The following is a 229,230-nucleotide window of genomic DNA, read 5'->3' on the forward strand; positions in this document are numbered from 1 at the left end:
TCCCGGACGCCGGATCGTGCTGGAGCACGCGCGCGTGCTGCTCGGCCAGCCGGCCAGCGGCGGCAGCCGGGGCATGATCTCCGACCTCGCGCTCCAGGCCAAGGAGATGATCCGGATTCGCGCCCAGGTGGAGGAGGTGCTCGCCCGGCACACCCACCACGACATCGCGACCCTGCGCGCCGACATGGACCGCGACAAGTTCTTCACCGCGCAGGAGGCCGTCGCGTACGGCCTGGCCGACGAGGTGTTGAGCCGGCGCCTCGTGACGGTGTAGGGCCTGTCCGGCGGATCAGGTCGCAGGAAAGCCGCAGCACTTCATATGGCGCCGGTGAGCCCGCGTCTGCGACAGGATCCGGCGGACAGGCCCTCAGGCGCCGGGTGCGACTCAGGCGGCCAGGCAGAGTCCGTCGTACGAGGAGGTCGTCGCCCGGCGACTGCCCGCGGAGGTCCGGCTGGTGATCCGGAGCAGCTCGCCCTGGGCGCGGCCCAGCAGGTCGCCGAGGCCGAGGCCGAGGGCCTGGGCGGCGGCCGCGAGGACCTCCGACGAGGCTTCCTTGCGGCCCCGCTCCACCTCGGAGAGGTAGGGCATGGAGATCCGGGCCGCGTCGGCGACGTCCTTCAACGTCCGCTCCTGGGCGAGCCGTTCACGCCGCAGCACGTCGCCGACCAGGTCCCGCCACAGGGGTTCCTTGGGCGGCGGCGCGGCGGCCGGGCGGGCGGCGGCCGGGCGCAGAGGGATGACGCGGGCTCGGTTCGGCGCTGGTTCGGTCACCTTCTCAGCCTAAAAGCGTTGGACGCCATGGGAAGGGATCAGCATTCTGCCCTGGGTGAATTCCGGCTGTGGAGGGCAGGGGCATGGAGCTGCGGGAGACGTTCAACGAGGCGGCGGAGCTGTACGACCGGGTGCGTCCGCACTATCCCCCTGATCTGATCGCCGAGTTGACAGTACTGGCCGACCTCGGTCCCGGTCGCCGGGTCCTGGAGGTGGGGCCGGGGACGGGCCGGCTCACCCGTCCCCTCGCGGAGTCGGGCTGCCGGCTCACGGGTGTGGAACTGGGGCCCGACCTGGCCGCCGTGGCCCGGCGCGGGTTGCGAGGGTTCCCGCACGTCGACGTGCAGGTCGCGGACTTCGAGAGCTGGCCGCTGCCCGAGGAGCCCTTCGACCTCGTGGTCAGCGCGACCGCCTGGCACTGGATCGACCCGGCGGTGCGAGTGGCCAAGGCGGCCCGGGCGCTGCGCGCCGGAGGCCGGGTGGCGGTCTTCGGGTCGGAGCATGTCGCGGGCGGCACGGTCGACTTCTTCGCCGAGGCGCAGCGCTGCTACGAACGCTGGGACCCGGCCACCCCGCCGGGCCTGCGGCTCCTGCCGGAGGAGGAGATCCCCTCCGAGACCCGCGAATGGGAGGACTCCCCGGACTTCGAGGACGTCACCGTGACCCGCTTCCGGCAGGACATCACGTACACCGCCGACGAGTACATCGACGTCCTGCTCACCTACTCGGGCCACCGCGCGCTGCGCGAGGACCTCCGGAGGGGGCTGCTGGACTGCATCCGCGGGCTGATCGAGATCCGGTACGAGGGCCGTGTCACCAAGCGCTATCTCCACGACCTGATCACGGCAACGCGCACCGGGACATGACCGGTCGATATGTGACCTGCATCACAGGCTCTGGCCCGCTTCGCACGCCACACGCCCTCTCCTCTCCACTTTTCTGAGTCCCGGCGCCCCTCACATGCATGCGTTCTCCCACCAGGGGTACGCGCAGAACGAGAACCGGCGGGTCGCCCGCCGGTCACATCATGACGTGGGAGAGGACATGGACACCGCCGTGACCGGGTCGCAGGCACAGCTCATCGAGGGGACCGCTGGGACCAGCACGGGTGACGGACCGCTGCCGGGGGTCGTGGACCCGCGGAGCGTCGCTCCGCGCGACGCGCGGGAGCTGTCCCGCCAGTTCTTCCAGCGCCTGACGGAGGTCGAGGAAGGCACACACGAATACCAGTACGCGCGCAACACTCTGATCGAGATGAACATGTCCCTGGTGCGGTTCGCCGCCGGGCGTTTCCGCGGTCGCGGGGACGACATGGAGGACATCGTCCAGACCGGCATGATCGGCCTGATCAAGGCCATCGACCGGTTCGAGCTCGCGCGGGAGGTCGAGTTCACGTCCTTCGCGCTGCCGTACATCGTGGGTGAGATCAAGCGCTTCTTCCGGGACACCACCTGGGCGGTGCACGTGCCGCGGCGGCTGCAGGAGCTGCGGGTGGAGCTGGCCAAGGCGCGCGAGGAGCTGGCGAGCAGGCTGGACCGGGAGCCGACGGTGGCCGAACTCGCCACCTTGATGAACATCTCCGAGAGCGAGGTCGTCGAGGGCCAGATCGCCTCCAACGGCTACAACTCCTCCTCGCTGGACGCCGCCCTGACCGGCGACGGCCCCGAGCACGGCGAGTCGGTGCTGGCCGACTTCATCGGTGTCGAGGAGTACGGGCTGCGGCTGGTCGAGGACTTCCAGTCGCTCGCGCCGCTGATGGCGGAGCTCAGCGACCGGGACCGGCAGATCATCCATCTGCGGTTCGTGGAGGAGGCCACACAGGCCGAGATCGGCGAACAGCTGGGCTGCTCCCAGATGCATGTGTCCCGGCTGATCAAGCGGATCATCGGGCGACTGCGCGAGGGCATGCTGGGCGAGCTGGGCTGCGCCTGAGGAACGTGCGGCGGAGGTGAGGGGTGATCGCCGGGACGACCGTTCCGGCGATCACCCCTCACCGGGCCCGTCGCCGAGTCGCAGCACCGCGCTGACCCGCTTGCCGACCGGCACGCGCTCCGCGGTGACCTCCGTCGCCAGCGCGTGCACGATCTCCAGACCGTGCCGGCCGACCCTTTCCGGGTCCTTCGGGAAGCGCAGCGGCAGCGCGGCACTGCTGTCGTAGACGGAGACGGTCACGACGTCGTCCGTGCCCTCCAGGTCCAGGATGTACGGGCCGTTGCTGTGCCGGTCCGCGTTGGTGACCAGCTCGCTCACCACCAGGAGCACCTCGTCGTCGACCCGGGCACCGATCTCGGCGCACCACTCGGTCCTGAGCTGGTCGAGGAAGTGGGCGGCGAAATGGCGGGCCTCGGCGATGCACCCCGGTTCGCCGGTGTAGTGGGCCGCCCGGCGCAAGGGGTCCACGGGCACGTCGAAACCAGTCGATATCACTGCCCCGTCCAGGTGTTCGATCATGCGTTTCTCTCTCGAAAGCCGGCCTCGCCGGACGCTGCTGCACCAGTGCTCGTACCCCGAGCCGCGCGCCGCAGTCCCCATAACGGGTCGTGTCGGTCACACCGGCGGCGACGTCACGTCCGCGGCATTCGGTGCGGAGGTGTCGGAGGAGGACTCGTCCTGCGGCGTGTCCTCCTGGGTCGTCCCCGGTTCCGTCTGCGGTTCGGGGACCAGCGGCTCGATGTTCGGCGGGGGCGAGGACGGGCTCGCGGACGTCGGGGGACACGGCGTCGCCGAGTCGGTGGGCGTGCCGGTCGGGGTGTCGGTGGGTGTCGCGGTGTCCGTGGAGACACACGGCTCCGGGGAGGACGGCGTGGTCGGTGGCGACGTCGGAGGACTCGGCGTCGTCATGGTCACGGACGGCGAGGGGTGCGCCGGCGGATCGGCGTGCTGGTCCTTGTGGCCCGTGTCGCCACGGCGGCGGGCGATCCACTGGTCGTCGTCGGGGTCGTAGATCACGAAGACGTTGATGACCGTGACCGACGGAGTGACCACGACGACGTTCGAGGGGCGGTACGCCGGCCAGGAGTCGCCCGTCGGCTCGGGGGTGCTGCGCTGGGCGACCGGCGGGGCGAGCGGGTTGCCGCAGGCGCAGCGGACGCGGGGCACGCCATGGCCGTCGACGAGGACGGCGGTGCCGGTCTGGAGGACGGCCTGATAGCTGGTGGCGGCGCCGTCGCGGTAGCCGTGGTTGGTGACGCGGGTGTCCATGCGCAGTTGCACGGGGGTGAGCGCCCGCAGATAGGCGGGCACGCCGGACGGCTGGACCCCGACCACGGAGGCGAAGGCCCTGTTCTTCGCGGGGGCCGCCTGGAGGGCCTTGATCTGGGCCTCCACATCGCAGCTGGAGACGTTGCGGGTGCCGCCGTAGAGGCCGGGCGCTCCGCCGTCGACGCCCCGTACCGCGTTGGCCGCGGTGGACTCGCCGGCCGGGGAGGCGGAGACGGGCGGGGCGGAGCTGTCGGTCGCCGTCGACTCGGTGAAGGGGTCGGGGCCGGTCTTGGACGCGGCCTGGAGGAAGACCTCGCCGTCCTTGCCGGAGCCGCCGCCGTCGGAGCGGGTCAGGACGAGCGCCACCACCACGGCCGCCACGACCGCGGTCGCGAGCACGGCCACCCGCGACACGGACCGCCACCAGGGGCGGTGGGGCTCCGGCGGGGGCGCTCCCCCGGTGCTGCCCGGTGGCTGCGACGGCGGCCCCGAGGGCGGCTGGGAGGGACCCGACAGCGGACCCGAGGGCGGTCCGGTGGGCCGGCCGGAGGACGGAGGTTCGGAGCTCACGAGCCCTTCTTCCCGACGTGGCACTTCAGCGGCTTCCTGCGTTCACGCCGCTTTTGTCCAGGATGGTTTCCATTGTGTGCTCCGGTCCGGTGCGGCTCGCAAGCCGACGCGGACGGCTCTCCCGGCGGGCAGGGTCCCCGGGCGCTGCTTAGCGTGGGCAGGGTGAGCCCGAGAACCCGCTCCGACCAGGCCGTTGCCCCGCACGGCTGGGTCCAGGCAGCCGTGACCGTGCTGTCCGGACTGCTCGCGATGGGCGTGACCGCCGCGCTGGGGCTGTGGGCGGCCGGGGCGACGGACCTGCCCGACGGAGCGTTCCCGCGGGTCGTGGCGGCGACGGTCGTCACGGCGGTGGGCGGCACGATCGAGCTCTCCGGGAACGCCGGGGGCCTGGCCGACACCCAGGCCGGGCTCACCGTGATCCCGCTGTCGGTCACCCTGGCCGGCGCCCTCGTCATCGCCGCTCTCTTCCTACGGCCTCTGCGGCACCGGGCGGTCGCGAGCGCCGCGGAGCTGACGGGCTGGGCGGCGCGGGTCGCCGTGCTGTGGCTGGCCGCCCTGGTAGCTCTCGCCCTAGGAGCCCGCCAGACCTTCACGCTCTCCCTCGGCGAGAGCGCGCTGTCGGACCTCGGCAACCTGTTCGGCGTCACACCGAAGGTCGGCTTCACGACGGACATGCCGCTCACGCTGGTCTTCGGTCTGCTCTGGCTGGCCGGTGTGCTGGTGCTGGCGCTGCTGTTCTCGCGCGGGGCTCCGCTGCCGGGCCGGCTGCTGCGCTTCCAGGCGTCGGTACGGCCGGCGGCGTACGCGATGGTCGTGCTGCTGCTCGCCTTCGTAGTCCTGGGCACCGTCATCGGGCTGGTCGTGGCGGTGACGGGCGACTACCCGGTGGAGACGCTGGCGGTGATCCTGCTCGGCCTGCCGAACCTGGTCTGGCTGACGTTCACGCTCGGCCTCGGCGCCACCTGGGACGGCCGCGTGGAGGGCCCCTTCGGGCTGCCGATGCCCCACGTCCTCGACGAGGTGCTGCGCTCCAAGGACACCGCCACGCTGAACCTCTCCACCCTCGCCGAGTACGACGGCAGGGTGTGGTGGCTGGTGGCCGTCGACGCGGTACTGGTGCTCGCCGCCGGGTTCGTGATGGCGGCGCGTTCCCCGGCGCGGACGCGTGCCTGGCAGCACGCCCTGCACATGGCGGTGGCCCTCGCCCTGACGGTCCTGATGATCTGTCTCGTCGGCCGCATCTCCGCCCACTACGGCCTCTCGGTCCTCGGCATCGGCGACCTCGGCGGCGATCTGAACGGCGAACTCCTGCTGAAGGCGCACCTGTGGACCGCCGTCGGCCTCGCCGCACTGTGGGGTCTGGCCGCGGGCTTCCTGGGCGCCCTGCTGGCGCGCCCGGTGCGACGGCAGGACCAGGCGGAGTCGCGCTGATCCGAACGAGGCGGGCTAGCCGCCCCGGAACACCGGCTGGGCCCACGGCGGTGGCTGCTTCGGCGCCTTCTGGCGGGGCTCCGCGGTCTTCATCGCGACCTCCGTCGGTGCGTGGCCGGCGCTCGCGCCGGTCGCGGCCAGACGCAGGGCGGCGACGAAGGCGAGGCAGGTGGCGTGCCGGTCGTCGGGGCTCTTGGCGAGGGACTTGGCGAAGACGGTGTCGAGGTCGGGCGGCAGGCCAGGCCGGGACTCGGTCAGCGGGGGCGGCTCGTCGTACTGGTGGGCCCAGAGCAGGGCCATGTCGTCGTCGCGGCGGAACGGGGGACGGCCCGCGAGGGTCTCGTAGACGACGCAGGCGAAGCCGTAGACGTCGCAGCGGCCGTCGACGGGCTTGCCGGAGATCTGCTCGGGGGCCACGTAGTCGAGGGTGCCGACGAACTGGCCGACCGTCGTGAAGCCGGTCAGGGACAGGGACTTCTTCGTCAGGCCGAAGTCGGTGAGATAGGCGTGCTCGGGGTGGTCGCTGTCGGTGCCCCGGGCGATCAGGATGTTGCCGGGTTTCACGTCCCGGTGGACCAGCCCGTGGTCGTGGGCCTTGTCCAGCGCGGAGGCGATCTGGGCGGCGATCCGCAGGGCCACCGCGGGCGCCAAGGGGCCCCGCCGGTCGAGGAGGTGTCGCAGGTCGCTGCCCTCGACGTACCGCATGGCGATGTACAGGACGCCGTCCGTCTCGCCCGCCTCGAAGACCGGGACGATGTGCGGGTGGTCGATCGCGGCGGCGGCCCGCGACTCATGGGTGAAGCGGCGGCGGAAGGTGTCGTTGCGGGCGAGTTCGGGGGCGAGGAGCTTGAGCGCGACCGTGCGGTCCAGCCGCAGGTCGCGGGCGCGGTAGACGACGGCCATGCCGCCGCGGCCGATCTCCCGTTCGATGCGGTAGCCGGCGATCTGCCGCCCGATCAGCTCGGAGGGCCGTCCGGAGAAGAGGCTGGTGTCACGGGCCATCGGGCGTCACGACCTGGGTGGGGGCGTGTCCGGGGTCTCCGGCCGTGGCGCGCGGCGCGGTCGGTCCGGGGTTCCCGGCGGCGGCGCTCGGCGCGTCCTCGGCGGCGTAGGTGCTCAGCCGGGTGCCGTCGGCGTAGACCCAGCGGCCGTGCTGGGCGTCGTACAGCCAGACCGACTCCCCGTCGACGACGACCCCGATCCGCAGGCCCCGGGTGCGGCTCTGGAAGGCCTCGCCGTCCAGGCCGCCGCCCGCCAGTTCCTCGACCGCGGCGCGGTAGCGGGCGAGCGTCTCGTCGGCGCGGGCGAGCAGCGGACGGGGGTCGGCGGTGTGGGCGAGGGGCGCGTCCGCGAGGGGCGGGTCCTTGGGCACGGCGACCAGGAAGCGGCCGTCGACCCAGGCCGACCAGCCGTTGGCGCACAGGACATGCCCCCAGTCGCCGCGCCGCTCCACGAGCTGGACCGGCAGCAGCGGGTCGAGGGGCACGGTGGGCCGGGCGGGGTCGGGGGCCTCCCAGGCGGGCATGCCGTGCTGGGGGACGACGTGGGTGGGCCGGAAGCCGGGGGTGGTCATCATGACTTCCGCAGGACGGCCGGTTCATGGCGGCGCAGCAGCCGGGAGACCGCGTATCCGAAGACGGCCGACAGCACGACGAGCATCGCCACGTTGAGCAGCCAGATCTTCGCCGAGTGCCGGAACAGCGGATCGGCGGTCAGTTCGCCGGGCACGATCCGGGCGAGCCCCACCGTGCCGGCCATCGCCCCGAGCGCCCACCGCGAGGGCACCAGCCAGGACAGCTGCTCAAGGCCCGGCACTCCGTCCAGCTTCAACAGGGCGCCGCAGAACACGACCTGGACGATGGCGAGCAGCACCAGGAGCGGCATCGTCACCTCCTCCTTGCGGACCAGCGCGGAGATCAGCAGGCCGAGCATCATCGCGGTGAACGCCAGGAGGGCGACGGCCACGGTGATCTCGACAAGGGGCGGCATCAACACGCCTTCGCCGCCGGGTGCGTTGAGGTCCACGCCGAGAAGGGCGACCAGGGTCAGGACCACCGCCTGGAGGACGGTGACCGTGCCCAGGACGACGATCTTCGACATCAGGTACGCCGATCTGGACAGGCCCACGGCCCGCTCGCGCTGGTAGATGGTCCGTTCCTTGACCAGTTCGCGCACCGCGTTGGCGGCCCCCGTGAGCACGCCGCCGACGCACAGGATCAGCAGCGCGTTCATCGCCGTCTCCTGGGTCAGCTTGCTGCCGGCCAGGGCGCGGGCCATGGCGCCCATCACGAAGGGCAGCGCGATCATGATGGCGAGGAAGGTGCGGTCGGCGCCGAGGGCGGTGGCGTAGCGGCGGATCAGGGTGCCGAGCTGGGCGCCGCGGCTGCGGGGGCGCGGGGGCGGGGCGATCACGACGGGTCCGGATCGCGGCACCCGGGGCTGTCCGGTGGCGTCGGCGACGTACTGCCGGTGGAAGGACGAGGCGCGGAACTGTCCGGCCCAGTCCCGGTCCTGGTCCCGCTCGAAGGCCTCGAACGCCTCGGGCCACTGGGTGTAACCGAAGTAGGCGAGGGTGTCCTCGGGCGGGCCGTAGTAGGCGATCCTGCCGCCGGGGGCGAGGACGAGGAGGCGGTCGCAGACGTCGAGGCTGAGGACGCTGTGGGTGACGACGATGACGGTCCGTCCGTCGTCGGCGAGTCCGCGGAGCATGTGCATCACCGAGCGGTCCATGCCGGGGTCCAGGCCCGAGGTCGGCTCGTCGAGGAAGAGCAGCGAGGGCTTGGTGAGCAGTTCCAGGGCGACGCTGACGCGCTTGCGCTGGCCGCCGGAGAGGCTGTGCACGGGCTGGTCGGCGCGCTGTTCCAGGCCCAGCTCGCCGATGACCTCCTCGACCCGCGCCTGCCGCTCGGCCTTGGCGGTGTCCTGGGGGAAGCGCAGTTCGGCGGCGTAGGTGAGGGCGGCGCGGACGGTGAGCTGGGCGTGCAGGATGTCGTCCTGCGGGACCAGGCCGATGCGCTGGCGCAGCTCGGCGTAGTCGCGGTAGAGATCGCGGCCGTCGTACAGGACCGTGCCGTGGTCGGCGGGGCGCTGGCCGGTGAGGGCGCCGAGGAGGGTGGACTTTCCGGCGCCGCTCGGGCCGACGACCGCGAGCAGGCACTTCTCCCCGACCGGGAACGACACCTGGTCGAGGAGCGTCTTGCGGCCGTGGTCGACGGCGACGCTCAGATCCTGGACGTCGAGGGAGACCTCGCCGGTGTCGACGTACTCCTGCAACTCGTCCCCGACCAGGCAGAACGCCGAGTGGCCGATGCCGACGACGTCACCCGGGCCGAGCGGGGCGCGGGTGATGGGGGCGCCGTTCATATACGTGCCGTTGTGGCTGCCGAGGTCGACGATCTCGTAGCCGCCGTCGGGGTGGGCGCGCAGCTCGGCGTGCCGACGGGAGACGACCAGGTCGTCGATGACCAGGTCGTTGTCGTCGGCGCGGCCGATGCGGACGGTGCGGGTCGGCAGCGGGCGGACGGTGGTGGGCTGCCGGAAGGTGCCGGTGAGGGCGGGCATCGACACGGCGGCCACGGCCGAGGGGCGATCCGGGGCGACCAGGACCACGCGCGGCCCGTCGGAGGGGCTGCCGAAGCGGATCACACAGCCGGGGCCGACGTCGCGTTCGTCGATCCGGAAGCCGTCGGCGTAGGTGCCGTTGGTGCTGTGTTCGTCGGCCAGCGTCCAGTGATCGGCCTCGGGCCGCAGCACGGCGTGGTGCCAGGAGACCCGGGCGTCGTCGATCACGATGTCGCTCAGGGGGTCGCGTCCGACGTGGTAGTCGTGGCCCGGACTCATCACGGTGGAGCCGGTCTCGGTCTCCAGGACGAGTTCGGGCGCAGCCGGGGCGCTCGACCGCTCTGCCATGCCGAGATTCTATCGATTCGTCCAGATGTGCGCCTATTGGGCGAGGTGGCCCGGTGGACGCGCGGGGCACCTCAGCCGACGGAGACGACCAGGGCCGGGATCGTGCGCTGCATCCGCAGGGCGTCCACCGACTCGGCGAGCAGTTCGTACTCGGTGGTGTCGTCGCTGGTGGCGATCCGGATCAGCCGTCCGGCGGCCAACTCCTCGGCGACGAGCTCCTGTTGGGCGGCGTCCCCGCACCAGGCGCGGAGCACGGCCGGGACGTCGGGGGCGGAGGGGGCGACGGGGACGAGCGCGCTCTGCGGAATGCGGCTGATCTCGGGCTGCGGGTCGAGGCGCTCGGCGATCCAGGACGCCCGGTCCCGTAACCACCACAGGGCGAGGGCGAGGGTGGGGGCCCGGTAGCTGCCGAGCGGTACGCCGATGCGCTGCCCTCCGCAGGTTCCGTACGCGGTGACATGGCACAGGAATTCGTCGTGCACGTTCACTCCCCCGGTGCGTAGTGTGCCTCTCGGCTGGCCTCGCTTTCGGTGCGGCTCTCGTGCGGCGGGTACCGCGATGCATGTGCGGTGTGTGATGGCATCCTCGCTGGATGTGAATGCCCTGTCAGTTGAGTATGTTCACTACTGAAACACTGTCACCACGACTTTTTGGCCACTCTCCTGGCATATTCACAGCGGTAGTTGGCCGAAATGCGGCCCCCGTCGATTACCCGAGGGGTAATCGACGGTCCGAGGCGGCGCGGGCATGGTTGCGGTACCGGGTCGGCGCGACCGAGACCCGGGACCTGACCAGCAGATTCGACCTCGACGGAGGCTGATGCCCCATGTCCGCGACCACCGACCGCCACGAGAGCGCCGTAGCCCGCTACTTCGAGGCGTGGAACGCCGACGACCAGGAGACGCTGACCAAAGCGGTGGCGGCGGCCTGGGCCGCGGACGGCGGCTACACCGACCCGATGGCCGACGTCAGCGGCCATGAGGGGATCGCCGGGCTCATCGCGGCGGTGCACGAGCAGTTCCCGGGGTTCGTCTTCCGCCCCACCGGGGCCGTGGACGGCCATCACGACACCGCGCGCTTCTCCTGGGAGCTGGTGAACGAGTCCGACGGCAGCGCGCCCGTCGCCGGCTCCGACGTGCTCACCCTCGGCGGCGAGGGCCGCATCCGGCAGGTGTACGGCTTCCTGGACCGGGTGCCCGACGGGATGTGAGGCGGCGGCCCGCGATGAGTTCTCCCGCTCGTGGCGGTCTCCTGAAGGAGAGGTCACCACGAGCGAGAGGCGGACGTCATGACCGTGAGGATCGACCGGCAGTTCATCGCAGAGCTGGTCAGGAGCCCGAGCGACGGCGGCTGGACGTATCTGGTCTGGCCGGAGTCCGCCGCGTTCTTCGGGACCCGCGGGCTGGTCAAGGTCAGCGGGACCATCGACGGACATCCGTTCCGCAGTTCCTTCATGGCCCTGGGCGACGGCCGGCACAAGCTGCCGGTGAAGGCGGAGGTGCGCAGGGCCATCGGCAAGGAGGCGGGCGACACCGTGACCGTCCGCCTCCAGGAACGCCTCTGAGCGTCGGGCTCGCCGCCGCGCGCGCTACTTCTTGAACACCGCGTCTACTTCTTGATCACCGCGTCGATGCGGGCCAGTTCCTCGGCGTCGAAGTCGAGGTTGCGGATCGTGCCGACGCTGTCCTCGATCTGCTGCGGGCTGCTCGCGCCGACGAGGGCGGAGGTGACCCGGCCGCCGCGCAGGACCCAGGCCAGCGCCAGCTGGGCCAGGGTCTGGCCGCGGGACTTGGCGATGTCGTTCAGCTCGCGCAGCTGGGCGACCAGGTCCTCGGTGAGGGCGTCGGAGTTCAGGAACGGGCTGTCGCTCGCGGCCCGCGAGTCCTCCGGGATGCCGTCGAGGTAACGGCCGGTGAGCACGCCCTGCTCCAGCGGGGAGAAGACGATGGAGCCGACCTGGAGCTCGTCCAGGGCGTCCAGCAGGCCCTCGTCCTCGGGGCGCCGGTCGAGCATCGAGTAGCGCGGCTGGTGGATGAGGAGCGGGGTGCCCAGCTCGCCCAGGATGCGGGCGGCCTCGCGGGTCTGCTCGGCGGAGTAGTTGGAGATGCCGACGTAGAGCGCCTTGCCCTGCTGCACGGCGGAGTGCAGGGCGCCCATCGTCTCCTCCAGCGGAGTCTCCGGGTCGGGGCGGTGCGAGTAGAAGACGTCGACGTAGTCCAGGCCCATCCGCGTCAGGCTCTGGTCCAGCGACGACAGCAGGTACTTGCGGGAGCCCCACTCGCCGTACGGGCCGGGCCACATCAGATAACCGGCCTTGGTGGAGATGATCAGCTCGTCGCGGTACGCGGCGAGGTCGGACTTCAGGGCCTCGCCGAACGCGGACTCGGCGGCGCCGGGCGGCGGGCCGTAGTTGTTGGCGAGGTCGAAGTGGGTGACACCGAGGTCGAAGGCGCGGCGCAGGATCGCGCGCTGGGTCTCGACGGTGCGGTCCGCGGGGCCGAAGTTGTGCCACAGGCCGAGCGAGATCGCGGGAAGCTTCAGACCGCTGCGTCCGGTACGCCGATAGGGCATGTCCGAGTAGCGGTCGGGGTGTGCGGTGTACAACGCGACTCCAGAAGGGTTGGCACGGTTTCCCGAGGGGCTCTGAGCAGATGACCGAGAGCCGGTATCCACTCTTTCGTGACCTGGGCGCATTGGTCCAACAGAAGAATCCGATGGAATTCAGCGGACGCGTTTCTGAGTAGGCTTCCACGTCATGGAACTCCGCCATCTCCAGCACTTCGTCGCGGTCGCCGAGGATCAGCACTTCACCCGGGCCGCCGAACGGCTGCTGGTCTCCCAGTCGGGGCTGTCCGCCTCGATCCGGGCACTGGAGCGGGAGCTGCAGACCCCGCTGTTCGTGCGCACGACCCGGCGGGTGACACTCACCCCCGCCGGGCGGGCCCTGCTGGGCGAGGCGGAGCGGATCCTGGCGCAGGTGCGGGCGGCCCACGAGGCGGTCGCCGCGGTCCAGGGCGTCCTGCGCGGGATGCTCGCGCTCGGGTCCGAGCAGTGCATCGCCGGGGTGCATGTGGCGGGGCTGCTCGCCGCGTTCCGCCGACAGCACCCCGACGTGGAGATCTGTCTGCGGCAGGCCGGCTCGGGCGCGCTCGCCGAGGAGGTCGCCGCCGGACGCCTCGACCTGGCCTTCGCGGTGCGGACGGCCCAGGAGGACACCGACCAGCTGCGGGTCGTACCGCTGGCCGGCGAGCCGATGACCGTCCTGTGCCATCCGGACCACCGGCTGGCCCGTGCCGGTGCCGCCGTGACCCCGGAGGGTCTCGGGGGTGAGGTCTTCGTCGACTTCCACCCGGACTGGGGCCCGCGCCGCACCACCGACGCGGCGTTCGCCACGGCGGGTGTACGGCGGGCGGTGGCGCTGGAGGTGAACGACGTGCACAGCCTCCTCGACCTGGTGGACGAGAACCTCGGCGTGGCCGTCGTACCGCGCCACTTCCGGCACAAGCGCCCGTCCCTCACCGCGCTGCCGGTGAAGGGCACCGGGGAGATCGTGTACGAGACGGTCGCGTTGCTGCCGCCGGAGCAGGCCACCAGCCCGGCGGCGCGGGCCCTGATGGCGCTGCTGGAAACAGGGGGCGTAGGTACACCCCAGGACGGGGCTCACCCCTCCTGACCGGGCCCGTCTCCCACCGCAGACTCATGAGCGTCCCCCTCACGACAACTGCGGTCAGGAGTACGGAGATGACGGACCTCACACGACGGAACGTGCTGCGCGGCGCGGCGGCGCTCGCGGCGGCGGGCGGACTGGCCGGCACGGGAACGGGGGCGGCGGTCGCCGCTCCCCAGGCGCCCACGGCACGCCACTTCCCTTTCCTGGAGGGCGCGTTCGAGCCCGTCACGGAGGAACTGACGGCCTTCGACCTGCCGGTGACCGGGCGGATCCCGCGCGAGCTCAACGGTCGCTATCTGCGCAACGGCCCCAACGTCCTGGGCCTGGAGGACCCTCGCGCCCACCACTGGATGCTCGGCGACGGCATGGTCCACGGTGTCCGGCTGCGCGACGGCCGGGCCGAGTGGTACCGCAACCGCTGGGTGCGCTCCTCCCAGGTGGCGAAGAAGCTCGGCGAGCCCTACCCCGGTCCGGTGCCGCCGGACGACTTCCCCTGCAACACCCATGTGATCCCGTACCGGGGGCGGATCCTCACGCTCCAGGAGAGCGGCCCGCTGCCGTACGAACTCGACGACGAGCTCAACACCGTCGGGACGTACGACTTCCGGGGCACCCTGAAGGGTCCGCTCACCGCGCACACCAAGTTCGACGTCCACGCCGGTGAACTGCACGCCATCGCCTACTACCCGACCTGGGACCACGTACGGCACCTGGTCGTGGACCCGACGGGCCGGGTGTCACGCACCACCAGGATCCCGGTGGCGGACGCGCCGATGATCCACGACTTCGCCCTCACCGAGCACCATGTGGTCATCCTCGACATGCCGGTCACCTTCGACCCGGCGGGCGCCGAGCGCGGCGACATCGTCCCGTACGTCTGGAACGACCGGCACCCGGCGCGGGTCGGTGTGCTGCCCCGCAAGGGCGGTGCCGTCCGCTGGTTCGAGGTCGACCCGGTCTACTACTCGCACACCCTCAACGCCTACGAGGAGGGCGGGAACATCGTCGTCGACATGACGAACTTCGACGCGCCCTTCTTCGTCGCGGGCAAGGGCTCGGGCGGCCCCTACGGGGCGAGCACGCCCCGGCTCGACCGCTGGACGATCGACCTGCGCCACGGGCAGGTCAGGACCCGGACCCTCGACGACCGCCCGCAGGAGTTCCCGCGCGTGAACGAGGCCCTCGTCTCCCGCCGGCACCGCTACGGCTACACGGCCGCGTCCGCCGAGATGGCGCGGGCGTATCTGACGCTCGACGGCAACCCGCCCGACGAGGCGTTCGGCAACGCGCTCATCAAGCAGGACCTGCTGCGCGGCACGACCGAGGTCCACCGGCTGCCGCGCGGGGCGGCGGCGAGCGAGGCCGTGTTCGTGCCGCGCGAGCACGCCAGGGCCGAGGACGACGGCTACGCGATCGCGTACGTCCACGATCCCGACCGCGGGGCGTCGGACCTGGTGATCCTCTCGGCGCAGGACTTCACCGGCGAGCCGGTGGCCCGGATCCAGCTGCCGGGACGGGTGCCGCTCGGCTTCCACGGCAGCTGGATCCCGGACGCGTGAGCCCTTCGGATGCGATGGTGGAGGGCATGCATGCAAAGGACATCCTCATCGACGGTTTCAGCCGCATCCAGGAAGAGGTCCATGCCGCCGTCGAGGGCCTGACCCCCGACGAGCTCAACCACCGCCCCGACCCCGACGCCAACTCCGTCACCTGGCTGGTCTGGCATCTCACCCGCGTCCAGGACGACCACCTGGCCGACGCCTTCGGGCTCGACCAGGTGTGGCTGACCCAGGACTGGGAGAAGCGCTTCGGCCTCGACCTGCCGCCCCGCGACCACGGATACGGGCACACCTCCGCGCAGGTCGCGAAGGTGCGGGTCGACTCCGCCGAGCTGCTGACCGGCTATTACGACGCGGTCCACGCGCAGAGCCTTCAGGCGCTGCGCGGGGTGAGCGCGGCGGACCTGGAACGGGTCGTGGACGACCACTGGGATCCGCCGGTCACCCTCGGCGTACGGCTGGTCAGCGTCCTGTCCGACGATCTCCAGCACGTCGGACAGGCCGCCTACCTCCGCGGACTGCTTCAGACCGCGTAGCCCGGCAGGACGACGTCCTCGATGAGGGCCTTGCGCTCGTCGAACGGGATGAACGCGCTCTTGACGGCGTTCACCGTGACCGTGCGCAGGTCCTCGACGGTCCAGCCCGCCTCCTCGACCAGCAGCGACATCTCACGGGTCATGGTCGTGCCCGACACCAGACGGTTGTCGGTGTTGAGCGTGACACGGAAGCCCAGGTCCTTCAGGGCCGTGATCGGGTGCTCGGCGATCGAGGAGGCGGCGCCGGTCTGGAGGTTGGAGGTGGGGCACATCTCCAGGGCGATCCGGCGGTCGCGCACCCAGCCCGCGAGCCGGCCGAGCTTGCCGTCCACGATGTCCTCGGTGAGGCGGACGCCGTGGCCGATGCGCTGGGCGCCGCAGACCTGGAGGGCCTGGTGGATGCTGGGCAGGCCGTGGGCCTCGCCGGCGTGGATGGTGAACGGCACGCTCTCGCGGCGCAGGTGCTCGAAGGCGGCGAGGTGGTCGGCGGGCGGGAAGCCGTCCTCGGCGCCGGCGATGTCGAAGCCGACGACGCCCGCGTCGCGGAAGGCGACGGCGAGGTCGGCCGCCTCGGCGACCCGGTCGAACATCCGCATGCCGCACAGCAGCGTGCCCACGCGGACGGGCGTGCCGGCCGCGGCCGCCTTGGCCATACCGGCGGCGAGACCCTCCTGGACGGTCTCGACGACCTCGCTCATCGCGAGCCCGCCCCGCGTGTTCAGCTCGGGGGCGTAGCGCACCTCGCCGTAGACCACGCCGTCGGCGGCGAGGTCGAGCACGTACTCCTCGGCGGTGCGCAGCAGGCCCTCGCGGGTCTGCATCACGGCGAGGGTGTGCTCGAAGGTGGCGATGTAGCGGACCAGGTCACCGGAGTTCGCGGCGTCGTAGTACCAGGCGGCGAGCTCGTCCGGGTCGGTGGTGGGCAGGGTGTGTCCGACCTCGGCGGCCAGCTCCACCACGGTGGCGGGGCGCAGGCCGCCGTCGAGGTGGTCGTGCAGGACGGCCTTGGGGAGGCGGCGGATCACATCAAGGTCTACGCGCGTAGCAGTCATGGCGAGGTCTTTCTGAGGAGCTGGGGTGGAACGGCGGGGCGAAGGGGGTCAGTCGGAGGGCTGGAGCAGGTCCCAGCGGTTGCCGTACAGGTCCTGGAAGACGGCCACGGAGCCGTACGCCTCGTGGCGCGGCTCCTCCAGGAAGGTCACGCCGGCGGCCACCATCCGGGCGTGGTCGCGGGCGAAGTCGTCGGTGTGCAGGAAGAACCCGACGCGCCCGCCGGTCTGGTCGCCGACCCGGCCGCGCTGGGCGTCGTCCTTGGCGCGGGCGAGCAGCAGGCCGGTGCCGCTTCCCTCCGTGCCGGGCTCCACGACGACCCAGCGGGCCCCGCCGGGACGCGCCTCGTCCTCGACGAGCCGGAAGCCGAGGGCCTCGGTGTAGAAGCGGATCGCCTCGTCGTAGTCGTCGACGACGAGGGTGACCAGGGCGATGCGTCTCATCGGGGCCTTTCGGGGCATGGGATTAGCCGGAGAGGTTATACGTAAAACTCGCCGGACGCCAGTCGCCTTCCGCAGCGGGGTCCACGACCGGGGCCACAGCCCTAGGACCGCGGTCCGATGCGGTGGGGGGCGGGGACGGTTAGCGTCCCGGTGATGGAGATCAATAAGCAGCCCCGCGCACCCGAGCAGCGCAAGCGCGAGCTTCTCGACCGGCTTGATCAGGAGATGGATGTCTGGGTGGCCACGGCGGACGCCGACAGGCTTCCTTGCCTGGTCCCCCTCTGGTTCCTGTGGGACGGCGAGGCCGTCTGGCTGGCGACGCGCCCGACGACGCCGACCGGCCGCAATCTGTCGGATGCCGGACAGGCCCGGCTGGCGCTCGGGGACACGCAGGACGTCGTGCTGCTCGACGGCGACGCGGAGAGGTACACGGCGGACACGGTGCCGTCGGCCGCGGCGGAGGCGTTCCGCGCTAAGACCGGCTGGGATCCGCGGGCTGACAGCCTGCCGTACGTCTGGTTCCGGGTACGTCCGCGCACGGTGCAGGCGCGCAACGGTGAGCACGAGATGCGGGGCCGGTATCTGATGCGGGACGGGGTGTGGGTCGTGTGAGGCGTCGACTGCGGGGCTGATCAACCTGCCTGTGTGTGCAAGGAGTTGAGGCGGGCCAGCTCGTCGCCGGTCAGCCGGATCGCGCCCGCCGCCACGTTCTCGGCCAGATGGTCGGGGTTGCCGGTGCCGGGAATGGCGAGCAGGTGCGGGCCCTGGTGCAGGGTCCAGGCGATACGGATCTGCGCGGGGCTCGCACCGTGCGCCTGGGCGACGGCCAGGACTTCGGTGTCGTGGTTCGCTGTGGCGCCGTGTGCGCCCGCGTCACCGGCCACCGCGTAGAACGGGACGTACGCGATGCCCTGTTCACCGCAGATGCGCAGCAGTTCGTCGGGGCGGTCCAGGGCATAGCGGTTCTGCACGCTGACCACGGGGGCGATGGCCTGCGCCTCGGCGAGGTGGCGGGGTTCTACGCCGGAGATGCCCAGATGGCGGATCAGGCCCGCCTCGCGCAGTTCGGCGAGGGCGCCGAAGTGGTCGGCGATGGAGTCCTGGCGCATGCGGCGCAGGTAGACGACGTCGAGGTGGTCGCGGCCCAACTGGCGCAGGTTCTCCTCGACATGGCCGCGCAGGACCTCGGGGCGGGCGGAGGTGCCCCACTCCCCCGTCCAGTCGCGGAAGGGGCCGACCTTGGTGGCGATGACGAGATCGTCGGCGTACGGCGCCAGCGCGGTGTTGATCAGTTCGTTGGCGGAGCGCAGGGCGGAGAAGTAGAAGGCCGCGGTGTCGATGTGGTTGACGCCGAGCTCGATCGCCCGGTGCAGCACGGCGATCGCCTGTCGTCTGTCGCTCGGCGTCCCGAGGTGGAAGGCGGCGCTGCCCGTCAGCCGCATCGCGCCGAGGCCGAGGCGGTTGACGGACAGGTCGCCGAGTTTCCAGGTGCCCGCGGCGTCCGCGGTGATCGTTTCGGAGGTCATCGGTGGAGTGTCACACAGGGGTTCGCGGCGGACGACCCCTTTACTGGCTCATGGGTCAGCCGTCCCAGGTCCAGTCCGCCACCTCCGGCAGGTCGGTGCCGTGCTCGCGGATCCACTCGTGGTGGCGCAGCCGGGTGTCCGCCATCTCCTGGCGTACGGCGGTGGCGCGGACGGCGAGGCCAGGGACGCGGTCGATGACGTCCATGACGAGGCGGTAGCGGTCGAGGTCGTTGCGGACGACCATGTCGAAGGGGGTGGTCGTGGTGCCGATCTCCTTGTAGCCGCGGACGTGCAGATGGGGATGGCCGGTGCGCCGGTAGGCGAGGCGGTGGATCAGCCAGGGGTAGCCGTGGTAGGCGAAGATCACCGGTTTGCCGGGGGCGAAGAGCCCGTCGTACTCGAAGTCGCCCATCCCGTGCGGGTGTTCGTCGCTCGGCATCAGTCGGGCGATGTCGACCACGTTCACCACGCGGACGGCGAGGTCGGGCAGGTGGCGGCGGAGCAACTGGGCCGCGGCCAGCGTCTCCTGGGTGGGGACGTCGCCCGCGCAGGCCAGCACCACGTCGGGTTCGCGGCTGCCGTCCTCGGTGCCCGCCCAGTCCCAGACGCCGAGGCCGCGGGCGCAGTGGATGCGGGCCTCGTCCATGGAGAGCCAGTCGTAGCAGGGCTGCTTGCCGGCGACGACGACGTTGACGTAGTCGCGGCTGCGCAGCACGTGGTCGGCGACGGAGAGCAGGGTGTTGGCGTCCGGCGGGAGGTAGACCCGTACCGCTTCCGGGCTCTTGTTGAGGATGTGGTCGACGAAGCCGGGGTCCTGGTGGGAGAAGCCGTTGTGGTCCTGGCGCCAGACATGGGAGGTGAGCAGGTAGTTGAGGGAGGCGATGGGGGCTCGCCAGGGCAGCCGGCGGGTGACCCGCAGCCATTTGATGTGCTGGTTGACCATCGAGTCGACGATGTGGACGAAGGCCTCGTAGCAGGAGAAGAGTCCGTGGCGGCCGGTGAGGAGGTAGCCCTCCAGCCAGCCCTGGCAGGTGTGTTCGGAGAGGATCTCCATCACCCGGCCGTGCCGGTCGAGGTGTTCGTCGACCTCGTAGGTGTCGGCCTGCCATGCCTTGCCGCTGGCCGAGTAGACGGCCTGGAGGCGGTTGGAGGCGGTCTCGTCGGGGCCGACGAGGCGGAAGTCGCGGCGGTCGGCGGTGGCTTGCATGAGGTGTTCGAGCAACTCGCCCAGGACACGGGTGGGTTCGTGGAGGGTGGCGCCGGGTTTGTCGACGGGGACGGCGAACCGTTCCAGGGGCGGCAGGGGCAACGACCGCAGGAGGAGACCTCCGTTGGCGTTCGGGGTGGCGCCGAGGCGGTGCGGTCCCTGCGGGACGTGGGTCAGGAGGTGGGGGTGCGGGCGGCCCTGTTCGTCGAAGAGTTCCTCGGGGCGGTAGGAGCGCAGCCATGTCTCCAACTGCCGCAGGTGGTCCGGGTTGTCGCGTACGGCGGACAGGGGGACCTGATGGGAGCGCCAGGTGTCGGCCACGGGGAGGCCGTCGACCTCGGCGGGACCGGTCCAGCCCTTCGGTGTGCGCAGCACGATCATCGGCCAGCGAGGGCGTTCGACGGCGCCCTGCTCACGGGCGGCGTGCTGGAGCGCGGCGATGCGGTCGAGCGCGGTGTCCAGGGCCTCGGCCATGGCGCGGTGGACGGTGGCCGGGTCGTCGCCGGTGACGTGGAGCGGTTCGTGGCCGTATCCCCTGAGCAGGGCGTCGAGTTCGGCCTCGGGGATGCGGGCGAGGACGGTCGGGTTGGCGATCTTGTAGCCGTTGAGGTGGAGGATGGGCAGGACGGCACCGTCGTGGACGGGGTCGAGGAACTTGTTCGAGTGCCAGGACGCGGCCAGCGGGCCCGTCTCGGCCTCACCGTCGCCGATGACACAGGCGACCAGCAGGCCGGGGTTGTCGAGGGCGGCGCCGTAGGCGTGCGCGAGGGAGTAGCCGAGTTCGCCGCCCTCGTGGATGGAACCGGGGGTCTCGGGGGCGACGTGGCTGGGGACGCCGCCGGGGAAGGAGAACTGCTTGAACAGCCGGGCCATGCCGGGCCCGTCCCGGGTGATGTCCGGGTAGGTCTCGCTGTACGAGCCCTCCAGCCACGAGTTGGCGAGCACCGCGGGGCCGCCGTGGCCGGGTCCCCACACGCACAGGGCGTCCAGGTCGCGGGCCTTGATCACCCGGTTGAGGTGGGTGTGGACGAGGTTCAGACCGGGCGAGGTGCCCCAGTGGCCGAGCAGCCGCGGCTTGACGTGCTCGGGGCGCAGGGGCTCGGTCAGCAGGGGGTTGGCCATGAGGTAGATCTGGCCGACGGCGAGGTAGTTCGCGGCGCGCCAGTGGGCGTCCAGGGAGGTCAGCTCGTCGTCCGTGAGTACGCCGGGCGAGTGCCGGGTGGCGGCGGACATCGGGGGTCCCCTTCCGGGTCGGGGCAACTGGATCTCGGGCGAGTACGGATGGGCGGCGTCTGCCGTCCAGCTTCGTCGCCACGCCGGGTACCCGACAGGGCCGACCGGGCCACATGCGGGGAGACCTGTGGGTCCGGTACGGGAAAGACGTTCGCGTTCGGAGCGGCCGGTGACGGTGGCAGCCTGGCCGGTGACGACGAGGCTCCAGCCGCTGTCTGCGCGTGGTTCCGGGCCACCGGGCCGCATGTCCGGATGCTGAGGACCTCATGAGTAACATCCGCCCGCCGAAGCCCTGAGGAAGGATGAGACCGTCGGCTGGGTAGGGGGCGGAGGTATCGGCTGGCATACACCTTGCAGGCGGCGCTCGGCGATCGCGGGAGACGAGTTGCTGCGTGCGGCATCGCGTGGCGTCCCCGGCACGCACGTGGTGCCGCTGCTTCAGGGGCTGTCGCTGCTGCCGATGACCGATCAGGCCTTCGACGCCGTCACGACGGCGGAGCCACGGGCGTCCTCGGGTTCTGGAAGCTGCCCGGCGGCTTCGAGGGGCTGCTCGCCCGGTGGCCCGATGGCGGACCCGTCGCCTATGTCGAGGCGGAGTATTTCGGAGGCGTCGGCGAGCAGCGCGCAGCGGTGTGGCGCGGCGGGTCCCCGGCACTGGGGCCCCTGGAGACACCCGCGCGGCGCGGACTGCGCACCGTCAGCCCTGTTTCGCAGGCCCTTCGGCGGCTCGGTGCGCGCGGGAGCCTCAGGGGGACGTGTTCTCGGCCGTCGGGCTGGACCGGCACCGTCACACGGACGACTGGATCTCGTCCGGACGGGGTGAGGCCGGTCCGGCCCGTCGGCTCGCGCCGGCGTCTCAGCGCAGCGGCTTGCTCAGGATCGCCTTGCGGTGGCTGAACGTCTCGATCGAGTAGCGGCCGTGGTAGTTGCCCATGCCGCTCTCGCCGACGCCGCCGAAGGGCAGGTCGGAGACGGTGAGGTGGGCGAGCGGGAGGCCGTAGCCGAGGCCGCCGGAGGAGGTCTCGGCGGCGAGGCGGGCGCGCGTGGCCTCGGACTCGGCGAAGACGTACAGCGCGAGGGGCTTGTCGCGGTCGTTGATGAAGTCGATCGCCTGGTCGAGGCCCGGCACGGTGACGATCGGCAGGATCGGACCGAAGATCTCCTCCCGCATGACGGGCGACGCCGGGTCGACGTCGGCCAGGACGGTCGGGGCGATGTACTTCTGCGAGCGGTCGGTGTCGCCGCCCACGACCACGCGGCCCGAGTCGAGCAGGCCGGTCAGCCGGTCGAAGTGGCGTTCGTTGACGATCCTGCCGTACTCGCCGGAGGCGGACGCGTCGGTGCCGTACACCGCCTGGACCGCCTTGGTGAGCAGGGGTTCCAGCGCCGCCGCGGTCTCGGGGTCGGTCAGGACGTAGTCGGGGGCCACGCAGGTCTGACCGGCGTTGAGGAACTTGCCGCGGGCGAGCCGGTCGGCGACGACGGCCAGGTCCGCGTCGGGGTCGACGAACGCCGGGGACTTGCCGCCGAGTTCGAGGGTGACCGGCGTGAGGTGCTCGGCGGCGGCCCGCATGACGATCCGGCCGACGACGCCGTTGCCGGTGTAGAAGATGTGGTCGAAGCGCTCGGCCAGCAGGGCCGTGGTCTCCGGGATGCCGCCCTCGACGACCGCGAAGGCCTCGGTGTCGAGGAACTCCGGCAGCAGGCGGGCCAGCGCGGCCGAGGTCGCGGGGGCCAGCTCGCTCGGCTTGACGACCACGGCGTTGCCCGCGGCCAGGGCGCCCACGACCGGGGCGAGCAGCAGCTGGGCCGGGTAGTTCCAGGGGGCGATGACGAGGACGACGCCGAGCGGGTCGACTTGCGTCCAGGCGCTCGCGTCGGCGCCGAGGTGCGCCGGGACCGGGGCGGACTCGGGGCGCAGCCACTCCTCCAGGTGGTCGAGGGTGTGGTCGATCTCGCGGACCGTGAAGTCGATCTCGGTGCGGTAGGCCTCGGTGGAGCTCTTGCCCAGGTCGGCGTGGAGGGCGGCGGCCAGTTCGGCGCCGCGTTCCGTGAGCAGCTCGCGCAGCCGACGCAGCTGGCCGGTGCGCCAGGCGAGGGGCTTGGTGCGGCCGGTACGGAACGTGGCGCGCAGACGGGCCACGACGTCGGCGGGCTGCTCGGAGGTGGGCTGCTGGTTCACGGTGCCTCGCTGGTGCTGCGCGGGCCGCTGGGCGCGGCCTCGACGGGTGGATGCGTTCGACGGTTGGATGTAAATGCCAACCATTTTTACACCGGAATACATTCCCCTACCACGTAGGTAACTTTCCGCTATCGGGCGTTCACACTCGGCTGGACGGGTCCAGCGTCCCCGTCAGCCGCTCCAGCAGTCCCCGCAGCAGCTCCTCGTCCCCCTCGCTCAGCGCGGGCCAGTCGGCGCGGACCGCGCGGTCGATCCGGCGCCAGTACTCCTGGCCGCGCGGGGTGAGGTGGGCGAGGATGCGCCGCCGGTCCAGCGGGTCCACCCGGCGGTGGACGAGGTTCTGGTCGACCAGGTGGTCCACGAGCTTGGTCAGCGTCGGCGGCGGCAGGAACGCGGCCTCGGCTATCGCCGTCATGTGGTGCCCCTGCCCGTCGGAGAGCAGCCCCAGCACCCGCCAGGCGTCGAGCGAGCAGCCCTCCTCGTCGAGGGCCGCCTGGAGACGGCGGGCCACCAGCCGCTCGGCCCGGGTCAGGAGCCGCACCAGGTCGCGGGGCTGACGCGGGGATGAGGTGGGCATCGCGCTCCTAGGTCACGGGGTGCGTACATCGTATGAGACAGGCTGGAGTTCACCGGGCGGACCGGAAATCATGACGCCATGTTCCGGCACGATCCCCCCGCGCCCGAGTGGTTCACGGCCGACGACTCCGTCCTCGGTGTGGCCCTCGTGTTCCCGATGCAGGGGCCGGCCGGGATCTTCGGGCCCACCTGCGAGTTGTGCGCGCAGCTGGCGGCCGAGGAGGTCAACCGGGCGGGCGGGGTCCTCGGGCGGGAGCTGAGGCTGCTGCCCGTCGACGGGGGCGGGTCGCCGCGTGAGATCGCCGACCATGTCGAGGCGCTGGTGGACCTCGGGGCGGTGCAGGGCGTCACGGGCTGGCACATCTCCTCGGTGCGGCAGGCACTGGCGCCGAGGATCGCCCATCGGGTGCCGTACGTCTACACCGCCCTGTACGAGGGCGGCGAGCACACGGCCGGGGTGTTCCTGACGAGCGAGACGCCGCGTGACCAACTGCGCCCCGCGATGGGCCTGTTGGCGCACGAGCGCGGGGTGCGCCGCTGGTTCGTCGTCGGCAACGACTACGTGTGGCCGCGCCGTACGGCACGGGCGGCCCACGGATACGCCCATGAGTCCGGCGGCGTCGTGCGCGGTGAGGTCTATCTCCCGCTCGGCACCCACGACTTCGAGCCCGTCCTGCGCCGCATCGAACGCTCCGACGCCGACGGCGTGCTGATGCTGCTGGTCGGCAGTGACGCGGTGCGCTTCAACCGGGCGTTCGCGGCCTACGGTCTGCACGACCGCTGCCTCAGGCTGAGCACGCTCATGGACGAGAACATGCTGATGGCGAGCGGCCCTTCGGCCACCGAGGACCTGTACAGCACCGCCGGCTTCTTCGCCTCGCTCGCCAACCAGGACACCCTCGATCTCCACGGACAGTACGCCGGCCGCTACGGCATCGAGGCGCCCGCACTCGGCAGTCTCGGCGAATCCTGTTACGAGGGTGTCCTGTTGCTCGCCGCGCTGCTGAGGCAGGCCGGGACCCTGGACGTGACCGCGATCGGGGCGGCGGCCGGAGGGGTGTCGTACGAGGGACCGCGCGGACTGCTCCATCTGCGGGGCCGGCATGTGCGCCAGCGGATCTACCTGGCGCGCGCCGACGGGCTGGACTTCGACGTCCTCACCGAGCTCGATCTCCACGGTTCCCGCTCTTGACATGCTCCCGGCGCACCAAGATACTTCCCACAGAAAGTAATTAGAATGCCTCGGGCGAATTGTGAATTCAGTTTCTGAATGCATCTCACATGCCGTGCGGGGCGTTTTTTGTTGCCTCCGGGAAAGTCCCGCGAAACACCGTGGAAACAGCGGGACTTGAGTCTGTGGACCGCACTTCAGCAGGCCGTTCACCCTAGGGGGTTGGTTTGTCCAGCGGTTCCCGCAGTTCCCGTGTTCCTCGCCGTGGCTTCCTCGCCGCAGGCGCCGCCCTCACCGCGGTCGTGACGCTCTCCGCGTGCGGCGCGAAGACCGACGCGGCCGGCTCGTCGTCCGACAAGGCGGCGAAGATCGACGTCAGCGGCGACACGGTCAAGGTCGGCCTGCTCAACTCGCTCTCCGGCACGATGGCGATCAGCGAGGTGACCGTCCGCGACTCGCTGAAGCTCGCGATCGACGAGATCAACGCCTCCGGTGGCGTCCTCGGCAAGAAGATCAAGCCGATCAGCGAGGACGGCGCCTCCGACTGGCCGACGTTCGCCGAGAAGGCGCAGAAGCTCATCAAGGAGGACGGGGTCGCGGCCACCTTCGGCTGCTGGACCTCGGCCAGCCGCAAGGCCGTCAAGCCGGTCTTCGAGAAGAACAAGTCGCTGCTGTTCTACCCGGTGCAGTACGAGGGCCTGGAGGAGTCCCCGTACATCTTCTACACCGGCGCGACCACCAACCAGCAGATCGTCCCGGGCCTCGACTACCTCAAGTCCAAGGGCCTGAAGAAGATCTACCTGGTCGGCAGCGACTACGTCTTCCCGCGTACCGCCAACAAGGAGATCAAGGCGTACGCCAAGGCCAACGGCATGACGATCCTCGGTGAGGACTACGCGCCGCTGGGCTCCACGGAGTTCTCCACGATCGCCAACAAGGTGAAGGCGTCGAAGGCGGACGCCGTCTTCAACACCCTCAACGGCGACTCCAACGTGGCCTTCTTCAAGGAGTACAAGTCGGCCGGCCTGACCGCCAAGACCATGCCGGTCGTCTCGGTGTCGATCGCCGAGGAGGAGGTCAAGTCGATCGGCACGCAGTATCTGGCGGGCCAGTTGACGGCCTGGAACTACTACCAGACCACCGCGGGCGCGGCGAACGCCAAGTTCGTGAAGGCGTACAAGGCCAAGTACGGCCAGGACAAGCCGACCAGTGACCCGATGGAGGCCGCGTACACGTCGGTCTATCTCTGGAAGGCCATGGTCGAGAAGGCGAAGTCCTTCGACCCGGAGAAGGTGAAGGCCGCCTCCGACGGCATCACCTTCGACGCCCCCGAGGGCAAGGTCACCGTCGACGGCGCCTCGCAGCACGTCTACAAGACCGCCCGCATCGGCGAGATCGGCACCGACGGCCAGATCAAGGAGGTCTGGAACTCCGGCAAGCCGATCAAGCCGGACCCCTTCCTCAAGGGCTACTCCTGGGCCTCCGGCCTCTCCTGACCGACCGTCACCCCCCGCGGGGTCCCCAAGGGCCCCGCGGCGGCCGTCCATCGGAGCCGCCTCGTGACCGTGATCCTCGGTCAGACCTTCACCGGCATCAGCATCGGTGCCGTCCTGCTGCTCATCGCGCTCGGCCTCTCACTCACCTTCGGCCAGATGAACGTCATCAACATGGCCCACGGCGAGTTCATCATGGCGGGCGCCTACACGACGTACGTCCTTCAGAAGTCCATTTCGAGCGCGGGAATCTCACTTCTCGTCGCGCTTCCCGTCGCTTTTCTCGTCTCGGGCGCGCTGGGCGCACTGTTGGAATGGCTCTTGATACGCCGCCTGTATCTACGGCCACTTGACACGCTCCTCGTCACCTGGGGCGTCTCGCTGATGCTCCAGCAGCTCGCCCGGGACATTTTCGGCGCGCCCAATGTCCAGACCCGGGCGCCGGACTGGCTGACCGGGAACATCACGGTCCTCGGCGGGGACGACCCGCTCACCTTCGCCAACAGCCGTCTGTTCATCCTCGGGTTGGCGATCGCCGCGGTCGTCGCGCTGTCGCTGACGCTGCGGCTGACGCCGCTGGGCCGGCGCATCCGGGCCGTGGTGCAGAACCGGGATCTCGCCGAGGTGTCCGGCATCTCGACCTCGACCGTGGACCGTACGGCGTTCTTCATCGGGTCCGGGCTCGCGGGCGTCGCCGGGGTCGCGCTGACGCTGGTCGGGCCGATCGGTCCGACGATGGGCACCAACGTGATCATCGACGCCTTCCTGGTGATCGTGGTCGGCGGCATCGGACAGCTCAAGGGCACGGTCATCGTGGCCTTCGTGCTGGGCGTGCTCCAGTCGGTCCTGGAGTACTCCACGACCGTCAGCGTCGCCAAGGTGCTCGTGCTCGTCGCGATCGTCGCGTTCCTCCAGTGGCGGCCCCAGGGGCTGTACACGCTGCGCACGAGGAGTCTCGTATGAGTCTGCTGAAAGGCCGTTCGGCGCGCGCGTGGGCGGGGTTCGCCGGGGCCGCCGTCGTACTGTTCGCCGTCGCCCCGCTCGCGCTGTCCGACTTCCGGCTCGGGCTGCTCGCCAAGTACCTGTGCACCGCGATGGTCGCCGTCGGTATCTGTCTGGCCTGGGGCCGGGGCGGGCTGCTGACGCTCGGGCAGGGCGTGTTCTTCGGGCTCGGCGGCTATGCCATGGCGATGCATCTGAAGATCGCCGACGCCGGTCCCGGCAACCTGCCCGACTTCATGCAGCTGTACGGCACCGCCACCGAACTCCCCTGGTGGTGGAAACCGTTCGAGAACCCGCTGTTCGCGCTGGCGGCGACCGTGCTGCTGCCGATGGCCGTCGCCGCGCTGCTCGGCCTGTTCATCTTCCGCCGCCGGGTCAAGGGCGCCTACTTCGCGATCCTCAGCCAGGCGCTCGCCGCCGCGCTGGCCATCTGGCTGATCGGGCAGCAGGCCACCACCGGCGGCACCAACGGGCTCACCGACATCCAGGGGTTCTTCGGCTACGACCTCGACGACCCGGTCAACCAGCGGATGGTGTACTTCGTCATCGCCGCCGCGCTGCTGCTGCTCATCGCGATCGCCCGGCAGCTGATCAACAGCCGGTACGGCGAACTCCTCGTCGCGGTACGGGACTCGGAGGAGCGGGTGCGCTTCCTCGGCTACGACCCGGCCAACGTCAAGCTCGTCGCCTATGTCGTCGCCGCCGGCATGGCGGGTCTCGCGGGTGCGCTGTTCGTGCCGGCGGTCGGGATCATCTCGCCCGCGCTGATCGGCATCGTCCCGTCCATCGAGTTCGTGATCGGCGCGGCGGTGGGCGGCCGGGCCAGCCTGGCCGGCGCGGTGCTGGGTGCCGTCGCGGTCGCCTGGGCCAAGACCGCGCTGTCCGAGGAGTTCCCGGCCGCCTGGACCTACTTCCAGGGGCTGTTGTTCATCGTGGCGCTGGCCTTCCTGCCGGGCGGGCTGGCCTCGCTCGCGGTGTTCGTACGGAGGCGCAGGGCGGCCCCCGAGAAGAAGTCGGCCGTCATCCCGGTGGGAGAAGCAGCATGAGCGAGCTGGCGATACGCGGACTGCGGGTGACCTTCGACGGGTTCACCGCCGTCGACGGGGTCGACCTGGACGTCGCCCCGGGCGATCTGAGGTTCCTGATCGGGCCCAACGGCGCGGGCAAGACGACCTTGGTCGACGCGGTCACCGGGCTGGTGAAGGCGGAGGGCTCGGCGAAGTTCGGCGGCGAGGAACTGCTCGGGCGGGCCGTGCACCGGATCGCACGGTCCGGGATCGGGCGGACCTTCCAGACCGCCACCGTCTTCGAGGAGTTGACGGTGCTTCAGAACCTGGACATCGCGGCCGGCGCGGGCCGGGGCATGTGGACCATGCTGCGGCGCCGCAAGGACGTACCGGAGTCCGTCGCGCGGGCCATGGAGACGGTCGGCCTCACCGATCTCGCCGACTCCCCCGCCGGCACCCTCGCGCACGGCCAGAAGCAGTGGCTGGAGATCGGGATGCTGCTCGTGCAGGACGTGAGGCTGCTGCTGCTCGACGAGCCGGTGGCCGGCATGAGCCATGACGAACGGCAGGCGACCGGCGAGCTGTTGCGGCGGATCAGCGAGGAGCGCACCGTCGTCGTCATCGAGCACGACATGGATTTCATGCGCTCCTTCGCGCGCAGCGTCAGCGTGCTGCACGCCGGCAAAGTGCTCAGCGAGGGCACGGTGGCGCAGGTGCAGGCGGACCCCGAGGTGCAGAAGGTGTACCTCGGGCACGTCGAGGACGACACCCTGGAGGTGCAGGAAGCATGATGCTCCAGATCGACGACGTCCGCGTCGGCTACCACCGCAGCACGGTCCTGCACGGGGTGTCGGTGGACCTCCCCGAGGACGGTGTCGTCGCCGTGCTCGGGCACAACGGCGCGGGCAAGAGCACGCTGCTGCGCGCCGCCGTGGGTCTGCTCACCCCGACCGCCGGCACGATCCGCCTGGACGGCGAGGACATCACGCGCCGCAGGCCGCACGAGCGGGTCGCCCGCGGGATGGCGTACGTCCCCCAGGGCCAGCAGTCCTTCCCGCACCTCACCACCGCCGAGAACCTCCAACTCGTCGCCGACGGCCGCAGACGCGGCAAGGAGGCGGTGGCGGCGGCGCTGGATCTCTTCCCCGCGCTCAGGGCGCTGTCGAACCGTCGCGCCGGGCTGCTCTCCGGTGGTCAGCGCCAGCAACTCGCCCTGGCTCGCGCTCTGGTGACGGAGCCTCGGATCCTGCTGCTCGACGAGCCGACCGAGGGCATCCAGCCGTCGGTGGTCGCCGAGATCGAGGAGACGATCCTCGCCCTCGCGGCCCGTGGCGGGCTGTCGGTGCTGCTGGTCGAACAGCACGTCGGCTTCGCGATGCGGGCCGCGCAGAAGTACTACGTCCTGGAGGCGGGCCGGGTGACCTCGTCCGGCGAGGGCGGCAAGGAGTCCGAGCTCGCTGTGCGGGAGGCGCTCAGCGTGTAGGCGGCTCGGGCAGCGCTCAGCGCGTGAGGCGCCGTTCGAGCCAGGCCCGCTCCGCGGGGTTCTCGGCCAGCGACAGCGCGGCCGTGTACTCCTGCCGGGCCTCCGCGTCCCTGCCCAGCCGGCGCAGCAGGTCGGCGCGGACCGCGTGGAGGACGTGGTAGCCGTCGAGGGCGAGGCCGTCCACGAGGTCGAGGGCCGGCTGGGGGCCCTCGACCTCGGCCACGGCGACCGCCCGGTTCAACGCCACGACCGGGCCGGGGGCCAGCACCGTCAGCTGGTCGTACAGCCGGAGGATCTGCCCCCAGTCGGTCGGCGGTGCGTCGCTGTGCACGGCCTGGATGGCCGCCTGGATCTGGTACGGCCCCGTCTGGTTGCGGCGCAGACACCGTCGTACGAGAGCGTGCCCCTCGGCCACGAGCGCGCGGTCCCAGCGGTCCCGGTCCTGCTCGGGCAGCGGCACGAGGACACCGTCGGTGTCCTCCCGCGCCTCCCTGCGGGACTCGACGAGCAGCATCAGGGCGAGCAGGCCCGTGGCCTCGGGCTCGTCCGGCATCAGCTCGGTCAGCAGCCGGCCGAGGCGGATCGCCTCCGCGCACAGGTCGGCCGGGCCCTCGTTGAAGATCAGGTAGATGACGGCGAGCACGCCCTTGAGCCGGTCCGGGAGGTCGGCGTCGCGCGGCACACGGTACGGGATGCGGGCGTCACGGATCTTCGCCTTGGCGCGGACCAGACGCTGGGCCATGGTCGGCTCGGGCACCAGGAAGGCACGGGCGATCCGGGATGTGGTGAGTCCGCCGAGGAGGCGCAGGGTCAGGGCGACCTGCGCCTGGCGTGCCAGGGCCGGGTGGCAGCAGGTGAAGATCAGTCGGAGCCGGTCGTCGCGCACGGGGCCCTCCTCGGGCGGTGCGTCGGGAGTGTGCAGCAGGGCGGCCTCGGCGTGTCTGTGGTCCCGGGTGGCCTCACGGCGCAGCCGGTCGATCGCCCGGTTGCGGGCGGTCGTGATGATCCAGCCCGCCGGACTCGGTGGCACACCGGTCTCGGGCCAGCGCTGGACGGCCGTGGTGAAGGCGTCCTGGACGGCCTCCTCGGCGAGGTCGATGTCACCGAGGACGCGGACCAGGACGGCGACTGCGCGGCCGTACTCCGCGCGGAAGACGGCCTCGACGTCGACGGTTTCCGGTGTCACTCCTCCGCCTGGTGCAGGAAGGGGCGCACCTCGATGGGCAGGGTGGTGGCCCAGGTGGCCTTCCTGCCCCACTCCAGGGCGGCGTCCAGGTCGGGGGCCTTGATCAGACAGATGCCGCCCAGGTACTCCTTGCCCTCGGCGTACGGCCCGTCGGTGATCAGGACGTCGCCGTCGTTCGGGCGCAGCACGGTGGCCGTCTCGGGGCCGTGCAGCCCGCCGGCGAAGACCCAGGCGCCCGCCTCGCGCAGTTCGTCGTGGAAGGTGTCGAGGTTGCGGACGATCTCCGCCATGGCCTCGGGTCCGGGCGGCGTGCCGTCGGCCGGTGTGATCACGCTGAGCAGGTAGTACTGCATGACGTCCTCCTTGGCTCGTGGGGTGCTCTCACCTCCTACACGAACGGCACACCCCAGGATCGACACCGCGCACGACCGGATCGGGAGAATCTTTTCCATGACCACCTCGCCTGACGCTCTGCTCGCCCGCACCCAGGAGCTCGCCGACACCCTCCTCGCGCCGGACGCGGCGCGGGTCGACCAGGCAGAGGTGCCCGCGCGTCACCTCGACGCGATCCGGCGGGCGGGCGTGCTCGGGGTGAGCGCGCCCGAGGCGTACGGCGGGGCGGACGCCTCGGACGCGGTCGCGCGGGAGATCCAGGAGATCCTCGCCGGGGCATGCGGCTCCACCTGGTTCGTGCAGACCCAGCACCACACGCCGGTGCGTATGCTGGCGAAGTCCCGACTCCCGGTGCGGGAAAGGCTGTTGCGCCCCTTGGCGTCGGGCGAGTTGCTCGCCGGGATCGCGTACGCCCATGTCCGCGCCTTCCCCCGGGTCCCCGTGCGGGCGACCGCGGATGGCGACGGCTGGCGGTTCGACGGAACCGTGCCCTGGTACACGGGCTGGGGTCTCAACGACGTGATGCTGCTCGCGGGCGTGACGGACTCCGCGGAGATCGTGTTCGCGTTCGCCGACGCGCGCGAGCAGCACGGCGTGCGCGCGTCGGAGCCGATGCGGCTCGCCGCGTTCACGGCCGCCCGTACGGTCTCCCTGGAGCTGGACGGCCTGTGGCTGCCCGAGACGTCGGTGGTGCTGCGCACCCCGCAGGAGAAGTTCGCCCTCCTCGACATCCCCCGCAGCACCAACACCTCCCCGGCCGTCTTCGGGGTGACGTACGCCGCGCTGCGCGTGCTGGAGACCAGCGGCGAGGCGGAGACGGCCGGTGCGCTGCGCGCCCGGGTCGAGGAGGTGCGCCGGGCGGCGTACGGGCTGGCCGACCACCCCGTCGCGCACGAGCACGTCGAGGAGCGGCTCGCCCTCAGGACACGCGCGTACGACCTGATGCGGGCGGCCACGACGGCGGCGGTCGTGGCCGGCGGCGGCCGCACCATGGACCTGCGCAACCCGGCCCAACGCCTGGCCCGCGAGGGGATGTTCCTGCTCATCCAGGGGCAGACGTCGGTCGTGCGGAAGGCACATCTCGACGCTCTGGCGCAGGGCTAGTCCAGGAAGTCCAGCAGAGCGGCCGTCAGTTCCGCCGGCGTGTCCTCCTGTACGAGGTGACCGGCGCCCGGGATCAGTTCGAGCCGCGCGTGCGGGATGCGGGCGGCGAGTTCGTGGCCCTTGGCGACGGGGATCCAGGTGTCGTCCTCGCCCCAGCAGATGAGGGTCGGTACGGCGATCTCGCCGTACCGGTCCTCGACTTCGTCGGTGTGACGCTGGTCGGCCTGGGCGATCTGCCGGTAGAAGGCGGCCTGTCCGGGGTCGCCGAGCCAGGGCTGGACGAGCCGGTCGAGGACGGCGGGGTGCAGCCCAGGGTTGCTGGCGGAGGTCACGTACTCGCGCACGAGGGCCCGGTGCAGCGCGGGCGGGAGTTGCTCGAAGACGTCCGAGGACTTGCCGACGAGCCGGAAGAACGGCGAACCCCAGGGGGCGAGGGCGACCGGGTCGATCAGCGTGAGCGAGCGGTAGCGGGCGCCGTGCAGCAGATGTGCGCGCAGGGACACCGCACCGCCGAAGTCATGAGCCACGACCCGGGGTTCGGCCAGGCCCCAGTGCTCCAGAAGCTCGGTGAAGACCTTCCCCTGGGCCGCCAGGGAGACATCCTGCCCGGCGGACATCCGAGAGGTCCCGTACCCGGGCATGTCCCACACGAACACCTCGTACCGGCGGGCGAGCGAACGGGCCACGGCACGCCACACGTAGGAGGAGAAGGGCGTGCCGTGGTTGAGGACGACGGCTGCGCGACCGGGCTCCCCGAGGCTGTCCCAGCGGACCTCCCCGGACGCGCTGCGGTAGGTCCTGGTCAGCTGCCACTCAGCCACGGATTCGCTCCTCTCGACGCGCGCGCCCGGCAGACCGTCGGCCTCAGCTCGCGAACGGCACCTGTGCCGAAGGTGTGGCCTCCTTCCCGGCCGGGTGGCGCCACAAACCCTGCGCGGCCAGGCGCGGGAGAACTCCCTCACCGAACCAGTACGCCTCCTCCAGGTGCGGGTAGCCGGAGAGGACGAACTCGTCGATGCCGAGGGCGTGGTACTCCTTGATCCGCTCGGCGACCTCGTCGTGGCTGCCGACCAGGGCGGTGCCCGCGCCGCCGCGGACCAGGCCGATGCCGGCCCAGAGGTTGGGGTGGATCTCCAGGCCGTCGCGGTTGCCGCCGCCGTGCAGGGCGAGCATCCGCTGCTGGCCCTCGGACTCGCTGCGGGCGAGCCCGGCCTGAACGGACTTCACCGTCTCGGGGTCGAAGCCGTCGAGGAGCCGGTTCGCCTCGGCCCACGCCTCCTCGGCGGTGTCGCGGGTGATGACGTGCAGCCGGATGCCGAAGCGGAGAGTGCGGCCGTGCCGCGCCGCCAGGCCTCGGACCCACGCGATCTTCTCCGCCACCTGCGCGGGCGGCTCGCCCCAGGTGAGGTAGACGTCCACGTGCTTGGCCGCGACCTCCCCGGCGATGGGCGAGGAGCCCCCGAAGTAGACCTCGGGCACCGGGTCGGGCACCCGGGCCAGCCGCGCGTCCTCGACCCGGAGGTGCTCCCCCTTCAGGTCGACGGTCTCGCCGTCCCACAACGCCCGTACGACCTCCAGGAACTCGTCGGTACGGCGGTAGCGGCCGTCCTTGTCGAGGAAGTCGCCGTAGGCCCGCTGCTCGTGGCTCTCACCACCGGTGACGACGTTCAGCAGGAGCCGTCCGCCGGACTGCCGCTGGAAGGTGGACGCCATCTGCGCGGCGAGCGTGGGCGAGACGAAGCCGGGGCGGAAGGCGACCAGGAACTTCAGGCGCTCGGTGTGCTGGCTGACCATCGCGGTCGTCAGCCACGCGTCCTCGCACCAGGCTCCGGTCGGCGTGAGCGCGCCGACGAAGCCGAGGTCCTCGGCGGCGCGGGCGATCTGGCTCAGATAGGCCACCGTCGGCGGCCGGTCCCGTCCGGAGACGGTGGCCGGGGTGCCGTGGCCGCCGCCGACGACGTGCCGGCTGTCGCCGTTGGTGGGCAGGAACCAGTGGAAGGTGAGGGACACGTGGGGGTCTCCGATCGATGGGCTACAGCAGACCGTGCCGGGGTGGCCGGGTGCCGTTGAGCACGTACCGGCCGATGTGCTGGATCTTCCAGCGGGTCGGGTCGTGCAGGGTGTGGGTGCGGGCGTCGCGCCAATACCGGTGCAGGTTGAGGGAGTTGAGAGCGGAGCGGGTGCCCGACACCTCGAAGAGCGCGCTCGCCACCTCCACGGCGGCGTTCGCGGCCTGCACCTTGGCGGCGGCCACCGCGATGGACGCCTCGGCGGCGGAGTCGTCGGTGAGTTCGGCCCGGGCGGCCTCCACCGTGCGGGCCGCCTCGCGCAACAACGCTTCCGCCGCACGCACTTGCACGGCCAGCTCGCCGAACCGCTGGATCAGCAGCGGATCCTCGGCCGCCGTCTCCAGGCCGCTCTCGAACCACGGCCGGCTCTTGGTCCGCACGAACTCCGCCGCTTCCGCCAGCGCTCCTCCGGCGATCCCCGCGTCGATGGCTGCGTGCAGCAACTGGGCCACCGCGCCGTGCAGTTGCGGGCCCTCGAAGGTGAGGTGATGAGGAAGGACCCGGTCGGCCGGGACCTCCACACCGTCGAGCCGGACGGTACCGCTGGCGGTCGTGCGCTGGCCGAGACCGTCCCAGTCGTCGACCACCGTCACGCCCGCGGCGTCCCGCGGCACGTACGCGACGTGGAGTGCGTCGCCCTCGGCGCGGGCGAGCACGGGGATCCAGTCCGCGAACAGGGCGCCCGTGGAGTAGTGCTTGACGCCGTCGAGGACGTACGAGCCGTCCGCCCGCGGTGTCAGGCGGGTGCGGATGTCCTGGACGTGCCGGGTGCCCGCCTCGGACTGGGCGTTGCCGAAGCGACGGCCCGCGAGCAGCTCGGCGAAGAAGAACTTCCGCTGCTCCTCGGTTCCCTGACGGCGGATCACGTTGACGTAGGCGAAGTGGCTCTGCGGGATCTGGGCGAGGCTGCCGTCGGCGGTGCCGAGCAGCCGGAAGATCTCGGCGAGCGTGGTCGCGCCGACGTCCGCCCCGCCGTGGTCGGCGGGGACGGTGACGGCGAGCAGGCCGGACGCGGAGAGCCGGTCCAACTCGGCGCGCGGCAGCCTGCGTTCGACGTCGCGTGCTGAGGCTCCCGCGCGGAACTCGTCGGCCAGGGCAGCCGCGACGGCGAGCGCCTCCGCGTCGTCGGCGATCACATGGGCGGTCATCGGGGCTCAGCTCGCCGCGGCCAGGACCGGGGTGCGGCCGAGGGCGGTCGAGAACTGGTCGACGACCTGGGCGAGGGCGTCGCGGGTGGTCGTGGCGACGCTGACGGTCCCGTCCTCGTGCACGGTGATGTCCTTGTCGAGGGTGAACCAGCCCTGGACGATGTGGGCGGCGCCCATGGAGTTGAGGACCGGCCGCAGGGCGTAGTCGATGGCCAGGACATGGGCGGTGCTGCCGCCGGTGGCGAGCGGGAGCACGGTCTTTCCGGTGAGGGCGTACTGCGGCAGCAGGTCGAGGAGGGCCTTCAGGACGCCCGAGTACGACGCCTTGTAGACCGGGGTGCCGACGACGACGCCGTCGGCGCGGGCGAACAGCTCGGTGGCCTCGACGATCGCCGGGTGCGCGAAGTCGGCGCCGAGGAGGGCCTCGGCCGGGATGGTGCGGACGTCGAGGGGGATCACCTGGTGGCCCTGGGCGGCGAGCCGCTGGTCGAGGTGGCGCAGCAGGCGGTTGGTGCGGGAGGAGGCGGAGGGGCTGCCGGAGACGGACAGGACGGTGGCCATGGGTCCTCTTTCGGGGAGACGTCCTTTGTCGGGACTGTCGAGGAGGCGGGGCGCCCCCGGTTCAGGCGGGGACGCCCCTGGGGAAGCGGTCAGGAGTACCAGGTGGGTTCGGGCAGTTCGCCTTCGAGGACCCAGCGGCCGACCTCGCGGCGCTTGTAGGCGACGGGGTCGTGGAGGGTGTGGGTGCGGACGTTGCGCCAGAACCGGTCCAGGCCCTCGGCGGTGGCCGTGGAACGGGCGCCCGTCACCTCGAAGATCCTGTGGGAGATCTCCAGGGCGACGTCGGTGGCGCGGGCCTTCACGGCCGCCACCCGTACCTCGAAGTCGCCGCGCGTCTGCTCGGTGACCGCGTCGGGGTCGTCGTGCAGCTTCTGCCCCTCGGCGGCGACGGCGTCGGCGAGCGCTTCCACGGCCCAGAGCTTGGCGGTGAGGTCGCCGTAGATGTCGATGACGTACGGCTCGTCGACCGCGCGCTCGTGTCCGCCGTGCAGCCAGGAGCGGGACTTGGTGCGGGTGTAGGCCGCGGCCGTCTCCAGGGCGCCGCCCGCGATCCCCAGGTAGAAGTTGACGAAGACCAGTTGGATGGTGGGGACGTTGAGGGTGTTGTAGGTGCGCGGCTGGAACTGCTTGTCGACGTAACCGGCCGCCGACGACCACGGCGTACGGACCCCGTCGAGGGTGACGCCGCCGCTCTCGGTGAGCCGCTGGCCGATGTTGTCCCAGTCGTCGTGGAAGGTGAGGCCCTCGCTGTCTGAGGGCACGATCGCGAAGACGTGGTCGTCGGTGCCTTCGAGGACGCCTTCCAGGACGGTGACGTCGGAGACCTTGCTGCCGGTGGAGAAGGTCTTGCGGCCGGTGAAGACGAGGTCGTCGCCGTCCTCGGTGACGGTCACGTCCTTGTCGCGCGGGTTGACGGCCCCGCCGAAGAACCAGCGGCCCCGCGCGGCCTCGGCCTCCACGTGCTCCCACTGTTCGCGGGTGCCGACCAGTCGGGCGGCCCAGTTCCACAGGTAGTGGTAGCCGAGGAGCTGGCCGATGGACCCGTCGGCCTTGGCGACCTCGCGGACGACCCGGTAGGCGGTGGGCCAGTCCTGGCCCGCGCCGCCGTGCTCCGTGGGGCCGAGCAGGGTGACGAGGCCGGCATCCTTGAGCAGCTGGACCTCGGCGTACGGGGTGGCGCCGGCCCGGTCACGGGCGGCGGCGTCGGTGGCGAGGACGGCGGCGACCTCGGCGGCGCGGGCGATCCAGTCCTGGGCGGTCTCGGGGGCGGGGCGGTGCTGCCAGTCGGTGTTCGTGACGGTGCTCATGTCGGGTGCCTCCTCAGACCTGGGCGGGGACGGACTCGGGGAGCTGGGCCTCCAGCTCGCGGACCAGCGGCAGCACGCGCTTGCCGAAGTACTCGACCTCCTCGTGGTAGTGCAGGAAGCCGAGGAGGAAGAGGTCGACGCCGAGCTTCTTGTAGGCGACGATCCGCTCGGCGATCTGCTCCGGGGTGCCGATGAGACCGGTGCGGAAGCCGTCGTTGTACTGCACGAGGTCCTCGAACGACGAGTCCTGCCACATGCCCTTCTTGTCGGCGGTGGACTGGCCCGCCTGCTTCACGGCGGCGCCGAAGCCCTCGACGGCCTCGGTGTCGGCCTTGGCGACGATCTCGCGCAGGGTGTCTCGGGCCTCGGCCTCGGTGTCGCGGGCGATGAGAAAGCCGTTGAGGCCGAACTTCGGTGCGGTGCGGCCGACTTCGGCGGCGGACTTGCGGACGTCGTCGATCTGCTCGACGACCCCGTCGAAGTCCTTGCCGTTGGAGAAGTACCAGTCGGAGACCCGGCCGGCCATGGCGCGGGCGGCGGTGGAGTTGCCGCCCTGGAAGATCTCCGGGTGCGGGCGTTCGGGGGTGTTGAGGGGCTTGGGCTTGAGGGAGAAGTCACGCAACCGGTAGAAGTCTCCGGCGAGTTCGGTGTGGTCCTCGGTCCAGATCTGGCGCAGGGCGCGGATGAACTCCTCGGAGCGGCGGTAGCGCTCGTCGTGCTCCAGCCAGGGTTCGCCGAGGGCGGTGAACTCGCCCTTGAACCATCCCGATACGACGTTGACGGCGAACCGGCCCTTGGACAGGTGGTCGGCGGTGGCGCCGAGTTTGGCGAGGACACCGGGGTGCCACAGGCCGGGGTGGACGGCGGCGATGACCTTCAGGCGCTCGGTGGCGAGGAGCAGGGCGAGGCTGAAGCTGGTCGACTCGTGCTGGAACTCGGCGCCGTAGCTGGCCATGTAGCGGACCTGACTGAGCGCGTAGTCGAAGCCGTTGTTCTCGGCGAGGACGGCGAGTTCGCGGTTGTAGTCGTAGCCCCAGTCGGTGCGCTGCTCGATCCTGCTGGTGACGAGTCCACCGCTGACGTTGGGGACCCAGTAGGCGAATTTGACGGGCTCTGCGGGCATGCGGAACTCCTGTTGCGGAATGTTTTCGGGCACGCCGAATTCAGGAAATGCGCGGGCGCGGTGAATTCAGGCGGGAAAACGGAGGGAACGCGGCGAATCTGTGGAGTGATCAGGCCGCGGGGCAACAGGAGGCGCTGGAAACCCGGGCGAGGTCGACATGGCGTCGCCGCGTGAGGTCCAGTCGCATCTTCATGCCGTCGATCGTCGCAGTCCTCGGCGAGAAGCGTCAAGGAGAACCCGACCGGTCTCGTATCCCGGACCATTGAATTTCACGAACGTGTGACAGGGAAACCCTTGAACGCGCCGGGAAACCACCCGCATTCTGCAAGGCGTGCGTACCGAACAGCTGGAATACATCGCGGCCGTGACACGGCTCGGTTCGCTGCGCCGGGCGGCCGAGGAACTGCGCCTTTCGCAGCCCGCGTTGAGCGAGACCGTGCGCAATCTGGAACGCGAGCTGGGTGTGGACCTCCTGGAGCGCAAACGCTCGGGCGCGACGATGAGCTCGGAGGGCCGGGAACTGCTGCCGCACATCATCAATGTGCTGGACGCGGTGGACCGGCTCAGGGCGGCGGCGGGCGAACAGCACCGCATCAGCCGGATGGTGCGGGTCGGCACGGTGAACGCGGCGACCGTGCCGCTGCTCATTCCGGCGGTGCGGGAGTTCCGCGCCACGCATCCGGTCACCCAGGTCGAGGTGGTCGGCGCCCAGCAGACCGACATCCAGCGGGCGCTGGACGAGGGCGGGTTCGATCTCGGGCTCGTCAACCATCTGGAGGGCGACGACGTCCCGGCCGGTCTGGAGGGCACGGAGTTGCTGCGGGGCCGCCCGGTGGTGTGCCTGCGTCCGGACAGTCCCCTCGCGGCACACGACGCGCTGTCGGTGGCCGATCTGCTGGAGGTGCCGCTCATCGCGATGCGCTCCGGCTATGTGATGCACCGCTATGTGCACCGGCTGCTGGAGGGGCGGGCGCCGTCGTTCTCGTACTCCACCGACGGCGCCGAGATGGGCAAGCTGATGGTCGCGGAAGGGCTGGGGGTGACGGTCCTGCCTGACTTCAGCGTGATCGACGATCCCCTCGTCCGCGGTGGTGTCCTCACCCACCGCCCGATCGCCGGGGACGCGACGCGGGTGCTGCTGATGCTGCAACGGCGCCGGGCGGACCCGGTGCCGCGTGCGGTGCTGGATCTGCACGAGGTGTTCGTGGCGCGGGCCCGGGCGCTGGGCGGCACCCTGTCGGCCCGCGCCTGAGCCCGGTCAGCTCCCCGCCCGCTCGTCCTCCCGGCCCGGCACCACCACGAGGAACGCGTCCGACTTCAGGTCCATCACGACCGTCGCCGGCTCGCCCTCCGCGCGCCGCCGTGCCGCGTACTCCTCCGCCGGCCACGATCCGCGCGGAGCGCCTGCCGGGAATCGCTCCAACACCTTCGCGCCCATAGCGGCGATCACCTCCGGCATCGATCTTCGGTTCGTCTTTTGGTTCGTCTTCGGTTCGGTACGACGGCGGTCCGCACCGCCGTCGTACTCTCCGGTTGCCCGGGAACCGCGCGGACACTCCGCCCGATGTCAGCCGGCCTCAACTCCCTCTCGCGGCTCGTCCGTCGGGAACGCCTTCGCCCCGGGCCACCAGGCAACGGGCCCGAGGTCGCGGGCCAGGGCGGGCACCAGCAGCGAGCGGACCACCAGCGTGTCGAGGAGTACGCCGAAGGCGACGATGAAGGCGATCTGCACCAGGAAGGCCAGCGGGATCACCCCGAGGGCGGCGAACGTCGCGGCGAGCACCACACCCGCCGAGGTGATGACACCGCCGGTGCCGACCAGTCCGCGCAGCACACCCTGGCGCGTCCCGTGCCGCAGGGCCTCCTCCCGTACCCGTGACATGAGGAAGATGTTGTAGTCCACGCCGAGGGCCACGAGGAACACGAAGCCGTACAGCGGTACGGAGGGGTCCGTGCCGCCGAAGCCGAGGACGTGTTCGAAGACCAGGGCCGAAACACCCAGCGTGGCCAGGAAGTTGAGCGCGACGGTCGCCACCAGCAGGACCGGCAGCAGCAGGGAGCGCAGCAGCACGGTGAGGATGACGAGGATGATCGCGAGGACCACGGGGACGATCAGGGTGCGGTCGTGTTCGGCGGTGCGCAGGGTGTCGTACTGCTGGGCCGTGTAGCCGCCGACCAGGGCGTCGGCGCCGGGCACGGCGTGCAGGGCGGTGCGCAGCCGGGCCACGGTGTCCTTGGCGGCGTCGCTGTCGGCGGCGGAGGCCAGGGTGACGTCGACGCGGACCCGTCCGTCGACGACCAGCGGGGTGCCGCCCGGCTGCCCGCTCTCGGTGACGCCGGCCGCGGCGGCGACGCCCTTCGTGGCGAGGGCGGTGTCGATGACGCGGTCCAGACGGTCGGCGTCGGCGATGACGACGGTGGGGTTGCCGGAGCCGCCCGGGAAGTGGCGTACGAGGGTCTGCTGGGCGGTCACCGAGGGGGCGTCGTCGACGAAGGTCTCGTCGAGGGGGACGCCCCGGGAGGCGAGGGTGGGTGCGAACGCGGCGCAGACCAGCAGCGCGACGAGGGAGCCCGCCCAGACCTTGCGGGGTGCCCGGTCCACCAGGGCGGCGACGCGCCGCCAGACGCCGTGGCCGGCGTCGGGGCGGGGGGCGGCGGGCCAGTAGGCGGCGCGGCCCAGCAGGACGAGCACGGCGGGCAGGAAGGTGAGCGTGCTGAGCACGGCGCAGCCGACGCCGATCGCACCGACCGGTCCGAGGGCCCGGTTGTTGGTCAGGTCGCTGATCAGCAGCGCGAGCAGCCCCAGGGCGACCGTCGCGCCGCTGGCCACGATCGCGCCCCACGACTGCCGCAGCGCGGCCCGTACGGCCGTGAACCGGTCCGGGTGGACGGCGAGTTCCTCCCGGAAGCGGGCGGTCAGCAGCAGGGCGTAGTCGGTGGCGGCGCCGATGACCAGGATCGACAGGATGCCCTGGACCTGTCCGTCGACGCGGACCACTCCGTGGTCGGCGAGCGCGTAGACGATCGCGCAGGCCAGGCCGAGGGCGAGGACGGCGCCGACGATGATGACGAACGGCAGGAGCAGGCTGCGGTAGACGAGCAGCAGGATCACCAGGACGGTGACCAGCGCCACGGCGAGGAGCAGTCCGTCGATGCCGGCGAAGGCGTCGGACAGGTCGGCCTGGGTGGCGGCGGGGCCGGCCAGCCGGACCGTGCTGCCGGGTACCCGCTCGGCGGCCGCGCGGATCCGGTCGAGGGTCTCGGGCAGCCGCTCCCCGAGGTCGGGGCGGAGCTGGACGACGCCTTCGAGGGCCTGGCCGTCCTTCGAGAGCAGCGCGGGCGACACGTCCCCGACCACACCCGCGGTGCCGGTGAGGGAGGCGAGCGCGCGTCCGGCCGTGGACCGCCGGTCGGCGACCTGACCTTCGTCCTCGTCGGTCCAGAGGACGATCACGGGCAGGGTCTCGTCCTGGCGGAAGGCGCGCTGGGCGGCGACGACCTCGGTGGACTCGGCGCTGCGGGGCAGGAAGGCCGCCTGGTCGTTGGTCGCGACCTCGCCGAGCCGGCCGGCGAAGGGGCCGAGGATCCCGCCGATGCCGAGCCAGACGGCGAGCAGCAGGAGCGGCACGAGGAAGCGGCCTCGGCGCGGGGTGAGGGACATGGTTCTCCAAGCGGTGAGCAGATGTCTCAGGTATCTCAATGACGGGTATCTCAATGGCAAAGAATCTCAATCATTGAACCTTCTGCTCACACCGGGTCCCCGGATGCGGCGGATCCCCCTGTTTTCCGCGGCGGCGAACCCGTGTTTTCCGCGGCGGCGGAACCCGCTCTAGCTGCCGTGCGGCGGCCGGAGCAGGGACAGCTCCTCGTTCATGGCCATGAGGAAGCGGGTGACGACCGTCAGCTCGTCCTCGGTGAAACGCTCCCGAGCCCCCTCGGCGGCCCGGGCCAGCGGCCGGAAATAGGTGCGGGCCGCCACCCTGGCGTCGGCGGCGTAGTACAGATGCACCACCCGCCGGTCGCTGCTCTCCCGGACCCGCCGGATGTGGCCCGCCCGCTCCAGCCGGTCGACACACGCCGTGACGGCCCCCGAGGTCAGCCCGAGGTGCTCCCGCAGCCGCCCAGGGGTCATCGGCTCGTCGGCGTCCAGGATCGCCGCCAGCGCCTGGACGTCGGTCGCGTGCAGCCCCTGATCGCCCGCGAACCCGTGGACCAGGCGGTTGATCTCACCGTTCATCCGGCGCAGCTGGACCGCCAGCGACTGGAGATCCGTCCCCGCGGGAGGACGGGGCCGTCCCGGTGCTGTCGCCTGCGGATTCGGTTCGTCTGCGGTGCCCACGCGAGAAGCCTATAGAAGCGGGCGCACCAGGAGACGACTGCATCCGGCACCGCCCCGCCCGTGGAAGTGATCACAGGGGACACGACATGAAAGGTCTGCAGCGGATGAACGACATGGACACCGGGCCGGCGCCGCGCTGTCTGGTGACCGGTGCGACGGGTTACCTCGGCGGCCGGCTCGTGCCCGAGCTGCTGGCCGCCGGGTACCGGGTGCGCTGTCTGGCGCGGTCCCCCGGCAAACTCCGCGACCAGCCGTGGTCGGCGGAGGTGGAGGTCGTACGAGGTGACGTCCTGGACGCCGGCGCGGTCGCCGAGGCCCTGCGCGGCACCGAGGTCGCCTACTACCTGGTGCACGCGCTGGGCACCGGCGACGCCTTCGAGGAGACGGACCGGCGGGCCGCCCGGATCTTCGGCGAGGGGGCCCGTGCCGCGGGCGTGCGCCGCATCGTCTATCTGGGCGGGCTCACCCCCGCGGACGTGCCCGAACGGGAGCTGTCACCGCATCTGCGGTCCCGCGCCGAGGTGGGCCGCATCCTGCTGGACTCCGGCGTCCCCACCACCGTCCTGCGGGCGGCGGTCGTCATCGGCTCGGGCTCGGCCTCCTTCGAGATGCTGCGCTACCTCACCGAACGCCTCCCGGTGATGGTGACCCCGAGCTGGGTGCGCACCCGCATCCAGCCGGTGGCGGTACGCGACGTGCTGCGCGCCCTGGTGGGCAGCGCCCGGATGCCGGCCGAGGTCAGCCGCGCCTTCGACATCGGCGGGCCGGACGTGCTGACGTACCGGGAGATGATGCTCAGGTACGCGGCCGTCGCCGAACTGCCGCACCGGCTCATCCTGACCGTGCCCATGCTCAGCCCCGGTCTGTCCAGCCACTGGGTCGGACTGGTGACGCCCGTACCGGCGTCCCTCGCCCGTCCGCTGACCGAGTCCCTGCGGCACGAGGTCGTCTGCCACGAGCACGACATCGCACGGTACGTGCCCGATCCGCCCGGCCACCCGATCGGCTTCGACGAAGCCGTCCGCCTGGCGCTGCGCCGGGTCCGCGACGCGCAGGTGGCGACCCGCTGGTCCTCGGCGTCCGTCCCGGGCGCCCCCAGCGATCCGCTGCCCACCGACCCGGACTGGGCCGGCGGCAGCCTCTACACCGATGCCCGGGAGATCGACGTCGACGCCCCGCGCGCCGCGCTGTGGCGCGTCATCGAGGGGATCGGCGGCGAGAACGGCTGGTACTCCTTCCCGTTGGCCTGGGCGCTGCGCGGTTGGCTGGACCGGCTGGTCGGCGGGGTCGGCCTGCGCCGCGGGCGCCGGGACGCGGCCCGGCTGCGGGTCGGGGACTCGCTGGACTTCTGGCGGGTGGAGGAGATCGAGCCGGGACGGCTGCTGCGGCTGCGCGCCGAGATGCGGCTGCCGGGGCTGGCCTGGCTGGAGATGAGCGTGCGGACCGACGCCGCCGGCCGCACCCGGTACCACCAGCGCGCCCTGTTCCACCCCCGCGGCCTGCTCGGGCACGTGTACTGGTGGAGCGTCTCCCCCTTCCACGCCCTCGTGTTCGGCGGCATGGCCCGCAACATCGCACGGGCGGCGGCCCGGGCACCGGCCGAGCCGCCGAACCGGCCCGTGCCTGTCCGCTGACCGCGATGTCCCGCCCGCACGGGTCGGCTTCGGCGTCTCCGCCCGCACGGGTCGACTTCGGCGCTCCGTCCTCACCCACGGACCTCGGCGCCTGCGTCCTCACCCGCTGATCGCGACGCCCCCTCCCTCATCCACTCCCCTCGACGCCCCCCGCCCTCCCTCACCCACTCCCCTCGACGCCCCCCGCCCTCCCTCACCCACTCCCCTCGACGCCCACCCCGACCCGACCGGCCCGCCCTCGCCCCTCCCGGAGCTCACGTCATGCCCGACGTCTCGATCGTCCTGTTCACCTCCGACCTCCGCCTGCACGACCACCCGCCGCTGCGGGCCGCGAACGAGGCCCGTCAGGTGGTGCCCCTGTTCGTGCACGACCGCGGTGTGACGGACGCCGGGTTCGCCGCCCCGAACCGGCTGGCGTTCCTCGCCGACTGTCTGCGGGACCTCGACGCGGGCCTGCGCGAACGGGGCGGCCGCCTGGTCGTCCGCGGCGGCGACGTCGTCGAGGAGGTCTGCAAGGTCGCCACCGAGACGGACGCCGACGAGGTGCACATGGCGGCCGACTTCAGCGCCTACGCCCACCGGCGCGAGCAGCGGCTCCGGCGCGCCCTGGAGGCGGAGGGCCGGCGCCTGCACGTCCACGACACCGTGACCTCGGCCGTCGCACCCGGCGCGGTGACGCCGGGCTCCTCCGACCACTTCGCCGTCTTCACCCCGTACTTCCGGCACTGGAGCGGCGTACGGCTGCGGGAGCCGATGGCCGCGCCGCGCGCGATCCTGGTCCCGGACGGGGTCGGCTCGGAGCAACTGCCCGCGCGCGACGGGCTGTCGGGGGTTTCGCTGGGGCTGGCCGCCGGTGGGGAGGCCGCGGGCCGGAGCCGGATGACGTCCTGGCTGCGAGGTGTCGGCGCGTACGAGGTCCGCCACGACGATCTGGCCGGCGACGCCACCTCCCGCCTCTCTCCGCATCTGCACTTCGGAACCCTCTCCCCGGTCGAACTGGTCCACCGGGCGCGCAGGACCGGCGGGCCGGGCGCCGCGGCCTTCGTACGACAGCTCGCCTGGCGGGACTTCCACCGTCAGGTCCTCGCCGCGCGCCCGGCCGCCGCGAGCACCGACTACCGCACGAAACACGACCGTTGGCGGTCCGGGCGGGCCGCCCGCGAGGACGTCGAGGCCTGGAAGGAGGGCCGCACCGGCTACCCGGTGGTCGACGCGGCGATGCGTCAACTGCGCCACGAGGGCTGGATGCACAACCGCGGCCGCCTCCTGACCGCGAGTTTCCTCACCAAGACGCTGTACGTCGACTGGCGTGAGGGCGCCCGGCACTTCCTGGAGCTGCTGGTCGACGGCGACATCGCCAACAACCAGCTCAACTGGCAGTGGATGGCGGGCACCGGCACGGACTCCCGCCCCAACCGGGTGCTCAACCCGGTCACCCAGGCCAAGCGGTACGACCCGGACGGCGCCTATGTACGGCGCTGGGTGCCTGAACTGGCGGACCTGGACGCCCCGTCGGTCCACGAGCCGTGGAAGCTGCGCGGCCTGGACCGGGCGGCGATCGACGCCTACCCGGACCCGGTCGTCGACCTCTCCGACGGCCTCGCCCGCTTCAAGCGGGCACGCGGACTCGACTGACGGGCGAGGCTCCGCAGGACACGCCCCTCAAGATCCGCTTCCGGCGGCGGCCAGCAGCTCGACCGCGTCCTTCAGGGCCGTCGGCCGCGGCATCTCGCGGGCCGCCGAGCCCGACCAGCCGGGGCCGCCGAGCATCACCACGGGCTGCCGACGGGCACCCTTCACACCCCAGCGGGTGGCGGCGACATGGCGGGCGAGCGGCAGGTTCGCGGTGGAGCGCGCCTGCGCCCACAGGAACACGGCCGTGGGCCCGAGACGCTGCACCGCGGCGGTAAGCGCCTCCCCCGGCACCGCCGCGCCGAACATCCGCGTGGGCAGGCCCAGTTCACCCAGCGCGGCGTTGAGGGCTTCGAGCGGCAGGGTGTGCTGTTCCCCGGGAACGCAGGCCAGGACGACGGGTCCGGCCACGGGCGCCTCCGCCCGCTGCGCGGCCGCGGGGGTGCTACGGCGCAGCGCGGTGGAGACATGCCAGGACAGCAGGTGCTCGACCTCGACGTAACGGTCGCCGGAGGACGCCCACTTGCGCCCCACCGCGTGCAGGGTGGGCATCATCACCTCGTGCCAGGCGGCGACGACGCCGTACTGTTCCACGGCGGCGCCGAGCAGACGGTCGACCGCGGGGGCGTCGAGCCGGACGGCGGCGCGGGCCAGCCCCCGGCACTCCTGGCGCACGTCCCCGAGCGGCAGCGTGCCGGCCGCCCGCGAGCGCGGCGACTCGGGGGCGGGGACCTGCGACGCCGGCCGCGGTGTGCCCGTATCGGAACGGGCGGCGCGGGCGGCTTCGGCGGGCGGTACCCCGGACGAGGTCAGCCGGCACATCGTCTCCAGGAGCCGGATGTCCTGAGCGCTCCAGCGCCGATGCCGTCCCTCGCCCCGCACGGCGGGCCCGATGCCGTAGCGGCGGTCCCACGAACGCAGCGTGGTGGGCGACACGCCGAGCCGCCGAGCGACCGCGCCGGTGGTGAGCGGCGCGTCGACGGTCCGGGAGGTCTGCTCGGACTGTTCCGCGGGGGCTCGGCGCGCGGACGACTCACTCATGACGCGACTATACGACGCAGAATCGACGCAAGTTGATGACCTTGGTCGCCGGCTTCCACGATGGATCCACCGCGGCCCTCGGGGAGAGTCGGTGCTTCCCGGGGGCCGTCACCTCCTGGCACACCTCTACACATAAAGGAAAAATAAGAGCAGAATGTACGCAGGCGGCGCTCACCGCACACCGCACCAGACGCGGTCAGCCTGCGAGTCAGAAGGAGACGAGTCATGGCCAACGTCTCGCCCACCAGAGGTGACATGACCAGCCACCCTGATGTTCCGGAAATGCGGGCGCGGTACGCCCGTATGCTCGGCGGTCGCGATGTGGCGCTCGTGGACGGACCGGTGTTCCTGCTCGGTCTGTACTGCGCCGTGTCCCCCTGGATCCTCCACTACACGACGAGCCAGCCCGCCCTCGTGACGCACAACCTCATCGTCGGCATCGCGATCGGTCTGCTCGCCCTGGGCTTCACCCAGACCCCCGAGCGCATGTACGGCCTGAGCTGGGCGTTCTGCGCGGTCGGCGTCTGGATGATCATCGCCCCGTGGGTGGTCGGCGACAGCCCGGACACCGGCGTCGCACTCAACAACATCATCATCGGCGGCCTCGCCGTGATCCTGGGGCTGTTGTGCACCAGCGCGGCGGCGAAGAGCACCCCGAGGACGTGACAGAACGGACGCAAGGACGAAAGGCCGGAGGGACGACATGACGGCCGGCCCGCGTCGAGCGGGCCGACCGCTTCCTGCGCCGCTCGGTCACCTTCGTGCGCCGCTCAGTCGCCCGGCACCAGCCACGGCTCCTGGGGCAGCGGACTGCCGGTCTCCAGCAGCGACTTGAGGTTGGACAGCACCGCCGGCCAGCCCTGGGACACATCGCTGAGCGCGCCCTCGTCGGGCAGGTCCTCGTGGGTCACGGTGAGGCGGACGATGTCGCCGTGCGGCTGGATGTCGAAGGTGACCCGGGAGTACTGGTCGTCCCGTCCCTCGTCCTCGGGTGCGGCCCAGCTGGTGACGAGGCGGTGGGGGCGGTCGCTCTCCACGACGGTGCCGATGACGTCGGCGACGCCTGAACCGTCCGCGCGGACGTGCTCCCAGCGCGAGCCCCGCTTCCAGTCGGAGACGTTGCGGTGGCCCCAGTAGGCCGCGGTGAGGTCCGCGTCGGTGAGCGCGTCCCAGACCTTCTCCGGGGTGCTCTGGATGTAGGTGACGTACACGAACGTGGGCTTGTCGGTCATGGCTTCCTCGGCTCGTCGTTTCACGGCGCCGAGCGCGCTCAGACGCGGGCGCTCGAACTTGTCGATCCACCGCTCCTGGAGCTCGTGGAGCGGCACCGGGTTGAGGTAGTGCAGCTTCTCCCGACCCCGCCGCACCGTGCTGACCAGGTTGGCGGCCTCCAGGACGGACAGGTGCTGGGTCACCGACTGGCGTGTCATGGCGATGCGCTCGCACAGCTCGCCGAGCGTCTGGCCGTTCTGCTCGTGCAGCCGGTCGAGAAGCCGCCTGCGCGTGTCGTCGGCCAGCGCCTTGAAGACCTGGTCCATCCCGGGATCGCTCTCTGACCGCACACCCAAAGTTAGGCAGGCAATTGCCTGCATGTCAATGTGGACCGATGTGAACGAGACCCCGGCCCCGGACCCGACCCACCCACGCCGAGCGCGTCACCAGGTCCCCCGAGCAGCTCCGCAGCGCGCCGCCCTCAGCGCACCAGTGCGTCCAGTTCCCGCCGGTGCAGGGTGCCCCACTCGTGCGCGGCCCGTACCTCCTCCACCGCCCCGCCCTCCCGCAGGGCGACCATGGCCGGCTCCCCGCGTTCCGCTGCGGCCTCGATGCCCTTCCAGCAGCGGTCCTGCCACCACAGGACCGCGTCCAGAAGCCCGGCCCTGTCGGTCAGGCCGTAGGCGTCGTGGACGAGTCGTATCCGGCGGGCGGTCTCGGCCAGGTCCGTCACGTTCGGTCCGAGGTCCAGGTACTGCCAGCAGACGTGTGCCACGTCGTGCACGCGTTCGCCGGGCGCCGCGAGGTCCCAGTCGACGAAGGCGAGCGGTCGCCATCGGGTGCCCTCGACGGCGTAGACGGTGTTCTTGGGCGCGAGGTCGTTGTGGCAGACGACGTCCCGGTCGCCGGCCAACGGCGTGCCGTGGGTGAGGTCGTGGAACTCCCGGACCAGCCGGGCGACCCGGACGAGAGCCTCGTCGTCACGAGCGGCGATCCGCTGCTCCGGGGTCACGGCCGCCCGCCCTGCCACATAACCGAGCGTCTCCCGGCCCTGCTCGTCCAGGCCGAGGAACCGCGGCGCACCCCGCCAGCCCCGCTTCTCGAAGAGTGTCAGCAGCTCGCGCGCGTACGCCGAGCGGGCCGACGGGGTGCGGCGCACGGTCGACCCGATCCGCACCGCCCCGCTGACGGCTCCGCCTTCCAGGTACGTCTCCTCCACGAAAAGAAGTATCGGGCCCTCGGCGCCGCCTGGCACGCTCCCCTCATGGATCACTCCGAGGTGCTGCTCATCGGCGGACGGGCCGGGGTCGGGAAGACCACGGTGGGCTGGGAGGTGTCGGCGCGGTTGCGGGGCGCGGAGGTCGCGCACGCCGTGATCGACGGGGACTTCATGGGGGCGGTGCACCCCGCGCCCGCCGGTGATCCGCACCGGAGCCTCGTCGCCGAGCGCAACCTCGCCGCGGTATGGGCGAATTACGCCGGGCTCGGGTATCGGCGGCTCGTCTACACCAACACCGTGTCCGTCCTCGACGAGGCCACCGGCATGTGGCGGCGGGTCATGGGGGACGACGTACGGATCGTACGGGTGCTGCTCACCGCCACCGACGAGACCGCCGGACAGCGCCTGGCCAGGCGGGAGTTGGGGTCCGAGTTGGAGCAAGAGCTGCTCGGCAGCGCGCGCAAGGCACGGCTGCTGGACGCGCGTGCGCCCGCCGACACCCTGCGGGTGGTGACCGACGGGCGCACGGTGATCGACATCGCGGCCGAGGTGGTGGCCTCGACCGGATGGGCCGCGGCGAGGATCAGCTGACGTTGAGCGCGGTGTCGTCGATGACGAACGACGTCTGGAGCGTGGAGCCCTCCGCGCCGGTGAACTTGAGGGTCACGGTCTGCCCCGCGTAGCTCGCCAGGCTGAAGCTGCGCTGGGTGTAGCCGCTGGCGGCATTGAGGTTGGAGTAGGTGGCCAGGGTGCCGAGGACCGTGCCCGAGCTGTTGAGCACCTGCACCTTGAGGGTGTCGTAGGCGGTGCTGGTGGTGGTCTCGGCGGTGTCGACGTGCAGATAGAAGCTGAGCGTTGCGGTGGTGCAGGCCGACGGGATGGTCACCGACTGCGCGAGGGTGTCGGTGTGGGCGGAGCCGTAGCCGTCCAGCCAGGCGTAGTACGAGCCCGAACGGGCGGACTGACTGCTGGAGTTGGTGATCACACCACTGCTGGCGCTCCAGGTGGTGCTGCCCGACTCGAAGCCGTTGTTGCCCAGGAGCTGGGCCGCGGTGCAGGTGGAACCGCCGCCACCACCGCCACCGCTGCTGCTGCCGCCGGCGAGCCATTCGGTGGCGTTGAGGGCGAGGGCGGCGTTGGTGGCGCCGGAGTCGTTCCAGCCGTCGTAGAGCGTGTTGCCCGACTGGCCCGTGTCGTCGTCGATGGGTGAGCTGTCGCCCCAGAAGGCGACCTTGCCGCTGCCGAAGGTGCTGGTGGCGAAGAACGCGCCGGTGTTGCCGGAGTAACCGGTGCGGTAGAGCAGGCCCTTGACCGAGGAGTTGTCGGCGGGCTTGAGCGTGGCCGTCGTACCGCTCGCGATCAGGCTCTTGGTGACCGTGCCGAAGGAGCCGTGCAGGACCGCGTTGCTGCTGTCGCTGATCGCGCTCGGGTAGTCGGAGCTGATGCTGAGGGAGTCGATGGAGAAGCCGAACGGGTCGGTGGAGTCGACGCTGTTGTTGGTCATCAGGTCGTTGAGGATCTCGACCGCGTCCTCGCCGTCGTTGTTGCGGTCGGCACCGGTGTGGTCGGAGATCATGAACAGACCGCCGCCGTTCTTCACGAAGTTCATGATCGCCGTCTTCTCGGCGGTCGTGAACAGCGTGTTGGGCTCCGGGAGGACGAGCGTGTCGAAGTTGGCCAGGTCCTGGGCGCCGGAGCCGCCGTAGGTGAGGCTGGAGCCGGACGGCAGTGTCTTCAGGCTGTAGTCGCCGGTCTTCTGCAGCGCGACGCCCCAGGAGGAGATCGCGCCGGTCCAGTCGGTCTCGGCGGACGGTGAGGCGTCCTGGCCCAGCGGGTCGGGCTGGCTGGTGGAGATGATCCAGTCGGCGTTGCCGGCCGTCTCGGCGTGGGCGTTGTCGAACAGGACGCGGTGGGGGGTGGCCGCGGCAGCCGGGGTCACCGTGACCGCCTGGACGGCGGCGCCGGTGGCCAGCAGGCCGAACACGGTGACGGCGGTGGTGAGTCTGTGGCGGGATCCGGGCAGCTGGGGCATCCGGCTTACCTCCGTGTGGGGTTGGGGCAGAAGCGGGTGCGGGGCCGGGCTACACGCGTAGACACAGGGCAGTTCTGCGCGCGTAGAACAGCGGTCGCACGACTGCCTGCGACCGTTGATTTGAAAGGTACATGGCACCCGTGGCACCGAACAGACGTCACTTCGAACACTGGGCCAACGCTTGACTCTGCGTTGGCCGTTGGTTGAAACGGCACGGACTGTCCTCGGCTCCCGGGGGCATTCGAACGAGTGCGGGGGCCTTGAGAGGAGGGGCTGAGATGGAGATCTCAGGAGTCATCAGCGCCATAGTGATCGGCATCGTCATCGGCATACTGGGCCGGCTCGTGATCCCGGGCCGGCAGCGCATCGGCATCCTGCTGACCATCCTCGTCGGCATCGTGGCCGCACTGCTCGGCTCGGCGATCGCGGCGGGGCTGGACGTGGCGGACACCAACGGCGTGGACTGGATCGAGTGGCTCATCCAGATCGGCCTCGCCGCGGTCGGCGTCGCCGCCCTGGACCGGACGAGGGCCCGCCACTGACCGGAGGCGAACGGTCGATAACTCGTTGCGGACACGGTCGGGCGGCAGCTAGCTTCGGCTGGCTCGCCGCCCGAACCGGACGGGGACGGACGTCCGTCCTCCCGCGTAGGGCTCAGGCCGGCTCGCCGCCCGAACCCGACCGTGACGGAGCTCCGTTGACTCTGCGTATCGTCCCACTGGCCGACCCCGCGCCCGGTCCGTCGAGCCGCCGTCTGGCCTGGCTCGCCTCCGCCGCCGACGGGGCACCGGTCGGATCCGCCTTCCTGCGGCTGTTCACCAAGGAGGGCCAGGAGCACCTCGCGGAGCTGGAGATCGCCGTGCACGCCACCGAGCGACGGCAGGGTGTCGGCACCCGGCTGCTGGACGCAGCGGTCGCCGTGGCCCGCGACGAGGGCCGACGGTCAGTGATCGCCCAGGCCGAACAGGGCTCGGCCGCCGACGAGTTCCTCACCGCGCGGGGCTTTCGCCGGGTGCTGGCTCTCACGTACGCCAGACTCACGCTCAAGGACGTCGACCTCGCCGCCATCACCGAACCGCCGCGTCCGGGTTATGAGTTGATCGAGTGGGACGGCACCGTCCCCGCCGAACTGGCCCAGTCCTACGCCGACTCGCGCCGGGCCATGGACGACATGCCCATGGAGGGCACCGACTACGGCACGGTCGTCTGGGACGTGGAGCGCGTGGTCGCCGCCGCCGAGGCCGTCGCCCGGCGTGGGGATCTGCTGCACACGGTCGCCGCGGTGGACGTCACGGACGGAACGATCGTCGGCTTCTCCGAGCTGGTCGTGCCGGGCGACGGGCTCGGGGACGGCCAGCACTACGGAACGGCCGTCCTGCCGGAGCACCGGGGCCGCGGACTGGCCCGCTGGATGAAGGCGGCGTCCGTCCGCCGGGCCCGGGAGCGGCACCCGGATCTCGCCGGGCTGCTCACCGACACCGCGGACAGCAACGCACCCATGCTCGCCGTCAACGCGTCCCTCGGATACGTGCCCACGCACCAGGCGGTGGAGTACCAGCTGGACCTCTGAGTCAGCGTCGGCCCGCCCGCATCGCGGCGAGGCCCTCGCGGGCCGACGGGTACACCGGCGTCCAGCCCAGCTCCCGTTCCGCCTTTGCGATGGACACCCGCAGCGTCGACGCCATGATGGCGTGCGCGTACGACATCGGCCGCATCATCCACAGCGGCGCCGCCATCGGCTTCGGCACCCCGAACTCCTCGGCCACGGCGAGGAGATGGGCCCGGAACCCGAGGGGCGTGCGGTCGGCGACGTTGTAGGCCTGACCGGGGCGGCCGTGCTCGACGGCGGCGACCATCGCCCGGCCCGCGTCGCCCAGCTCGATCCAGGGCACGACATGGCCGTGGTCCGCGGGGGCGGGCAGTTGCCGCTTGCGCAGCATGGGCAGCAGGTTCTCGGTGCCGCCGGGGCCGTAGAAGGCGCCGTAGCGCAGGGCCACGCCGTCGAGGCCGGGGGCGTCGAAGGTCAGCTGCTCCTTGGTGCGCATGCCGGCGAGGTGCCGTTCGAACTCCGGGTTCGTGCCGCGCGGGCCGAAGGTGTCGTCCTCGGTGAGTTCGCGGTCGCCGTGGTCGCCGTAGCCGTAACCGAAGACCATCGACTCCGCGACGAAGCGGCGGGCGCCGGTGGCCCGCGCGGCCTCGATCAGATGGGCGGTGCCCTCGATGCGCAGGGCGTTGGTGGCGTACATGTCGCGGTGGCGCAGGGGCGCCTTGCTCAGGGCCGTCACCGCGTGGATGACCGTGTCGAAGTGGTGGCCGTCGACGGCGCGGAGCACGGCGTCGCGGTCCATGAGGTCGGCCCGCACCCCGTTGTCCCGGCCTCGGCCGAGCCCGGTGACCTTGTGGCCCGCCTCGGTGAGCGCGTGGGTGATGTGCCGGCCGAGGACACCGCTGGCGCCCGCGAGGAGGATGCTCTGGCTCCGGCCGCTGTGGTCGCTCTGGTTCGTCGTCATGTCTCTGCGACGGATCGGGGCGGCGCGGATGTGACATCCCCGCTCATGTGTGCTGGGTCACGGCGTGTAGAGGTAGGGCGTGGTGGTCGTCAGGGGCTCGAAGCCGAGGCGCTCCAGGATGGGGCGGCTGGTGCTCATGGCGTCGACCTGGAGGTAGCGGTAGCCGCGCTCCACGGCCTCGCGGGCCCGTACGGCGACCAGGGCGCGGTAGATGCCGCGCCCGCGCCAGGCCTCGACGGTGCCGCCGCCCCACAGACCGGCGAACCGGGTGCCGGGCACCAGCTCCATCCGGGCGGCGCTGACGGGCGTGTCCCCGGCCAGGGCGACGACGGCGACCACGGTGTCCGGGTCGGCGGTGAGCTGGGCGAGCAGCTGGTGGCGCAGCCGGGTGCTGTCGGTGCCGAAGGCGGCCTCGTGCACGTCGGCCACGAGGTCGACGCCCGCCTGGTCGGTGACCGGCAGGATCCGGATGCCCTCGGGCGGCTCGGCGTCCAGGGTGAGGTCGTTGACCTCGCCGATCATCAGGGTCTCCTCGGGCTGCGGGGTGAACCCGGCTGTGCGGAGCCGCTGTCCGAGGTCCACGGGCAGATCGTGCCCGTAGAGCTTCCATTCGAACTCGTGGCCGAGCCCGGTGAAGTAGGCGATCTGTTCGGCGATGGCCGCGTCGGCGCCGCCGTCGTCGAGATCGGACCAGACCACGCCGTTCCAGCCCTGCGCGGTGGAGACCTGACGGACCACCTTCCCCGTCCGCTCGATCCGGGACTCCGGGCTGTCCGGCTGTGCGCCCTCGCGCATGTCCCGGTCGTACAGGGCGAGCACCGCGGCATGATCCATGGGTTCACTCCAGCACCAGGAGGCACCCGGGGCAACACCTTTACGGGCCATGATGGTGCGGGTGCGTCACCGGGACGCCCGGTCGAGGAGGGCCGTACGCCATGGTCGTGAAGGACGGGGAGCTGGCGTTTCTGCGCCGCTGTGTGGAGCTGGCCGCCGAGGCGCTGGAGGCCGGCGACGAGCCGTTCGGGTCGGTGCTGGTGGGCGGGGACGGGACGGTGCTCGCGGAGGATCACAACCGGGTGGCCTCCGGGGACCGCACCCGGCATCCCGAGTTCGAACTGGCGCGCTGGTCCACGGCCCATATGACGCCCGAGGAGCGGGCGGCGGCCACCGTGTACACCTCCGGCGAGCACTGCCCGATGTGCGCGGCCGCGCATGCCTGGGTGGGCCTCGGCCGCATCGTGTACGTGGTCTCCACCGAGCAACTGGTCGGCTGGCTGACGGAGTTGGGCGTGCCCTCGGCACCGGTGCGGCCCCTGCCGGTGCGGGAGGTGGCGCCGGACGTGGTGGTGGACGGGCCGGTGCCCGAGCTCGCGGAGGAGGTGCACGCGCTGCACCGCCGCTTCCACGGGCGGTGACGCCCCGGGCCTCGGGATGCAGCCGTACGGGTGAGCTGCCTACGATCGGTAAGGACCCCGGACCAGGTAGGACGGCCCGGTCTCCTCCAGAGGGGGAGGCGCTTGCCTTTGCTGCCGGCACACCGGCTGATGACGGCCTACATCCTCGCGGTCGCCGTCGCCACCACCGTCTATCTGACGGTTCCCAGCGCGCGCACGCCGCTGTGGGCCGTCATCGGGCTCGGCGGTGTCGCGGCCGTACTCACCGGTAGCCGATTGCACCGTCCCGAGCACCGCTGGCCCTGGTGGGTCCTCGCCGCCGGCCTGCTGACCTTCATCGCGGGCGACACGTACTACAACGTGCTGGAGGACTACTTCGACGCCTCCAACCCGTTCCCCTCCCCCGCGGACGCCTGTTATCTCGCCACCTATCCGCTCTTCGCGATCGGCCTGTCCGGGCTGGTCCGCTACCGGTGGGCGGGGCACGACCTGCCGAGTCTGCTGGACGCCCTGATCCTGACCAGCGGTCTCGCGCTGCCGGTGTGGGTGTACCTGGTGCAGCCGCTCACCGAGGTGGACGGGCTGACCTGGCAGCAACGGGCGATCAGCGTCGCCTACCCCCTCGGTGACGTCCTCGTCCTCGCCCTGCTGGCCCGGCTGCTGACACCGAGCCCGGTCCACGGCCCCAACCGGTCGGTCCAGCTGCTGGTCGTCGGCACCGCCACGCTGCTCGGCTTCGACATCGCGTACGGCTTCCTCCAGCTCAACGCGATGTGGGAGACCGGCACCCTGCTGGACACCGGGTGGATCGTCTTCTACACGGCATGGGGCCTGGCCGCGCTGCATCCCTCGATGGTGGATCTGACCTCGGCGGTCCCGCAGAAGCAGTCGCTGCTGCCACCGCCGCGCCGTCTGGTCCTGCTGGCCGTGGTCACGCTCATCGCGCCGGGCATCCTCCTCTACGAGGGGCTGAGCGGCTCGCCCCACCACGCCTCCGTCATCGCCGCCTTCTCCAGCGTGCTGTTCCTGCTGGTCATCCTGCGTCTCGCGGGCATCGTCGTGGTCCACCGCAAGGCTGTGGCGCGGGAACTGGCGCTGCGCGGGGCGGGGGCCTCGCTGGTCTCGGCGGTCCGGCAGGAGGAGGTCGCCCGGTCCTGCGAGACGGCGGTCGACACCCTGCTCGGTCCCGCGGTCCGGCACCGCACCGTGCTGCTGCCGGCCGAGCGGGCCGCGGAGTTCGTCCCCGGCGGCAGCCGCATGGTGTCCCGCGGCGAGCTCGCCCCCGACGTCGCCGTCGGCTTCGCGGGCCTGCCCGCCGTCCTGGCCTGCCCGATGACGCCGCCCGACCGTCCGGCCGCACAGATCCCGGGGGTCCTGCTGGTCGCGGGGCCGCCCCAGCCACTGCACGAGACCCGCGCCTCGCTGGAGATCCTCGCCTCGCACGCGGGCCTGGCCGTCGAGCGGGTCGCGCTGCGCCAGGAGATCATCCGCCGGGAGAGCGAGGCCTACTTCCGCACCCTCGTGCGCAACACCTCCGACGTCATCCTGATCGTCGAGGACGACAACACCATCCGCTACGCCAGCCCGTCCGCCGCCTCCGTCTTCGGCGGCACGGAACTCGTCGGGGCCTCCCTGCCCGACCTGGTCGATCCCCGCGACCGCAACCGCGCGGCCCGCGAGCTCCAGGGCGTGCGTGAGAACGGCCCGCGGGCCGCCCATGACCACTGGTGGGTGCGGCACCGGGAGGGCCGGGTCGAGGTGGAGGTGCGGTGCAGCGACTTCCGGGACGAGCGCACCGTCGCCGGCCTTGTGGTCACCCTGCGGGACGTCACCGAGCAGCGGCGTCTGGAGCACGAACTGACCCAGCGGGCCTTCCACGACTCCCTCACCGGCCTGCCCAACCGGACCCTGCTCCTGGAGCGCATCGAGCGGGCGCTGCTGCGCGGCCGCCGCGAGTCCTCCCTGACCTGTCTGCTCTTCATCGACCTGGACGACTTCAAGCAGGTCAACGACACCCTCGGGCACTCCGCGGGCGACCATCTGCTGATGGCCGTCGGCAGCCGGCTGGCCAAGGCGCTGCGGCGCACCGACACGGCGGCCCGGCTCGGCGGCGACGAGTTCGCGGTGCTGATGGAGGACGCCCGCGAGCCGCTGGACGCGGAGCTGCTCGCCGCACAGGTGATCCAGACCCTGACCCGGCCGTTCGTGCTGGGCGAGGAGTCGGTGACGGTGTCCGCGAGCGTCGGGGTGGCCACGGCCCGGGACAGCACCGACGCGGAGGAGCTGCTGGGCCACGCGGACCTCGCGCTGTACGCGGCGAAGGCGGCGGGCAAGCGGCAGTGGCGGCGGTTCCAGCCGCTGCTGCACACACGCATGGTCGAGCGGCACGATCTGCAGAGCCGGCTCGCGCAGGCGGTCGAGGGCAAGGAGTTCGCGCTGCGCTACCAGCCCGTCGTGGACATCACCGCGGGCGAGGTGGTCGGCTTCGAGGCGCTGGTGCGCTGGCCCTCCCCGCGCCGCCGTCCGGTGTCGCCGGAGCAGTTCATCTCGCTGGCCGAGGAGACCGGGCACATCGCGGTGCTGGGCTCCTGGGTGCTGGAGAACGCGGTCCAGGACATCGCGGGGCTGCAGAAACTGCCGGCGCCCGGCGAGCCGCCGTACGTCAGCGTCAACGTCTCCGCCCGGCAGTTCCGCGACGCCGGCTTCGTCGACCAGGTCGGCGAGGCGCTCAGGACGCCGGGACTGGCGCCGGGATCACTGCAACTGGAGCTCACCGAGACGCTGTTGCTGCGCCACGACATCCAGATCCAGGGCGTGCTGCAGGCGCTCAAGGAGCTGGGCGTGCACATCGCCGTGGACGACTTCGGCACCGGTTTCTCCTCGCTGCGCTATCTGCGGGACTTCCCGATCGACGTACTGAAGATCGACAAGACGTTCATCGACGACATCACGCACGACCCCCAGCAGGTCGCCCTGGTCGAGGGCATCGTGCGCATCGCCGACACCCTCGGGATGCAGGTGATCGCGGAGGGGATCGAGGAGCCCGGGCAGCGGGACCTGCTGCTGGGCATGGGGTGCCGGTTCGGGCAGGGCTATCTGTTCGCCCGGCCGATGACGGTGCGGCAGAGCGAGCGGGTACTGCGGGAGCGGGACGGGGTGCGGCGCGCGACGGTCACCGACGGCGCGCCCGCCCCCCGCAGGGCGCCGGTGCGCGGCGAGCGGGCGGTGCGCTGGGCCGACCTGGAGCATCTGCGGCGCACCAGCCTCATGACCGACGCCGTCCTCGACGAGGTACGGGGCCGGCACATCCGCAGCCGCGGCCACTGGCTGATCGACTTCGCCTCCTGCAACTACCTGGGCTTCGACTGGGACCCGGAGATCTCGGCGCGGATCGAGCCCATGGTGCGCCGCTGGGGCACCCACCCGAGCTGGTCGCGGCTCATCGGCAGCCCGCGGCCGTATCCGGAGATCGAGGAGCGGCTGGCCGAACTCCTGGGCGCGCCCGACACGTTGCTGCTGCCGACGCTGACGATCATCCACTCCTCGGTGATCCCGGTCCTCGCCGAGGGCGGTCATGTCTTCGTCGAGGCGACCGCGCACCGGACCGTCTACGACGGGTGTGTCGTCGCCCGCGGTCAGGGCGCCACCCTGCGCCGCTTCCACGCCGAACGCCCCGAGGAACTGGACGGGTTGCTGGCCGCGGTGCCCGGCAGCGGGCCCCGCCTGGTGTGCCTGGACGGCGTCAACAGCATGAGCGGCAACGTGCCCGACCTGCCCGCGCTGGCGGCGGTGTGCCGGGCCCGGGGCGCGACGCTCTACCTCGACGACGCGCACGGGTTCGGGGTCATCGGGGAGCGCGCGCCCGACGAGTCCTGCCCGTACGGTGCGCGCGGCAACGGCGTGGTGCGGCACACCGGGGAGTCGTACGACGGGATCGTGCTCGCCGCCGGTTTCTCCAAGGCGTACTCGTCGCTGCTGGCGTTCCTCGCCCTGCCGACGGAGCTGAAGAGCCGGCTGAAGACGGCCGCCGCCCCCTACCTCTACTCGGGCCCGTCACCGACCGCGTCCCTCGCGACCGTCCTCGCCGGTCTGGACGTCAACGAGCGCCGCGGTGACGGCATCCGGGCCGAGTTGTACCGCAAGACGGTCCGGGTCCTCGACCATCTCGACGACCTGGAGGTGCGCACCCTCAACACGGACCGGCTGCCGATCCTGGAGATTCCGCTGGCGGACCCGTCCGACCTCGACGCGGTCGCCGCGTTCCTGTGGGAGGAGGGCATCTATGTCACGCTCGCGGCGTATCCCCTCGTACCGCGTGACCGGGTGGGCTTCCGAGTCCAGATCACGGCTCTCAACTCCGACGAGGACATCGAGCGGCTCACCGCGACCCTGTCGCGGCTGGCCGCGCGGTTCCGGCTGCGGTCCAAGGAGTGAGGAGTGAGGAGTTGATGGCGACGCACAACGACGACGTGGACTGGGACCGGTGGCCGGTCGCCGACTACCTCGCGGAGAACTACCGGGAGCTGCATCCCTCGGACGCGGCGGTCATCGCGCACCACTCGGCGTTCTACCGCCGGTTCGCACCGGGTGAGATCGCACGGTCGGTGGAGTTCGGGGCGGGCCCCAACCTCTACCCGCTGATCCTCGCGTCGGCGGCGAGCCGGCGGATCGAGGCCGTGGAGGCGGGGGCCGGCAACATCGCCTATCTGGAGCGGCAGATCCTGTGCGGGCCCGAGGCGAGCTGGCTGCCCTTCCACGCCCTGTGCCGGCGGCTGAACCCCGAACTGCCCTCGAGGCTGGCCAGGTCACTGGCGCGGGTGCACGTCGTCCATCAGGACGTCCGCGACCTCGAACGGGGCGGGTACGGGCTCGCGTCCATGCATTTCGTCGCGGAGGGCGCCACCGAGGACCGCGCGGAGTTCACGGAGTTCTGCCGGGCGTTCGTACGGTGTGTGGCGCCGGGCGGACATCTGGTGGCGGCGTTCATGGAGAACATGCCGACGTACCGGATCGGGCCGGCGTCGAGGTGGCCGGGGTGTCCCGTGGAGCCCGAGACGGTGCGGTCCGTGTTCGCCCCGCTCACCAGTGAGTTGACGGTCCATCACATCGACTCCGATCCGACGCTGCCGGACTACGGGGACTCGGGGATGGTCCTGCTGACAGCCACCGTGGCGCCGTCGTGAACACGGCGGAGGCCCCGCCGGTCGCCATCCGGCAGGGTCTTCCGTCGTCCTGGAAACCGGTGCGTTCAGCGCTGCGCCCCGGGGCGGAAGCGCCGGTACAGCGCCGCTCCGCCGAGCAGCAGCGCGGCGCTGCCCGCCGCGGCCGGGACGGTGAGGTCACTGCCGGTGTGGGCGAGGGAGGCCACGGGCTGCCGGGGTCCGGGCTGGGGGGCCTTCGGGCCCGGGGGCGCCTCGGGCGCGGCGGGCGGCTTCGGGGCCGGGTGCGCCGGGGTCTTCGGGGGCCGGCCGCCTGAGGTGTTGCCGGAGGTGTTGCCGGTGGCCGGGTTGCCGACGCCGACCACGTTCACGCTGTTGCCGGTGACGTTCACGGGGAGGTGGACGGGGAGCTGGACCCCGTTGCCGGAGATCACCCCGGGCGAGTCGTTCTCGTCGCCCCGGGCCGCGGCGCCCCCCGGTGCGGAGGAGCCTGCCCCGCCCTCGTTGACGCAGCTGTTGCCCGCGGCCGGGTTGAGGAGTCCGACCACGTTCACGGTGTTGCCGCACACATTGACCGGCACGTGCACCGGCAGCTGGATCGTGTTGCCGGAGATCACGCCGGGCGAGTCGGCCGCGGCACCGTCCGCCGACGCGTCGGCGAACGCCGGCATCGACACGGCCATGGCGCCGGACAGCGCGGCGACGGCGATCACACCGTTTCGGGTAACCCGTTTCATAGGGTCCCTGCCTTCCAGACATGGATCGCGGGCGGTCACCCGCACCGGATAAAACGCAGACGAACCATCCGAGTTATGGCTTATCGGCCTTTCACCCCATCGAGCGTCACGGTTGTCGAACTAGCCGTAAAGCAGTCGAATACGCATGGAGGGGCGCAGGATAAGGCACTTCATATGATCCCGCCCGCCGGGAGGCGACCCTCCAGGGGGCCGCTTATCGTGATCGTGGGTGCCGTTCCCCGGTCCGCTGTGGGCGCCCTGGAGGCATTGATGCTGGCCAAGCTGTGTACGCGGCCCCGGGTCAGGCGCTGCGCCCTCACCTCTGCGGTCGGACTGGCACTGCTGGGTGCGGCGCTGCCGACGGCCGCCCACCGCGACGAGGACAAGCCGGATCTGTCGCGGTTCTACGACCAGAAGGTCACGTGGTCCAAGTGCGAGGGGCTGGAGGCGCCCAAGGATCTCCGCTGCGGCAAGGTCACCGTGCCCCTCGACTACTCCCGGCCCACGTCCGGCACGCTGGAGCTGGCCCTGGCCCGCTATCGGGCGACCGGGAAGTCACGGGGGTCGGTGCTGCTCAACTTCGGCGGCCCCGGTGGTGCGGGGGTCAGTGAACTCGCCGCCGGGGGCGATGAGTTCATGGGCCTGGCCAAGGGCTACGACGTGGTGTCCTTCGATCCGCGCGGCGTCGGCCGGTCCTCACCGGTCAGTTGCGGGGACGGCACCGAGGACGCGCTGCTGGCGTTGGACGACGGCTCCGAGGTGAGCGACGATCCACGGGCCGTGCTGGGCCGGTTGAGGAAGGCCGCCACCGCGTGTGCCGAGCACTCCGGCCCGGTCCTCCCCCACATCGGCACCGTGAACGCGGCCCGCGACCTCGACGTGATGCGCGAGGCGCTCGGCGACAAGAAGCTCAACTACCTGGGTTTCTCCTACGGAACGCGCCTCGGCGCCGTGTACGCGGCTCAATTCCCGAAGAACGTGGGCCGGTTGGTGCTCGACGGCGTGGACACGCTCACCGAGCCCATGACCGAGCAGGCGCTCGTGGGCGCCGAGGGCCAGCAGAAGGCGCTGGACGACTTCATCGACTGGTGTGCCGACGACGTCGCCTGTCCCTTCGGCCAGGACACCCGCTCCGCCCGGGAGCAGGTCGTCCGGCTGGTCGACTCGCTGGACGAGGACCCGGTGCCGACCGACTGGGGCGAGGCCTTCTCCGGTCAGGACCTCGTGGGCGCCCTCTCGCAGGCCCTCTACAGCAGGGAGCTGTGGCCGTCCCTGGAGCGGGCCGTCGCCCAGCTCGTGGAGGACGGTGACACGCGGGGTGTGCTGGGCTTCTCGGGCGGCGGCTACGCGCTGCCGGGCCGGTCGGACGGCGACGGGGAGAACGACGGCGAGCTCGCCGACGAGGAGGACGTCCCGCTGGACAACCTGCCGGCGGCGCTGATGGCGATCAACTGCGCGGACGACCCGGACCGCCCCACCGCCGACGAGATCACCCGCAATCTCGGCCGGCTGCGCGCCGAGTACGAGGAGGCCTCCCCCGTCTTCGGCCGCTACCGCCTCACCGAGGTGCTGATGTGCTACGGCCGCCCCAAGGGCACCGACTACATCCGCGAGGACGTTCGGGACGTCGACGGCCCGAAGATGCTCCTCGTCGGCACCCGCGGCGACCCGGCGACGCCGTACCGCTGGACCGTGGAGACCGCGAAGCGGCTGGGCGACGCGGCCGTGGTGCTCGACAACAAGGGCGACGGCCACACCGGGTACGGCTCCTCGAAGTGCGTCCAGCGCAAGGTCGACACCTTCCTGCTCTACGGCACCCTGCCCCCCAGCGGCAGCTCCTGCGGCTCGGAGGAGGACGACCGTTGATCCCTCTCGCCGCCCTCACCCTGACCGCCGCCCTGTTCACGGCCGCTCCGGCGAGCGCCGACGCCTCCCCCGTCTGCCCGGACCGCATGCTCACCCTGCGGGCTGAGGCGTCGGCGGCCGACCCCGGCGTGGTGCGCGTCAGCGTGACCTACCACGGCACACGCGCCTGCACGGTGGCCCGCATCCCCACCGTGACCTTCCAGGACCTCGACGGCTCGGCCCAGCCGGTGCCCGCGGGCCCCACCGGGCGCTATCGGCTCGCGCCGGGCGACACGGCGTACGCGACCGTCCGTACGGTCGCCGACCCGGCCGACGCCCAGGCCCGCCGGGTGGACGCGCTGGCCGTCTCCGCGGACCCCTCCCACTGGGGCCGTGCCTTCACGGCGGCCGGGCTCGGGGCCGGGGACACGATCCAGGTGTGGGAGCCCGTGACGAGCTGGTGGCAGCCATCGGCGACCGCCGCCGACAGGGCCCTCGGCGTCCGGTGAACCCGTCCGCCCCTCAGCTTTCGCCGTCTGCCCCGACCTGCGTTTGACTCGTGGTGTGCGTCGCTTCCTGTTGCTGGTGACCGTCATCCTCGGTGCGGCCGGGGCCCTGGCCCTGTCCCTCGCCGTGTCTTTCTGGTGGTGGTGCGCGGCGGGGCCGCTGCTCGCCCTGGCCGCGGTCGGTGCCTGGGATCTCGTGCAGGCCCGCCACTCGGTGCTGCGGAACTACCCTCTGCTCGGGCATCTGCGCTTCCTGCTGGAGAAGCTGCGGCCGGAGATGCAGCAGTACTTCGTCGAGCGGAACTTCGACGGCCGGCCCTTCGACCGCGATGTGCGCAGCATCGTGTACGAGCGCGCCAAGGGCGTCGACGCCGAGGAGCCGTTCGGTACCGAGCGGGACGTGTACGCGGACGGCTACGAGTTCCTGGTGCCGTCGATGCGGCCGGTCCGGGTGCCGCAGGAGGTGCCGACGGTACGGGTCGGCGGGCCGGACTGCCGGGTGCCGTACGACATGGCGCTGCTGAACGTCTCCGCCATGAGCTTCGGCTCGCTCTCCTCGCACGCGATCCTCGCCCTCAACCGGGGTGCCGCGCTCGGGGGTTTCGCGCACGACACCGGCGAGGGCGGCCTGTCCGAGTACCACCTGCGGGGCGGCGGCGATCTCATCTGGGAGATCGGGACCGGCTACTTCGGCTGCCGTACCCCCGAAGGGCGGTTCGACGGGCGGGAGTTCGCGGACAAGGCGGCGCTGCCCGAGGTGAAGTGCGTGTCGCTGAAGCTCTCCCAGGGCGCCAAGCCGGGGATCGGCGGGGTGCTGCCGGGCGCCAAGGTGAATGCCGAGATCGCGCGGGCCAGGGATGTGCCGGAGGGCGAGACGGTGGTGTCGCCGCCGTACCACCAGGTGTTCGGCACGCCGCGCGAGCTGGTCAGGTTCATCGCTCTGATGCGGGAGTTGGCGGGTGGCAAGCCGACCGGGTTCAAGCTGTGCGTGGGCTCGCGGCGGCAGTTCCTGGCCGTGTGCAAGGCGATGCTCGCGGAGGGGGTGACGCCCGACTTCATCGTGGTGGACGGCGCCGAGGGCGGCACGGGCGCGGCACCGCTGGAGTTCGCCGACCATCTCGGGATGCCGCTCACCGAGGGGCTGGTCACCGTGCGCAACGCTCTGGTCGGCACCGGCCTGAAGGACCGGGTGCGGATCGGCGCGAGCGGCAAGGTGGCCACCGGCACGGACATCGTCAAGCGGCTGATCCAGGGCGCCGACTACACGAACGCGGCCCGGGCCATGATGTTCGCGGTCGGCTGCATCCAGGCCCAGCGCTGTCACACCAACACCTGTCCCGTCGGCGTGACGACCCAGGACCCTCGCCGGGTCCGCGCGCTGGACGTGGCCGACAAGTCGGCGCGCGTGCACCGGTTCCAGCGGGCGACGGTCAAGAGCGCGGTGCAGATCATGGCCGCGATGGGGGTGAGCGATCCTCGCGAGCTGACCACCGGGATGCTGGTGCGGCGCCTCGATCCGACGACGATCGCCCCGTACGCCGACCTCTACGAGTGGCTCGCCCCGGGCGAGCTGCTGCGGGAGCCGCCCGCCTCCTGGGACGCGGACTGGCGGGCGGCGGACCCGGACTCGTTCGTCTGAACCGTCGGCCTGGATCGTTGCCCCGAGCCGTCAGCCTTCCCAGTGCGCGAGACGCTCCAGGGCGCCGGCCGCCGCCACGAAGCCGTCGTCGCCGAGCAGGCCGCGCAGTTCGGCGTTGAAGCGGTCGATCGCGGGCTGGGCGGCGATCAGCGCCGCGGCTCCGGACTCGGTCAGTTCCAGGACCACGGCCCGGTGCTCGCGCGGGTGCGCCGACTTGTCGAGGAGCCCCGCGGCGGTGAGCCGGGCGACGAGCGCGGTGACGGCCGACTCGCGCAGTCCGAGTGTGCGGGCGAGCTGCTGCTGGCTCAGGCCCGGCTCGTCGCGCACCGCGAACAGCGCGCCGATCTGGGCCGTGGTGACCCCGGCGGCGGCCAGGCAGCGCCGGTCCGCGGAGGTGCGCAGCCGGTGCGCGGACCGCTGGAGCAGAAAGTAGAAGCGCTGATCGGGGTCGGCGGGCATGGGGCGATGTTGACAGAGGACACCGGTTCGCGCCACTCTCACTTCACTGATGAAGTGAGAGTGGCGGGGTGAGCGGCACGATGGATCTGGAACTGGCCGGGAAGGTCCTCGCGGAACAGCCCTTCAGCAGGCTGCTGGGCGCGCGGGTGACGGCCTTCGGAAACGGCGAGGCAACCCTGGAGCTGGACATCCGCGAGGAACTGCTCCAGCAGTACGGCTTCGTCCACGGCGGCGTGCTCTCCTACGCGGCCGACAACACGCTCACGCTCGCCGCGGCGACCGTCGTGGGTCCGGGTCTGATCACGTCCGGGTTCACCATCGACTATCTGCGTCCGGCGACGGGCACGGTCCTGCGCGCGCACGCCCGGGTGGTGCGGGCCGGCCGCACCCGGGTCGTGACCCGCTGCGATGTCCTCACGGTCGACGACGCCGGTGCGCAGACCCTGTGCGCGGTGGCGCAGGGGAACATCGCCGTGCTCGAAGGACCGGGCGAGAAGCGGTAGTTCAGAAGTCCACCGGGTCCCGCACGATCGGGCAGGTCATGCAGTGCCCGCCGCCCCGGCCACGGCCGAGTTCCGCGCCGACGATGGTGACGACCTCGATGCCGGCCTTGCGCAGCAGCGTGTTGGTCTGGGTGTTGCGGTCGTAGGTGAAGACCACGCCGGGCTCCAGGGCGACCGCGTTGTTGCCGCTGTCCCACTGCTGGCGCTCGGAGGCGTAGACGTCCCCGCCGGTCTCCACGACCCGCAGCCCCGGCAGGCCGAGCGCCTTGGCGACGACGTCGACGAACGGCGTCGAGCCCTCGTCGATCAGCTCGATACCGGGCGCCTTGTCGCTGGGCCGCAGGGAGAAGGTGTGGACGCCGTCCATGATGGTCGGATAGAGGGTGACCAGGTCGCGGTCGGCGAAGGTGAAGACGGTGTCGAGGTGCATCGCGGAGCGCAGCTTCGGCATGCCCGCGACGATCACATGCTCGGCGGCACCGTTCTTGAACAGGGCCGCGGCCACCTGCGTGATGGCCTGGCGCGAGGTGCGCTCGCTCATGCCCATCAGGACGACTCCGTTGCCGACCGGCATGATGTCGCCGCCCTCGAACGTGGCCTGCCCCCAGTCGAGTTCGGGGTCGCCCCACCAGACGGTGGAGCCCACGTAGTCGGGGTGGAAGCTGTAGACCGCCTTCATCAGCAGCGTCTCGTCGTGCCGGGCGGGCCAGTAGAGCGGGTTGAGCGTGAGGCCGCCGTAGAGCCAGCACGTGGTGTCGCGGGTGTAGAGGGTGTTGGGCAGCGGCGGCATCAGGTACTCGCGTACGCCGGTGGATTCACGGGCGAGTTCGAGATAGCCGGAGCGGAAGTCGTCGGGCAGGTCGGTGGTGGCGAGGCCGCCGATCAGGTACTTGGCGAGGCGTTCGGGTTCGAGGGACTCCAGGTACGCGCGCGTCTGGTCGACAAGGCCGAGGCCGACCTCGTTGGCGACGATCTTCCGGTCGAGGAGCCAGTCCCGGGCGCCCGGCACCGCCAGCGTCTGGGCCAGCAGGTCGTGCAACTCGACGACGTCGACGTCCCGTTCGCGCAGCTTGTTGACGAAGTCGGCGTGGTCGCGCTGGGCGTTCTCCACCCACATGACGTCGTCGAAGAGCAGGTCGTCGGAGTTGGTGGGGGTGAGTCTGCGATGGGCGAGCCCGGGGGCGCAGACCAGCACCTTGCGGAGTCTGCCGACCTCGGAGTGGACGCCGTACGCGGGACGGGTGTCTTGACTACTGGTCACGGTGCACCTTCCGGGGCTTCACAGGCTGATCCAGCCCACTGCCAGGGCCACGACGCCGAGGACCGCGCCGGCCACCGACGCGGCGAGGATGACCAGCTCGCGCGGTGAGAACAGGCGTCGGCCCTGCTCCTTGCGGGCCATCACGAACAGCACGGTGGCGGGGGCGTAGATGATGAAGGAGACAAGGACGAACTTGAGGCCCGCCGCGTAGATGAGGAACGCGGTGTAGACGGTGGCGAGCGCGGCGATCGCCAACTGACCCCGCGGTCCGCCCCAGCCGATCTTCACCGCGAAGCCCGCGGCCAGCAGGAACGGGATCAGCGTCAGGGCGCTGGTCAGGTCGAGGGCGAAGTTGAAGGCGTCGTCGGAGAACAGGGTGACGACGAGGACGATCTGGCTGAGCACCGTGGACATCACGAGGGCCGGCACCGGCACGTCGGCGGCCGTGGCGCGCTTGAGGAAGCGCGGCATGTCGTCGTCCTTGGCGGCCACGTAGAGCACCTCGGCCGCCATCAACGTCCAGGCCAGATAGGCGCCGAGGACGGAGACGATCAGGCCGACGCTGACGAAGACCTTGCCCCAGGTGCCGACCGCGTGTTCCAGCACCTCGGCCATGGAGGGCTGGCGCAGTTCGGCGATCTCGGCCATCGGCATGATGCCGTACGACACGATCGTGACCGACGCGAAGATCGCGAAGACGCTGACGAAACCGAGGATCGTGGCCCGGCCGACGTCCTCGCGGCGCCGCGCGTGCCGGGAGTAGACGCTCGCGCCCTCCACCCCGAGGAACACGAACACCGTGGCCAGCATGGTGCCCTTGACCTGGTTGAAGAGGGAGCCCGCGTAGTCCGCGCCGGCGAAGTTGTCGGCGAAGACGCTCGGCTTGAGATAGAAGAGCGCGAGGATGACGAAGACGATGATCGGTACGACCTTGGCGACCGTGACGATCCGGTTGATCGCCGCCGCCTCCTTCACCCCGCGGCTGATCAGCGCGAAGAACAGCCACAGCCCCACGGAGGAGAGCACCACTGCGAGCACGGTGTCGCCGTCGCCGAGCGCGGGCGCGATCGCGCCGATCGTCGACATGATCAGCACCCAGTACGTGACGTTGCCGACGCAGGCGCTCGCCCAGTAGCCGAACGCCGAGAAGAAACCCAGGTATTCACCGAAACCGGCCTTGGCGTACGCGTACACACCCGCGTCGAGATCGGGCCGGCGCACCGCGAGCGTCTGGAAGACGAAGGCGAGCATCAGCATGCCGGTGCCGGCCACCGCCCAGGCGATGAGGGCACCGGCCACACCGGTCTCCTGCGCGAACCTGCGCGGCAGGGAGAACACACCGGCGCCGACCATCGAGCCGACCACCATGGTGGTGAGCGTCGGCAGGGACAGCTTCGCGGCGGGCGGCGACTGGGTCTTGGTGTCGGCCTGGGTCATGGGCGTCCTCGGTTCCGGCGACTCAAGCGACGCTAGCAGCGAAATGTTCCGTTTGCCCGTCTTGCTGGTCCGGGCCGACGAGGCCCTCCCGCCCCTGATGCCCCGTCCGCAAATCAGTCCTATCGTGCTCATATGGAGCACGCACTCAGTCCCACGACCCTCACCGAGCTCCGGCGCCCGCGCCCCTATCCAGCGGTGTCCGTGCTGACTCCGACACATCGCCGCGAGCCCGACAACGCCCAGGACCCGGTCCGGCTGCGCAATGTCGTGGCCGAGGCCAAGAAGCAGTTGGAAGCCGATCCCGCGGTCCCCCGGGAGCGGCGTCTCGACGTCGCCCGCCAGCTCGACCAGGCGCTCGCCGAGGTCGACCTGGCCCACGCCGAGGACGGCCTGGTGATCTTCGCCGCGCCGGGTGAGCACCAGGTGTGGTCGCTCGCCCGCAGCGTGCCCGAACGCGTCGTGCTGTCGGACACCTTCCTCACCCGCAACCTCGTCTCCGCGCAGGCCTCCGAACGCCCCTTCTGGGTCCTGTCGGTCGCCCCCGACCGCGCCACCCTCTGGAACGGCGGCACCGACCGCGTCGTCGAGGACCGGCTGGCCGGCTTCCCCCTCACCAGGGACCACCGCGAGAACTTCGACGCCGAGCGCCAGGAGCGGATCGGCGACATGCCGAGCACCTTCCGGGACGAGAGCACGCGTCACTTCCTGCGCGACGCCGACACCGCGATGGCCAAGCTCCTCAGGGATCAGCCGCGCCCGCTCTACGTCACTGGCGAGCAGGCCGCACTCTCCGTCCTGGACGAGGTCGGCAGCGTCACCAAGGACGCGGTGCACGTCCCGCACGGCGGCCTCGCGCACGGCACGCCGGACGCGGTGTGGCACGCGGTACGGCCACTGCACGAGGCCGAGACCCGCAAGAACACCGCAGCGGTGGCCCGTGAACTCGAGACGGCACGCGGTCGCCGCGCCTTCGCGGCCGGTGTCGACGAGGTCTGGCAGAACGCCCGGGAGGGCCGGGTCCGGCTGCTCGCCGTCGAGGAGAACTACCGGATCACCGTGCGTGACACCGACGGCGACCACCTGGCCCCCGCGGCGAGCGGCGACCTCGACGCCCGCGAGGACATCGTGGACGAGATCGTCGAGCAGTGCCTGGAGACGGGCGCCGACGTGCGCTTCGTCCCTGACGGCACCCTGGGCGACGCCCACGGGATCGCGGGGGTGCTGAGGTACTGACGCCGAGCTCGGGGATTACCGGTATGGAAAGGTCCTGACATGGCGCAGACATCCGGCGGGGTCCGACGCCCCGACATGAGCGCACGACCCCTGGGCGGAGGCCTCACCCTCTTCGCCGGCTGGGCACTGGAGCTGAGCGGGACGCTCAGCATCCTCCTCGGTGTCGTCGGCGTCACGAGCGACACCCTTTTCAGCTCGCCCGACTACACCTACGAGTTCAGCCTGACGGCCTGGGGCTGGATCCATGTCGTCGTGGGCATCGGGCTCGTCGCCGCAGGCCTCGGCGTCCTGCTCGGCAAGAGCTGGGGCACGGGGGCCGGCGCGGCCCTGGGCGCGATCAGCCTGATCACACAGTTCATGTTCATCCCCTTTTACCCCCTGTGGTCGATCAGCGTGATGACCCTCGACATCGTCGCCGTCTGGACCCTGGCCAGAGCCGCCGCGGTGGACGAACGGCAACCCTGAGGGCGCGGAACATTCCCTCACGCCCTCACACGGTCCCGAACAGCGCGGTCAGCCCGCGCTCGACCTCCGCGCCGACGTCCTCCTGGCCGGCCGCCACGACCGCGTACGTGTGCAGCAGGAAGCGGCGCAGCGCGGAGGTGTCGAACTGAAGCAGGGCCAGCCCGTACGGCGAGTGCAGCTCCAGGACCGTACGGGCCCGGCCGCACGGCCACAGGTGCACGTCCCCGCCGCCCGCCGGACCGCGCAGGCCCGCCTCCAGCAGGGCGCGCGCGAAGGTCCAGGTGACCAGGTCGCCGTCGAGCGCGATCTCGGGCGGGAAGTCGATGTGCACCGCGAGCGGGTCCGCGGACGTGTAGCGGAAGGTCGCCGCGGCGGGCAGCTCCTGCTCGTCGGCCGTGATCAGACGGCCCTGGGCGGGCTGCTCGATGGTGATGTCCATGGTCGGTCCCCCTGCGCGTCGGAGGTCGGCCGTATCGCCGACGTGTCTTTACGACCTCGCAGACGCGGTTTGCATTACGCGGAAGCCCCTATCAATTACTGTGACCTGCGTCACCCACAAGACACCCCCGCACCGCCTCGGATCCGCGTGCGGCACAGCCCTGTACAGATCTGCCAGACCCGTTAGAACACCCGACCGTCGAACACGCAGATGAATGCGCGTCCGGAGCCCCCGACAGTCCGTCAACTCACGTACGCTGACTACGACTTACCCCACCGGGCGGCGTACAGCATTCACACGGGAGAACCTCTCCGTGGAGACTGTGGCATATGTCAGAAGCACCACCGTATCGTGTGTTGCCAAATCCCTTACAGGGCGTCGCGGGCTGTGCCACAGTCGTAACGGTCCCTCCACCCGCCTTGGTCGTACCGTCCCGCATCGGAGTGCGTCATGCCGTCCCATCTCTCTGCGGACCGCCCAGCCGCCCAGCCGCCCGGTCGCGGCTCGGTCGATGCGCTGATATCGCAGGCGCGACGGCTCAAGGGCGACGTGGACGCCGTACGACGGGACGCGCAGGACGACGGATCGGACCCGCAGGGACGCTGGCAGCGCGCGCTCTACGACCTGGCGCTGCACCAACTCAGTGACCTGGACGAGCACTTGGCCCAGTTGCGGGACGGCCCCGCCGATCTCGCGCCCGCAGCGCCCGCACCCGCCGAGCGGTCCGTGCCGACCGCTCCCCGGCGCGGCTCCCTCCTCAGCCGGGTGGGCAGCGCGGAGTGGAACCTCCTGACGGACGAGGCGAGTTGGTCCGGCGAGCTGTACCAGATCCTGGGCCGCGACCCGGCCGCTCCCCCGCTCACCCTCGACGAACTGCCCGCCGTGGTCCTCGACGAGGACCGGCCGAAGCTCACATCGATGGTCACGGACTGTCTCGTCGACGCCAAGCCCATCGACGGCGAGTTCCGGGTGCTGCGCCCGGACGGCGCCGTCCGCACGGTGCACATGATGGGCGAGCCCGTGCTGGACACCGACGGCAGCACCGCCTCGATGTGGGCCGTACTGCGGGACGTCAGCGAACTGCGCCGCAGCCAGAGCGCCGTGAGCGAGACCCGTGACTCTCTGCAACGCCACCGGCATCACGCGCAGACGGAGCACCGGCTCGCGGTCGAGCTCCAGGAGGCCGTGCTGCCGCCGTGGCGCGGCTCCCTGCGGCTGCCGCACCAGGGTGCGGAGGGGGGCTCGGAGCGGGGTTCGGAATCCGTCGATCTGGCCGCCGGCCGGCTGCCCTCCTCGGCCGGCGCGCTGATCGGCGGCAACTGGTACGACGCCCTTCAACTCGCCGACGGCGACATGCTGCTCAGCGTCGGCGATCTCACCGGGCACGGCGTCGCCGTGACGTCCGGCATGGCGACGCTGCTCGGTGCCGTCCGCGGCATGGCGATGGCGGGCACCGCACCGGGGCAACTCCTGTCCTGGCTCAACCAGTTACTCCACGCCACGGCCCAACCGGCCCTCGGCGGCACGGTCTGCTGCCGCTACCGGCCCGGGACCCGGACCCTCACCTGGGCGCAGGCCGGACACCCCGCCCCGCTGCTGTTCCGCGACGGGACGGGGCGCAGGCTGAGCGCACCGGACGGCGTCCTGCTCGGTGCGACCTCCGGTGCCGTCTACGAACAGGCCGAAGAGACCCTCGAAGTCGGCGACCTGCTGCTGCTGCACACCGACGGACTGGTGCCGGGGCACGACAGCACAGCGACCGAGAACCGTCTCCTCGACCTGGCTCCGCGCTTCGCCGGGGCGCGCACCGCACAGGACTGCGTACGGATGGTCGTGGAGGAGTTCGGCGAGACCGAGCGCGAGGACGACGCCTGCGTGCTCATCGCCAGGGTGACCAGCTGAGAGTGACGACTGCCGCGCACAAACCCCCTATGCCCGTGCGCTGTTGCCGCCCTTGACCTGCTTCGGCAGGGCCAGCTTGATCTCCTCCCTCAGTTCGTGGATCTTCGGGTAGCTGGAGTACTCGGCGGTGAGCCGGTACATCTGGCGCAGCCGGTCCCAGGTGCGGTGCGAGGAGTTGGAGCCCATCGACACCAGGGCCAGCCGGGCGTACGTACCGCCCTGCTCCGGGTCGTCCGCGATGAAGCAGGCGGAGGCCATCGACAGGAAGTCGAAGATCTTCGACCGCTGCCGTCCGTCGACCCGCAGGGCCAGGGCCTTCTCCGCGTAGTGCTGGGCATGCGCGGCCGCGCCCGGCTCGTGCTCCGCCAGCGTGCGGTAGGCCAGGGCCTGCATGCCGTACAGGTCCTCCTCCTTGAACATCTGCATCCAGCTCGGCGGCGGCACGTCGCCGCGGTCGGAGACGAAGAGGTCCTCCGCCCGGCCGAGGGTGCGGCGCATCGCCTGTCCCTTGCCCATGGACGCCTGCGCCCAGGCCTCCACGGTGTAGAGCATCGCCATGGTGCGCGGCAGCACCTCGTCGCCCGAACCGGACTGGGCGAGCTTCATCAGGTCGAGTGCGTCGTCGGGCCGGCCGAGGTGCACCATCTGGCGAGCCGCTCGGGAGAGCGCCTCCCCGGCGCGCGGCCGGTCACCACCCTCACGGGCCGCGTGGGCGGCGATGACGAAGTACTTCTGGGCCGTGGGTTCCAGGCCGACGTCGTGCGACATCCAGCCCGCGAGGACGGCGAGGTTGGCGGCGACGCCCCACAGGCGCCGCTGGAGGTGTTCGGGGTGGCGGTAGGCGAGCATGCCGCCCACCTCGTTGAGTTGGCCTACGACCGCCTTGCGTTGCAGCCCGCCACCGCGGGCCGCGTCCCAGGCCCGGAACACCTCGACCGAGCGCTCCAGTTCCTCGATCTCCTGCGACCCGATGGGGGCGGCCTCGTAACGGTCGAACCCAGCGGGGTCGGCGTGCAGGGGGTCGTCGAACTGGGGGGCATCGGCGGTGAGGGCCGGGTCGGTGTGCAGCCAGTCGTGCATGGCACTGCTGAGTACGGATCCCGCGGTGAGCGCGGCACCCGCACCCACCAAGCCGCGTCGGTTGAGCATGAGGTCCATTCCCGTGAATTCGGTGAGGACCGCAGCGGTTCGGTCGGGCGCCCACGGCATGCCGTCGGGATGTTCAGCGCTCCCGTCGCCCTGCCGTTTCCCCGTACGCCCGTGCCGGACCAGACCGAGGTCCTCGATGGTCACGACACGGCCGAGACGCTCGGTGAACAGGGCAGCCAGCACCCGGGGCACCGGATCGCGCGGGATCTCTCCCATGTCGATCCAACGCCGCACCCGCGAGGTGTCGGTCGAGAGCTGGGGGTGGCCCATGGCCGCCGCCTGCCGGTTGACCAGCCGCGCGAGTTCGCCCTTGGACCAGCCGGCCAGGCCGAACAGATCCGAAAGACGGGTGTTGGGTTGTCCGCTCACGTCAAGCCCCCAGGTTCTCGGCTGAGTTGACAGTAGCCCGGTGGGAGGTGCCGGGCGACTATTCGCCAGGGTTCGCCAGGGTTCGCCAGATGGTGTGCCACTGGGCATCGGGTGTCAGGTAGGAACGCGCCACCCCGACCCGGTCTCCTACATATGACGGGTGCATTCCCCAGGATGTACCTGGGAGGCCGGGCCGGGCAGCGCGATTGCGCAGACGTAAGCCATTTGCGCAGACATACCTGCACTGCTGGCACACGAAGGGATCTGTCTCGCCCATGTACGCAGCATCGTCCTCCGTGTCCGCCCCGCCCCGGTCGCTTCACCCCCGCCCGGCGGGCAGCGGCCCCTACCTCGACCCCGCCCGCCCGGCGGCTCCCGTGCTCGGTGCCGGCCGGACGCGGCGCGTACCGGGGATCGGTACCCAACCGCTCAGCGGGAGACTCGACTTGTCCGGCCCTCAGGGCGCACAGTTGCGTACGGCGATCGCGTCGGTGCACCGGATCTGCCCGGAGTTCGCTCCGGTACAGGTGCTGCGCCGCAGCGGACGCTCCGTCCTCCTGGTGGGGACGACCGGACGCAGCACGGCCGTCGCGAAGTGTTTACTGGACCACTCCCCCGTGTGGGCCGAGCGGATCCGCCACGAAATAGCGGCATACCGCTCGTTCGTCCGGCACCGCCCGCCCGTACGGGTGCCCCGGCTGATCGCGGCGGACCCGGACAACTGCACCCTGGTGATCGAGCGGATGCCCGGCCGGGTGGCGGCCCTGCACCGGCATCCGGCGGAGGCGCCGCCGCGGGCGGACATCAGGGCGGCGCTCGGCGCGATCTGCCGGCTCAACGCCTGGCGGCCGCCGGCGGGCACCTTCGACGCCCCGCTGGACTACGCGGCACGGATCAACCGCTACCACGAGCTGGGGCTGCTCACCGACCGGGACATGGGCGACCTGCAGAAGCTGCTGCACGGCATCGCGCTCTCGGCGGGCCGACAGGGCATGGGCCAGTTCTGCCACGGCGACGCACTGCTCTCGAACATCCTGCTCTCACCGGCCGGTCCAGTGCTGGTGGACTGGGAGCACGCGGGCTGGTACCTGCCGGGCTACGACCTGGCGACGCTGTGGGCGGTGCTCGGCGACGCCCCGGTGGCGCGCCGTCAGATCAGCCAGATCGCGCAGTCGGCGGGCCCTGCCTCCCGTGACGCGTTCCTGGTGAACCTGATGCTCGTCCTGACCCGTGAGATCCGTACCTACGAGACGGCCGTGCAGCGGTCGATGCACGACACGACCCCGGCGGCACCGGGAGCGGCCCACCCGGGTGCTGCGCCGTCCGGCGAGGAACAGCGGCTGCTGCTCAGGCGGCTGCACGACGACTGCCAGCTGGCCCGACGGGCCGTACGCGCGGCGGTCGGCACTCGCTGACGGGGACGAAGGTCCGCGGTGCGCCAGGGACAGCGGCGCACCGCGGACCTTCGTATGTCCGTCCACGGACCCGCAGCCGCACGTCCATTGGTGTAAGCCACTGACGCCCCGCAGGCACGGAAGCCGCCGCCACGAAACTCCCGCGACCCCCGGTTGACAAGGGAATTCGCCCTTGCCTGGGCATGATTGACGGATCGTCGGCAAGCCGGTACCACTGACGCACGCCCGGCCCCGCACGGCTCATCGCGCCCGACCGTCCCAGGAGGCTGCTTTGCGAGTCCCAGCCCACAGTGCCTCCGGGCACAGACGCACGCGCACCGCCGTCGCGACGGCGGCCCTGCTGCTCCCCCTGCTCGGCGCGGCCCCCTCGGCCGATGCGCAGTCGTCGGCGAACAGCCTCCAGCTGGCGTTCGCCTCGGCGGCCGCCGAGTACCAGGTGCCGCAGAGCGTCCTGCTCGGCGTCTCCTATCTCCAGTCCCGCTGGGACGCGCACGCCGGTGCGCCCAGCGTGACCGGCGGCTACGGCCCGATGCATCTCACCGACGCCCGCACGGCGCTCGCCGGGGCCACCCATCACAGCGAGGGCACGGAGGACGCGCGCGGCGACAGCGCCCGCGCCGCCCTGCTCCCCTCGGCGCAGGCACCGGCGCCGACCGAGCTCCCGGCCCGGCTGACGACGCTGCCGAAGGCTGCGGAGCTGACGGGCCTGAGCGCGGCGGAGCTGCGCACCGACCCCGCGGCGAACGTCTCCGGTGGCGCCGCGCTGCTCGCCGACGCCCAGAAGAAGCTGGGCGAGCCGCTCAGCGACGACCCGGCGGACTGGTACGGGGCGGTGGCGCGCTTCTCCGGCGCGGACGACACCGCGACGGCGGCGGCGTACGCGAACGACGTGTACGACGTGATCCGCACCGGCGAGGAACGCACCACCGACGCGGGCCAGCAGGTCGCCCTGGCCGCCCGGCCCGGTCTCTCCCCCGCCACGGCGCAGCTGGCGGAGACGGGTCTGCGCACGCTCGGCACGGGTGACACCGAGTGCCCGAGGTCGGTGTCCTGCGAGTGGATCCCGGCGCCGTACGAGGAGTTCGGCGACAACGACTACGGCAACCACGACCTGGGCGACCGCCCGGCCTCGCAGAGCATCAAGTACCTCGTCATCCATGACACGGAGGGTGCCTGGGACGGCGTCCTCAACCTGGTCCAGGACCCCACCTATGTGTCGTGGAACTACACCCTGCGCTCCACCGACGGCCACATCGCCCAGCATGTGAAGGCCAAGGACGTGGCCTGGCACGCGGGCAACTGGTACGTCAACGCCAAGTCGATCGGCCTGGAGCACGAGGGCTTCCTGGCGAACCCGGACGCCTGGTACACGGAGGCGATGTACCGGTCGTCGGCCCGGCTGGTGAAGTACCTCTCGAAGAAGTTCGGCATCCCGCTGGACCGGCAGCACGTCCTGGGCCACGACAACGTGCCGGGCCCGACGACGGGCACCGTCCCCGGGATGCACACCGACCCCGGTCCGTACTGGGACTGGCGGCACTACTTCGAGCTGCTCGGCCGCCCCTTCGAGGCCGCGAAGCGAGGCCACGGCGTGGTGACGATCCTGCCGGACTACGCGACGAACCAGCCGGAGTACACGGGCTGCGTCACCAAGGGCGAGCCCTGCGCGGCGCACGGATCGAGCGAGGTACGCCTGTACTCCGGGCCCGGCGAGGACTACCCCCTGATCAAGGACATCGGCCTCGGTACGACGCCCGGAACCGGGGTCAACGACATCTCCTCACGGGTCTCCACCGGTCAGCAGTACGCGGTCGCCGACCGCGAGGGCAGCTGGACGGCGATCTGGTACCTGGGCCAGAAGGCCTGGTTCGAGAACCCCGCCAAGGACCCGACCGCCGTCCCCACCAGCGGCCTGGTGGTGACACCCAAGGCGGGCCGCACCTCCGTGCCGGTGTACGGCCGCGCCTACCCCGAGGCCTCCGCGTACCCCGCGGGAGTGCCCGCACAGGCGGTGTCGCCGCTGCCGTACACCCTGCTGGAGAAGCAGAAGTACGTGGTCGGTGACAAGGTGCCCGGCGAGTACTACTACGCGGTCACCTTCACCACGGACTCGCACAAGGTCGTCGTAGGCAAGGATCTGTACTACGAGATCCAGTACGGCCACCGGGTCGCGTTCGTACGGGCGGCCGACGTGGACGTGCGGCCGTCCCGGTAGGGACGCCGTGTTCAGCCCTGCTGGAACAGCTCCGCCGGGAGCGGTTTCAGCAGGGCGTACAGGTCGTCCGTGATGGGGCGGTCCCAGGCGGCGATGGTCACCAGGACGTTGTCGCTGCGGTCGAACTGGACGCAGGAGATCCGGCTCTCGGAGAGCTTGAGGCGCCGCACGATCATGAGGTTGTCGCCCTGCATCACGGGCATGTCCTCGGTCTCGGTGACGGTCACCTCCTCGTCGTTCTCCAGCGCGATCAGCAGCTGGGCCACCTCGAAGGGGACCTCGCCCTCGGCCAGGTCCCGGGCCGGGGAGCCCTCCGGGAGGTTGCCGATGATCATCGCGGGGCCGCGGCCGCCGAAGAGGTCGTAGCGCAGGAAGACGCCCTGGCAGGTGCCGTCGGGGGCGGGGAGCAGGCCGGCGCCGAGGTTGCCGGGCCAGTCGCCCGGGTCCATGGCCAGTACGTCGAAGTCTGGGCCGGCGGGAGTCGCGCTGCGGCGGCGGAGGAACGACATGTGCCCAATGGTAAGGGGCGGGGCCGGGTTGGTGCGGGGTGGGCCGGGGCAGTTGCGGGGTGCGGGTTCGTGGGGGCTGGTCGCGCAGTTCCCCGCGCCCCTTTTGCGGCGTTGTCCTCAGGTCCCTTTCAGCGCCTCCCGCAGCCCTGTCGTGTCCGTTCCCATCTTTCGGTACACCGCTGACAGCAGGCGTACGACGGTCTGCTCGTCAATGTGCAATTCCCTCGCGATCTCCGACCTGCCGAGGCCTTCCACCGTCAGGTTGGCCGCTGTGCGCTCACGGGACGTGAGTGTGTCCGTCTCCGTGCTGTGCAGCCGGCGCGGGCGCAGGCCCGCCGCGGCGAGTTCGTCACGAGCCTCCTCCACCAGCCCATCGGCGCCGCACTGCACTGCCGCGTCCAACCCCCGGTACAGGTACTCGGCAGCTTCCGCCGCCCGCCCCGTACGCCGCAGCTCGGTGCCCAGGGCCACCAGTGCGCACGCCAGCTCGTACCCGGCCGGGGAGCATTCCAGGTGGGCGACGGCCTCCTCCAAGTACTTCACACGCGCCGAACCCGACGAGACCTCCGCCGCCGTCCGCAGCGCCTGGCCGATGGCGGACGGGGTGCCGAACTGGCGGGCTCGGGCGAGGGCATCGAGGGCGGTGGTGACCGCGCGTTCGGGGGTGTCGTGGCTCTCGGCGCGGGCGAGGTGGAGCTGCCAGGGGCACCAGGCGGGGTTGCGGATGCCGCGCGGGTCGAGTCGGCGGCCCGCGGAGGCCAGCTGGCCCGCGGCGTCCTTGGTGAGGCCGCGGGCGAGGAGCAGTTCGCCGTAGACGGTCTGGGCGTCGGGGAAGACGACGGCGGCCGGGAAGGGCTCGCTGAAGGCGTGGTCCTCGGCGGTCTGCGCGGCCTCCGTGATCCGGCCGCGGGCGAGGAGGACCTCGATGAGGATGCCGACGGCGTACCAGTGGGCGGGGGTGCCGGGGCCGACGCGTTCGGCCAGCCGCAGTCCCGCGCGGACGAAGTCCTCGGCCTCGGCGAGCCGCCCGCGGCGGTAGCGGACGTAGGCGAGGAGGGTGTAGCCGAAGGAGAGGTGGGCGCCGCGCCAGCCCTGGCGTTCGAAGTCGGCGATCCCGGCGGCGAAGAGTTCCTCGGTACGGCCGGGGCGGTCGGCGTACATGAAGGCCAGCGCGACCAGGACCGGTACCTCGAAGCCGCGGTCGGGTTCGGCCCAGCCGAGGCCGCCGACGAGGGCGCGTTCGGCGTGCTGGAGGGCGATGTGGGCGGGTTCGCCGCGCAGGACGGCGTCCCAGGTGCGCAGGCCGATGATGTACCGCTCGGTGAGGTCGCGGCCCTTGAGGCGGTCGGCGAGTTTGGCGAGGCGGCGGGAGCGGGAGGGGTGGTCGGGTTCGTCGGCGCGGAAGGCGTCCCACATGAACTGTTCGGAGAGCATGCGCAGCTTGACGCGGGCGTCCTCGGTGACGCGGATCTCGCGGGCGAGGGTGTCGGATGCCTCCGCGAGGCGGTCGCTGTGGGCGAGGACCTGGGAGAGCCGGTAGACGATGTGGTGGCGCAGGCCGGGCTCGGCGATCGGTTCGTCGAGGGCGGCGCGCAGGTGGTTGACGGTGGTGGCCGGTTCGGTGAGCAGGGAGGCGCTGCCGAGTTCGTAGAGGACGGTGGCCCGGTCCCCGGAGGGCGGCGGTTCACGCAGGGCGCGGGCGAGGTAGCTGCGGGCGGCGTCGGGGGCGCCGGAGCGGAGGGTCTCGCCGGCGGCGGCGCGGAGCTGCTGGACGACCCAGGCGTCGCCGTCGGGGTGGGTCTCCAGGAGGTGGCGGGCGGCGGCGGAGGGGCCCTGCCCGTCGTTGACGAGACACCAGGCGGCCTGGCCGTGCAGGGCGACGCGAACGCCGGAGGGGATGGCGCGGTAGACGGCGGTGGCGATGAGGGGGTGCACGAACTCCAGGGTCTCGGCGCCGGTGAGGACGCGGGCGCCGCGCAGGGCGTCGGCGGCGTCGGCGGCCTCCTCATGGCCGAGGCCCGCGACGGCGGCGGCGAGCATGGGGTGGATCTCGGTGCCGAGGACGGCACAGGCCCAGGCGAAGCGGACGCTGGAGGTGCCGAGGCGTTCGAGGCGGGCGATCAGCCCGCTGCCCTTGACGGCGGCGGCGAGGTCGCGCAGCAGATGGGCGCCGGCCTCGGTCGGGTTGAGGCCGCGGTCGTGGACCTTGGCGGTGAGCTCGACGGTCTCGAAGGGATTGCCGGCGGTGACGGCCCAGCACTCGCGGCAGAACGCGTCGTCGGCGTGGGTGCCGAGAGCCTCGCGGACGAGACCGGCGACCGCGCCGGCGCTGAGCGGTTCGAGGTCGATGGGCCGGCCGCCCGCGCGCCCCGGCAGCCCCCTGAACGACTCGGCGTGATCGGGGAGTTCGTCGGGCCGGTAGGCGACGACGACGAGCAGCGGCAGTTCCTCGGCGCGCGGCGCGAACGCGGCGAGCCAGCGCAGGGATTCGGGGTCCGCCCAGTGCGCGTCGTCGAGGGCGAGGACCATCGGGGCGCGCTGCACGGCGAGATGGGTGAGCACCCAGTCGAGGCCGTCGCGCAGGCCCTGCGGGTCGGGTGGGGCGCCGTCGGTCGGGGCGCACAGGCCGAGGGCGGGGCCGACGATGTCGTACCAACTGCCCAGCTGGGCACGGAGGTCTGCCTCGGCAGCGCCGGCGAACCGGGGTTGCAGCAGTTGGCGGGCGACATGGAAGGCGACGCGCTGTTCCTGGTCGCCGCCACGGGCGGACAGGACGGTGCAGCCACGGGCGGCGGCACGGCGGCGGACCTCGGCCATCAGGGTCGTCTTGCCGAGTCCGGCGGGTCCGGCGAAGGCGAGGAGCGCGCCGCGGGGCTGCCCGACCGGTTCCGCGCCGTCCAGGCGTAACCCGGTCAGCTCTCCCAACGCCTCGTCGACAGCGGCGAGTTCACTCTCACGCTCGAAGAGCGTGCGATCACTGCGCATGCTGCGCCACCCCATGGCACACCCCCTGCCGCGGCGGTGCGTCCGCGCGGGGAGCGAGCGCACACCGTGACCTACAGGCACCTCAGCGTACGCCTGCCGGGGGCCGCGCGACCCGGGTTCGGCCGTTACTCGCCAAGGCTGTCGGCGGGCTTCCGATGCCGCTCATGATGCCGGGCCACCCGTGCCCGGTTGCCGCACGCCGGCTTGCACCATTCCTGTCGTGGATGTTCCTTGATGAAGTACCGCACGCAGCGCGGCGCATGGCAGGCGCGCAGCCGCTCCCGGTCCGGGCCGGCGAGGAAAGCGATCGCGGCCCGGGCGAGCACTGCCGTGAGGTCGTCCGCACCGTCCGCCGCCCGGTGTTCCACGACGGGTTGGGCGTCCTCGGCCCAGTGCAGCAGGGGGATCGTGGGCGTACGTGCGGCCACCGTGTTCAGCAGGTTCACCGCGTCCGGTACCGGCATCAGCCGGGCCGCGTCGGCGGGGCTCGGGGCTGCGGGGCGTACCGCGCGGGCGAACAGGGCGCGGATCGCCGCGCGCAGTTCGCGTACGGCGGCCAGTTCCGCGTCCCCGGCCACGAAGCCCGGTGCCACGTGGGCCTGGGCCCAGGTGGTGAGTCCGGCGGGGTCGGTCAGGTCGTCGGCGACGCCGCCGTGGCCGTCGTGGCGGATGGTGAGGGCGAGGTCGAGGGCGAGGCGGGCGTCGTCGTTCGTCGGGTCCTGCATAGAGCTAATGATAGAGGGCACCCTCACCCATTAGCCGCCGTCGGCGGCACCACCGCCACCGGGCTCGCCGCGTGCAGCAGCACCGCCTGTGTCACCGACCCGATCATGCGGATCGGCGTCAGCAGTCTGCGCCGGTGGCGGCCGACCACCACCAGCTCGGCGTCCTTCGACGCGGCGACGAGATGGCCGGCCGCGTCGCCCGGGGCCGCGTGGAGGTCGACCTGCACGTCCGGGTGGCGTCTGTGGTGCGGGGCGAGGAAGCCCTCGGCGAGGGTGCGGGTCTCGCCTTCGACGGCGTCCTGGTCGATGACCGGCGGGACCATCTCGCCGGGGACTGCCCAGGCCTGGAGCGGCCACTGGTAGGCGGCGACGACCTGGAGGCGGGCGCCGCGCAGGGCGGCCTCGGTGTGGGCGAAGGCCAGCGTCGCCTCGTCGGGGGCGTCGACCTTGAGGCCGACGACCACGCGGGGTCCCGGCGCCACCGCCACGTCCTCGTGGACCTCGCGGCCGGGGCGGGGCACCACGACCACCGGGCACTCCGCGTCCCGGGCGGCGGCCATGCCGTTGGACCCGAGCAGCAGACTGGCGAAACCGCCGCGCCCTCGGGAACCGAGCACCAACAGCTCGGCGGTGGCGCCCAGTTCGGGCAGCACCGCACTCGGCGCACCCTCCAGGGCGAGGTACTCCACGACCGGCCGCTCGGCGATGTCCGCGAGGCGCTCGCGCACCTCGTCGAGCACCGGATCGTCGTCCGGCGCGGGCGGCCCTGCGACCAGGACGTCGGGCTGGGCCCAGGCGGCGTACTGCCGTACATGGACCACCCGCAGCGGGGCCCGCCGCCTGCGGGCGGCGTCCAGCGCCCAGTCGAGGGCGCGCAGGCTGTCGTCGGAGCCGTCGACCGCCGCGATGACCGGCAGGGTGCTCATGGGTTCCTCACCTCCGGGATACGACCGTCCCCCGGGGGCCAGCCTCGCTCAGGCTGTCGACCCGGGGGTGTGCTCACGGTCGCGTGTCCGGAAAAACGGGTGGAACACCCCCGGTTCAGCGGCTCGCGTCGAGCCGCGTGTCACCTCACGTGAGGTCGAACTCCCCTTCCCGCGCGCCCGACACGAACGCACCCCACTCGGCGGGTGTGAAGATCAGGGAAGGGCTCTCCGGGCGGCCACTGTTGCGCATCGCGATGAATCCCTCGACAAAGGCGATCTGGACATCCCCCCGGCCACGGCTGCTGGACTGCCATTCGGCGGTGGTGAGGTCCAGCTCGGGCTTGTCCCAGCCCATGAGCGGCTGCTGCTGGATGGTGGTCTCGGCCACGTCCGTGCTCCTCCCGATTGCGTCGTCCGCGGGCCAGCCTAGCGATCGTCCCCGACCGCCGACAGGCCACGTGAGGGGGACCTTTCAGCGACCTGTCGGGGGGCATTTCACGCATCAGGGGGTTCGGACCCCACGAGCCACATCGAGAAGAACTGCGATCCGCCGCCGTAGGCGTGCCCGAGCACCCTGCGGGCGCCGTCCACCTGGTGTTCCCCGGCCTGTCCGCGCACCTGGAGCGCCGCCTCCGCGAAGCGGATCATGCCGGAGGCGCCGATGGGGTTGGTGGACAGGACACCGCCGGACATGTTGACGGGCAGGTCGCCGTCGAGTTCGGTCACGCCGGACTCGGTGAGCTTCCAGCCCTCGCCCTCGTCGGCGAAGCCCAGGTTCTCCAGCCACATGGGCTCGTACCAGGAGAACGGCACGTACATCTCCACGGCGTCGATGTCCCGGCGCGGGTCGACGATGCCGGCCTGCCGGTACACATCCGCCGCGCAGTCCTTGCCGGCCTGCGGGGACACCGCGTCCTTGCCCGCGAAGAGGGTGGGTTCGCTGCGCATCGCGCCGCCGAGCATCCAGGCCGCCGGGCGGGGTGCGCGGGCGGCTCCGGCCCGGTCGGTGAGCACCATCGCGCAGGCGCCGTCGGACGAGGGGCAGGTCTCGGAGTAGCGGATGGGGTCCCAGAGCATGGGCGAGGCCTGGACCTTCTCCAGGGTGATGTCGTGCTCGTGGAGGTGGGCGTACGGGTTCTTCAGCGCGTTGCGCCGGTCCTTGTAGGCGACCAGGGAGCCGACCGTGTCGGGCGCGCCGGTGCGCCGCATGTACGCGCGCACATGCGGGGCGAAGAAGCCGCCCGCCCCGGCCAGCAGCGGCTGCTGGAAGGGGATCGGCAGGGACAGCCCCCACATGGCGTTGGACTCGGACTGCTTCTCGAAGGCGAGGGTGAGCACGGTCCCGTGGACGCGGGCCGCCACCAGGTTGGCCGCGACCAGCGCGGTCGAACCGCCCACCGAGCCGGCCGTGTGCACCCGCAGCATCGGCTTGCCCACCGCGCCCAGCGCGTCGGCGAGGTACAGCTCGGGCATCATGACGCCCTCGAAGAAGTCGGGCGCCTTGCCGATGACGACGGCGTCGATGTCGGCCCATGTCAACTCGGCGTCGTCGAGGGCACGTCGGGCCGCTTCCCGGACGAGCCCGGCGATCGACACGTCCCGGCGCGCGGCGACATGCTTGGTCTGGCCGATGCCTACGACGGCCACGGGCTCCTTGCTCATCGCGGATCCCCTTCGAGTACGGCGACCAGGTTCTGTTGCAGACAGGGACCGGAGGTGGCGTGGGCGAGGGCCCGGTCGGCCTCACCGCGGTGGATGCGCGAGGCGGCCTCTCCGAGGCGGATCAGCCCTGCGGCCATCATGGGGTTGGCGGCGAGGGCGCCTCCGGACGGATTGACCCGCACCTTCTCGTCCAGCCCGAGCGCCTTGCGCAGTACGACCTCCTGGGAGCTGAACGGCGCGTGCAACTCGGCGGTGTCGACCGGTCGTTCGAAGGCGCCCGCCTTCTCGGCGGCCAGCCGGGTGGAGGGTGAGTCGGTGAGGTCGCGGACACCGAGGCCGTGCGCCTCGATGCGGTGGTCGATGCCGCGGATCCAGGCGGGGCGTGGGCACAGTTCGCGGGCTCGCTCCCCCGCCGCGAGGATCACGGCGGCGGCGCCGTCGCCGACGGGCGGGCAGTCGCCGGTGCGCAGGGGTCGTACGACGTAGTCCCCTTGTGGCACGGGCCCCTTGAGTTGAGCGCGCGGGTTGTCCACCGAGCGGCTGCGGGCGCTGATCCCCGCCAACGCGGGCTCGTCGGTGTCGCCGGCGTCGATGAGCGCCTGCGCCTGGAGGGCGGCGAGGGCGACGGAGTCGGGCCACAGGGGGGCCACGTAGTACGGGTCGAGCTGCCGGGTCAGTACGTCACGGACGGAGCCGGGCGAGGACTTGCCGTACGAGTACACCAGCGCGGTGTCGGCATCTCCGGAGAGGAGTTTGGTCCACGCCTCGTACAGCGCCCACGCGCCGTCCGTCTCCACGTGCGACTCGGAGATCGGGGGCCAGGCGCCCACGCCGTCGAGGGCGAGGGTGAAGGAGAAGGCGCGTCCGGCGAGGTAGTCGCAGGAGCCGGAGCAGGTGAAGCCGATGTCGGCGGTCTTCAGGCCGGTCTGGTCGAGGACGTCGTGCAGGACCGGCATGAGCATCTCCACCTCGGACTGTTCCGCGGTGGAGCGCAGGATGTCGGACTGGGCGAAGGCGACGACGGCGATGTCCCTGGTCACGGCTGTCACAACAGCTCCTTGTAGGTCTCGTAGTCCGCGTCGGGTTCGCCGGTGGGCCGGTAGTGGTCGGGGTAGCGGCCCCCTTCCGTCCACACCGGTTCGACCCGGAGCCCCATCCGCACCTGGTCGTAGGGGATGCCGCCGATGCGTCCGTGCAGGGCGAGGTCGGCGCCGTCGAGGGCGATGTGGGCGTAGACGTAGGGGACTTCGATGTCGAGGTTCTTCGCCTTGATGTTGACGATGCAGAAGGTGGTGACCGTGCCGCCGGGCCCCACCTCGACCTGCTCCGAGGTGGCGACGCCGCAGGTGGGGCAGGCGCCCCTGGGAGGCACGTAGACCTTGCGGCAGGACGGGCAGCGTTCGCCCACGGCCCGGTGGTCGGCGAGGGCGTTGATGTAGGCGGTCTGGGCGCGGCCGGGTGAGTAGGTGTAGTCGAGGCGGGCGGCGGCGACGATGCCGGTGACCGGGTCCTCGAACTCGCCGCTGTGGCCGGTCGGTTGGGCCGCCTCTCCGTCGTACGGTTCGAAGCAGGCGATGTCGGTGATCGCACCGACGCGGTCCTCGGCCCAGCGGACGCGGACGCGCATGCCGGTGTGCACGGCGTCGGGACCCGGGGCGTCGAGGGCGTGGAGGAGGGCGGTGTCGGCGCCGTCGAGGCGGACGAGGACCCAGGCGAACGGGGTGTCCAACGGCTGGCCGCGGCGCGGCTCGTGGTTCCAGGCCCAGGTGGTGACCGTGCCGGTGGGGGCCACCTCGACCAGGTCGCGGATCTCCTCCGCGGTCACGGGGTCGTACTCCACGGGCGGGACGAGGGTACGGTCGTCGCCGGTGCGTACGCCGAGGACGACGCGGTCGCGCAGGCCGGTCAGGAAGGCGCTCTGGACGGGGCCGAGGGAACGGGTGAAGGGGAACTCGACGACCAGCGGGGCTTTCAGGACTTCCGGCATCGCCGGCCTCCTTCAGTGGCGCTTGTAGACGGGCGGGCGCTTCTCCGCGAAGGCGCGGGCGCCTTCCTTGGCGTCGGCGGTGTCGAACACCGGCCAGCCGCGCTTGAGTTCGGCGGCGAGGCCGTCGGTCTCGGTGAGTTCGGCGGTCTCGTAGACGGACGCCTTGACGGCCTCGACGGCCAGCGGGGCGCAGGAGTTGATCTGTTCGGCGATCTCCAGGGCCTTCGTCAGGGCCGTGCCGTCCGGGACGACATGGCCGATCAGCCCGATGCCGGCGGCCTCGCGGGCGGTGTAGGGGCGGCCGGTGAGGAGCATCTCCAGGGCGTGGGTGCGCGGGATCTGGCGCTGGAGGCGGACCGTGGAGCCGCCGATCGGGAACAGTCCGCGTCTGACCTCGAACAGGCCGAAGGTCGCCGATTCACCGGCGACGCGGATGTCGGTGCCCTGGAGCATCTCGGTGCCGCCGGCGACGCAGTGGCCCTCGACCGCGGCGATCACCGGCTTGCGGGGGCGGTGGTGGCGGAGCATCGCCTTCCAGTGCAGGTCGGGGTCGGCCTTGAGCCGGTCCCGGTACTGCTCGCCCTCCATCCCCTTCCCGGCCAGGGCCTTGAGGTCCATGCCGGCGCAGAACGAGCCGCCCGCGCCGGTGAACACGATCGAGCGGACCGTGTCGTCCGCGTCGGCTTCCAGCCAGCCGTCGTACAGGCCGACGAGCATCGCCAGCGAGAGCGCGTTCTTGGCCTCCGGCCGGTTGAGCGTGAGCACCAGTGTGGCGCCCTCGCGCCGCACGGTGAGGTGTTCCGTGCCACCCATGAACCGTCTCCCCTCTGAAAGAACGAGAACAGGTTGCAGTAGCCGCCCGGGCTCTTCAAGAGTTTTCTGACAGACAGTCAGATTTATTCGCGCGGAGCCTTCACAGTTGGGTCGCCCTTTGCTCTGATGACCGGCAACCGGTGCGGAGCTAGGTCAGGAGGAGCGGTGGAGTACAACCTTGCCGACCTGTTCGAGTCGGTCGTCGACGTGGTCCCGGACCGCGAGGCGCTGGTGTACATCGACATCCCCGGAACGGGTGCGGAGCGCCGGCTGACGTACGCGGAGCTGGACGCGGCGGCCAACCGCATCGGGCACCATCTGATCGACAGCGGGATACGGCCCGGCGAGCACGTCGGCCTGCACATGTACAACGGCATCGAGTACCTCCAGGCCGCGCTCGGCTGTCTCAAGGCCCGGGCCGTGCCGGTGAACGTCAACTACCGCTACGTCGAGGACGAGTTGGTCTATCTGTACCGGGACGCCGATCTGGTGGCCCTGGTGTTCGACGCGGAACTCACCGACCGGGTGGCCGCGGCGCTGCCGCTGACGGAGAAGCTGCGGCACCTGGTCCGCGTGGGGGACGCCACGCCCGGCGTGGACGCTGTGGCGTTCACGGACGCCGAGGCCGCCGGATCGCCCGAGCGCGGGTTCCCGGGGCGCTCGCCCGACGACCAGTTCATCATCTACACCGGCGGCACCACGGGGATGCCGAAGGGTGTGATGTGGCGTCAGGAGGACCTGTTCTTCTCGGGGATGGGCGGCGGCGCGCCGACCGGTGAGCCGGTCAGGAAGCCCGAGGAACTCGCCGAGCGGGTCGCCGCGGGCGGCTCGGGGATCACCTTCTTCCCCACTCCCCCGCTGATGCACGGCACCTCCACCCTCACCGCCTTCATCGGCTTCAACTTCGGCCAACGGATCGTGATCCACCGCAAGTTCGTGCCCAAGGAGGTGCTGCGGACCGTCGAGAAGGAGCGCGTCACCAGCATGTCCCTGGTCGGCGACGCGATGCTGCGCCCGTTGATCGACGCCCTCGAAGGGCCCATGAAGGGCACGGACATGTCGTCGATGTTCAGCGTGTCGTCGTCGGGGGCGATCATGTCGGACACCGTCCGCCGGCAGTTCCAGGCCCTCGTCCCGAACGTGATGCTGCTCAACAACTTCGGTTCCTCGGAGTCCGGCTTCAACGGCACGGCCACGGACGACTCCGGCCCGGAGCGGGGCTTCCGCGTCCGGGTCAACTCCCGTACTCAGGTGGTCGATCCCGCCACCCACGAGCCGATCGCGCCGGGCGAGGTGGGCCGCGTCGCCCAGTGCGGCCACGTACCGCTGGGCTATTACAACGACCCGCGGAAAACGGCCGAGACCTTCTTCGAGAAGGACGGCGAGCGCTGGGTGCTGCTCGGCGACATGGCCACCGTCGACGAGGACGGTGTCGTCGTCGTCCTCGGGCGGGGTTCCCAGTGCATCAACACCGGCGGCGAGAAGGTGTACCCCGAGGAGGTCGAGCAGGCGCTCAAGTCCCATCCCGACGTGTACGACGCGTTGGTCGCGGGGGTGCCGGACGCGCAGTGGGGCCACCATGTGGCGGCGGTCGTACAACTGCGGGACGGCGCGTCCCAGCCGTCGCTCAACGACATCCAGACCCACTGCCGGACCCAGCTCGCCGGATACAAGATCCCCCGGCAACTGGTGATCGCGGAGGCCATCCGGCGCTCCCCGAGCGGCAAGGCGGACTACCGGTGGGCGCGGGAGGTCGCGGCGCGGGCGGAAGGGTGAATTCCGCTCGCCTCGGTTGAACCGTTGGTGACGCACGGACGTACTGGTGATGGCAGGCTCGCTCATAGGGCCCTGTTCGTGATGCCATCGCAAGACCGTACGGAAGGACCGCCGGGTGTCGCTCTTCACACCTCGCTCTCGTCAGTCGTCGGACAGCACCACATCGTCGGACGTCACCGAGGGCGAGGAGCCGGCTGAGACGGAAGCGACACAGGAGCCGCAGGAGCCGACGCGGCCGGGGAAACCCGGCTGGTTCGGCTGGCGCCGCCGCTACCCCCGTACCGCACGCGGGGTGACCATCGGTACGACCGTGCTGGCGGCCCTGCTGGTACTCGGGGCGCTGCTCGTGCCCAACCGCCTCGACTGGATCAGGTTCGAGTCCTTCCTGCGGCTCCCCGTCGAGGCGATCCTCCTCGCGGGGCTGCTCCTCGCGTTGCCCGGGCGGGCGCGCCGGATCACGGCCGTCGTCTCGGGTGTGGTCGTGGGGCTGTTCACGGTCGTCAAGTTCCTCGACATGGGCTTCCGGCAGACCCTGGCCCGCCCCTTCGACCTGGTCTTCGACTGGATCCTGCTGGACGACGCGGCGGATTTCGTCCGGGAGTCGTACGGCCGTTCGGGAGAGCTGCTCGCGATCACCGCGGTGATCGTGCTGTTCGTGTCCGTACTCGCCCTGTGCACGCTCTCCGTGGTGCGGCTGTCGAACCTCATGGCCCGGCACCGCGCGGTGGCCGCCCGGACGACGCTCGTCCTCGGCACCGTCTGGATCCTGTGCTTCACCATGGGCGTGCAGTTCAGCGGGCTCACCTTCGCCACCAAGGGCAACATCACGTTCGTCGCCAACCGGGTCCAGCAGGTGCACGACGGGCTCGTCGACGCCAAGGTCTTCGAGAAGCAGGCCAAGGTCGACGCCTTCGCGAACACGCCGCCCGACCAGTTGCTCACCGGGCTGCGCGGCAAGGACGTCCTGTTCACCTTCATCGAGAGCTACGGCCGGATCGCGATCGACGACCCGGCGATGGCCCCGCAGATCGACGCGGCGCTCCAGGACGGCGACAACCGCCTCAAGGCGGCCGGTTTCCAGTCCCGCAGCGGCTGGCTCCGCTCGCCCGTCACCGGCGCGGGCAGCTGGCTCGCGCACTCCACGTTCCTGTCCGGTCTGTGGGTGAAGAACCAGCAGCGGTACCGCAGTCTGACCACCGGCGACCGCGCGACGCTCACCAGCTACTTCCAGAAGACCGGTGCCTGGCGGACGGTCGGGATCGTGCCGGGGGTGCGCAAGGCGTGGCCCGAGGGCAAGTACTTCGGCCTCGACCACATCTACGACTCCACCCACCTCGGCTACAACGGCCCCTACTTCAGCTGGACCCCAGTGCCCGACCAGTTCAGCCTGGAGTCCTTCGAGCGCCTTGAGCACGGCAAGGAGAACCGCGACCCGATCATGGCGGAGATCATCCTGGCCTCCAGCCACAACCCCTGGTCGCCCATCGCCCACATGATCGACTGGGATCAGCTCGGCGACGGCTCGGTCTTCGAGCAGATCAAGAAGGAGGGGACGGACCCCAAGGAGGTCTGGAAGAGCGCGAAGCGGGTGCGCACCGAGTACCGCAAGGCCATCGAGTACTCGCTGCAGAGCCTCACCGAGTGGGTCGAGCGCTACGGCGACGACAACACGGTCCTCGTCTTCCTCGGCGACCACCAGCCCGTCCCGACCGTCACCGGCGGCGACACCAACAAGGACGTGCCGATCACGATCGTGGCCCGCGACCCGAAGGTGCTGGACCGGATCTCCGACTGGGGCTGGAACGAGGGCCTCAAGCCGGCCGGGAACGCGCCGGTGTGGGGGATGGACACGTTCCGGGACCGCTTCATGACGGCGTACGCGAAGTAGCGCGTCAGCCGGTGAGGAAGGGTTCCACCGCGGCGAGGTACTCCTCGGGGTGGGCCTCGTGCACCAGATGTCCGGCCCCGTAGACGGTGACGAGCCGCGCGTCGGGAATCGCGGCGGCGACGGCCGCCACCTGATCCTGCGGGATCAGGCTGCTCGGCCCGCCCCCGATCACCAACGTGGGCGTGGTGATCCGCCCCATGTGGTCCCACCACACCGGATCGGGGGCGTTCCGCTGCCGGTCGGTGTCCCGCACCATGTCCCAGTCGAACGCCAGGTCACCGTCGGGCCGTTCGGCGGGCGGCCGGGGCGGGTCGAGAGGGAAAGGCGCCGGTACGTCCTCCAGGACGAGGCGTCGTACGAGGCCGGGGACGTGCTGGGCGAGGAGGTAGGCGACGGTGCCGCCGAGGGAGTGCCCGACGAGGTCGGTCCGCCGGATGCCGAGCGCGCCGAGGAAGCCGTGGACGTCGTCGCGCATCGCCTCGCACGCGTAACTGGCCGGCCACTCGCTGCGCCCGTGACCGCGCAGGTCGGGGGCGTACACCCGGCGCGGCCGGGCGGCGAGGCGTTCGGCGATCGGGGTCCAGTCCGCGCCGTCGGCGCCACGGCAGTGCAGCAGGACGACGGGCGGCGCGTCCTCGGGGCCCCAGGTGCGGTACGCGAGGGTGATGCCGTTGGCCTTGACAGTGTCCATGCCGGGGACGGTATCCGGGGCCGCGGTGGGCCACGCCCTACTCTGCCGAGGGCAGAGGTTGCCCGAGGAACGCGGCGACCCGTCGTACGAACCACTCCGGACCGTCGAGCCACGGGTAGTGCGCGGCGCCGGGCTGGACGGCGAACTCCGCGTGCGGGAACAGCTCGGCGGTGCGGCGGGCCAGCTCGGGCCTGGGAGCTCCGTCGAGTTCACCGGCGAGGACGAGAACGGGGGCGGGCAGCCGGGTGAGCGCGGCGCGGGTGGCGGGCGGGTCGTAGGCCCCCGCGGAGCCGTACACCTCACCGGCCGCGTCGTTGAACTCCTCGTCGCCGCGGGCGTGATGTTCCTCGGCGACCTTGTCCCAGCGGCCGTAGAAGAAGGGCGCGAAGGCGGCGTCGTAGTCGCCCGTCCCACTCAGCCACGCCTCGTACGCCGCGAACGCCTCCGCGAACCACGGTTCGTCCTGCCGCAGCCGCGCCGCGGCCAGCCGGTCCTCGACCGTGCCCGTCGTCCCAAGGGCCCATGGGTTGGCGGTGACCAGCACCAGCCGCCGCACCCACTGCGGATACCGGGCCGCGTACAGCATGGCGAGACTGCCACCGGCCGAGTGCGCGAGCACATCCATGCGCTCCAGCCCCAGCTCGACCCGCAGTGCCTCCACGTCGTCCACGAGCCGGTCGCACCGATACGTCGCCGGGTCCGTCGGCACGGCCGACTCACCGGTCCCCCGCAGATCCAGCAACACCAGCCGCCGGCGCGCGGCGAGACCACCCAGCTCACCGAGGTAGCGCGAGGCCTGCATCGGCCCTCCGGGGAGGACGACGAGCGGGGCGCCGTCGCCCTTCAGGTGGTAGGCGAGAGGGGTTCCGTCGGGCGCGGTGAAGGTGGGCATGCCGGTGATCCTCATGAGCGACCGGCGTCGACGCAACGGATTTCGTCGAAAAGTCTCAGCCCCTCTTGCTTGATCTCCCCCGGACTGGATTACTGATCCCGGAGAGATCGACCGAATGATCGGTCGCCCGGATTGGTGTGGTTGGTGAGGGAGGCGTCCCGATGGTGGATGCGGTGGAGCTGCTGGACTCGGGGGAACGGCTGGACGGGGCGGCGTTGCGGGCGCTGCAGTTGGAGCGGTTGCGGGCGTCGCTGCGGCTGGCGTACGAGCATGTGCCGTTCTACCGGGAGTCCTTCGACAAGGCGGGCGTCCATCCGGACGACTGCCGGTCGCTCGCCGACCTCGCCCGGTTTCCGTTCACCACGAAGGGCGACCTGCGCGAGAACTACCCGTACGGGATGTTCGCCGTGCCCCGGGATCGCATTCGGCGCATTCACGCCTCCAGCGGGACGACCGGCCGTCCGACCGTCGTCGGCTACACCGACGGCGACCTCTCCCTGTGGTCGGACATGGTGGCCCGCTCCCTCCGGGCCGCGGGCGCGCGGCCCGGCGACACGGTCCATGTGGCGTACGGATACGGGTTGTTCACCGGCGGACTCGGCGCGCACTACGGTGCCGAACGGCTCGGCTGTACGGTCGTCCCCGCCTCCGGCGGCATGACCGCTCGCCAGGTCCAGCTGATCCAGGACCTCCGACCCCGCGTGATCATGGTGACGCCGTCGTACATGCTGACGATCCTCGACGAGTTCGAGCGGCAGGGCGTGGACCCGCGCGGCACCTCCCTGGAGGTCGGTGTCTTCGGTGCCGAGCCGTGGACCGAGCAGATGCGCCGGGAGATCGAGGAGCGGTTCGCGATCGACGCGGTCGACATCTACGGGCTGTCGGAGGTGATCGGCCCGGGCGTGGCGCAGGAGTGCGTGGAGACCAAGGACGGACTGCACGTGTGGGAGGACCACTTCTATCCGGAGATCGTCGACCCGGTCACCGGCGAGGTGCTGCCGGAGGGTGAGAAGGGGGAGCTGGTGTTCACCTCGCTCACCAAAGAGGCCATGCCCGTCATCCGTTATCGCACCCGGGACCTCACCCGCCTGCTGCCGGGGACCGCTCGTGTCTTCCGCCGCATGGAGAGGGTCACCGGGCGCAGTGACGACATGGTGATCCTGCGGGGCGTCAATCTCTTCCCCACGCAGATCGAGGAGATCGTGCTGCGCACGCCGGGTGTCGCGCCCCACTTCCAGCTGCGGCTGACCCGGGAGGGGCGGCTCGACGCCCTCACTGTGCGCGCGGAGGCCCGGCCCGACGCCACTCCGGAGGAGCGGGAGACCGCGGTACGGTCCATCGCCGCCGCCGTGAAGGACGGCATCGGCGTATCGGTCACCGTCGAGGTCGTCGAACCCGAGTCGCTGGAACGGTCGGTGGGCAAGATCCGGCGGATCGTCGATCTCCGGAACGCTCGTTAGGCGAGCCTGTCGCGCAGCTCCCGCTTCAGGATCTTCCCGCTCGCGTTGCGCGGCAGCTCGTCCACGAACACCACCCGCTTCGGCGCCTTGAAGTGGGCGAGCTTCTCCCGGGCGTGGGCGATCAGCGCCTCCTCCGTGACCTCGCCGCGCGGTACGACCACCGCCGTCACCGCCTCGATCCAGCGCTCGTCGGGCAGCCCGATGACGGCGACCTCGGCGACGCCCTCGTGGGTGTAGAGCGCGTCCTCGACCTGGCGTGAGGCGACCAGTACGCCACCGGAGTTGATGACGTCCTTCACCCGGTCGACGATGGTGAAGTAGCCGTGCGCGTCGCGGACCGCGAGGTCGCCGGAGTGGAACCAGCCGTCGCGGAAGGCGTCGGCCGTCTCCTCGGGCTTGTCCCAGTAGCCCTCGCACAACTGCGGGGACTTGTAGACGATTTCACCTGGGGTGCCGTCGGGGACGTCCTTGCCGTCCTCGTCCACGACCCGCGCGTCCACGAAGAGGACCGGACGGCCGCAGGAGTCCATCCGGCCCTTGTGTTCGTCGGGGGCGAGGACGGTCGCCAGCGGGCCGATCTCGCTCTGGCCGAAGCAGTTGTAGAAGGCGAGCTTCGGGAGGCGTTCGCGCAGGCGCTCCAGGACCGGCACCGGCATGATCGAGGCGCCGTAGTAGGCCTTGCGCAGGCCGCCGAGGTCGCGGGTGGTGAAGTCGGGGCGGTTGGACAGGGCGATCCACACGGTGGGCGGCGCGAAGAGACTGTCCGCCCGGTCCGCCTCGATCAGGTCGAAGAGACGGTCGCCGTCGGGGGCGTCGAGGATGATGTTCGTCGCGCCGACCGCGAGGTAGGGCAGCAGGAACACGTGCATCTGCGCCGAGTGGTAGAGCGGGAGCGAGTGCACGGGGCGGTCGCCGGCGCTCAGGTCGAGGGCGGTGATCGCGCTCAGGTACTCGTGCACCAGGGCGCGGTGGGTCATCATCGCGCCCTTGGGCAGGGCGGTCGTACCCGAGGTGTAGAGCAGTTGGACGAGGTCCTCGCTGCGCGGCTCCGGGCCGTCGTACGCGGCGGCCTCGGGCAGCCGGGCGAGCAGGGAGCCGTCGGCGTCCCGCAGGGCCAACGACCGTACGCCGTCGGGGAGTCGGGCGGCGAGGCCGGGGTCCGTGAGGACCAGCGTGCTGCCCGACTGGCCGACGATGTACGCGAGGTCGTCGCCGGTCAGGTTCTGGTTCACCGGCACATGCACGAGGCCGGCGCGGGCGCAGGCGAGGAAGGCGATGAGGTAGGCGTCGGAGTTGTGGCCGTAGGCGCCGACCCGGTCACCGCGCGAGAGACCCTCGCCCAGCAGCAGGCTCGCCGCCCGCGAGACGGCGTCGTCGAGTTCCTCGTACGTCCAGGAGCGGTCGCCGTACTCCACCGCGACCCGCGCCGGGGTGCGCCGGGCGGTGCGTCGCAGCACCCCGTCAACCGTGCTGCCGTGTCCAGACGTCATACAGGACAACCTACCCGTTGGTACGCTCAACCGCTCCTTCCCTCAATGACGTTGGGAGGCACCATGCGCACCCGCCTCAGACGCGCCGTCGTCGCGGCCGTCGCCCTGCTCACCGCCACCACCGCCCTGCCGGCCGCCGCCGCTCAGGGCCGGGACCGCCAGCAGCAGCACCCCTCGCACGGCGGTCTGTCCGCCACCATCCGCTATACCGAGTACGGCATTCCGCACATCGTCGCGAAGGACTACGCGGACCTCGGCTTCGGCACCGGCTGGGCGCAGGCCGCCGACCAGGTGTGCACGCTCGCCGACGGTTTCGTGACCGTACGGGGTGAGCGGTCCCGTTACTTCGGGCCGGATGCCGCTCCGGACGGCTCGCTCTCGTCGGCCGCCAAGAACCTCTCCAGCGACCTCTATTTCAGGGGCGTCAGGGAGTCCGGCACGGTGGAGAAGCTGCTCGCGACACCGGCGCCGGCCGGGCCGAGCCGGCAGGCCAGGGACCTGATGCGGGGCTTCGCGGCCGGGTACAACACCTGGCTGCGGCAGAACCGAATCACCGACCCGTCCTGCAAGGGTGCCGCCTGGGTCCGGCCGGTGACCGAACTCGACGTGGCGGCCCGTGGTTTCGCGCTCGCCGTGCTCGGCGGCCAGGGGCGGGGCGTGGACGGCATCACGGCCGCCCAGCCGCCTACGACGACGGCCACGACCGGAACTCGGGACGCCCGGCCAACGACAACGGCCGCCACCGAAACTCCCTCCGCCGAGGACACCGCCCGCGCGGCCCGCGAGCTCCTCGCCGCCGACTCCGCCGACATGGGCTCCAACGCCGTCGCCTTCAGCGGCGCCACGACCGCGAACGGCCGTGGTCTGCTGCTGGGCAACCCGCACTACCCCTGGCAGGGCGGTCGCCGCTTCTGGCAGTCGCAGCAGACGATCCCGGGTGAACTGAACGTCTCCGGCGGCTCGTTGCTCGGTTCGGCGACGGTCTCCATCGGCCACAACGCCCGGGTGGCGTGGAGCCACACCGTCGCCACCGGCGTTCCCCTCAACCTCCATCAGCTGACCCTCGATCCGGCCGATCCGACGGCGTACCTCGTGGACGGCGAGTCGGAGCGGATGACCAGGCGCACGGTCACGGTCGAGGTGCAGGACGGCGTCCCGGTGACCCGCACCCAGTGGTGGACCCGGTACGGCCCGGTCGTCACCTCGTTCGGCGCGTCGGTCCCGCTGCCCTGGACGACCACGACGGCGTACGCCCTGGGCGACCCGAACGCGGCCAACCTGCGCGCCTCCGACACCGCGCTCGGCTTCAGCAAGGCGCGCGGCACGGCGGACGTGCTGAAGTCCCTCCAGCGGACGCAGGGGCTGCCGTGGGTGAACACGATCGCCGCCGACGCGGCCGGTCACTCACTGTTCACCCAGTCCCAGGTGCTGCCCCGCATCACCGACGAGCTGGCCCAGCGCTGCTCCACCCCGCTCGGCAGGGTCACCTACCCGTCGGCCGGTCTCGCGGTCCTCGACGGCTCGCGCGGCGACTGCGCGCCCGGCAGCGACGCCGACGCCGTACAGCCCGGGATCTTCGGCCCGGCGAAGATGCCGACCCTCGCGGACGCGCCGTACGCGGAGAACTCCAACGACAGCGCGTGGCTGGCCAACGCCGAGCGGCCGCTGACCGGGTACGAGCGGATCTTCGGCACGACCGGCACACAGCGGTCGATGCGGACGCGCGGGGCGATCGAGGACGTGGCGGCGCTGGCGCAACGCGGCGATCTGACCGTGCGGGACCTTCAGCGGCAGCAGTTCGCCAACCGGGTGCCGGCCGGTGACCTGATCGCGGCCGACGCGGCGAAGGCCTGTGCCGCGTTGCCGGGCGGCACGGCAACGGGCAGCGGCGGCAAGGCCGTTGACGTGTCCGAGGCCTGCGGCGTACTGGCGGAGTGGGACCGTACGGCCAACACGGACAGCCGGGGCGCGCTGCTCTTCGACCGCTTGTGGCGCCGCCTCCCCGCGGCACAGCTGTGGAAGGTCCCGTTCTCCGCGTCCGATCCGGTCGGCACCCCGAACACCCTCAACACCGACACCGCGGCCTTCACCGCCGCGCTCGCGGACACGGTCGCCGAGCTGCGCGCGGCGGGCATCGCGCTCGACTCTCCTCTGGGTGAGCACCAGTTCGTGGTCCGCAACGGCAAGCGCATCCCCGTCCCGGGCGGCACGGAGTCCCTCGGTGTCTGGAACAAGGTCGAGCCGGTGTGGGACGCCGCGAACGGCGGCTACACCGAGGTCTCGACCGGCTCCAGCTACATCCAGGCCGTCGGCTGGGACGGCAGCCGCTGCCCGGTGGCCCGCACCCTGCTGACGTACTCCCAGTCGTCGAACCCCGGCTCGCCGCACTACAGCGACCAGACCGGCCTCTTCTCGCAGGAACGCTGGGTGACGTCCCGGTTCTGCGAGAAGGACATCCTGTCGTCGCCCTCGCTGCGGGTGGTGCGGGTGCGCTCGTGACTCAGACCGGCCGGGTACGTCCCTCCCAGTACGGGTCCCGCAGACGGCGCTTGTACAGCTTGCCGTTGGGGTCGCGGGGCATCTCGGTGATGAAGTCGACGGTCTTCGGGCACTTGTAGCCGGCGAGGTGCTCGGCGCAGTGGGCGAGGAGGGCGGCGGCCAGCTCCGGTCCGGGTTCCTGACCCGGTGCCGGTTCGACGACGGCCTTGACCTCCTCGCCCCAGTCGTCGTGCGGGATGCCGAAGGCGGCGGCGTCGGCGACGGCGGGGTGGGCGAGGAGGGCGGACTCTATCTCCGCGGGGTAGATGTTGACGCCGCCGGAGATGATCATGTCGATCTTGCGGTCGCGGAGGAAGAGATAGCCGTCCTCGTCGAGATAGCCGAGGTCGCCGACGGTGAAGAAGTCGCCGATGCGGTTCTTCCTCGTCTTGGTCTCGTCCTTGTGGTACGCGAAGCCGCCGGTGTTCATCTTCAGGTAGACGGTGCCGAGTTCACCCGCCGGCAGCCGGTTGCCGTCGTCGTCGAAGATCGCCAACTCGCTGATGGGCCAGGCTTTTCCGACCGTGCCGGGTTTCTTCAGCCAGTCCTCCGCGGTGGCGAAGGCGCCGCCGCCCTCGCTGGCCGCGTAGTACTCCTCCACGCACGGCCCCCACCAGTCGAGCATCGCCCGTTTGACGTGGTCGGGGCAGGGGGCGGCGCCATGGATGGCGTGCCGCATCGAGGAGACGTCGTACCGTGCGCGGACGTCCTCGGGCAGGGCCAGCAGACGGTGGAACTGGGTCGGAACCATGTGGGTGTGCGTGCAGCGGTGGGCGTCGATCAGGCGCAGCATCTCCTCCGGTGTCCACTTGTCCATCAGGACCAGACGGTGGCCGATGTGCAGGGACGCGCTCGCGAACTGGAGCACGGCCGTGTGGTAGAGCGGCGAGCAGACGAGATGGACGTTGTCGTCGTACGGCTTGATGCCGAAGATGCCGAGGAAGCCGCCGAGGTAGGCCTCTTCGGGAAGCTTGCCGGGCAGGGGGCGGCGGATGCCGCGGGGGCGGCCCGTGGTGCCCGAGGTGTAGTTCATGACCCAGCCGAGCTCACGGTCGACGGGCGCCGACTCCGGTTGCCCGTCGAGGAGTTCGGCGTACGGCCGGAAGCCCTCGACCTCGCCGACGGAGTACCGGTGGGTGGCCGGGAGCCCGGCCTCGTCGACGGCCTGGCGGGCGGGGGCGGCGAAGCGCTCGTGGGCGAGGAAGACCTTGGCGCCGGAGTCGGCGACGATCCAGGCGATCTCGGGGCCCACGAAGTGGTGGTTGATCGGGACGAGGTAGAACCCGGCCTGGGTGGCGGCCAGATGGGCGGTGAAGAACTCGACGCCGTTGGGCAGGACGACCGCGAAGGCGTCTCCGCGGCGCAGTCCGGCCGCGCGCAGCCCGTGCACGAGACGGTTGGCGGCGGCGTGCAGCCGGCCCGCGGTCCACTCCTCGCCGTCGGGAGCGACGAGGACGGTCCGGTCGGGGTCGACGCCGGCCTGGGCCCAGAATCCGGCGGGGGGTGTGCTCGTGGTGCTGGTCACTGGCCGCTCCTTCCGACGGGGGGTTGGCTCGTTGCGCTCGTCACTGGCCGCTGCCTCCGGTCCTTCCGGCGATGCGGTTGATGCGGTCGACGGCTCGCTCGAAGCCGCGGGTGAGGTCGTCGAAGACGTCCTGGACGCTGCGTTCGCGGTTCATCCGGCCGACGATCTGTCCCACGGGGGTGCCGAGCAGGGGCTCGACCTCGTACTTCTGGATCCGGGTCAGGGCGTCGGCGACGAGGAGTCCCTGGAGCGGCATGGGGAGCGTGCCGGGGCCGTTCGGGTCGTCCCAGGCGTCGGTCCACTCGGTGCGCAGCTGGCGGGCGGGCTTGCCGGTCAGGGCGCGGGAGCGGACGGTGTCGGAGGAGCCCGCGGCGAGGAGTTTGCGGGTCACCGCCGGTGAGGACATGTCGGCCTCGGTGCAGGTGAGCCAGAGCGAGCCCAGCCACACTCCCTGGGCGCCCAGGGCCAGCGCGGCCGCCACCTGCTGTCCGCTGCCGATGCCGCCCGCGGCCAGCACCGGCAGCGGGTCCACGGCGTCCACGACCTCCGGGGTCAGCACCATGGACGCGATCTCGCCGGTGTGTCCGCCGGCCTCGTAGCCCTGGGCGACGACGATGTCGATGCCGCCCTCCTGGTGCTTGAGCGCGTGCCGGGCGCTGCCCGCGAGCGCGGCGACGAGCACGTCCTTCTCGTGGGCGCGTGCCACGACATCCGCGGGCGGCGAGCCGAGGGCGTTGGCGAGCAGCTTGATCGGGTAGTCGAAGGCGACGTCGAGCTGGGTGCGGGCGACCTGCTCCATCCACCCGGTGATGCGCCACCCCGACGCCTCGCCCTCGGCCAGCTCGGGTACGCCGTACTTGGCGAGGGTGTCCCGGACGTACTGCCGGTGTCCCTCGGGGATCATGGCCTCGACGTCGGCCTCGGTGACGCCTTCGACCTTCTTGGCGGGCATGACGACGTCCAGGCCGTACGGCTTGCCGTCCACGTTCCCCTCGATCCAGTCGAGGTCGCGCTTGAGGTCGTCGGGGGCGGTGTAGCGGACCGCGCCGAGCACCCCGAACCCCCCGGCCCGGCTGATGGCCGCAGCGACGGCGGGGAACGGCGTGAAGCCGAAGATGGCGTGCTCGACTCCCAGTCTCTTGCTCAGCTCCGTCTGCATGGGCGCAGGATGCCGCAGTCCTCCGGAGGACGGAAGGGGTTTTCTGATGCTCCGTCAGATTCCGGGGCGGGTCCGGAGTTTCAGCGCGCGGTTAGAGTTTCCCGATGACTGATGAGGCGCACACCGGACTGTCCCGCCGTCAGCTCACCCGAAGAGCCCTCGCGCTCGGGGGCGCTCTCGCCATCGCCCCGTTCCCGGCCGGTCCCGCCGCGGCGACCGAGGCCGGCGGGAGCCGTACGCTCCGCCACGACTCCCCGGAACACGCCGGCCTCCTCCCCGGCCACCTCGCTCAACTCGTCACCGATGCCCGGACGTTCCTCGACCCCTCCCCCAAGCACCCCTGGTACGCGGGCGCCGTCCTCCTCGCCGGACGGGGCGGCACGGTCGCCCTGCACCAGCCGATCGGGACGGCGGTGCGCTACTCGGCGTACGACGAGAGGACCGACACGGGCGTCGAGTTCCCGCCCGCCGAGCAGATCCCGATGACCGAGGACACCGTCTTCGATCTGGCGTCGGTCTCCAAGCTGTTCACCTCGATCCTCGCCGTGCAGCAGATCGAGCGGGGCGGCCTTGAGCTGGAGGCGACCGTCGCCTCCTACCTCCCGGAGTTCGGCGCCGCGGGCAAGCAGGACGTGACGATCCGCCAACTCCTCACCCACACCTCGGGCTTCCGGTCCTGGATCCCGCTGTACAACGCGCCGACGTACGAGGACAAGCTCCGGCTCATCTGGAACGAGGCGCCGCTCAGTCCGCCCGGCACCAAGTACCTCTACTCCGACCTCAATCTGATCTCGCTCCAGCTCGTCCTGGAGAAGCTGACCGGTCGCACCCTGGACGCCCTGCTCCACGACGAGATCACCGGCCCGCTCGGCCTGCACCGCACCCGCTACAACCCGCCCCCCGCCTGGAAGCCGAGGATCGCGGCGACGGAGGACGCCCGTAAGCCCTGGTCGGGTCTTGACCGGGGTCTGGTGTGGGGCGAGGTGCACGACGAGAACGCGTTCAGCCTGGGCGGAGTCGCGGGCCATGCGGGGGTCTTCTCCTGCGCGTGGGACCTGGCGGTGCTCGGCAGGACCCTGCTGAACGGCGGCGCGTACCGGCGGAGTCGGATCCTGCGGCCCGACTCCGTGGAGCTGATGTTCACCGACTTCAACTCCGCCTTCCCCGGTGACGAGCACGGTCTCGGTTTCGAGCTGTACCAGCACTGGTACATGGGCGCGATGGCGACCCCGCGCACCGCGGGCCACACCGGCTTCACCGGCACCTCACTGGTCCTCGACCCGACGACCGACTCCTTCCTCGTCGTCCTGGGCAACTCGGTCCACCCGGTGCGCGGTTGGCGATCGGGCTCCGCCCCCAGGGTCGCCGCCGCCAACAACCTGGCGCGTGCCGTTCCGGTCCGCCCCCGTCACGGCCGTACCGCCTGGTTCTCCGGCATGGCGAGCGCCACGACGGCCACCCTCACGCTCCCCGCCCTCGACACCTCCACGGGCGACGCCCGGCTGCGCTGCGCCCTGTGGTGGGACACCGAACCACAGGCGGACGTCCTGGTCCTGGAGGCCACGACGGACGGCGGTACGACGTGGCAGCCGGTGCCGTTCACCACCGACGACGAGGAGCACCCCGCGGGTACGGTCACCGGCTGGTCGGGCCGGACATGGCACCGCCTGACGGCCGCGCTCCCCGCCCACCGGCAGCTGACTCTGCGCTGGCGCTACACCACGGACCGGTTGTACGTGGGGCGCGGGGCGTACGTCGACGGTCTGCGCGTCGGGACCGCCGACGTCGTTCTCTTCGACGAGTCACGACCGGCCGACTCCGCTCGGATCGCGGCCGCCGGCTGGGCTCCGACCGCCGACTGAAGGCGGCGGCCCGTCACGACCAGCCGCCGGGTAACATGTGACGGCATTACATGAGCCTTGGGAATCAACGCTGTTCGCGGGATCTCATCGCACGCGACCGTCGACCTGGGATGGCAATGGCGAACGTCTTCATCAGTCATCGCAAGGTCGACGTGTCCGACGCCGAGCGGCTCGCCGAGGGCGTCTCCGCCGCCGGGCACCAGGTGTGGTTCGACGAGTGGGAGATCGGAATCGGGGATTCCATCGTGGACCGCATCACCACCGGGCTCGAAGGAACGTCCTATCTGGTGCTCTGCTATTCGGCGGCCGGCGTCACGAGCCCGTGGATCTCCCGGGAATGGATGTCGGCCCTCCACCGTCAGTTGGACGGCTGCGGGGTCCGCATCCTGCCGGTGAGGTTCGGTGGCTCCGCCCCGGCGATTCTGGCCGATCTCCGCTACGCGGATCTCTCCCAGGACTGGGAGACGGGATTCGCGCAGCTCTTGAAGGCCATTCGCTGAACGCCTCGGGGGGCTCGATGGTCCAGATCCTGCTCGCGCATGCCGACGGCGACGAGGCGGTGGCCGCCGAGGTCGCGAAGCCGCTGGAGGACGCCGGGTACGAAGTCGTGCATCACGGCAGTCTGTTCGTCGGCGACTCCCTCGTGCAGAAGGCGTCACAGGCGATCGCGCAGGGCAGCCCGGTGGTGCTGTGCGGGACCGTCAGGGCGATCGGAACCGGCTGGGCCAACTTCCTCGTCAACGCGGCGAGACGACATCAAGAGGCGCGCATCCTCGCGCTCCAGATGGAAGAGAACGCCTATCTCGACTTCCTGACACTCGACGGCCGGATCGCCCGGTACTGGCAGGACCCCGCCAGAGCTGTCACCGAACTCCTCGCGGCGCTGTCGGAGTACTACCCGACCCGGAAACCGGCCGGCGCCGAACAGCGGCTGGACCAGCTCGAACAGCGTTATCGAGAACTCGCCCTGGAAACCTGCGACATCGTCGATCTCGCCAACTTCCCCATCGGGGACCGCGAACTCATCACCAGGGATCTGCTGCTGCGCAGTCTGTACGTGTCCCTGCGCGTCACGGTCGACATTCCGCCGGGCACGGACACGCACGACCTCGACCGGAAGCTCCAGGATCTCGAAGCGCGGCGCAAGGAGCAGGGCGAGGCACAGGACGAGGACCTCGACGAGGAGGAACAGGAAACCGGATCGCGCTTCTCGGTCGGGGAACGGCTCGACCAGTCCAAGCACCTGGTGGTCCTGGGCGACCCGGGCGCCGGGAAGAGCACCATGCTGCGGTGGATCGCGACGGCGTATCTGCTGCGTATGAAGGCCGATCCCGACTGGAGCCAGCTCCCGGACGTCGACACCCTGCCCGACGCCGACTGGCTCCCCCTTCTCATCCGCTGCCGTGATCTCGACACGAGGAGGATCACGGGGTCGCTGGAGGAAATGATCCGGCATCACCTGTGCGACACGGAGTTCTCCAGTGAAGAGGCCGCCGAACTGACCCCGCTGCTGCTGCGCCGCATGCGGGAGGGCCGGGTGCTGCTGCTCATCGACGGCCTGGACGAGATCTCGGAACCCGGTCTGCGGGCCCGGTTCTGCCGCAAGGTCGAGAAAATACATCTCGCCTTTCCCGAAGCCCCCGTCATCGTCACGTCCAGGATCGTCGGCTACCGGGAGATGAAGCTGCGGATCACCCGGGGCTTCGAACACGTCACGGTCCAGGAGCTGACGCCCCAGGACAAGGACGACTTCGCCCGCCGTTGGTGTGTGGTGACAGAGCCGCCGGCGCGGCGTGAGTCCGCGGCCCGGGAACTCATCAGCGACATCCACAGCACGGACCGTATCGAGCGCCTGACCGGCAGCCCCATGCTGCTCACCACCATGGCGCTGGTGAAGAAGAAGGTCGGGAAGCTGCCGAGCCGACGGGCGGACCTCTACCGGGAGGCCGTCGACGTGCTGCTGCACTGGCGCAGTGACGTGGACGAGCGCATGGATCCCCATGAGGCACTCCCGCAGTTGCAGTACCTCGCGTATTCCATGTGCGCGTCCGGAAGCCAGCAGATCCGACAGGACAAGGTCATCGAGATCCTGGAGCGGATGCGCAGGGAGTTCCCCGCCGTTCGCGCGGTCCGGCGGCGTTCCGCGGTCGAATTCCTGCGCCGGCTGGAACGGCAGACCGGAATCCTCGTCGAATCCGGGCACGTCGGCCATGACGGCGATCTGATCCCTGTCTACGAGTTCCGGCATCTGACCTTTCAGGAGTACCTGGCGGGCCTGGCCCTTGTCGCGCGGAGATATCCGGGACGCGATCGGCAGGTGTCCCTCGCGGAGCAGATCGGCGCGCTCACCGCGGAGACCTCCCCCGTCGAGACGTCGATGGATCACATGGAAGCCGCGATCGCGGAGAACTGGCGGGAGGCCATCCGGCTGACCGTGATGATCTGCAACGACGACGACGTGGACGGCGTTCTGCGGGCCATCGCCACGCCGCTGCCCGGGGAGGACGCGGCCACGACGGCACGAGCGCGGGCCGCGCTCGCGTGCGCCTGCCTCGCCGATGAGCCCAATGTCAGCGAGGAGGTCGCGGCCGACATCTTCACCCGGTTCGTCGCCGAACTCACCGAGCATGACGGAACCGGCCCCGCGGACACCGTTGCCGACCGCACTCTCGAAGAGGTGGGAGGCTCCAGTTGGGCCGCCGTTCTCATCCGGAGGATCGTGGCCGAATGGTTGCGTGATCCCTCCCAGCACCACCGCCTCGCCGGTCCCGCCGCGACGGTCCTGGGCCAGTCGACACCGATCGACGAAGAGGCTCTGCACGGCTGGGTCCGGAACCAGGTCGCACTCCTCGATGAGCCCGAGCCCGAGGTGGTCGTCGAAGCCTCGCTGGCCCTCATGGAGATCGCCTACACCCGGAGACTCGACCTGGTCCCCGATCTGACCTCGAAACTCACGTCCACCCTGTCCCGGGGCCCGTGCGAGGCCATTGCGGCAGCCTGGGCTCTTGGGTGGGTCAAGAAGTCCTCGACCTGGGACCCGACGACCGGCGAACTCGCGGATCTGGCCGATGCCGTGGCCTCGAGACGGCTTCCGCCCCAGGCCCTCGTGTTTCTGTTGTGGTGCTTCGACCACACCCAGGTGCCACGGAACGACGAGATGGCCCCGGCCATGATGGACGCCTACACCTCGGCCGACCGGGATGCCCGGCTGGCGATCGGCGCGAAGTACTTTGCTTTGTTTCCCCAAACGGTGGGGCCCGTCGTCCAAGCGAGCCGACACCAGCGCGCAGACGTCCGACGCGAAGCGTCCCTGCTGCTGGCACGGCTGGACGGCTCGCTGGCCATGGACTCCTTGTTGGGGGTACTGACCAACGAAGACGGGGCTGCGCACGGCGACGTCATCCAGGCGCTCGGCACGCTCGGGGACCCCCGGGCGGTGGAACCCCTGCTCGCCATCCTCACGACCCCCGACGCCACCACGAACCACGCCGTCGCCACGGCCCTCGGGGAGCTGGGCGACCCACGAGCGGTCCAGCCCCTGCTCGACGCCCTCCCCCACACCAGCGGAGAGGTGCACACCGCTGTCGTCGATGCGCTGGCGAGCCTCGGGGACCCCCGGGCGGTGGAACCCCTGCTCGCCATCCTCACGACCCCCGACGCCACCACGAACCACGCCGTCGCCACGGCCCTCGGGGAGCTGGGCGACCCACGAGCGGTCGAGCCCCTGCTCGACGCCCTCCCCCACAGCGGCAGAGCAGCGCGCAGCGCAGTGGTGACGGCACTCGGGAACCTCCGCGATCCCAGAGCCCTGGAGCCCCTGCTCGGCATACTGACCCCGGCCCGGGGCGGCGTGGATCCCGTCGTCGCGCAAGCACTCGGGCTTCTCGGTGACTCCCGGGCGGTGCAGCCCCTGCTCGACGCTCTGCCCCACGCCAGTGGCGCACCGGCCAAGGCGGTCGTGGAAGCGCTGGGCCGTCTGGGCAACCGCAGGGCCGTGGAACCCCTGCTGAGCGCGCTCAGGGTTGCTGCCGCCGCATCACCTCGGGACGACGACCTGCTGGTGCACCTGGTCGAGGCACTCGCCGGCATCGGCGATCCACGGGCGCTCCAGCCGCTGTCGGAACTGGAGGCGGACCCATATTCCCGACTCCGTTTCCGAGTGTTCACGGCACGGATGGAGCTGGGTGACACAAGGGCCCGCGCGGCGCTGGAAGAGGCCATGACCCACAGCAGTGAGATGACACGGTGTGACGCACTCTGGACCCTTGCGTCCCTGGAGAGCGACCAAGTCGACCAGGTGCTGCTCTCCAGGGACCGTGACGGCGCCGCCCCCGGAATCGACCCTCAGCAGAAGATCACGGAGTCGGCCCTCCCGGCGTACGCCCATGCCGTCCGGCTTCCGCTCCGACAAGTCCGTTCCCGATACGAGGAGTTGGCGAAGCGTTACCCACTCACGCTCGCCTGGCTCCCGCCATCGACCTGACGGCCCGGCCGTCACAGGGCGCTCTCAAACCCCCACGGCCTCCAGCACCGCCATCGCCGCATTGTGCCCCGGCACCCCGCTCACCCCGCCCCCGCGCACCGCGCCCGCCCCGCACAACAGCACGTTGGCGTGCGCGGTCTCCACGCCCCAGCGGCCGGTGTTGTCCTGGGTGTAGGGCCAGGACAGTTCGCGGTGGAAGATGTTGCCGCCGGGGAGGCGCAGGTCGCGTTCCAGGTCGAGGGGGGTCTTGGCCTCGATGCAGGGGCGGCCCTCGGCGTCCACGGCCAGGCAGTCGGTGATCGGTTCCTCCAGGTGGGCGTCGAGTTGGGCGACGGTCGCCTTCAACAGCTCCTCGCGCACACCGGAGTTGTCGGCGTCGAAGAGCCGCGCGGGCGTGTGCAGTCCGAAGAGCGTCAGGGTCTGGTAGCCCTGCTCCACCAGCTCGGGGCCCAGGATCGACGGGTCCGTCAGCGAGTGGCAGTAGATCTCCGAGGGCGGCGCGGAGGGCAGGCGGCCCGCCGAGGCCTCCGCGTGGGCGGTGGCCAGCTGCTCGTACCCCTCGGCGATGTGGAAGGTGCCCGCGAACGCCTCGCGCGGATCGACGGTGCTGTCGCGCAGCCTGGGCAGCCGCTTGAGCAGCATGTTCACCTTGAGCTGGGCGCCCTCGGCGGGGGCCGGGGGCGCGTCGCCGGTCAGTTCGGCCAGGGCCTGCGGGGAGGCGTTCACCAGGACGTGCCGGGCCGCGACGACGCTCTCGCCGTCGGCCGTACGGTACGTCACCTCCGCCGTACGCCCGTCCGTGGCGATCCGCACCGCCTCGTGCCCGGTGGCGAGGACCGCGCCGGCGTTCCGTGCCGCCGCGGCCAGGGCGTCCGTCAGGGCACCCATGCCGCCGACCGGCACGTCCCAGGCGCCGGTGCCGCCGCCGATCACGTGGTAGAGGAAGCAGCGGTTCTGCGCGAGGGAGGGGTCGTGGGCGTCGGCGAAGGTGCCGATCAGGGCGTCGGTGAGGACGACCCCCCGGACCAGGTCGTCCGCGAAGCGGTCCTCCACGGCGACGCCGATCGGTTCCTCGAACAGGGCCCGCCAGGCCTCCTCGTCGTCCACCCGGCGGCGCAGTTCCTCGCGGGTGGGCAGCGGTTCGGTGAGGGTGGGGAAGATCCGTTCGGCGACGCGGCCGGTCATGCCGTAGAACCGCTGCCAGGCCTGGTACTCGTGCTCGCCGCCGGTGAGCCGCGCGAAGGCCTCGCGGGTGCGCCGCTCGCCGCCGCCCACGAGGAGGCCGGTCGGCTGTCCGTCCCGCTCCGCGGGGGTGTACGAGGAGATCGTGCGCGTACGGACGCGGAAGTCCAGGCCCAGATCCCGCACGATCTTCTTGGGGAGCAGGCTGACCAGGTAGGAGTAGCGCGACAGCCGGGCGTCGACGCCGTCGAACGGCCGGGTGGAGATCGCGGCGCCGCCGGTGTGGTCCAGCCGCTCCAGGACCAGGACGGACCGTCCGGCCCGCGCGAGGTAGGCGGCGGCGACGAGGCCGTTGTGTCCGCCGCCGACGATCACGACGTCGTACGTGTGTCCAGGGAGTGCAGGCATGCCCCTTCGTAACACGTGGTGATCTAGGTCGGCCAGAGGGACGACGCACCTTGCGGCGGGGTACAGACTCGTCGCGTGGAGCACACGCGGCAGCACATGCACGACCTGATCGACCATCTGGTGCGGGCCGGGAACGCGGTCCGGTACCACCCGTCGTCCGCCGTCGACCCGTTCTGGCATCACCAGGGCGGGCCAGAGTGTTCCTCGAACGCCCGATCGACTTCGCGGTGGCCCGGGCGGCCCCGGGTCAGCCGGAGGAGCTCGGGTTCGCCGAGGACGAGGACCGGATCTCCTGTCTGCGGTGCTGGAGCGTGATCACCGGCTCGGATCATCCGTTTCCGGAGTTCCCGGGCCGCCCGCGCTGAGGCGGCGTCCTCCCGTTCAGCCGCCGCCCGCCGCGTGCTGCTGCCGCAGCACCGCCACCCTGCGGTACAGCTCGACCGCCTCCGCGCCGCGGCCGAGCTGCTCCAGGCAGTGCGCCTCGTCGTTGCGGCTGGCGAGGGTGTCGGGGTGGCCGGCGCCGAGGACGCGTTCGCGGGCGGTGGCGACCCTGCGGTACTCGGTCAGGGCGTCGGCCCAGCGGCCCAGCCAGCCGAGGCCGACGGCGACCTCACGGCGGCTGACCAGGGTGTCGGGGTGCTCGGGGCCGAGGACGCGCTCACGGATGGCGCAGACGTCGCGGGACTCGGCGAGCGCCTCCTCCCAGCGGCCGAGGCGGCCCAGGTTGACGCCGAGGCCGTGGCGGGCGCGCAGGGTCTCGGGGTGGGCGGGGCCGTTCACCCGGGTGCGGTCCTCGATGAGGTCGCGGTAGAGCTGGAGAGCCTCGGCGCTGCGGCCCAGGCGGCCGAGGCTGATGCCGACCTCGTAGCGGGCGGCGAGGGTGTCGGGATGGTCGGGGCCAAGGGCCTGGGCGCGGGCCTCGGCGACCTCGTGGTAGGTCTGGAGGGCCTCCGGCCAGCGCCCCAACTGTCCGAGCGCGTAAGCGACTTCGTAGCGGGTGACGAGGGTGTCGGGATGCCCGGCGCCCAGGACGCGGGCGCGGGCGACGGCCACGTCCTCGGCCATGCGGTAGGAATCCTCCAGGCGGCCGAGGCGGCTGAGGTTGAAGGCCAGGTTGTGGCGGCAGCGCAGGGTGTCGGGATGGTCGGCGCCCATCGTCCGCTCGCGGGCGGCGAGGACGGACGTGTAAACCTGGTGGGCGTCGAAGTGGCGGCCCAACTGGCCCAGTACGTACGCCATTTCCTGGCGGGCGGCGAGGGTGTCGGCATGGTCGGGGCCGAGGGCGAGGCTGCGGGCGCGGGCGACGTGTTTGTACTCGCGCAGGGCATCGGCGGCGCGGCCGGTGCGGGAGAGGGTGAAGGCGACCTCGTAGCGGCTGGCGAGGGTGTCGGGGTGCTCGGGGCCGAGGAGTTGCTCGCGTTCGGCGGCGACCGCGCGGTGCACCTCGCCCGCCTCCGCCCAGCGGCCGAGGCGGCCCAGGGTGAGCCCGGCGTTGTGGCGGCCGGTCAGGGCGGTGACCGTTTCCCGGGGCGGTTCGTCCGGAGCGGGGTCGAGGGGCCGAGGGAGGATGGGTGCGCCGGTGCCCCGGGAGGACGCCGGCCTCGGGATCCACTCGCCGGTCAGGGCGGCACCGTCCACGGGCCGCGGGGTGGCGGCGCCGGGACCGACGGCCTTGTGGCCGGTGGTCATGCCGCGGGTCCAGGACGGCAGGCGGGTGCGGCGGTCCGGTGGTTCGAGGGCCGGGCGGAGCGTCGGCTGAGGGGTCACCAGAGTGGGCACGTACGTCTGCCCGAGCCGAGGATGCTTGGCTGACGCGTGGTCCACCTCGCCCGTACGGCCCACGCTGATCCGGCGCGCCACCTCACGGGCGTCGTAGGGGCGTTGGTCGGGCAGCTTGGCCAGCAGGTCCAGGATGATCTTCTCGAAGTACGGCGGCACCTCGGCGCGGTGGCTGCGCGGTGGACGGGGTGGCGTGTCGCGGTGGCCGACGAGGATCGCCCAGGCGTCGTCGAGGTCGAACGGCGGTGCCCCGGTGGTGATCTCGTACAGCACGCACCCCAGCGAGTACAGGTCGCTGCGCTGGTCGACCTCGGAGCCGCCGATCTGCTCCGGCGACATGTAGTGCGGAGTGCCCATCGCGATGCCGGTGCCGGTGAGCCGGGAGGTGAAGCCGATGTCGTGGCCGAGCCGGGCGATGCCGAAGTCGCAGATCTTCACGGTGCCGTCGGCCAGCCGCATGATGTTGGCGGGCTTCAGATCGCGGTGCACGATGCCCTGCTCGTGGGTGTAGGCGAGCGCGGCGGCGACCTGGTCGGCGATGTCGACGACGTCCGGGACGGGCAGTGGATGATGTCGGTTGTCCTCCAGGAGCTGGCTGAGGTTGCGGCCCTCCAGCAGCTCCATGACGAGGAAGAGGATGCCGTCGGACTCGCCGAAGTCATGGACGACGGTGACCCCCCGATGCTGGAGGGCGGCGGCGACGCGGGCCTCCCGCCGGAACCGCTCGCGCAGGACGCGGGTGAAGGACTGGTCGTGGGAGGGGCCGAGCGGTTTGAGGCACTTCACGGCGACCTGGCGGCCCAGCGACTCGTCGCGGGCCCGCCACACCTCGCCCATGCCGCCGCGGCCAATCAGGTCGAGCAATCGGTAGCGGCCCTGGATCAGCTTGCTGTCCCCCATCTGCTGCGATCGCCCCCGTCGAAGTCGCCCGCCCCTGGCCCGTCCAGTATGGCGAGCTATCTCCCGACTTTGTACGGTGCCGGGCGGGAGCCGGGGCCGAGCCGTGACATGGCCCGCAGGATGTGTTTGGGCGGCAGTTGCCAGCGCAGACGTGCGGGAACAGCGCGCAACAGGGTGCCCGTGCGACGCAACTGGCGGGTGACGGTGGCGGGTTCCGGGGCGGGTCTGCCGTACAGATCGTGGGCGTACGGCGGCAGAGCGGCGTACGCCAGATGTGCCACGCGCCGCCACAGCACCTCGCGCGCCGGGACGAGCAGGGGGTGCGTCGGTGGGCGGAGCAGGAAGTCGTCGACCGCGCGTGCCTCGGGCCCGGCGGTGAGTTCGGGTCCGACCTTCTCGAAGTAGGCGGCCATCTCGGCCTGGTTCGCGGGTACGGCGTCGGGGTCGAGGCCCACCAGCCGGGCGCTGACGCGGTGTTCGGCGATGTAGCGGTCGGCCTGTTCGTCGGTGAGGTGGAAGCCGGAGCGGCGGCCGACCTGGAGATAGGAGTCGATCTCGGCGCAGTGCACCCACAGCAGCAGCTCGGGTTCGCCGACCCCGTAGGTCTCCCCGGTGTCGGGATCGGTGGCGGACAGCATGCTGTGGATCTTCCGGACGCGGGCGCCCGCCCGTTCGGCCGCCGCCGTGGTGCCGTACGTCGTGGTGCCGACGAAGTTCGCGGTGCGCAGCAGCCGGCCCCAGGCGTCCTGCCGGAAGTCGGAGTTCTGCATGACTCCGCGCACGGCACGGGGATGCAGGGCCTGGAGGTAGAGCGCGCGGACGCCCGCGACCCACATCATCGGGTCGCCGTGCAACTGCCAGGTCACCGAGTTCGGGGTGAACAGCCCGGGATCTCCCATACCCGCAGGCTAACGCCGAACCCTCGGCATCCCCAGACCGATCCACGAGATGATCTCCCGCTGGATCTCGTTGTTGCCGCCGCCGAAGGTGAAGATGACCGCGGAACGGTAGCCGCGCTCCAGCTCGCCGTGGAGCACGGAGCCCGCGGAGCCCTCCTTCAGGGCGCCGGCGGCCGCGACCACCTCCATGAGCCAGGCGTAGGCGTCCCGGCGGGCCTCGGAGCCGTAGACCTTGACCGCGGAGGCGTCCTGGGGGGTGAGTGTGCCGTTCTGCACGGCGTGGACCATCTGCCAGTTGAGCAGCTTCATCGCGTCGAGCTTCACATGGGTCTGGGCGAGTCGGCGGCGCACCCAGGGCAGGTCGACGACGCGGCGGCCGTCGGCGAGCTTGGTCTCCATGGCCCAGCGCTGGACGTCGTGCAGGGCGCGGATGGCCATGGTGCCGTGTGCGGCGAGGGTGACGCGCTCGTGATTGAGCTGGTTGGTGATCAGCCGCCAGCCCTGGTTCTCGGCGCCGACCCGGCGGGCGACGGGGACACGGATGTCCTCGTAGTAGCTGGCGGTGGTGTCGTGGCCGGCGAGGGTGTTGATGACGGTGCAGGAGTAGCCGGGGTCGGTGGTCGGCACGAGGAGCATGGTGATGCCCTTGTGCGGCGGGGCGTCGGGGTCGGTGCGGGTGGCGAGCCAGACCCAGTCGGCGGTGTCGCCGTTGGTGGTCCAGATCTTCTGCCCGTTGACGACGTACTCGTCCCCTTCGCGCACCGCGCGCGTCTTCAGGGAGGCGAGGTCGGTGCCGGCGTCGGGCTCGCTGTAGCCGATCGCGAAGTCGAGCTCGCCGGAGAGGATCCCGGGGAGGAAGTACGCCTTCTGCTCGTCGGTGCCGTACTGCATGATCGTCGGCCCTACGGTGTTCAGCGCCATCAGCGGCAGCGGTACGCCGGCCTGGGCGGCCTCGTCGAAGAAGATGAACTGCTCCATCGCGGTCAGGCCACGGCCGCCGTACTCCTTCGGCCAGCCCACGCCCAGCCAGCGGTCGGCGCCCAGGCGGCGGACGGTCTCACGGTAGAAGCGCTTCTGCTCCCGCCGGTCGCCGTGCCGGGCGTTGGCGTCGGTCGGCACCAACTCGGCGAAGTACGCGCGCAGTTCGGTGCGCAGCCGCTGCTGCTCGGGTGTGTATGCGAGATGCACGGCGCCTCCAGGCTCCCCGGAACCGGTCCTGTCGGCGCACACGGTAGAACGTGTTCCAGAAATAGGGAATGGCGAGGCGGTACCGAGGCATATGAAACGGGCCCCCGCGTGGCGGGGGCCCGTTTCGGTGCTGAACTGCTCAGTGAATGACGGGAGTCGGCTGACTCCCGGCACCCGCCGACCGCTCGGCCGGCTTCGGCGCCAGCTGCCGCTCCGCCAGCAGCCCGAAGACCAGCCCGAAGGAGGTCCACAGGGTCACCTGCACGGCGAGCGCCGCGAGCCGGTACTGCCACAACAGGGCGGCCGGGAAGTGCTCCGGCACCTCGTTGAACGACGGCAGGAACGCGTACGCCAGACCGACGACGAGGACGAAGAACGCGCCCGCGGCGAGGGTGGCGTTCCAGTTGCCGAGGCGGGGTGCGAGCCGCTTGCCCAGGATGACCGTGCCCACCGTCAGCAGCACGCTGAGGACGATCATCAGGAAGAACAGCGCGGTCCGCTGGTTGAGCGTGTCGGGGTCGCCGACGGCCGGCGGGTTGGCCGGGTACTTGAGGAACGGCACGACGTACACCGCGACCAGGCCGGCGACCGCCAGGAGCAGCGCGCTCGCGCGCGGCCCGAAGCGGCCGATCCGGCCGAGCGCGAAGCAGTACGCGAGCGCCGCGATGCCGCCGAAGGCGACCCCGTAGACGAGGACACCGGTGGACAGGCCCGCGGTGGACTGGAGCGTACGGCTGAAGAGTTCCTCGCCGCCGTGCTCGTGGGCGTGGCTCTCCTCGAAGGCGATGGCCTGATCGACGCGTGGCTCCCCGAGGAAGTACGCGACGACGAGCGCGGCCAGGCCCGCGACGAGGCCCGCGAGCATGCCGCGGACCAGGAGGTTTCTGACAGTTGCGGAGTTCATGCGCGGATACGCTTCCTCGCCACCGTCAGTGGCACGGGAAGCCGAGCAGATGGCGGGCGTCGTGCACCCACTCGTGGACTCCCTCGCCGGACAGCAGGGAGGTGGCGCCCTGTTCGGCGCCGACGAAGTAGAGCAGGACCAGCATCAGGACGCCGAAGAAGACCGCCCAGGGGACGATGGCGCCGATCGGCAGCTTTGCGGGTATGGCGGTGGAGCTGGTTGTCGGCTGAGCGACGGTCTGCGCCATGGCAGGACCTCCTGGGGGAACTCGCGTCCCGTCTCGGTGGTGCACAGGACGACGGGGCGGGTCTGACTCCCCCGGCCCACCCCTGGGGGTGTGCCCGGCATACAGTGGCGCGACCGTGCCGGAATCCCACCGGCTTCCACCGAACCGTCGTCGATATCGTCGAGAAGGTACCGCGTGCGAGAGGTGCGGCCAAGAGCGCACGGGTCGGCCACGAGCGCCCCTGAGGCGCTGTGGGCATGTCAATTGCGTGGTACGGAAGGGATGTTGGGCGGGGGAATGGACCGATGACCAGCCGAGTGATGTTGATCTCACCCGCGATCAGCGCGGCTCTGCGCGAGGCCCGCTTCGACGACGGCAGCCCGCCGGACGACTCAGGACTGCGGCTCGCGAAGGCCGCCGCAGGCACGCTGCCCACGGCCCGTCAGGTCTGCGTCTCCCCCACCGTGCGCTGCCGCGAGACGGCCGACGCACTTGGCCTCGACGCCCTGGACACACCGGAGTTGGCCGCCCTCGACACCGGACGCTGGCGCGGGGCGACGCTGGCCGAGGTGGGCGCCGCCGAGCCGGAGGCGCTGGCCCGCTGGCTGGCCGACGTGGAAGCTGCACCGCACGGCGGGGAGTCGGTGCACGCGCTGTGCGAACGGGTCGCGGCGTGGCTGGACCCGCTCGCCGCGGAGCCGGGCCGGACGATCGTGGTGGCCGAACCCGAGATCGTCCGCGCCGCGCTCGTCCACGCGCTGGGAGCCCCGAGGGCGTCGTTCTGGCGCGCGGACGTCGCACCGCTCACCGCCGTCGAACTCAGCGGCCGGGCGGGCCGCTGGAACGTACGGATGGGACGACCTCTGTGAGAGGTGCGCCGCGCCTCAGCGCAGCGTGTCCATGAAGTCCGTGCAGGCCTGGGCGCAGGTCCGGCAGGCCTTGGCGGCCTCCTCCGCGCCCGGCTGGGTGTCGAAGGCGTGGGCGCTTTCCAGGCAGACCGTCCGGCACCACTCGAGCTGGACGCGGATACCGCTCTCGTCCAGCCGGTTCTGCTCGGACAGCACCCGGCACGTCGCGTCGCACACCTCCGCGCACATGATGCCCTTGCGTCGTACGAGTTCCTGCTGCTCGGTCCCGTCCGGATCCACGAGGCTGGCACGCACCGCACATGCCCGGGCGCAATCGGTGCACGCCTGCGCACACGCGAAACGGTCCTCCAGGAACCGGATGAGCTCCTGTTGGGATGTCGTCGCTGTCACACCGCGCGGGTAGCCGCCGCGGATCGCGTCAAACCCCCTCGCCGGAGGTTCCGCCCGTCGCGTGGACGGGTTCACGCACGCCGGCGGGGGTACTCGCGGGGCCATGAACATCGCATGGATGGAGATGGCCGCGGGTCGCGGCGCCCTGGGCGTCGGGCTGATCGTGGCGGGTCTGGTCGTGGTCGCCCTGTTGCTCGGCGCGTTCTGGCTGGGCGCACGCATCCGTCGCCAGGAACCGCCGCCCCCGAGCCCCGAGGAGCAGCCGAGGCTGCCCGAGGGCGGGCCCGTCCGCGAGGTCATGGAGAACAGGGAGCCCGACGAGGTGCCCCGGAGCGACCAGCGCCTCACGCCGCACGAGATGCCCGCCTTCGGCAACAGCAGCACCCGGACCGGCCCCGAGAAGGGCCGGCGCCGCTGGAGCGACGGCAGCAGCGGATCGTTCGGCAGCGGGGGGCCGGGCGGTCGTTGACCCGCGCCCCGCGCGACCGTACACAGCACAGCATCGAGGGAAGTGAGATCCATGGCCGACGGCGGTCGCAGCGCCCTGCCGCTGCCCGACTACGACCATCTGCCCCTCGGCGGCCTGGAGAGCCGCGTGCGCTCGCTGGTGCCCGACGAGGTGGAGACGCTGCTCTCCTACGAGCGCACCCACGCCGACCGTCTCCCAGTGACCGAGCTGCTGACCGCCCGCCTGGAGCAGCTGGAGTCCGGCGCCGAGCCGACGTCCGGAGATCCGCAGGCGCTGCGCCCGGAACAGCGCGCGGGACGCCACGGTTCCCCCGTGTCACCGGCGACGTCACCGGAGCCGTACAACCCGCCCCCGCACGGCACCCCCGACCAGCGGGGCAAGCCGAAGGGCGACCGCACCTAGGGCCTGTCAGCCGGCGAGCAGAGGCAGCGCCTCGAAGACGTGCCGCTCCCACAGCCGCCGTGAGGCCTCCTCCGGGTAGGCGCTCACCGTCGGTTCGGTGTCGAGGAGCCGGACGAGCCGGGCCTCGGAGTCGTACGCGGGCCAGCCGGGGTCGCCGGTGGCGGCGAACGCCGTCCACGCGGAGCGGACGTGCGCGGAGAGCCGCTCGGTGTCGGGGGTGGGCTCGGGGCCGATGAGCATGCCGCCGAGCCCACCCCCTTGCGGCCCGAAGACCAGGGGTACGTCAAGTCCGTGGCAGGCGCCGAGCACGCCGCCGTGCAGCGGGGCGGACCAGGTGAGTTCGTACAGGTACGCCCGCCCGCCACCCGCGGTCTGCGCGTCCGCCAGATGCAGCGAGGGCATGCGGAACAGCCAGTCGGACTGGACGAGTTCGAAGAGGTGCTCCGCCGAGGCGTCCGGGTACGCGGCGCGGTAGGCCCGCTCGGCGTCGGGTCCCGGCCCGAACGCGGCCAGCGCCCCCGAGGCCAGCCGCTCGTCCACCTTGCCGAGCAGGCCGCCCATCATCAGGAAGAGGCGGTACTCGTCGCGGTTGTGCCCGACGATCAGCTCCACGTCCCGGGCGGCACCGTCCGCCAGGGCCCGCCACGGCATGACCGGCAGGACGTCTCCGTCGACGACCGGGGAGTACGGGGTGGCGGTCAGGGCGACCGAGCCCCACCGGGGCAGGAACTCCCGCATCCGGCGGCTCAGCGCGGCCCCCGCCTCCGGCAGCTTGCGCGGGTCCACGCCCGCCAGATCCGCCACGGTCGCGCGCAGCCCGAGCTCACCGGCGACGGCCTCGCCGATGTCCCGGGCCAGCGCCTCCGAGAAGTACGTGCCCGGCACGCTCTGCGCGATCGCGCGCCGGAACAGGCCGCGCGCCCTCGGCATCGCCAGGAGCGCGGCGATGGACCCGGCGCCGGCCGACTCGCCGAAGACGGTCACCTGGCCCGGGTCGCCGCCGAAGGCCGTGATGTTGTCGCGCACCCACTCCAGGGCGGCGACCTGGTCGAGCAGCCCGCGGTTCGCGGGAGCCCCCTCGATGTGGAGGAATCCCTCGATGCCGACCCGGTAGTTCAGGGTGACCACGACCAGGCCGCCGTCCCGGGCGAGCCGGGCGCCGTCGTAGGTGGGGTCGTCGCCGGCGCCCAGCTTGTAGGCACCGCCGTAGATCCACACCATGACCGGGCGGGCGGCCGCCGCGTCGGCCTCGGGGGTCCAGACGTTCACGGTCAGCCAGTCGTCGCCGGTCGGCAGGCTCCAGGGCGGCGTCGCGGCGGGATCGGGGCCGAGCGGTTCCTGCGGGACCGGCGGTCCGAACGCGGTCGCTTCCCGCACCCCGGCCCAGCGCTCCGCCGGCCGGGGCGCCGCGAACCGGGCCTCCCCCAGCGGGGGCTGCGCGTAGGGGATGCCGCGGAAGACGTCCAGGCCGCCCTCGCGGCGCCCGCGGACCACGCCGGCTGCCGTGCCGGCCTCGGGAGACTCGCTCCTGCTCATCGGCGACTCCTTGAAGGATCTGTGGTGCGCCGAGTCTCACACCGGGGGCCGCACTTGACCAGCCCCCGGTGAATGATCGTTCACTGGACGAACAGACAGTCCCTTCCCCGTCGCGTCACGGATAGCTCACCAGGTTCGCCACGTTCGTCGCGGAGTTGGACGGGCCGCCCCGGTCGTTGATGACGTGCCGGATCGTGCCGGTGCCGCCCAGTGAGACGGTCACCATGTTCTGGAAGCGTACGTTCGGGGTGCTCGGCACCTCGAAGGCGTGCTCCGCGGTGACGCTCGGGTTGACGTTGAAGTAGCAGTAGCTGCCTAGCCCGTAGGCCTGGTGGCTGGTGACGGTGTTCGCGACCTTGTAGGCGGCGTAGCCCTGGGTGGAGCCGTTCATCCAGGCGGCCTGGTTGGGCGGGTCGTAGGGCATCTCGTTCTGGTAGAAGTACGTCCGGCCGCCGTTGCCGTTCCAGATCGTCTGGTGCTTCTGGTAGTGCTCGACGAACAGCCCGTACATCGTCACGTCGTCGCCGTTGACGATCAGTCCCGTGTCGGCGGTGTTGGTGGTCCAGCCGACGCCCGTGCCGTGGTCGGCGCGCCAGATCCACATGTGGTCGCCGATGACGTCGTCGCTGTTGACGACGAGGCTGGTGGTGGCCTTGCCCACGGCGGCGCCGCCGACGCGGAAGTAGACGTCGTGCAGCGAGGTGGGGTCGGCCGAGTGGTCGGCGGCGGCGCCGGACGGGCCGATCTCCACCAGCGTCCGGGAGTTGGTGGTGCCGGCGTCGAAGAGGAGACCCGCGAGCTTCACTCCGTCGACGTCGGCGACCGTCATGGCGGTGACGCCGTTGTCGGGGACGAAGGTGGCGAGTCCGAGGCCGAGCACGACGGTGTCCGGGCGGGTCACGCGCAGGGTCTGGTCGAGGTGGTAGACGCCGGGGGTGACCAGCAGGTTCTTGCCCTCGGCCAGCGCCGAGTTGATCTGCGCGGCGGTCGCGCCCGGCTTGACGACGTAGAACTGGTCGATGCCGAGCGAGGTCCCCGGTGCGTTGCCGCTCGCCCAGCTGGTGGCTGAGGAGTTGGTGCGCACGGAGGGCACGAACACCTTGTAGGCGCCCGCGATGTCGACGTACAGGAAGGGCTTCTCGCGCACGGTCGGCGTCTGGTTCACCGTGGTGTAGGGCGGGTTGGGGAAGCTGTTGCCGGGGACGCCCTGGCTGCCGACGAAGACCATGTTCCAGTTGGAGCCGGTCCAGCTGCCGAGCTGGGAGTTGCGGGTGAGCCACTGCTGCTGGGTGCCGGAGCGGACCTGGCCGTCGACCTTGGTGTCGGCCATGAAGCCGCCGCTGGACCAACCGCCGTCGCTGAGTTCGAGGTTGCCGCGCACATGCATGCGCCGGTAGCCGGAGGCCTGCGAGACCGCCCAACGGTCCGTGCCGCCCGTCGGGTTGACGGACAGGTTCTCGGCGCCGCGCCAGAAGTTCTGGGTGGCGTTCTGCGGCGGGAACCAGTCGGCCTCGACATGCACCGCGCCGTTGATCGTGACCGAGTCCGGCGACTGTCCGAGCCCCAACACCTGGGTGTAGAAACCGACGTTGACGTCGTTGCTGTAAGTCCCGGGCTTGAACATCACGGCGTAGCGCCGGTCGCCGAACTGGTTGGTCTCCTGCTGCTGGAAGATCTGGTTCAGTCGGCTCTGGATGGTGGCCGAGGGCATGGACGGGTCGAAGACGACCACGTTCGGGCCGAGGTCGACGTCGCCGGGCGCGGTGCTCACGGGGGCGACCTGGAAGCGCTGGGCGGCGGTGCCGTTGCAGGTGTACTGCACCAGTTGGACGCTGTCGGCGGTCGAGGCCGCGGGCACGTCGAGGCACTTGCCGCTGTTGCGGTTGACGAAGTGGTAGGCGCCGCCGCCCTCGTCGACGGGCAGCCACTGCTGGTTGGCGCCGCCGCCGTAGGTCCACAGGTGCACGGCCGCGTTGTCGGCGGTGGACACGTCGCTGACGTCGGCGACCTGCTGGGCGTCGTTGCGGTTGTTGATCCGGACGTAGCCGTCGCTCGTGGCGGTGAGGCTCCACTGCTGGGCGGTGCTGTTGTTGCAGGTGTACTGCTGTACGGCGGTGCCGTTGACGGTGGCCGCCGAGCGGGCGTCAAGGCACTTGCCGCTGCCCGCGTTGACGACCGTGGACCAGCCGGTGGGCAGGGCAGTGACCGCGGCCCGGGCGGGCTGGAGGCCGGTGAGGACCGAGGCGGCGGTGGCGGCGGCCAGCGCGGCCGCGGCGGTGCGGGGTCTGGGGAGTCGGAGCACGTCATCTCCTGTGCCGGCACGGCGGCGCGAGGTGGGGGGTGGGGAAGCCGGTTTCACCGCGGCTTGGTTCACCGCGGCTTAGTTCACTGCGTGATTTAAGAAGTGAGAGATGGACATGTCAAGAGGCTGGTATGGACCAGTTGAGACGCGGGGTGGCTCACAATGATCACGTACGCCCCTGAACCGGCCCGCGTGACAAGGAGCCCCGTCCATGGACCTGCGAGCGGCGCTGACCGCCCACCGCCTCGTCGCGATCGTGCGCGGCGACGACCCCGAGGCCGCCCTGCGCACCGTGCTGACCCTGGCCGACGAGGGCGTCGGGCTCATCGAGGTGTCGCTGACCGGGAGGGACGCCCTGTCCGTCATCGAGCGCGCCCGCGAGGCCCTCGGCCCGGACCGGCCCCTCGGCGCCGGAACCGTCCTGACCGCGGCCGACGCACGGGCCGCCCATGACGCCGGGGCGGACTTCGCGGTCACCCCGGCGCTGGGCGAAGGCGTCACCGCGGCCGCCGCCCTGGGCCTGCCGGTGCTGGCGGGTGTCATGACCCCCACCGAGATCGTGACGGCCCGAGGCCAGGGCGCCACCGGACTCAAGGTCTTCCCCGCCGCGCAGGCCGGCGGCCCCGCCTATCTCAGGGCGCTGCGCGGACCGTTCCCGCACGAACTCCTCGTCCCGGTCGGCGGGGTCGACGAGGCCGCCGCCCGCGCCTACCTGGCGGCCGGGGCCACCGCCGTCGGCGTCGGCTCCCCGCTGATCGGCGACGCCGCCGACGGTGGCAGCCGCAGCGCCCTGCGCGAGCGCGCCCGCGCCTTCCTCGCCGCCGTCGGCGAGGCCACGGCATGAGGAGCGCGTGGCTGCCCGCCGAGGGCCCGGTCGTCTGTGTCGGCGAGACCATGGCGGCCCTGACCCCCGCCGCGCCGCAGCCGCTGGAGACCGTCGAGAACCTGCGCCTGTCGGTCGCGGGGGCGGAGTCGAACGTGGCGATGTACCTCGCCGACCTCGGCGTCCCCGTCTCGTGGATCTCCTCGCTCGGCGCCGACCCGTTCGGCCGGCGCGTGCGTGCCGTCCTCGCCGCGGCGGGCGTCGACGTGGGCGCCGTACGCCACGATCCGCGGCGGCGCACCGGGCTGCTCGTGAAGGAACCGGGCCCCGACGGCACCCGCGTCCACTACTACCGCGCCGGTTCGGCCGCCTCGGCCATGGGCCCCGACGTCCTGGACGACCCGAGAGTGGCCGCCGCCTCGCTCGTCCACCTCACGGGTGTGACCGCGGCGCTCTCGCCGTCGTGCCGCGCCCTCGTGGAACGCGCCCTGGCCACCCCGCCGGACGCACGCCCGTACGCGATCAGCTTCGACGTCAACCACCGCCCCGCGCTCTGGCCGGACGGCACGGCCGCCACCGTGCTGCGCGAGCTGGCCGACCGCGCGGACCTCGCCTTCGTCGGCCTGGACGAAGCCCAGGGCCTGTGGGGCGCGGACCTCGAACCGGCCGACGTGCGGCGGCTGTTGCCGCGCCCGCGGCTGCTGGTCGTCAAGGACGGCGGACGGGCCGTCACCGTCTTCGGTGCGGAGCGGACCTGGACCGTGCCCGCCCTGCCCGTGGACGTGGTGGAGCCGGTGGGCGCCGGGGACGCCTTCGCGGCCGGGTTCCTGGCGGGGCTCTCGCGGGACGGGGACGTGGAGCGGGCCCTGCGGCTCGGCCACATCACGGCCGCGTCCGCCCTCGCGGTGACGGGCGACCACGGCCCGCTGCCGGACCGCGCCCGCATCGAGCACCTGATCGCGCACGCGTGGACACGACCGGCCCGCACCGGTCCCCCGTCGTGACCTTCGCTGCCGCACGTTCGATACTGCATGCGTCAGGTATCCCGTTCACCACTCGGCCAGGAGGTACCCATGCGGATGCTCATCAACGTCCCGGAGACCGTCGTCGCGGACGCGCTGCGCGGACTGGCGGCCGCTCATCCCGAACTCACCGTCGACGTGGAGAACCGGGTGATCGTACGGCGGGACGCTCCCGTGGCCGGAAAGGTGGCCCTGGTCTCCGGCGGCGGCTCCGGGCATGAACCACTGCACGGCGGGTTCGTGGGACCCGGCATGCTGTCGGCGGCCTGCCCCGGCGAGGTGTTCACCTCCCCCGTACCCGACCAGATGGTCCGGGCCGCGGCGGCCGTGGACAGCGGCGCGGGCGTGCTGTTCATCGTGAAGAACTACACCGGCGACGTCCTCAACTTCGACATGGCCGCCGAACTCGCCGAGGACGAGGGCATCCAGGTGGCAAAGGTCCTCGTCAACGACGACGTGGCCGTCACCGACAGCCTCTACACGGCGGGCCGGCGCGGCACGGGCGCCACCCTGTTCGTCGAGAAGATCGCCGGAGCCGCCGCGGACGAGGGACAGCCGCTGGAGCGCGTCGAGTCGATCGCCCGTCAGGTCAACGAGAACTCCCGCAGTTTCGGCGTCGCGCTCAGCGCCTGCACCACGTACGCCAAGGGCAGCCCCACCTTCGACCTGCCCGACGGGGAGCTGGAGCTGGGCATCGGCATCCACGGCGAGCCGGGCCGGGAGCGGCGGGCGATGATGACCTCGCGCGAGATCGCCGACTTCGCCGTCAACGCGATCCTGGACGACATGAGCCCGCGCAACCCGGTGCTGCTGCTGGTCAACGGCATGGGCGCGACCCCGCTCCTGGAGCTGTACGGGTTCAACGCCGAGGTGCAGCGGGCGCTGACCGAGCGCGGGGTCGCCGTCGCCCGCACCCTCGTCGGCAACTACGTCACCTCCCTCGACATGGCGGGCGCGTCGGTCACGCTGTGCCAGATCGACGAGGAGACGCTGCGGCTGTGGGACGCGCCGGTGAAGACCGCGGGGCTGCGCTGGGGCATGTGAGCCGGGCCGTCAACTCCCCTACCACGCAAGGAGATCCAGTGCTCGACGCCGATTTCTTCCGCCGTTGGATGACGGCGACCGCCGCGTCCGTGGACCGTGAGGCGGAACGGCTGACCGCCCTCGACTCCCCCATCGGGGACGCCGACCACGGCAGCAACCTCCAGCGCGGGTTCCGCGCCGTGACGGCCGTCCTGGAGAAGGAGGCCCCGGAGACACCCGGGGCGGTGCTCACCCTTGCCGGACGGCAGCTGATCTCCACGGTCGGCGGGGCGTCAGGGCCGCTGTACGGCACGCTGCTGCGGCGCACCGGGAAGGCGCTCGGGGACGCCGCCGAGGTGGACGAGGGGCAGTTCGCCGAGGCGTTTGGGGCGGGGGTGGACGCGGTCATGGCCCTGGGCGGGGCCGCGCCCGGCGACAAGACCATGATCGACACACTCGTCCCGGCCGTGGCCGCGCTCGGCGACGGGTTCGCCGCCGCTCGGGCCGCCGCGGAGGAGGGCGCCCTCGCGACGGCGCCGTTGCAGGCCCGCAAGGGCCGGGCGAGCTATCTGGGCGAGCGCAGCATCGGACACCAGGACCCGGGCGCCACCTCGTCCGCGCTGCTGGTCGCGGCACTCGCGGAGGCGAACGGTGAGTGACGGCGAGCTCGTGGGGATCGTGCTGGTCTCGCACAGTGCCCAGGTCGCCGCGTCCGTCGCCGAGTTGGCGCGAGGGCTCGCGGGCGGTGGCGTCGAGGTGCCGGTCGCGCCGGCCGGCGGCACCGAGGGCGGGGAACTCGGGACCAGCTCCGCGCTCATCGCCGCTGCCGCCGCCTCGGTGGACCGGGGCGCCGGGGTGGCCGTCCTCACCGACCTCGGCAGTGCCGTCCTGACGGTCAAGGCACTGCTGGCGGAGGGCGACGAACTCCCCGCCGGCACCCGTCTGGTGGACGCCCCGTTCGTCGAGGGCGCGGTCGCGGCGGTCGTCACGGCCTCCACCGGCGCGGACCTCGCGGCGGTGGAGGCGGCGGCAGCGGAGGCGTACACGTACCGCAAGGTCTGAGACCTACGAGATACCCCGCGCCGCGACGGCGAGGGCCGAGCACATGGTGTCCGCCAGCTCGGCCTCCGCCCTCGCGGCGTCCGTCCGCCCGGTCTCGACGCGCCAGGCGTAGTGCTCCACCGCCGCGCGCAGGGCCGCGTTGAACATCGCCGCCTGGATCGTGGGCCGCAGGTCGTCAGCGGGCAGGCCGGCCCGCTCACCGAGGGCGCGGGCGAACGCCGGCTCGGCCTCGTCGTACGTCTGCAACCAGATCGCGCGCAGCCCGGGTTCGGTGCGGGTCAGTCGTACCAACGCCCCGACCGTCGCCCGCTCCGGGCCCGCGACGAAGGCGGGGTCGGCCGCGAGGCGGCGGTCGAAGAGCTGCTCCAGGGGCTGCCCGGGGCGCCACTCGCGCAGACACTCGGCGATCACGTCGATGCCGGCTGAGAACAGCGGCCGTACGCAGCTCTCCTTGCTGGGGAAGTAGCGCCAGAGGGTGCGGGCGGAGACGCCGACCGCCTGACCGATCTGTTCCCCGGTGGTGGCCGCGACGCCCTGGGTGACGAACAGGTCGACCGCGGCCCGGGCGATCTCCAGCCGGATCTCGGCCTTGCGCTCCTCGGTCAGCGGTGGTCGTCCCGTGCGTCCGCGGGCTGCGGTCATGTGTTCCTCCGGCTGGCGGTGATCGTCTCCCGGAATTCTCCACCACGACTTTATGTCACTCGCAGACATTAAGTCGTAGAGTGGAGACACATCGGGCACGTCGCTCTCGTACGCCGCCCTCGCACGCACGGACAGGGAACCGCCATGACCACTGGACTCGACGGACGCAGCGTCATCGTCACCGGAGCGGGCTCGGGGATCGGGCGCGCCGCCGCCCTGGCCTTCGCCGCGGAGGGCGCGAACGTGCTGGTGGCGGATCTGAACGCGGACGGGGCGGCGAAGGTCGTCAGCGAGATCGAGGAGGCGGGTGGCACCGCGGTCGCCGTCACCGGCGATCTGAGCGAGCAGGCCGTCGTCGACCGGGTGACCGCGACCGCGGTGGAGAGGTTCGGCGGCGTGGACGTGCTGGTGAACAACGCCGGGATCATGGACCGGATGTCGGCGCTCGCGGACGTGAGCGACGCGGAGTGGGAGCGGGTGCTGCGGGTCAACCTGACCGCGCCCTTCCTGCTGACCCGGGCCGTCCTGCCGCACATGCTGGCGGCGGGCAGGGGCGCGATCGTGAGCACCGCCTCCGAGGCCGGGCTGCGGGGCAGCGCCGCGGGCGCCGCCTACACGGCCTCGAAGCACGGCATCGTGGGGCTCACCAAGAACCTGGCCGTGATGTACCGCAACCAGGGCATCCGGGCCAACGCCATCGCCCCGGGCGGCACCGCGACCGGCATGGTCCCCGACATCGACCGCGAGGCACACGGCCCGCAGGCGCTCGGCCCCTACTTCGGCAACGTCGGCCGCGTCTCCGAGCCGGAGGAGCAGGCCGCCGCGATCGTCTTCCTCGCGTCGGACGCGGCGAGCAACATCAACGGAGTGGTCCTGGCCGTGGACAACGGCTGGTCGGCGGTCTGACACGCGCCGGGGCGGCCACGCGGCTCTGACGCGCCCGGAGCGGCCGTCCGACCCACCCCGGTCCGACACCTCGCGGGGCGACCATCCGCCCCACGCAGGTCCGACACGTCTCGGGGCGGCCGTCCGCCCCACCCCGGCCCGACACTTGCGGGGCGACCGTCCGGTCCGCGCCGGTCCGACACGTCTCGGGGCGACCGTCCGGTCCACGCCGGTCCAACACGTCTCGGGGCGACCGTCCTCCCCACGCCGGTCCAACACGTCTCGGAGCGGCCGTCCACCCCGCCCCGGCCCGACACCGCGCGGGGCGGCCGTCCGACCCACACCGGTCCGACCCGCCCCGGAACGCGTGCCCGGTCCACGCCGGTCCGACCCGCCCCGGGGCAACCGTCCGGCCCACGCCGGTCCGACACCTCGCGGGGCGACCATCCTCCCCACGCCGGTCCAACACGTCTCGGGGCAGCCGTCCACCCCACCCCGGTCCGACCCGCCCCGGGACGCGTGCCCGGCCCACGCCCTGCTGCGACGCCCCGGGGCGGCCGTCCGGCCCATGCGAACAGCCAGCCCGCCCGCCGGCCGCACGAGGCAGGCGAGCCGGCCGCCCCCGAAGCTCGGCCACGGCGGGCCCACGGGCGGTGGGGCCGGCGGGCCGGGCACGCGCACCTGAGCCGGGCGTCGGCCGTTCGGGAAGCGGTAGACGACACGGCCCCTCGCGAAGAGCCTTGTCGTCTACCGCCCTCTCACGAACTGCCGCGCCAGCCGCTCCCCCGTCGCCACGGCGGCGGCATGGTCCTCGATGGGTTTGACCTGGGCGTCCTTGAAGACGATGTAGGTGACCCCGGAGGGCGTGCCGCCGCCGCGCGGGTCGGGGCGGATACCCAGGGCCTTGGCGGCGGCGTAGGACGCCTCGCCGATGATGTCGTGGGGGCCGACGTCGCCGACGACCGCGTACTGCACGCGGTCCTTGTAGATCACCGCCGCGACCGAGCCGCCCCGCACGCCGCTGGCGCGGTAGTCCCAGACGCGGCTCGGGGTGGGCACCACGATGTAGGGCAGGCGTTCGGCGCTCAGGTAGCGGCCGTCGGCCTGCTGGAAGGCGGTGGCGTCGGAGAACAGCGGGTCGGTGCTCCGGTTGCAGCGCAGGCCGGGCCGCCCGTCGCAGTCGATGTCCATGTCGGCCTTCCAGAACACGGCCTCCTCGGTGCCGCAGACCGGGACGGTGGCGGGCAGACCGTCGTCGGTGGCGTACCGGCCGCGGGAGACGGGGACGCAGTCACGCACTTTGGCCAGCAGGTCGGCGGCGCGGACGTCGCCCTCCTGGCGTACCACCGGCTCTTGGAACGCGACGGACTCCACGGACTCGACGGCGGGCGACGTCGTCGGGGCGAGCAGGGCGGCGCCTGCCGCGGCCAGCGTCAGCGACTGGACACGCACGATGAGGGACCCTCTCCTGGGGGACATTGACGCACACCCAGCCCAATCTGATGCCGCGTCGGCCACCCGGCCACCCTGAGGGGGCCGGACGGTGCACGGCCCTCGCGGGCGGGAGCGTTTCCCCGAACGTCCGACAGGGGCCGGGCGCCTGAGCCTGCGTCGGCTCCGGCTGCCCGGCCGCCCGCGTCCGGCGCGGGGACAGCGACGACAGCGGCCCGCGCCAACAGCGTGAACTCCCGAGCCCTCGAAGGGAGTTCACCATGAGGAGCTTCAGCATACGTAACCGTCCGGCGCGTTCACCAACGCCGCCCCTCTTGATGGGACCACGTCAGCGGCTGCATAGTGAGGGACGCCCATTGGTCCGGACCATTGCCTCGGGGAGGCGGACTCGTGCGACGCGTTGCCGCGCTCTGCGGGGCGCTCCTGCTGCTGGCGGGCTGCGGCTGGAGCGGCGCCGACGACGAGGGCCGGCTTCCCGGCGCCCCGGCGGGCGTCACCGCGGCGGCCGGCAGCGCGACCAGCGTGCATGTGATGTGGAGCGCGGTGACGGCCGACGGCGGTGTCCGTGGCTACGAGGTGTATCGCGGCGCCACGAAGGTGAAGGAGGTGCCGGGTTCCGAGCACATGGTGGACGTCTCCAGGCTCAGGCCGTCCACCAGCTATGTGTTCACCGTGCGCGCCCGCGACACCGAGGGACGTCTCGGCCCGCCCAGCCGTGCGGTCCGCGCGACCACACCGGCGGCCACCCGGGCGGACACCTCGGCGCCGACCCGCCCGGGGCGGGTGACGGGCCGGGCGGTCGGCAGCCGGTCGGTCCAGCTGTCGTGGTCCGCGTCCTCGGACGACGTGCGCGTGGTGTCGTACGACATCCAGCAGGGCGGCACGAAGATCCACAGCGTCGGCGGGAACCAGACGGCGACCGTGGTCACGGGGCTGCGCCCCGGGGTCCGCTACTCCTTCACCGTGCGGGCCCGCGACGCCGCCGACAACGCCTCCCCCGCGAGCGCCGCCGTCCGCCTCACCACCGCGCCCGGCACCGACGACGGGCGCGGCACGGCCCCCGCCGCATTCCGCGCGACGACCCGCCTGGCCGAGGACGGTGCGTACTACTTCGACCTCTCCTGGGTGCCGCCACGCGTGGACGGCGTGGTCACGGAGTACCGGATACGGCTGGACGGGCAGCCGGCCACCTCACTGGTGTACGGCGGCACCGCGCCCAGCGGGCCCGCGACGTACAGCTTCTACGCGGGGCGGGACAAGGGCGTCACCCACCGGCTGCGGATCCGGGCGAAGCTGCCGGACGGGACCTGGGGCGGATGGTCGCCTGAGCGGACGGTCACGACCGGCGCGACGCCCTGACGCACCGCCGGCATGGGCCGGACGAAGGAATCCGTCACCTGCCCGGGGGCGGTCCGGGTGCGCGCCGGGCCGGGGGCACGTTGGCTGCCCCTGAGGCGCACGGGCCCTTTCCCGATCCTCGGCGGCGCATGGGACGTACCGCCAACCGTGCCGCCGGAGGGCAGTCCATGCGTACAAGTCAGCTTCTCCTCCGCTCCGGGCCGATCGCGGCTGCCGTCGCCGCGCTGGCCGCCACCCCGGCGGTCGCGGCCTCCGGGATCTCCGTGAGCACGACCGGCTCCACGGTCTCGGTGACCACCAGCGCCTGCACCCAGGTCAACGGCAGCTGGGGCACCGCCTCGCTGCTCACCAGCAGCCAGGCGAGCTTCGCCCAGGGTCGCCAGGTGTCCCTGTCGGGGACGAGTTCCCTGCAGTCGGCCGCCTGGTCCGGCGTGAGCCCCGGGACGTACACCGTCGTCGTCATGTGCGCCGACAACTCCACGGCAGGCGCCCAGTCGGTCATCGTCTCGACGGCCTCCACGCCGACCATCTCCGCGACCGCCTCCCCGTCGCGCGGCGTCATGGGCGGCCTCGGCGGCGGCATCAAGGACTACGGTCCGCTCACCCTGGGCGCCGGTGCCGCCCTCGTCGGGATCGGGGGCATCGCGACGGCCTGGTTCCTGCGCCGCCGCGCCAAGCCCTACCGCCTCTAGGACTCCAGTTCTTCGAACTCCTCCAGCGCGTGGGTGAGCCACCGGGTCCAGAAGGTCTCCAGATCGATCCCCGCCCGCAGGATCAGGTGCTGCAACCGGTCCTGCGGGCTGTCCCTGCCCGGCGGGAAGTCGCGCTGCTCGATCTCCTCGTACTCCGCCAGCTGCCGCCGGTGCAGCTCCAGATGGCGGCGCAGATCGGCCTCGATGCCCTGGATGCCGTCGTTGCCGACCACGGCCGCCGCCCGCAGCCGCAAAAACAGAGTCTCGCGGTACGGCTTGGGGTCCTGGGACGCGGCCGTCCAGCGGGCCAGTTCGGCGCGGCCCGCGGGCAGGACCTCGTACGACTTCTTCTGCCCGCGGGCCGGCTGCTCCGACGGCAGCGCCCGGATGTGCCCCTCGGCCTCCAGTTTTCCCAGCTCGCGATAGATCTGCTGATGCGTCGCCGACCAGAAGTAGCCGATCGACCTGTCGAAACGCCGCGTCAGGTCGAGGCCCGAGGACGGCTTTTCCAGCAGGGCGGTCAGGATCGCGTGCGGGAGTGACATGCGGTCATCCTAGGGACGGCCCTCACAGGGCCGCCGCGACCTCGGTGCCCTGCTTGATGGCCCGCTTGGCGTCCAGTTCGGCGGCCACGTCGGCACCGCCGATCAGATGGGCGCTCACCCCGGCGGCGACCAGCTCCTCGTACAGGTCGCGGCGCGGGTCCTGGCCGGTGCACAGGACGACGGTGTCCACCTCCAGGACCGTGCTCTCCTCGCCGACCGTGACATGCAGTCCGGCGTCGTCGATCCGGTCGTAGCGCACGCCCGGGACCATGGTGACGCCGCGGTGCTTGAGTTCGGTGCGGTGGATCCAGCCGGTGGTCTTGCCGAGCCCCGCGCCGACCTTGCTGGTCTTGCGCTGGAGCAGATGGACGGTGCGCGGCGGGGCGGGGCGCTCGGGGGCGGTGAGGCCGCCGGGGCCGGTGTGGTCCATGTCGACGCCCCAGTGGCGGAAGTACGTCGCCGGGTCCTCGTTGGCCTTGTCGCCCGCGTCCGTCAGGTACTCGGCCACGTCGAAGCCGATGCCGCCGGCGCCGAGGATCGCGACGCGGTCGCCGACGGGGGCCTTGTCGCGCAGGACGTCGAGATAGCCGACGACGCTCGGGTGGTCGACGCCGGGGATGTCGGGGGTGCGCGGGGTGACGCCGGTGGCGACGACGACCTCGTCGTAGCCGTCCAGGTGGGCCGAGGTCACGCGCGTGTCCAGACGTACGTCCACGCCGTGGGCGGCGAGCTGGTGGCGGTAGTAGCGCAGGGTCTCGTCGAACTCCTGCTTGCCGGGGACCTGACGGGCGACGTTGAGCTGGCCACCGATCTCGCTCGCGGCGTCGTACAGCGTCACCGCGTGGCCGCGTTCGGCCGCCGTCGTCGCACAGGCGAGGCCCGCCGGGCCCGCGCCGACGACCGCGACGCGCTTCTTGCGCCGGGTCGGGGAGAGCACCAGCTCGGTCTCGTGGCAGGCGCGCGGGTTGACCAGGCAGGAGGTGATCTTGCCGCTGAAGGTGTGGTCGAGGCAGGCCTGGTTGCAGCCGATGCAGGTGTTGATGGCCTCGGGGGTGCCGGCCGCGGCCTTGTTCACGAAGTCGGGGTCGGCGAGCATCGGGCGGGCCATGGACACCATGTCCGCGTAACCTTCGGCCAGCAACTCCTCGGCGACTTCAGGGGTGTTGATGCGGTTGGTGGTGACGAGGGGGATGCGGACCGCGCCCATGAGCTTCTTGGTGACCCAGGTGTACGCGCCGCGCGGCACCGAGGTGGCGATCGTGGGGATGCGGGCCTCGTGCCAGCCGATGCCGGTGTTGATGATCGTCGCGCCGGCCGCCTCGACGGCCGTGGCGAGGGTGACGACCTCGTCGTGGGTGGAGCCGCCGGGGACCAGGTCCAGCATGGAGAGCCGATAGACGATGATGAAGTCCTCGCCGACGGCCTCGCGCACCCGCCGCACGATCTCGACGGGGAAGCGCATGCGGTTCTCGTACGAACCGCCCCAGCGGTCGGTGCGCCGGTTGGTCTGCCGGGCGATGAACTCGTTGATCAGATAGCCCTCGGAGCCCATGATCTCCACGCCGTCGTAGCCGGCCCGCCGGGCGAGGCGGGCGGCGCGGGCGTAGTCGTCGATGGTCTGCTCGACCTCGGCGTCGGTGAGCTCACGGGGCGGGAAGGGGCTGATCGGCGCCTGGAGGGGGCTCGGGGCGACCAGGTCCTGGTGGTAGGCGTACCGGCCGAAGTGCAGGATCTGCATCGCGATCCGGCCGCCCTCGCGGTGCACGGCCTCGGTGATGACCCGGTGCTCGTCGGCCTCCGCCTCGGTGGTGAGCTTCGCGCCGCCCTCGTAGGGCCGGCCGGCGTCGTTGGGCGCGATGCCGCCGGTGACGATGAGGCCGACGCCGCCCCGCGCCCGCTCGGCGTAGAAGGCCGCCATGCGTGCGAACCCGCGCTCGGCCTCCTCCAGACCGACGTGCATGGAGCCCATCAGGACCCGGTTGGGCAGCGTGGTGAAGCCCAGGTCCAGCGGGCTCAGCAGATGGGGGTAACGGCTCATGGCAGGCCTCCGTGCGCGGTGTCGTCCCTCCTGTTGTAGAGGACCGCGCACGGTTTATGCAACTAGTTGCAGAACCAGGCCGGGGGTGATGTGCCGCAGCTCACCTGCTCTCGAGCAGCACGTGCAGCTCCCGCTCCTGGTCCCCGGAGGCCGAGGAGAGGTCGCGGACCGCGAACAGGGAGTCGAGGGTGGAGCGCAGCCGCTCGATGGCCCAGTAGCCGCCCTGGGCGTCGGCCTCGACGGAGGACGAGAGCCGGGGCGGGGTCGCGCACTCGTGCGCGTCGGTGACCTCGAAGGTGCCGAGCCACACCATCGGGCGGCTCTCGTGGAGCTGCTGGGGCACGTCCTCGGCCGACCGGTCGGACTCGAAGCACTCGCAGAGCGCGTCGAACACGATCCGGGCGTCCTCCTTGCTGCACCCGCTGATCTCCAGGGAGACGGGTTCCTCGTGCATGCGCACACGATCCATCGTGATCGCTCCTCTCATGGCGACGGCGCGGTCACACGAGTTCCCCCGTGAACCGCGCCACACCTTCAGAAAAGCACCACTGCCGGGCCGGGACCAGCGGCCGGCCTCAGCTCTTGGTGAAGCGGTACGTCTTGCTGTCGGTCAGCACGCAGAACCCGGGCGAGACGACGATCACCCGCAGGGTGCCGGTGCGCCGGTCGTAGTCGATGCCCTCGGCCTCGAACGTGCCCGAGCAGGAGCTGCGCAGCGGGAGCTGGCGGAGCGCGGTGACATGGCCGGTGACGTTCGTCGTGCCGGGTTCGGCGGACAGGTCGACCTGGAGCAGCGGCTTGGTGACGCCGAAGAGGGTGCCCGCGGGGTCGTCCGAGGAGCACAGCAGCCGCGTCGCGGTGACGAAGTCGCAGCCCTGTACGTCGCGTACGGCGTGGTCGAGGGTGACGGTGGACGCCTGCGGGAGGTTCGCCGAGGGCGAGGTGCTCGCGTTGACGCCGGGGGTCGGGAAGACGAGGAAGCGGGTCATCGTGCCGTACTCGCCGGACAGCATCCACTGGCCCGACGGGGCGATGGCGACCCACGAGTTGTTGAGCGCCTCGCCGCTGCTCAACGTGTGGACGTACTCCGACCAGGCGCCGCCCGGGGCCTGCACCCGGTACATCTTCGCCGTGCCCGAGTCGGCCTGGTACGGCTCGACGTAGTAGCCGCCGTAGGAGGCGTCGGGGTCGCCGACGTGGTTCCAGCCGCGACTGGACACGCTCAGCGGGATGGTGCCGATGCCCGTGTAGCGGTTGGCGCTGTTCGCGGGGACCTCGACCGAGGTCAGGCCCTGGCTCTCGGTCAGCGGGTCGGCGCGGTCGGAGCCGACCTCCGTCCAGGTGTCGGCGGCCGTCGCGGGCGTGGCGGACGACAGGACGGCGGCGGTGGCGAGGGCGACGAGTCCGGTCAGGACGGCGTGACCACGGTGCCGGATGCGCAGGGGCATGGCGGGCGGCTCCTCGGAGGGGGGTGGAGGGGTTCGGCGGACAGTGTGGCGGCCCCGTGTAGTCATGTACAGACCAATACGGCAACGGGGAATCGAACTTCTGATCTCACCGGACGCGCCGCGCCGTGTTGAGGGATGGTGGAGGTGGACGCCGATGGCGCCCCAGAGGCGGTTGAACGCGGTAGAACAGGGGAGTCGGCACGGGGGACGACGTGCCGTGTGGACGGTCGAAGGACGGTGCGTGCGATGAGTGCAGCCCGGTCTCCCGTCGCCGAGGGCGACGGACCGGTACGCGGGGCGGTACGGCCCAGCGGGCTGCTCGATGTACTGGGCGTGGCTTCGGTCGTGCTGGACGCCCAGGGCCGCATCGTGCTGTGGAGCCCCCAGGCCGAGGAGCTGTTCGGCTACTCGGCGCGCGAGGCGCTCGGCGAGTACGCCGCCCGGATCATGGTCCACGAGCAGTACCTCGACCTCGTCGTGAAGCTCTTCGCCGACGTCATGGCCACCGGGCAGAGCTGGGCCGGCGCCTTCCCGATCCGGCGCAAGGACGGCACCACCCGTCTGGTGGAGTTCCGCAACATGCGGCTCCTCGACGACCACGGGGACGTGTTCGCGCTCGGCCTCGCGGCCGACCAGTCCACCGTGCGCGGCCTGGAGCGGGACGTGGCGCTGTCGACCCGGGTGGTGGCGCACTCCCCCATCGGACTCGCCGTCCTGGACACCGATCTGCGGTACGTCTCCGTCAACCCGGCACTCGAACGGCTCAACGGCATCCCGGCCGAGGACCACCTCGGCCGGACCGTCCGCGAGGTCCTCCCGCACATCGACGCCGACGCCCTCGACGCGGCGGCGCGCGAGGTCCTCAGGACCGGCCGCCCGATCGTCGACCGGGAGACCGTCGGCCGTACGCCGGCCGACCCGGAGGAGGAGCACACCTGGTCGATCTCGCTGTACCGCCTGGAGGACGCGCTCGGCACCGTGCTGGGTGTGGCCACCTCGGTCGTGGACGTCACCGAGCAGCACCGGGCGACCGTGGAGGCGGAGGCGGCGCGGCGGCGCCTGACCGTCATCGCGGACGCCTCCGCCCGCATCGGCACCACCCTGGAGCTGGACCGTACCGCCCGCGAGCTGGCCGATGTCGCCGTACCCGAGCTCGCCGACATAGCCGCCGTGGATCTGCTGGAGGCGGTGGTCGACGGCAGACGCAGCAGCCTCGGCCCGAGCGAGCCGGCCGTGATCCGTGCCCTCGCCGTCAAGGCGGAGGACGACGACTCGGCCGCGCTGGAGGCAGCGGACCCGCCGGGGCAGGTCGCCCGGTACGGACCGGACCGCCTGGTCACCGAGTGTGTGCGCAGCGGCGATCCGGTGCTGGTGGCCGAGGTCCAGGAGGCCGACCTGCCGCGCATCGCCCGTTCCCCCGAAGCGGCCGGGCTGTTGGCCCGCGCGGGCGTGCACTCGTATCTGGCCGTGCCGTTGATCGCGCGCGGTGAGGTGCTCGGCGCCCTCGACCTCAAACGCACCCGCAATCCGCTGCCGTTCAGCGAGGACGACGTACTGCTGGCCCGGGAGCTGGCGGCGCGGGCGGCCGTGCAGATCGACAACGCCCGCTGGTACCAGAACGCCCGCGACACCGCGCTGACCCTCCAGCGCAGCCTGCTGCCCAGCCATCCCCCGGTGACGGGCGGCCTGGAGGTCGCCTCCCGCTACCAGCCCGCGGGGGCCACGGCCGAGGTCGGCGGCGACTGGTTCGACGTGATCCCCCTCGACGGCCGCAAGACCGCGCTCGTCGTCGGCGACGTGATGGGCAGCGGTATCAACGCCGCCGCCACCATGGGCCGGCTGCGTACCGCGACCAACACGCTGGCCTCCCTCGACCTCGAACCGGCCCGGCTGCTGGAGCACCTGGACCGGATCACCCAGGATCTGGACCACTCCATCGCGACCTGTGTCTACGCCGTCCACGACCCGCGTCTGCGGCAGTGCCGGATCGCCAACGCCGGGCATCTGCCACCGGTTCGGCTGCGTGCCGGGCGCAAGCCCGAACTCCTCGAACTGCCCACCGGGGCGCCGCTGGGCGTGGGCGGGGTCGCGTTCTCCACCACGACCGTCGACCTCGACCCCGGAGACCGGCTGGTCTTCTACACGGACGGCCTCGTCGAGACCCGCCAACACCCGCTCGACGAACGCCTCGACGCGCTCCTGGACCTCCTCGACGGCCCCGACCGCGCCCTGGAGGAGGTCTGCGACCTCCTCGTCCGCACCCTGCACCAGCCCGACAACTCCGACGACGTCGCGCTGCTCATCGCCCGTGCGCAGACGCCGAGTTGACGATCACGGACCCGCACGCGGATTCACAGGCAGGCATTACCCGCTTCTTATCGGCCGCCCACGACAATCACAGCAAGGCACGGCACGAGGACGCCGGTGGGAGCGAGCCATGACGGACGATCCGGATCAGGAAGCGACACCGCCCGAGGTGCTCGTCGGGCCCGGCGGAGGCGCGGAACGCACTCCGCTGCGGGACCGCTGGCAGCGGCAGCCCGTCCGTGTCCGGGCGGTGACGGCCGCCGCGGCTGCCGCCGTCCTCACCCTCGGCGGCACGGCCCTCGCGTACGCCGCGACCTCCTCGGGCCCGGACGGCGGGGCCACGCCCTCCACCTCGGGTTCGGCGTCGCCCTCGCCGGGCGAGCGTGGGCCCGGGCACCCGCATGGCCGGTGGTTCGGCGGTGAGGGGGTGCACGGGGAGTCGACGGTGAAGGACCGCGACACCGGCAAGTGGGTCGTCCGGGTGTGGCAGCGCGGCACCGTCGAGAAGGCGGACGGCGACCAGGTCACCGTCAAGAGCGAGGACGGCGCCGCGTGGACGTGGACCGTGCCGTCCGACGCGACGGTACTGCGGGACGGCGACAATGGCGCGGGCGCCGGGGACGTGAAGAAGGGCGAGACGGTCTACGTGTCCGGTACGCGCTCCGGCGACGGCATCCGCACCGCCGACCACGTCCTCGCGGGCACCTGGGAGAAGCCGGACGCGGGCACATGGCGGGACAAGGTGCCGGGCCCGGAGAACTGGCGTGACGGGTTCCCCGGGCACGGCGGACCTGGCCGCGGCGGCCTGCCGACACCCTCGCCGTCGGAGAACGGCGCCACCACCTGACGCCGCTCCCCCGTGACGCCCACGACCTGACGCCGCTCCCCCGTGACGCCCACGACCAACTCGGCATCCGCCGTGGCGTCCAGGCCTGGCGCCCCATCCCTCATTGCGCCTACGACCTGACGCCGCTCCCCCTCCGGATCGTCTACGTCCCTACGCCGACCACCACGTTGGCGTACAGCTCCTCCGAGCCGAACAGGCGGGTCGTCAGGCCGCTGCGGGTGAAGGCGTCGACGGCTGCCGGGGCCTGGCGTTCGCTCGTCTCGACGAGCAGACAGCCGCCGGGGGCGAGCCATCGGGGCGCCTCGGCGGCCACCCGGCGCAGCACGTCCAGGCCGTCCGAGCCGCCGTCCAGGGCGACCAGGGGCTCATGGTCGCGGGCCTCCGCGGGGAGCAGTCCGACCTCTGCGGAGGGGACGTACGGCACGTTCGCCGCGAGGATGTCCACGCGCCCGCGCAGCCGCTTCGGCAGCGCCTCGAAGAGGTCGCCCGCGTGGACGTGACCGGCGAAGGCGGCGACATTGCGGCGGGCGCAGCGCACGGCCGCCGGGTCGATGTCGGCGGCGTGGAGTTCGGCGCCGTCGAGCGCGTCGGCCAGGGCCGCGCCGACCGCGCCCGAGCCGCAGCACAGGTCCACGACCACGGCGGCGTCGGGGGCGTGGGCGAGGGCCTGCTCGACCAGGAACTCGGTGCGGCGCCGGGGGACAAAGACGCCGGGGTCGACGGTGATGCGCAGTCCGCGGAACTCGGCCCAGCCGACGACGAGTTCGAGGGGGACGCCGGTCGCGCGGCGGTCCACCATGGCCGTCAGTTCGTCCGGGGTGCGGGCGGTGGCGAGGATCAACTCCGCCTCGTCCTCGGCGAAGACACAGCCGGCGGAGCGCAGCGCGGCCACGACGGACTCACGGGAGGCGGGAGTTGAGGAAGGAGAAGAGGGAGGCATGGATGCCGAGGGCCTTTCGGTAGCCGAAGGGCGCTCTCGCGGCCACCTGTTACCGGTGGTCCGCGCCGACTCGGGGAGAGAGCACCCGACCTGACACAGCGGTAATGGGTCCCACCTCCTCGGTCCACCGGTCGGGACCGTCCTCGACCGGACGGTCACCTTACCCGAAGGATCACACCCCGACCCTCTCAATGGTTGACTTATACAACTCCCACTTCAAGTTGTACTGTGCAACCAGAAGGGGACGAGGGTCCGAAGGAGGGTTTTCGTGGACGCGACCGAGGCCGTCGAGAGCATCCAGCGCGAGATGACGGTCTTCGCCCGTCGCGCCCGCGCCTCGGCGGGGCGTCTGCACCCCGAGCTGTCGCTGGTCTCGTACACCCTGCTCGGGCATCTGGAGGAGCGCGACGGCTGCCGGGCGACCGACCTGGCCGCGCACTACGCCCTCGACAAGTCCACCGTCAGCCGCCAGGTGGCCGCCCTGGAGCGCGCCGCGCTCGTCGAGCGGCGCGTCGATCCGGACGACCACCGGGTGCAGGTGCTGCATCTGACCGACACCGGCCGGGAGATCCTCGCCCAGGTCACCGTGAGCCGCCGGGCCGCGTTCAAGGAGCGGCTCGCCGACTGGCCGGAGGAGGATCTCGTACGGTTCGCCGGTTATCTCGTGCGGTACAACGCTCCCGGCACGGACAGCCTCTAGGACACCGCCACCAGCCGTTCCGGGGCCCGGGCGGCGGCGAACGCGGTGGTGCGGCGCAGCCGGAAGCCGAGGGTCTCGTACAGCCGGATGGCGTTGGTGTTCTGGGCGCTGGTGTGCAGGAACGGGGTCTCGCCGCGCTCCCTGATGCCGTGCGCGACGGCGAGGATCAGCCGGGTCGCCAGGCCCTCGCCGCGGAAGGCCGGGTCGGTGCAGACCGCGCTGATCTCGGTCCACCCCGGCGGGTGCAGCCGCTCCCCCGCCATGGCGACGAGGGCGCCCTCCCGTCGTATGCCCAGATAGGTGCCCAGTTCGATGGTGCGGGGCAGGAAGGGGCCGGGCCGGGTGCGCTCGATCAGGTCGAGGATCTCGGGCACGTCGGCGGGGCCGAGGGGGACGGCCTCCGGTTCGGGGGCGGCGGCGAGTCCGTCGTCCACGAACTGCACGCCCTCCATCCGGAACGTGATCTCCCAACCCGCCGGCACCTCCCCGCGGAAGCCCGGCAGCGGCACCTCGGCCCCCGGCCCCGCGAGCGCCGCGAGGTCCGCCCAGTCGTCCGGGTTCGGGTCCTCGGGCAGGGCCAGCCACGGGGAGACGTCGACGGGGTAGCGCAGGACGCGACCGCGCCGTTCGGCGAAGTGGGCGTGGGGGCCGGTGAGGGAGGCGAGGGCGGGGTTGTCGAGGACGTGGGCCGCGGCCACCCGCGCGATGCCGAGATCGCTCATCGGGCCACCTCGATCACGACCTTGCCGCGGGCGTGGCCTTCCTCGACGGTGCGCAGGGCCTCGCCGGCCTCGTCGAGGGGGAAGCGCCGGATGACGTGCGGGTCGAGGTCGCCGTTGACCACCAGGTGGGCGACGGCGTCCAGGACGGCGGCCGTGCGGGCCCGGGCAACGCGTGCGCCGCCCAGTTCCGCGACCACCTCGGGCGGCGCCCCCGCGGTGATCAGCTTCGTGCGGTCGGTGAGCAGGAGCGCGGCCTCGGTCAGCACCTCGCCGCCGACGAGGTCGTAGACCCCGTCGACGCCGTCAGGCGCAGCCGCTGCGGCACGCTCGGTCCAGCCCGGTCCGGAGGGGACATGGACGGCTCCGAGCGACTCGACGAAGTCCTTCTTGCCCTCGCTCGCGAGGCCCAGCACCCGCACCCGGCCCGCCCGCGCGATCTGCACGGCCGCCGCGCCGACCCCGCCGCCCGCGCCGGTGACCAGCAGGGTCGCCCCCGTCGGCAGATCGAGCTGGCGCACCCCGTCGTACGCGGTCGCGGCGGCGACGGGCAGGGTCGCGGCGTCGGCGAAGGAGAGCCCGGCGGGCTTGTGCGCGGTCAGCGCGGCGGGGAGCAGGGCGTACTCGGCGTAGCCGCCGGCCGCGGTGTTGCCGAACACCTCGTCGCCCGCAGCGAAGCCTTCGACGTCCGCGCCGATCTCCTCGACGACGCCCGAGACCTCGCTGCCGAAGACGGCCGGGAAGGTGCGCTCGTCGGAGTCCGTGGGGCGGCGGTATCCGGTGCGGAGCTTCCAGTCGACGGGGTTCACGCCCGCGACCCGCACCGCGACCAGGATCTGGCCGGGTCCGGGGACGGGCCGGTCGGCCTCGACGAGGGCCTCCGTCTCCGGTCCTCCGTACCGCGTGAAGACGTACGCCTTGGGCATGACTCCCACTCTCCTTCGCTCGCGCCGGGCATCAGGCGGCAAGGAAGATCCGCGGGCGGCTATTCCCGGGCCGGTGGAGTGTTCATACGCGCTTAACGAATGCCGTCATGTTCACACTGCTGCCATGATCGGGGCCCCTGACCAGGGGCGGAGCACGGGCGACGACAGCGTACGGTTGAACCATGAACGTCACCCGAGGCTTCGCCGGACGCCCCCGCGTCCACAACACAGGGCTGCCGCCCGGTCAGTACGACGCGGGCGACGACTGGCCCGTGCTGTCCGCGGAGGTCACGCCGGAGCTGTCGCCGGCCGACTGGACCTTCCGCGTCGACGGGCTGGTCGAGGAACCGCGCACCTGGGACTGGGACGAGGCGCACGCATTGCCCGGGTCGGTGTACGAGGGTGACATCCACTGCGTGACGAGCTGGTCGAAGTTCGGCGTGCGGTTCGGGGGCGTGTCCCTGGACGCCTTCCTGGACCTGGTGCGCCCCCGGGCATCCGCCACCCATGTCGTCGCCTACTCGCACACCGGGTACACCACGAACCTGCCGCTGGCGGACGTGACGGGCGGCAAGGCGTGGCTCGCCTGGGAGTTCGACGGCAAGCCGCTGGCCGCCGAGCACGGTGGGCCGGCGCGGCTGCTGGTGCCACATCTGTACTTCTGGAAGAGCGCCAAGTGGATCGCGGGGCTCAGGATTCTCGACCACGACGAGCCCGGGTTCTGGGAGCAGAACGGCTATCACGCGCGGGGCAACCCGTGGGAGGAGCAGCGGTACTCCGGTGACTGAGACCTCTGAGACCTCCGTCTCCCCCGGGGACACCTTCACGCCTGTCACGCGGTTCGCCGTGCCCGGGCGTATCGCCGTGAGCAACCGGGCCGCCGCGCTGTGGCAGACCGCGACGCTCACCGAGATCCGCCACGAGACCCCGCACGCGGCGACCTACCGGTTCGCGGTGCCCGCCTGGGCCGGTCATCTGCCGGGCCAGCACCTGATGCTGCGGCTGACCGCCGAGGACGGCTATGTGGCCCAGCGCCACTACTCGATCGCGTCCGCGCCCGACGACGCGGGACACATCGAACTGACCCTGGACCATGTCGAGGGCGGCGAGGTGTCGGGGTGGTTCCACACGGTCGCCAGGCCCGGCGACCAGGTCGAGGTGCGCGGACCACTGAGCGGCTTCTTCGCCTGGCCGGGCGACCGGCCCGCGCTGCTGATCGGCGCCGGCTCCGGGGTCGTACCGCTGATGTCGATGGTGCGGCACCACCGGGCGCGCGGGCTGACCGTCCCGCTGCGTCTGCTGGTGTCCGCGCGCAGCCCCGAGGAACTCATCTACGCGGGCGAGTTGGGCGGCGAGACGACGCCCGTGTTCACGCGGAGCGCGCCGGAGGACGTGGCGGTGGGACGTATGGCAGCCGCACATGTGGCGCCGCTCCTGGCCGAGGCGCCCGAGGGTGGGTGGGAGGCCTATGTGTGCGGGTCCAACGCCTTCGCCGAGCACGCCTCGCGGCTGCTGGTCGAGGCCGGGCAGCCGGTGGACCGGATCCGGATCGAGCGCTTCGGCTGACCCCTCCCCGGTGGCCGTGCGAGGTCATGGCGCCGGGGTGGACAATGTCCTCCATACGGGGTATCGGACAACGATGTGGGCACTCGCACCGATGCGAGGAGGTCGACATGCGAACCCGGGTCCGCGGCTGGCGCTGGCGGCACAATCCGCTGCGGCGCCGGTCGGACGTCGTCGAGGCGTGGACGACGCTGGTCGTCGTCCTGCTGCTGCTCGTGGCCGCGCCTCTCGCCGGGGCGCTGACGGCTCGCTGGGCGCACAGCGAGGCGCAGGCCGCCGCGGTGGCGCAGCGCGCCGACCGGCACAGCGTGCGGGCCGAGGTCGTCGGCCGGATCCCGGACGAACTGCCCACGGTGCAGGGCAGCCGGGCGCGCTCCTTCCGTACGACGGTCTCCTGGACCGAGCCCGGCGAGGGACGGCGGACGGCCACCGCCCGCGTCCCGGCCGGCTCGCACGACGGTGACGTCGTCACGGTCTGGTTCGACGCCCGGGGCCGCGACGTCCCCGCGCCGCCGAACGCCGTCGCGATCTGGCAGCACACCGTCACCATGGGCGTCTGCGCCGCGGCGGGCACGGTCGGCGTGATCCTCCTCGGCCGCCTCGCCGTACGCCATGTGTCCACCCGTCACCGCCTCGCCGAGTGGGAGGCGGAGTGGGCCCGCACAGAACCGGAGTGGACCCGCCGCCGCCCGGCGTGAGCGGACACCCGGGCCCCGCACTTTCCCGACACCGCCCGCCCAGCGCGAGCAGACACCCGGGCCCGGCACTTCTCGGACACCGCCCGCCCGGCGCGAGCAGACACCCGGGCCCCGCACTTTCCTGACACCGCCCGCCCACCCGGCGCGAGCAGACACCCGGGCCCGGCACTTCTCGGACACCGCCCGCCCAGCGCGAGCAGACGCCCGGACCCGGCACTTCTCTGACACCGCCCGCTCGCCCGACGGCTACGGGCATCCCCGACCCACCGAGCCCCTGCGACAGGCGTCCCCCGCCAGACGAGTCGTGCGGCGGGCGTGCCGCCCAGCCCGCGCTGCCCGTCCCCGTCCGCGTCCCCGCCGACGCCCCGGCCCCATGTCGTCGGCCTCGTCTCCCGCGCGGGCGCGCTCCGCGTCGGCGCAACGTCGTGCGGCGCGGCCGAGGTTCAGGTCCGACCGGCCACGCCCCGCCACCACCGCCGCCCTAGCCCACCCCCTGCATCCGCCGCGCCACCCGTCCGTGGTCCCGCAGGGCGTCCCGCAGGCCCGGGAGGGTCGGTTCGCCGCGGTCGACCAGTACCCGGCCGGCGACGACCGTCGTCCAGGCGCGGGCCGGGCCGCAGCGCAGCCACGATTCGACCGGGTCGGTCAACGCGCCCGCGAGGGCGATCTCGTGGAGGTCCCAGACGACGAGGTCGGCACAGGCGCCGGGGCGGAGGTGGCCGATCTCGTCGGCGCGGCCCAGGCAGCGGGCCGAGCCTCGGGTGGCCATGTCGAGGGCGTCGCGGGCGGTCATGGCGCCGGGGCCACCGCGGTAGCGGCCCAGCAGCAGGGCGTTGCGGGTCTCCATCCAGAGGGAGGCGTGGTCGGTGGAGGCGGAGCCGTCGCAGCCGATGCCGACGGGCAGACCGAGTGCGCGCATCTCGCCGACGCGGGCCGTGCCGCCGCCGATCAGCATGTTGGAGCTGGGGCAGTGGGCCACGCCGACGCCCGCGTCCGCGAGGCGGCGCAGCTCGGTGTCGTTCGGGTAGATGCAGTGGGCCACCCAGGTGCGGTCGCTCATCCAGCCGCAGTCCTCGAAGTACTCGACGGGCCGGCAGCCGTACGTCTCCAGGCAGTAGGTGTCCTCGTCGTGGTCCTCGGCGAGGTGCGTGTGGAGGCGGACGTCGTACCGCTCGGCGAGTTCCGCGGTGGCCGTCATGACCTCCTTGGTCACCGAGAACGGTGAGCAGGGCGCGAGCGCGACGCGGATCAGGGCGCCCGGTTCGGGATCGTGGTGGGCCTTGATCAGGCGCTCGCTGTCGGCCAGGACCTCGTCCATGGACTGCGTGACGCTCCTCGGCGGCAGTCCCCCGTCCTCCACGGACCGGGTCATCGAGCCACGGGTCGCGTGGAAGCGGAAGCCGATGTCGCGGGCCGCGCGGATCTCGGCGTCGACCAGGCGCGGACGCGGGTGGACGTAGAGGTGGTCGGAGGAGGTGGTGCAGCCGCCCATGAGGAGTTCGGCCATACCGACGTACGCCGACACGTACGCGGCCTCCTCGTCGAGGCCGGCCCACAGCGGGTACAGCGTGGTCAGCCAGTCGAAGAGGGTGCCGTTGACGGCGGGGGCGTAGGAACGGGTGAGGTTCTGGTAGATGTGGTGGTGGGTGTTGACCAGGCCCGGTGTGACCAGCCGTCCGGCGGCGGAGACGGTGGTGGCGGCCTCGGGTTCGCTTCCCGCCGTTCCGACGCCGGTGACCCGACCACCTGTTAGGGCGACCCAGCCGCCCGGGATCTCCCGCTCTCCGTCCACGACGAGCAGGTCGGCATCTCTGACCAGCAGTTCGACATTCCGAACAGGCACTTCGGAGGCAGCTGACATGGCGCCATCGTAGGCCCGTCACCGGGCACAGGCCTGGCGATTCATCGGACCACCAACGTACGGTGTGATCATCCGCACCCGTCGTCCGCGCGGCTCATCCCCGCGCCTCATCCACACTCCTCATCCCAAAGGCGGTCCTACATGGCCCTGTTCGACCTTCCCCTCGATGAGCTCCGCACGTATCGCAGCACGTCGCCGGAGCCCGAGGGCTTCGACGCGTTCTGGTCCAAGACCCTCCAGGAGGCCAGGGAGCACGACCTGAACGCCCGGTTCGAGCCCGTCGACACGGGGCTCGCCACGGTGCGGGTGTACGACGTGACGTTCGCCGGGTTCGGCGGTCACCCGGTGAAGGGCTGGCTCACCGTGCCCGCCGCGGCCACGGAACCCCTCCCGGTCGTGGTGGAGTTCGTGGGTTACGGCCTCGGCCGTGGGCTGGCGCACGAGCATCTGCTGTGGGCGTCGACGGGCCGTGCGCACTTCGTGATGGACACGCGCGGCCAGGGCAGTGGGAACGGCGGCGGTGGCGCCACGGCCGATCCGGTCGGGGCGGGTCCCTCCTACCCCGGTTACATGACCCGGGGCATCGAGTCGCCCGAAACGTACTACTACCGCCGCCTGTTCACCGACGCCGTACGTGCCGTCGAGGCGGCCCGAACGCATCCGCTCGTCGATCCCGCGCGCACCGCGGTCACCGGCATCAGCCAGGGCGGCGGCATCACGCTCGCGGTGGGCGGGCTGGTGCCGGACCTGGTGGCGGTCGCGCCGGACGTGCCGTTCCTGTGCCACTTCCCGCGCGCGGCGACCATGACGGACCGTCACCCGTACCGCGAGATAGGCCTGTTCCTCAGGACGCACCGCGGTCGCACCGAGGACACCCTGCGCACCCTCTCCTACTTCGACGGCGTCCACTTCGCCGCACGCGGCAGCGCCCCGGCCCTCTTCTCGACGGCCCTGGAGGACCTGACCTGCCCGCCCTCGACCGTGTTCGCGGCGTTCAACAACTGGGCGCACGACGACAAGGAGATCGAGGTCTACGACTTCAACGACCATGAGGGCGGCGGCCCTTACCAGGAGGCGGTCAAGCTCCGCTGGCTGCGCTCGCGTCTCTGAGGAACGTCGGACACCTTCCGCCCCGTCCGACCAGTCGGTATGTTCGCAGGGTCCGGGCCGCGGTGTCGCGGCCCGGCTTTCCGATGGACGACACGGAGGCGGCGCATGTCCGATCACGACCCCCTGGTCCACGGCCATTGCGACGGGCGGTTCGCCGCGGTGCGCGAGGCGTTCGAGGAGAACTTCCGGGACCGGGGCGAGCTGGGTGCCGCCGTCGCCGTGACGGTCGACGGGCGGGTCGTGGTCGATCTGTGGGGCGGCTGGGCGGACGCGGCGCACAGCAGGAGGTGGGAGCGGGACACCCTGGTCAACGTCTGGTCGACGTCGAAGGGGCCGACGGCCCTGTGCGCACACATCCTCGCCGACCGGGGGCTGCTCGACCTCGACGCGCCGGTGGCCGAGTACTGGCCCGAGTTCGCCGCGGCGGGCAAGGAGAAGGTGCTCGTACGGCATCTGCTGTCGCACCGGGCGGGGCTGTCCGGCCCCCGCGCGCCGCACTCGCTCCAGGAGCTGTACGACTGGGAGTTCACGGTGCGCCGGCTGGCGGCGACGGAGCCCTGGTGGGAGCCGGGGACACGGTCGGGGTATCACGCGCTGACGTACGGCTTCCTGGTCGGGGAAGTGGTGCGGCGGGTCTCGGGGCTGCTGCCGGGGGCCTTCCTGCGACGGGAGGTGACCGGGCCGCTCGGGATCGACTTCACCATCGGACTGCCGGAGCAGGAGTACGGCCGGGCGGCCGAGCTGGTGCACATGGCTCCGGCGTCGGGGGGCGAACAGGAAGCCGCGGCCGTCCAGTTGCCGCCGTTGGCGCTCGCCGCGCTGGCCAACCCCGTGATGGGTGCGGCGGACGCCAACTCGCCGGGGTGGCGGGCCGCCGAGATCCCCGCCGCCAACGGGCACGGCACCGCGCGTGCGGTGGCCCGGCTGTACGGCGTCTTCGCGGGCCGGGGCAGCCTGGACGGCCGTCGGATCCTGTCCCCCGAGGCGGCCGAGCGGGTGCGCGAGGGGCAAGGCGTCTGCCGGGACCTGGTGTTGGGCGCCGGGCTCGGCCGGGACACCGAGGTGGCGCTCGGGCTGTGGCTGAGCGGGGGGAGCGGATCGTACGGGCCGAACCCGCGCGCTTTCGGACATGACGGCTTCGGCGGCTCGTGCGGTCTCGCCGACCCGGAGGCGGGGGTGTCGCTCGGGTACGTCATGAACCGTATGGGGCCTCAAATCGCCGATGACCCAAGGAAGATGGCGCTCGTCGACGCCCTGTACCGGGCGTTGTGAGCGGCGGTCCGTTTCGGCCGAACCGCCCGACCGCTCTTCCCTGGTGGTTTAGACCAATGCTAGATCTGGTGGCGCAATGAGCCCGCACGGCTACCGCACGTCACCAACAGGAGGCGCGGCATGGCCCGCACCACCCCGCACGAGGACCAACCGCTGTACTGGAGGATCGCCACGCAGTTGCTCGGTGAACTGCGCGACGGAACCGTCCCGCCCGGTGAACGGCTGCCGGGCGAGCGGCGGTTGGCGGAGCACTTCGGAGTCAGCAGAGAGACCGTACGGCAGGCCCTCGAGGTGCTGCGGCGCAGCGGTCTGGTCTCCACCGACCGGCGCGGCAGCCATGCCGCGCTGCCGTCCGAGCCGGTCCGGACGCCGTCCGCGCTCGCGTTCCCGGTCGGCGCCGCGCACACCCGCACCGCCGACCGCGCCACCGTCACCTGGGAGACCCCGCCACCCGAGCACGCCGAGGCGCTGGGGCTCGCCCCGCACCGGCCGACCCTGGTGCACCGCTACGAGTCGGCCGGCACCGCGGGCCGCCGTACGGCCGTGACGTCCTTCTCCGCGGTGGCGCTGGCCGAGGTCGAGGAGCTGGGCCGCTACCGGGACCGGGCCGACGGCACCACCGCGGCCCAGCTGGGGCGGGCGTACGACTGGATGCGACGGGCGGGGCTGACCCTGCACCACCGCGACTCCATCACCCCGCTCGCGGACACGCCGTCGGTCCGGGTGACCCGGCGGGTGCACGACCAGTACGCCCGCCCGCTGGAGATCACCGACCTGGTGCTGGACGCCCAACAGGACGCGCTGGTCTACGAGTTCACCCTGCCCGCCGACGGGAGCACAAGCGCACCACCGACCCCGCCGGGTCCAGTCCCTCGGTGACCGGATCGGCGGGGAACCGGACGTGGAGGGGCCCACCCCTCCCTGCGACCGGCCCCGGCCCTCAGTGCGGCAGGCTCGCCACCACCATGCGCACCCGCGGGCTTCCGTCGCCGCGCCGCCCGAACTCCGGCAGCGCCTCCAGGTCGACACGGAACCCGGCGGCCTCCAGTTCCCGGCGCACCTCCCCCAGCCGGAAGGCCCGGTAGTACATGACGAACGGAGGCCGCCACAGCGCGTTGCGCACCCGCATGACCAGGTCGAAGCCCAGCAGCATCCAGTAGCCGAGGGACAGGGGGCGGGGCGGAGCGACCACCGGGAAGACGAAGCGGCCACCCGGCCGCAGCACGGAGCGGACCTGGCCGAAGAGCCCCGGAAGCTCGCGCGGCAGGAAGTGCCCGAAGGCCCCGAAGCTGACGACGAGGTCGAAGGCGGGGCCGAACGGCAGGGCCCGGACGTCCCCGCGCACCCAGTCGACCCGCGGACCGGCGCCGGAGGGCCGTACACGGTCGCGTGCCACGGCCAGCATCCCCGCACTGAAGTCAACACCGGTGACGCTCACCCGGCAGACCCGCGCGAGCACCTCCACGCCGGCACCCGTGCCGCAGCACAGATCGAGGCCGGCGTCGAAGCGTCCGTCGCGGGCCAGCGCCTTCGCGACGGAGTCCAGCACGGAGTCGGGGGTGCGGAAGGGCGTGTGGTCGAACTTCGGGGCGAGCAGGTCGTAGCCGTGTTCCACGGACGACAGGGCCTGGACGACGAGTTCGCGCAGGCTCGGGCCTTCGGGGCTGAACATCGCGTCAGCTTAGGCGAGCACCGGCCTGCCCCCATGGACATGCCGTCGATCGGGGTCTAGCCTCATCCACACCTAATCAATAAATTGACTATGAGATGAGGTCGGATGCGCGCTTTCCGTGAGGCCGTCGAGGCATGGGACTTCGATGCCGTCGAGGCGCTGCTGGCGGAGGACGTGGTGTTCACCAGCCCGGTGGTCTTCAAGCCGTACCCGGGCAAGGCGATCACGGCCGCGATCCTGCGCGGGGTGTCACGGGTCTTCGAGGACTTCCGCTACGTCCGTGAGATCGAGGGCACGGACGGCGAGAACCACGCGCTCGTCTTCACCGCGCGGGTCGGCGACCGCGAGCTCACCGGCTGCGACTTCCTGCATGTGAACGAGGACGGTCTGATCGACGAGTTCATGGTCATGGTCCGCCCGCTCTCGGGCGCCCAGGCCCTGGCGGAGGCCATGGGCGCCCAGTTCGAACAGATCGAGAAGGAGGCCCGGGCGCGGCTGACGTGACGGCCGCGCCCGCTCCGCCTTCCTAGCCTTCCTAGCCTTCCTAGCCTTCCTAGGCGACGGTGAGCGTGATGGCGCCGGTGTACGTCCGGCCCGGTGCGACGGTCGTGGCCGAGCCGTCGACCGTCACGGTGAGGGTCTTGCCGCGCGGCGCCTTGACCGCGGCGTCGGCGGCGACGGTGAGGGCGGTGACGTACGACGTTCCGGTGACCGTCCAGGTGGAGCCGCTGCCCAGCGACACCACGACGCCGTTGTTGACGGCCGGCTGGACGGTGTTGGTCACGATGCCCAGCTCGTAGAACGTCGAGGCGTCGATCGTCGGGACGCGGTGCTTGGTCCGGGTGGCGGAGATGACGCCCTCGACGGTGGTGTCCTCGAAGGTGAGGACCATGTTCTTGCCCTTGCGCATGCCGTTGTAGAAGTCGCCCTTCAGCTTGATGGAGGTGAAGGTGGCGGCGCCGTCGGTGGAGTGGGCGGTCGTGACGTCGAAGGCGGAGTCCGCCGTCGGGTCGGTCGTGGGTTCGGTGTAGACGCCGGTGTTGAGCATCTTGCCGTCGGTCATGACCGGACCCGGGTCGTCCAGCTCGATCATCTGGAGGATGATCCCGTCCGCCGGATTGAGCCTCGCCCCCTCGGAACCGTCGACGGTGATCGCGGTCTGCTGGCCCTTGTTGAGGAAGGTGGCGCGCTCGGAGTTGACGACCGTGCCGCCGTCGAGGGTCAGGGTGCCTGCGCCGAAGAACATGTAGCCGAAGTGGCCCGAGTTCACGACGGTGTTGGTGACCGGGATGGTCTTCAACTCGGCGCTGGACAGCCCCAGTTCGAGTTCGTCGTTGAGTGCGGCCACGGCGGCCCGGGTGCTGTCGCCGTAGTGCACGACGGCGGCCGGGCCCGCGATGATCGTCGCGTAGGAGCCGACGTCGAACCGGGAGCCCAGGACCCGTACGGTCGCGTCGCCGATGGCGTAGGTGCCGTAGCCGTAGTCGCCGGTGTTGCCGATGTGGCTGCCCAGCACGGTCAGCTTCAGCGCCTTGCCGCCCTCGACCGACAGGGCACCCCAGGTCTCCGAGAAGACGGTGGAGTTGATGTACGTCGCCTTGGTGCCCGCCCCGATGAGGTTGGTGGCGCGGACGTTGCCGTCCAGGCCCAGCATCCACGGCACGGACTGCATGTACGGGGTCTCGACGGTGGCCTGGTAGTCGGCCGGAAGGACGCCGTTGCGGGCGCGGAGGCGGGAGTTCTTCACGACCACGTTGGCGCCGTCGTTGGCGATGACGGTCGTACGGACCACGCCCTTGGTGTCGATCCGGGCGCCGTCCACCACCAGCTTGGTGCCGGAGCCGTCACCGACGACCGCGGCGCCGTAGCCGGCGAAGTCGCAACGGCCTTTGCCGGTCAGGGAGATGGTCGGGTTCTGAAGCGTGTAGGCGGCGTCCTGGACGAACACGCCGTCGAAGCACTCGCCCGTCGAGGTGATCGACACGCTCTTCGCGAGGGTGTCGGTGAGCTTGCCGCCCTGCACGGCGGTCAGGACGGACTTGTCGCGGTCGACTCCGTCGGCGTCGACGTACACGGCCTGCCGGAAGGGGAAGGTGAGGGTCTCGTACGTGATGTCGTTGGCCTCTGCGACCGTGAGGACGACGTCACCGCGGTAGGTGCCGGCCTGGATCAGGGTCGCGGTGCCGCCCGTCTCGGTCAGGAGCTGGCCGGTCTCGACGCCGTCGACGGTCAGGGAGAGGCTGTAGCCGTCGGGGGCGGCGAGGATGCCGCCCTCGGCGACGGACAGCTCGGTCACGCGGGTGGTGGTGGAGAGTTCGTACGTCTCCCCCGCACCGACCGTGATCTTCTTGCCGGTCGTCGACTTCGTACCGGCCGAGGCGGTGGCCGTCGGGAGCAGGACGGCGCCGGCCGTGGCCGTACCGGCGATCAGGACCGAGCGTCGGGTGATCAGCGTCATTGCTTGCCTTCCGAGGGTTCGAGTGCGCCGTCGCGCAGCGTGATGGCCCACCGTCGGCAGATGGTCACGACGGACTGGGCGAGGGCACCTTGCGGTGCGCTGGAAGGAGTGAAGCAGCCTGCCCCAACAGGCAATAGGGGCCGTGCGGAGACATCCTTGAACCCGATGCCTCGGATCGCACGGCCCACTTCATGGCGATTACACAGGGTGGCGACAGACGCCGGTCAGGCGGGCGCGACCATTCCCGCCGACAGGTCGAGGTCGGCTCCGCAGAGGCCGGGCATGGCCAGCATCGCCACCAGAGCCTGAGCGACCTCGTGCTCCTCCACCAGCCGGCCGAGCGCGGCCCGGGAGGCGAAGTCGCGTTCGGCCTCCTCGACCGTGCAGCCGGTGAGTTCGGCCGTGAGGCGGAAATTGCGGTCCATGCGCGGGCCGCGAACAGGGCCTGGGGAGAGGGAGTTGACCGCGACGCCCCGCGCCCCCACCTCCCCTGCCAGGGTGCGGGTCAGGCCGAGCAGCGCCATCTTGGAGGCGGTGTACGGGGTGCGGTTCAGGAGCGGCCGTTTCCCGCTGACCGAGGCGACGTTGACGATGTCGCCCCGGCCTGCCTCGATCATCGGCGGCAGGAAGGCGCGGCACATGAGGTAGACGCCGCGGACGTTGGCGGCGAACACGTCGTCCCACTCGTCCGGCGCGATGTCGACGAGCGGCTTGACCGGGCCCGCGACGCCAGCGTTGTTGACGAGCAACGACACGTCCTCATCGGCGAGTTCGTCGGCCAGGGCGCGCACGGAGTCCGGGTCGGAGACATCGCATACGGCCGTCCGCGCGGCCTCACCCACTTGCTCGGCAGCCTCCTTCAGTGCCCGCTCATTGCGCCCCGCGAGCACGATCCGGGTGGCCCCGGCGTCCGCGAGGGCGCGCGCGAACGCCCGCCCCAACGGCCCTCCCCCGCCGGTGACGAGGGCGGTACGCCCGTGCAGGCTCACTCGGTGTTCCAGGGCAGCGCGTCACCGGCGGCCTTCGCGGCCCGTACGTCGCCGGAGCGGGCGTGCCCCTCGAAGAGCTCCACCCGGGAAGCGCGCCCGCACAGCCGTCCGAGCAGCGCCTGCGACCCGGTGTCGGTGACCTCCTGGTACGTCACCGTCTTGAGGTACTTCCCCACCCACAGCCCACCGGTGTAGCGGGCCGCGCCCCGGGTCGGCAGCACGTGGTTGGTGCCGATGACCTTGTCGCCGAAGGAGACACAGGTGCCCTCGCCTAGGAACAGGGCGCCGTACTGGGTCATGCGCTCCAGGGCGAGTCGCGGCTCGGCCGTCAGCACCTCGACGTGCTCGAAGGCGAACTCGTCTGCCAGTGCGTACAGTTCGTCGATCGTGTCGACGACGTGCACCTGGCCGTGGTCGCGCCAGGCGGGTTCCGCGTAGTCACGGGTCGGCATGCCGGGCAGGATGCGTTCCACCTCGGCGATCGTCCGCTCGGCGACCTCGCGGGAGGTGGTGATGAGGACGGCCGGGGAGTCGGGGCCGTGCTCGGCCTGCGAGAGGAGGTCGACCGCGCAGACGAACGGGTCGGCGTCGTCGTCGGCGAGCACGAGGATCTCGGTGGGCCCGGCGAACAGGTCGATGCCGATCTCCCCGAACAACTGCCGCTTGGCCTCGGCGACATAGGCGTTGCCGGGCCCGGCGATCAGGTTCACGGGCTGCATGGAATCGGTCCCGACGGCCATCGCCGCGACGGCCTGGACCCCGCCGAGGAGCCAGATCTCGTCGGCGCCTGCGAGATGCATCGCGGCGACCGTCGCGGCCGGTATCTCCCCGCGGATCGGCGGCGTGCACGCGACGACCCGGGGCACGCCCGCGACCTTGGCGGTGACGATGGTCATGTGGGCGGAGGCGGTGAGCGGGTAACGGCCGCCCGGGATGTAGGCGCCGGCCGCCTGCACGGGGATGTGCTTCTGGCCGAGCCGCACGCCTGGCAGGGTCTCCACCTCGAACTCCCCCATGGAGTCCAGCTGACGGCGGGCGAAGGCGCGGACCTGGTCCTGCACGAACCGGATGTCGGCGATGACCTGTTGCGGCACCGACGCGACGATCTTCTCCACCTCCTCGGCGGAGAGCCGGAAGGAGCCGGGGCTCCAGTTGTCGAACTTCTCGGAGTACTCCCGCACGGCGTCGTCGCCGCGCTCGCGGATGTCCGCGATGACGCCCTCGACGGTGTCGCGCACCTGGTCGAGGGAGGCGGCCACCTCGGCCTTGGGGACGGCGTGCTTCAGGATCTCTGCCACAACTGCGGCCTTTCTGCTGTCGGTTGGTCAGACGGGCGGGGCCACGAAGAGCACGTCGGGGTCGTTGAACTGCTCCTTGGCGACCGACTCGCTCATCGGGTCGGCGGTGCCCCACTGGTCCTGGGTGATCGGGTCGTCCACGTCATGGCGGCCGGGGTGCCACAGGTCCTCTTCGAGGACGGCCAGTTCGGTGGTGTACTCCACGGTGTTGCCGTGCGGGTCGTGGAAGTAGGAGAAGGTGTTGTCGCCCGCGAGATGCCGTCCCGGCCCCCAGGTGAGCCGGGTCCCGGCGCGCAGCGCGCGTCCGGTGCCGCGCATGTACTCCTCGACGCCGCGCATCTCGAACGAGGCGTGGTGCAGGGAGACATGGGGGCCGCGGGCGATGGCGAAGGAGTGGTGCAGGGGGCTGCACCGCAGGAAGTACATGAGGTCGCCCATGTGCGTGGAGTACAGGGTGTCGGTGAGCCGGAAGCCGAGGTGCTCGACGTAGAAGTCCCTGAGGCCTTCCGGGTCCTGGGAGTTGACCACGCAGTGCGAGAGCCGTACGGGGATCGCCTCGCGCTCCTCGATTTTCCGGTGGGCGCGGATGGCGACGTCGGCGGACACCTCCACGACCCGGCCGTCCGGGTCGAAGAACCGGAAGCCGTAGCCGCCGCCCGGCGTGTCCAACACCCCCGGCTCACCGATGAGTCGGACCCCGGCGCGGCCGAGCCGGACATGGAGTTCGTCCACGGCGGCCGGTGACACGGCTCCGAAGGCGACCAGGTCCATCCGCTTCCGCCGGTCCTCGCGGATGCGGACGACGTACTGCTCGGGGCTCCCCTCCGCGGCGAAGAAGGCGATCCCGCTGTCGCCCGCGACCTCCGTCAGCCCCCAGGTGCCGCCGTAGAAGGCACGCTGTTTCGCGAAGTCCGGTACGGCCAGGTCGACATGGCGCAGATGGGTGATGGGCTGGAAGCTCATGCGTGGCTCCTGACGGTGTTGCGCTGGTGGCCGAGGCCCGTGATCTCCGCCTCGACGACGTCACCGGGGGTGAGGAAGACGCCCCAGTGGGCGCCGTTGCCGGCCGGTGAGCCGGTGAGCAGCAGGTCGCCGGGGCGCAGGGTGGTGGTCGTGGAGACGTAGGCGATCAGCCGGGGAATGTCGAAGATCATGTCCTTGGTCGACTCGTCCTGCCGGACGACTCCGTTGTGGCGCAGGGTGATCCGCAGGTCGGCGGGGTCGCCGACGAAGGCCGCCGGGACCAGGAAGGGGCCGGTCGGCAGGAAGGTGTCGGCGTTCTTGGCGGTGAACCAGTCGGTGCCGATGGCCTTGAGGTCGGGCCGGTAGAGGCGGTCGCGGGTGGTGAGGTCGTTGCAGATCGTGTAGGCGGCGACGTACGCCATGGCCTCGTCGGCGGGGATGTTCCGGCCCGACTTCCCTATGACGAGGGCGAGTTCGAGCTCCCAGTCGTGCTGCTCGCCGAGCGCGGGCAGGACGATGTCGTCGTAGGGGCCGCACATCGCGCGCGGCGAGCCGAGGAAGACGTACGGCACGCCATGACGTATCCGCTCGTCCATCATCTGCTCGGCGTCGGCGCGGGCCTCCTCGGGGGTGGCGCCGTGCACGCTCTCCTTCTCGGCGGCCACCAGATCGACCACGTGCTTGCGGTAGTTGGCGCCGCTCTGCAGGATCTGGCCCGGCTCGATCGGGGCGAGGACCTCCAGGTCGGCGAGGTCGTGCCAGGTGCCGTCGGTCAGATCACCGAGGCGGGGCAGCCACCGGTCCCAGTCCTCGACCAGGGCCCTGACGGAAGGGACCAGGTCGGAGAGGTCGCGTACGCGGGCGCCGGTGACCAGGCCGGGGAAGGGCTCGGCGGCGCTACGGAAGGTGCCGAGGGCGAAGGGTCCGGCGTGGGTGGGAAGGGGATCGGGCACGGGCGCTCTCCTCGTAGGGGTGGGGGCGGCTCGGCTTCGACGCTAGGCACCTGGGACGCGCGGCGGAAATGGCCGTTCACGATGCCTGCCATCACCGGCCCGTCTCCGCGCTGAGCTGCGCCTCCATCGCCGTACGGGATGCATGACGTCCCCCTTGCCGATGCCTCGATCCGTTGACCGCGCACACCCCGCCGACCAGGCTCGGAGCACCCCTGAAGCAAGGAGTTCACGTGGTTGTCGAGCATGCCCGGCTGACCGTCGAGGCCGGCCGGGAGGAGGAGTTCCAGGAGGTCTTCGGCAAGGCGCGGCTGGTGCTGGCCGAGGCCGAAGGATTCCGGTGGGCCGAGTTGCTGCGCTGCGAGGAACGACCGCGGGTGTTCCTGCTGCTGGTCGGCTGGGAGTCCGTCGAGGCCCATATGACGGGCTTCCGGGAGTCCGAGCGGTTCCAGCGGTGGCGGGCCCTGGTCGGACCGTTCTTCGCCGAGCCGCCGGCCGTCGCGCACTACCACCAAGTCAGCCCGCGCTGACCCCGTCCTTTCCTACGTTCGCAAGGATCCCCCATGCCCGTACACAAGGTGCTCGTCGTCGGCGGCGGCATCACCGGAAGCGTGCTGTCCCTGGCGCTCGCCCAGCGCGGCGCCGACGTCGAGCTCGTCGAGATCTCGCCCCAGTGGTTCGGGGTGGGACACGGCATCACCGTGCAGGGCAACGCGCTCAAGGCGCTGCGCTCGGTGGGGGTGCTGGAGCGGGTGCTGCGGCGGGCGGTGCCCTTCGACATCATGCGGCTGCGCCGGGCCGACGGCGGGCTGATCGTCCAGCTGGACACCCCGCACACGGGCGGCCCCGACCTGCCGTCGACGGCCGGTGCCCTGCGCTCCGACCTCCAGAACGCGCTGTGCGACGCCGTGTACGACCATGGCGTCACCGTCCGGCTGGGCCTGAGCGTCGAGCGGCTCGACCAGTCAGCCGACCATGTGGACGTCACCTTCACGGACGGCTCGACGGGGCGCTACGACCTGGTGGTGGGCGCCGACGGCATCAACTCGGCGATGCGCGGCCTCATCGGCATCGGGACGAAGCCCCACCCCGTCGGGATGTCCATCTTCCGCGTCGTCGGACACCGCCCGCCTGAGATGGACTGCGCCGAGGTGTACTACGGCGGCCCCCGCTTCAAGGCCGGCTACAGCCCCATCTCCCCCGACCAGTGCTACGCCTACCTCCTCGACGAGAACCTGGACGCCTCCCTCGTCGGCCCGCGCGCCCCGCTGGGCCTGCTGCGCGAGCGGGGCGCCGGATACGGCGGCCTGTGGGGCGAGGTCATCGCCTCGCTGCCGGACGACACGGCGGTGGACTACCGCTGGATCGAGGCGGTCCTCGTCGACGAGCCCTGGCACCGGGGCCGGGTGATGGTCGTCGGCGACGCCGCCCACGCCTGTCCGCCGCTGATCGCGCAGGGCGCCGCGATGTGCATGGAGGACGCGGTGCTGCTCGCGGAGCTGGTCACCGGGGACCAGCCGGTGGAGCGGGCCCTGGGCGAGTTCATGTCCCGGCGGCTGCCCCGGGTGCGGATGGTCCTGGAGAACTCGTTGCGCCTCGCCGAGTGGGAGATTCACCCGGGCACACCGGGCGCCGACCCCGCCCGCATCATGTCGGAGACCCTCCAGTCGCTGACGGCGGCCGCATGAGCACCCCGGTCGTCGACTTCCACGGCCATCTCGCGGTCCCCGCCGCCGACGCCCTGGTGGCCGGCACGCCGGGGCTCGCCGCCGAGCTGGCGGCGGAGCAGCGCGCCCACTCCCCCGAGTCGCTGGCGGTGAACCGGGCTCAACTCCAGAGGCTTTCCCGGCGGTTGACGGACGTCGGGGCACGCCTCGCCGACCTCGACGCGATGGGCGTCGACGTCCAGGTGGTCGGCCCGATGCCGATGCACCACTACTGGGCCGACCCGGACCTGGCCCTCGGCCTCGCCCGCACCACCAACGAGGCCGTCGCCGCGCACTGCGCCGAGGCCCCGGACCGGCTGTACGGGCTCGGCACGATCCCCCTCCAGCACCCCGACCTGGCGGTCGCCCTCCTCGACCGGGCCGTCACCGAACACGGCCTGTACGGGGTCAGCGTGTCCACGACCGTCGACGGACGCGAACTCGCCGACCCCGTCCACGACCTCGTGTGGCACAAGGCCGAGGAGCTCGGCGCGGTCGTGTTCGTGCACCCGTGGGGCTGCTCCCTCGGCGCCCGGCTCGCCACCCACTACCTGGGCAACACGGTCGGCCAGCCGGTCGAGACCGCGGTCGCCCTCTCCCGTCTGATCTTCACCGGCGTCCTGGACCGCTTCCCCCGACTGAAGCTGGTCGCCGCGCACGGTGGCGGCTATCTGCCGACGTACATCGGCCGTTCCGACCACGCGTGGCGGGTACGGCGGGACGCGCGCGGCTGTGCCGAGCCGCCCAGCGCCTATCTGCGGCGCATGTGGTTCGACGCCCTCGTCTACACCCCGCGCGCCCTGCGTCACCTGGTCGAGGAGGTGGGCGCCGACCGGGTCGTCCTCGGCACCGACCACCCCTTCGACATGGGCGTCGACGACCCGGTGGCCCGCCTCGACGCCGCCGGACTCGCCCCGGCCGACCGTGCCGCCGTCGCCGGGGGCAACGCCCTCGACCTGCTGCTGAAAGGACGTACGCGATGACCCTGGGACCGATCGAGGAGGAGCTGGCCAAAGCCCGTGCGGCTTACCGGAATTGGGGGCGTTGGGGCGAGGACGACGTGCTCGGCACGCTCAACTTCATCGACGACGCGATCCGCGCCCACGCGGCCGGTCTGGTGCGGCGCGGGCGGCCCTTCTCCCTCGCGCTGGAGTTCAACGAGGACGGTCCGCAGCGCGGCTTCCGCGGCCGGATCAACCCGGTCCACTACATGAAGGACACCGGCTCCGACGCGGCGGCCGGGACGCAGGGCTTCCCGCACGGCTTCGGCGGCGCCGACGACCATGTCGTGATGCCCCTTCAGGCGTCCACGCAATGGGACGGGTTGGGCCACATCTACGACAACAAGCGGGCCTGGAACGGCCGTCCGTGCACCATCGTCAACGGCGACGGGGACTCCGTCACCGGCATCGAGCACATGCGGGACGCCTTCACGGGCCGCGGTGTCCTGCTCGACGTGGGCCGCGCGGTCGGCGACGCGAACGGCGAACTCCCGGACGGCTTCGCCATCCTGGAGGAGCATCTGCGCGCCACCATCGAGGCGCAGGGCGCCACCTCCACGGTCCGCCGCGGCGACCTGGTCCTCGTCCGCACCGGCCAGCTCGGCCGGGTGCGACGGCTCGGCGGCTGGGGCACCTACGCGGCCGGTGACGCGCCCGGCCTGTCCTTCACCACCCTCGGCTGGCTGCACCGCACCGAGATCGCCGCGATCGCCTCCGACACCTGGGGCCTTGAGGTCCGCCCGTACGAGTTCGCCGAGCCGGCGATGTCCCCGCTGCACCAGATCGCGATCCCCAACATGGGCCTGCCGCTGGGCGAGATGTGGGACCTGGAAGCACTCGCCGAGGACTGCGCGGCCGACGGTGTCCACGAGTTCCTGCTGGTCGCCGCCCCGCTGCCGGTGACCGGCGCGGTGGGCGCGCCCGTCAACCCGATCGCCGTGAAGTGAGGACGAACATGTTCACCGGGACGCTCCACCTCCCCGACGACCCCGACTTCGAGGAGATCTGCCTCGGCCGCGTCTTCAACGCCCGCCGCCCCACCGACCGACTGCCCGCCGCCGTCCTCGAAGCGCACACCGAGCAGGACGTCGTCGAGGGCGTACGGCTCGCGCTGGAACGCGGCTGGCAGGTCGCCGTCCGCTCCGGCGGCCACAGCTGGGCCGCCTGGTCGGTGCGCCGCAACGCGCTGCTGATCGACCTCGGGAACTTCCGCGAGATGGCGTACGACCCGCCCACCGGGATCGTGACGGCGACGCCCAGCGTCAAGGGCGGTGACGAACTCAACCCGTACCTCGGCGAGTTCGGCCGCTTCTTCAACGGCGGCCACTGCCCCTCCGTCGGCATCGGCGGCTTCCTGCTCCAGGGCGGGCAGGGCTGGAACGCGCGCGGCTGGGGCTGGGCGGCGGAGAACATCGTCGCGATCGACGTCGTCACCGCCGAGGGCGAGCTGGTGCGCGCCGACGAGACGCGCAACAGCGACCTCTACTGGGCGGCCCGCGGCGCCGGGCCCGGCTTCTTCGGCGTGGTCACCCGCTTCCATCTGCGCACCCGCCCCCTGCCGGGGCATCTGGCCCACACCGTGCACGCCTACCCCCTGGACCTCTTCGACGAGGTCATGACCTGGCTGCACGGCATGCATCACACGGTCTCCGACCTGGTGGAGATCGTCGCCCTCACCCAGACCCCGCCCGACCTGGCCGAGCCGGTGCTGCTGGTGACGGGTGTATCGATGACGGACACCCTGGAGGAGGCCGCCGAGGCCCTCGCCCCCTTGCACGCCAACCCGTACGCGGACCGTGCGCTGTTCCGCGTCGAGGCCCAACCGACCACGTTCGCCGAGCAGTTGGCGGGCCAGCGCACCGCCAACCCCGAGGGCCACCGCTACCTGGTCGACAACGCCTGGCTGACCGGCGCCGCGGAGGACGTCGTCCCGGCGATCCGCAAGGCGTTCACCGAGCACCCCACCCGGCAGACCTTCACCATCTGGTTCTCCATGGCACCGCTCCGCCCGCTCCCCGACATGGCCTTCTCCTTGCAGTCGGAGATCTACTGCGCCACCTACGTCGTCCACGACGAGCCCGAGCGCGACGCGGAGCTGCGCACCTGGCTGGACGGGGCGATGGCGGCCATGCGACCGGTGACCGCGGGCCAGTACCTCGGCGACTCCGACTTCACCGTGCGGCAGTTGAGGTTCATGGGCGACGCCCAGTGGCGCCGGCTCCAGGAGATCCGGGCCGCACGCGACCCGAAGGACCTCTTCGCCGGCTATCTGAGCGCCGGGACCGTCACCAACACCAACCACTGGGAGCAGTGAGCGATGCGTTTCGCGACATACGAGCACGAGGGCGTGGAGCACGCCGGTGTGGTGCGGGACGGGGTGGTCCATCCGCTGCCGGTGAGCGTGCTGGAGCTGATAGAGGGCGAGGCACTGCACAGCGTGGGCGCTGAAGCTCTGCTCCGGCCAAGTGAGTTGACGGTCGATCAGGTGCGTCTCCTGCCTCCTCTCAAGCCGCCGTCCATCCGGGACTTCGTCGGCTTCGAGGCGCACATCGAGGGCGTGTCGAAGTCGCTGGACGGGCTTGAGCACGTACCGGAGGAGTGGTACCGGGCGCCCGCGTTCTACTTCACCAACCCGCACGCGGGGTACGGTCCGCACGACGACGTGCCGATCCCCGCCGGGTGCTCGGTGCTCGACTTCGAGCTGGAGGTCGGCGCGGTGATCGGCCGCGCCGGCCGTGATCTCACACCGGAGCAGGCCCAAGAGCACATCGTGGGCTACCTGGTCTTCAACGACTGGTCGGCGCGGGACCTCCAGAAGCCGGAGAAGCAGCTGGGGCTCGGCTTCTCCAAGGGCAAGGACTTCGCCAACACGCTCGGCCCGTATCTGGTCACCGCCGACGAGGTGGCGGACCGACGGGACGCCGACGGGTTCCTCGACCTGGAGATGACGGTCACCCTCAACGGGGAGCTCATCGGCCGGGACAGCCTCGCCCATATGTCCTGGACCTTCGAGGAGATGGTCGCCTACGCCTCCCGGGACGCCTGGGTGTGCCCCGGGGACGTCCTCGGGTCCGGCACCTGTGGCTGGGGCGCGCTCGCGGAGTTCTGGGGGCGCCTCGGAGAACGGACGCCGCCGCCGCTGAAGCCGGGCGACGAGGTGACGCTGACCGTGGAGCGGCTGGGCACGCTCAGCAACCGGATCGTGCCCGGCCGCTCGGACGCGTATCTGCCACGGGCTCGCGAGCGCGGCCGGACGCCGCGCCCCTAGCCAACGGCTGACCTGCACGTATTCACCGCTCACATGGTTCTTATCGCATCCCTGTGAGTTCGCCCCCGAGCTCTTCCTCGGGGGCGGAGCGTTGTCTACGCTCCGGAACCAGGCTTCAAAGACGCGGCCGGAAGGGGCATCCGTGGGACTCGGAGCGATCGATCTCAATCTTCTGGTGGCACTGGAAGCACTCCTGGAGGAGAAGAACGTCACGCACGCCGGTGTGCGCCTGTCCACCAGCCAGTCCGCGATGAGCGGCTCGCTGGCCCGGCTGCGCCGGCACTTCAACGACGAGCTGCTGGTGCGGGTGGGCCGTGAGTACGAGCTGACCCCGCTGGCCGAGCGGCTGCTGCCCGTCGTGCAGTCCTCCCTGCACAAGGCGGAGGAGGCCCTGTCGCTGACCCGGCACTTCGACCCGACCCGCAGCCGGCAGCGGTTCTCGGTGGTGATGTCCGACTATGTGATGACGGTCCTCGTGGAGCCCCTGCTGCGGGTCATCGCCGAGGAGGCGCCGGGGGTCCGTATCGACTTCCACCCGATCGTCGTCGGGCAGCTGGAGACCGAGACGCATCTGCGCTGCCACGACCTGATGATCGTGCCGCTCGGCTACCAGTTGCCGGGGGTCAGCGAGACCGTGATGCACGACCGGTTCGTGTGTCTGGTCGACCCCGACAACCCCCGACTGGTGGACGGCCGGCTCACTCTGCGCGACCTGGCGGAGATGCCGCACGCGGCGTGCGCCATCGGCAAGCTGACGCCAGCCGACCGCCAGCTGGAGACCCTCGGCATCACCCCGAAGGTGCAGGTCAGCACGCCCGGCTTCAATGTGCTGCCGTTCCTGGTCGGCGGCACCGATCTGGTCACTCTCGTGCCCGAGCGGCTGGCCCGGCGCTACGAGTCCTTCGCGCGCTGTGCCGTCGTACCGACGCCGTTCCCGGACGTACCGCTGGTGGAGGCCATGTACTGGCACCACAACCGGCACTCCGACCCGGCGCATCGCTGGCTGCGGGAGACCGTCCGGCGGATCGGCGCCTCGCTGTGCGAGGAGATCGCCGCCGCGGATGACAGCCATGGTGAACACGCGTTTCCGGAGCTGACCGTCGCTTCCTAGCGTGGACGGGAGACATCCCGAACCATCGCAGGAGGAGCCGTGAGCCGTACGCGTCTTCAGGGCCGTACCGTCGTCGTCACCGGAGCCGCACAGGGCCAGGGAGCCGCGGAGGTGACGGCGGCCGCCCGGGCCGGCGCCGCGGTCGTCGCGACCGACGTCCTGGACGAGCCGGGCGAGAAGCTCGCCGCGGCCCTGCGCGCCGACGGCCTCGACGTCCGCTACCACCATCTGGACGTGTCCTCACCGGACGACTGGGCCGCCCTCAGGGGCGGCCTCGACGTCGTGCACGGGCTGGTGAACAACGCGGGCATCCCGATGCGGGCCCGCCTCGGCGAGGTCGACCTCGCCGACTGGGAGAGGGCGTTCGCGGTCAACACCACGGGCGCCCTTCTCGGCATCCAGGCCCTGACCCCGCTGATGCCGGTGGGCTCCGCGATCGTCAACGTCGGCTCAGTGGCCGGGCTCACCGCGCACCACGCGGTCGCCTACACGGCCAGCAAGTGGGCCCTGCGCGGACTGTCCAAGGTGGCGGCGCTGGAGCTGGCGCCCCGCGGCATCCGCACCAATGTCATCCACCCCGGCTACATCGAGACGCCCCTGATGGCCACCGCGAACCCGGTGTTCGTCCAGGCCCATCTCGCGATGACCCCGCAAGGACGCCCCGGCAGGGTCGACGAGGTGGCGCCGCTGGTCGTCTATCTGCTGTCGGACGAGTCGTCGTACGTGAACGGCGCGGAGATCACGGTCGACGGCGGGTACGCGGCGCACGGCGGGGTGAAGGCGATCACGAACGCTCTGGACGCGCCGGGCGCGTGACACAAGAAGGGGCCGGGGCTTGTCGCCCCGGCCCTTTTCGCTGTCTGTCGGTCAGACGGCCGCGGGCTGCACCGCCGCGTCGACCGTCGAGCGGGAGGTGTTCTTGCGGACCAGCAGCAGGGTGACCACCGCGCCGAGCAGGGAGGCGCAGCCGCAGATGACCACGCCGACGGCCATGCCGTGGGCGAGGGCGTCCTGGGCGGCGGCGCGGGCGCTGTCGCTGCCGGCGTTGACGACGGCCAGCGGTCCTGCCGCCGCCTCCATGCCGGCGTCCGCTCCGGACAGCTTGCCCACCAGCGCCGAGGACGCGAGGCTCATCGCGACCGTGCTGATCACGGCCGGGCCGAGACCCTGGCCGAACTCGCGGACCAGGCTGGTCGCGCCGGAGGCCATGCCGGTCATGTTGAGCGGTACGGCGTTGACGGCGGCGGAGGTCAGCGAGGACACCACGCAGATGAAGCCGATGCCGAGCAGCAGCACCGGGCCGATGAAGGCGGCCAGGGAGGTGGTGGTGATGGGCAGGGCGGCGATCCAGAACTGACCGGCGGCCATCGGCAGCAGTCCGCCGACCAGCAGCAGGCGCGGCTCCACCCGTGTGAGCATCCTGCTCAGCACGGGCGCGAGGAGCAGCGGGATGAGCTGGAGGATCACGAACGGCATGCCGGCCTTGAGCGCGCTGAGGTGCATGACCGCGCCGAGCCGGATGGACACGCAGTAGGCGGTGCCGATGAAGCCGAACATGCCGGCCAGCGCCACCACGGCCGCCGCCGCGAACGACGGGATCTTCAGCAGGTCGAAGTTGAACATCGGCGAGTCGGCGCGCTTCTCCACGACGACGAAGGCGGCCAGGGCCACCGCGGCGACGGAGAGGGTGCCGACGATCGCCGGGCTGCTCCAGCCGCGCTCGCCGCCCTCGATGATGCCCCAGAGCAGAGCGGTCAGGCCGACGGCGACGGTGATCTGGCCGGGCCAGTCGAGGGCGCGGCCCTCGGGGGCCTTGGAGTCGGTGACCAGGAACCAGCTGGAGACGCCGACGATCAGTCCGAGGACGACCGGGGGTACGAACGCCCAGCGGAAGTCGGCGACGGTGGCGAGCACACCGGACGACAGCGGGCCGACGGCCGAGGCGAGGGAAATGCTCAGCGCCCAGGTGGAGACGGCCTTCGCCCGGTCCTTCTCGTCCGGGGTGGCCGCCGCGATCACCGCGAGGGAGCTGGGGAAGAGCGCGGCGGCACCGATACCGGCCAGGGCCTGGCCGATCCACAGCATCTCGATGTTCCGGGAGGTCGCGTTCAGCAGCTCACCGAGCGCGAGGACGAATCCACCGAGCACCAGAAGCCTTTTACGGCCGAACAGGTCTCCCACCACACCGAAATTCAGTTCAAGAATCGCGGTGGGCAGAATGAAGGCGGAGGTCACCCACGCCACCTGAGAACCGGAGGCGCCGAATGCGGCCTGTATTTCGCCGTTGATGGGCGAGGGCACGGTAATACACAGCTGTGCGGCGGCCACGGCCAGACAGCAGGCTATGAGGGTTCCCCTGTCGAGTCTTTTCAGCACGCTTGTCATTCCGTACTCCGTCGCTCTATGAGTTCGATGAGATTTCCCTCGGGGTCGGTGACCCAGGCCATGCGCACTCCGGGCTCGGGGGACGGTCCCGGTGCGACGGCCTCGCCCGCTCCATGAGCCACCAGGGCCGCGTGGACGGGGTCGAGTTCAGGGGTGGTGACCGCGAAGTGGCCGTATCCCTCGGTGAGGACGGCGGTGATCGGGTCGGGGGCCTTGAGGCCCGGTCGGGAGTCCGCGCGGGCCAGCAGTTCGAGGCGCCAGCCGTGCGGATGCTCCAGGACGACGCCGCTGAGGCCGGGGCCTTCGAGGTGGAACTCGAAGACGGTCTTCAGCCCCAACGCACCCTTGTACCAGGCGGTTTGGGCGTCGAGATCCCGTACGTTGACGCCCACGTGGTCGAAGCGCACGTCCACGTCAGCCCGCCATCGCGCTGTCGCCGCCGTCGACCATGAGGTTCGCGCCGTTGACGAAGGCCGCCTCGTCGGAGCAGAGGAAGGCGGCGGCCCGCGCGATGTCCTCCGGCTCACCGACCCGGCCGACCGGGATCCGCGCCTCCAGCTGGGCCCTCGGGCCGTCCGGGTCGTCGAGGAAGGGCGCGGTGGCCGAGGTCCGGGTCATGCCGGGGGCGATGGTGTTGACGCGGATGCGATGGGGGGCGCCGGCCGCGCACAGGTGCTTGCTCATCGCCAGCACCCCGCCCTTGGCGGCGCCGTGCGGCACCATCGGCATGAACGGGGCGCCGCGTACGGCGGCCACCGACGCCACGTTGAGGACGGCGCCCCCGCCGCGGGCGATCAGGTGCGGCCAGGCGGCCTGGGTGCAGAGGTACGGGATGTCGAGCTCGTTCTTGATGGTGAAGTACCAGTCGTCGGCCGGCATCGTCTCGAACGGGCCGTTCCGCAGCGCGGAGGCGTTGTTGTAAAGGATGTCGATCCCGCCGAAGACCTCGATCCCGGCGTCGATCCACTCCCGCGCCCCGGCCTCGGTGGACAGGTCGACGGGGGCGAGGGAGCGCATGACTCCCCCGGCCTTCTCGACCGTTTCCACGGTTTCGGCCGCGCCGTCCTCGTCAATGTCACAGCCGAATACCAGCGCGCCCTCAGCCGCGAATACCTGAGCGGCCGCGCGGCCGATTCCGGCTCCCGTTCCGCTGATGAAGGCGATTTTTCCCGCCAGTCGACCCATGATTGTCCAAGCCCCTTGTTCCGTCCCGCCGAAGTGCGGTGGTGGCAGCGTAGGGAGGGGGTTTGGCCAGAACAAGAAATGCGTCGGCGAATCGCCATCGGGGGTTCGTATGGCTGGTATGCGGCTCAGCCGGCCGGCAGCGACCGCAGGGCCTCGGCAAAGCCCGTCGGGTGCGTGATGTTGCCGTTGTGTCCGCCGGGGAGATGCGCGAGGGGCTCGGGGGCGACGTCGTCGGCGTCCGGGATCACGGCCAAGTCGGCGACGTCCAGGGCGCACAACGCGGCGAAGCCGCCGCCCTCCCCGAACCCCACGACCCGGCTTCCCACCTGAGGCCCGTCGCCGTTCGCCGCGGCCCGCACCACGACGCCGGCCGAGTCGAAGCCGATCACCTGGCCGGGCTCGCCGTGCTCGGCGAAGTACAGCTCGGCGGCGTTGAGGGAGGTGTGCCGTACCTCCACGAGCACTTGGTCCGGCCCGGGTTCCGGGTCGGGCGCCTAGCCCGGCCGCACATGGGCCGTACGCCCACCCAACCCCGGCCGATCCGGACTTCTTCCCCCCGTTCCCCGCCCGTTCGGGGTTGGATGGCGTCATGACCACCGACGAGCACGCGCGGTTCATGCGGGCCAACCAGGCGAACTGGGATGCCCGCACGCCCGTCCATGTCGCCAGCCGCTTCTACGGGCTCGACGAGGATCTGGACCCCGCCCGCTGGTTCGCCGGTTTCGAGTGGGACGACCTCGGTGAGCTCTCCGGCCGCGACGTGCTCCACCTCCAGTGCCATCTGGGCACGGAGACGATCGCTTTCGCCCGGCGCGGTGCCCGCGCGACCGGCCTCGACTTCTCCGCGGCGTCGGTGGCGGCGGCACGGGACATCGCGGCGAAGGCGGGCGCCGACATCGACTACGTCCAGGCCGACGTGTACGACGCCGTGGAGGCCCTGGAGGGGCGGCGGTTCGACGTCGTCTACACCGGCAAGGGCGCACTGTGCTATCTGCCCGACCTGGCGCGGTGGGCGGATGTGGTCCGTCAACTCCTGTGGCCGGGAGGGCGGTTGTACCTCGTCGAGTTCCATCCCCTCCTCAACTCCCTGGGCCCCAAGCCCGGCCCGGGCGAAGGCCCCGAACTGCTGCTGCGCCACGACTACCTGGGCGGCGGAGCCGTGCACCGGGACGCGACTCACACGTACACCGACGGCCCGGCCGTCGAGGGGGCCACGGACAGTTACGAGTGGATGCACGGAATAAGCGAGGTCCTCAACGCGTTGGTGGGAGCAGGACTGACCGTCCGGCGCCTCACCGAGAGCGACGAGCTGCCATGGCCGCGCTGGCCGCACATGGAGCGCACGGGGTCCGGCTGGTGGCGTCTGCCCGAGCCGCGCATCCCGCTTCTCTACGGACTCCTCGCCACCCGCTGAACCGGCGTGGTACGGTCCTGCTAGCACTTGTGTACGCCCAGTCGTGGGCGCCGGTGCCAGTTCTCTCCACAGTTCGCCGGTCGTCGTACCGGCCTCTCCTCACCGCATCGTCGTGATCGCCAGATCCGCCGTTCGGTTTCCCGCCGCTCGAAGGCGCTGTGTCCGCCTTCCCTCTCGTTCGCGGCCCCTCTCCCTTCCGCATGCCTCATGCCGTACGTCCGTGAAAGGACCCACCACCATGACCACCACTCTCGAACACCCCACGCTCCAGCAGCAGGAGCCCCCGGTCCGCGCCGTCACCGGCGTCCTCGACATCGACGCGAGCGGCAAGGGTCACCTGCGCTCCGCTGACCTGCTGTCCCAGCCCGCCGACCTCCAGGTCTCCCCCGCGCTGATCCGCCGTCACGGCCTGCGCAAGGGCGACCTCGTCGACGGCGTCCGCGGCACCCAGCGCACCCTCACCGAGGTCGCCCGGGTCAACGGCCGCACCCCCGACAAGAACCGTCGCCGCTTCGGCGACCTGACCCCGCTTCACCCCCGTGAGCGCATCCGCCTCGAACACCCCGCGTCCGGCCTGACCGGCCGCGTCACCGACCTCCTCGCCCCCGTCGGCAAGGGGCAGCGCGGGCTGATCGTGGCGCCGCCGAAGACCGGCAAGACGGTGCTGCTCCAGCAGATCGCGGCGGCCGTCGCCGGCAACCACCCCGAGTGCCGTCTCATGGTGGTGCTCCTCGACGAACGCCCCGAGGAGGTCACCGACATGCGGCGCTCCGTGCGCGGTGAGGTGTACGCCTCCACCTTCGACCGGACGCCCAAGCAGCACATCGCCCTCGCCGAGCTCGTCATCGAGCGGGCCAAGCGGCTCGTCGAGGCGGGCGAGGACGTCGTGATCCTGCTCGACTCCCTGACCCGGCTGTGCCGGGCCCACAACAACGCGGCCGCCGCCGGTGGCCGCACGCTCAGCGGTGGCGTGGACGCGACCGCGCTGATCGGCCCGAAGCGCTTCTTCGGCGCCGCCCGGCTGGCCGAGGAGGGCGGCTCGCTCACCATCCTGGCCACCGCCCTGGTGGAGACCGGTTCCCGTGCCGACGACTTCTTCTTCGAGGAGCTCAAGAGCACCGGCAACATGGAGCTCCGCCTCGACCGTGAACTCGCCGCCCGCCGAGTCTTCCCGGCCGTGGCCGTCAATCCCTCCGGCACCCGCCGCGAGGAACTCCTCCTGCCCCCGGCCGAGTTGACCGCCGCCCGCGGCCTGCGCCGGGCCCTGCGGGACAAGGACGGCCTGGAGACCCTCCTGTCCCGGATGCGCGAGACCCCGGACAACGCCACGTTCCTGCACCGCATCCAGCCGACGCTGCCCACGGCCTGACGCACCGTCGCCTCGTCCGGCCGCCGTCGGCCATGGCCTCACAGCCACCGGGGCCATCCCCCGTCCGGGTGCTCGCGTGCCCCGTCCCGGCCCGGGCAGCGCGGTAGACCGCCGGTCCGTTTCTACGTTTGCAGTATGACCATCGGATTTCCTTCCCGGGCTGTCGCGTCGGCCTGTGCGCTGTGCACGGCGAGTCTGCTCGTGCTCGCCCCCGCCTCGGCCGTCGCGTCCACCGGCTCCGACCCCGACGCGCCCGGCGGACCACAGGCCTCCGCCCCGCAGCCGCGGCTGCTGTACCGGTCCGGCATCCAGGTGCGGCCGCTCCCTGAGGCACCGCGCCTCCCGGACGTCTCCGCGCTCTCCTGGGTCGTGGCCGACGCCGACAGCGGGGAGGTGCTCGCGGCGCACGACGCGCATCGCAGGCTGCCGCCGGCCAGCACGCTCAAGACGCTGTTCGCGCTGACGGTGCTGCCGCTGCTGCCCGGGGGGATCCGGCACCGGGTCGGCGACGACGAGCTGGCGGACGTCGGCGAGGGCAGCAGTCTGGTCGGGGTACGCGAGCGCCAGACGTACCAGGTCGCCGACCTGTGGCGCGGGGTCTTCCTCAACTCCGGCAACGACGCCGTGCACGTCCTGGCCGGACTCAGCGGCGGCTGGCACTCCACGGCCACCCGCATGCAGGCCAAGGCCCGGGCGCTGGGCGCCCTCGACACGCATGTGCGCTCCCCCGACGGGTACGACACGCCTGGCCAGGTCTCGTCCGCCTACGATCTCGCCGTGTTCGGGCGGGCGGGGCTGCACAACCCCGACTTCGCACGGTACTGCCGCACGGCCGTGGCCCAGTTCCCCGGGGGCGGCGGCTGGTCGTACGCCATCCAGAACACCAACCGCCTGCTCACCGGCGCCGACGGCGTCGAACCGTACGACGGGCTGATCGGGATCAAGAACGGCTACACCAGCAATGCCGGGAACACCCTGGTCGCCGCCGCGAAGCGGGGCGGGCGCACCCTCGTCGTCACCGTCATGAACCCTCAGGCGGGCGGCGGCTTCGCCGTGTACGAGGAGGCGCGGGAGCTGCTCGACTGGGGGTTCGGCGCGGCCGGGCACGTCGCCGCGGTGGGCTCGCTGGACGCCCTGCGGGCCAGACCGCGCCCCGGACCGGCCCCGTTGCCCGCGGCCGTCGCACCCGTGCCGGACGGCGGGCCCGGCTGGACGCGGGCCGGGGTGGTCGTGGGGTCGTCCGCACTGGGCGCGGCCGTCGTCGCCTTCGCCCTGCGCGGCAGGAGGAAGCGGGCCGCACGCGGCTGACCGGCCGGCAGCCACAGCAGCAGCCCGAGCGTGATCCAGGTGTAGGTGTTGCCGCCGAGGAACCCGTCGACGCCCGACGCGTCGTCGAACCACAGCCAGACCACGCTGGTGCACAGCACCGCGTACAGGGCGCCCGCCACGCGCGGGTGCCCGGCGCGGACCAGCACGGCGAGCGCCGGCAGCAGCCACACCAGGTGGTGCACCCAGGTGATGGGACTGATCAGACAGGCGGTCAGGCCGGTGAGGGCGAAGGCCGCCGACCAGTCGCCGGCGTCGGCCGCCTGGCGCGCGCGGACCGCCCACACCGCCAGGACCAGCAGGACCGCCACCGCCCAGGCCGCCCGGTCCAGCTCCCCGAGGCGGGCCAGAATCCCTTGCAGCGACTGGTTGGAGACATAGTCCAGGCGGCCCACCCTCGTCGTGTCCCACATCGCCTCCGTCCAGTAGAAGCGGGAGGCGTCCGGGGCCACCCAGACCGCCAGCGCGGTGGCCCCGGCGGCGACGGCCGTCGCCACGGCAGCGGCCCTTCGGCGTCCGGCCAGCAGCAGGAGGCCGATGAAGAGGGCCGGGGTGAGCTTGACGGCCGCCGCCAGGCCGATGCCCCACCCCGCCCGGCTCCCCCGGCCGGTCGCCAGCAGCCAGGCGTCCGTCAGCACCAGCGCCAGCAGCGGAAGGTTGACCTGCCCGAAACTGAACGTGTCCCGCAGCGGCTCGAACAGCGCGAGCCCGCAGACGGCGAGGCCGGCGCCGTACCAGCCGAAGCGACGCAGCCGCCGCCCGGCAAGGACCCGTCCGATCCACGCCAGCGCCACCGCGTTGAGCAGCACGGACCCCGCGATCGCGGCGGACAGCGGGAGCAGCGCCATCGGCAGCATCGCGACGGCGGCGAAGGGCGGGTAGGTGAAACCGTAGGTGGTGCCGGGGACCCGGTAGTCGTAGATCCGTCCGCCGTGGTGGACCCAGCTGTCGACAGTGCCGTAGTAGACCCGCAGGTCGAACCAGTCGCGCAGCAGGGGCACGGTCGCGGTGAACGCGCTGACGGCGGTGGCGAGCGCGAGGAGCAGCAGCAGTCGGCCGCGGTCGGTGCGGGGCGGGTTCGTGCGGTACGGGTTCATGCCGTACGACCCCACGCGGGAGCCCGGTCCGCCTGGTGGGCCTGCCACAGGACGACCACGGCGAGCACGCCCCCGGAGACGGCCAGCACCAGCTGTGCCGCGTCGGCGGGACCGCCGCTGGGCAGAGTGGCGAGCGCGAGGACACCGGTCACGGCGGCCACCCGGTGCCGTACGGAGGTCGTGGGCGCCGCGGCGGCGATGAGGAACAGACCCCACAGGGCGTACCAGGGGCGGATCGCCGGGCCGAAGGCCGCCACCGCGGCGAGGCTCAGACCCAGCGCGTACACCGGGCGCGGTCGCAATCGCCACCAGATTCCCGCGACGAGGACGGAGGTGAGCGCGAGCCCGAGTGCGTGCCAGGCCGGTACGGCGAGGGGTGCCAGATCGCTGCCGAGGCGTTCCAGCAGGGCGCCGGTGGCGCGGCCGAGGAGGCTGGTGAGGGCCCAGTTCTGCGGGGAGACGGGCGTGTCGAGGGCGCGTATCCAGCCGTATCCCGTCCCCGCGACGGCGGTCGCGGCGACCGTGGTGGCCGCGGCGGCGAGGGCGGTGGCCAGGACTGCCTTCGCCGGGCGGCGGCCGGTACGCAGCTGAAGCACCACGACCGCGGCGAGCCCGAGGACGGCGGGTGCCTTGACCAGGGCGGCGAGGGTGACCAGTACGGCGCCGACGACCGGCCACCGGCCGAGCGCCGCGACCAGGCCCGCGCCGAGCAACCCGAGCATGATCGCGTCGTTGTGGGCACCCGCGACCAGGTGCAGCAGCACCAGCGGGTTCAGCGCGCCGAGCCAGAGCGCGGCGGCCGGGTCGGCGCCGCTGTGCCGGGCGAGCCGGGGCAGCGCGGCGGCCATCAGCGCCACGCCGCACAGCGCGACGAGCCGCATGCCGAAGAGGCCTGCGGGGAGTTCGCCACGGGTGAGACCCGCCAGGGCGGAGGCCACGGCGAGGAAGACCGGGCCGTACGGTGCGGCGGTGTGCTGCCAGACGGGGGCGACCTCGTCGGCGAGCGGGCCGCCGAGTTGGGCGGGGCCGTGCGCGTACACGTCCATATGGGCGTCGACCATGGCGCCCTGGGCGAGGTAGCTGTAGACGTCGCGGCTGAAGAGGGGTGGGGCGAGGAGGAGGGGGGTCGCCCACAGGGCGAGGACGAGGAGCAGGTCGCGTGGGGCGGGCGGTTCGGGAGTCCTGATCAGACGGCCCAGCATTGCCCAGGCCGCTATGAGCAGGACGACGCCGAAGTAGACGCCGATGAGACCGACGGCCGCGTGGGCCGAGGCGAGGCTGAGGAGGTCCCTCACGGGGAGGGCGCCGGCCGTCTCACCGCCTGCTGCCAGGACGGTGGTTCCGGCCAGGCCGAGTATCTGGCAGCGGCGTAGGTCGACCACGGGGGGAGCGTTGCGCTGTGAGGTGGCCGGAAATTGACGGGGGTGTAGCGGTCGGTTGTCAGGTGCGGGGCTGTGGGGGCTGGTCGCGCAGTTCCCCGCGCCCCTCAGGTGCGTCACGTGACCCTTCTCAGAACACTGACAAGCCCGTCAGTGTCGTGAATCTGTCCAGTGCCGCCACTCCCGCCACCGAGTTGCCCCGTTCATCCAGGCCCGGGCTCCATACGCACAGCGTGCACCGTCCCGGTACCACCGCGATGATGCCGCCGCCGACTCCGCTCTTGCCCGGCAGGCCGACGCGGTAGGCGAAGTCGCCCGCCGCGTCGTACGTCCCGCAGGTCAGCATCACGGCGTTGACCTGCTTGGCCTGGCTGCGGGTGAGGAGGCGGGTGCCGTCGGCGCGGATGCCGTGACGGGCCAGGAAGCCCGTCGCGAGGGCCAGGTCGGCACAGGAGGCGAGGAGGGAGCACTGCCGGAAGTACTGGTCGAGCAGGCCGGGCACGGGGTTGTCGATGTTGCCGTACGACGCCATGAAGTGCGCGAGGGCGGCGTTGCGGTCACCGTGGGCGGACTCGGAGGCGGCGACCTCCTCGTCGAACTCAAGGGCCGGGTTGCCGCTCTCCGCGCGGAGGAAGGCGAGCAGTTCACGGGCCGCGTCCCCGGTACGGGTGAGCAGCCGGTCGGTGACGACGAGGGCGCCCGCGTTGATGAACGGGTTGCGCGGGATGCCGTTCTCGTACTCCAGCTGGACCAGGGAGTTGAAGGGGTTGCCGGAGGGCTCCCGGCCCACGTGCTCCCAGAGTTCGTCGCCCTCGCGGGCCAGGTCGAGGGCGAGGGTGAAGACCTTGGTGATGGACTGCGTGGAGAACGGCTGCCGCCAGTCCCCCACCCCGTACACCGTGCCGTCGAGCTCCGCGACGGCCATGCCGAAGCGCCGCGGGTCGCAGGCCGCGAGCGCCGGGATGTAGTCGGCGGGGCGGCCCCGGCCCGGCGTTCGCTCGATCTCCTCGGCGATACGCTCCAGGACCGGCTCGAAGGTCATGGACGAACTCATGATCACCATTGTGCCTCCGGGCCGGTCGGACCGCGCATCCGCCAGGTGCGGGGACTGATCAGGCGAGGGCCTGCCCGCTGCCCGCGACGACCTCGGGCCGCAGCAGAGCTGCCAGCGTCTCGGCGGGCAACAGCCCCTTCTCCAGGACCAGTTCGGCGACCCCACGACCGGTGACGAGCGCCTCCTTGGCGATGTCGGTGGCGGCCTCGTACCCGATGTGCGGGTTGAGGGCGGTCACCAGGCCGATGGAGTTCTCGACGCTCGCGCGCAGCTTCTCGGTGTTGGCGGTGATGCCGTCGACACAGCGCTCGGCGAGGGTGCGGCAGGCGGCTCCGAGGTGCGTGATGCTCTCCGACAGGGAGTGCAGGATGATCGGCTCGAAGGCGTTCAGCTGGAGCTGTCCGGCCTCGGCGGCCATGGTGATGGCGACGTCGTTGCCGATGACCTCGAAGGCGACCTGGTTGACGACCTCGGGGATCACCGGGTTGACCTTGCCGGGCATGATCGACGAACCGGCCTGCACGGGCGGCAGGTTGATCTCCCCGAGCCCCGCGCGCGGACCCGACGACAGCAGCCGCAGGTCGTTGCAGCTCTTGCTGAGCTTGACGGCGATCCGCTTGAGCACGCCGGACATCTGGACGAACGCCCCGCAGTCCTGGGTGGCTTCGACCAGGTTGGCGGCGGTGACGAGCGGCAGCCCGGTGAGGGCCGAAAGGTGGCGCCGCGCGGCCTCCGCGTAGCCGGCGGGAGCGTTGAGCCCGGTCCCGATGGCAGTGGCCCCCAGGTTGATCTCATGGATCAACTGGACGGCCTCGTCAAGGCGGTTGCGATCCTCGTCAATCATGACGGCGTACGCGGAGAACTCTTGACCGAGCGTCATCGGCACCGCGTCCTGCAACTGTGTACGGCCCATCTTGAGCACGTCACGGAACTCGACCGCCTTACGGGCGAAGGAGTCCTGCAGTACAGCCATCGACCTGAGCAGTCCACGCACCGCGAAGACCGTGGCGACCTTGACGGCGGTCGGGTAGACGTCGTTGGTGGACTGGCCCAGGTTGACGTCCTCGTTGGGATGCAGGTGCTGGTACTCGCCCTTGGCGTGCCCCAGCAGCTCCAACGCCCGGTTGGCGACGACCTCGTTGGCGTTCATGTTGGTCGAGGTACCGGCGCCGCCCTGGATCACGTCGACCACGAACTGATCGTGCAGCTTCCCGTCCCTGATCTCCCGGCACGCCTCGACGATCGCGGCGGCCTTGCGGGGCTCCAGCAGCCCCAGCTCCTCGTTGGCGAGAGCGGCGGCCTCCTTGACGGCGGCGAGGGCGTCGATGAGGTGGGGGTAGGCAGAGATAGGGGTCCCGGTGATGGGGAAGTTCTCGGTGGCCCGCAGCGTGTGCACGCCCCAGTAGGCATCGGCGGGAACGTCCCGGTACCCGAGCAGATCGTGTTCGACACGGGCGACGACGTAGGTCATGAGGTTCCGTACTTCTTTCTGAGAGGGGTGAGTGTCCTAGGGGCGCGGGGAACTGCGCGACCAGCCACAACCGGTCCGCAGCCGCCCTTCAACAGATCCGGCACATCCTTAGGCGCAGGCCGAAACCACCACCGGCTCCAGCGACCGAACCGGCCGCACACACCCCACCGGCTCCCCGCCCCCAAGAAGCGCCTCGCCCTGAAACTCGGTGAGCAGCTCCGTAGAGACGCCGGCCCACGCAAGCGCCGCCGCCGCCACAGGAATCCGCGCCCGATTCGCCCCGTCCGCGATCTTCACGGCAACGGCCCGACCATCAGGCAGCGCGGCAACCTGAACCCCCTCGAACCCGTCCTTGGCGAGCAGCCCAGGCACGGCCCGCATCAACGCCGCCACATCCCGCCCGGCCCCGGAAGCCATCTCCGCATGCCCCCGCATCGCATCAGCGACACGACCCTCAGCAGTACCCGCCCCGGCGGAGGCGATCCGCGAGACGGCACGGGCCAGCCCGTTCAAGGACACGGAGAACAGAGGCGCCCCGCACCCGTCCACCGTCACGCGCGCGATCCGCTGCCCGGTGAGCTCCTCGACGACCTCGGCGATCGCGATCTGCAACGGATGCGTGGGGTCCAGATACCCCTCAAGAGGCCACCCGTTGAGCACGCACGTGTACAGCATCGCCGCGTGCTTGCCGGAACAGTTCTGCGCGAGCCGCGAGGCCGCCCGCCCCTCCCGTACCCACGCGTCCCGGACGCTCGGTCCGAACGGCATGTCGGGAACGTTGCGCAGGGCGTCCTCGGAGACCCCGGCCAGCTCGAGGATCCGCCGCGTCCCGGCGAGATGCCGCTCCTCACCGGAGTGACTCGCGGCGGCCAGCGAGAGCAGCTCGCCGTCGAGCGGCAGCCCCGCCCGCACCATGGCGACCGCCTGCACCGGCTTGAGGGCCGAGCGCGGATAGAACGCGGCCTCGATGTCGCCGAGCTGGAACCCGACGCGGCCGTCGGCGCCGAGGACGACGACGGAACCGTAGTGGATGCCCTCCACGACCCCGCCGCGTATCAGGTGGGCGACGGGAGCGTGGAGGGGCTCGCGGATCAGGGGTGCGTCCGCGACGGAACTGCTGAACATAGCTGCCTTCTCGGGAAGCGCCACGCGGATCACGCGCGGTCGCCGGTGGAGGGGGTCTCGGCGGTCACGTGAGGGGTCACGTGTCCGTACGGTCGGTGGATCCAGGCGCGGCGTGAGTGCTCACGCGCCCGCGCCCGTGGGGTGGATCTCGGCGCTCACGTGAGGGGTCGCGTGTCCGCGCCGGCGGATCGGTTCTCGGTCGCCGTGCGGGCGACCCGGCCGCGGACGGCGTACCAGCCGGCGACCAGCGCCCCGACGATCAGCGGCAGACACAGCACGGTGGTGCGTCCGACGCCGCCGTCGGCGTACATGAGGACCAGGACGGAGGCGAGGAACGCCAGCGTCACGAGTTCGGTCCAGGGGGATCCCGGCAGTCGGTAGCCGGGGCGGGTCAGTTCGCCCTTCTCGGTCTTCTGCCAGAAGAGCAGGTGACAGACCATGATCATGCCCCAGGTGGACAGGATGCCGATCGCGGCGAAGTTGAGCACGATCTCGAACGCGTCGGCGGGGACCACGAAGTTGAGGCCGACGCCGAGGACGCAGATGCCGCTGGTGAGCAGGATGCCGCCGTAGGGGACCTGGCTGCGGCTCATGACGCCGGTGAACTTCGGCGCGGAGCCGGACTTGGCCATGGAGCGCAGGATGCGGCCGGTGGAGTACAGGCCGGAGTTGAGCGAGGACATGGCCGCGGTGAGGACGACGAGGTTCATCACGCCGCCGGCCGCCGGGACGCCGATGTTGGAGAGCACGGTCACGAACGGGCTCTGCCCGCCGGTGTACTTGTTCCAGGGCAGCAGCATCGACAGCAGGACGACCGAGCCGACGTAGAACAGGCCCACGCGCCACATGATCGAGTTGATCGCCTTCGGCATGATCTTCTCGGGGTTCTCGGTCTCACCGGCGGCGACGCCGACCAACTCGACGGAGGCGTAGGCGAAGACCACGCCCTGGAGGATCAGCAGCATCGGCATCAGGCCGTTGGGGAAGACGCCGCCGTTGTCGGTGATCAGGGCCGGGCCCGGGGTGGTGTCGCCGACCTCGTGCTGGGTGACCAGCAGGAAGATGCCGATCAGCATGAACGCCACGAGGGCGCCCACCTTGACGATGGCGAACCAGAACTCCATCTCGCCGAACATCTTCACCGAGATGAGGTTCACGGTGAGGACCACGGCGAGGGCGACCAGGGCGATCACCCACTGCGGGATGTCGGAGAACATGCCCCAGTAGTGGGTGTAGACGGCCACCGCGGTGATGTCGGCGATGCCGGTGGTGGCCCAGTTGAGGAAGTACATCCAGCCCGCGACATAGGCGCCCTTCTCGCCGAGGAACTCCCGGGCGTACGACACGAAGGCGCCGGAGGACGGGCGGTACAGGACGAGTTCGCCGAGGGCGCGGACGACCAGGAAGGCGAAGACTCCGCAGACCGCGTAGGCGATGAACAACGAGGGGCCGGCGTCGGCGAGGCGACCGCCGGCGCCGAGGAAGAGGCCGGTGCCGATGGCGCCGCCGATGGCGATCATGTTGACGTGCCGGTGTTTGAGGGACTTGCTGTATCCCTCGTCTCCCGCGTCGACATGGCCGGAACGTTTCTGCACACCGTCGTGCAGGCTCTGCTCGCTCACGCCTGGGGTTCGCCTTCCGTGGGGGTGTCCGTGCCCTTGCCAGGGGGACGCACGATGTCGGTGAGGGTGGTCTCGACGCGGTCGAGGTGGTGGGACATGGCCTCCACCGCGTCGTGTTCGGAACCGTCCAGCAGCGCCTCGACGATCGCCCGGTGCTCGCGGTTGGACTGCTCGCGGCGTCCGCCCAGCTCGTTGAGGAAGGCCGACTGACGCGCCAGTGCGTCGCGGATCTCCTCGATGACCCGGCGGAACACCGGGTTCTGGGCGGCCTCGGCGACGGCCAGATGGAACAGCGTGTCCATCGCGACCCACGCGGTGGTGTCCGTCTCCCGCTCCATGCGGTCGAGCAGATGGGCCAGGTGGTCGAGGTTCTCCGGGGTGCGGCGCAGGGCCGCGTACCCGGCGACGGGGATCTCGACGTGCCGGCGCACCTCCAGCAGGTCGCTGGCCGCGTAGTCGCCGAAGGTCGGGTCCTCCACGGCGCTCGCGACCACGAAGGTGCCCTTGCCGGTCTTGGAGACGGTCAGCCCCATGGTCTGCAGCGCCCGCAGGGCTTCGCGCAGCACGGGGCGGCTGATCTCCAGGGTGCGGCAGAGCTCGGCCTCGGAGGGGAGCTTGTCGCCGATGGCGTAGTCACCGCGCTCGATGGCGGCGCGCAGATGCGCCAGCACCGCTTCCATGGCGCTGATGCGCCGCGGGGGCTGTCCGGCTGTCCGGCTGTCTGACAGGTTCACGGGAGAGATACTCCGGGCGATGGGAGGGTGCTGTCAAGGCGCCTCAAAGGGGATTTTCACGGGGCGTGTGAGGTGAATGCCCTCTCACGCCCCGTCGGGGCCGGTCAGCTGTCGAGGACGCCGGTGGCCAGCAGGCCGAAGAGCAGGACGCCGACGACGATCCGGTAGATCACGAAGGCGTTGAAGGAGTGCTTGGCGACGAACTTCAGCAGCCAGGCGATGGAGGCGTAGGCGACGACGAAGGAGACGGCCGTGCCGACCGCCAGCGGGGCGGCGCCCGCGCCGGTGCCGAGCGCGTCCTTCAGTTCGTAGATGCCGGCGCCGGTCAGGGCGGGGATGCCGAGGAAGAACGAGAGCCGGGTGGCGGCGACGCGGTCGAGGTCGAGCATGAGCGCGGTCGACATGGTGGCGCCGGAGCGCGAGAAGCCGGGGAAGAGCAGGGCGAGGATCTGGGAGCTGCCGACCAGCATCGCGTCCTTGAGCGTGGTGTCGTCCTCCCCGCGCTTGTGCCGGCCCATCTGGTCGGCCGCCCACATCACACCGCTGCCGACGAGCAGCGAGCCCGCGACCACCCACAGCGAGGCCAGCGGCCCCTCGATGAGCGGCTTGGCGGCAAGTCCGACCGCGACGATCGGGATGGTCGCGTAGATCACCCACCAGGCGAACTTGTAGTCGTGGTGGTACCGCTCCTCCTTGTCACGCAGCCCGCGGAACCAGGCGGAGACGATCCGCACGATGTCCTTGCGGAAGTAGACGAGCACGGCGGCGATCGCGCCGACCTGGATGACGGCCGAGAACCCGACGACGGCGTCGTCGTCGACGGGGATGTTCATGAGCCCCTCGGTGATCTTCAGATGACCGGTGGAGGAGACGGGCAGGAACTCGGTCACCCCCTCGACGGCTCCGAGGACGACGGCCTGACCGACGCTGATGACGCTCATGGGATCCAGTTCTTCCGGCGGGGAGGACGAGACAAGGCGGGCACAGTTTTACACCGCCTGGGCAAGCTCCACGCCCACGAACGCCGCCCCCAGACCTGCGGCCAGACTCGCGCCGACATTGACGAGGGCGTAGAGCCCCGCCCCCGTCTCGGCCAGCCGCAGGGTCTCGTAGGAGAACGTCGAGTATGTCGTCAGGGCGCCGCACAGGCCCGTGCCGAGCAGGAGGCGCAGGTCCGGTCCCGCCGCTCCGGTGACCAGGCCCAGCACCAGACAGCCGGTGACGTTGACCGCGAAGGTGCCCCAGGGGAAGACCGAGTCGTGGCGGGACTGCACGGCACGGTCGGTCAGATAGCGCAGCGGCGCGCCGACCATGGCACCCGCGACGACCAGCAGCCAGTTCACAACGACCTCTTACCCTTCGCGCCCGTTTTGCCGGAGTCGCCCCCGGCGTCCCGACCGACGTACCGGATGACCTCGCAGTCGTCGAGGATCACCAGCCCCTCCGAGACGAGTTCGTCGAGCTGCGGCAGGAAGGCCCGCACCCGCTCCTCGGTGTCGACGATGACGATCGCGACGGGCAGGTCCTCGCTCAGGGACAGCAGCCGGGAGGTGTGGATCAGGGAGGAGGCGCCGAAGCCCTCGATGCCGCGGAAGACGCTGGCGCCGGCGAGGCCCGCCGTGTGCGCGCGGTGCACGATCTCGCTGTAGAGGGGTTTGCGGTGCCAGGTGTCGTTCTCGCCGACGAACACGGTCACACGCAGGGCACTGCCGGTCAGCCTCGTCATGGCTGCCTCCGCTTCAGGACGCGGCGGGTCGTGGTCGCGGCGAGCCACACCGCGGTGAGCGCCGCGAAGAGGGTCGCGGCGAGATAGGCCAGGCCCGTGCCGGGGTGGCCGGAGTCGACCAGGTTCCGGATGTCGACGGCGTACGTGGAGAAGGTGGTGAAGCCACCGAGGACTCCGGTGCCGAAGAACGGGCGGACCAGGCGGTGGGCCGCCCATAGGTCGGTGATGACCACCATGAACACGCCTATGACCGCGCAACCGACGACGTTGGTCCAGAAGGTCGCCCAGGGGAATCCACCCGGCTGGAGGGGCCACCACAGGGAGAGCGCGTAGCGGGCCGTCGCCCCGAGGGCGCCGCCGAGCGCCACGACGGCGACGACGGGCGCCTGGCCGCGCAGCACGGGCGGTCGCCGCGGGGCGGGGACGCGGAGGCTCTCGGTCTCCCGGGCTGTCATGGTCGTACGTCTCCCTGCCTGGACGGCCTGATCATGGCCGGTCAACAGGGTAACGCCGGGGTCACTTACCGCTGGGCGGCTCGCACAGGGCCACGCCCCGCTCCCACAGGCTGCCCAGGACCAGGTGGCCGGCCGCCTCGCAGACGCTGGTGACCATGCGGAAGCCGGAGTGGCGGCGGGCGAGGTGGTGGACGGTCTCGCCGGAGTCGTCGACGGCGAGGACGCCGATCGTGCCGGTGGGGTGGAAGGGAGCGCGGACCGCCACCCGGGCGGCGCCGCGGCGGACGGCGGGGGCGGCGCGGTGCAGCAGGTCGAGCGGGGGGACGCGGGGGCCGGCCAGGGAGACCCAGATCGGTCCGTCGGGGCCGGCCCGCCAGAGGTTGTCGGGCATGCCGGGGAGGTTCTCGGCGAAGGGTTCGGTGCGTCCCGCGTGGGGTCCGGTGAGCCAGTGGCGGGTGAGGCGGCGGGCGCCGGTCTCGGCGACGACGAGAAACGATTCGTCGGCACTCAGGGCCAGTCCGTTGGCGAACTGGAGTCCCTCCGCGAGGACTTCGGGCATCTCGCTGCCGGGGGTCAGGCGCAGGATCCGGCCGGTGCCGGTGTGCTCGACGAGGTCGCCGATCCACTGGTCCAGGGGGTAGCGACGGCTGGAGACCGTGAAGCAGATACTGCCGTCGGACAGGGCGACGGTGTTGCTGCAGAACCGCAGCGGCTCCCCCGCCACCGAGTCGGCGAGGATACGGACGACGCCGTCGGTCAGATCGACGCGCAGCAGTCCCAGTTCGGCGTCGCACACCAACAGCTGGTCGTCCGCGAGGAGTTCGAGGCCCAGCGGCCTGCCGCCGGTCTCGGCGAGGACCTCGACGCGGGTCGTGGCGGGATCGGCGAGGCCGTCCAGGCGCAGGATGCGGCCGTCCGCCACACCGGTGAGCACCCGGCCCCGGCTGTCGGCCACCACGTCCTCGGGGCCGTCGCCCCCGATGGCGACGTACCTGCGCGGGACCAGTTTCTGTGCACGCTCCACGGACTACCGCCTCTCTCGTCCCGCCCTGTCTACCAGCCTTTCTCAAACATGCGCGCGACCTCGGCTATCCGCACCTCGTCCCGCCGGTAGTAGACCCGGCGGCGGATCCGCCTGGTGCGCAGCAGGCCGATGTCGGCGAGCAACCCCAGGTGGGTGTCGGCGACTTGGCGGCGTACACCGAGCTTGGCGGCGACCGCGTCCGCGGTGACGCCGTCCTCGGCCGGGCAGCCGTGACGCTGGGCCGGGAAGTGCACCACCGGGTCCTTCAGCCACTCCAGGATGTCCAGCCGCCGCTGGCTGACAGGAGTCCTCAGCATGTCGTGCCCCTCCGTTCGACCTCCTCGTACCGCGTGTTCCCACTGTCCCGCAGTCGACGCCGTCATGGATGGACTTCTCACACCTTGTCCGGTACCGAACGCACTTGCGAGGAAAGGCGGTTCGGTACTCACACAGGACAACACAAGGGCCCGGCCGCGCACGCGCGGCCGGGCCTCTCGTCGGACGGCACTAGCGGTGGCTGAACCACGCCATCGCGGGCTGCGCCTTGTTGTCGTAGTCGAACAGGGCCTGGTTCTCCCAGCCGTTGCCGGAGGACGCGTCGGTCGGGTCCCAGCCGTTGCCGGTGACCGCGGTCCAGGTCGACTCCCAGTAGAAGACGCCGAGGCCACGGCCGTTCGGGACGGCTTCCACGATGCTGGCGACGTCGTTCATCCAGCGGGTCTGGCCGGCCGTGGTGGCGGGGTAGCCGGAGACCAGCTCGCTGGAGAGGTCGATGATGTTCTCGAAGGAGTCGTCGCTGTCGAGACGGAAGGGGTAGGCCGTCTCGGCGACGAAGACCGGCTTGCCGTAGCGCGAGGCCGCGTCGTCCAGGGTCGTCTGGAAGTCGGAGAGCGCGCCGTGCCAGTAGCCGTAATAGGACAGGCCGATCACGTCGAAGTTCACGCCGTTTGCCACCGCGTTGTCGAACCACCAGCGGGTGCCGGTCAGGTCACCGCCCTTGGCGAGGTGCAGCGCCACCTGGGTGGAGGAGCTGACCGCCTTGACCGCGCTGTAGCCCGAGTTGAGCAGCCCGGCGAGCTGTGACCAGTTGTCGGTGGAGCCCGCCGACCACAGCATGCCGCCGTTGATCTCGTTGCCCACCTGGACCATGTCGGCGGTGGTGCCCTGCGCCTTCAGCGCGTTGAGGACGTCGTAGGTGTGGTTGTAGACGTCCGTCTTGAGCTGGCTGTAGCTGTGGCCCGCCCACGCGGACGGCACGGTCTGGGCGCCCGGGTCGGCCCAGGTGTCCGAGTAGTGGAAGTCGACCAGCAGCTTCATGCCCTGCGCCTTGATGCGCTTGGCCATCGCCAGGACCTGGGTCTTGCCGTTGTAGCCGTCGGCCGCGTTGACCCAGACCTTCACGCGCGCGTAGTTCTGTCCGGCGGACTTGAGGATGGCGAGCGCGTCGCCGGTCGTGCCGGAGCTGGTCCTGTAGACGCCGCCCTTGGCCTCGCTCTTGGCGAGGGAGGAGACGTCGGAACCCTTGATCGACGTACTGGACGTACCGGACGCGAAGGTCAGGTCGTCGACGTTGATCCAGTTGCCGGCGTTCGCGTCACTGTTGATGCTGATCGTGCACTGGTTGTTGGTCACGCTGACCGGCACGACGATGCGCAGCCACCCGCTCGCGGAGACCGGCAGGTCGGTGCGCTGATCGGTGCCGCCGCAGTTCTTCAGGGCTATGTAGGCGGAGTTCTGGCCACCGCCGGAGCGGACCCACGCGGTGAGCTTGTAGTTCCCGTTGGTCAGCCCGGAGAGGTACTGGTACGTCTCCACCTTGTAGGCGGCGGACGAGTAGTGGGTGAGGCGGTAACTGCCGCCGTGGCCGCCGGCCTCGGTGTAGGAGGCGGCGGTCGTGCCGTACTCGGACCAGCCGGTGGGGGCCGACACGCCCGCGCCGTCGGACTCGAAGCCGCCGTTGGTCAGCGTGCTCGCGGCCTGGGCGGTCTGCGCGGGCAGGGCGGTGAGGGCGAGCCCCGCGGTGAGCGGGAGAAGCAGGGCTCTGAGGGTGCGTCTGGGATGGAACATCTTCGTCCGTCGTCCCTTCGACAAATGGGGTTGGGGATGCCTTCGCCGGGGACGACGAAGGGGCCCCTCCACCCGCGGCTCGCGGCTCGCACGGGCGGAGGGGAGTCGGTGGGGCCGCGGGCCCTGTCGCGGGGCAGGCGGAATGGCGACAGGGCCCGAGGGCCCGGGTTCAGCTGTCGAGTCGTACGACCCGTACGGCGCCCGCGGGGACCTCCAGGCGACCGGCGGCGCGGTCTCCGGTCAGCAGCTCGGTGCCGGAGGTCTCCAGCGGCACCTTGGTGTCCGACCCGGTGTGGTTGATCGCGAACAGATAGGTGCCCGACTCGCCGGCGCGGCGCACCACCTCGACGTCGCGGGGCAGTTCGGCGCGCGGCGCGATGCGGGCGTCCTCGGCGGCCCAGCCGATCAGGGCGTCGAGGCCCTCGGCGCCGAGGCGGGTGGAGACGTACCAGGCGGAGCCGCTGCCGAAGCGGTGCCGGGTGACCGCGGGGTGGCCAGCGGTGAGGCCGTCGGCGTAGGTCCAGACGGTCTCGGCGCCGCGCGGGACGACGAACTCCGTCCACACGTCGCCGCTGAGCTCGGAGCCGTCGGGTCCGGTGAGGCGCACCGACTGGTCCTTGAGCAGCGGCGAGAACTCCTCGATCGTCAGGCCGAGGACGTCGCGCAGCGGGCCGGGGTAGGCGCCCTCGTGCACGGCGTCGTGCTCGTCGACGATGCCGGAGAAGTACGAGACGACGAGGGTGCCGCCGTTCTCGACGTACTCCTTGAGGTTGGCGCCGGCCGCCTCGGTCATCAGGTAGAGGGCCGGTACGACGACCAGGGGATAGCTCGACAGGTCGGCTTCGGGGTGGGCGAAGTCGACCGTGAGGTGGCGGTCGTAGAGCGTCTCGTAGAAGGCGTCGGCGCGCTCGCGGGCGTCATGGTCCTCACTGGGGCGCCAGTCCAGGTTCTGCGCCCACCAGGAGTGCCAGTCCCACAGGACGGCGACGTCGGCCTCGGTGCGGGTGCCGCGGATCGTGCTCAACGAGTCGAGGGAGGCGCCGAGTTCGACGACCTCGCGCCACACGCGGGTGTCGGTGCCCCCGTGCGGGAGCATCGAGGAGTGGAACTTCTCGGCGCCGCGCCGGGACTGGCGCCACTGGAAGAACATGGCGCCCTCGGAGCCGCGCGCCACATGGGCGAGGGAGTTGCGGGCCATCTGCCCCGGCGCCTTGGCGGGGTTGCGGGGCTGCCAGTTGACGCCCGAGGTGGAGTGCTCCAGGAGGATCCAGGGCGCTCCCCCGGCCACCGAGCGGGTGAGGTCGGCGGCCATCGCGAGGTTGACGTGGGTGCGGCGGCCGTCGGTGATCAGGTAGTGGTCGTTGGTGACGATGTCGACCTCGCGGCCCCAGGCCCAGTAGTCGACGGAGTCGCACTGGCTGAGGGCGGTCATGAAGTTGGTCGTCACCGGGATCCCGGGCGCGAGGCGGTGCAGGATGTCCCGCTCCATACAGAAGTTCTCGCGCATGGTGGCGTCGGCGAAGCGCTTGTAGTCCAGCGCCTGGGCCGGATTGCCGACGGTGGGGGTCAGGCGCGGCGGGTTGATGTCCTCGAAGTCCGCGTAGCGCTGGCCCCAGAAAGCGGTGCCCCAGGCCTCGTTGACGGCCTCGATCGTGCCGTACGTCGTCTCCAGCCAGCGGCGGAAGTGGGCGGCGCAGGAGTCGCAGTAGCAGGCCGAGACGGGGACACCGTACTCGTTGTGCACGTGCCACATCGCGAGCGCCGGGTGATCGGCGTAGCGCTCGGCGAGCCTGGTGGTGATGTTCGCGGCGGCGGCGCGGTAGTCGGCGTTGCTGTGACAGATGGCGCCGCGCGAGCCGAACTCGTAGCGCACGCCCTCCTGCGAGACGGGCAGGGCGTCGGGGTGGGCCCGGTAGAACCAGACCGGCGGCACCACGGTGGGGGTGCCGAGGTCGACGCGGATGCCGTTCTCCTGCAACAGGTCGAACAAACGGTCGAGCCAAGCGAAATCGTAGACTCCGGATGAAGGCTCCAGGAGCGCCCAGGAGAAGATCCCGAGGCTCACCATGGTGACGCCGGCCTCGCGCATCAGCCGGACGTCTTCCTGCCAGACGCTTTCCGGCCACTGCTCGGGGTTGTAGTCCCCGCCGAAGGCGAGCCTGGTGAGGCCCGTGGGGGTGGCTTCCGGCATGGATCTTCTCCCGTTTTGATCGATCAGTTGGGAACGTGCACACAGCTGATCAGCGGTGCGGTGCCTAGATAACCGCATGGCAACAACCATTGACAAGTGTCCGGGATGTTTCTCTACTGTGAACGCTCACAGACGCATGGCAGGCCTTCCGCAGCAGGCGGGGGCCCAGGTCAGGGGAGAGATCCATGCCCATCACGAAGCGCAGCCGCCTCGTGGCTTCCACCATCGCCGTTGTCCTCGGCGCCACCGCACTCGCCGCCTGCGGTTCGGACGACGGCGACACCAAGACCGACTCGGGGCCGGTCTCGCTGACGTACTGGACCTGGACCCCCGGTATGGACAAGGTCGTCGACCTCTGGAACAAGGGCCAGGGCAAGAAGGACCAGATCACCGTCACGGTGAAGAAGCAGGCGTCCGGCGACACGCTGGTCACCAAGATCCTCACCGCGCACAAGGCCGGCAAGGCCCCCGACCTGGTCCAGGCCGAGTACCAGGCGCTGCCGACCCTGGTCAGCAACGACGCCCTCGCCGACATAGCGAAGAACGTCGGCGACGCCAAGAAGGACTTCGCCGACGGCGTCTGGCAGCAGACCACGCTCGGCACCGACGCCGTCTACGCGGTCCCGCAGGACATCGGCCCGATGATGTTCTACTACCGCCAGGACCTCTTCAAGAAGTACGGCCTGACCGTCCCGACCACCTGGGACGAGTTCGCCGAGACGGCCCGCGCGCTGAAGAAGAAGTCCCCCGACACGGACCTCACCACGTTCTCCGCCAACGACTCCGGTCTCTTCGCGGGCCTGGCCCAGCAGGCCGGCGCCAAGTGGTGGACCACCGAGGGCGACAAGTGGAAGGTCGGCATCAACGACGCCGCCAGCCAGAAGGTCGCCGACTTCTGGGGCGGCCTCGTCAAGGAGGGCGCCATCGACAACCAGCCGATGTACACCCCGGCCTGGAACAAGGCGCTGAACACCGGCAAGCAGATCGCCTGGGTCTCCGCGGTGTGGGCACCGGGCACCCTGACCACGGCCGCGCCCGACACCAAGGGCAAGTGGGCCATGGCCCCGCTCCCCCAGTGGTCCGCCGGTGAGAACGCCACCGGCAGCTGGGGCGGCTCCTCCACCGCCGTCACCACGGACTCCAAGCACCAGGAGGCCGCCGCGAAGTTCGCCGCGTGGCTGAACACGGACGACGCGGCCCTGACGGCGCTGGCCAAGGAGAGCGGCATCTACCCGGCCGCCACCAACGCCCAGACCTCCGGTGCCTTCGCCGAGGCGCCCGAGTACTTCTCGAACCAGGCCGACTTCTACACGAAGGCCGCCGAGATCGCGAAGACCACGGCTCCCTCCGCCTGGGGCCCGAACGTGAACGTCGCCTACACGTCCTTCAAGGACGCGTTCGGCGCCGCCGCCAAGAACAAGTCGGACTTCGGCGCCGCCCTGGACAAGATGCAGGACGACACCGTCGCCGACCTCAAGAAGCAGGGCTTCGGGGTCTCCGAGTGACGAGCGCACGCCGGAAGTCGTACGGGGTCAAGGGGGCCCCGTACGCTTTCCTCATCCCCGCGACGATCCTCTTCGCGCTGTTCTTCGCGCTGCCGATCGGGTACGCGGTCTGGCTCAGCTTCCGCAAGGTGCACGTCTCGGGCCTCGGCCTCGGGAAGGGCGCGCGGGACGAGGTCTGGGCCGGGCTGGAGAACTACACGGACGCCTTCCAGGACAGCGAGCTGCTGCACGGCGCCCTGCGCGTCCTCGGCTACGGCTGCATCGTCGTCCCCGTGATGCTGGGCCTCGCCCTGCTCTTCGCACTGATGCTCGACAGCGACAAGGTCCGGTTCACCCCCTTCACCCGTCTCGCGATCTTCCTGCCGTACGCCATTCCCGGCGTCGTGGCGGCCATGCTGTGGGGCTTCCTGTACCTGCCGGACGTCAGCCCGTTCTACTACGTGCTGGAGAAGCTCGGGCTGCCGCAGCCGGATCTGCTCGACGGCGGTCCGCTGTATGTGGCCCTCTCCAACATCGCGGTGTGGGGCGGCACCGGCTTCAACATGATCGTCATCTACACCGCGCTCCAGGCCATCCCGGTCGAGGTGTACGAGGCGGCGAAGCTGGACGGGGCCACCCCGCTCCAGGTCGCACTGAAGATCAAGATCCCGATGGTGGCGCCCTCGCTGGTGCTGACCTTCTTCTTCTCGATCATCGCCACGCTCCAGGTGTTCAACGAGCCGACCACCCTCAAACCCCTCACCAACTCGGTGTCCACGACATGGAGCCCGTTGATGAAGGTGTACCGGGACGCGTTCGGCACCAACGACATCTACGCGGCGGCCGCCCAGGCCGTGATCATCGCGCTCGCCACACTGCTGCTCTCCTTCGGGTTCCTGCGGGCCGCGAACCGTCGTCAGAAGCAGGAGGCAGCACGATGAGTTCTCTTGCCGTCCGCAAGAGCGAGCCGGCGGCCGGCACCACGCCCGGCGCCGCCCAGGGGCCGCCGCTGCGCCGCCGGATCTCGCTCGTCCCGACCGTCACCCTGCTGATCGGCGCGCTGTACACGCTGCTGCCGGTGGCCTGGGTGGTCATCGCGTCCACCAAGTCGGGCAAGGAGCTGTTCTCCACCTTCACCTTCCTGCCGGGCACCGGGTTCGTCGACAACCTCAAGGACCTCAACGCCTACCGCGACGGCGTCTACTGGGAGTGGATGGGCAACTCGGCCTTCTACGCCGGGTTCGGCGCCCTGCTGTCGACGGTCGTGTCGGCGTTCAGCGGCTACGCGCTGGCGACGTACCGCTTCCGGGGCCGCGAGACGATGTTCAACGTCCTGCTGGCCGGTGTGCTGATGCCGCCGATCATCCTGGCCGTTCCGCAGTACCTGCTGATGGCCCAGGCGAACCTGACGGACTCCTACCTGTCCGTGCTGCTGCCGCAGATCCTCTCGCCGTACGGCGTCTATCTCGCCCGTATCTACGCCGCCGCGGCCGTGCCCGCCGACGTGGTCGAGGCAGGACGGATGGACGGGGCGAGCGAGTGGCGGATCTTCACCCGGGTCGCGCTGCCGATGATGGTGCCCGGCATGGTGACGGTGTTCCTGTTCCAGTTCGTGGCCATCTGGAACAACTTCCTTCTCCCCTACATCATGCTGAGCGACGACGAGAAGTTCCCGATCACGCTCGGTCTGTACACGCTCCTGGAGCAGGGCGCCAACACCCCGGCCCTGTACACCCTGGTGATCACCGGCGCGTTCCTCGCGGTGCTCCCGCTGATCGCTCTGTTCCTGGTCATCCAGCGGTTCTGGAGCCTTGATCTGCTGTCCGGGGCCGTAAAGTCATGACCATGAACAATGCGGGGGGTCGGCGCAAACCGCCGACGATCCACGACGTGGCGCGCGAGGCGGGGGTCTCACGAGGCACCGTCTCGCGGGTGCTCAACGGCGGGCACTACGTCAGCCCGACCGCGCAGGAAGCGGTCAACGCCGCGATCAAGAAGACGGGTTACGTCGTCAACCGGCACGCCCGGTCACTGATCACCGGACGTTCGGACTCCATCGGCTTCCTGCTGACGGAACCCCAGGAGAGGTTCTTCGAGGACCCCAACTTCAACGTCCTGCTGCGGGGCTGCACCCAGGCACTCGCCGCGCACGACATCCCGCTGCTGCTGATGCTGGCGGGCACCCAGGACGAACGGCGGCGCATAACGCGGTACATCACGGCGGGGCACGTCGACGGGGTGCTCCTGGTCTCCAGCCACTCCGGGGACCCGGTCGCGGAGGAACTGCGCGAGGCCGGCGTACCGCTGGTCGCGTGCGGCAAGCCGATCGGCCTGGGTTCCAAGGTGAGTTACGTGGCGGCCGACGACCGTGACGGCGCCCGCGACATGGTGCGCCATCTGCTGTCGCTGGGCCGCCGCCGGGTCGGCGTGGTGACGGGTCCGCTGGACACCCCCGGTGGTGTCGAGCGGCTCGCGGGGTACCGGGAGGTGCTCTTCGAGGCGGGCATCGAGTACGACGAGCGGCTCGTCGTCTCCGGTGACTACAGCCGCGCCAGCGGTGAGGCGGGCGCCGAGCGGCTGCTCGCGCAGGTGCCCGACCTGGACGCGGTGTTCGTCGCGTCCGACCTGATGGCGCAGGGCGTGCTCGGCGCACTGGAGCGGGCGGGCCGCCGGGTGCCGCAGGACGTCGCGGTCGGCGGCTTCGACGACTCGCCCGCCGCGCTGGCCGCCCGGCCCGAGCTCACCACCATCCGGCAGCCCTGGGACCGGATCAGCGCGGAGATGGTCCGCGTGCTGCTGGCCCAGATAGGCGGCGAGGACCCGGCCGCGGTGATCCTGCCGACGGAGCTGGTGCGACGCGAGTCGACCTGACGGGGTCTGTCCCGCCGAGCGAATGATCTCGACGAAGGGCGCGCTGCCCGGCTGCTCGGCCGGCTGCGCGCCCTTCGTCGTCCCCGCGGTCGGGCGTGGTCCAAGCGGTCAGGATCGGAGAAGCGGCATCCCGCCCCCCGGCCTACGGTGAAACCACCGAAGCAGCACCCCACGGAGGAGAACACCATGACCGCCGGCCTGAAGACCATCATCTACCCCGTCAAGGACATCGCCCGGGCGAAGGCTGTGTTCAGCGCCCTGCTGCAGACCGAGCCGTACGCCGACGAGGCCTACTACGTCGGCTTCAAGGACGCCGGTCAGGACGTCGGTCTCGACCCCAACGGCCACTCCCGCGGTATGACCGGCCCGGTCCCCTACTGGCACGTCGAGGACATCAGGGCCCGGCTCGCCGCGCTGCTGGAGGCGGGCGCCGAGCTGCTCCAGGACGTCACGGACGTCGGCGGCGGCAAGCTGATCGCCTCGGTGAAGGACGCGGACGGCAACCTGATCGGGATCACCCAGGACAGCTGAGGCCCCCACCCCGGTATCGATGCACGCGCATTAACATGGGGTCCATGGCAGTGAACGCGGCCGGCACCCGGCTCGAGGAACAGTGGCGGGACATCCTTGCGGTCCACGCCCGCACGATGTGCGAGATCGACCGGGTGCTGCACCCGCACGGGCTGGGCGCGAGCGACTTCGAGGTGCTCGACATCCTCGCCACCGAGGCCCCCGCCGAGGGGGATCTGTGCCGGGTGCAGAACCTGGTCGGGCGGGTCCACCTCAGCCAGAGCGCGCTCTCCCGGCTGATCGGCCGACTGGAGAAGGACGGCCTGGTGGAGCGTTCCGTGTGCATGGAGGACCGGCGCGGTGTGTGGGTGATGCTCACCGGCAAGGGGCGTGAGCTGCACGCCGAGGTGCTCCCGCTGCAGCGGGACGCGCTGGAGCGCACTCTGCGCGGCTGATCATCGCCTTCGGCGTCCCGCGGTACTTGAACGGCGGTGAAGGGCGCGCTCACGGAATCCTCAACCCGGGGTGGACTCTGTGAAATTCGGAACCTGGCGGGGCATATCCGGCCACACCCGAGGCCATGCTGAACGGAGAACTGCGCGCAGAGATCGGAGACACCCCGCAGTGACCGTGGCTCCCGACCGGGCCGCCGCCGATTTCAGCAGCTACGCGACCGGCTCCCTGGAGGAGACGCGCGCCGCGATCGCGGCCCACTACTACGACATGGATCTGCAAGTCGTCGGCCCCCGCGAGGACTTGTCGACCAGACTCGACGTGCTCGACCTCGGCTTGCTCACCGTCGGCGACATCCGTTTCGGCACGCAGATCCGCACCGGCTTCGCCGCGCCGGGCGCCTATCACGTGGCCGTGCCGGTGAGCGGCTGCTTCAGCGTGCAGCAGGGGCATGACGACGTCGTGTTCGCGACGACAGGGAGCGCCGTCTTCTTCGATCCCGCGCGGCACATCCGCGTCGACGCCTGGTCGCCCGACTGCCAGGCGCTCACCGTGAAGATCGACAAGCAGTCCCTGCACCAGGCCCTGGAGTCCCTGCTGGACCGGCCGCTGTCCCGCGCGCCGCTCTTCGGCCCGTCCGTCGACGTGCGCAGCGGACCGGGCCGCAGCTGGGCACGGTTGGCGACCTGGGCACTGCTGGAGCGCGACATGTCGCTCGGGCTGCTGCACCGGCCGCTGATCCGGGCGCGGATGGAACGGACGCTGCTCGAAGGCGTGTTGCTGGCGGCCGAGCACACCCACCGCGAGGAGCTTGAGGCTCCCGCGCCGCCGATGCGGCCCGCCTCCGTCAAGCGGGTGATGGACGCCGTACAGGAGCGGCCGGCCGAGGCCTACGACGCCACGCGGCTGGCGCAGCTCGCCCAGGTCAGTGTGCGCACGCTCCAGGACGCGTTCCGCAGGCACGTCGGGATGTCGCCGATGGCGTACGTGTACGACGTACGCCTTCAGCGGGTGCGGGACGAGCTGCGGGCCGTGGGGCCGGGCGCGACGACCGTGTCGGACGTGGCGCACCGGTGGGGGTTCGTGCATCTGGGGCGGTTCGCGTCGCGCTATCGGGAGCGGTTCGGCGAGACGCCGTCGAGGACTCTGCGCGACGCGTAGCAGCCGGTGCCGTGGCCGGTCGGGTCAGCACGCCGGCGCCGGGGTGGGCCGCGGGCTCTCGGGCCGACCGCCCGAATCCACCGCGTATTACGGACAGTGGCCGCGCATCGCGGAGCGACGGCACCACGGCCGCGGTCATATCGTCGGGTCACGTCGATCGTGGGCGTCCCGGGGAGGAGCGGGGTCGGCGCCGCTCCTCCCTCAGCCGCTCAACGGATCAGTGGCGGCCCGGGCGTCCCTTACGGCTCATCCGTGCGCGCCGCCCAGCAGGGTGCGTACGCCCTCGGAGGTCAGCGTCAGCGGGTGCGCGGACGCGGCGTCGATGGAGAGCGCCAGCTCGTCGGTGGGCCACTCCGCGGCGAGGGCGCCCAGGGGCACCAGCCGGTAGCGGGAGACGAAGGGCAGCAGCCCGGCCATCTCGTCCTCCGAGGTGAACACGGGCACCACCGGATCGCCGTCCGGCTGCTCTATCACCGGAAGCGCCACCGCGGAGGGGTCGGCGGCGTCCGCCTCACTGGCGTCGTCCGGGACGGGAACGAGGACCTCACTGCTCGCCAGCGTGTCCAGCGCCACCGTGTCCGCGGTGTTCTCGGCCAGCGCGTCCAGCGCCCGCCGGGCCGGTGTGGTGGTGTTGTCGTACGCGGGTGTCTCCATGGTGAATCCCCTGGTAGCGGTGGTCGTACGGCACGCCCGGGGCGCTCGGCCCCGGGCGCGTCCTGCTCGCGTACCCGATGCGGACGACGGCATTCCCCCGCACCTCGGGGAATCGGCACTACTTCAGATACGGACCGTCCGTTCCGATCTTTCCGGGACCGCCCAGCACGTACACCCGCAGGTTGCCCTTGCCCGGCGCCGACACGGAGAGAGTGCCGTTGGTGACGGTCTTGGTATCACCGGTGACGGCGTCCTTGTACGTGCCGTTCGGGATGCCGGTGTAGGTCGCGTCGCCGGTGACGGTGACGAGCGCGAAGCTGTCCGTGCTCCCACTGGTGTAGCGGCGCTTGAAGGCCATCGAACCGCTGATGCCGTCGGTGGAGTACTGGCCCATCTGGAGGGCCGGCACCGCCCGGCGGATCTGGTTCAGCCGCTGGAGGTGCTTGACGAGCGGCTGGGACAGAGTGGTGGCGACCTGGCCGCTCGCGGAGTCCGCCTTGCCGAACTCCGAGGCGGTGACGGTGCCTTCGAGGTTGTCGCCGTAGTACGCCCGGCCCGTGGACGCCAGCGGACAGGTGGGCCCGCAGTCGATCTGCTTGCCCTTCTGGAACTCGATCTCCGAGCCGTAGTACAGGGTCGGGATGCCGCGGAAGGTCCACATCAGGGACATGTTCTCGGCCCAGGCGTCGGTGCCGCCGCTGTAGCGGGTGCTCGACTTGTTGGGGCCGTAGTCGTGGCTGTCGACGTAGACCACGTTGTACGTGGCGTCGTTGACGCTGTCGTCGGAGTCCTTTCCGTTGCTGTAGGCGTTCTGCGCGTCACCGAAGTTCATGTGCATGCGCATGTCGATGATGTTCATGCCGCTGAACTGGCTGTGATCCGGGGTGTGGTACGTGTTGCCGTTCAGGAAGGCGTTGGTCGACGTCGGCTGGTTGCCGGTGCCGAGGTTGTTCTCGTAGGTGAACTGCTCGATCGCGGCCGTCTCGTCGTCGGCGCTGTACTCCTTGCGTTCCTTCCAGGTGAAGAACTGCGCGGAGTGGTTCACCGAGCCGCGGTTCCACTTGTCGTTGACGAAGGCGCCGACCTCACCGAAGACATAGAAGTTCTGGGCGGCGGTCGTGCCGAACTTCTGGGTGACGCGGTCGTAGATCGCGGGCAGGAAGCGACGGTTCCAGGTGACGCGCGGGATGTGGACGGCGGTGTCGATGCGGAAGCCGTCCACGCCCATGTCGATGTACTTGTCGTAGGCGCCGATCAGATAGTTCTGCACGGGCGTCGACTCGGTGTTGAAGTCGGCGAGGTCCTCGTGCAGCCAGCAGGAACGGGAGTCCTCGCCCTCCCAGTTGCCGATCCAGCACTGGTGGTAGTACGCCTTCGGGAACATGCCCGAAGTGGGGCTCGGCCACTGGCAGTTGTACAGGGTGTAGCCCTCGGCGCTCTTGCCGCCGGTGGGCTTGCCCCAGTTGACGCAGGTGTTGCCGGAGGGTTCGGCGGTCGACCACAGGTCGCCGTTGTAGTACGACTTCCCGGACTTGGTCTCGACGGTCAGGCCGTCGTACTCGAAGCCCTCGTTCTTCTCGTCGTAGTACCAGCTCCACTGCGCGTCCCGAACGCCGTACACGGTGGGCGTGTACAGGCCCTTGGCGCCCCAGCGTGAGCTGTGGTTGTAGACGACGTCCTGGTAGATCTTCATGCCCTTGGCGTGGGCGGCGTTGATCAGGTCCTGGTAGGTGGCGCCGGCCGACTCCAGGCGCGGGTCGACCTTGTAGAAGTCGTAGCCGTGGTAGCCGTGGTAGTCGTAGTCCGAGCGGTTGAGGACGACCGGGGTGATCCAGACCGCGGAGAAGCCGAGCGCCTTGATGTAGTCGAGCTTGTTCACCAGGCCCTTGAAGTCGCCCCGGAACATGGGGTCGTTGTTGGCCGCGTTGCCGGACTTGGTGTGCTGGCTGCCGCCGCGGTTGTTGGAGCTGTCGCCGTCGTAGAAGCGGGCGGTGAGGACGAAGTAGATGGGGTCCTTGCGGGGGTCGGTGCCCAGCGGGGTGCCGGCGGCCGGGGCGGGGGCCGCGGTGCCGGTGGTCGCCGTCGCCCCGGCGGAGGCGGGCGAGGTGTTGCCGGCCGCGTCAACCGCCTTCACGGTGTAGGTGTAGGCGGTCTTCTCCTCAAGTCCCGTGTCGGAGTACACGGTTGAGCCGACGTCCGTGACGACTGTGCCCTTGGAGCCGCCGGTGCGGGTGACCTGATACTTCGTCACTGCCTTGTTGTCGGTGGCGGCTTCCCAACTCACCACGATGGAGGTGTCGGTGGCGCTCGCGGTGACCTTGGTGGGCGCGGTGGGGGCGTCGATGTCGGGGGCCTCGGTGGCGCACGGGTTCGCGGCGCCGGTGGTGACCGTCCTGTCCTTCACGGTCGTGGTGCCGGTCGGGATCGTGTAGTCGGAGCTGTTGTTGTTGTCCCAGACACCGTTGCCGTTGTTGAACGCCGCCTTCAGGGAGGTGGCGGTGCCGATGTCGAGGGTCTTCTTCCACCAGCCGGTGCAGGCGGACTCCATGCCGAGGCCGGGGACGGCCGTCCACGATCCGCCGCTCGGCGCGTAGTGGATGTTGGCGGTGGTCCAGCCCGAGGTGGCGGTGGAGTAGTAGACGGTGGCCTGGTTGCCGCTGCCCGTGCCGGTGTCGGCGCAGGGGTCGCTGTGGGCTATGACGCCGTCCTTGACGGTGATGGTGCCGGTGCCCAGCGCGTAGTTGTTGCCGCCGTTGTTGTCCCAGGTGCCGCTGCCGTTGTTGAAGGTGGCCTGGAGGCCGGCCGCGGAGCCGAGGTCGACGGTCTTCTTCACCCAGTCCGTGCAGGCGCTCTCCATCTGCACACCGGGAACGGTCGTCCAGGAGCCGCTGTCCGGGGCGTAGTGCAGATAGGTCGACGACCAGTTCTTTGTCTTGGTGTAGTAGAAGACGGTCGCCGTGCTTGAGCTGTCTGCAACGGTTTGCAAGGGGATCGACGTGCCCGGGTCCGGTACGGCGGACAGCAGTCCGAGCAGCCCGGACGCCGCCACGAACGCCACCAGGGGGCGTCGTGGCAGACGTGGGGGTGCAGATCTCATGGCGACTCCCATACGGGTCGGGAACCGCCGGTTCGCCTCCGCCCCGCAAGAAGCACCGGCAAGTTCCTGAAAGTTCTTGCGACGCTCGGGAAGCTACAGGGACATGACAGTCACGTAAAGGGTTCTGCACAGGAAGATCACTGGGCCGTGCCTAGGGACGGAGTCGCCGCCCGGCCGGGGTGAAGGTGAAGGACTCCTGGAAGGGCCGGTCGCCCAACCGGACGGCCCACAGCACCGGTTGCTCGTACGACGGGTTCCACGTGGGGGACGCCTCGTCCAGGTCTCCGTTCCAGAGGTGGAAGAAGACGATCGGGTGCTCGGGGTCCTCACTGACGTAGGCGAGGGTCTTGCCGTACTTGGGGTTGGCCCCGCCGAACAGGATCGAGGGTTCGCCGAACTCGGCGACGACGTCGGGCCAGTACCGGTCCTCGGCCGCCCACTCGGGAGCGCGGTCCATCAGCTCCTGGTGGGCACGGGGGTCGAGGAGCCGGTCCGGCCTGAGCCAGCCACGCCGGTGGGCGAACTCGGCGTGCACCGGTCCGATGTCGTGGTCGTGGCTGCCCCTGATCAGCTCACGGAACACGCCCTTGACCCCGATGGCGCTGAACGCGCCCCGTTCCCGGAGCGGTTGGATCACCACGTCCCACCGGGCCCCGGGCTGTCCCTCCATGAACAGGAGGTGTTCGATCAACATCAGGATCGCGGACTCACCGCCGAACATCCCGGGGTAGTTCAGGGCGTGGTTCAACTGGTCGATGAGATAGGCATGCATCTCGTCGGCGGACACAACAGCTCTGGGTTCGGTCACCCGGCCAGTCTCACAGGAGACCGTTCCTGTCCCCCAGCACCTCCGCGACCGTGCTCACCCGGATCAACGGCCGGTAGAGGTCCAGCAGTCGCAGCGCCTTGGCGTGCGAGTCGTCATCCGCGCCCGCACAGGCGTCGGCGACCACGACCACCTCGATCCCCGCGTCCGCCGCCGGGAGCGCCGTGGACAGGACGCAGCAGTCGGTGCTGACGCCGGCGAGGAACAGGCGCGCCGCGGGGGCCACGCGCTCGGCGAGTTCGGGTGTCCACTTGCCGAACGTCGGGGCGTCCAGGACGTGGTGCCGGGTGCCGGCGAAGTCGTCCGTGAGGTGCCAGAGGGGCGCTTGCGGCGGTTGCAGGGCGAAAGGCCAGCGCTCGTAATACGCGCGCCAGGCGCCGGTCGGCTGCTCGGGGGCCACGAAGCGGGTGAACGTGACCTGGTCGCCGAAGGCCGGCAGCAGACGTCGTACGCCCTCCGCGGCCGCCGCGAAACGCGGGGTGGCCCAGGGGCTGTCGGGGTCGGCGAAGACCCGCTGCATGTCGATGACCGCGAGGTGGCCCGTCGTCATACGGCATCCACCTGTGACTCCTGCTCACGCACCCGTCCTCGGCGCAGCGTGAGCGTGCCGAGGAAACCGAGCGCCAGTGCCGCCAGAACACCGAGGTTGGCGTACGCCCACGCCCCCGACTTGCCGCCGAGGCCCAGCGGGTCGAGCAGATAGCCCTGCCATGCCAGCCAGCTCGCGGCCGCGTTGGTGACCAGGCCCCAGCCGAGCGCGGTGGCGGCGAGGGTCAGGAGCAGCGGGGTCAGGGGGACGTCGCCGTAGCGGCCCTCGGGGCGGTAGAGGTCGTCCTCGTCGTAGTCGCGGCGGCGCAGGAGCAGGTCGGCGAGCATGATGCCGCACCAGGCGGCGATCGGGACGCCGAGCGTGGTGAGGAAGCCCATGAACTGGCCGAGGAAGTCGTCGGCGAAGAAGACGATGTAGACGGCGCCCGCGATCATCAGCACGCCGTCGACCAGCGCGGCCAGATAGCGGGGGATCCTGATGCCGGCCGAGAGGAGGGCCAGGCCGGAGGAGTAGATGTCCAGGACCGCGCCGCCGACCAGCCCGAGCACGGCGACCACGGCGAACGGGACCAGGAACCAGGTCGGCAGGATGGTCGTGAGGGCACCGATGGGGTCGGCGGCGACGGCCGCGTTGAGCGTGGCCGAGGAACCGGCCAGCAGCAGGCCGAAGACGAGGAGCAGCAGCGGTGCGACCGACGCCCCGAAGGTCGTCCAGCCGATCACGCCACGGCTGGAGGAGGTGCGCGGCAGATAGCGCGAGTAGTCCGCGGCGGCGTTCACCCAGCCGAGGCCGAACCCGGTCATCATGAAGACCAGGGCGCCGATGAACTCCTGCGCGGAGCCCGCCGGGATGTCGCTGACGGTGCTCCAGTGGATGTGGTCGGCGACCAGGCCGACGTAGACGAGGGTGAGCACGCCCGTGACCACGGTGATCACGGTCTGCAGCCGCATGATCAGGTCGAAGCCCATGACACCGCCGACGACGGTGAGCCCGGCGACGACGATGAGCGCGACCACCTGGGTCCCGGTGCCGCCGCCCCAGCCGAGGCGGCCGAAGACGGTCGCGGTGGCCATGGTGGCGAGGGCGCAGAGCACGGTCTCCCAGCCGACGGTGAGCACCCAGGAGATCGCCGACGGCAGCCGGTTGCCGCGCAGGCCGTACGCGGCACGGCTGAGGACCATCGTCGGGGCCGAGCCGCGCTTGCCCGCAACGGCGACGAAGCCGCACAGCAGGAACGAGAAGACGATGCCGACGACCCCGGCGGTCAGCGCCTGCCAGAAGGAGATGCCGAAGCCGAGGGCGAAGGCGCCGTAACTCAGGCCCAGAATCGAGACGTTGGCGCCGAACCACGGCCAGAACAGGGTCCGCGGGGTGCCTTTGCGCTCGGCGTCGCCGATCACGTCGAGGCCGTGTGTCTCCACCTGGAGCTGTCTGGGTCTGTTGTCGAGGGAATCCCGGGCATCCGTCATCAGCGACCTACCTGTCCACGTGAGGCTGAGTGGACCTTACCCAGACACGTCAGGTTCCGGTGGTCGCCGCCTTCTTGATCGCCTCACGGATCCGGGCGTACGTCCCGCAGCGGCAGACGTTCTCGATCCTGTCGATGTCCGCGTCCGTCGGCTCGGCGGTCTTCTTCAGCAGGGCCGCGGCGGCCATGATCTGACCCGGCTGGCAGAAGCCGCACTGCGACACGTCGCAGTCGATCCAGGCCTGCTGCACCGGATGCAGGGTGTCGCCGTCGGCCAGGCCCTCGATGGTGGTGACCTCGTGGCCCGCGCAGTCGGCGACGGGGACCACGCACGGCTGTATCTCGGCGCCGTCGAGATGGCTCGTACAGGCACGGCAGACACCGACACCGCAGCCGTACTTGGGGCCGGTGACGTCCAGCAGGTCGCGCAGCACCCACAGCAGGGGCATGTCGTCGGGGGCCTCGACGGTGACCGGTTTCCCGTTGAGGACGAAGGAGTGACGGGGCATCAGAGGCCTCTCGGACACTAGAAGTTGATCGGGAAGCGGCGGGGCTTGGTGCCGGTGGCGCGGGCGTAGGCGTTGGCGACGGCTCCGGCCGCCGCCGGGACGCCGAGTTCACCGGCACCGCCCGGCTCCCCTCCCGTGGGCAGGATGTGGGCCTCGAAGTGGAGGGGGGCGTGGCGTTGGCGGGCGTAGTGGAAGTCGGCGTAGCTGCTCTCGCGGACGGCGCCCCGGTCGATGTGCAGGCCGGCCCGCAGGATCGTGGAGATGCCGTCCGTCGCCGCGCCCATGAGCTGGGCCTCCAGTCCGCGCGGGTTGACGGCCGTACCGACGTCGGCGGCCATCACCACCTTGGTCACCCGGGGGTTCTCGGGGTCGGTCGCGTCGATCTCGACCAGACAGGCCACGCTGGAGCCGTACTCCTCGTGCACGGCGACGCCCTGGGCCTGCCCCGCGGGCAGCGCGCGGCCCCAGTGTCCGGCGGTGGCGACCTTGTCGAGCACGGCCCTGACGGACTTGCCGCGCAGTGTCGTACGACGGAACGCCACCGGATCCCGTCCCAGCGCCCGGGCGGTCTCGTCGACCATGATCTCCTCGGCCGCCCGCACGGTCCCGGAGTCCACGGACCGCCACGCGCCGAGCGGCATCGCCAGCTCGACGGAGCCCCCGTCACCGGACAGCTTCCCGAAGTTGTAGAGGCCGCTGTCGCTGGGCAGGGGGGACGCCACGGCCGACGTGGCGATCCCGCCCTGGGCGGCGACCCCGTCCCACGCCTCGCTCACCGACGCCGTCGCGTGGGCGAAGGCGACGACCCGGCCGTCGGCGTGGCTGGCCCGTATGTGGTGCTGGAAGGCCGGGCGCATCCGGCCGTGCCTGATGTCGTCGGCGCGGCTCCACATCAGCTTCACCGGGCGGTGCGCCTTCTTCGAGATGAGCGCCGCCTCGATCGCCGCGTCGTGGTTCAGCCGGCGCCCGAACGAGCCGCCGCCGCGCACCACATGGACGCGTACGGCGGACGCGGGCAGTCCGACCGCCGAGGCGATGGCCTCCCGCGCGTCCATGGGCGACTGGGAGGAGAACCAGATCTCGGCGCGACGGGCCCGTACGTCCGCGACGGCGGTCAGCACCTCCATCGGGGCGTGGCTGACGAACGCGAACTCGAACCGGCCCTCCACCTGCGCCGATCCGCGCGGCGGTCGGCCGAGCGCCGGGACGGCGGCCCGCAGCCGCGAGCGGATGGCGGTGTCGGACAGCTCCGCCAACGGCCCGGGAGTCCAGGTGATCTTCAGGGCGTCCCGTGCCTCGAAGGCGTGATGGAAGGTCTCGGCGACGACCGCAACTCCCCCGGTAACCCTGACCACTTCGAGCACACCGGGCAGGGCGCGGGCCGCACGGTCGTCGACCGAGGCGACCTTGCCGCCGAGCGTGGGCGGGCGGGCCACCACGGTCGGTTTCGCGTCGGCCGCCGACAGGTCCCCGGTGTAGCGCACCCGGCCGGTGACGATGTCCCGTGCGTCGATACGGGTCGTCGGCCGTCCGATCACGCGGTGCCGGGACGCCGGCTTGGGCTTGCTGGACACACGGGGTCTGCGGACCCGGGCGGCGCTCTCGGTCAGGGAGCCGAAGGTGGCGGTACGGCCGTCCGGGGCGACGACCATGCTGTCCCGGGTGCGCAGGAGGCGCGCCGGCAGGTGCCAGCGCTGCGCGGCCGCGGTGATCAGGCGGGCGCGGGCGGTGGCGGCGAGGTTGCGCGCGGGGCCGTACAGCGAACTGACCGAGTTCGAGCCGCCGGTGAACTGGTTGCCCCTGGTCCGCGCCTCGGCCAACGGGATGCTCACGTCGGTGAGCCGGGCGTCGAGTTCCTCGGCGATCATCATGGCGACGGCCGTGGTGACGCCCTGGCCGACCTCCACGCGCGGCAGGCGGACCACGACCTTGTTCTCCCGGGTGACCTCCAGGACCAGCATCTCGTCGTCCGTGCCGGTGACCACGACGTCGGAGCGGGCGGCGGTCGCGCCCTCGGCCGCTGGGGCGTCGCAGCCGAGCGGCGCCGCTACGGTCAGTGTGGACGCCGCCAGCGTGTAGACCATGAACCGGCGGCGGGACAGCTCTGGCACGGCACACTCCCCCTGTGAACGTCCTGTGTCTGCGGTTGGTTCAGCAGATAGGAGGGTTCCGCGGGGGCTGCGGTTGCGTCGCCGTGCGATCTCCCTCCCCCATCCCCGCTGCAAGCGCTTACTGTTCTGGTCATGGCTCACTCACACCAGCCGTCAGACCGGCACTTCGACCACTGTCCGTGGCTGTTCGCCGAGGAGGCGTCCGAGGAGCAGCGGGCGGCGCAGCGTGAGCGGCAGGCGGAGATCGGCGGGGACCGCGAGATCGGCGAACGGTGTTTCGTCGCCGGGTCCGCCGCGGTGTTCCCGGACCGGCTGCGGCTCGGCGACGACTCGTACATCGCCGCGCACGCCTATGTGACCGGGGAGTTGACGACCGGTGCCGACTGCACGCTGAACCCGTTCACCACCGTGCGCGGCACGGTCGCCCTCGGTGCTGGGGTCCGCGTCGGCGCGCACACCTCGCTGCTCGGCTTCAACCATCTGATGGCCCCCGACCGGCCGGTCTTCCGCCAGCCGCTCACCAGCCGGGGGATCACCGTCGGGGACGACGTGTGGATCGGCTCGCACGTGGTCGTGGTGGACGGTGTCACCATCGGGGACCACTGTGTGATCGGCGCGGGAGCGGTGGTCACGCGGGATCTGCCGCCGTGGACGGTGGCGGCCGGGAATCCGGCGCGGGCGCTGCGGGATCGGCGGGACGGCGGGCGGGGAGCGGCGGGGCGGGGGCGCGCCGACAAGGACCCGCTCCCTCTGCGGGGTTTCGCCGATATGGCTCGGGCCCAGGCCGCCGAGATCCTCGCCCGGTGCTGGGAGGGTGAACGGTATGTGGACCGGCCCGGTGCGCAGGCGACCGTACGGGCGCACTGCGACGCCGTGGAGATCGCCGACCTGCTGCTGGGGGCCGTGCCGGGGCAGTTGACCGCCGACGCGCACATCGAGCGGCTCGCCTCGGCGCAGGACGCGGTGAGCGGTCTGGTGCCGGAGTGGGGCGATCCGGCCCCCGTGGCGGAGACGGACGGCTTCGTCGGAGAGGGCCCGGCGCTCTATCACGTCCTGTCCGTCGGCTACGCGCTCGATCTGCTGGGCTCCTCCTTTCCTCATCCGGTGCGTGGGGTACGGGACATGACGGCACGTCAACTCATGGCGCGGCTGGAGGCGTTGCCATGGCGGTCGGGGGCGTGGGAGGCCGGCGCCTGGATCGACGCGTGGGCGACTGCCGCCCACTGGAACGACGGTCCGGAGCCGGGCTCCGTCGAGGCGCTGTTCGGCTGGTTGCTGACGCGGGCGGATCCGTGGTCCGGCATGTGGGGCGAACCGTCCGTGCGGGAAGGGCGGTTGCAGGTCGTCAACGGTTACTACCGGCTGACGCGCGGCTCGTTCGCCCAGTACGGGGTGCCGGTGCCGCATCCGGAACGGGTGGTGGACGCCGTACTGGACCACGCCCGGGACGTCCGGTACTTCGGCGCCGGGCAGGAGAACGCCTGCAACGTGCTGGACGTCGCCCATCCGCTGTGGTTGTGCGGTCGTCAGTCGGGGGCGGGTTCCGGTGGCGACGGGTACCGTGCGGCCGAGATCCGCGCCTGGGCGGAGCGACAGCTGTCGGCCACACTCCCCCGCTGGCGGGCCGGCGAGGGCTTCGCCTTCGGCCCCGGCACGTCCCCGGGCCTCCAGGGCACCGAGATGTGGCTGGCGATCATCTGGTACCTCGCCGACCTGACGGGCCGCTCGGCGGAACTGGGCTACCGCCCACGGGGGGTGCACCGGCCGGAGGCGGCGAGGGCGAGGTGAGGGCCGTCGGACGGGGGCGGGGGCGAGTAGGGCGTCGGATGGGGGGGCGGGCCAGGCGCTGGCTGCCGGATGGCGGCGCGGGGAGGTGGAGACCGCCGGGTGGGCGGCGGGGCACGGCGAGGTGAGGCTGGGCGCCCGGCGCGGCGCGGGCGGGACATGGGCGGCGTGAAACCGACCCAGTGGCGGCGCGAGCGGCGCAGCACCGGGCCGGCGGCGTGGTCAGCGCGGGCTCAGCCGGCGCTGACGAGGTGAGCGGTGCTCGGCGCTGCGCCGGTGGGCGGAGCGTGGCCCCGCAGCGGCCCGCGGTGAAGCGCACGCGGCCGGCACAGGCCCAGCCGCACACCGCCCCCGCCCGGCCTCAACAGGAAGCCATATCTCACGGCGTCGGCGTCTCCGGGCGGCCCGGGGTGGACCAGTGGGTGTGGAAGGTGCCGGGGCGGTCCACGCGGGCGTAGGTGTGGGCGCCGAAGTAGTCGCGCTGGCCCTGGAGGAGCGCGGCGGGGAGCCGCTCGGCGCGCAGGGTGTCGTAGTGGGCGAGGGCGGCGGAGATGGCCGGGACCGGGATGCCCCGGCGGGCGGCGGAGGCGACCGTCTCGCGCCAGGGGACCTGCGCGTCGGTGATCTCCATGGCGAACTCCATCTCGCCGAGCAGGCTGACCAGGTCCCGGTCGGCGGCGTACGCGGCGCGGATGCGGTCGAGGAAGGCGGCCCGGATGATGCAGCCGCCGCGCCAGATGCGGGCGACGGTGCCGAGGTCGATCTTCCAGCCGTACTCGGCGGCCGCGTCCTGGATCATCGTCCAGCCCTGGTCGTAGGCGATGACCTTGGAGGCGTACAGCGCGTGTTCCACCTGGGAGGTGAAGCGCTCGGCCTCGGTGCGGCTGAGGGGCGGGGTGGTGCCGCCGGGGAGGCCGCGGTACGCGGCGCGCAGGTCGCTCTGTCCGGAGGCGGCGCGGGCGAAGGTGGCCTGGGCCACCGCGGTGACCGGGGAGGCGAGGTCGAGGGCGGTCTGTACCGTCCAACGGCCCGTGCCCTTCTGGCCCGCGGCGTCCGCCACGACGTCGATGAAGGGCGCGCCGGTCACCTGGTCGGTGTGGGCGAGGACGTCAGCGGTGATCTCGATCAGGTAGGAGCCGAGCCGCCCCTCGTTCCAGCGGCGGAAGATCTCCGCGATCTCGGCCGGGGTGTACCCGGCGACCTGGCGCAGCAGGTCGTAGGCCTCGGCGATGAGCTGCATGTCGGCGTACTCGATGCCGTTGTGGACCATCTTCACGAAGTGCCCGGCGCCGTCGGTCCCGATATGGGCGGCGCAGGGCTCGCCGTCGACGTGTGCGCTGATGTTCTCGAAGAGGGGGCCGAGTACGGCGTACGACTCCGTGGACCCGCCGATCATCACGGACGGGCCGTTCAGCGCGCCCTCCTCGCCGCCGGAGATGCCGGTGCCGACGAAGTGCAGGCCACGCTCGCGCAGCGCGGCCTCGCGGCGGCGGGTGTCGGCGAAGTGGGCGTTGCCGCCGTCGACGACGATGTCGCCGGGTTCGAGGAGCGGCACGAACTCCTCGATGACCGCGTCGGTGGCCGGTCCCGCCTGCACCATGATGATCAGCTTCCGGGGTCGTTCGAGGGCGGCGACGAACTCCTCGGCCGACCCGGCCGCCACGAACGTGCCCTCGTGCCCGAACTCCTCGACCAGCGCGCGCGTCCGCCCGGCCGAACGGTTGTGGACGGCGACCGTGGCCCCGTGGCGGGCGAAGTTCCGCGCCAGGTTGCGGCCCATCACGCCCAGTCCGGTGACGCCGATGGATGCGCTTGCGTTCATGAGGTCCGTCCCTTGGATCGGTGGCGTTCTCTGGCGGGGCGCGCGGCCCTGTGACGGCAGGTACGGGCGGAAGGCCGGTTCTTCTCGATGCCGTCCCAGGAAACCGCCGGCCGCTCGCGGCCCCCTCGATCTGCGGAGGTGGGCCCCGGCGGCCGGGGCGCGGGCTTCGACCCCACCCCGTTCGAAGGGTCAAACGTGGATGTGGTTAACATATGAGCGCTGCCTAGCTCGAAAGATGGATCTTGTGACTGTCAACGAGGACTCGTTCACCAACTGGAAGACCCGTGAGGAGATCGCGGAGTCGATGATCCCGATCATCGGGAAGCTGCACCGCGAGCGGGACGTCACCGTCCTGCTGCACAGCCGCTCCCTGGTGAACAAGTCGGTGGTCAGCATCCTCAAGACCCACCGTTTCGCCCGGCAGATCGCCGGCGAGGAGCTGTCGGTCACCGAGACGCTGCCGTTCCTCCAGGCGCTCACCACCCTGGACCTCGGCCCGTCCCAGATCGACATCGGCATGCTCGCTGCGACCCACCGCGCCGACGACCGCGGTCTGACGGTCGAGGCCTTCACCGCCGAGGCCGTCGCCGGTGCCACCGGCGCCAACAAGATCGAGCGCGGCGAGGGCCGCGACGTCGTCCTGTACGGCTTCGGCCGCATCGGCCGCCTCGTCGCCCGCCTGCTGATCGAGAAGTCGGGCTCGGGCAACGGTCTGCGGCTGCGCGCCATCGTGGTGCGCGGGGGCGGCGGCCGGGCCTCCGAGGATCTCGTGAAGCGCGCCTCGCTGCTGCGCCGCGACTCGATCCACGGCCAGTTCCAGGGCACGATCACCGTCGACGAGGCGACCGACACGATCACCGCCAACGGCAACGCGATCAAGGTGATCTACGCGAACGACCCCTCCGAGGTCGACTACACGGCGTACGGCATCAAGAACGCGATCCTCATCGACAACACGGGCAAGTGGCGCGACCGCGAGGGCCTCTCGCAGCACCTGCGCCCCGGCATCGACAAGGTCGTCCTCACGGCGCCCGGCAAGGGTGACGTCCCGAACATCGTGCACGGCGTCAACCACGACACCGTCAAGCCGGACGAGCAGATCCTGTCCTGCGCGTCCTGCACCACCAACGCGATCGTGCCGCCGCTGAAGGCGATGGACGACGAGTACGGCGTGCTGCGCGGCCACGTCGAGACGGTGCACTCGTTCACCAACGACCAGAACCTGCTGGACAACTACCACAAGGCCGACCGCCGTGGCCGCTCCGCGCCGCTCAACATGGTGATCACGGAGACGGGCGCCGCCTCGGCCGTCGCCAAGGCGCTGCCCGACCTCAAGGCCCCGATCACCGGCAGCTCGATCCGGGTCCCGGTGCCGGACGTCTCGATCGCCATCCTCAGCCTGCGGCTGGGCCGTGAGACCACCCGCGAGGAGGTCCTCGGCTACCTGCGCGACGTCTCGCTGAACTCGCCGCTGAAGCGCCAGATCGACTTCACCACCGCCCCCGACGCCGTCTCCATGGACTTCGTCGGCTCGCGCCACGCCTCGATCGTCGACGCCGGCGCGACGAAGGTCGACGGCGACAACGCGATCCTCTACCTCTGGTACGACAACGAGTTCGGCTACTCCTGCCAGGTGATCCGGGTCGTCCAGCACGTCTCCGGGGTGGAGTACCCGACGTTCCCGTCGACGGCGGTCTGATCCACGTTCCTCGTGAAGCGGCCTCAGGTTTTCCTGGGGCCGCTTTCGTGTGCTTCAACTCGCTGTCCGCGCACATCCGTTGACCGAGGGGAGAGGTGACAGCAGAATGAGCGCGCATCATCTGAGAGCGCTCTCAAAAACGCGAGGAGACCCATGACCGGCACGCTCAGCCGTCGCGCACTCATCGGGACCGGACTCGGTGTGGGTGCCGCTGCCCTCACCGTGGGCGGGGGTGGCACGGCGGGAGCGGCGCCACGGAGCCCCGGCGCCGCCCGGCACCAGGCGCAGGCCTTTCTCGCCGCCGCCATGGACGCCTATCCGGAGCAGGGCACGATCCGGCTGGCGCAGAGCTACACCGATCAAGCCGGCCTGTTCAGCACGGCGTTCACCTATGACAACGCACTGACGATCCTGGCACTCCTCGCGGGCCGGACGGGCGAGGGCACGTCGCGGGCCACGGTGCTCGGCGACGCGCTCCTGTACGCGCAGGCCAACGACCCCGACCACGACGACGGCCGGCTGCGGCAGGCGTACAACGTGGGGCCGTACACCTTCTACGACGGCACCCGGCAGCCGGACGGGTTCGTCCGGGCGGACGGCAAGGCCAACATGGGGTGGCAGTTCGGCTTCACCGGCACGGCCGTGGGCGACATGGCCTGGGCCGGGATCGCGCTGGCCGCGCTCGCCCGCCGCACGGGTCAGCGCCGGTTCCTGGCGGGCGCGGTCAGGATCGGCGAGTGGATCGACCGGGCCGGCCGGACCGACGAACCGCTCGGCGGCTTCAAGTTCGGGGTCGACGGGGCGAACGCGAAGCTGCCGTTCACCTCGACCGAGCACAACACCGATCTGGTCGGCCTCTTCGGGCAGTTGGCGCGGCTCACCGGGGACCGGGTGTGGTGGGAACGGCGAGCGGTGGCCCGGGAGTTCGTGGCCCGGATGTGGGAGCCGGACGGCGGCTTCTTCTACACCGGCACCAACGACGGTGTGACGGTCAACAGGTCTCCGGTCCCCGAGGACACCCAGACCTGGACGCACCTGGCCCTCAACACACCGCGGTATTCGAGGTCGTTGGACTGGGCCGCGCGTGAACTCGCCGTCCTGGACTCGGCCGACCGCCCCAACAGCACGGTGCCCGCGGACCAGTCGTACGCGGGGGTGACCTTCAGCTCCGCCAGTCTGCTGGCGAACGAGGACGCCCCGATCGCCTCCGGCCAGCCCAAGCCGGACCGCGAGGGCGTGTGGTTCGAGGGCACGGCCCATCTGGCCCTCGCCCTGCGCGACCGCGGTGCGGCCGGCGACGAGAAGCGCGCCCGGAGCCTGCTCGCCTCCATCGAGCGGGCCCAGCAACTGCTGGGAGGCGGCCAGACGTTGGGGGGCGTCCCGGTCGCTGCGGGCTCGGGCGTCGTCTCGGCGAGCAGTCCGCTCGACACCGGTTTCGGGTTCGGCTACTACCCGTACCGGCACACGGGCGCGACCGCCTGGTACCTGCTGGCGGCGACCGGGACGAACCCGCTGCGTGCCTAGGCGGAGACCAGCCCGGCGATATGGGCGGTGACGGTGTCGAGGATGTCGGTCCAGGCGTCCTCGTCACCGAGGACCAGGTAGTTGAGGGTCAGTCCGTCGGTCATGGCAGCGAGATAGCGGGCCAAGGCTGGTACCGGGACCCGGAGTTGAAAGCCCATGGTGGTGGACAGCTGCTCGATGATGTCGGTGTAGAGCTCGCCGTAGAGCGCGTACTGGCGTCGCGCCAGATGCTCGAACCCCGGCTGCCGCAGGGCGTACTGGGTGAGTTCGTAGGTGAGCATGTGCTCGTCGGGGTGGGCGCGCACATGGTCCCAGTACGCCTGGAAGCCGGCCCGGACCGTCTCCTCCAGGGAGGCCCTGGGTTTCAGGGCCTCCTGCACTATGCCGACGTAGTGGTCCGTGATGGTCGTGATGACCGACTCGACCAGCTCCTGCTTGGAGTCGAAGCAGTAGTGGAAGACGCTCAGGGAGACGCCCGCCTCGGCGGCGATGGACCGGGTCGTGGTCCGGGCCACGCCGTCCCGGGCCATCGCCCGGATCGCCGCCTCGGTGAGCTGCCGACGCCGTTGTGCCGACGGCATGCGTGCCATGTGCGCGTCCCCTGTCCCCCGTGGTCGTGTCAGGCGCTGTGGACACCGACTTCGTACAGCGAGTATCCCCAGTCGGTGCCGCGGTCGAGTCCGTGGACGCGGACGTAACGGGCGGGCGTCCCGGTGAACTTCGCCGTGTCCAGGCCGCCGTCGCCGGAGGTGGTGGACCAGGCGGTCGTCCAGTTCGTGCCGTCGGTGGACAGTTCGATGCGGTACGACTTGCCGTACGCCCGCTCCCAGTCGAGCGTGACGCGGGAGACCAGGTGGGTGGCGCCCAGGTCCACCTGCCACGACTGGTCGTCGCTCCAGTCGCTGGCCCAGCGGGTGCCGTCGTCCCCGTCGACGCCACGGCCCGGCTGGTAGCTGGTGAACGGGTTGGACTCCGAGGAACTGGCCGTGGCGGTCCGCCCCTTGGCGAGGTTCACGCCGGCCTGGTGCTGCTCGGTGGCACCCCAGGTGTCGAGGTAGGACTCGGCGCCGCGGAAGAGGTCGTTGACAACGTCCTGTCCGCCGACCTGCCGGATGTCCTCGATCCAGTCGGGGATCATGCCGACATGGGCGCCGCCGTCGGTGTTGTAGTCGAAGGTGCGTTGGCCGGTCGTCTGCCTGTCGATGACGGAGCCGCCGTCGACGCTCTTGAACGGGTACTTCACCGGGTTGGAGGTGTTCGCGCCGCGCGGCCCGGGGTGGTCGCCGACGCCGTTGAAGTCGGTGCCGAAGCCGTAGCCGACGCCGTACTTCTCGCGCAGCGCGTCGGTGCGCGCGGCCTCGGCGACGAAGCCCTCGGAGCCGTGCATGTACTGGGCGACGAACCCGCCGAGGGAGTAGACGCGTTCGGTCCAGTTGAGGTCCATCCAGCTGTGCGAGGAGAGCACGCCGGGGTAGTCGGCGGCCTCGAACAGGTCGAGGGCCTGGCCGGTGGCCTTGACGCTCATGTGGTCGATCTCGAGCATCATCTTGCGCTGCATCATGCCCTTCACGGCGTACTCACCGAGGTCGGTGAGGCCGCGCACGTTGCACTGCGCGTCGTCGTCGTACGTCGGCACCTCGGTGCCCGCGGGCAGATCGGCCTCCGCGGCGGAGGCGGCGGTGCCGATGGGGTTGTCGTGCTGGGGGCCGGTGCACTTCTCGGTCTTCCAGAAGGTGCCGGTGGACAGGAACTGCCCGACGTTGATGGCGGTTCCGAGCCCGCCCTCGTCGAAGCGGACGCCGCACAGCGCGTTGTCGAACTTGTGGCACAGGAACATGCTGCGCACACCGAGGTCATGGAGCTCGTCGAGGCCCTTGTCGATGTCCGCCTTGCTGCACTGCGGGATGTCGAGGATCTGCTTGCAGCCGAAGGGCTCGGAGGTCTCGACGCCGAGGATGACGGCGAGCTTGCCCTCCTTGATCACCTGCCGGGCCTGGGCGGTGTCGGTGACGATACGGAACCAGCCCTTTCCGGTGCCGCCGTACATCGCGTCGATGTAGTCCTGGAGCTGGTACGTCAGCTTCGCCTGCAGCCGGATCGAGGTCATCTCGTCACAACTGCGGTCCTTGAAGGGGTAGACCGAGCAGATCACACCATTGGTGACGAGGTCGTTGACGAGCACCCGCTGTCCGCCGCGCCAGGCGCGCTCGATCCAGGCGTAGTAGTTGGCCTGGTGCGTCATCGAGTCGTACGCCGGCCAGTCCTTGAACGTCGGCCAGCCGACCGGGTCGTGCTTGCCGTCCCCGCCGTGGGTGATGTAGTCGAAGATCGCGAGGGTGCCGTCGGGGTAGTGCTCGGGACAGTCCTTGAGCGCGTCGGCGACGCCCTGCGTGGAGAACACCTTGCCGCAGATGAGACGGCCGCCGAAGGCCTCGTTGGAGAAGAGGTGGTTGTGGGCGTCGACGAACCCGCGTACCTCACCGGCGGAGTTGGTCCCGGTGAAGGGCTCGCCGGTGACGTTGATCTGCGAGTCGGGGGCGGGCCGTGCGGTGGGGTTCCACCAGTCGCTCGCCGCCGAGCTCGGGGTGGGGCCGAGGATGACGGCGAGTGCGAGGAGGAGGAGCGACACGACGGTGACGTGTTTGCGTCTGCCGTACGGGCGTCGAGGCTTGGTCATGACCCACGTCCCTCGGTCGGCGGCGGCCACGCGTCTTTGTCATGACCGGCGCAATCTGTGGGACGAGGATCGCTACTGGCGAGTTATGAGTCAAGGGTCCGGGACAGTTGACCTGATGCGTGGGCGTCCACATCTCGTGCACATGGGGGTCGGTCAGTGACTAACCTGGTGAACGGGGCTGTTCAGGCGGGGCGTTGACTACGGGGTGGGTGCGTGACCAAGCGGCTGGTGTTTCTCAGTCATACCTCGGAGTTGCGGCGTCATCCGGCCGAACTGTCGTATGTCGAGGCGGCGGAGAAGGCCGTCATCCGGGCGAGGGACGCACTGATCGACATGGCGTACTTCACCGCCGTGGAGGAGACTCCCGCCGAGCTCTGCCGCGGCAAGGTCCGCGAGTCCGAGGTCTACGTCGGCATCATCGGGTTCCGTTACGGCTCGCCTGTTCGTGACGAGCAAGAACTGTCCTACACCCAGCTGGAGTTCAGGGAGGCGACCAGGCTCGGGCTGCCGCGCCATGTGTTCTTCCTGGCGAAGGATCAGGACGTGGGGCTGCCGCCCGCCGCGGTGATCTGCGAACACGGCAGCCGTCAGGCGGAGTTCCGACAGGAGATCCTCGACAACGACCTCACAGTCCAGGAAGTCCGCAGCCCTCAGGAACTCGAAAAGCTGCTGCTCCACGCCTTGCTGATATCCGACGACCCTGCCCCGTCGGCAACCGCCTCGCGGCGCACACCGACGTCGCTGGACGCGCCGGCCTGGCAGGGGCTCGCCGACCTGCTCCAGGGTGCGGCGCCGGCGGCGTGGGTCGAGAAGGCTTACCAGTGGTCCTTCTCCGCGCAGGGCGGCGCGGGACAGGCGGCCGCGCCGTTCCAGATGCCCGCCGGGGACCTCTACGACTGGGCGCTGGACCTGGACGCGCGCGAACAGGTCGGTGCCGGACTGCCGAAGGTCGTGGCGTTCGCGCACGCCCTCGCGGCCGGATTCCGGACCGGTGAGGGCTTTGAGGGAACACGGCGTGCGGGCGCGCTGCGCACATGGGTGCGTGAGGTCCGGCAGCGGTTCGGTCTCCCCGAACTGCCGCGGGTTCCCGACCTGACCTCCTTCGAGGTCGCGCTGTTCGTGCGGCTCGATCAGGACCTCCAGGACCCGGCCCAGGTGTTCGTCGACATCTCGCTGTACTCGCCGTCCGACCCCTCGCACTGGAAACGGGTGCAGCCCCGGGAGGACGCCGGCGACCGTCTCAGAGTCCCGCTGGACGGGGTGCGCGAACTCATGCAGCAGTGCCTGCGCGACTTTCAGACACACGCCCGGACGCTGCGCGGCGAGGGAGCCGGTCGGCGACGGCCGCCAAAGCTCATGGGCATCGAATTCGCGGTCAGCGAGTCGTTGTTGGAGATCGACTTCGACCAGTGGCTGTGCAAGCTCGGCGTGGACGAGCCATGGAAGCTCGGGGCGCGGTACGAAGTCGTGGTCAGCTGCCCGAACGCCCGGAACATCGCCGACTTCGACCATCTGTGGTGGGCCCGTTGGGACTGGCTCCACGACCCTGACGCGCAGGACGACAAGCCGGCCGCCTTCTGGCTCGGCGCCGAGGAGCTCGGCCGGCTGAGCACGCATCGCGACAACTGGGAGCAGTGGGAGCACCATCCCGCCTGCGTCGCCATCGCGGCGGACGAGGCCGAACCGGCCTGGCGGGCGGCGCTCCACCTGGGCATGCCCGTCCTCGTGTGGCGGCGGGCGGCCCGCGCCTCGGGGCCAGGGCTGTCGCAGCTGTTGACCCTCGAGAGCGCCGAGGATGTCAGACAACTGCCCCAGTCCGTACGGACCTTGCGCCGAGGCGACGACGATCCCGGGCTCGTCCTCCTCTGGGACGATCCGAACCACCCCCTGAAGAACCTGCCCTACTCCGACGCGAGCTTCGTCTGATGGCCCGCCCCGCACGTGAAACACCCATGACCGGAGGTGCCGTGAACGACTGGTGGATCTACAAGGGCGAGGGCCCGGCCGCGGAGCGGCTGGACCGGCTCGCCGCACACCGGCCGGACTGGCGCGTGTTCGACGGCGAGATCGACGAGGACTACGCGGTTCCCGCCCTGAGCGGGGCCGACGAGGAGCGGGGCGCCGGTTACATCGCCGACGCCCCGGAGATCGACCTCGTCAACACCGCGCTCCTGCTGCGCCGCCCGCTGCTGGTCACCGGGGTGCCCGGGGTCGGCAAGTCGACGCTCGCGCACAGCATCGCCGAGAACCTGGGGCTCGGCCCGGTGCTGCGCTGGACCGTCACCAGCCGGACGACGCTGCGGGACGGGCTGTACCGGTACGACGCGCTGCGGCGCCTGGAGGACGCGAACCTTCGGCGGTTGGAGGGCCCTGGACGTCGGCGGCTGGACGGCTCACGGCTACGGCGGCTGGAGGGCGCGCGCCTGCGCAGAATCGAGCGGGAGCCGGGTGAGGAGGGCGCCTCGGGTATCGGCCGGTATCTCCAACTCGGGCCGCTGGGAACCGCGTTCGTGCCCACCGCGCGCCCGCGTGTCCTGCTCATCGACGAGATCGACAAGGGCGACATCGATCTGCCGGGCGACCTGCTGACCGTGCTGGACGAGGGAAGCTTCGACATCCCGGAGCTCGTGCGCATGTCGGATGCCTCGCCGCAGGTGTCCGTCGGCACCGACGACCAGTCGGGCCTGGCCCGCGTCACGAACGGCAGGGTGCGCTGCCACGCGTTCCCGATCGTGGTCCTCACCAGCAACGGCGAGCGTGAGTTCCCGCCCGCCTTCCTGCGCCGCTGCATCCGGCTCAACCTGCCATTGCCCAACGAGGACAAGCTCCACCGCATCCTCGTACGTCGTATCGGTCGCGACGCCGCCGACGCGGCGCGGGCCGAGGGCGGTGTCATCGACACCTTCCTCAAGCGACGCAGCACCGGTGAACTGGCCACCGATCAGCTCCTCAACGCCGTCCAGCTCCGCCTCGCAGGGGCCTGGACCGCGCCCGAGGACCTCGACCGGCTGGCCGAGGCGACCATGCACCGGCTGAGCGGACCCGACGCCCAGTGATCTCCGACCTGTTGTCGCTGCTGGCGCAGGGCGGGGTGGAGGACCCGACGCCCGAGGAGCTGGCGGACATCCTGTGGCTTGCCCAGCGGGTGCTGCCACAGGGCCGGACGCCCGGGGACGCGGGCGACGGGACGGACGGGGGGACCGCGGCCGGCTCCGCGCCCGACGGAGCCGCCGAGCACACGCCGACGGATGCGGAGTCCGGGCCGGACTATGAAGTGGTGCCCGCGGACGAGGACTTCGTGGACATCCACGTCCCGGGCGGCGACCACGACGAGGACTCCGCCGTGCCCGGTGGCACACCGGTGCAGGTCCCGGCCGCGGGCTCACTCCCCCACACCTTGGCGCTGACCCGGGCGTTGAAGCCGCTCGCCCGCAAGGTCCCGTCCCGGACGGCCTTCGAGCTCGACGAAGAGGCCACCGTGGCGCGGCTGGTGGACGAGGACATCCTGCTGCCGGTGCTGCGCCCCGAACCGGCGCGGTGGCTGAGCCTGGCCCTGGTGGTCGACTCCGGTCCCTCCATGAGCCTGTGGCAGGACGAGATCCACGAGCTCCAGCACGAGGTGGCGCGTCTGGGCGCCTTCCGTAACCTGCGGCGCTGGAACCTGCTGCCCTCCGCCGACGGCGCCACGGTCGAACTGCGCCCGCATCCCGCCGCCAGCCGTCCAGCCCGGCATCCGAGGGAGGTCGTCGACCCGGCGGGCGCCCAGTTGATCGTCGTACTCAGCGACACGGCCGGAGCGATGTGGCGCACCGGCGCGGCGCACCGGTTGCTGGCCGACTGGGCCCGGCACTCCCAGGTGGCCCTCGCTCATCTACTCCCGGCGGAGTTGTGGAGCCGCGTCGGGTTGGCACCCACGCCCGCCCGCCTCCACATTCCGCAGCCGGGGCTGCCCAACAGCCGCTGGCGGACAGAATTTCTGGTGCCGAACAACCCCGGCTCGACCGGCATCCCCGTGCCGGTGGTCGATCTCGAACCCCGGTCCCTGCGTGCCTGGGCGGAGATGACTTCCGGCAGTGGCCGATGGACGAAGTCGGCCACGCTGTTCGTGCCGGGGGCGGTCCGGGGTGCGCCTCGGCGTTCCGCGGTACCGGCGGGGGCGGCGGAGACGATCCGGCGGTTCCGCGTCACCGCGTCTCCGCGAGCCTGGAAGCTCGCGGGACTGCTGTCCGCGCACTCGCCGGTGACCGTTCCGTTGGCCCGGCTGGTGCAGCGGGCGATGCTGGGGGACGCGTCGCGTGGGGATCTGGCCGAGGTGTTCCTCGGGGGTCTGCTGCGCCGTACGGCGGAGCCTTCCGTGCTCGGGGAGCTGCGGTTCGAGTTCCAGGCGGGCGTTCGGGAGGCGCTGCTCGGCGCGCAGTACCGGGATGAGGTCGAGGCGGTTCGGGAGCTGGTGCGGGCCCAGGTCACCGCCTATCTGCGGCCTCGGTTCGGGAGCCCGCGCAGTGTGCGGGGTGCGGTGGCCGGTCCGGCGGGGCCGGGCCTGGCGGTGGTGGCGGAGGGGGAGGCGTATGCCAGGGCCTCTCGGGGGGACCTTGCGCGGATGGGCACGACGGTCGCGGCTGCTCCGGAAACGGAGGAAGAGCCGGTCGCCGAGACTGACACCCGGGAGCTCGTCTACATCAGCTACGCCGGGCCCGACCGTCCCTGGGCGGAGTGGGTGGGGTGGCAACTGGAAGCGGCGGGGTTCGCGGTCGAACTCGACGTCTGGAACTGGCGGGTCGGGGACGACTTCCTGCGCCGGATGCAGGACGGGCTCGAGCGTGCGAGCAAGGTCGTGGCGCTGTTCTCAAGGGCCTACTTCCAACCGGGGCGCTGGACGCAGAAAGAGATGGCGCTCGCCGGGCACGACCGCCTCGTTCCGCTGGCGATCGAACCGCTGCTGGCCGACGACATCCCGACATCGCTGGCCACCCGCCTGCGCCGAGAACTCCATGGTCTGGAGGAGTCGGAGGCCCGCGAAGTCCTGTTGGAGGCCATCACAGGCCCGCCGCGGCCGACGGACCCGCCTCGGTTCCCCGGCGCACCGGGGCTAGGTCGCCCGACGGCCCCCAGGCTCCCGAGCGACACAGAGGCGCCCCAGGTCTGGAACGTGCGACAACGCAATCCCGAGTTCGTCGGCCGCGACGACGTACTCAGGCATGTACGTGAGGCTCTGCTGGCCGACCACCGGGCCGCGATTCAGGTTCTGCACGGCTTGGGCGGGGTGGGCAAGACCCAGATCGCCGTGGAGTACGCCCATCGTTTCGCCGGCCAGTACGACATCGTCTGGTGGATCGACGCCGAGCAGGCCGATCGACTGCCCGCGGGATACGCGGAGTTGGCCGAGCGCCTGGGCATCACCCGTCCGTACGCGGGGACCGAGGCGAACGCCAGACGCGCATTGGATCACCTGCGCACGCACGACCGGTGGCTCATCGTGCTGGACAACGCCGACGACCCCTCGGCCTTGCCGACCTGGCTGCCCGAAGGGCCCGGCCACGTCCTCATCACGTCCCGCAGCTCCTCCTGGCGTCGTTTTGCTCGCGGCGTCGCTCTGGACACCTTCTCCCGCGCCGACTCGTTGCGCTATCTGAAGAGTCAGTTGCCCGGTGTCAGCAGCGCGGAGGCGAACGCCCTGGCCGAGGAACTCGGTGACCTGCCGCTGGCCCTCACCCAGGCCGTGGGGGTGGTGGCCGCCGGCATGACCGTCGACACCTACCGTGCCCGCCTCCTGCACAACTCGGCGGAACTACTGGGGCTCGGTGAGACTCACGGCTATCCGGCATCCCTCGCGGCTTCGGTGAACATCGCCATCGAACGTCTCGCCCTCGACCACCCCGACTCCGTCCAACTCCTCAACCTCGGTGCCTTCTTCGGTCCCGATCCGATTCCGCTGGCCTGGTTGGAATCCACGCGCGGGCGGTTCCACGCCGATGCCGACGACGTCACCTGGCCGAGCAACGCCCTGATGCCTCTCGTGCGCTACGGTCTGGCCCGCGCCGACCAGGAAAGCTTCCAGATCCACCGTCTTACGCAGGCTGTCCTGCGGGACGGTATGGAATCCGCACAGGCGGCCGCACTGCACCGCGACGTCACGTTCGTCCTGGAGTCAGCCAGGCCCGGGGACCCCGACCTCCCCGAGTTCTGGCCGCGCTGGGGAGAGCTGACCCCGCACCTCTTCGGACGGCCGCGTCCCGACGAATCCGACCAGTTCCGCCTCCTCCCCACGCTGCTCGACTCGGTCCGCTATCTGATGCGCAACGGCCAGCTCCAAGAGGCCGGCCGTGTGACCTGGGAGTTCCACAGGCTGTGGGACAACCGCTTGGGGGCGGACCACCCCGACACCTGGGCATGGGAGGCGGCCCGTGCCCAGGCCGAGGCGGCCATGGGCGAGTACACCAACGCGCGACGGCTGGTCCAGGACCTCCTCGAACGCCGGCGCCACGTCCTCGGCGATGACCATCCCGACACCCTCGCCAGCATGAACAGCCTGGCAGAAGTCCGCGTTTACCTCGGTGAGTACGAGGAGGCGCGCCGCCTGTACGAGGACGTTCTCCAGCGAAGCAGGCGGGTTCTCGGCGAGGATGCCCCCGTAACCCTCACGACCTTGAACAGTCTGGCCATCACCCTCGTCGCTCTCAACGAGCCCGAGGACGCACGCCGACTCCTCGAAGACGTCCTCGCCCGGCAGCGCCGTGTCCTGGGCGAAAACCACCCCGACACCCTCAGCACGGCACACAACCTGGCCGTCGCCTTCAGCGCGTTACGAGAACCCCATCAGGCCCGTCTGCTGGCCCAGGACGTACTGGAGCGTCGTCGTCGCCTCCTGGGCGACGACCACCCCAGCACCCTCGCCGGGGCCACCGCTCTCGCCATTGCGGTGAGCGAACTGGGCGAACAGGCAGAGGCACGCGGGCTGGCCGAGGACTGCCTGCACAGACTCCGCCGAGTACTGGGCGAGGACCACCCGGAGACGCTCGAAGCTACACGCGTCCTGGCAGTCATCCTGAACCGCCTCGGCGGCCGTCTTCACGAAGCCGCCGCACTCCAGGAAGAGGCCCTCCAGCGCAGCCACCGCACACTCGGCGCCGACCACCCGATCACGGCAAGCATCCTCCAAGACCTTGCCGCCACGTACCAGGCGATGGGCAGACACGTCGAAGCCCAGCGGCTCCTCGCCCCCGGGAGCAAACCCAACTCCTCCCGCAGACGCCGCCGTTGATCCAAGACCGGCCGCTGTCTTGACGTGTTCACTTCCGTCGCGAAGCATGCTTGGAGACTGATCGCTTCTGGTCGATTCTGTGTCTCCCCGTGCCCGATGTCCCGTGCCCCGTGCCCCGGAAGGGAGTTCCATGCCCCCTCGTCGACGCCGCACCGTCCGAGCGCTGGCCCCCGCAATCCCTCTCGCACTCGCCACAGCCCTCCTCACCACCCCCACCCCCGCCTCAGCCGAGGCCGAGACCCAGTCCCTCCCCTCGGTGACCGTCCACATCGACCCCTCCTACCAACAACAGCCCTTCGAAGGCTGGGGCACCAGCCTCGTCTGGTTCGCCAACGCCACCGGCGGTTACCCGGAGCCCATCCGAAGACAGCTCGTCGACATGCTGTTCGGCGAGGACGGGCTGAACCTCAACATCGCGCGCTACAACATCGGCGGCGGCAACGCCCCCGACGTCCGCAAGGACTACATGAAGACCGGCGCCACGATGGAAGGCTTCTGGAAGGCGCCCGAGGGCACCACGCAGAAGGACATGGACTGGTGGAACCCGGATGATCCCGAGCAGTGGGACTGGGACGCCGACGCCAACCAGCGCTGGTGGGTCGACCAGATCAAGGACAAGGTCACCACATGGGAGGCCTTCAGCAACTCCCCGCCCTGGTTCCAGACGGTGAGCGGATACGTCTCCGGTGGGTTCAACGCCGGCACCGACCAGATCCGCACCGACACCCTCGACGACTTCGCCACCTACCTTGTCCGCGTCGCCGATCACATCGAGCGGGAACACGGCATCACGTTCGACACCATCGACCCGCTCAACGAACCCAACACCTCCTACTGGGGCACCCAGTTGGGCGCCGACGGTCAGCCCATCGGCGGCCGACAGGAAGGCGCCCACGCCGGGCCCGCCCTCCAGCAGAAGGTCGTCCTCGCCCTCGACAAGGCTCTCGAAGGGGCAGACACCGACGCCCGCGTGTCGGCCATGGACGAGACCAACCCCGGCATCTTCACCACCAACTGGAACGCGTACACCGCCGACGCCCGCGCCGCCGTCGATCAGCTCAACGTCCACACCTATGGGACCGGTCAGCGCACCAGTGCCCGTGACATCGCCAAGGGATCGGGCAAACCGCTCTGGATGAGCGAGGTCGAGGGCACCTGGGGCACCGGCACCGACTTCACCAGCATGGAACCCGGGCTCGGCATCGCCACCCGCATGGTGGACGACATGCGTGAACTGGAGCCCTCCGCCTGGGTGTTCTGGCAGCCGATCGAGGACGCGATCCCGCAGGCCGCCGCCGGGAAGAACTGGGGCAGCATCCACGTCCCGTTCAACTGCACCGCCGACGACACCCTGGAGACCTGCCCGATCCAGGCCAACTCCAAGTTCCACACCATCCGCAACTTCACCCGCTACATCCGGCCCGGCGACCACTTCGTCAAGGTCGACGACCCCTCCAGCGTCGCCGCCGTCGGCAAGTCCGGACGGTCCGCCACCGTCGTGCACATCAACAGCGGTACGACCGCCCGTACCGTGACCCTCGATCTGTCCCGCTTCGGCAAGGTCAGGCCGGGAGCCACCGTCACGCCCGTCGTCACCAGCACCGACGGCGCCCTCGTCCAAGGCGACCCCGTCCGCGTCACCGGCCGCTCCGCCACCCTCACCGTCCCCGCCAAGTCCGTCACCTCCTTCCTGGTCGACGGCGTCAGCGGTGTCGCCGAGGACGCCGCGCTCGTCCAGCCCGACCACGTCTACCGGCTCCAGGGCACCCAGAGCGGCAAGTCGCTCAGCCGGTCGGACGACGGGAGCAGCGTCGTACTCCGTACTACCGATGCGGGCAGCGACCAACAGCTCTGGCGGGCCGCGAAGCTGACGCCCGGCGCCGGCAACCGCACCCGCTACGCCCTCACCAGCGCGACCACCGGCAGGCAACTCGCCGTGCGGGACAACCAGGCCGTTCTCGAAGAGCCCTCCGAGGACGACAGCGACACCGCCGCGCAATGGATCATGTCCACCACCGGCGACGGTACTTGGACCTTCGTCAGCGCCGCCACCGGCCGACTCCTCGACGTCACCGGGCAGTCGACGGCCGACGGTGCCAAGGTCGCGACGTACACACCCACTTCGGCGGCGAACCAGCGGTGGTCCGTCAGCGACGAGACCGTGCTGCGCACCGAGAAGGCGAAGGTGTTCACCGTGCCCGGCCTGGCGCCGGCCCTGCCGGAGACGGTGACACCCGTGTATCGGGACGGCAGTCGGGGATCGCTCCCGGTGCTGTGGGACATGCCCTCCGAGCGGGCCTGGCGCGCGCCGGGCACCGTGCGGGTCACCGGCACCGCCACCGATCCGCTCGGGCGGCAGATCCCGGCCAAGGCGGTCGTCACCGTCGACACCATCGTCTCCACCCTTCCCGGCCGGGCGAAGACCTACGTCGCCGGCAGCCCGTCGCTGCCGGACACCGTCGTCGGCGTCGGCGCCCACGGCGGCCGGACCGACCTCCCGGTCTCCTGGGAGGTGGCACCCGAGGGGGCGTACGACTCCACCGGCGTCGTCACCCTGCACGGCACCGCGCGGATCGTCGGCGGCGGCAGCGCCGAGGCGACCGTCCGCGTCCAGGTGACCGAGCCCGTGGCCACCGACATTGCGGCGGACGACGGGGTCACCGTCTCGGCCACGTACACCGAGAGCGGGTACTCCGCCGAGCGCCTTCGCGACGGCGACACGACCGACAAGGCCTGGTCCAACTGGAGGTCGGGCACCAAGAACCCGTCCGACACGATCACCTTCGCCCTGCCGGCCCCACGCGACCTCGACCGGGTCGTGGCCCACTTCTACAAGGACGGTGGCAACCTCTCCTTCCCTGCGAGCCTCAAGGCTCAGGTCCGCAGCGCGGTCGACGGCACCTGGAGCGACGCGAGCGACGAGATCCCCGTGGGGAGCGAGGGCACTCCGGTGGTCGAGGTGCCGCTCCGGACCGACGGGCCGGCTTCCGGCGTGCGGCTGGTGATGACCGCTCGCTCCGGCGGCTACATCACCATGAGCGAGGTCGAGGTGTACGCCGAGACCCCGGGCGTCTCCTCGGACGCCGCCGCCTCCTCGATCGAGGTCGGCGGGGTGCCGGTCGCCTCCTTCGATCCCGGCACGACCGGCTACCGGGTGGTGACGGACGATCCCGCGCGGGCCACGGTGACCGTGACGGCACGCGATCCGTACGCGCACGTCACGGTCGAGCGGAGTCGCGAGAACCGCCGGTACCTCGCCCTGGCCACCGTGACCAGTGAGGACGGGTCGCGTACGACGACGTACCGGATCGAGCTCGTCCGGCGTTAGTCGCGCGTCGGCAGCCACACCCGCATGGTGGACGGGCCTCGGTTCGCCCAGGAGTGGTACGGGACCAGCACGATGCGGGTGGGGTCGCCGACCGGCCGGGTGCTGCCTTGCGGGCGGTACGGCCAGGGTGTGTCGGGGGGTGTGGTCAGCTCGCCCCCTACCGTCACGGACCCGTCCTCGCCTTCCTCCGGGGCGGCGGACGGGTCCACCCGTATCGCGTCGACCTCATGGTCGCCGGGCAGATCGACGGACTCGGCGCAGTACACCAGCGGTCCGCGCTGGACGGCGGCCGTGCCGCGGATCGCGTCGACGCGTGGGTCGGGCGCCAACCAGTGGGCCCGGACCGGGAGTTCGAGGAGGATCTCATCGCCGGGGCGGAAGGCACGGGTGATCTCCGCCGTGCCCGGCCCTACGGTTCTGCGGGTGGCGTCCGGGGCGGTCAGCCAGGTCTGCGTGCCCTCCGCCCACGCGGGGACGCGCAGGGTCAGGGTCCATGGGTGGGCCGGGGTGCGGTCGATCCGGATCGTCACCCGGCCGTCGTACGGGTAGTCGGTGCCGATCCGCAGCGCGATGCCGCCCGTGGTGATCTCCGCGTCGGCGTACTGGTGCAGTTGGATGCCCGAGTCGTCCGTCGTCGCCAGGTACGCGGGCAGCACCGCCAGGGTCCGGGCCACGTTGGTCGGGCAGCAGGACACCGCGAACCAGGGGGCGCGCAGGCTCGATTCGGCGCGCGGGCTGTCCGCGTCCGGTGCGGGGACGGTGCCGCGGCGGCGTCGGTGGAGGGTGTTGGCGTAGAAGAAGGACCGGCCGTCCTCGGCCGGGGAGGCGGCGATGACGTTGAACAGGGTGCGTTCGGCGAGGTCGGCGAAGCGGGGCTCGCCGGTGGCGAGGAGCAGGCGCCAGCTGAGCATCACGGAGGCCACACCGGCGCAGGTCTCCGAGTAGGCGCGGTCGGGTGGCAGGACGAAGTCGTCGCCGAAGGACTCGTCCCGGTGGTGCGAGCCCATGCCGCCGGTGAGGTAGGTGCGGCGGGCGACGGTGGTCTCCCATTGGCGTACGACCGCCGCGAGAAGCTCCTCGTCGCCGGTCTCCACGGCCACGTCCACGGCTCCGGAGGCGAGGTAGAGGGCGCGTACGGCATGGCCGCGCAGGACCGTGGCGTCCCGTACGGGGATGTCGTCCTGGTAGTAGGCGCGGCCGAACTCGCTGTCGGCCAGGGCGCCTTGGCCGCGGCGGGCGATGAACAGGGCTGCCTGGTCGAGGTAGCGCTGCTCCCCCGTGAGGCGGGCGAGTTCGACCAGGGCCGTCTCGATCACCGGGTGGCCGCAGACGCTCTCGATGCCGCCCTCGCCGAACATCGCGCAGACGTGGTCGGCGGCCCGGCGGGCGGTCTTCGCGAGTTCGGCCTCGCCGCGGGCCCGTGCCTGGGCCACGCCCGCCTGGATCAAATGGCCGTAGCAGTACAGCTCGTGACCCCATTCGAGGTCGCTGTAGCGGGGCTGCTGGCCGGGGCGACCGAAAGCGGTGTTGAGGTAGCCGTCGGGTTCCTGGGCCGCGGCGATCGCGTCCTCCAGGGCCGGGTCGGCGGGGTGTGCCCGTTCCCAGGCGATGGCTTCGAGGAGCTTGTAGACGTCGGAGTCGGCGAACTCCCGTCCCCGGCGGTCACGTTGGATGCGGCCCTCGACGGCGGCCTTGAAGTTGCCTGTCCAGCCGACGCGTTCCTCCCAGTCACGGCAGTGGTCGAGGGTGGCGGTGGCGTTCACGTGTCGGCGCCGGGCCCAGAAGCCGCCGGTGATCCTGACCTCGTCGAGGCCGAGGGGCCGCAGCCGTCCCCGGGTCGGTGCCACCGGCAGTACCGATGACCCCGTGGTGTTCTCCTTCACCCCATCATCCCTTCAGCGCACCGGACATGAAGCCTCGTACGTAGTGCCGTTGCAGGAGCAGGAACACGAGAAGGCAGGGCACGGCGAGGACCACCACGCCCGCCTCGGTGGCCCCGTAGTCGACCGCGCCCATGCTCTGCTGGCGCAGGTTCGCGACGGCGAGCGGCAGGGGTGCCTTCTCGCTGTCGGAGATGAGGATCAGGGGCGCGATGAAGTCGTTCCACGCGGCGAGGAACGCGAACAGGCCGACGGTGATCAGCCCGGGCCGTACCGCCGGGAGCAGCACCCGGCGCAGCGCGCCCGCCGTGCCACAGCCGTCGACGAGCGCCGACTCCTCCAGTTCGCGGGGGACCGCCTCGAAGGAGATCCGCATCATGAAGGTGGCGAAGGGGAGTTGGAACATGGCGAGGACCAGGCTCAGCCCGATCAGTGAGTTCTGGAGGTGGAGCCGGCCGAGGAGTACGTAGAGCGGGATGAGAAGGGTGGCGTAGGGGACCATGAGGATGGCCAGTGTCAGCAGGAACAGGGCGTTCTTGCCCGGGAACCGGAAGCGGGCGAAGGCGTACCCGCCGAGCAGGGAGACGCCGAGGGTCAGGGTGACGGTGAGGCCCGAGACCACGGTGCTGTTGAGGAGGTACTGCCCGAGGCCGGCGTCGTAGTCCAGCAGGGTGCGGTAGTTGCCGAGGCCGTAGCCGGAGTCCTGTGCGGTGCCGGGCTGTTCGCTGACCGAGGCCCAGGTGTTCCACAGCAGGGGGAACAGGAAGATGACGGCCAGGCCCCCGGCGACGACGTAGTAGGGGGTTCGGCCGAGCGTGGTGCGCATGGTGGAGTCGTCCTTCCTCACGTCCCTCCTCATGACTCGTCGGCGCGGTGCAGACCGCGGAACTGGGCGGCGTTGAGCAGCAGCAGTGCGGCGAGAACGAGGATCGACAGGGCCGCGGCGGTACCGAGGTTCAGCCGCTGGAACGCCTCGCGGTAGATCAACTGCACGATGGTGACGGTGCTGTTGTCCGGTCCGCCCTTGGTGAGGACGAAGAACTGGTCGAAGGCGAGCAGCGATCCGGTCACGCACAGCAGCAACGACAGTGCGAGGGAGGGGCGGAGGAGCGGCAGCGTGATGCCGCGGAAGATCTGGCCGCGGCTCGCTCCGTCCATGCGCGCGGCCTCGTACAGCTCGTGCGGGATGCGTTGCAGGCCGACCAGCAGGATCAGCATGTAGAAGCCGGCGAACTTCCAGACGACCAGGAACACCGTGGACAGCAGCGCGGAGGTCGGTGTGCCGAGGAAGGACACCGGGTCGTCGACCAGGCCCAGTTTTTCCAGGGTGCGGCTGACGGGGCCGGTGGTGGGGCTGTAGAGGCCCCAGAAGAGCAGCGACGCGGAGGCGAGACCGAGGGCCCCGGGCAGGAAGTAGACGGTGCGGAAGAACCCGGCGCCGGGGCGGGACTCCTGGACCAGCAGGGCGAGCAGGAGGGCGAGTCCGAGGAGTACGACGGTGACGAGCGCGGTGTAGAGGAGTGTGAAGCGGACGGCGGGCCAGAACAGGGTGCTGTCGGTGACGTCCGTGAAGTTCTCGGGGGCGTTGCCGCCCTGGTCGCCCGCTATCAACGGCCAGTCGTTCAGGGACATCCGGCCGACCAGGAGCAGGGGCAGGACGAAGAAGACGGCGACGTAGACGGCGGTCGGGGCCGCGTATCCGATCCCCTGGAGCGTGCGGGAGCGCCACAGGGGTCGGGTCGTACGGGATCGGCGGGCCGGGCGCTCTTCGGGCCCGGCCCGGTGGTCGGCGGCCGTGCGGTCGGGCGCCTTCACCTGCATGGCTCTCCAGTCGGTCGGCAGGACGTCCGGTCTGCTCAGTCGGCCAGTGAGGCGCTGACCGCCTCGTTGTCCTTCCGCACGTTGGCCCCGTCGCCGAAGACGGCGTCGCGCATCAGCGTCAGCCAGGGCCCGTTGGGGTCGTTGAAGGTCTGGCCGAACTTCAGGGCGTACGGCGTGTGCCCGTCGGCGACGAGCTGGTTGATGGTGACCAGGCGGGGGTCGGCGGCGGAGTACTTGTTGGAGGCGAGGTCGGTGCGCGCCACCACGTCCTTGTGTGCGGCGACCACGTCGACCTGTGCCTTGTCGCCGACGGACCAGGCGAGGAAGTTCCAGGCCTGGTCGGCCTTCTTGCTGGTGGCGGCGATGCCGATGGAGTCCCCGCCGACGAAGGTGGCCTTGCCGCCGTCGGGTCCGGGGATCGGCGCCACGCCGAGGTCGAGGTCCTTGGGCATCAGGCCGAGGGTGGTGGACGGCATGGGCATCACGCCGACCTTGCCCTTGGGGAAGACACCGGTCCAGGTCGCGCCGGTCTCGTCGCGGGCGCCGGGGGCGACGATGTCGTCCTTGACCCAGCCGCGATAGGTGTCGTACACCTGCTGCGCGGTGGGCGAGTCGAGGGTCGCGGCGGTGCCGTCCTTGTCGAGGACGTCCTGGCCGGCGGCCCAGATGGACGGCCACCAGGTGAAGACACCGCAGCCGCCGCAGTTGCCGCCGAAGAAGGTGCCGTCGACTCCGCCGCCCAGGGCGTCCACTGCCCGTGCCTGCCGGTCCCATTCGGCGAGTGTGGTGGGCGGCTTCTCGGGGTCGAGCTTCGCCTTGCGGTAGAGGTCCTTGTTGTAGAACAGCACCGACAGATCGAGGGTGTGCGGGACGACGTACTTCTTGCCCTCGTACGTCCCGGCCTTGATGTGCGACTGGGCGAGGCTGTCGGCGAAGGGCAGCTTGTCGATGCGATTCGTGAGGTCGGCGAAGAGGCCGCTGGAGGTGTAGTTCGGCACGAACACGACGTCCGAGGCGAACAGGTCGGGCAGGTCGCGGGAGCCGGCCGCGGCGCCCACCTTGGCCTGGTAGTCGTCGGTGGGGACGACGGTGAGTTCGATCTTGTTCTTGTGGCTGTCGTTGTACGCCTTGACCAGCGCCTCGCTCTGCGGACGGGTGGCCGCGCGGGTCCACATCGTGAGGGTGGCGCCGTCGTCGACGCCGTTCACGTGCGTGGCGGAGCCGCCGCCCCCACCGCCGTCGTCCTTGCCGTCGTCCCCTGAGCCGCAGGCGGTGACCAGGCCGGCCACGGTCAGCAAGGCGGCGGCCGTGGTGACGAGGCGGCGGACAGGGCCGCGCGATCCAGTCGGGCTCCCCATGACGATCTCCCTCCGTGAACGCGCACCGGGAAGAAACGAGCCGAAAAGGCTTTCGTCAAGCTAGAGCCGAGGTGAATACCCGTCAATCCCCTGTGCACGAGGAGAGTTTCAGGCCCCCTCCGCCCTCTGTGCAGGAGACGAGTTTCGGGTGTGGGCCGAAACATCTCGCGTACGGTTTAGGGACGCGACGTGAGACAGGAGACCTCCTCATGACATCTGCGCCCGGCCCGGCCCGCTCGCACACCGCCACGCTCTCCGACGTCGCCCGGCTGGCAGGCGTGTCCGTCGCCACCGCGTCCAAGGCCCTCAACGGCCGCAGCCAGGTGCGCGCCGAGACCAGGCAGCGGGTGATCGAGGCGGCGGAGCGGCTGTCGTTCCGGCCCAACCAGCTGGCCCGGGGCCTGCTCGCGGGGCGGACCGGCACGGTCGGGCTGCTCACCAGCGACCTGGAGGGCCGGTTCAGCATCCCGATACTGATGGGCGCCGAGGACGCGTTCGGAGCGGGCGAGGTGGCGGTGTTCCTGTGCGACGCCCGGGGTGACGCGATCCGTGAACAGCACCATGTGCGGGCCCTGTTGGGGCGCCGGGTCGACGGTCTGATCGTCGTGGGCAGCCGGACCGACCCGCGTCCGTCCCTGGGCCGCGGCCTGCCCGTACCGGTGGTGTACGCCTACGCACCCTCGGACGATCCGGAGGATCTGTCGATCGTGCCGGACAACGTGGACGCCGGGCGGATCGCGGTGCAGCATCTGCTGGCCTGCGGCCGGACACGGATCGCGCACATCACCGGCGACCCGGGGTACGCGGCGGCGCACGACCGGGTCGCGGGGGCGCGGGCGGCACTCGCCGACGCGGGGTTCTCGCTGGTCGGCGAACCCCGTTTCGGGTCGTGGTCGGAGGGGTGGGGGCGGGCCGCGGTCGCGCTGCTGCTCGACCAGCACCCGGACGTCGACGCCGTGCTGTGCGGCAACGACCAGATCGCCCGGGGCGTGGTGGACGTGCTGCGTGAGCGGGGACAGCGGGTGCCGGAGGACGTGGCGGTGATGGGCTTCGACAACTGGCAGGTGATGACGTCCGGTTGCCGTCCGCTGCTGACCAGCGTGGACATGAACCTGGAGCAGGTGGGGCGGGCCGCGGCCCAGGCTCTGTTCGGCGCGATCGCCGGCTCGCCGCGCCCGGGGGTCGAGGCGCTGCCCTGCCGGGTGGCGATCCGCGGGTCCACGGCCCACCTGTCCTGAAGCGCGGATGCGCCAACTCCCCTCCCCCCCCCACCTCCCTTGACACTCCCTCAGCTCGCTCCTACGTTGCGAAAACCTTTTAGGTTCGTTTCAGAGCCGTCGTTTCAGCAAAGGGGAGCCCGATGCGAAGACGAACAGAGTCCGGCTTACAGCGCCTGCCAGTCGTCCTGGCACTCCTGATCGGTTCCGTCCTGACCGCGACGCCCGCGGCCCGGGCCGCGCAGACCATCGGCTTCCCCACCTTCAACGGCCCCGCGATCCCCGCGCCGCCGGTCGCCCAGACGACGGGCGACATGATGCGTGCCGTCTACGACGCCGAGAGCTCGGGCACCGACTTCTGGATGGACCGTCTGCTCGCCCGCACCGGCAACGACCCGGCCGGGCCCTGGCTGATGAGCCGCGGACGGGCGCTGTTCATGAAGACGCACGATCCGGCGGTGCTGGGCTTCGGCGGCCATGTCGCCTACTGGGAGAGCGTCAACGACAACAACGCCTACACGGTGGCGATCACCCCGGGCACCTTCACCGAGCAGGTCGCCCAGCGGCGGCAGACGCCCAGCCACTGGAAGAGCGTCCACACCAGCGGGACCATCTCGGTCGAGCAGACCAAGTTCATCACCGACAACAACGTCGCGGTCACCAACCTGGCGATCAAGAACAACGGCAGCAGCGCGACCACCCTGCAA

General features: G+C 71.3%; 201 protein-coding genes, 1 pseudogene and 1 riboswitch (2 of these 203 cut by a window edge). Of the genes and pseudogenes, 92 read left to right on the forward strand and 110 right to left on the reverse strand.

The window, feature by feature from the left end; genetic code table 11:
- Positions 1-274 carry the end of an ATP-dependent Clp protease proteolytic subunit gene (locus OG885_RS04820; RefSeq protein WP_329332074.1) on the forward strand. The gene continues 329 nt to the left of window position 1, outside the view, so only the last 274 of its 603 coding nucleotides appear in the window; its start codon lies beyond the left edge, outside the window; its stop codon occupies positions 272-274.
- 111 nt (positions 275-385) lie between these two features.
- Here OG885_RS04820 and OG885_RS04825 read toward each other — a convergent pair whose 3' ends face one another.
- On the reverse strand, positions 386-772 hold the full coding sequence (locus tag OG885_RS04825; RefSeq protein ID WP_405726510.1) for a helix-turn-helix domain-containing protein: 387 nt from the start codon (positions 770-772) through the stop codon (positions 386-388).
- A gap of 83 nt (positions 773-855) precedes the next feature.
- Between OG885_RS04825 and OG885_RS04830 the strand changes: the two genes are divergently transcribed.
- Positions 856-1,638: a class I SAM-dependent methyltransferase gene (locus OG885_RS04830; RefSeq protein ID WP_405726513.1), complete on the forward strand. Its 783-nt coding sequence runs from the start codon at positions 856-858 to the stop codon at positions 1,636-1,638.
- A 178-nt stretch (positions 1,639-1,816) separates the two neighbouring features.
- Positions 1,817-2,704, forward strand: coding sequence for an RNA polymerase sigma factor SigF (locus tag OG885_RS04835; protein ID WP_399954982.1), 888 nt, complete (start codon positions 1,817-1,819; stop codon positions 2,702-2,704).
- Between the two features lie 51 nt (positions 2,705-2,755).
- Here OG885_RS04835 and OG885_RS04840 read toward each other — a convergent pair whose 3' ends face one another.
- Complete coding sequence (locus OG885_RS04840; protein ID WP_405726516.1) at positions 2,756-3,223, reverse strand: ATP-binding protein; 468 nt, start codon at positions 3,221-3,223, stop codon at positions 2,756-2,758.
- Positions 3,224-3,319: 96 nt separating this feature from the next.
- On the reverse strand, positions 3,320-4,543 hold the full coding sequence (locus OG885_RS04845) for a DUF6777 domain-containing protein (protein WP_405726519.1): 1,224 nt from the start codon (positions 4,541-4,543) through the stop codon (positions 3,320-3,322).
- A 162-nt stretch (positions 4,544-4,705) separates the two neighbouring features.
- On the opposite strand from OG885_RS04845, the gene OG885_RS04850 reads away from it, so the two are divergent.
- Positions 4,706-5,974 carry a streptophobe family protein gene (locus tag OG885_RS04850; protein WP_405726522.1) on the forward strand — a complete coding sequence of 423 codons (1,269 nt, stop codon included), beginning with the start codon at positions 4,706-4,708 and terminating at the stop codon, positions 5,972-5,974.
- A gap of 15 nt (positions 5,975-5,989) precedes the next feature.
- Here OG885_RS04850 and OG885_RS04855 read toward each other — a convergent pair whose 3' ends face one another.
- The 4 genes from OG885_RS04855 to OG885_RS04870 all read right to left on the reverse strand — a co-directional run bounded on the left by OG885_RS04855 (position 5,990) and on the right by OG885_RS04870 (position 10,365).
- A complete protein-coding gene (locus tag OG885_RS04855) occupies positions 5,990-6,976 on the reverse strand; it encodes a serine/threonine-protein kinase (protein WP_405726525.1) in 987 nt (328 codons plus the stop codon).
- On the reverse strand, positions 6,966-7,547 hold the full coding sequence (locus tag OG885_RS04860) for a hypothetical protein (RefSeq protein ID WP_405742577.1): 582 nt from the start codon (positions 7,545-7,547) through the stop codon (positions 6,966-6,968). The genes OG885_RS04855 and OG885_RS04860 overlap by 11 nt, the downstream gene beginning before the upstream one ends.
- A complete protein-coding gene (locus OG885_RS04865; protein ID WP_405726528.1) occupies positions 7,547-9,883 on the reverse strand; it encodes an FHA domain-containing protein in 2,337 nt (778 codons plus the stop codon). The genes OG885_RS04860 and OG885_RS04865 overlap by 1 nt, the downstream gene beginning before the upstream one ends.
- Before the next feature lie 71 nt (positions 9,884-9,954).
- Positions 9,955-10,365, reverse strand: a complete 411-nt coding sequence (locus OG885_RS04870; protein ID WP_399954961.1) for a hypothetical protein — start codon at positions 10,363-10,365, stop codon at positions 9,955-9,957.
- A 344-nt stretch (positions 10,366-10,709) separates the two neighbouring features.
- On the opposite strand from OG885_RS04870, the gene OG885_RS04875 reads away from it, so the two are divergent.
- Together OG885_RS04875 and OG885_RS04880 are read left to right on the forward strand one after the other, a co-directional pair.
- Positions 10,710-11,093: a nuclear transport factor 2 family protein gene (locus OG885_RS04875; RefSeq protein ID WP_405726531.1), complete on the forward strand. Its 384-nt coding sequence runs from the start codon at positions 10,710-10,712 to the stop codon at positions 11,091-11,093.
- 78 nt (positions 11,094-11,171) lie between these two features.
- Positions 11,172-11,447 carry a DUF1905 domain-containing protein gene (locus OG885_RS04880; protein ID WP_405726534.1) on the forward strand — a complete coding sequence of 92 codons (276 nt, stop codon included), beginning with the start codon at positions 11,172-11,174 and terminating at the stop codon, positions 11,445-11,447.
- Between the two features lie 44 nt (positions 11,448-11,491).
- Here the strand turns inward: OG885_RS04880 and mgrA are convergent, their stop codons facing one another.
- On the reverse strand, positions 11,492-12,487 hold the full coding sequence (gene mgrA, locus OG885_RS04885; protein ID WP_329332083.1) for an L-glyceraldehyde 3-phosphate reductase: 996 nt from the start codon (positions 12,485-12,487) through the stop codon (positions 11,492-11,494).
- Between the two features lie 151 nt (positions 12,488-12,638).
- Here mgrA and OG885_RS04890 point away from each other — a divergent pair, with 151 nt between their 5' ends.
- From OG885_RS04890 to OG885_RS04900, 3 genes are all read left to right on the forward strand, one after another.
- Positions 12,639-13,556 (forward strand): LysR family transcriptional regulator, encoded by a 918-nt coding sequence (locus tag OG885_RS04890; RefSeq protein ID WP_405726537.1) that lies wholly within the window; start codon positions 12,639-12,641, stop codon positions 13,554-13,556.
- Between the two features lie 68 nt (positions 13,557-13,624).
- On the forward strand, positions 13,625-15,112 hold the full coding sequence (locus OG885_RS04895; protein ID WP_405726540.1) for a carotenoid oxygenase family protein: 1,488 nt from the start codon (positions 13,625-13,627) through the stop codon (positions 15,110-15,112).
- 26 nt (positions 15,113-15,138) lie between these two features.
- On the forward strand, positions 15,139-15,648 hold the full coding sequence (locus OG885_RS04900; protein WP_405726543.1) for a DinB family protein: 510 nt from the start codon (positions 15,139-15,141) through the stop codon (positions 15,646-15,648).
- Here the strand turns inward: OG885_RS04900 and OG885_RS04905 are convergent.
- Both OG885_RS04905 and OG885_RS04910 read right to left on the reverse strand, forming a co-directional pair.
- Positions 15,636-16,700: an adenosine deaminase gene (locus OG885_RS04905; protein ID WP_405726546.1), complete on the reverse strand. Its 1,065-nt coding sequence runs from the start codon at positions 16,698-16,700 to the stop codon at positions 15,636-15,638. The two genes, OG885_RS04900 and OG885_RS04905, sit on opposite strands and share 13 nt — an antisense overlap.
- Before the next feature lie 48 nt (positions 16,701-16,748).
- Entirely contained in the window at positions 16,749-17,141 is a 393-nt protein-coding gene (locus OG885_RS04910) for a VOC family protein (protein WP_405726549.1), read from the reverse strand.
- Between the two features lie 153 nt (positions 17,142-17,294).
- On the opposite strand from OG885_RS04910, the gene OG885_RS04915 reads away from it, so the two are divergent.
- A complete protein-coding gene (locus OG885_RS04915) occupies positions 17,295-17,753 on the forward strand; it encodes a pyridoxamine 5'-phosphate oxidase family protein (RefSeq protein ID WP_405726552.1) in 459 nt (152 codons plus the stop codon).
- A 20-nt stretch (positions 17,754-17,773) separates the two neighbouring features.
- On the opposite strand, the gene OG885_RS04920 is transcribed toward OG885_RS04915, so the two are convergent.
- The 4 genes from OG885_RS04920 to OG885_RS04935 all read right to left on the reverse strand — a co-directional run bounded on the left by OG885_RS04920 (position 17,774) and on the right by OG885_RS04935 (position 23,866).
- The gene (locus tag OG885_RS04920) at positions 17,774-18,667 is read right to left on the reverse strand and encodes an aldo/keto reductase (RefSeq protein WP_405726555.1); all 894 of its coding nucleotides are present in this window, start codon (positions 18,665-18,667) and stop codon (positions 17,774-17,776) included.
- A gap of 55 nt (positions 18,668-18,722) precedes the next feature.
- Positions 18,723-21,107: a phosphoketolase gene (locus tag OG885_RS04925; protein ID WP_405726558.1), complete on the reverse strand. Its 2,385-nt coding sequence runs from the start codon at positions 21,105-21,107 to the stop codon at positions 18,723-18,725.
- An 856-nt stretch (positions 21,108-21,963) separates the two neighbouring features.
- The gene (locus tag OG885_RS04930) at positions 21,964-23,391 is read right to left on the reverse strand and encodes an aldehyde dehydrogenase family protein (RefSeq protein ID WP_405726561.1); all 1,428 of its coding nucleotides are present in this window, start codon (positions 23,389-23,391) and stop codon (positions 21,964-21,966) included.
- Positions 23,392-23,428: 37 nt separating this feature from the next.
- Positions 23,429-23,866, reverse strand: a complete 438-nt coding sequence (locus tag OG885_RS04935) for a MarR family winged helix-turn-helix transcriptional regulator (protein ID WP_405726564.1) — start codon at positions 23,864-23,866, stop codon at positions 23,429-23,431.
- A 78-nt stretch (positions 23,867-23,944) separates the two neighbouring features.
- Between OG885_RS04935 and OG885_RS04940 the strand changes: the two genes are divergently transcribed.
- The 6 genes from OG885_RS04940 to urtE all read left to right on the forward strand — a co-directional run bounded on the left by OG885_RS04940 (position 23,945) and on the right by urtE (position 30,021).
- The gene (locus tag OG885_RS04940; protein ID WP_405726567.1) at positions 23,945-25,057 is read left to right on the forward strand and encodes a substrate-binding domain-containing protein; all 1,113 of its coding nucleotides are present in this window, start codon (positions 23,945-23,947) and stop codon (positions 25,055-25,057) included.
- Positions 25,058-25,263: 206 nt separating this feature from the next.
- Positions 25,264-26,532, forward strand: coding sequence for an urea ABC transporter substrate-binding protein (gene urtA, locus OG885_RS04945; protein WP_405726570.1), 1,269 nt, complete (start codon positions 25,264-25,266; stop codon positions 26,530-26,532).
- Positions 26,533-26,595: 63 nt separating this feature from the next.
- Positions 26,596-27,492 carry an urea ABC transporter permease subunit UrtB gene (gene urtB, locus OG885_RS04950; protein ID WP_329332095.1) on the forward strand — a complete coding sequence of 299 codons (897 nt, stop codon included), beginning with the start codon at positions 26,596-26,598 and terminating at the stop codon, positions 27,490-27,492.
- Positions 27,489-28,577: an urea ABC transporter permease subunit UrtC gene (gene urtC / locus OG885_RS04955; protein ID WP_405726574.1), complete on the forward strand. Its 1,089-nt coding sequence runs from the start codon at positions 27,489-27,491 to the stop codon at positions 28,575-28,577. Before urtB ends, urtC begins: the two co-directional genes overlap by 4 nt.
- Entirely contained in the window at positions 28,574-29,329 is a 756-nt protein-coding gene (gene urtD / locus OG885_RS04960; RefSeq protein ID WP_405726577.1) for an urea ABC transporter ATP-binding protein UrtD, read from the forward strand. Before urtC ends, urtD begins: the two co-directional genes overlap by 4 nt.
- Positions 29,329-30,021, forward strand: coding sequence for an urea ABC transporter ATP-binding subunit UrtE (gene urtE / locus OG885_RS04965; protein ID WP_405742578.1), 693 nt, complete (start codon positions 29,329-29,331; stop codon positions 30,019-30,021). The genes urtD and urtE overlap by 1 nt, the downstream gene beginning before the upstream one ends.
- Before the next feature lie 16 nt (positions 30,022-30,037).
- Here urtE and OG885_RS04970 read toward each other — a convergent pair whose 3' ends face one another.
- A complete protein-coding gene (locus tag OG885_RS04970) occupies positions 30,038-31,207 on the reverse strand; it encodes an RNA polymerase sigma factor (protein WP_405726580.1) in 1,170 nt (389 codons plus the stop codon).
- Complete coding sequence (locus tag OG885_RS04975) at positions 31,204-31,560, reverse strand: YciI family protein (protein ID WP_405726583.1); 357 nt, start codon at positions 31,558-31,560, stop codon at positions 31,204-31,206. The genes OG885_RS04970 and OG885_RS04975 overlap by 4 nt, the downstream gene beginning before the upstream one ends.
- Before the next feature lie 97 nt (positions 31,561-31,657).
- On the opposite strand from OG885_RS04975, the gene OG885_RS04980 reads away from it, so the two are divergent.
- The gene (locus OG885_RS04980) at positions 31,658-32,704 is read left to right on the forward strand and encodes an acyl-CoA dehydrogenase family protein (RefSeq protein WP_405726586.1); all 1,047 of its coding nucleotides are present in this window, start codon (positions 31,658-31,660) and stop codon (positions 32,702-32,704) included.
- On the opposite strand, the gene OG885_RS04985 is transcribed toward OG885_RS04980, so the two are convergent.
- The 7 genes from OG885_RS04985 to OG885_RS05015 form a co-directional block, all read right to left on the reverse strand.
- On the reverse strand, positions 32,701-33,525 hold the full coding sequence (locus OG885_RS04985) for an alpha/beta fold hydrolase (RefSeq protein ID WP_405726589.1): 825 nt from the start codon (positions 33,523-33,525) through the stop codon (positions 32,701-32,703). The two genes, OG885_RS04980 and OG885_RS04985, sit on opposite strands and share 4 nt — an antisense overlap.
- Before the next feature lie 43 nt (positions 33,526-33,568).
- The gene (locus tag OG885_RS04990) at positions 33,569-34,714 is read right to left on the reverse strand and encodes an LLM class flavin-dependent oxidoreductase (protein WP_405726592.1); all 1,146 of its coding nucleotides are present in this window, start codon (positions 34,712-34,714) and stop codon (positions 33,569-33,571) included.
- Between the two features lie 22 nt (positions 34,715-34,736).
- Positions 34,737-35,921 carry an SfnB family sulfur acquisition oxidoreductase gene (locus tag OG885_RS04995; RefSeq protein ID WP_405726595.1) on the reverse strand — a complete coding sequence of 395 codons (1,185 nt, stop codon included), beginning with the start codon at positions 35,919-35,921 and terminating at the stop codon, positions 34,737-34,739.
- A gap of 6 nt (positions 35,922-35,927) precedes the next feature.
- Positions 35,928-36,482, reverse strand: a complete 555-nt coding sequence (gene ssuE, locus OG885_RS05000) for an NADPH-dependent FMN reductase (RefSeq protein ID WP_405726598.1) — start codon at positions 36,480-36,482, stop codon at positions 35,928-35,930.
- An 89-nt stretch (positions 36,483-36,571) separates the two neighbouring features.
- Entirely contained in the window at positions 36,572-37,789 is a 1,218-nt protein-coding gene (locus tag OG885_RS05005; RefSeq protein WP_405726601.1) for an acyl-CoA dehydrogenase family protein, read from the reverse strand.
- 13 nt (positions 37,790-37,802) lie between these two features.
- Positions 37,803-38,912, reverse strand: coding sequence for a dimethylsulfone monooxygenase SfnG (sfnG, locus tag OG885_RS05010; RefSeq protein ID WP_405726604.1), 1,110 nt, complete (start codon positions 38,910-38,912; stop codon positions 37,803-37,805).
- 109 nt (positions 38,913-39,021) lie between these two features.
- Complete coding sequence (locus OG885_RS05015; protein ID WP_356352894.1) at positions 39,022-39,105, reverse strand: putative leader peptide; 84 nt, start codon at positions 39,103-39,105, stop codon at positions 39,022-39,024.
- Between the two features lie 138 nt (positions 39,106-39,243).
- Between OG885_RS05015 and OG885_RS05020 the strand changes: the two genes are divergently transcribed.
- On the forward strand, positions 39,244-40,164 hold the full coding sequence (locus tag OG885_RS05020; protein WP_405726607.1) for a LysR family transcriptional regulator: 921 nt from the start codon (positions 39,244-39,246) through the stop codon (positions 40,162-40,164).
- Between the two features lie 6 nt (positions 40,165-40,170).
- Here OG885_RS05020 and OG885_RS05025 read toward each other — a convergent pair whose 3' ends face one another.
- The 3 genes from OG885_RS05025 to OG885_RS05035 form a co-directional block, all read right to left on the reverse strand.
- Positions 40,171-40,371: a hypothetical protein gene (locus tag OG885_RS05025; protein WP_405726610.1), complete on the reverse strand. Its 201-nt coding sequence runs from the start codon at positions 40,369-40,371 to the stop codon at positions 40,171-40,173.
- Between the two features lie 108 nt (positions 40,372-40,479).
- Entirely contained in the window at positions 40,480-42,573 is a 2,094-nt protein-coding gene (locus tag OG885_RS05030; protein WP_405726613.1) for an MMPL family transporter, read from the reverse strand.
- A gap of 168 nt (positions 42,574-42,741) precedes the next feature.
- On the reverse strand, positions 42,742-43,251 hold the full coding sequence (locus OG885_RS05035; protein ID WP_405726616.1) for a MarR family winged helix-turn-helix transcriptional regulator: 510 nt from the start codon (positions 43,249-43,251) through the stop codon (positions 42,742-42,744).
- 86 nt (positions 43,252-43,337) lie between these two features.
- Between OG885_RS05035 and OG885_RS05040 the strand changes: the two genes are divergently transcribed.
- Both OG885_RS05040 and OG885_RS05045 read left to right on the forward strand, forming a co-directional pair.
- Positions 43,338-44,885, forward strand: coding sequence for an SDR family oxidoreductase (locus OG885_RS05040; RefSeq protein WP_405726619.1), 1,548 nt, complete (start codon positions 43,338-43,340; stop codon positions 44,883-44,885).
- Positions 44,886-45,146: 261 nt separating this feature from the next.
- Positions 45,147-46,520 (forward strand): cryptochrome/photolyase family protein, encoded by a 1,374-nt coding sequence (locus tag OG885_RS05045; RefSeq protein ID WP_405726622.1) that lies wholly within the window; start codon positions 45,147-45,149, stop codon positions 46,518-46,520.
- Positions 46,521-46,547: 27 nt separating this feature from the next.
- Here the strand turns inward: OG885_RS05045 and OG885_RS05050 are convergent, their stop codons facing one another.
- On the reverse strand, positions 46,548-47,558 hold the full coding sequence (locus tag OG885_RS05050; RefSeq protein WP_405726624.1) for a MerR family transcriptional regulator: 1,011 nt from the start codon (positions 47,556-47,558) through the stop codon (positions 46,548-46,550).
- Positions 47,559-47,783: 225 nt separating this feature from the next.
- Here OG885_RS05050 and OG885_RS05055 point away from each other — a divergent pair, with 225 nt between their 5' ends.
- Complete coding sequence (locus tag OG885_RS05055; RefSeq protein WP_399954872.1) at positions 47,784-48,224, forward strand: SPW repeat protein; 441 nt, start codon at positions 47,784-47,786, stop codon at positions 48,222-48,224.
- 104 nt (positions 48,225-48,328) lie between these two features.
- On the opposite strand, the gene OG885_RS05060 is transcribed toward OG885_RS05055, so the two are convergent.
- Together OG885_RS05060 and OG885_RS05065 are read right to left on the reverse strand one after the other, a co-directional pair.
- Positions 48,329-49,096: an ArsR/SmtB family transcription factor gene (locus tag OG885_RS05060; protein WP_405726628.1), complete on the reverse strand. Its 768-nt coding sequence runs from the start codon at positions 49,094-49,096 to the stop codon at positions 48,329-48,331.
- Positions 49,097-49,251: 155 nt separating this feature from the next.
- Positions 49,252-49,989: a phosphotransferase gene (locus OG885_RS05065; protein WP_405726631.1), complete on the reverse strand. Its 738-nt coding sequence runs from the start codon at positions 49,987-49,989 to the stop codon at positions 49,252-49,254.
- Positions 49,990-50,034: 45 nt separating this feature from the next.
- On the opposite strand from OG885_RS05065, the gene OG885_RS05070 reads away from it, so the two are divergent.
- Positions 50,035-50,580 carry a hypothetical protein gene (locus OG885_RS05070; RefSeq protein WP_405726634.1) on the forward strand — a complete coding sequence of 182 codons (546 nt, stop codon included), beginning with the start codon at positions 50,035-50,037 and terminating at the stop codon, positions 50,578-50,580.
- Here the strand turns inward: OG885_RS05070 and OG885_RS05075 are convergent.
- The gene (locus tag OG885_RS05075; protein ID WP_405726637.1) at positions 50,573-52,021 is read right to left on the reverse strand and encodes a hydrolase; all 1,449 of its coding nucleotides are present in this window, start codon (positions 52,019-52,021) and stop codon (positions 50,573-50,575) included. The two genes, OG885_RS05070 and OG885_RS05075, sit on opposite strands and share 8 nt — an antisense overlap.
- Before the next feature lie 278 nt (positions 52,022-52,299).
- Between OG885_RS05075 and OG885_RS05080 the strand changes: the two genes are divergently transcribed.
- On the forward strand, positions 52,300-52,563 hold the full coding sequence (locus OG885_RS05080) for a GlsB/YeaQ/YmgE family stress response membrane protein (protein ID WP_405726640.1): 264 nt from the start codon (positions 52,300-52,302) through the stop codon (positions 52,561-52,563).
- Between the two features lie 155 nt (positions 52,564-52,718).
- Positions 52,719-53,591, forward strand: coding sequence for a GNAT family N-acetyltransferase (locus OG885_RS05085; RefSeq protein ID WP_405726643.1), 873 nt, complete (start codon positions 52,719-52,721; stop codon positions 53,589-53,591).
- A 1-nt stretch (position 53,592) separates the two neighbouring features.
- Here OG885_RS05085 and OG885_RS05090 read toward each other — a convergent pair whose 3' ends face one another.
- Both OG885_RS05090 and OG885_RS05095 read right to left on the reverse strand, forming a co-directional pair.
- Positions 53,593-54,531 carry an NAD-dependent epimerase/dehydratase family protein gene (locus tag OG885_RS05090; protein ID WP_405726646.1) on the reverse strand — a complete coding sequence of 313 codons (939 nt, stop codon included), beginning with the start codon at positions 54,529-54,531 and terminating at the stop codon, positions 53,593-53,595.
- A 57-nt stretch (positions 54,532-54,588) separates the two neighbouring features.
- Positions 54,589-55,365: a GNAT family N-acetyltransferase gene (locus tag OG885_RS05095; protein ID WP_405726649.1), complete on the reverse strand. Its 777-nt coding sequence runs from the start codon at positions 55,363-55,365 to the stop codon at positions 54,589-54,591.
- Between the two features lie 101 nt (positions 55,366-55,466).
- Between OG885_RS05095 and OG885_RS05100 the strand changes: the two genes are divergently transcribed.
- The 3 genes from OG885_RS05100 to OG885_RS05110 all read left to right on the forward strand — a co-directional run bounded on the left by OG885_RS05100 (position 55,467) and on the right by OG885_RS05110 (position 61,108).
- Positions 55,467-55,946, forward strand: coding sequence for a nucleoside deaminase (locus OG885_RS05100; RefSeq protein WP_405726652.1), 480 nt, complete (start codon positions 55,467-55,469; stop codon positions 55,944-55,946).
- Between the two features lie 129 nt (positions 55,947-56,075).
- A complete protein-coding gene (locus tag OG885_RS05105) occupies positions 56,076-60,359 on the forward strand; it encodes an aminotransferase class I/II-fold pyridoxal phosphate-dependent enzyme (RefSeq protein WP_405742581.1) in 4,284 nt (1,427 codons plus the stop codon).
- A gap of 14 nt (positions 60,360-60,373) precedes the next feature.
- A complete protein-coding gene (locus OG885_RS05110; protein WP_405726655.1) occupies positions 60,374-61,108 on the forward strand; it encodes a class I SAM-dependent methyltransferase in 735 nt (244 codons plus the stop codon).
- A gap of 65 nt (positions 61,109-61,173) precedes the next feature.
- Here the strand turns inward: OG885_RS05110 and OG885_RS05115 are convergent, their stop codons facing one another.
- Complete coding sequence (locus tag OG885_RS05115) at positions 61,174-61,821, reverse strand: chaplin (protein WP_405726658.1); 648 nt, start codon at positions 61,819-61,821, stop codon at positions 61,174-61,176.
- Between the two features lie 270 nt (positions 61,822-62,091).
- Between OG885_RS05115 and OG885_RS05120 the strand changes: the two genes are divergently transcribed.
- The 3 genes from OG885_RS05120 (at position 62,092) to OG885_RS05130 (ending at position 65,811) form a co-directional block, all read left to right on the forward strand.
- The gene (locus tag OG885_RS05120; RefSeq protein WP_405726661.1) at positions 62,092-63,687 is read left to right on the forward strand and encodes an alpha/beta hydrolase; all 1,596 of its coding nucleotides are present in this window, start codon (positions 62,092-62,094) and stop codon (positions 63,685-63,687) included.
- Positions 63,684-64,175 carry a DUF4232 domain-containing protein gene (locus OG885_RS05125; RefSeq protein WP_405726664.1) on the forward strand — a complete coding sequence of 164 codons (492 nt, stop codon included), beginning with the start codon at positions 63,684-63,686 and terminating at the stop codon, positions 64,173-64,175. Before OG885_RS05120 ends, OG885_RS05125 begins: the two co-directional genes overlap by 4 nt.
- Before the next feature lie 76 nt (positions 64,176-64,251).
- Positions 64,252-65,811, forward strand: a complete 1,560-nt coding sequence (locus tag OG885_RS05130; protein WP_405742583.1) for an FMN-binding glutamate synthase family protein — start codon at positions 64,252-64,254, stop codon at positions 65,809-65,811.
- Positions 65,812-65,841: 30 nt separating this feature from the next.
- Here OG885_RS05130 and OG885_RS05135 read toward each other — a convergent pair whose 3' ends face one another.
- Positions 65,842-66,270, reverse strand: coding sequence for a MarR family winged helix-turn-helix transcriptional regulator (locus OG885_RS05135; protein WP_405726667.1), 429 nt, complete (start codon positions 66,268-66,270; stop codon positions 65,842-65,844).
- Positions 66,271-66,350: 80 nt separating this feature from the next.
- Between OG885_RS05135 and OG885_RS05140 the strand changes: the two genes are divergently transcribed.
- A complete protein-coding gene (locus OG885_RS05140) occupies positions 66,351-66,773 on the forward strand; it encodes a PaaI family thioesterase (RefSeq protein ID WP_405742585.1) in 423 nt (140 codons plus the stop codon).
- Position 66,774: 1 nt separating this feature from the next.
- Here the strand turns inward: OG885_RS05140 and OG885_RS05145 are convergent, their stop codons facing one another.
- Both OG885_RS05145 and OG885_RS05150 read right to left on the reverse strand, forming a co-directional pair.
- Positions 66,775-68,034 (reverse strand): arginine deiminase, encoded by a 1,260-nt coding sequence (locus OG885_RS05145; RefSeq protein WP_405726670.1) that lies wholly within the window; start codon positions 68,032-68,034, stop codon positions 66,775-66,777.
- 18 nt (positions 68,035-68,052) lie between these two features.
- On the reverse strand, positions 68,053-69,471 hold the full coding sequence (locus tag OG885_RS05150) for a basic amino acid/polyamine antiporter (protein WP_405726673.1): 1,419 nt from the start codon (positions 69,469-69,471) through the stop codon (positions 68,053-68,055).
- A gap of 132 nt (positions 69,472-69,603) precedes the next feature.
- Between OG885_RS05150 and OG885_RS05155 the strand changes: the two genes are divergently transcribed.
- Positions 69,604-70,704: a chemotaxis protein gene (locus OG885_RS05155; RefSeq protein WP_405726676.1), complete on the forward strand. Its 1,101-nt coding sequence runs from the start codon at positions 69,604-69,606 to the stop codon at positions 70,702-70,704.
- 39 nt (positions 70,705-70,743) lie between these two features.
- On the forward strand, positions 70,744-71,169 hold the full coding sequence (locus tag OG885_RS05160; RefSeq protein ID WP_405726679.1) for a hypothetical protein: 426 nt from the start codon (positions 70,744-70,746) through the stop codon (positions 71,167-71,169).
- Between the two features lie 25 nt (positions 71,170-71,194).
- Here OG885_RS05160 and OG885_RS05165 read toward each other — a convergent pair whose 3' ends face one another.
- The gene (locus OG885_RS05165) at positions 71,195-71,608 is read right to left on the reverse strand and encodes an SsgA family sporulation/cell division regulator (protein WP_399954821.1); all 414 of its coding nucleotides are present in this window, start codon (positions 71,606-71,608) and stop codon (positions 71,195-71,197) included.
- Between the two features lie 450 nt (positions 71,609-72,058).
- Here OG885_RS05165 and OG885_RS05170 point away from each other — a divergent pair, with 450 nt between their 5' ends.
- Entirely contained in the window at positions 72,059-73,510 is a 1,452-nt protein-coding gene (locus tag OG885_RS05170; RefSeq protein WP_405726682.1) for a PP2C family protein-serine/threonine phosphatase, read from the forward strand.
- 27 nt (positions 73,511-73,537) lie between these two features.
- On the opposite strand, the gene OG885_RS05175 is transcribed toward OG885_RS05170, so the two are convergent.
- Positions 73,538-75,028 carry a hypothetical protein gene (locus OG885_RS05175; protein ID WP_405726685.1) on the reverse strand — a complete coding sequence of 497 codons (1,491 nt, stop codon included), beginning with the start codon at positions 75,026-75,028 and terminating at the stop codon, positions 73,538-73,540.
- Positions 75,029-75,303: 275 nt separating this feature from the next.
- Here OG885_RS05175 and OG885_RS05180 point away from each other — a divergent pair, with 275 nt between their 5' ends.
- Together OG885_RS05180 and OG885_RS05185 are read left to right on the forward strand one after the other, a co-directional pair.
- Positions 75,304-76,443, forward strand: a complete 1,140-nt coding sequence (locus tag OG885_RS05180; RefSeq protein WP_405726688.1) for an aminoglycoside phosphotransferase family protein — start codon at positions 75,304-75,306, stop codon at positions 76,441-76,443.
- A 271-nt stretch (positions 76,444-76,714) separates the two neighbouring features.
- Positions 76,715-78,658 (forward strand): N-acetylmuramoyl-L-alanine amidase, encoded by a 1,944-nt coding sequence (locus OG885_RS05185; protein WP_405726691.1) that lies wholly within the window; start codon positions 76,715-76,717, stop codon positions 78,656-78,658.
- Between the two features lie 11 nt (positions 78,659-78,669).
- Here OG885_RS05185 and OG885_RS05190 read toward each other — a convergent pair whose 3' ends face one another.
- From OG885_RS05190 to OG885_RS05230, 9 genes are all read right to left on the reverse strand, one after another.
- On the reverse strand, positions 78,670-79,167 hold the full coding sequence (locus OG885_RS05190) for a hypothetical protein (RefSeq protein WP_059197012.1): 498 nt from the start codon (positions 79,165-79,167) through the stop codon (positions 78,670-78,672).
- A 117-nt stretch (positions 79,168-79,284) separates the two neighbouring features.
- The gene (locus tag OG885_RS05195; protein WP_405726694.1) at positions 79,285-82,152 is read right to left on the reverse strand and encodes an ATP-binding protein; all 2,868 of its coding nucleotides are present in this window, start codon (positions 82,150-82,152) and stop codon (positions 79,285-79,287) included.
- Positions 82,153-82,277: 125 nt separating this feature from the next.
- A complete protein-coding gene (locus OG885_RS05200; protein ID WP_405726697.1) occupies positions 82,278-82,877 on the reverse strand; it encodes a CGNR zinc finger domain-containing protein in 600 nt (199 codons plus the stop codon).
- A 23-nt stretch (positions 82,878-82,900) separates the two neighbouring features.
- Positions 82,901-83,803, reverse strand: a complete 903-nt coding sequence (locus OG885_RS05205) for a universal stress protein (RefSeq protein WP_405726700.1) — start codon at positions 83,801-83,803, stop codon at positions 82,901-82,903.
- A 145-nt stretch (positions 83,804-83,948) separates the two neighbouring features.
- Positions 83,949-84,191 carry a DUF397 domain-containing protein gene (locus OG885_RS05210; RefSeq protein WP_329332148.1) on the reverse strand — a complete coding sequence of 81 codons (243 nt, stop codon included), beginning with the start codon at positions 84,189-84,191 and terminating at the stop codon, positions 83,949-83,951.
- A gap of 107 nt (positions 84,192-84,298) precedes the next feature.
- On the reverse strand, positions 84,299-85,465 hold the full coding sequence (locus tag OG885_RS05215) for a thiolase domain-containing protein (protein WP_405726704.1): 1,167 nt from the start codon (positions 85,463-85,465) through the stop codon (positions 84,299-84,301).
- The gene (locus OG885_RS05220) at positions 85,462-86,505 is read right to left on the reverse strand and encodes a thiolase domain-containing protein (protein WP_405742587.1); all 1,044 of its coding nucleotides are present in this window, start codon (positions 86,503-86,505) and stop codon (positions 85,462-85,464) included. Before OG885_RS05220 ends, OG885_RS05215 begins: the two co-directional genes overlap by 4 nt.
- Positions 86,506-86,510: 5 nt before the next feature.
- A complete protein-coding gene (locus tag OG885_RS05225) occupies positions 86,511-87,452 on the reverse strand; it encodes a Zn-ribbon domain-containing OB-fold protein (protein WP_405726707.1) in 942 nt (313 codons plus the stop codon).
- 12 nt (positions 87,453-87,464) lie between these two features.
- Entirely contained in the window at positions 87,465-88,265 is an 801-nt protein-coding gene (locus OG885_RS05230) for a crotonase/enoyl-CoA hydratase family protein (RefSeq protein WP_405726710.1), read from the reverse strand.
- Between the two features lie 165 nt (positions 88,266-88,430).
- Between OG885_RS05230 and OG885_RS05235 the strand changes: the two genes are divergently transcribed.
- Both OG885_RS05235 and OG885_RS05240 read left to right on the forward strand, forming a co-directional pair.
- Complete coding sequence (locus OG885_RS05235; protein ID WP_405726713.1) at positions 88,431-90,041, forward strand: acyl-CoA synthetase; 1,611 nt, start codon at positions 88,431-88,433, stop codon at positions 90,039-90,041.
- Positions 90,042-90,156: 115 nt separating this feature from the next.
- A complete protein-coding gene (locus OG885_RS05240) occupies positions 90,157-91,929 on the forward strand; it encodes a sulfatase (RefSeq protein ID WP_405726716.1) in 1,773 nt (590 codons plus the stop codon).
- 4 nt (positions 91,930-91,933) lie between these two features.
- Here OG885_RS05240 and OG885_RS05245 read toward each other — a convergent pair whose 3' ends face one another.
- Both OG885_RS05245 and OG885_RS05250 read right to left on the reverse strand, forming a co-directional pair.
- Positions 91,934-92,620, reverse strand: coding sequence for an alpha/beta fold hydrolase (locus OG885_RS05245; RefSeq protein WP_405726719.1), 687 nt, complete (start codon positions 92,618-92,620; stop codon positions 91,934-91,936).
- Between the two features lie 37 nt (positions 92,621-92,657).
- The gene (locus OG885_RS05250; RefSeq protein ID WP_405726722.1) at positions 92,658-93,512 is read right to left on the reverse strand and encodes an alpha/beta fold hydrolase; all 855 of its coding nucleotides are present in this window, start codon (positions 93,510-93,512) and stop codon (positions 92,658-92,660) included.
- A 161-nt stretch (positions 93,513-93,673) separates the two neighbouring features.
- Here OG885_RS05250 and paaK point away from each other — a divergent pair, with 161 nt between their 5' ends.
- A complete protein-coding gene (gene paaK / locus OG885_RS05255) occupies positions 93,674-94,972 on the forward strand; it encodes a phenylacetate--CoA ligase PaaK (RefSeq protein ID WP_405726725.1) in 1,299 nt (432 codons plus the stop codon).
- On the opposite strand, the gene OG885_RS05260 is transcribed toward paaK, so the two are convergent.
- The gene (locus OG885_RS05260) at positions 94,969-96,462 is read right to left on the reverse strand and encodes an acyl-CoA synthetase (protein ID WP_405726728.1); all 1,494 of its coding nucleotides are present in this window, start codon (positions 96,460-96,462) and stop codon (positions 94,969-94,971) included. The two genes, paaK and OG885_RS05260, sit on opposite strands and share 4 nt — an antisense overlap.
- A gap of 63 nt (positions 96,463-96,525) precedes the next feature.
- Between OG885_RS05260 and OG885_RS05265 the strand changes: the two genes are divergently transcribed.
- Positions 96,526-98,961 (forward strand): penicillin acylase family protein, encoded by a 2,436-nt coding sequence (locus tag OG885_RS05265; protein WP_405726731.1) that lies wholly within the window; start codon positions 96,526-96,528, stop codon positions 98,959-98,961.
- A gap of 1 nt (position 98,962) precedes the next feature.
- Here OG885_RS05265 and OG885_RS05270 read toward each other — a convergent pair whose 3' ends face one another.
- Together OG885_RS05270 and OG885_RS05275 are read right to left on the reverse strand one after the other, a co-directional pair.
- Entirely contained in the window at positions 98,963-100,525 is a 1,563-nt protein-coding gene (locus OG885_RS05270) for an acyl-CoA synthetase (RefSeq protein ID WP_405726734.1), read from the reverse strand.
- Between the two features lie 40 nt (positions 100,526-100,565).
- Positions 100,566-101,684: an NAD(P)H-dependent flavin oxidoreductase gene (locus OG885_RS05275; protein ID WP_405726737.1), complete on the reverse strand. Its 1,119-nt coding sequence runs from the start codon at positions 101,682-101,684 to the stop codon at positions 100,566-100,568.
- A 104-nt stretch (positions 101,685-101,788) separates the two neighbouring features.
- On the opposite strand from OG885_RS05275, the gene OG885_RS05280 reads away from it, so the two are divergent.
- The 3 genes from OG885_RS05280 to OG885_RS05290 all read left to right on the forward strand — a co-directional run bounded on the left by OG885_RS05280 (position 101,789) and on the right by OG885_RS05290 (position 108,029).
- Positions 101,789-103,546, forward strand: coding sequence for a serine hydrolase (locus OG885_RS05280; protein WP_405726740.1), 1,758 nt, complete (start codon positions 101,789-101,791; stop codon positions 103,544-103,546).
- 116 nt (positions 103,547-103,662) lie between these two features.
- Positions 103,663-104,046 carry a toll/interleukin-1 receptor domain-containing protein gene (locus OG885_RS05285; protein ID WP_405726743.1) on the forward strand — a complete coding sequence of 128 codons (384 nt, stop codon included), beginning with the start codon at positions 103,663-103,665 and terminating at the stop codon, positions 104,044-104,046.
- Between the two features lie 17 nt (positions 104,047-104,063).
- Complete coding sequence (locus OG885_RS05290; protein ID WP_405726746.1) at positions 104,064-108,029, forward strand: HEAT repeat domain-containing protein; 3,966 nt, start codon at positions 104,064-104,066, stop codon at positions 108,027-108,029.
- Positions 108,030-108,053: 24 nt separating this feature from the next.
- Here the strand turns inward: OG885_RS05290 and OG885_RS05295 are convergent, their stop codons facing one another.
- Positions 108,054-109,619: a phytoene desaturase family protein gene (locus tag OG885_RS05295; protein ID WP_405726749.1), complete on the reverse strand. Its 1,566-nt coding sequence runs from the start codon at positions 109,617-109,619 to the stop codon at positions 108,054-108,056.
- Between the two features lie 197 nt (positions 109,620-109,816).
- Between OG885_RS05295 and OG885_RS05300 the strand changes: the two genes are divergently transcribed.
- On the forward strand, positions 109,817-109,984 hold the full coding sequence (locus OG885_RS05300) for a hypothetical protein (RefSeq protein WP_405726752.1): 168 nt from the start codon (positions 109,817-109,819) through the stop codon (positions 109,982-109,984).
- Positions 109,985-110,000: 16 nt separating this feature from the next.
- On the opposite strand, the gene OG885_RS05305 is transcribed toward OG885_RS05300, so the two are convergent.
- From OG885_RS05305 to OG885_RS05325, 5 genes are all read right to left on the reverse strand, one after another.
- Positions 110,001-112,298: a tetratricopeptide repeat protein gene (locus OG885_RS05305; protein ID WP_405726755.1), complete on the reverse strand. Its 2,298-nt coding sequence runs from the start codon at positions 112,296-112,298 to the stop codon at positions 110,001-110,003.
- A gap of 56 nt (positions 112,299-112,354) precedes the next feature.
- Positions 112,355-113,197: an oxygenase MpaB family protein gene (locus OG885_RS05310; protein WP_405726758.1), complete on the reverse strand. Its 843-nt coding sequence runs from the start codon at positions 113,195-113,197 to the stop codon at positions 112,355-112,357.
- Between the two features lie 9 nt (positions 113,198-113,206).
- Positions 113,207-114,385, reverse strand: coding sequence for an acyl-CoA dehydrogenase family protein (locus tag OG885_RS05315; RefSeq protein ID WP_405726761.1), 1,179 nt, complete (start codon positions 114,383-114,385; stop codon positions 113,207-113,209).
- A gap of 139 nt (positions 114,386-114,524) precedes the next feature.
- Positions 114,525-115,289 (reverse strand): CbtA family protein, encoded by a 765-nt coding sequence (locus OG885_RS05320; RefSeq protein ID WP_405726764.1) that lies wholly within the window; start codon positions 115,287-115,289, stop codon positions 114,525-114,527.
- Positions 115,290-115,314: 25 nt separating this feature from the next.
- Positions 115,315-115,536 carry a CbtB-domain containing protein gene (locus tag OG885_RS05325; protein ID WP_405726767.1) on the reverse strand — a complete coding sequence of 74 codons (222 nt, stop codon included), beginning with the start codon at positions 115,534-115,536 and terminating at the stop codon, positions 115,315-115,317.
- 37 nt (positions 115,537-115,573) lie between these two features.
- Positions 115,574-115,726: riboswitch (cobalamin riboswitch) on the reverse strand.
- Positions 115,727-115,820: 94 nt separating this feature from the next.
- Here OG885_RS05325 and OG885_RS05330 point away from each other — a divergent pair.
- A complete protein-coding gene (locus OG885_RS05330) occupies positions 115,821-116,384 on the forward strand; it encodes a histidine phosphatase family protein (RefSeq protein ID WP_405726770.1) in 564 nt (187 codons plus the stop codon).
- 15 nt (positions 116,385-116,399) lie between these two features.
- Here the strand turns inward: OG885_RS05330 and OG885_RS05335 are convergent, their stop codons facing one another.
- A complete protein-coding gene (locus OG885_RS05335) occupies positions 116,400-116,774 on the reverse strand; it encodes a ferredoxin (RefSeq protein WP_405726773.1) in 375 nt (124 codons plus the stop codon).
- A 103-nt stretch (positions 116,775-116,877) separates the two neighbouring features.
- On the opposite strand from OG885_RS05335, the gene OG885_RS05340 reads away from it, so the two are divergent.
- Both OG885_RS05340 and OG885_RS05345 read left to right on the forward strand, forming a co-directional pair.
- Complete coding sequence (locus tag OG885_RS05340) at positions 116,878-117,243, forward strand: DUF6479 family protein (protein ID WP_405726776.1); 366 nt, start codon at positions 116,878-116,880, stop codon at positions 117,241-117,243.
- Between the two features lie 51 nt (positions 117,244-117,294).
- On the forward strand, positions 117,295-117,645 hold the full coding sequence (locus OG885_RS05345) for a hypothetical protein (RefSeq protein ID WP_405726779.1): 351 nt from the start codon (positions 117,295-117,297) through the stop codon (positions 117,643-117,645).
- Positions 117,646-117,651: 6 nt separating this feature from the next.
- On the opposite strand, the gene OG885_RS05350 is transcribed toward OG885_RS05345, so the two are convergent.
- Entirely contained in the window at positions 117,652-119,181 is a 1,530-nt protein-coding gene (locus OG885_RS05350) for a carboxylesterase/lipase family protein (protein ID WP_405726782.1), read from the reverse strand.
- 115 nt (positions 119,182-119,296) lie between these two features.
- Positions 119,297-121,483 (reverse strand): RICIN domain-containing protein, encoded by a 2,187-nt coding sequence (locus OG885_RS05355; protein ID WP_405726784.1) that lies wholly within the window; start codon positions 121,481-121,483, stop codon positions 119,297-119,299.
- 211 nt (positions 121,484-121,694) lie between these two features.
- On the opposite strand from OG885_RS05355, the gene OG885_RS05360 reads away from it, so the two are divergent.
- The 5 genes from OG885_RS05360 to OG885_RS05380 all read left to right on the forward strand — a co-directional run bounded on the left by OG885_RS05360 (position 121,695) and on the right by OG885_RS05380 (position 125,413).
- Complete coding sequence (locus OG885_RS05360; RefSeq protein WP_405726787.1) at positions 121,695-122,327, forward strand: bifunctional 4-hydroxy-2-oxoglutarate aldolase/2-dehydro-3-deoxy-phosphogluconate aldolase; 633 nt, start codon at positions 121,695-121,697, stop codon at positions 122,325-122,327.
- Complete coding sequence (locus tag OG885_RS05365) at positions 122,324-123,310, forward strand: sugar kinase (RefSeq protein ID WP_405726790.1); 987 nt, start codon at positions 122,324-122,326, stop codon at positions 123,308-123,310. The genes OG885_RS05360 and OG885_RS05365 overlap by 4 nt, the downstream gene beginning before the upstream one ends.
- Before the next feature lie 69 nt (positions 123,311-123,379).
- Positions 123,380-124,372 carry a dihydroxyacetone kinase subunit DhaK gene (gene dhaK, locus OG885_RS05370; RefSeq protein ID WP_405726793.1) on the forward strand — a complete coding sequence of 331 codons (993 nt, stop codon included), beginning with the start codon at positions 123,380-123,382 and terminating at the stop codon, positions 124,370-124,372.
- A 38-nt stretch (positions 124,373-124,410) separates the two neighbouring features.
- On the forward strand, positions 124,411-125,010 hold the full coding sequence (dhaL, locus tag OG885_RS05375) for a dihydroxyacetone kinase subunit DhaL (RefSeq protein ID WP_405726796.1): 600 nt from the start codon (positions 124,411-124,413) through the stop codon (positions 125,008-125,010).
- Positions 125,003-125,413 carry a PTS-dependent dihydroxyacetone kinase phosphotransferase subunit DhaM gene (locus OG885_RS05380; RefSeq protein WP_405726799.1) on the forward strand — a complete coding sequence of 137 codons (411 nt, stop codon included), beginning with the start codon at positions 125,003-125,005 and terminating at the stop codon, positions 125,411-125,413. The genes dhaL and OG885_RS05380 overlap by 8 nt, the downstream gene beginning before the upstream one ends.
- 3 nt (positions 125,414-125,416) lie before the next feature.
- On the opposite strand, the gene OG885_RS05385 is transcribed toward OG885_RS05380, so the two are convergent.
- Positions 125,417-126,055 carry a TetR/AcrR family transcriptional regulator gene (locus OG885_RS05385; RefSeq protein WP_405726802.1) on the reverse strand — a complete coding sequence of 213 codons (639 nt, stop codon included), beginning with the start codon at positions 126,053-126,055 and terminating at the stop codon, positions 125,417-125,419.
- 144 nt (positions 126,056-126,199) lie between these two features.
- Here OG885_RS05385 and OG885_RS05390 point away from each other — a divergent pair, with 144 nt between their 5' ends.
- Positions 126,200-126,961, forward strand: coding sequence for an SDR family NAD(P)-dependent oxidoreductase (locus OG885_RS05390; protein WP_405726805.1), 762 nt, complete (start codon positions 126,200-126,202; stop codon positions 126,959-126,961).
- A gap of 726 nt (positions 126,962-127,687) precedes the next feature.
- Here the strand turns inward: OG885_RS05390 and OG885_RS05395 are convergent.
- On the reverse strand, positions 127,688-128,392 hold the full coding sequence (locus OG885_RS05395; RefSeq protein ID WP_405726808.1) for a glycoside hydrolase family 75 protein: 705 nt from the start codon (positions 128,390-128,392) through the stop codon (positions 127,688-127,690).
- Between the two features lie 390 nt (positions 128,393-128,782).
- On the opposite strand from OG885_RS05395, the gene OG885_RS05400 reads away from it, so the two are divergent.
- Entirely contained in the window at positions 128,783-129,751 is a 969-nt protein-coding gene (locus tag OG885_RS05400; RefSeq protein ID WP_405726811.1) for a fibronectin type III domain-containing protein, read from the forward strand.
- A 167-nt stretch (positions 129,752-129,918) separates the two neighbouring features.
- Positions 129,919-130,443 (forward strand): hypothetical protein, encoded by a 525-nt coding sequence (locus OG885_RS05405; protein ID WP_405726814.1) that lies wholly within the window; start codon positions 129,919-129,921, stop codon positions 130,441-130,443.
- Here the strand turns inward: OG885_RS05405 and OG885_RS05410 are convergent.
- From OG885_RS05410 to OG885_RS05425, 4 genes are all read right to left on the reverse strand, one after another.
- Positions 130,440-130,988 (reverse strand): PadR family transcriptional regulator, encoded by a 549-nt coding sequence (locus OG885_RS05410; protein WP_405726817.1) that lies wholly within the window; start codon positions 130,986-130,988, stop codon positions 130,440-130,442. The two genes, OG885_RS05405 and OG885_RS05410, sit on opposite strands and share 4 nt — an antisense overlap.
- A 22-nt stretch (positions 130,989-131,010) precedes the next feature.
- Positions 131,011-133,026 (reverse strand): FAD-dependent oxidoreductase, encoded by a 2,016-nt coding sequence (locus tag OG885_RS05415; RefSeq protein ID WP_405726820.1) that lies wholly within the window; start codon positions 133,024-133,026, stop codon positions 131,011-131,013.
- Positions 133,027-133,126: 100 nt separating this feature from the next.
- Positions 133,127-133,495: a hypothetical protein gene (locus tag OG885_RS05420; RefSeq protein ID WP_399954690.1), complete on the reverse strand. Its 369-nt coding sequence runs from the start codon at positions 133,493-133,495 to the stop codon at positions 133,127-133,129.
- A gap of 106 nt (positions 133,496-133,601) precedes the next feature.
- Positions 133,602-134,474 (reverse strand): hypothetical protein, encoded by an 873-nt coding sequence (locus tag OG885_RS05425; protein WP_405726825.1) that lies wholly within the window; start codon positions 134,472-134,474, stop codon positions 133,602-133,604.
- A gap of 246 nt (positions 134,475-134,720) precedes the next feature.
- Here OG885_RS05425 and OG885_RS05430 point away from each other — a divergent pair, with 246 nt between their 5' ends.
- Positions 134,721-136,802, forward strand: coding sequence for a SpoIIE family protein phosphatase (locus OG885_RS05430; RefSeq protein ID WP_405726828.1), 2,082 nt, complete (start codon positions 134,721-134,723; stop codon positions 136,800-136,802).
- A 109-nt stretch (positions 136,803-136,911) separates the two neighbouring features.
- Positions 136,912-137,628, forward strand: coding sequence for a hypothetical protein (locus tag OG885_RS05435; RefSeq protein WP_405726831.1), 717 nt, complete (start codon positions 136,912-136,914; stop codon positions 137,626-137,628).
- A 142-nt stretch (positions 137,629-137,770) separates the two neighbouring features.
- Here the strand turns inward: OG885_RS05435 and OG885_RS05440 are convergent, their stop codons facing one another.
- The gene (locus OG885_RS05440) at positions 137,771-138,568 is read right to left on the reverse strand and encodes a putative protein N(5)-glutamine methyltransferase (protein WP_405726834.1); all 798 of its coding nucleotides are present in this window, start codon (positions 138,566-138,568) and stop codon (positions 137,771-137,773) included.
- A 307-nt stretch (positions 138,569-138,875) separates the two neighbouring features.
- Between OG885_RS05440 and OG885_RS05445 the strand changes: the two genes are divergently transcribed.
- Positions 138,876-139,268 (forward strand): MarR family winged helix-turn-helix transcriptional regulator, encoded by a 393-nt coding sequence (locus OG885_RS05445; protein ID WP_405742589.1) that lies wholly within the window; start codon positions 138,876-138,878, stop codon positions 139,266-139,268.
- On the opposite strand, the gene OG885_RS05450 is transcribed toward OG885_RS05445, so the two are convergent.
- On the reverse strand, positions 139,265-139,990 hold the full coding sequence (locus OG885_RS05450; RefSeq protein ID WP_405726837.1) for a GNAT family N-acetyltransferase: 726 nt from the start codon (positions 139,988-139,990) through the stop codon (positions 139,265-139,267). The two genes, OG885_RS05445 and OG885_RS05450, sit on opposite strands and share 4 nt — an antisense overlap.
- The gene (locus OG885_RS05455) at positions 139,987-140,913 is read right to left on the reverse strand and encodes an NADP-dependent oxidoreductase (RefSeq protein WP_405726840.1); all 927 of its coding nucleotides are present in this window, start codon (positions 140,911-140,913) and stop codon (positions 139,987-139,989) included. Before OG885_RS05455 ends, OG885_RS05450 begins: the two co-directional genes overlap by 4 nt.
- Positions 140,914-141,095: 182 nt before the next feature.
- On the opposite strand from OG885_RS05455, the gene OG885_RS05460 reads away from it, so the two are divergent.
- The 3 genes from OG885_RS05460 to OG885_RS05470 all read left to right on the forward strand — a co-directional run bounded on the left by OG885_RS05460 (position 141,096) and on the right by OG885_RS05470 (position 143,174).
- Positions 141,096-141,701: a sulfite oxidase-like oxidoreductase gene (locus tag OG885_RS05460; protein ID WP_405726843.1), complete on the forward strand. Its 606-nt coding sequence runs from the start codon at positions 141,096-141,098 to the stop codon at positions 141,699-141,701.
- Positions 141,694-142,479 (forward strand): ferredoxin reductase, encoded by a 786-nt coding sequence (locus tag OG885_RS05465; protein ID WP_405726846.1) that lies wholly within the window; start codon positions 141,694-141,696, stop codon positions 142,477-142,479. Before OG885_RS05460 ends, OG885_RS05465 begins: the two co-directional genes overlap by 8 nt.
- Positions 142,480-142,586: 107 nt before the next feature.
- Positions 142,587-143,174, forward strand: a complete 588-nt coding sequence (locus tag OG885_RS05470; protein ID WP_405726849.1) for a hypothetical protein — start codon at positions 142,587-142,589, stop codon at positions 143,172-143,174.
- 481 nt (positions 143,175-143,655) lie between these two features.
- Here OG885_RS05470 and OG885_RS05475 read toward each other — a convergent pair whose 3' ends face one another.
- The gene (locus OG885_RS05475; protein WP_405726852.1) at positions 143,656-145,035 is read right to left on the reverse strand and encodes an 8-oxoguanine deaminase; all 1,380 of its coding nucleotides are present in this window, start codon (positions 145,033-145,035) and stop codon (positions 143,656-143,658) included.
- A gap of 141 nt (positions 145,036-145,176) precedes the next feature.
- Between OG885_RS05475 and OG885_RS05480 the strand changes: the two genes are divergently transcribed.
- The 3 genes from OG885_RS05480 to OG885_RS05490 all read left to right on the forward strand — a co-directional run bounded on the left by OG885_RS05480 (position 145,177) and on the right by OG885_RS05490 (position 148,296).
- The gene (locus OG885_RS05480) at positions 145,177-146,145 is read left to right on the forward strand and encodes an acetylxylan esterase (protein WP_405726855.1); all 969 of its coding nucleotides are present in this window, start codon (positions 145,177-145,179) and stop codon (positions 146,143-146,145) included.
- A gap of 105 nt (positions 146,146-146,250) precedes the next feature.
- A complete protein-coding gene (locus OG885_RS05485; RefSeq protein WP_405726858.1) occupies positions 146,251-147,417 on the forward strand; it encodes a serine hydrolase domain-containing protein in 1,167 nt (388 codons plus the stop codon).
- A gap of 120 nt (positions 147,418-147,537) precedes the next feature.
- Entirely contained in the window at positions 147,538-148,296 is a 759-nt protein-coding gene (locus OG885_RS05490) for a GntR family transcriptional regulator (protein WP_405726861.1), read from the forward strand.
- A 61-nt stretch (positions 148,297-148,357) separates the two neighbouring features.
- Here OG885_RS05490 and OG885_RS05495 read toward each other — a convergent pair whose 3' ends face one another.
- On the reverse strand, positions 148,358-149,089 hold the full coding sequence (locus OG885_RS05495; protein WP_405726864.1) for a methyltransferase domain-containing protein: 732 nt from the start codon (positions 149,087-149,089) through the stop codon (positions 148,358-148,360).
- Between the two features lie 105 nt (positions 149,090-149,194).
- Between OG885_RS05495 and OG885_RS05500 the strand changes: the two genes are divergently transcribed.
- Entirely contained in the window at positions 149,195-149,593 is a 399-nt protein-coding gene (locus tag OG885_RS05500; protein WP_399954647.1) for a nuclear transport factor 2 family protein, read from the forward strand.
- 49 nt (positions 149,594-149,642) lie between these two features.
- Here OG885_RS05500 and OG885_RS05505 read toward each other — a convergent pair whose 3' ends face one another.
- The 5 genes from OG885_RS05505 to OG885_RS05525 form a co-directional block, all read right to left on the reverse strand.
- Positions 149,643-151,547: a hypothetical protein gene (locus OG885_RS05505; protein ID WP_405726868.1), complete on the reverse strand. Its 1,905-nt coding sequence runs from the start codon at positions 151,545-151,547 to the stop codon at positions 149,643-149,645.
- A gap of 224 nt (positions 151,548-151,771) precedes the next feature.
- On the reverse strand, positions 151,772-152,536 hold the full coding sequence (locus tag OG885_RS05510) for an SDR family NAD(P)-dependent oxidoreductase (protein WP_405726871.1): 765 nt from the start codon (positions 152,534-152,536) through the stop codon (positions 151,772-151,774).
- Positions 152,533-153,834: a histidinol dehydrogenase gene (gene hisD / locus OG885_RS05515; RefSeq protein ID WP_405726874.1), complete on the reverse strand. Its 1,302-nt coding sequence runs from the start codon at positions 153,832-153,834 to the stop codon at positions 152,533-152,535. The genes OG885_RS05510 and hisD overlap by 4 nt, the downstream gene beginning before the upstream one ends.
- Before the next feature lie 27 nt (positions 153,835-153,861).
- Positions 153,862-154,797: a VOC family protein gene (locus OG885_RS05520; RefSeq protein ID WP_405726877.1), complete on the reverse strand. Its 936-nt coding sequence runs from the start codon at positions 154,795-154,797 to the stop codon at positions 153,862-153,864.
- Positions 154,794-155,750: a fumarylacetoacetate hydrolase family protein gene (locus OG885_RS05525; protein WP_405726880.1), complete on the reverse strand. Its 957-nt coding sequence runs from the start codon at positions 155,748-155,750 to the stop codon at positions 154,794-154,796. The genes OG885_RS05520 and OG885_RS05525 overlap by 4 nt, the downstream gene beginning before the upstream one ends.
- A gap of 230 nt (positions 155,751-155,980) precedes the next feature.
- On the opposite strand from OG885_RS05525, the gene OG885_RS05530 reads away from it, so the two are divergent.
- The 8 genes from OG885_RS05530 (at position 155,981) to OG885_RS05565 (ending at position 163,649) form a co-directional block, all read left to right on the forward strand.
- Positions 155,981-156,277: an antibiotic biosynthesis monooxygenase family protein gene (locus OG885_RS05530; RefSeq protein WP_405726883.1), complete on the forward strand. Its 297-nt coding sequence runs from the start codon at positions 155,981-155,983 to the stop codon at positions 156,275-156,277.
- Between the two features lie 33 nt (positions 156,278-156,310).
- Positions 156,311-157,435 (forward strand): FAD-dependent monooxygenase, encoded by a 1,125-nt coding sequence (locus OG885_RS05535; RefSeq protein ID WP_405726886.1) that lies wholly within the window; start codon positions 156,311-156,313, stop codon positions 157,433-157,435.
- Positions 157,432-158,436: an amidohydrolase family protein gene (locus tag OG885_RS05540; protein WP_405726889.1), complete on the forward strand. Its 1,005-nt coding sequence runs from the start codon at positions 157,432-157,434 to the stop codon at positions 158,434-158,436. The genes OG885_RS05535 and OG885_RS05540 overlap by 4 nt, the downstream gene beginning before the upstream one ends.
- Complete coding sequence (locus OG885_RS05545) at positions 158,433-159,401, forward strand: cyclase family protein (protein ID WP_405726891.1); 969 nt, start codon at positions 158,433-158,435, stop codon at positions 159,399-159,401. The genes OG885_RS05540 and OG885_RS05545 overlap by 4 nt, the downstream gene beginning before the upstream one ends.
- An 8-nt stretch (positions 159,402-159,409) precedes the next feature.
- The gene (locus OG885_RS05550; protein ID WP_405726894.1) at positions 159,410-160,768 is read left to right on the forward strand and encodes an FAD-binding oxidoreductase; all 1,359 of its coding nucleotides are present in this window, start codon (positions 159,410-159,412) and stop codon (positions 160,766-160,768) included.
- Positions 160,769-160,771: 3 nt separating this feature from the next.
- A complete protein-coding gene (locus OG885_RS05555; RefSeq protein ID WP_405726897.1) occupies positions 160,772-161,722 on the forward strand; it encodes a fumarylacetoacetate hydrolase family protein in 951 nt (316 codons plus the stop codon).
- A gap of 142 nt (positions 161,723-161,864) precedes the next feature.
- The gene (locus tag OG885_RS05560) at positions 161,865-162,833 is read left to right on the forward strand and encodes a LysR family transcriptional regulator (protein WP_405726900.1); all 969 of its coding nucleotides are present in this window, start codon (positions 161,865-161,867) and stop codon (positions 162,831-162,833) included.
- Between the two features lie 39 nt (positions 162,834-162,872).
- Entirely contained in the window at positions 162,873-163,649 is a 777-nt protein-coding gene (locus tag OG885_RS05565) for an SDR family NAD(P)-dependent oxidoreductase (RefSeq protein ID WP_405726903.1), read from the forward strand.
- 51 nt (positions 163,650-163,700) lie between these two features.
- On the opposite strand, the gene OG885_RS05570 is transcribed toward OG885_RS05565, so the two are convergent.
- From OG885_RS05570 to OG885_RS05585, 4 genes are all read right to left on the reverse strand, one after another.
- Complete coding sequence (locus OG885_RS05570) at positions 163,701-165,218, reverse strand: MFS transporter (RefSeq protein WP_405726906.1); 1,518 nt, start codon at positions 165,216-165,218, stop codon at positions 163,701-163,703.
- Positions 165,215-165,631 carry a VOC family protein gene (locus tag OG885_RS05575; protein WP_405726909.1) on the reverse strand — a complete coding sequence of 139 codons (417 nt, stop codon included), beginning with the start codon at positions 165,629-165,631 and terminating at the stop codon, positions 165,215-165,217. The genes OG885_RS05570 and OG885_RS05575 overlap by 4 nt, the downstream gene beginning before the upstream one ends.
- A 1-nt stretch (position 165,632) precedes the next feature.
- Positions 165,633-166,403, reverse strand: a complete 771-nt coding sequence (locus OG885_RS05580; protein ID WP_405726912.1) for an SDR family NAD(P)-dependent oxidoreductase — start codon at positions 166,401-166,403, stop codon at positions 165,633-165,635.
- 125 nt (positions 166,404-166,528) lie between these two features.
- Positions 166,529-166,867, reverse strand: coding sequence for an alcohol dehydrogenase catalytic domain-containing protein (locus OG885_RS05585; RefSeq protein ID WP_405726916.1), 339 nt, complete (start codon positions 166,865-166,867; stop codon positions 166,529-166,531).
- Positions 166,868-166,992: 125 nt separating this feature from the next.
- Here OG885_RS05585 and OG885_RS05590 point away from each other — a divergent pair, with 125 nt between their 5' ends.
- The 3 genes and pseudogenes from OG885_RS05590 to OG885_RS05600 form a co-directional block, all read left to right on the forward strand.
- Positions 166,993-167,817, forward strand: a complete 825-nt coding sequence (locus OG885_RS05590) for a class I SAM-dependent methyltransferase (RefSeq protein ID WP_405726919.1) — start codon at positions 166,993-166,995, stop codon at positions 167,815-167,817.
- 238 nt (positions 167,818-168,055) lie between these two features.
- A complete protein-coding gene (rho, locus tag OG885_RS05595) occupies positions 168,056-169,186 on the forward strand; it encodes a transcription termination factor Rho (protein WP_405726922.1) in 1,131 nt (376 codons plus the stop codon).
- Between the two features lie 135 nt (positions 169,187-169,321).
- A pseudogene (locus tag OG885_RS05600) lies at positions 169,322-170,206 on the forward strand (D-alanyl-D-alanine carboxypeptidase family protein); the annotation flags it as partial.
- Between the two features lie 11 nt (positions 170,207-170,217).
- On the opposite strand, the gene OG885_RS05605 reads toward OG885_RS05600, so the two are convergent.
- The 15 genes from OG885_RS05605 to OG885_RS05675 all read right to left on the reverse strand — a co-directional run bounded on the left by OG885_RS05605 (position 170,218) and on the right by OG885_RS05675 (position 186,457).
- Complete coding sequence (locus OG885_RS05605) at positions 170,218-171,609, reverse strand: glycosyltransferase 87 family protein (protein WP_405726925.1); 1,392 nt, start codon at positions 171,607-171,609, stop codon at positions 170,218-170,220.
- Positions 171,606-172,991 (reverse strand): polyprenol phosphomannose-dependent alpha 1,6 mannosyltransferase MptB, encoded by a 1,386-nt coding sequence (mptB, locus tag OG885_RS05610; RefSeq protein ID WP_405726928.1) that lies wholly within the window; start codon positions 172,989-172,991, stop codon positions 171,606-171,608. The genes OG885_RS05605 and mptB overlap by 4 nt, the downstream gene beginning before the upstream one ends.
- Positions 172,992-173,118: 127 nt before the next feature.
- Positions 173,119-174,051 carry a glutaminase gene (locus OG885_RS05615; RefSeq protein WP_405726931.1) on the reverse strand — a complete coding sequence of 311 codons (933 nt, stop codon included), beginning with the start codon at positions 174,049-174,051 and terminating at the stop codon, positions 173,119-173,121.
- A gap of 49 nt (positions 174,052-174,100) precedes the next feature.
- Entirely contained in the window at positions 174,101-175,513 is a 1,413-nt protein-coding gene (aspA, locus tag OG885_RS05620; RefSeq protein ID WP_405726934.1) for an aspartate ammonia-lyase, read from the reverse strand.
- A gap of 108 nt (positions 175,514-175,621) precedes the next feature.
- Positions 175,622-176,638 (reverse strand): asparaginase, encoded by a 1,017-nt coding sequence (locus OG885_RS05625; protein ID WP_405726937.1) that lies wholly within the window; start codon positions 176,636-176,638, stop codon positions 175,622-175,624.
- A 155-nt stretch (positions 176,639-176,793) separates the two neighbouring features.
- Positions 176,794-178,260, reverse strand: coding sequence for an amino acid permease (locus OG885_RS05630; protein WP_405726940.1), 1,467 nt, complete (start codon positions 178,258-178,260; stop codon positions 176,794-176,796).
- Entirely contained in the window at positions 178,257-178,940 is a 684-nt protein-coding gene (locus OG885_RS05635) for a FadR/GntR family transcriptional regulator (protein WP_329343924.1), read from the reverse strand. The genes OG885_RS05630 and OG885_RS05635 overlap by 4 nt, the downstream gene beginning before the upstream one ends.
- Positions 178,941-179,098: 158 nt before the next feature.
- Positions 179,099-179,935 (reverse strand): undecaprenyl-diphosphate phosphatase, encoded by an 837-nt coding sequence (locus OG885_RS05640; RefSeq protein ID WP_194077504.1) that lies wholly within the window; start codon positions 179,933-179,935, stop codon positions 179,099-179,101.
- A gap of 48 nt (positions 179,936-179,983) precedes the next feature.
- Positions 179,984-180,337 carry a fluoride efflux transporter CrcB gene (gene crcB / locus OG885_RS05645; protein ID WP_405726944.1) on the reverse strand — a complete coding sequence of 118 codons (354 nt, stop codon included), beginning with the start codon at positions 180,335-180,337 and terminating at the stop codon, positions 179,984-179,986.
- Entirely contained in the window at positions 180,334-180,720 is a 387-nt protein-coding gene (locus OG885_RS05650) for a DUF190 domain-containing protein (RefSeq protein ID WP_405726947.1), read from the reverse strand. The genes crcB (OG885_RS05645) and OG885_RS05650 overlap by 4 nt, the downstream gene beginning before the upstream one ends.
- Entirely contained in the window at positions 180,717-181,175 is a 459-nt protein-coding gene (gene crcB / locus OG885_RS05655; protein WP_405726950.1) for a fluoride efflux transporter CrcB, read from the reverse strand. Before crcB (OG885_RS05655) ends, OG885_RS05650 begins: the two co-directional genes overlap by 4 nt.
- A gap of 61 nt (positions 181,176-181,236) precedes the next feature.
- Complete coding sequence (locus OG885_RS05660; protein WP_405726952.1) at positions 181,237-182,199, reverse strand: SMP-30/gluconolactonase/LRE family protein; 963 nt, start codon at positions 182,197-182,199, stop codon at positions 181,237-181,239.
- A gap of 29 nt (positions 182,200-182,228) precedes the next feature.
- Positions 182,229-182,516 (reverse strand): ArsR family transcriptional regulator, encoded by a 288-nt coding sequence (locus OG885_RS05665; RefSeq protein ID WP_405726955.1) that lies wholly within the window; start codon positions 182,514-182,516, stop codon positions 182,229-182,231.
- Positions 182,517-182,706: 190 nt separating this feature from the next.
- Complete coding sequence (locus OG885_RS05670) at positions 182,707-184,266, reverse strand: glycosyl hydrolase 53 family protein (RefSeq protein WP_405726958.1); 1,560 nt, start codon at positions 184,264-184,266, stop codon at positions 182,707-182,709.
- 169 nt (positions 184,267-184,435) lie between these two features.
- A complete protein-coding gene (locus tag OG885_RS05675; protein ID WP_405726961.1) occupies positions 184,436-186,457 on the reverse strand; it encodes a beta-galactosidase in 2,022 nt (673 codons plus the stop codon).
- A 185-nt stretch (positions 186,458-186,642) separates the two neighbouring features.
- On the opposite strand from OG885_RS05675, the gene OG885_RS05680 reads away from it, so the two are divergent.
- The 7 genes from OG885_RS05680 to OG885_RS05710 all read left to right on the forward strand — a co-directional run bounded on the left by OG885_RS05680 (position 186,643) and on the right by OG885_RS05710 (position 192,936).
- A complete protein-coding gene (locus tag OG885_RS05680; RefSeq protein ID WP_399954566.1) occupies positions 186,643-187,962 on the forward strand; it encodes an ABC transporter substrate-binding protein in 1,320 nt (439 codons plus the stop codon).
- The gene (locus OG885_RS05685) at positions 187,959-188,882 is read left to right on the forward strand and encodes a carbohydrate ABC transporter permease (RefSeq protein ID WP_405726965.1); all 924 of its coding nucleotides are present in this window, start codon (positions 187,959-187,961) and stop codon (positions 188,880-188,882) included. The genes OG885_RS05680 and OG885_RS05685 overlap by 4 nt, the downstream gene beginning before the upstream one ends.
- Positions 188,879-189,784, forward strand: coding sequence for a carbohydrate ABC transporter permease (locus OG885_RS05690; RefSeq protein WP_405726968.1), 906 nt, complete (start codon positions 188,879-188,881; stop codon positions 189,782-189,784). The genes OG885_RS05685 and OG885_RS05690 overlap by 4 nt, the downstream gene beginning before the upstream one ends.
- Positions 189,781-190,812 (forward strand): LacI family DNA-binding transcriptional regulator, encoded by a 1,032-nt coding sequence (locus tag OG885_RS05695; protein ID WP_399954559.1) that lies wholly within the window; start codon positions 189,781-189,783, stop codon positions 190,810-190,812. Before OG885_RS05690 ends, OG885_RS05695 begins: the two co-directional genes overlap by 4 nt.
- Positions 190,813-190,998: 186 nt before the next feature.
- Entirely contained in the window at positions 190,999-191,343 is a 345-nt protein-coding gene (locus OG885_RS05700; protein WP_405726972.1) for a VOC family protein, read from the forward strand.
- Positions 191,344-191,387: 44 nt separating this feature from the next.
- A complete protein-coding gene (locus tag OG885_RS05705) occupies positions 191,388-191,777 on the forward strand; it encodes a MarR family winged helix-turn-helix transcriptional regulator (protein ID WP_405726975.1) in 390 nt (129 codons plus the stop codon).
- 169 nt (positions 191,778-191,946) lie between these two features.
- Entirely contained in the window at positions 191,947-192,936 is a 990-nt protein-coding gene (locus tag OG885_RS05710; RefSeq protein WP_405726978.1) for an AraC family transcriptional regulator, read from the forward strand.
- A 246-nt stretch (positions 192,937-193,182) separates the two neighbouring features.
- On the opposite strand, the gene OG885_RS05715 is transcribed toward OG885_RS05710, so the two are convergent.
- The 7 genes from OG885_RS05715 to OG885_RS05745 form a co-directional block, all read right to left on the reverse strand.
- On the reverse strand, positions 193,183-193,590 hold the full coding sequence (locus tag OG885_RS05715) for an SseB family protein (RefSeq protein ID WP_405726981.1): 408 nt from the start codon (positions 193,588-193,590) through the stop codon (positions 193,183-193,185).
- A 118-nt stretch (positions 193,591-193,708) separates the two neighbouring features.
- Positions 193,709-196,687, reverse strand: a complete 2,979-nt coding sequence (locus OG885_RS05720; RefSeq protein WP_405726984.1) for a carbohydrate binding domain-containing protein — start codon at positions 196,685-196,687, stop codon at positions 193,709-193,711.
- 151 nt (positions 196,688-196,838) lie between these two features.
- Positions 196,839-197,495 carry a hypothetical protein gene (locus tag OG885_RS05725; RefSeq protein WP_405726987.1) on the reverse strand — a complete coding sequence of 219 codons (657 nt, stop codon included), beginning with the start codon at positions 197,493-197,495 and terminating at the stop codon, positions 196,839-196,841.
- Positions 197,496-197,505: 10 nt separating this feature from the next.
- The gene (locus OG885_RS05730; protein WP_405726990.1) at positions 197,506-198,063 is read right to left on the reverse strand and encodes a cysteine hydrolase family protein; all 558 of its coding nucleotides are present in this window, start codon (positions 198,061-198,063) and stop codon (positions 197,506-197,508) included.
- On the reverse strand, positions 198,060-199,532 hold the full coding sequence (locus OG885_RS05735) for a purine-cytosine permease family protein (protein ID WP_405726993.1): 1,473 nt from the start codon (positions 199,530-199,532) through the stop codon (positions 198,060-198,062). Before OG885_RS05735 ends, OG885_RS05730 begins: the two co-directional genes overlap by 4 nt.
- Positions 199,533-199,581: 49 nt before the next feature.
- Positions 199,582-200,040, reverse strand: coding sequence for a (2Fe-2S)-binding protein (locus tag OG885_RS05740; RefSeq protein WP_405726996.1), 459 nt, complete (start codon positions 200,038-200,040; stop codon positions 199,582-199,584).
- A gap of 17 nt (positions 200,041-200,057) precedes the next feature.
- Positions 200,058-202,124, reverse strand: coding sequence for a molybdopterin cofactor-binding domain-containing protein (locus OG885_RS05745; protein ID WP_405742591.1), 2,067 nt, complete (start codon positions 202,122-202,124; stop codon positions 200,058-200,060).
- Positions 202,125-202,283: 159 nt separating this feature from the next.
- Here OG885_RS05745 and OG885_RS05750 point away from each other — a divergent pair, with 159 nt between their 5' ends.
- Complete coding sequence (locus OG885_RS05750; RefSeq protein WP_405726999.1) at positions 202,284-203,939, forward strand: acyltransferase; 1,656 nt, start codon at positions 202,284-202,286, stop codon at positions 203,937-203,939.
- Positions 203,940-204,315: 376 nt separating this feature from the next.
- Here the strand turns inward: OG885_RS05750 and gndA are convergent, their stop codons facing one another.
- Complete coding sequence (gndA, locus tag OG885_RS05755; RefSeq protein ID WP_405727002.1) at positions 204,316-205,758, reverse strand: NADP-dependent phosphogluconate dehydrogenase; 1,443 nt, start codon at positions 205,756-205,758, stop codon at positions 204,316-204,318.
- A 244-nt stretch (positions 205,759-206,002) separates the two neighbouring features.
- Here gndA and OG885_RS05760 point away from each other — a divergent pair, with 244 nt between their 5' ends.
- Complete coding sequence (locus tag OG885_RS05760) at positions 206,003-207,457, forward strand: glyceraldehyde-3-phosphate dehydrogenase (RefSeq protein WP_405742593.1); 1,455 nt, start codon at positions 206,003-206,005, stop codon at positions 207,455-207,457.
- A gap of 153 nt (positions 207,458-207,610) precedes the next feature.
- The gene (locus tag OG885_RS05765) at positions 207,611-208,981 is read left to right on the forward strand and encodes a Tat pathway signal sequence domain protein (RefSeq protein WP_405727005.1); all 1,371 of its coding nucleotides are present in this window, start codon (positions 207,611-207,613) and stop codon (positions 208,979-208,981) included.
- Here OG885_RS05765 and OG885_RS05770 read toward each other — a convergent pair.
- Together OG885_RS05770 and OG885_RS05775 are read right to left on the reverse strand one after the other, a co-directional pair.
- Positions 208,978-209,571 carry a TetR/AcrR family transcriptional regulator gene (locus tag OG885_RS05770; protein ID WP_405727008.1) on the reverse strand — a complete coding sequence of 198 codons (594 nt, stop codon included), beginning with the start codon at positions 209,569-209,571 and terminating at the stop codon, positions 208,978-208,980. The genes OG885_RS05765 and OG885_RS05770 overlap by 4 nt on opposite strands.
- 29 nt (positions 209,572-209,600) lie before the next feature.
- On the reverse strand, positions 209,601-211,658 hold the full coding sequence (locus tag OG885_RS05775; protein ID WP_405727011.1) for a discoidin domain-containing protein: 2,058 nt from the start codon (positions 211,656-211,658) through the stop codon (positions 209,601-209,603).
- Positions 211,659-211,871: 213 nt separating this feature from the next.
- On the opposite strand from OG885_RS05775, the gene OG885_RS05780 reads away from it, so the two are divergent.
- From OG885_RS05780 to OG885_RS05795, 4 genes are all read left to right on the forward strand, one after another.
- A complete protein-coding gene (locus OG885_RS05780) occupies positions 211,872-213,584 on the forward strand; it encodes a DUF4062 domain-containing protein (RefSeq protein WP_405727014.1) in 1,713 nt (570 codons plus the stop codon).
- Between the two features lie 26 nt (positions 213,585-213,610).
- Entirely contained in the window at positions 213,611-214,714 is a 1,104-nt protein-coding gene (locus tag OG885_RS05785) for an AAA family ATPase (RefSeq protein ID WP_405727017.1), read from the forward strand.
- Positions 214,711-218,919, forward strand: coding sequence for an FxSxx-COOH system tetratricopeptide repeat protein (gene fxsT / locus OG885_RS05790; protein ID WP_405727020.1), 4,209 nt, complete (start codon positions 214,711-214,713; stop codon positions 218,917-218,919). Before OG885_RS05785 ends, fxsT begins: the two co-directional genes overlap by 4 nt.
- Positions 218,920-219,049: 130 nt before the next feature.
- The gene (locus OG885_RS05795) at positions 219,050-222,247 is read left to right on the forward strand and encodes a glycoside hydrolase (protein ID WP_405727023.1); all 3,198 of its coding nucleotides are present in this window, start codon (positions 219,050-219,052) and stop codon (positions 222,245-222,247) included.
- Here OG885_RS05795 and OG885_RS05800 read toward each other — a convergent pair.
- From OG885_RS05800 to OG885_RS05815, 4 genes are read right to left on the reverse strand one after another with little or no spacing between them, the layout of a single operon-like run.
- Positions 222,244-224,130: a glycoside hydrolase family 127 protein gene (locus OG885_RS05800; RefSeq protein WP_405727026.1), complete on the reverse strand. Its 1,887-nt coding sequence runs from the start codon at positions 224,128-224,130 to the stop codon at positions 222,244-222,246. The two genes, OG885_RS05795 and OG885_RS05800, sit on opposite strands and share 4 nt — an antisense overlap.
- A 4-nt stretch (positions 224,131-224,134) precedes the next feature.
- Positions 224,135-224,953: a carbohydrate ABC transporter permease gene (locus OG885_RS05805; RefSeq protein ID WP_405742595.1), complete on the reverse strand. Its 819-nt coding sequence runs from the start codon at positions 224,951-224,953 to the stop codon at positions 224,135-224,137.
- Positions 224,954-224,982: 29 nt separating this feature from the next.
- A complete protein-coding gene (locus OG885_RS05810; protein ID WP_405727029.1) occupies positions 224,983-225,948 on the reverse strand; it encodes a carbohydrate ABC transporter permease in 966 nt (321 codons plus the stop codon).
- A 35-nt stretch (positions 225,949-225,983) separates the two neighbouring features.
- A complete protein-coding gene (locus tag OG885_RS05815; protein WP_405727032.1) occupies positions 225,984-227,306 on the reverse strand; it encodes an ABC transporter substrate-binding protein in 1,323 nt (440 codons plus the stop codon).
- 209 nt (positions 227,307-227,515) lie between these two features.
- Between OG885_RS05815 and OG885_RS05820 the strand changes: the two genes are divergently transcribed.
- Both OG885_RS05820 and OG885_RS05825 read left to right on the forward strand, forming a co-directional pair.
- Positions 227,516-228,544 carry a LacI family DNA-binding transcriptional regulator gene (locus OG885_RS05820; protein WP_405727035.1) on the forward strand — a complete coding sequence of 343 codons (1,029 nt, stop codon included), beginning with the start codon at positions 227,516-227,518 and terminating at the stop codon, positions 228,542-228,544.
- A gap of 122 nt (positions 228,545-228,666) precedes the next feature.
- A protein-coding gene (locus OG885_RS05825; protein ID WP_405727037.1) for a discoidin domain-containing protein crosses the window boundary here: on the forward strand, positions 228,667-229,230 show its 5' end (the start). The gene runs 2,715 nt beyond the window's last position; 564 of the gene's 3,279 nt are visible here — the first part of the coding sequence; the start codon lies at positions 228,667-228,669; its stop codon lies beyond the right edge, outside the window.

The sequence above is a fragment of the Streptomyces sp. NBC_00028 genome (assembly GCF_045041065.1).
Classification (GTDB): domain Bacteria; phylum Actinomycetota; class Actinomycetes; order Streptomycetales; family Streptomycetaceae; genus Streptomyces.

Bases quoted from the DNA above. Each gene is read 5' to 3' on its own strand.
- OG885_RS05705 (WP_405726975.1), top strand. From the start codon at position 191,388: ATGGCAGTGAACGCGGCCGGCACCCGGCTCGAGGAACAGTGGCGGGAC.
- OG885_RS05205 (WP_405726700.1), bottom strand. From the start codon at position 83,803: ATGAGCACCCTGCCGGTCATCGCGGCGGTCGACGGCTCCGACGACAGC.
- OG885_RS05720 (WP_405726984.1), bottom strand. From the start codon at position 196,687: ATGAGATCTGCACCCCCACGTCTGCCACGACGCCCCCTGGTGGCGTTC.
- OG885_RS05390 (WP_405726805.1), top strand. From the start codon at position 126,200: ATGACCACTGGACTCGACGGACGCAGCGTCATCGTCACCGGAGCGGGC.
- dhaK (WP_405726793.1), top strand. From the start codon at position 123,380: ATGCGGATGCTCATCAACGTCCCGGAGACCGTCGTCGCGGACGCGCTG.
- OG885_RS05005 (WP_405726601.1), bottom strand. From the start codon at position 37,789: ATGAGCACCGTCACGAACACCGACTGGCAGCACCGCCCCGCCCCCGAG.
- OG885_RS05500 (WP_399954647.1), top strand. From the start codon at position 149,195: ATGCGCGCTTTCCGTGAGGCCGTCGAGGCATGGGACTTCGATGCCGTC.
- OG885_RS05420 (WP_399954690.1), bottom strand. From the start codon at position 133,495: ATGGATCGTGTGCGCATGCACGAGGAACCCGTCTCCCTGGAGATCAGC.
- OG885_RS05770 (WP_405727008.1), bottom strand. From the start codon at position 209,571: ATGGCACGCATGCCGTCGGCACAACGGCGTCGGCAGCTCACCGAGGCG.
- OG885_RS05100 (WP_405726652.1), top strand. From the start codon at position 55,467: ATGGTCGTGAAGGACGGGGAGCTGGCGTTTCTGCGCCGCTGTGTGGAG.
- OG885_RS05490 (WP_405726861.1), top strand. From the start codon at position 147,538: ATGGCCCGCACCACCCCGCACGAGGACCAACCGCTGTACTGGAGGATC.
- OG885_RS05470 (WP_405726849.1), top strand. From the start codon at position 142,587: ATGCGAACCCGGGTCCGCGGCTGGCGCTGGCGGCACAATCCGCTGCGG.
- urtD (WP_405726577.1), top strand. From the start codon at position 28,574: ATGAGCGAGCTGGCGATACGCGGACTGCGGGTGACCTTCGACGGGTTC.
- OG885_RS05670 (WP_405726958.1), bottom strand. From the start codon at position 184,266: ATGTTCCATCCCAGACGCACCCTCAGAGCCCTGCTTCTCCCGCTCACC.
- OG885_RS05180 (WP_405726688.1), top strand. From the start codon at position 75,304: ATGTACGCAGCATCGTCCTCCGTGTCCGCCCCGCCCCGGTCGCTTCAC.
- OG885_RS05345 (WP_405726779.1), top strand. From the start codon at position 117,295: ATGGCCGACGGCGGTCGCAGCGCCCTGCCGCTGCCCGACTACGACCAT.
- OG885_RS05505 (WP_405726868.1), bottom strand. From the start codon at position 151,547: ATGACGCTGATCACCCGACGCTCGGTCCTGATCGCCGGTACGGCCACG.
- OG885_RS05250 (WP_405726722.1), bottom strand. From the start codon at position 93,512: ATGCCCACCTTCACCGCGCCCGACGGAACCCCTCTCGCCTACCACCTG.
- OG885_RS05730 (WP_405726990.1), bottom strand. From the start codon at position 198,063: ATGACGACGGGCCACCTCGCGGTCATCGACATGCAGCGGGTCTTCGCC.
- OG885_RS04915 (WP_405726552.1), top strand. From the start codon at position 17,295: ATGGAGATCAATAAGCAGCCCCGCGCACCCGAGCAGCGCAAGCGCGAG.
- OG885_RS04880 (WP_405726534.1), top strand. From the start codon at position 11,172: ATGACCGTGAGGATCGACCGGCAGTTCATCGCAGAGCTGGTCAGGAGC.
- OG885_RS05040 (WP_405726619.1), top strand. From the start codon at position 43,338: ATGAAAGGTCTGCAGCGGATGAACGACATGGACACCGGGCCGGCGCCG.
- urtE (WP_405742578.1), top strand. From the start codon at position 29,329: ATGCTCCAGATCGACGACGTCCGCGTCGGCTACCACCGCAGCACGGTC.
- OG885_RS05170 (WP_405726682.1), top strand. From the start codon at position 72,059: ATGCCGTCCCATCTCTCTGCGGACCGCCCAGCCGCCCAGCCGCCCGGT.
- OG885_RS05265 (WP_405726731.1), top strand. From the start codon at position 96,526: ATGCGCACCCGCCTCAGACGCGCCGTCGTCGCGGCCGTCGCCCTGCTC.
- OG885_RS05415 (WP_405726820.1), bottom strand. From the start codon at position 133,026: ATGAGCCGTTACCCCCATCTGCTGAGCCCGCTGGACCTGGGCTTCACC.
- OG885_RS05805 (WP_405742595.1), bottom strand. From the start codon at position 224,953: ATGCGCACCACGCTCGGCCGAACCCCCTACTACGTCGTCGCCGGGGGC.
- OG885_RS05485 (WP_405726858.1), top strand. From the start codon at position 146,251: ATGTCCGATCACGACCCCCTGGTCCACGGCCATTGCGACGGGCGGTTC.
- OG885_RS05680 (WP_399954566.1), top strand. From the start codon at position 186,643: ATGCCCATCACGAAGCGCAGCCGCCTCGTGGCTTCCACCATCGCCGTT.
- sfnG (WP_405726604.1), bottom strand. From the start codon at position 38,912: ATGCCCGCAGAGCCCGTCAAATTCGCCTACTGGGTCCCCAACGTCAGC.
- rho (WP_405726922.1), top strand. From the start codon at position 168,056: ATGACCACCACTCTCGAACACCCCACGCTCCAGCAGCAGGAGCCCCCG.
- OG885_RS05615 (WP_405726931.1), bottom strand. From the start codon at position 174,051: ATGGTGATCATGAGTTCGTCCATGACCTTCGAGCCGGTCCTGGAGCGT.
- OG885_RS04980 (WP_405726586.1), top strand. From the start codon at position 31,658: ATGACCACCTCGCCTGACGCTCTGCTCGCCCGCACCCAGGAGCTCGCC.
- OG885_RS04900 (WP_405726543.1), top strand. From the start codon at position 15,139: ATGCATGCAAAGGACATCCTCATCGACGGTTTCAGCCGCATCCAGGAA.
- OG885_RS05795 (WP_405727023.1), top strand. From the start codon at position 219,050: ATGCCCCCTCGTCGACGCCGCACCGTCCGAGCGCTGGCCCCCGCAATC.
- OG885_RS05695 (WP_399954559.1), top strand. From the start codon at position 189,781: ATGACCATGAACAATGCGGGGGGTCGGCGCAAACCGCCGACGATCCAC.
- OG885_RS05820 (WP_405727035.1), top strand. From the start codon at position 227,516: ATGACATCTGCGCCCGGCCCGGCCCGCTCGCACACCGCCACGCTCTCC.
- OG885_RS05015 (WP_356352894.1), bottom strand. From the start codon at position 39,105: ATGAAGATGCGACTGGACCTCACGCGGCGACGCCATGTCGACCTCGCC.
- OG885_RS04925 (WP_405726558.1), bottom strand. From the start codon at position 21,107: ATGTCCGCCGCCACCCGGCACTCGCCCGGCGTACTCACGGACGACGAG.
- OG885_RS05195 (WP_405726694.1), bottom strand. From the start codon at position 82,152: ATGCGCAGTGATCGCACGCTCTTCGAGCGTGAGAGTGAACTCGCCGCT.
- OG885_RS05135 (WP_405726667.1), bottom strand. From the start codon at position 66,270: ATGCCCGCCGACCCCGATCAGCGCTTCTACTTTCTGCTCCAGCGGTCC.
- gndA (WP_405727002.1), bottom strand. From the start codon at position 205,758: ATGAACGCAAGCGCATCCATCGGCGTCACCGGACTGGGCGTGATGGGC.
- OG885_RS04935 (WP_405726564.1), bottom strand. From the start codon at position 23,866: ATGCCCACCTCATCCCCGCGTCAGCCCCGCGACCTGGTGCGGCTCCTG.
- OG885_RS05460 (WP_405726843.1), top strand. From the start codon at position 141,096: ATGAACGTCACCCGAGGCTTCGCCGGACGCCCCCGCGTCCACAACACA.
- OG885_RS04875 (WP_405726531.1), top strand. From the start codon at position 10,710: ATGTCCGCGACCACCGACCGCCACGAGAGCGCCGTAGCCCGCTACTTC.
- OG885_RS05735 (WP_405726993.1), bottom strand. From the start codon at position 199,532: ATGACGGATGCCCGGGATTCCCTCGACAACAGACCCAGACAGCTCCAG.
- OG885_RS05665 (WP_405726955.1), bottom strand. From the start codon at position 182,516: ATGCTGAGGACTCCTGTCAGCCAGCGGCGGCTGGACATCCTGGAGTGG.
- OG885_RS05715 (WP_405726981.1), bottom strand. From the start codon at position 193,590: ATGGAGACACCCGCGTACGACAACACCACCACACCGGCCCGGCGGGCG.
- OG885_RS05095 (WP_405726649.1), bottom strand. From the start codon at position 55,365: ATGGATCATGCCGCGGTGCTCGCCCTGTACGACCGGGACATGCGCGAG.
- OG885_RS05590 (WP_405726919.1), top strand. From the start codon at position 166,993: ATGACCACCGACGAGCACGCGCGGTTCATGCGGGCCAACCAGGCGAAC.
- OG885_RS05190 (WP_059197012.1), bottom strand. From the start codon at position 79,167: ATGTCGTTCCTCCGCCGCCGCAGCGCGACTCCCGCCGGCCCAGACTTC.
- OG885_RS05215 (WP_405726704.1), bottom strand. From the start codon at position 85,465: ATGAGCAAGGAGCCCGTGGCCGTCGTAGGCATCGGCCAGACCAAGCAT.
- OG885_RS05540 (WP_405726889.1), top strand. From the start codon at position 157,432: ATGAGCACCCCGGTCGTCGACTTCCACGGCCATCTCGCGGTCCCCGCC.
- OG885_RS04930 (WP_405726561.1), bottom strand. From the start codon at position 23,391: ATGTATTCCGGTGTAAAAATGGTTGGCATTTACATCCAACCGTCGAAC.
- OG885_RS04895 (WP_405726540.1), top strand. From the start codon at position 13,625: ATGACGGACCTCACACGACGGAACGTGCTGCGCGGCGCGGCGGCGCTC.
- OG885_RS05160 (WP_405726679.1), top strand. From the start codon at position 70,744: ATGGCGCAGACATCCGGCGGGGTCCGACGCCCCGACATGAGCGCACGA.
- OG885_RS05410 (WP_405726817.1), bottom strand. From the start codon at position 130,988: ATGTCACTCCCGCACGCGATCCTGACCGCCCTGCTGGAAAAGCCGTCC.
- OG885_RS04920 (WP_405726555.1), bottom strand. From the start codon at position 18,667: ATGACCTCCGAAACGATCACCGCGGACGCCGCGGGCACCTGGAAACTC.
- OG885_RS05120 (WP_405726661.1), top strand. From the start codon at position 62,092: ATGCTGGCCAAGCTGTGTACGCGGCCCCGGGTCAGGCGCTGCGCCCTC.
- crcB (WP_405726950.1), bottom strand. From the start codon at position 181,175: ATGACAGCCCGGGAGACCGAGAGCCTCCGCGTCCCCGCCCCGCGGCGA.
- OG885_RS05675 (WP_405726961.1), bottom strand. From the start codon at position 186,457: ATGCCGGAAGCCACCCCCACGGGCCTCACCAGGCTCGCCTTCGGCGGG.
- OG885_RS05405 (WP_405726814.1), top strand. From the start codon at position 129,919: ATGCGTACAAGTCAGCTTCTCCTCCGCTCCGGGCCGATCGCGGCTGCC.
- OG885_RS05150 (WP_405726673.1), bottom strand. From the start codon at position 69,471: ATGACCCAGGCCGACACCAAGACCCAGTCGCCGCCCGCCGCGAAGCTG.
- OG885_RS04975 (WP_405726583.1), bottom strand. From the start codon at position 31,560: ATGCAGTACTACCTGCTCAGCGTGATCACACCGGCCGACGGCACGCCG.
- OG885_RS05290 (WP_405726746.1), top strand. From the start codon at position 104,064: ATGGTCCAGATCCTGCTCGCGCATGCCGACGGCGACGAGGCGGTGGCC.
- OG885_RS05480 (WP_405726855.1), top strand. From the start codon at position 145,177: ATGGCCCTGTTCGACCTTCCCCTCGATGAGCTCCGCACGTATCGCAGC.
- OG885_RS04855 (WP_405726525.1), bottom strand. From the start codon at position 6,976: ATGGCCCGTGACACCAGCCTCTTCTCCGGACGGCCCTCCGAGCTGATC.
- urtC (WP_405726574.1), top strand. From the start codon at position 27,489: ATGAGTCTGCTGAAAGGCCGTTCGGCGCGCGCGTGGGCGGGGTTCGCC.
- OG885_RS05570 (WP_405726906.1), bottom strand. From the start codon at position 165,218: ATGACAAGCGTGCTGAAAAGACTCGACAGGGGAACCCTCATAGCCTGC.
- OG885_RS04830 (WP_405726513.1), top strand. From the start codon at position 856: ATGGAGCTGCGGGAGACGTTCAACGAGGCGGCGGAGCTGTACGACCGG.
- OG885_RS05350 (WP_405726782.1), bottom strand. From the start codon at position 119,181: ATGAGCAGGAGCGAGTCTCCCGAGGCCGGCACGGCAGCCGGCGTGGTC.
- OG885_RS05445 (WP_405742589.1), top strand. From the start codon at position 138,876: ATGACGGTCTTCGCCCGTCGCGCCCGCGCCTCGGCGGGGCGTCTGCAC.
- OG885_RS05365 (WP_405726790.1), top strand. From the start codon at position 122,324: ATGAGGAGCGCGTGGCTGCCCGCCGAGGGCCCGGTCGTCTGTGTCGGC.
- OG885_RS05090 (WP_405726646.1), bottom strand. From the start codon at position 54,531: ATGACGACGAACCAGAGCGACCACAGCGGCCGGAGCCAGAGCATCCTC.
- OG885_RS05070 (WP_405726634.1), top strand. From the start codon at position 50,035: ATGGATCACTCCGAGGTGCTGCTCATCGGCGGACGGGCCGGGGTCGGG.
- OG885_RS05450 (WP_405726837.1), bottom strand. From the start codon at position 139,990: ATGAGCGATCTCGGCATCGCGCGGGTGGCCGCGGCCCACGTCCTCGAC.
- OG885_RS04905 (WP_405726546.1), bottom strand. From the start codon at position 16,700: ATGACTGCTACGCGCGTAGACCTTGATGTGATCCGCCGCCTCCCCAAG.
- OG885_RS05495 (WP_405726864.1), bottom strand. From the start codon at position 149,089: ATGTTCAGCCCCGAAGGCCCGAGCCTGCGCGAACTCGTCGTCCAGGCC.
- OG885_RS04865 (WP_405726528.1), bottom strand. From the start codon at position 9,883: ATGGCAGAGCGGTCGAGCGCCCCGGCTGCGCCCGAACTCGTCCTGGAG.
- OG885_RS05075 (WP_405726637.1), bottom strand. From the start codon at position 52,021: ATGCCCCAGCTGCCCGGATCCCGCCACAGACTCACCACCGCCGTCACC.
- OG885_RS05320 (WP_405726764.1), bottom strand. From the start codon at position 115,289: ATGAACTCCGCAACTGTCAGAAACCTCCTGGTCCGCGGCATGCTCGCG.
- OG885_RS05280 (WP_405726740.1), top strand. From the start codon at position 101,789: ATGACTGATGAGGCGCACACCGGACTGTCCCGCCGTCAGCTCACCCGA.
- OG885_RS05055 (WP_399954872.1), top strand. From the start codon at position 47,784: ATGGCCAACGTCTCGCCCACCAGAGGTGACATGACCAGCCACCCTGAT.
- OG885_RS05745 (WP_405742591.1), bottom strand. From the start codon at position 202,124: ATGGTCTACACGCTGGCGGCGTCCACACTGACCGTAGCGGCGCCGCTC.
- OG885_RS05520 (WP_405726877.1), bottom strand. From the start codon at position 154,797: ATGAGCTTCCAGCCCATCACCCATCTGCGCCATGTCGACCTGGCCGTA.
- OG885_RS04860 (WP_405742577.1), bottom strand. From the start codon at position 7,547: ATGACCACCCCCGGCTTCCGGCCCACCCACGTCGTCCCCCAGCACGGC.
- OG885_RS05605 (WP_405726925.1), bottom strand. From the start codon at position 171,609: ATGAACCCGTACCGCACGAACCCGCCCCGCACCGACCGCGGCCGACTG.
- OG885_RS05325 (WP_405726767.1), bottom strand. From the start codon at position 115,536: ATGGCGCAGACCGTCGCTCAGCCGACAACCAGCTCCACCGCCATACCC.
- OG885_RS05230 (WP_405726710.1), bottom strand. From the start codon at position 88,265: ATGGGTGGCACGGAACACCTCACCGTGCGGCGCGAGGGCGCCACACTG.
- OG885_RS05225 (WP_405726707.1), bottom strand. From the start codon at position 87,452: ATGCCGGAAGTCCTGAAAGCCCCGCTGGTCGTCGAGTTCCCCTTCACC.
- aspA (WP_405726934.1), bottom strand. From the start codon at position 175,513: ATGACCTACGTCGTCGCCCGTGTCGAACACGATCTGCTCGGGTACCGG.
- OG885_RS05555 (WP_405726897.1), top strand. From the start codon at position 160,772: ATGCGTTTCGCGACATACGAGCACGAGGGCGTGGAGCACGCCGGTGTG.
- OG885_RS04995 (WP_405726595.1), bottom strand. From the start codon at position 35,921: ATGACCGCCCATGTGATCGCCGACGACGCGGAGGCGCTCGCCGTCGCG.
- OG885_RS05310 (WP_405726758.1), bottom strand. From the start codon at position 113,197: ATGGGAGATCCCGGGCTGTTCACCCCGAACTCGGTGACCTGGCAGTTG.
- OG885_RS05435 (WP_405726831.1), top strand. From the start codon at position 136,912: ATGACGGACGATCCGGATCAGGAAGCGACACCGCCCGAGGTGCTCGTC.
- OG885_RS05260 (WP_405726728.1), bottom strand. From the start codon at position 96,462: ATGACGTCTGGACACGGCAGCACGGTTGACGGGGTGCTGCGACGCACC.
- OG885_RS05810 (WP_405727029.1), bottom strand. From the start codon at position 225,948: ATGCAGGTGAAGGCGCCCGACCGCACGGCCGCCGACCACCGGGCCGGG.
- OG885_RS05440 (WP_405726834.1), bottom strand. From the start codon at position 138,568: ATGCCTCCCTCTTCTCCTTCCTCAACTCCCGCCTCCCGTGAGTCCGTC.
- OG885_RS05700 (WP_405726972.1), top strand. From the start codon at position 190,999: ATGACCGCCGGCCTGAAGACCATCATCTACCCCGTCAAGGACATCGCC.
- OG885_RS05640 (WP_194077504.1), bottom strand. From the start codon at position 179,935: ATGAGCGTCATCAGCGTCGGTCAGGCCGTCGTCCTCGGAGCCGTCGAG.
- paaK (WP_405726725.1), top strand. From the start codon at position 93,674: ATGGTGGATGCGGTGGAGCTGCTGGACTCGGGGGAACGGCTGGACGGG.
- OG885_RS05775 (WP_405727011.1), bottom strand. From the start codon at position 211,658: ATGACCAAGCCTCGACGCCCGTACGGCAGACGCAAACACGTCACCGTC.
- OG885_RS04910 (WP_405726549.1), bottom strand. From the start codon at position 17,141: ATGAGACGCATCGCCCTGGTCACCCTCGTCGTCGACGACTACGACGAG.
- OG885_RS05330 (WP_405726770.1), top strand. From the start codon at position 115,821: ATGACCAGCCGAGTGATGTTGATCTCACCCGCGATCAGCGCGGCTCTG.
- OG885_RS05475 (WP_405726852.1), bottom strand. From the start codon at position 145,035: ATGTCAGCTGCCTCCGAAGTGCCTGTTCGGAATGTCGAACTGCTGGTC.
- OG885_RS05030 (WP_405726613.1), bottom strand. From the start codon at position 42,573: ATGTCCCTCACCCCGCGCCGAGGCCGCTTCCTCGTGCCGCTCCTGCTG.
- OG885_RS04940 (WP_405726567.1), top strand. From the start codon at position 23,945: ATGTTCCGGCACGATCCCCCCGCGCCCGAGTGGTTCACGGCCGACGAC.
- OG885_RS05140 (WP_405742585.1), top strand. From the start codon at position 66,351: ATGGATCTGGAACTGGCCGGGAAGGTCCTCGCGGAACAGCCCTTCAGC.
- OG885_RS05740 (WP_405726996.1), bottom strand. From the start codon at position 200,040: ATGCCCCGTCACTCCTTCGTCCTCAACGGGAAACCGGTCACCGTCGAG.
- OG885_RS05650 (WP_405726947.1), bottom strand. From the start codon at position 180,720: ATGACGAGGCTGACCGGCAGTGCCCTGCGTGTGACCGTGTTCGTCGGC.
- OG885_RS05750 (WP_405726999.1), top strand. From the start codon at position 202,284: ATGGCTCACTCACACCAGCCGTCAGACCGGCACTTCGACCACTGTCCG.
- OG885_RS05045 (WP_405726622.1), top strand. From the start codon at position 45,147: ATGCCCGACGTCTCGATCGTCCTGTTCACCTCCGACCTCCGCCTGCAC.
- OG885_RS05080 (WP_405726640.1), top strand. From the start codon at position 52,300: ATGGAGATCTCAGGAGTCATCAGCGCCATAGTGATCGGCATCGTCATC.
- OG885_RS05545 (WP_405726891.1), top strand. From the start codon at position 158,433: ATGACCCTGGGACCGATCGAGGAGGAGCTGGCCAAAGCCCGTGCGGCT.
- OG885_RS05430 (WP_405726828.1), top strand. From the start codon at position 134,721: ATGAGTGCAGCCCGGTCTCCCGTCGCCGAGGGCGACGGACCGGTACGC.
- OG885_RS05105 (WP_405742581.1), top strand. From the start codon at position 56,076: ATGACGGCCTACATCCTCGCGGTCGCCGTCGCCACCACCGTCTATCTG.
- OG885_RS05110 (WP_405726655.1), top strand. From the start codon at position 60,374: ATGGCGACGCACAACGACGACGTGGACTGGGACCGGTGGCCGGTCGCC.
- OG885_RS04840 (WP_405726516.1), bottom strand. From the start codon at position 3,223: ATGATCGAACACCTGGACGGGGCAGTGATATCGACTGGTTTCGACGTG.
- OG885_RS05295 (WP_405726749.1), bottom strand. From the start codon at position 109,619: ATGCCTGCACTCCCTGGACACACGTACGACGTCGTGATCGTCGGCGGC.
- OG885_RS05785 (WP_405727017.1), top strand. From the start codon at position 213,611: ATGACCGGAGGTGCCGTGAACGACTGGTGGATCTACAAGGGCGAGGGC.
- OG885_RS05535 (WP_405726886.1), top strand. From the start codon at position 156,311: ATGCCCGTACACAAGGTGCTCGTCGTCGGCGGCGGCATCACCGGAAGC.
- OG885_RS05625 (WP_405726937.1), bottom strand. From the start codon at position 176,638: ATGTTCAGCAGTTCCGTCGCGGACGCACCCCTGATCCGCGAGCCCCTC.
- OG885_RS05050 (WP_405726624.1), bottom strand. From the start codon at position 47,558: ATGAGTGAGTCGTCCGCGCGCCGAGCCCCCGCGGAACAGTCCGAGCAG.
- OG885_RS05275 (WP_405726737.1), bottom strand. From the start codon at position 101,684: ATGCAGACGGAGCTGAGCAAGAGACTGGGAGTCGAGCACGCCATCTTC.
- OG885_RS05305 (WP_405726755.1), bottom strand. From the start codon at position 112,298: ATGGGGGACAGCAAGCTGATCCAGGGCCGCTACCGATTGCTCGACCTG.
- OG885_RS04890 (WP_405726537.1), top strand. From the start codon at position 12,639: ATGGAACTCCGCCATCTCCAGCACTTCGTCGCGGTCGCCGAGGATCAG.
- OG885_RS05025 (WP_405726610.1), bottom strand. From the start codon at position 40,371: ATGCCGGAGGTGATCGCCGCTATGGGCGCGAAGGTGTTGGAGCGATTC.
- OG885_RS05155 (WP_405726676.1), top strand. From the start codon at position 69,604: ATGGAGCACGCACTCAGTCCCACGACCCTCACCGAGCTCCGGCGCCCG.
- OG885_RS05765 (WP_405727005.1), top strand. From the start codon at position 207,611: ATGACCGGCACGCTCAGCCGTCGCGCACTCATCGGGACCGGACTCGGT.
- OG885_RS04835 (WP_399954982.1), top strand. From the start codon at position 1,817: ATGGACACCGCCGTGACCGGGTCGCAGGCACAGCTCATCGAGGGGACC.
- OG885_RS05360 (WP_405726787.1), top strand. From the start codon at position 121,695: ATGGACCTGCGAGCGGCGCTGACCGCCCACCGCCTCGTCGCGATCGTG.
- OG885_RS05550 (WP_405726894.1), top strand. From the start codon at position 159,410: ATGTTCACCGGGACGCTCCACCTCCCCGACGACCCCGACTTCGAGGAG.
- OG885_RS05165 (WP_399954821.1), bottom strand. From the start codon at position 71,608: ATGGACATCACCATCGAGCAGCCCGCCCAGGGCCGTCTGATCACGGCC.
- OG885_RS05285 (WP_405726743.1), top strand. From the start codon at position 103,663: ATGGCGAACGTCTTCATCAGTCATCGCAAGGTCGACGTGTCCGACGCC.
- OG885_RS05690 (WP_405726968.1), top strand. From the start codon at position 188,879: ATGAGTTCTCTTGCCGTCCGCAAGAGCGAGCCGGCGGCCGGCACCACG.
- OG885_RS05200 (WP_405726697.1), bottom strand. From the start codon at position 82,877: ATGCAGGACCCGACGAACGACGACGCCCGCCTCGCCCTCGACCTCGCC.
- OG885_RS05340 (WP_405726776.1), top strand. From the start codon at position 116,878: ATGAACATCGCATGGATGGAGATGGCCGCGGGTCGCGGCGCCCTGGGC.
- OG885_RS05245 (WP_405726719.1), bottom strand. From the start codon at position 92,620: ATGGACACTGTCAAGGCCAACGGCATCACCCTCGCGTACCGCACCTGG.
- OG885_RS05455 (WP_405726840.1), bottom strand. From the start codon at position 140,913: ATGCCCAAGGCGTACGTCTTCACGCGGTACGGAGGACCGGAGACGGAG.
- ssuE (WP_405726598.1), bottom strand. From the start codon at position 36,482: ATGGCCACCGTCCTGTCCGTCTCCGGCAGCCCCTCCGCCTCCTCCCGC.
- OG885_RS05385 (WP_405726802.1), bottom strand. From the start codon at position 126,055: ATGACCGCAGCCCGCGGACGCACGGGACGACCACCGCTGACCGAGGAG.
- OG885_RS05115 (WP_405726658.1), bottom strand. From the start codon at position 61,821: ATGAAACGGGTTACCCGAAACGGTGTGATCGCCGTCGCCGCGCTGTCC.
- OG885_RS05425 (WP_405726825.1), bottom strand. From the start codon at position 134,474: ATGCCCCTGCGCATCCGGCACCGTGGTCACGCCGTCCTGACCGGACTC.
- OG885_RS05580 (WP_405726912.1), bottom strand. From the start codon at position 166,403: ATGGGTCGACTGGCGGGAAAAATCGCCTTCATCAGCGGAACGGGAGCC.
- OG885_RS05635 (WP_329343924.1), bottom strand. From the start codon at position 178,940: ATGGAAGCGGTGCTGGCGCATCTGCGCGCCGCCATCGAGCGCGGTGAC.
- OG885_RS05815 (WP_405727032.1), bottom strand. From the start codon at position 227,306: ATGGGGAGCCCGACTGGATCGCGCGGCCCTGTCCGCCGCCTCGTCACC.
- OG885_RS05060 (WP_405726628.1), bottom strand. From the start codon at position 49,096: ATGGACCAGGTCTTCAAGGCGCTGGCCGACGACACGCGCAGGCGGCTT.